At 68.5% G+C, this 222,327-nt stretch carries 214 protein-coding genes, 1 tRNA gene, 1 pseudogene and 1 riboswitch (2 of these 217 only partly in view); of the genes and pseudogenes, 103 read left to right on the forward strand and 113 right to left on the reverse strand.

From position 1 onward, the window contains the following. The 6 genes from RSP_RS04405 to RSP_RS04430 all read right to left on the reverse strand — a co-directional run. Positions 1 to 214, reverse strand: partial view of a phenylacetate--CoA ligase family protein gene (locus RSP_RS04405; protein WP_017140134.1) — the 5' end (the start) only. The gene continues 1,001 nt to the left of window position 1, outside the view; only the first 214 of its 1,215 coding nucleotides appear in the window; it begins with the start codon at positions 212 to 214; its stop codon lies beyond the left edge, outside the window. A gap of 14 nt (positions 215 to 228) precedes the next feature. Then, complete coding sequence (locus RSP_RS04410) at positions 229 to 1,059, reverse strand: ABC transporter ATP-binding protein (RefSeq protein WP_002719435.1); 831 nt, start codon at positions 1,057 to 1,059, stop codon at positions 229 to 231. 86 nt (positions 1,060 to 1,145) lie between these two features. After that, positions 1,146 to 2,435, reverse strand: a complete 1,290-nt coding sequence (locus RSP_RS04415; protein ID WP_011337371.1) for an ABC transporter substrate-binding protein — start codon at positions 2,433 to 2,435, stop codon at positions 1,146 to 1,148. Positions 2,436 to 2,495: 60 nt separating this feature from the next. After that, positions 2,496 to 3,572, reverse strand: a complete 1,077-nt coding sequence (locus RSP_RS04420; protein ID WP_002719437.1) for a branched-chain amino acid ABC transporter permease — start codon at positions 3,570 to 3,572, stop codon at positions 2,496 to 2,498. A gap of 3 nt (positions 3,573 to 3,575) precedes the next feature. Then, entirely contained in the window at positions 3,576 to 4,565 is a 990-nt protein-coding gene (locus tag RSP_RS04425) for a branched-chain amino acid ABC transporter permease (RefSeq protein ID WP_002719438.1), read from the reverse strand. A 134-nt stretch (positions 4,566 to 4,699) separates the two neighbouring features. Beyond that, positions 4,700 to 5,539, reverse strand: coding sequence for an ABC transporter ATP-binding protein (locus RSP_RS04430; protein WP_011337372.1), 840 nt, complete (start codon positions 5,537 to 5,539; stop codon positions 4,700 to 4,702). Positions 5,540 to 5,639: 100 nt separating this feature from the next. Here RSP_RS04430 and RSP_RS04435 point away from each other — a divergent pair, with 100 nt between their 5' ends. Continuing rightward, on the forward strand, positions 5,640 to 5,822 hold the full coding sequence (locus tag RSP_RS04435; RefSeq protein ID WP_017140135.1) for a hypothetical protein: 183 nt from the start codon (positions 5,640 to 5,642) through the stop codon (positions 5,820 to 5,822). Positions 5,823 to 5,827: 5 nt separating this feature from the next. Here RSP_RS04435 and RSP_RS04440 read toward each other — a convergent pair whose 3' ends face one another. Then, positions 5,828 to 7,789, reverse strand: coding sequence for a long-chain fatty acid--CoA ligase (locus RSP_RS04440; RefSeq protein ID WP_011337373.1), 1,962 nt, complete (start codon positions 7,787 to 7,789; stop codon positions 5,828 to 5,830). A gap of 560 nt (positions 7,790 to 8,349) precedes the next feature. Between RSP_RS04440 and RSP_RS04445 the strand changes: the two genes are divergently transcribed. Beyond that, entirely contained in the window at positions 8,350 to 10,272 is a 1,923-nt protein-coding gene (locus RSP_RS04445) for a PAS-domain containing protein (protein ID WP_011337374.1), read from the forward strand. Continuing rightward, positions 10,269 to 10,976, forward strand: a complete 708-nt coding sequence (locus tag RSP_RS04450; RefSeq protein ID WP_011337375.1) for a response regulator transcription factor — start codon at positions 10,269 to 10,271, stop codon at positions 10,974 to 10,976. The genes RSP_RS04445 and RSP_RS04450 overlap by 4 nt, the downstream gene beginning before the upstream one ends. 10 nt (positions 10,977 to 10,986) lie before the next feature. On the opposite strand, the gene chrA is transcribed toward RSP_RS04450, so the two are convergent. Continuing rightward, a complete protein-coding gene (gene chrA / locus RSP_RS04455) occupies positions 10,987 to 12,165 on the reverse strand; it encodes a chromate efflux transporter (protein WP_011337376.1) in 1,179 nt (392 codons plus the stop codon). Positions 12,166 to 12,192: 27 nt separating this feature from the next. Between chrA and RSP_RS04460 the strand changes: the two genes are divergently transcribed. The 5 genes from RSP_RS04460 to RSP_RS04480 all read left to right on the forward strand — a co-directional run bounded on the left by RSP_RS04460 (position 12,193) and on the right by RSP_RS04480 (position 16,337). Next, positions 12,193 to 12,444 carry a hypothetical protein gene (locus tag RSP_RS04460; RefSeq protein ID WP_043840477.1) on the forward strand — a complete coding sequence of 84 codons (252 nt, stop codon included), beginning with the start codon at positions 12,193 to 12,195 and terminating at the stop codon, positions 12,442 to 12,444. 145 nt (positions 12,445 to 12,589) lie between these two features. Beyond that, the gene (gene rpsD / locus RSP_RS04465) at positions 12,590 to 13,210 is read left to right on the forward strand and encodes a 30S ribosomal protein S4 (RefSeq protein WP_002719445.1); all 621 of its coding nucleotides are present in this window, start codon (positions 12,590 to 12,592) and stop codon (positions 13,208 to 13,210) included. A gap of 243 nt (positions 13,211 to 13,453) precedes the next feature. Beyond that, the gene (gene hisC, locus RSP_RS04470) at positions 13,454 to 14,539 is read left to right on the forward strand and encodes a histidinol-phosphate transaminase (RefSeq protein WP_011337377.1); all 1,086 of its coding nucleotides are present in this window, start codon (positions 13,454 to 13,456) and stop codon (positions 14,537 to 14,539) included. Continuing rightward, the gene (locus RSP_RS04475) at positions 14,539 to 15,474 is read left to right on the forward strand and encodes a prephenate/arogenate dehydrogenase family protein (protein WP_002719447.1); all 936 of its coding nucleotides are present in this window, start codon (positions 14,539 to 14,541) and stop codon (positions 15,472 to 15,474) included. The genes hisC and RSP_RS04475 overlap by 1 nt, the downstream gene beginning before the upstream one ends. Before the next feature lie 5 nt (positions 15,475 to 15,479). Next, on the forward strand, positions 15,480 to 16,337 hold the full coding sequence (locus tag RSP_RS04480) for an extensin-like domain-containing protein (protein WP_011337378.1): 858 nt from the start codon (positions 15,480 to 15,482) through the stop codon (positions 16,335 to 16,337). A 2-nt stretch (positions 16,338 to 16,339) separates the two neighbouring features. Here the strand turns inward: RSP_RS04480 and RSP_RS04485 are convergent, their stop codons facing one another. Beyond that, positions 16,340 to 17,335, reverse strand: a complete 996-nt coding sequence (locus tag RSP_RS04485) for a DUF2125 domain-containing protein (RefSeq protein WP_011337379.1) — start codon at positions 17,333 to 17,335, stop codon at positions 16,340 to 16,342. A gap of 60 nt (positions 17,336 to 17,395) precedes the next feature. Between RSP_RS04485 and RSP_RS04490 the strand changes: the two genes are divergently transcribed. From RSP_RS04490 to RSP_RS04505, 4 genes are all read left to right on the forward strand, one after another. Beyond that, positions 17,396 to 17,944, forward strand: coding sequence for a gamma-glutamylcyclotransferase (locus RSP_RS04490; protein ID WP_011337380.1), 549 nt, complete (start codon positions 17,396 to 17,398; stop codon positions 17,942 to 17,944). Between the two features lie 73 nt (positions 17,945 to 18,017). Then, positions 18,018 to 19,193, forward strand: a complete 1,176-nt coding sequence (locus tag RSP_RS04495) for a hypothetical protein (protein ID WP_011337381.1) — start codon at positions 18,018 to 18,020, stop codon at positions 19,191 to 19,193. A 3-nt stretch (positions 19,194 to 19,196) separates the two neighbouring features. After that, positions 19,197 to 20,774, forward strand: a complete 1,578-nt coding sequence (locus tag RSP_RS04500) for a peptidoglycan -binding protein (RefSeq protein ID WP_017140137.1) — start codon at positions 19,197 to 19,199, stop codon at positions 20,772 to 20,774. 331 nt (positions 20,775 to 21,105) lie between these two features. Continuing rightward, entirely contained in the window at positions 21,106 to 21,606 is a 501-nt protein-coding gene (locus RSP_RS04505; protein WP_011337383.1) for a transposase, read from the forward strand. A gap of 77 nt (positions 21,607 to 21,683) precedes the next feature. Here the strand turns inward: RSP_RS04505 and RSP_RS04510 are convergent, their stop codons facing one another. The 3 genes from RSP_RS04510 to gloB form a co-directional block, all read right to left on the reverse strand. Further along, positions 21,684 to 22,037: an IS110 family transposase gene (locus tag RSP_RS04510; RefSeq protein ID WP_017140138.1), complete on the reverse strand. Its 354-nt coding sequence runs from the start codon at positions 22,035 to 22,037 to the stop codon at positions 21,684 to 21,686. 481 nt (positions 22,038 to 22,518) lie between these two features. Further along, entirely contained in the window at positions 22,519 to 24,834 is a 2,316-nt protein-coding gene (gene clpA, locus RSP_RS04515) for an ATP-dependent Clp protease ATP-binding subunit ClpA (RefSeq protein ID WP_011337384.1), read from the reverse strand. A gap of 166 nt (positions 24,835 to 25,000) precedes the next feature. Further along, positions 25,001 to 25,768, reverse strand: a complete 768-nt coding sequence (gene gloB / locus RSP_RS04520; RefSeq protein WP_011337385.1) for a hydroxyacylglutathione hydrolase — start codon at positions 25,766 to 25,768, stop codon at positions 25,001 to 25,003. 61 nt (positions 25,769 to 25,829) lie between these two features. Here gloB and RSP_RS04525 point away from each other — a divergent pair, with 61 nt between their 5' ends. The 6 genes from RSP_RS04525 (at position 25,830) to RSP_RS04550 (ending at position 31,765) form a co-directional block, all read left to right on the forward strand. Continuing rightward, positions 25,830 to 26,618, forward strand: coding sequence for a class I SAM-dependent methyltransferase (locus tag RSP_RS04525; RefSeq protein WP_002719458.1), 789 nt, complete (start codon positions 25,830 to 25,832; stop codon positions 26,616 to 26,618). 302 nt (positions 26,619 to 26,920) lie between these two features. After that, a complete protein-coding gene (locus tag RSP_RS04530) occupies positions 26,921 to 27,481 on the forward strand; it encodes a F0F1 ATP synthase subunit delta (protein WP_002719459.1) in 561 nt (186 codons plus the stop codon). Beyond that, positions 27,482 to 29,020 carry a F0F1 ATP synthase subunit alpha gene (gene atpA, locus RSP_RS04535; protein WP_002719460.1) on the forward strand — a complete coding sequence of 513 codons (1,539 nt, stop codon included), beginning with the start codon at positions 27,482 to 27,484 and terminating at the stop codon, positions 29,018 to 29,020. A gap of 22 nt (positions 29,021 to 29,042) precedes the next feature. Beyond that, positions 29,043 to 29,912, forward strand: coding sequence for a F0F1 ATP synthase subunit gamma (locus RSP_RS04540; protein WP_011337386.1), 870 nt, complete (start codon positions 29,043 to 29,045; stop codon positions 29,910 to 29,912). Between the two features lie 17 nt (positions 29,913 to 29,929). Continuing rightward, positions 29,930 to 31,357: a F0F1 ATP synthase subunit beta gene (gene atpD, locus RSP_RS04545; protein WP_002719462.1), complete on the forward strand. Its 1,428-nt coding sequence runs from the start codon at positions 29,930 to 29,932 to the stop codon at positions 31,355 to 31,357. A 9-nt stretch (positions 31,358 to 31,366) separates the two neighbouring features. After that, complete coding sequence (locus RSP_RS04550; protein ID WP_011337387.1) at positions 31,367 to 31,765, forward strand: F0F1 ATP synthase subunit epsilon; 399 nt, start codon at positions 31,367 to 31,369, stop codon at positions 31,763 to 31,765. A 425-nt stretch (positions 31,766 to 32,190) separates the two neighbouring features. Here the strand turns inward: RSP_RS04550 and RSP_RS04555 are convergent, their stop codons facing one another. The 8 genes from RSP_RS04555 to RSP_RS04590 all read right to left on the reverse strand — a co-directional run bounded on the left by RSP_RS04555 (position 32,191) and on the right by RSP_RS04590 (position 39,821). Next, positions 32,191 to 33,210 carry a ribose-phosphate pyrophosphokinase gene (locus RSP_RS04555; RefSeq protein ID WP_002719464.1) on the reverse strand — a complete coding sequence of 340 codons (1,020 nt, stop codon included), beginning with the start codon at positions 33,208 to 33,210 and terminating at the stop codon, positions 32,191 to 32,193. A gap of 131 nt (positions 33,211 to 33,341) precedes the next feature. After that, on the reverse strand, positions 33,342 to 34,367 hold the full coding sequence (locus RSP_RS04560) for a threonine aldolase family protein (protein ID WP_011337388.1): 1,026 nt from the start codon (positions 34,365 to 34,367) through the stop codon (positions 33,342 to 33,344). Next, positions 34,367 to 34,828, reverse strand: a complete 462-nt coding sequence (locus RSP_RS04565) for a YcgN family cysteine cluster protein (protein WP_011337389.1) — start codon at positions 34,826 to 34,828, stop codon at positions 34,367 to 34,369. The genes RSP_RS04560 and RSP_RS04565 overlap by 1 nt, the downstream gene beginning before the upstream one ends. Positions 34,829 to 34,867: 39 nt before the next feature. Beyond that, entirely contained in the window at positions 34,868 to 35,788 is a 921-nt protein-coding gene (locus tag RSP_RS04570; protein ID WP_011337390.1) for a bifunctional riboflavin kinase/FAD synthetase, read from the reverse strand. A gap of 27 nt (positions 35,789 to 35,815) precedes the next feature. Then, positions 35,816 to 36,259: a MaoC family dehydratase gene (locus tag RSP_RS04575; RefSeq protein WP_002719468.1), complete on the reverse strand. Its 444-nt coding sequence runs from the start codon at positions 36,257 to 36,259 to the stop codon at positions 35,816 to 35,818. Positions 36,260 to 36,484: 225 nt separating this feature from the next. Next, positions 36,485 to 37,378, reverse strand: a complete 894-nt coding sequence (locus RSP_RS04580) for a TIGR01459 family HAD-type hydrolase (protein ID WP_011337391.1) — start codon at positions 37,376 to 37,378, stop codon at positions 36,485 to 36,487. A gap of 150 nt (positions 37,379 to 37,528) precedes the next feature. Beyond that, positions 37,529 to 38,446 carry a manganese-dependent inorganic pyrophosphatase gene (locus tag RSP_RS04585; RefSeq protein ID WP_009564755.1) on the reverse strand — a complete coding sequence of 306 codons (918 nt, stop codon included), beginning with the start codon at positions 38,444 to 38,446 and terminating at the stop codon, positions 37,529 to 37,531. A gap of 388 nt (positions 38,447 to 38,834) precedes the next feature. Then, entirely contained in the window at positions 38,835 to 39,821 is a 987-nt protein-coding gene (locus RSP_RS04590; RefSeq protein WP_023003568.1) for a TraB/GumN family protein, read from the reverse strand. A gap of 185 nt (positions 39,822 to 40,006) precedes the next feature. Between RSP_RS04590 and RSP_RS04595 the strand changes: the two genes are divergently transcribed. Beyond that, complete coding sequence (locus RSP_RS04595) at positions 40,007 to 40,294, forward strand: co-chaperone GroES (protein ID WP_002719473.1); 288 nt, start codon at positions 40,007 to 40,009, stop codon at positions 40,292 to 40,294. A gap of 95 nt (positions 40,295 to 40,389) precedes the next feature. After that, complete coding sequence (gene groL / locus RSP_RS04600; protein WP_002719474.1) at positions 40,390 to 42,033, forward strand: chaperonin GroEL; 1,644 nt, start codon at positions 40,390 to 40,392, stop codon at positions 42,031 to 42,033. 268 nt (positions 42,034 to 42,301) lie between these two features. Here the strand turns inward: groL and RSP_RS04605 are convergent, their stop codons facing one another. Beyond that, positions 42,302 to 42,913 carry an SH3 domain-containing protein gene (locus RSP_RS04605; protein ID WP_017140140.1) on the reverse strand — a complete coding sequence of 204 codons (612 nt, stop codon included), beginning with the start codon at positions 42,911 to 42,913 and terminating at the stop codon, positions 42,302 to 42,304. Positions 42,914 to 43,010: 97 nt separating this feature from the next. On the opposite strand from RSP_RS04605, the gene RSP_RS04610 reads away from it, so the two are divergent. From RSP_RS04610 to RSP_RS04620, 3 genes are all read left to right on the forward strand, one after another. Beyond that, positions 43,011 to 43,997, forward strand: coding sequence for a 2-hydroxyacid dehydrogenase (locus tag RSP_RS04610; protein ID WP_011337394.1), 987 nt, complete (start codon positions 43,011 to 43,013; stop codon positions 43,995 to 43,997). 327 nt (positions 43,998 to 44,324) lie between these two features. After that, the gene (locus tag RSP_RS04615) at positions 44,325 to 45,143 is read left to right on the forward strand and encodes an aldo/keto reductase (RefSeq protein ID WP_011337395.1); all 819 of its coding nucleotides are present in this window, start codon (positions 44,325 to 44,327) and stop codon (positions 45,141 to 45,143) included. A 90-nt stretch (positions 45,144 to 45,233) separates the two neighbouring features. Next, entirely contained in the window at positions 45,234 to 45,539 is a 306-nt protein-coding gene (locus RSP_RS04620) for a hypothetical protein (protein ID WP_011337396.1), read from the forward strand. 181 nt (positions 45,540 to 45,720) lie between these two features. Here the strand turns inward: RSP_RS04620 and RSP_RS04625 are convergent, their stop codons facing one another. The 8 genes from RSP_RS04625 to RSP_RS04660 form a co-directional block, all read right to left on the reverse strand. Continuing rightward, positions 45,721 to 46,962: an NAD(P)/FAD-dependent oxidoreductase gene (locus RSP_RS04625; protein ID WP_011337397.1), complete on the reverse strand. Its 1,242-nt coding sequence runs from the start codon at positions 46,960 to 46,962 to the stop codon at positions 45,721 to 45,723. 46 nt (positions 46,963 to 47,008) lie between these two features. After that, positions 47,009 to 48,154, reverse strand: a complete 1,146-nt coding sequence (locus RSP_RS04630; protein WP_011337398.1) for an iron-containing alcohol dehydrogenase — start codon at positions 48,152 to 48,154, stop codon at positions 47,009 to 47,011. After that, a complete protein-coding gene (locus tag RSP_RS04635) occupies positions 48,151 to 49,539 on the reverse strand; it encodes an aldehyde dehydrogenase family protein (RefSeq protein WP_011337399.1) in 1,389 nt (462 codons plus the stop codon). Before RSP_RS04635 ends, RSP_RS04630 begins: the two co-directional genes overlap by 4 nt. 12 nt (positions 49,540 to 49,551) lie before the next feature. Further along, positions 49,552 to 50,931, reverse strand: a complete 1,380-nt coding sequence (locus RSP_RS04640) for a glutamine synthetase family protein (protein ID WP_002719482.1) — start codon at positions 50,929 to 50,931, stop codon at positions 49,552 to 49,554. 75 nt (positions 50,932 to 51,006) lie between these two features. Beyond that, entirely contained in the window at positions 51,007 to 52,044 is a 1,038-nt protein-coding gene (locus RSP_RS04645) for a TRAP transporter substrate-binding protein (RefSeq protein WP_002719483.1), read from the reverse strand. A 56-nt stretch (positions 52,045 to 52,100) separates the two neighbouring features. Continuing rightward, entirely contained in the window at positions 52,101 to 53,426 is a 1,326-nt protein-coding gene (locus RSP_RS04650; protein ID WP_002719484.1) for a TRAP transporter large permease, read from the reverse strand. Beyond that, positions 53,426 to 53,932, reverse strand: coding sequence for a TRAP transporter small permease subunit (locus tag RSP_RS04655; protein ID WP_002719485.1), 507 nt, complete (start codon positions 53,930 to 53,932; stop codon positions 53,426 to 53,428). The genes RSP_RS04650 and RSP_RS04655 overlap by 1 nt, the downstream gene beginning before the upstream one ends. A 4-nt stretch (positions 53,933 to 53,936) precedes the next feature. Then, complete coding sequence (locus tag RSP_RS04660; protein ID WP_002719486.1) at positions 53,937 to 54,716, reverse strand: N-formylglutamate amidohydrolase; 780 nt, start codon at positions 54,714 to 54,716, stop codon at positions 53,937 to 53,939. Between the two features lie 159 nt (positions 54,717 to 54,875). On the opposite strand from RSP_RS04660, the gene RSP_RS04665 reads away from it, so the two are divergent. Beyond that, positions 54,876 to 55,742 carry a MurR/RpiR family transcriptional regulator gene (locus RSP_RS04665; RefSeq protein ID WP_002719487.1) on the forward strand — a complete coding sequence of 289 codons (867 nt, stop codon included), beginning with the start codon at positions 54,876 to 54,878 and terminating at the stop codon, positions 55,740 to 55,742. A 169-nt stretch (positions 55,743 to 55,911) separates the two neighbouring features. Here the strand turns inward: RSP_RS04665 and rodA are convergent, their stop codons facing one another. From rodA to RSP_RS04690, 5 genes are read right to left on the reverse strand one after another with little or no spacing between them, the layout of a single operon-like run. Beyond that, the gene (rodA, locus tag RSP_RS04670) at positions 55,912 to 57,051 is read right to left on the reverse strand and encodes a rod shape-determining protein RodA (RefSeq protein WP_002719488.1); all 1,140 of its coding nucleotides are present in this window, start codon (positions 57,049 to 57,051) and stop codon (positions 55,912 to 55,914) included. Positions 57,052 to 57,058: 7 nt separating this feature from the next. Then, positions 57,059 to 59,005: a penicillin-binding protein 2 gene (mrdA, locus tag RSP_RS04675; protein WP_011337401.1), complete on the reverse strand. Its 1,947-nt coding sequence runs from the start codon at positions 59,003 to 59,005 to the stop codon at positions 57,059 to 57,061. Beyond that, on the reverse strand, positions 59,002 to 59,541 hold the full coding sequence (locus RSP_RS04680) for a hypothetical protein (protein WP_002719490.1): 540 nt from the start codon (positions 59,539 to 59,541) through the stop codon (positions 59,002 to 59,004). The genes mrdA and RSP_RS04680 overlap by 4 nt, the downstream gene beginning before the upstream one ends. Then, positions 59,534 to 60,436, reverse strand: a complete 903-nt coding sequence (mreC, locus tag RSP_RS04685; RefSeq protein ID WP_002719491.1) for a rod shape-determining protein MreC — start codon at positions 60,434 to 60,436, stop codon at positions 59,534 to 59,536. Before mreC ends, RSP_RS04680 begins: the two co-directional genes overlap by 8 nt. Before the next feature lie 33 nt (positions 60,437 to 60,469). Continuing rightward, positions 60,470 to 61,507, reverse strand: a complete 1,038-nt coding sequence (locus tag RSP_RS04690) for a rod shape-determining protein (RefSeq protein ID WP_002719492.1) — start codon at positions 61,505 to 61,507, stop codon at positions 60,470 to 60,472. 348 nt (positions 61,508 to 61,855) lie between these two features. Between RSP_RS04690 and RSP_RS04695 the strand changes: the two genes are divergently transcribed. Continuing rightward, positions 61,856 to 62,812 (forward strand): acyltransferase family protein, encoded by a 957-nt coding sequence (locus tag RSP_RS04695; protein ID WP_011337402.1) that lies wholly within the window; start codon positions 61,856 to 61,858, stop codon positions 62,810 to 62,812. 186 nt (positions 62,813 to 62,998) lie between these two features. On the opposite strand, the gene RSP_RS04700 is transcribed toward RSP_RS04695, so the two are convergent. Next, a complete protein-coding gene (locus RSP_RS04700) occupies positions 62,999 to 64,588 on the reverse strand; it encodes a 2-isopropylmalate synthase (protein WP_011337403.1) in 1,590 nt (529 codons plus the stop codon). Between the two features lie 464 nt (positions 64,589 to 65,052). Here RSP_RS04700 and RSP_RS04705 point away from each other — a divergent pair, with 464 nt between their 5' ends. Continuing rightward, on the forward strand, positions 65,053 to 65,511 hold the full coding sequence (locus RSP_RS04705; RefSeq protein WP_011337404.1) for a pseudoazurin: 459 nt from the start codon (positions 65,053 to 65,055) through the stop codon (positions 65,509 to 65,511). A gap of 497 nt (positions 65,512 to 66,008) precedes the next feature. Here RSP_RS04705 and RSP_RS04710 read toward each other — a convergent pair whose 3' ends face one another. Next, a complete protein-coding gene (locus RSP_RS04710) occupies positions 66,009 to 67,514 on the reverse strand; it encodes an MORN repeat-containing protein (protein ID WP_002719496.1) in 1,506 nt (501 codons plus the stop codon). A gap of 181 nt (positions 67,515 to 67,695) precedes the next feature. Here RSP_RS04710 and RSP_RS04715 point away from each other — a divergent pair, with 181 nt between their 5' ends. Continuing rightward, complete coding sequence (locus RSP_RS04715; RefSeq protein WP_011337405.1) at positions 67,696 to 69,360, forward strand: NAD+ synthase; 1,665 nt, start codon at positions 67,696 to 67,698, stop codon at positions 69,358 to 69,360. Positions 69,361 to 69,465: 105 nt separating this feature from the next. Here the strand turns inward: RSP_RS04715 and RSP_RS04720 are convergent, their stop codons facing one another. Next, positions 69,466 to 70,410 carry a 1-phosphofructokinase family hexose kinase gene (locus RSP_RS04720; protein WP_011337406.1) on the reverse strand — a complete coding sequence of 315 codons (945 nt, stop codon included), beginning with the start codon at positions 70,408 to 70,410 and terminating at the stop codon, positions 69,466 to 69,468. Between the two features lie 146 nt (positions 70,411 to 70,556). On the opposite strand from RSP_RS04720, the gene RSP_RS04725 reads away from it, so the two are divergent. Further along, positions 70,557 to 71,150 carry an NAD(P)H-dependent oxidoreductase gene (locus tag RSP_RS04725; protein WP_011337407.1) on the forward strand — a complete coding sequence of 198 codons (594 nt, stop codon included), beginning with the start codon at positions 70,557 to 70,559 and terminating at the stop codon, positions 71,148 to 71,150. Between the two features lie 24 nt (positions 71,151 to 71,174). On the opposite strand, the gene RSP_RS04730 is transcribed toward RSP_RS04725, so the two are convergent. Further along, positions 71,175 to 71,414, reverse strand: a complete 240-nt coding sequence (locus RSP_RS04730; protein ID WP_011337408.1) for a hypothetical protein — start codon at positions 71,412 to 71,414, stop codon at positions 71,175 to 71,177. A 131-nt stretch (positions 71,415 to 71,545) separates the two neighbouring features. Here RSP_RS04730 and RSP_RS04735 point away from each other — a divergent pair, with 131 nt between their 5' ends. The 3 genes from RSP_RS04735 to RSP_RS04745 all read left to right on the forward strand — a co-directional run bounded on the left by RSP_RS04735 (position 71,546) and on the right by RSP_RS04745 (position 73,051). Continuing rightward, positions 71,546 to 72,277: a M48 family metallopeptidase gene (locus RSP_RS04735; protein ID WP_002719501.1), complete on the forward strand. Its 732-nt coding sequence runs from the start codon at positions 71,546 to 71,548 to the stop codon at positions 72,275 to 72,277. Positions 72,278 to 72,351: 74 nt separating this feature from the next. Then, positions 72,352 to 72,603 carry a DUF6455 family protein gene (locus tag RSP_RS04740; protein WP_002719502.1) on the forward strand — a complete coding sequence of 84 codons (252 nt, stop codon included), beginning with the start codon at positions 72,352 to 72,354 and terminating at the stop codon, positions 72,601 to 72,603. 85 nt (positions 72,604 to 72,688) lie between these two features. Further along, positions 72,689 to 73,051: a PRC-barrel domain-containing protein gene (locus tag RSP_RS04745; protein WP_002719503.1), complete on the forward strand. Its 363-nt coding sequence runs from the start codon at positions 72,689 to 72,691 to the stop codon at positions 73,049 to 73,051. Here the strand turns inward: RSP_RS04745 and RSP_RS04750 are convergent. The 6 genes from RSP_RS04750 to fabI form a co-directional block, all read right to left on the reverse strand. Further along, positions 73,039 to 73,554, reverse strand: a complete 516-nt coding sequence (locus tag RSP_RS04750; protein WP_227590632.1) for a hypothetical protein — start codon at positions 73,552 to 73,554, stop codon at positions 73,039 to 73,041. The two genes, RSP_RS04745 and RSP_RS04750, sit on opposite strands and share 13 nt — an antisense overlap. A 126-nt stretch (positions 73,555 to 73,680) precedes the next feature. Further along, positions 73,681 to 75,048 (reverse strand): 30S ribosomal protein S12 methylthiotransferase RimO, encoded by a 1,368-nt coding sequence (gene rimO, locus RSP_RS04755; protein ID WP_017140143.1) that lies wholly within the window; start codon positions 75,046 to 75,048, stop codon positions 73,681 to 73,683. Positions 75,049 to 75,151: 103 nt separating this feature from the next. Next, positions 75,152 to 76,330, reverse strand: a complete 1,179-nt coding sequence (locus tag RSP_RS04760) for an aminotransferase (RefSeq protein WP_011337410.1) — start codon at positions 76,328 to 76,330, stop codon at positions 75,152 to 75,154. A gap of 28 nt (positions 76,331 to 76,358) precedes the next feature. Continuing rightward, positions 76,359 to 76,862, reverse strand: a complete 504-nt coding sequence (gene gpt / locus RSP_RS04765) for a xanthine phosphoribosyltransferase (RefSeq protein ID WP_011337411.1) — start codon at positions 76,860 to 76,862, stop codon at positions 76,359 to 76,361. 9 nt (positions 76,863 to 76,871) lie between these two features. Next, on the reverse strand, positions 76,872 to 77,486 hold the full coding sequence (locus RSP_RS04770) for a LysE family translocator (RefSeq protein ID WP_002719508.1): 615 nt from the start codon (positions 77,484 to 77,486) through the stop codon (positions 76,872 to 76,874). Between the two features lies 1 nt (position 77,487). Beyond that, on the reverse strand, positions 77,488 to 78,312 hold the full coding sequence (fabI, locus tag RSP_RS04775) for an enoyl-ACP reductase FabI (protein ID WP_002719509.1): 825 nt from the start codon (positions 78,310 to 78,312) through the stop codon (positions 77,488 to 77,490). Positions 78,313 to 78,454: 142 nt separating this feature from the next. Between fabI and pdxH the strand changes: the two genes are divergently transcribed. From pdxH to RSP_RS04795, 4 genes are all read left to right on the forward strand, one after another. Beyond that, on the forward strand, positions 78,455 to 79,057 hold the full coding sequence (gene pdxH / locus RSP_RS04780; protein ID WP_011337412.1) for a pyridoxamine 5'-phosphate oxidase: 603 nt from the start codon (positions 78,455 to 78,457) through the stop codon (positions 79,055 to 79,057). A gap of 116 nt (positions 79,058 to 79,173) precedes the next feature. Continuing rightward, positions 79,174 to 79,716, forward strand: coding sequence for a cold-shock protein (locus RSP_RS04785; RefSeq protein ID WP_002719511.1), 543 nt, complete (start codon positions 79,174 to 79,176; stop codon positions 79,714 to 79,716). Continuing rightward, the gene (locus tag RSP_RS04790) at positions 79,677 to 80,192 is read left to right on the forward strand and encodes a DUF192 domain-containing protein (protein ID WP_009564802.1); all 516 of its coding nucleotides are present in this window, start codon (positions 79,677 to 79,679) and stop codon (positions 80,190 to 80,192) included. The genes RSP_RS04785 and RSP_RS04790 overlap by 40 nt, the downstream gene beginning before the upstream one ends. Positions 80,193 to 80,580: 388 nt before the next feature. Next, a tRNA-Pro gene (locus tag RSP_RS04795) sits at positions 80,581 to 80,657 on the forward strand. Positions 80,658 to 80,841: 184 nt separating this feature from the next. On the opposite strand, the gene RSP_RS04800 is transcribed toward RSP_RS04795, so the two are convergent. The 11 genes from RSP_RS04800 to RSP_RS04845 form a co-directional block, all read right to left on the reverse strand. Continuing rightward, the gene (locus tag RSP_RS04800) at positions 80,842 to 81,636 is read right to left on the reverse strand and encodes a hypothetical protein (RefSeq protein ID WP_011337414.1); all 795 of its coding nucleotides are present in this window, start codon (positions 81,634 to 81,636) and stop codon (positions 80,842 to 80,844) included. A 126-nt stretch (positions 81,637 to 81,762) separates the two neighbouring features. Further along, a complete protein-coding gene (locus RSP_RS22180) occupies positions 81,763 to 81,924 on the reverse strand; it encodes a hypothetical protein (RefSeq protein WP_011337415.1) in 162 nt (53 codons plus the stop codon). Positions 81,925 to 82,053: 129 nt separating this feature from the next. Continuing rightward, positions 82,054 to 82,632, reverse strand: coding sequence for a hypothetical protein (locus RSP_RS04805; protein WP_227590633.1), 579 nt, complete (start codon positions 82,630 to 82,632; stop codon positions 82,054 to 82,056). A gap of 128 nt (positions 82,633 to 82,760) precedes the next feature. Next, complete coding sequence (locus tag RSP_RS04810) at positions 82,761 to 83,225, reverse strand: hypothetical protein (RefSeq protein WP_011337417.1); 465 nt, start codon at positions 83,223 to 83,225, stop codon at positions 82,761 to 82,763. Positions 83,226 to 83,941: 716 nt separating this feature from the next. Continuing rightward, on the reverse strand, positions 83,942 to 85,951 hold the full coding sequence (locus RSP_RS04815) for a phage tail tape measure protein (protein WP_011337418.1): 2,010 nt from the start codon (positions 85,949 to 85,951) through the stop codon (positions 83,942 to 83,944). A 12-nt stretch (positions 85,952 to 85,963) separates the two neighbouring features. Next, positions 85,964 to 87,574: a terminase large subunit gene (locus tag RSP_RS04820; protein WP_017140144.1), complete on the reverse strand. Its 1,611-nt coding sequence runs from the start codon at positions 87,572 to 87,574 to the stop codon at positions 85,964 to 85,966. Beyond that, entirely contained in the window at positions 87,574 to 87,969 is a 396-nt protein-coding gene (locus tag RSP_RS04825; protein WP_011337420.1) for a phage terminase small subunit P27 family, read from the reverse strand. Before RSP_RS04825 ends, RSP_RS04820 begins: the two co-directional genes overlap by 1 nt. Beyond that, positions 87,966 to 88,280 (reverse strand): phage head closure protein, encoded by a 315-nt coding sequence (locus RSP_RS04830; protein ID WP_011337421.1) that lies wholly within the window; start codon positions 88,278 to 88,280, stop codon positions 87,966 to 87,968. Before RSP_RS04830 ends, RSP_RS04825 begins: the two co-directional genes overlap by 4 nt. A 2-nt stretch (positions 88,281 to 88,282) precedes the next feature. Further along, the gene (locus RSP_RS04835) at positions 88,283 to 88,699 is read right to left on the reverse strand and encodes a DUF3168 domain-containing protein (protein ID WP_011337422.1); all 417 of its coding nucleotides are present in this window, start codon (positions 88,697 to 88,699) and stop codon (positions 88,283 to 88,285) included. After that, positions 88,692 to 89,114, reverse strand: coding sequence for an HK97-gp10 family putative phage morphogenesis protein (locus RSP_RS04840; protein ID WP_011337423.1), 423 nt, complete (start codon positions 89,112 to 89,114; stop codon positions 88,692 to 88,694). Before RSP_RS04840 ends, RSP_RS04835 begins: the two co-directional genes overlap by 8 nt. After that, positions 89,098 to 89,409 carry a head-tail connector protein gene (locus RSP_RS04845; protein ID WP_023003570.1) on the reverse strand — a complete coding sequence of 104 codons (312 nt, stop codon included), beginning with the start codon at positions 89,407 to 89,409 and terminating at the stop codon, positions 89,098 to 89,100. Before RSP_RS04845 ends, RSP_RS04840 begins: the two co-directional genes overlap by 17 nt. Before the next feature lie 194 nt (positions 89,410 to 89,603). Here RSP_RS04845 and RSP_RS04850 point away from each other — a divergent pair, with 194 nt between their 5' ends. Then, positions 89,604 to 91,076 (forward strand): hypothetical protein, encoded by a 1,473-nt coding sequence (locus RSP_RS04850; protein WP_011337424.1) that lies wholly within the window; start codon positions 89,604 to 89,606, stop codon positions 91,074 to 91,076. Here the strand turns inward: RSP_RS04850 and RSP_RS04855 are convergent. From RSP_RS04855 to RSP_RS04880, 6 genes are all read right to left on the reverse strand, one after another. Beyond that, positions 91,061 to 91,411 (reverse strand): HNH endonuclease signature motif containing protein, encoded by a 351-nt coding sequence (locus RSP_RS04855; protein WP_011337425.1) that lies wholly within the window; start codon positions 91,409 to 91,411, stop codon positions 91,061 to 91,063. The genes RSP_RS04850 and RSP_RS04855 overlap by 16 nt on opposite strands. Positions 91,412 to 91,413: 2 nt before the next feature. Further along, positions 91,414 to 92,010 carry a hypothetical protein gene (locus tag RSP_RS04860; RefSeq protein ID WP_011337426.1) on the reverse strand — a complete coding sequence of 199 codons (597 nt, stop codon included), beginning with the start codon at positions 92,008 to 92,010 and terminating at the stop codon, positions 91,414 to 91,416. Further along, positions 92,010 to 93,545: a phage major capsid protein gene (locus RSP_RS04865; protein ID WP_017140147.1), complete on the reverse strand. Its 1,536-nt coding sequence runs from the start codon at positions 93,543 to 93,545 to the stop codon at positions 92,010 to 92,012. The genes RSP_RS04860 and RSP_RS04865 overlap by 1 nt, the downstream gene beginning before the upstream one ends. Further along, positions 93,542 to 93,862, reverse strand: coding sequence for a gene transfer agent family protein (locus tag RSP_RS04870; protein ID WP_011337428.1), 321 nt, complete (start codon positions 93,860 to 93,862; stop codon positions 93,542 to 93,544). Before RSP_RS04870 ends, RSP_RS04865 begins: the two co-directional genes overlap by 4 nt. Continuing rightward, positions 93,859 to 94,959: a phage portal protein gene (locus tag RSP_RS04875; protein WP_227590634.1), complete on the reverse strand. Its 1,101-nt coding sequence runs from the start codon at positions 94,957 to 94,959 to the stop codon at positions 93,859 to 93,861. The genes RSP_RS04870 and RSP_RS04875 overlap by 4 nt, the downstream gene beginning before the upstream one ends. A gap of 167 nt (positions 94,960 to 95,126) precedes the next feature. Continuing rightward, positions 95,127 to 96,944, reverse strand: coding sequence for a DUF6538 domain-containing protein (locus RSP_RS04880; RefSeq protein ID WP_011337430.1), 1,818 nt, complete (start codon positions 96,942 to 96,944; stop codon positions 95,127 to 95,129). 349 nt (positions 96,945 to 97,293) lie between these two features. On the opposite strand from RSP_RS04880, the gene RSP_RS04885 reads away from it, so the two are divergent. The 15 genes from RSP_RS04885 (at position 97,294) to tdh (ending at position 113,517) form a co-directional block, all read left to right on the forward strand. Then, complete coding sequence (locus RSP_RS04885; RefSeq protein WP_002719513.1) at positions 97,294 to 98,076, forward strand: GntR family transcriptional regulator; 783 nt, start codon at positions 97,294 to 97,296, stop codon at positions 98,074 to 98,076. A gap of 193 nt (positions 98,077 to 98,269) precedes the next feature. After that, positions 98,270 to 99,034: an SDR family NAD(P)-dependent oxidoreductase gene (locus RSP_RS04890; RefSeq protein ID WP_011337431.1), complete on the forward strand. Its 765-nt coding sequence runs from the start codon at positions 98,270 to 98,272 to the stop codon at positions 99,032 to 99,034. Between the two features lie 4 nt (positions 99,035 to 99,038). Next, the gene (locus RSP_RS04895; RefSeq protein WP_011337432.1) at positions 99,039 to 99,695 is read left to right on the forward strand and encodes a class II aldolase/adducin family protein; all 657 of its coding nucleotides are present in this window, start codon (positions 99,039 to 99,041) and stop codon (positions 99,693 to 99,695) included. A 65-nt stretch (positions 99,696 to 99,760) separates the two neighbouring features. Next, complete coding sequence (locus tag RSP_RS04900) at positions 99,761 to 100,723, forward strand: sugar ABC transporter substrate-binding protein (protein ID WP_011337433.1); 963 nt, start codon at positions 99,761 to 99,763, stop codon at positions 100,721 to 100,723. A gap of 183 nt (positions 100,724 to 100,906) precedes the next feature. After that, entirely contained in the window at positions 100,907 to 102,415 is a 1,509-nt protein-coding gene (locus tag RSP_RS04905) for a sugar ABC transporter ATP-binding protein (RefSeq protein WP_011337434.1), read from the forward strand. Then, positions 102,416 to 103,426 (forward strand): ABC transporter permease, encoded by a 1,011-nt coding sequence (locus RSP_RS04910; protein WP_011840754.1) that lies wholly within the window; start codon positions 102,416 to 102,418, stop codon positions 103,424 to 103,426. It begins immediately after the preceding gene. Positions 103,427 to 103,429: 3 nt separating this feature from the next. Next, entirely contained in the window at positions 103,430 to 104,407 is a 978-nt protein-coding gene (locus tag RSP_RS04915) for an ABC transporter permease (protein WP_011337436.1), read from the forward strand. 15 nt (positions 104,408 to 104,422) lie between these two features. Next, entirely contained in the window at positions 104,423 to 105,373 is a 951-nt protein-coding gene (locus RSP_RS04920; protein ID WP_011337437.1) for a sugar kinase, read from the forward strand. 10 nt (positions 105,374 to 105,383) lie between these two features. Further along, positions 105,384 to 106,130 (forward strand): SDR family NAD(P)-dependent oxidoreductase, encoded by a 747-nt coding sequence (locus RSP_RS04925; RefSeq protein ID WP_011337438.1) that lies wholly within the window; start codon positions 105,384 to 105,386, stop codon positions 106,128 to 106,130. 253 nt (positions 106,131 to 106,383) lie between these two features. Beyond that, positions 106,384 to 107,802, forward strand: a complete 1,419-nt coding sequence (locus RSP_RS04930; RefSeq protein ID WP_011337439.1) for an aldehyde dehydrogenase family protein — start codon at positions 106,384 to 106,386, stop codon at positions 107,800 to 107,802. Continuing rightward, the gene (locus tag RSP_RS04935; RefSeq protein WP_011337440.1) at positions 107,799 to 108,968 is read left to right on the forward strand and encodes a YbfB/YjiJ family MFS transporter; all 1,170 of its coding nucleotides are present in this window, start codon (positions 107,799 to 107,801) and stop codon (positions 108,966 to 108,968) included. The genes RSP_RS04930 and RSP_RS04935 overlap by 4 nt, the downstream gene beginning before the upstream one ends. A 232-nt stretch (positions 108,969 to 109,200) precedes the next feature. Continuing rightward, positions 109,201 to 109,725, forward strand: a complete 525-nt coding sequence (locus RSP_RS04940; protein WP_002719525.1) for a hypothetical protein — start codon at positions 109,201 to 109,203, stop codon at positions 109,723 to 109,725. 86 nt (positions 109,726 to 109,811) lie between these two features. Then, entirely contained in the window at positions 109,812 to 111,257 is a 1,446-nt protein-coding gene (locus RSP_RS04945) for a protein adenylyltransferase SelO (protein ID WP_011337441.1), read from the forward strand. A gap of 44 nt (positions 111,258 to 111,301) precedes the next feature. After that, positions 111,302 to 112,492 (forward strand): glycine C-acetyltransferase, encoded by a 1,191-nt coding sequence (locus tag RSP_RS04950; RefSeq protein ID WP_011337442.1) that lies wholly within the window; start codon positions 111,302 to 111,304, stop codon positions 112,490 to 112,492. Then, a complete protein-coding gene (gene tdh / locus RSP_RS04955; RefSeq protein WP_009564818.1) occupies positions 112,492 to 113,517 on the forward strand; it encodes an L-threonine 3-dehydrogenase in 1,026 nt (341 codons plus the stop codon). Before RSP_RS04950 ends, tdh begins: the two co-directional genes overlap by 1 nt. 80 nt (positions 113,518 to 113,597) lie before the next feature. On the opposite strand, the gene RSP_RS22805 is transcribed toward tdh, so the two are convergent. From RSP_RS22805 to RSP_RS04975, 5 genes are all read right to left on the reverse strand, one after another. Then, positions 113,598 to 113,684: a small membrane protein YohP gene (locus RSP_RS22805; protein WP_023003574.1), complete on the reverse strand. Its 87-nt coding sequence runs from the start codon at positions 113,682 to 113,684 to the stop codon at positions 113,598 to 113,600. A 24-nt stretch (positions 113,685 to 113,708) separates the two neighbouring features. Next, the gene (locus RSP_RS04960) at positions 113,709 to 115,031 is read right to left on the reverse strand and encodes a cytochrome P450 (RefSeq protein ID WP_011337443.1); all 1,323 of its coding nucleotides are present in this window, start codon (positions 115,029 to 115,031) and stop codon (positions 113,709 to 113,711) included. A 110-nt stretch (positions 115,032 to 115,141) separates the two neighbouring features. After that, positions 115,142 to 115,396: a hypothetical protein gene (locus RSP_RS04965; RefSeq protein WP_002719530.1), complete on the reverse strand. Its 255-nt coding sequence runs from the start codon at positions 115,394 to 115,396 to the stop codon at positions 115,142 to 115,144. 35 nt (positions 115,397 to 115,431) lie between these two features. Beyond that, positions 115,432 to 117,564 carry a catalase gene (locus tag RSP_RS04970; protein ID WP_011337444.1) on the reverse strand — a complete coding sequence of 711 codons (2,133 nt, stop codon included), beginning with the start codon at positions 117,562 to 117,564 and terminating at the stop codon, positions 115,432 to 115,434. A 121-nt stretch (positions 117,565 to 117,685) separates the two neighbouring features. Next, the gene (locus tag RSP_RS04975) at positions 117,686 to 118,198 is read right to left on the reverse strand and encodes a hypothetical protein (protein WP_023003576.1); all 513 of its coding nucleotides are present in this window, start codon (positions 118,196 to 118,198) and stop codon (positions 117,686 to 117,688) included. Positions 118,199 to 118,331: 133 nt separating this feature from the next. Between RSP_RS04975 and RSP_RS04980 the strand changes: the two genes are divergently transcribed. Next, a complete protein-coding gene (locus RSP_RS04980; protein WP_011337446.1) occupies positions 118,332 to 118,886 on the forward strand; it encodes a DNA-3-methyladenine glycosylase in 555 nt (184 codons plus the stop codon). A 72-nt stretch (positions 118,887 to 118,958) separates the two neighbouring features. Then, the gene (locus RSP_RS22185) at positions 118,959 to 119,120 is read left to right on the forward strand and encodes a hypothetical protein (protein WP_002719534.1); all 162 of its coding nucleotides are present in this window, start codon (positions 118,959 to 118,961) and stop codon (positions 119,118 to 119,120) included. Between the two features lie 72 nt (positions 119,121 to 119,192). Here RSP_RS22185 and RSP_RS04985 read toward each other — a convergent pair whose 3' ends face one another. From RSP_RS04985 to RSP_RS04995, 3 genes are read right to left on the reverse strand one after another with little or no spacing between them, the layout of a single operon-like run. Next, the gene (locus RSP_RS04985) at positions 119,193 to 120,302 is read right to left on the reverse strand and encodes a DUF3618 domain-containing protein (RefSeq protein ID WP_011337447.1); all 1,110 of its coding nucleotides are present in this window, start codon (positions 120,300 to 120,302) and stop codon (positions 119,193 to 119,195) included. Further along, positions 120,302 to 120,703: a phage holin family protein gene (locus tag RSP_RS04990; protein WP_011337448.1), complete on the reverse strand. Its 402-nt coding sequence runs from the start codon at positions 120,701 to 120,703 to the stop codon at positions 120,302 to 120,304. The genes RSP_RS04985 and RSP_RS04990 overlap by 1 nt, the downstream gene beginning before the upstream one ends. After that, positions 120,690 to 121,514: a hypothetical protein gene (locus RSP_RS04995; protein ID WP_011337449.1), complete on the reverse strand. Its 825-nt coding sequence runs from the start codon at positions 121,512 to 121,514 to the stop codon at positions 120,690 to 120,692. Before RSP_RS04995 ends, RSP_RS04990 begins: the two co-directional genes overlap by 14 nt. A 202-nt stretch (positions 121,515 to 121,716) precedes the next feature. Between RSP_RS04995 and RSP_RS05000 the strand changes: the two genes are divergently transcribed. The 3 genes from RSP_RS05000 (at position 121,717) to RSP_RS05010 (ending at position 123,439) form a co-directional block, all read left to right on the forward strand. Then, positions 121,717 to 122,214 (forward strand): pyridoxamine 5'-phosphate oxidase family protein, encoded by a 498-nt coding sequence (locus RSP_RS05000; protein WP_002719538.1) that lies wholly within the window; start codon positions 121,717 to 121,719, stop codon positions 122,212 to 122,214. Positions 122,215 to 122,317: 103 nt separating this feature from the next. Next, positions 122,318 to 122,626 (forward strand): hypothetical protein, encoded by a 309-nt coding sequence (locus tag RSP_RS05005; RefSeq protein ID WP_017140149.1) that lies wholly within the window; start codon positions 122,318 to 122,320, stop codon positions 122,624 to 122,626. A 399-nt stretch (positions 122,627 to 123,025) separates the two neighbouring features. After that, positions 123,026 to 123,439, forward strand: a complete 414-nt coding sequence (locus tag RSP_RS05010; protein ID WP_009564830.1) for a phosphate-starvation-inducible protein PsiE — start codon at positions 123,026 to 123,028, stop codon at positions 123,437 to 123,439. Positions 123,440 to 123,441: 2 nt separating this feature from the next. Here the strand turns inward: RSP_RS05010 and mtnA are convergent, their stop codons facing one another. The 3 genes from mtnA to RSP_RS05025 form a co-directional block, all read right to left on the reverse strand. Then, positions 123,442 to 124,536, reverse strand: a complete 1,095-nt coding sequence (gene mtnA, locus RSP_RS05015; protein ID WP_011337453.1) for an S-methyl-5-thioribose-1-phosphate isomerase — start codon at positions 124,534 to 124,536, stop codon at positions 123,442 to 123,444. A gap of 111 nt (positions 124,537 to 124,647) precedes the next feature. After that, positions 124,648 to 125,082, reverse strand: coding sequence for a DUF1178 family protein (locus RSP_RS05020; protein WP_011337454.1), 435 nt, complete (start codon positions 125,080 to 125,082; stop codon positions 124,648 to 124,650). Positions 125,083 to 125,153: 71 nt separating this feature from the next. Next, on the reverse strand, positions 125,154 to 125,654 hold the full coding sequence (locus RSP_RS05025) for an NUDIX hydrolase (RefSeq protein ID WP_002719543.1): 501 nt from the start codon (positions 125,652 to 125,654) through the stop codon (positions 125,154 to 125,156). Positions 125,655 to 125,938: 284 nt separating this feature from the next. On the opposite strand from RSP_RS05025, the gene RSP_RS05030 reads away from it, so the two are divergent. The 3 genes from RSP_RS05030 to thpR are packed head-to-tail and all read left to right on the forward strand — an operon-like array spanning position 125,939 to position 128,158. Further along, on the forward strand, positions 125,939 to 126,469 hold the full coding sequence (locus RSP_RS05030; RefSeq protein ID WP_002719544.1) for a glutathione peroxidase: 531 nt from the start codon (positions 125,939 to 125,941) through the stop codon (positions 126,467 to 126,469). A gap of 10 nt (positions 126,470 to 126,479) precedes the next feature. Next, positions 126,480 to 127,607 carry an acetoin utilization protein AcuC gene (locus RSP_RS05035; protein WP_017140150.1) on the forward strand — a complete coding sequence of 376 codons (1,128 nt, stop codon included), beginning with the start codon at positions 126,480 to 126,482 and terminating at the stop codon, positions 127,605 to 127,607. Beyond that, on the forward strand, positions 127,604 to 128,158 hold the full coding sequence (thpR, locus tag RSP_RS05040) for an RNA 2',3'-cyclic phosphodiesterase (protein WP_011337456.1): 555 nt from the start codon (positions 127,604 to 127,606) through the stop codon (positions 128,156 to 128,158). The genes RSP_RS05035 and thpR overlap by 4 nt, the downstream gene beginning before the upstream one ends. A 10-nt stretch (positions 128,159 to 128,168) precedes the next feature. Here the strand turns inward: thpR and RSP_RS05045 are convergent, their stop codons facing one another. Next, a complete protein-coding gene (locus RSP_RS05045; RefSeq protein WP_009564839.1) occupies positions 128,169 to 128,726 on the reverse strand; it encodes an NnrU family protein in 558 nt (185 codons plus the stop codon). Between the two features lie 297 nt (positions 128,727 to 129,023). After that, complete coding sequence (locus RSP_RS05050; protein ID WP_011337457.1) at positions 129,024 to 130,247, reverse strand: 3-deoxy-D-manno-octulosonic acid transferase; 1,224 nt, start codon at positions 130,245 to 130,247, stop codon at positions 129,024 to 129,026. A gap of 164 nt (positions 130,248 to 130,411) precedes the next feature. Between RSP_RS05050 and RSP_RS05055 the strand changes: the two genes are divergently transcribed. Then, positions 130,412 to 131,455, forward strand: a complete 1,044-nt coding sequence (locus tag RSP_RS05055) for a cytochrome-c peroxidase (protein ID WP_002719549.1) — start codon at positions 130,412 to 130,414, stop codon at positions 131,453 to 131,455. A gap of 74 nt (positions 131,456 to 131,529) precedes the next feature. Here RSP_RS05055 and RSP_RS05060 read toward each other — a convergent pair whose 3' ends face one another. The 6 genes from RSP_RS05060 to RSP_RS05085 form a co-directional block, all read right to left on the reverse strand. Next, positions 131,530 to 132,531 (reverse strand): GNAT family N-acetyltransferase, encoded by a 1,002-nt coding sequence (locus RSP_RS05060; RefSeq protein WP_011337458.1) that lies wholly within the window; start codon positions 132,529 to 132,531, stop codon positions 131,530 to 131,532. A gap of 291 nt (positions 132,532 to 132,822) precedes the next feature. Beyond that, entirely contained in the window at positions 132,823 to 133,842 is a 1,020-nt protein-coding gene (locus RSP_RS05065; protein ID WP_011337459.1) for an extracellular solute-binding protein, read from the reverse strand. Between the two features lie 27 nt (positions 133,843 to 133,869). Then, positions 133,870 to 134,670, reverse strand: a complete 801-nt coding sequence (locus RSP_RS05070; protein ID WP_011337460.1) for an ABC transporter permease — start codon at positions 134,668 to 134,670, stop codon at positions 133,870 to 133,872. Beyond that, a complete protein-coding gene (locus tag RSP_RS05075; RefSeq protein ID WP_011337461.1) occupies positions 134,663 to 135,556 on the reverse strand; it encodes an ABC transporter permease in 894 nt (297 codons plus the stop codon). Before RSP_RS05075 ends, RSP_RS05070 begins: the two co-directional genes overlap by 8 nt. A gap of 1 nt (position 135,557) precedes the next feature. After that, on the reverse strand, positions 135,558 to 136,622 hold the full coding sequence (locus RSP_RS05080) for an ABC transporter ATP-binding protein (RefSeq protein ID WP_017140151.1): 1,065 nt from the start codon (positions 136,620 to 136,622) through the stop codon (positions 135,558 to 135,560). Positions 136,623 to 136,652: 30 nt separating this feature from the next. After that, positions 136,653 to 138,110 (reverse strand): amidase, encoded by a 1,458-nt coding sequence (locus tag RSP_RS05085; RefSeq protein WP_011337463.1) that lies wholly within the window; start codon positions 138,108 to 138,110, stop codon positions 136,653 to 136,655. A 132-nt stretch (positions 138,111 to 138,242) separates the two neighbouring features. Further along, a riboswitch (cobalamin riboswitch) is annotated at positions 138,243 to 138,442 on the forward strand. Between the two features lie 127 nt (positions 138,443 to 138,569). Between RSP_RS05085 and RSP_RS05090 the strand changes: the two genes are divergently transcribed. Genes RSP_RS05090 through cbiZ form a run of 5 tightly spaced genes read left to right on the forward strand, consistent with a single transcriptional unit; the run spans position 138,570 to position 143,643 of the window. Further along, positions 138,570 to 140,405, forward strand: a complete 1,836-nt coding sequence (locus RSP_RS05090) for a TonB-dependent receptor plug domain-containing protein (RefSeq protein WP_011337464.1) — start codon at positions 138,570 to 138,572, stop codon at positions 140,403 to 140,405. Beyond that, on the forward strand, positions 140,392 to 141,252 hold the full coding sequence (locus RSP_RS05095) for an ABC transporter substrate-binding protein (protein ID WP_011337465.1): 861 nt from the start codon (positions 140,392 to 140,394) through the stop codon (positions 141,250 to 141,252). The genes RSP_RS05090 and RSP_RS05095 overlap by 14 nt, the downstream gene beginning before the upstream one ends. Beyond that, a complete protein-coding gene (locus RSP_RS05100; protein ID WP_002719558.1) occupies positions 141,249 to 142,238 on the forward strand; it encodes a FecCD family ABC transporter permease in 990 nt (329 codons plus the stop codon). The genes RSP_RS05095 and RSP_RS05100 overlap by 4 nt, the downstream gene beginning before the upstream one ends. After that, on the forward strand, positions 142,235 to 142,987 hold the full coding sequence (locus RSP_RS05105) for an ABC transporter ATP-binding protein (protein WP_002719559.1): 753 nt from the start codon (positions 142,235 to 142,237) through the stop codon (positions 142,985 to 142,987). Before RSP_RS05100 ends, RSP_RS05105 begins: the two co-directional genes overlap by 4 nt. After that, positions 142,984 to 143,643 (forward strand): adenosylcobinamide amidohydrolase CbiZ, encoded by a 660-nt coding sequence (cbiZ, locus tag RSP_RS05110; protein WP_011337466.1) that lies wholly within the window; start codon positions 142,984 to 142,986, stop codon positions 143,641 to 143,643. Before RSP_RS05105 ends, cbiZ begins: the two co-directional genes overlap by 4 nt. 144 nt (positions 143,644 to 143,787) lie before the next feature. Here cbiZ and RSP_RS05115 read toward each other — a convergent pair whose 3' ends face one another. Both RSP_RS05115 and RSP_RS05120 read right to left on the reverse strand, forming a co-directional pair. Further along, entirely contained in the window at positions 143,788 to 145,515 is a 1,728-nt protein-coding gene (locus tag RSP_RS05115; protein WP_011840784.1) for a response regulator, read from the reverse strand. 49 nt (positions 145,516 to 145,564) lie between these two features. Continuing rightward, the gene (locus RSP_RS05120) at positions 145,565 to 145,885 is read right to left on the reverse strand and encodes a DUF6476 family protein (protein ID WP_002719562.1); all 321 of its coding nucleotides are present in this window, start codon (positions 145,883 to 145,885) and stop codon (positions 145,565 to 145,567) included. Between RSP_RS05120 and RSP_RS05125 the strand changes: the two genes are divergently transcribed. Together RSP_RS05125 and rpoH are read left to right on the forward strand one after the other, a co-directional pair. Then, entirely contained in the window at positions 145,884 to 146,933 is a 1,050-nt protein-coding gene (locus RSP_RS05125; protein ID WP_011337469.1) for an RluA family pseudouridine synthase, read from the forward strand. The two genes, RSP_RS05120 and RSP_RS05125, sit on opposite strands and share 2 nt — an antisense overlap. A gap of 160 nt (positions 146,934 to 147,093) precedes the next feature. Next, the gene (gene rpoH, locus RSP_RS05130) at positions 147,094 to 147,990 is read left to right on the forward strand and encodes an RNA polymerase sigma factor RpoH (RefSeq protein WP_002719564.1); all 897 of its coding nucleotides are present in this window, start codon (positions 147,094 to 147,096) and stop codon (positions 147,988 to 147,990) included. 557 nt (positions 147,991 to 148,547) lie between these two features. Here the strand turns inward: rpoH and RSP_RS05135 are convergent. The 4 genes from RSP_RS05135 to RSP_RS05150 all read right to left on the reverse strand — a co-directional run bounded on the left by RSP_RS05135 (position 148,548) and on the right by RSP_RS05150 (position 154,174). Continuing rightward, on the reverse strand, positions 148,548 to 149,363 hold the full coding sequence (locus RSP_RS05135; protein WP_002719565.1) for a class I SAM-dependent methyltransferase: 816 nt from the start codon (positions 149,361 to 149,363) through the stop codon (positions 148,548 to 148,550). Between the two features lie 69 nt (positions 149,364 to 149,432). Beyond that, positions 149,433 to 151,253 carry a M3 family oligoendopeptidase gene (locus RSP_RS05140; protein WP_011337471.1) on the reverse strand — a complete coding sequence of 607 codons (1,821 nt, stop codon included), beginning with the start codon at positions 151,251 to 151,253 and terminating at the stop codon, positions 149,433 to 149,435. A 171-nt stretch (positions 151,254 to 151,424) separates the two neighbouring features. After that, positions 151,425 to 153,026 (reverse strand): ATP-dependent DNA ligase, encoded by a 1,602-nt coding sequence (locus RSP_RS05145; protein WP_011337472.1) that lies wholly within the window; start codon positions 153,024 to 153,026, stop codon positions 151,425 to 151,427. After that, positions 153,023 to 154,174, reverse strand: coding sequence for a ligase-associated DNA damage response exonuclease (locus tag RSP_RS05150; protein ID WP_011337473.1), 1,152 nt, complete (start codon positions 154,172 to 154,174; stop codon positions 153,023 to 153,025). The genes RSP_RS05145 and RSP_RS05150 overlap by 4 nt, the downstream gene beginning before the upstream one ends. A gap of 196 nt (positions 154,175 to 154,370) precedes the next feature. Between RSP_RS05150 and RSP_RS05155 the strand changes: the two genes are divergently transcribed. The 4 genes from RSP_RS05155 to RSP_RS05170 are packed head-to-tail and all read left to right on the forward strand — an operon-like array spanning position 154,371 to position 158,283. Then, entirely contained in the window at positions 154,371 to 155,762 is a 1,392-nt protein-coding gene (locus RSP_RS05155; protein WP_011337474.1) for a circularly permuted type 2 ATP-grasp protein, read from the forward strand. A 7-nt stretch (positions 155,763 to 155,769) separates the two neighbouring features. Next, the gene (locus tag RSP_RS05160; protein WP_002719571.1) at positions 155,770 to 156,720 is read left to right on the forward strand and encodes an alpha-E domain-containing protein; all 951 of its coding nucleotides are present in this window, start codon (positions 155,770 to 155,772) and stop codon (positions 156,718 to 156,720) included. Then, on the forward strand, positions 156,717 to 157,526 hold the full coding sequence (locus tag RSP_RS05165; RefSeq protein ID WP_011337475.1) for a transglutaminase family protein: 810 nt from the start codon (positions 156,717 to 156,719) through the stop codon (positions 157,524 to 157,526). The genes RSP_RS05160 and RSP_RS05165 overlap by 4 nt, the downstream gene beginning before the upstream one ends. Before the next feature lie 31 nt (positions 157,527 to 157,557). Then, positions 157,558 to 158,283 (forward strand): proteasome-type protease, encoded by a 726-nt coding sequence (locus RSP_RS05170; RefSeq protein ID WP_002719573.1) that lies wholly within the window; start codon positions 157,558 to 157,560, stop codon positions 158,281 to 158,283. On the opposite strand, the gene RSP_RS05175 is transcribed toward RSP_RS05170, so the two are convergent. After that, positions 158,273 to 159,226, reverse strand: a complete 954-nt coding sequence (locus RSP_RS05175) for an alpha/beta fold hydrolase (RefSeq protein ID WP_011337476.1) — start codon at positions 159,224 to 159,226, stop codon at positions 158,273 to 158,275. The two genes, RSP_RS05170 and RSP_RS05175, sit on opposite strands and share 11 nt — an antisense overlap. Continuing rightward, positions 159,223 to 159,507, reverse strand: a complete 285-nt coding sequence (locus RSP_RS05180) for an SCP2 sterol-binding domain-containing protein (RefSeq protein WP_002719575.1) — start codon at positions 159,505 to 159,507, stop codon at positions 159,223 to 159,225. The genes RSP_RS05175 and RSP_RS05180 overlap by 4 nt, the downstream gene beginning before the upstream one ends. A gap of 75 nt (positions 159,508 to 159,582) precedes the next feature. Here RSP_RS05180 and RSP_RS05185 point away from each other — a divergent pair, with 75 nt between their 5' ends. From RSP_RS05185 to RSP_RS05205, 5 genes are all read left to right on the forward strand, one after another. Beyond that, entirely contained in the window at positions 159,583 to 160,155 is a 573-nt protein-coding gene (locus tag RSP_RS05185; protein ID WP_011337477.1) for a tetratricopeptide repeat protein, read from the forward strand. A 9-nt stretch (positions 160,156 to 160,164) separates the two neighbouring features. Further along, positions 160,165 to 163,032: a helicase-related protein gene (locus tag RSP_RS05190; protein WP_023003581.1), complete on the forward strand. Its 2,868-nt coding sequence runs from the start codon at positions 160,165 to 160,167 to the stop codon at positions 163,030 to 163,032. Positions 163,033 to 163,037: 5 nt separating this feature from the next. Next, positions 163,038 to 163,334, forward strand: a complete 297-nt coding sequence (locus RSP_RS05195; RefSeq protein ID WP_011337479.1) for an RNA-binding S4 domain-containing protein — start codon at positions 163,038 to 163,040, stop codon at positions 163,332 to 163,334. Between the two features lie 54 nt (positions 163,335 to 163,388). Beyond that, complete coding sequence (fdxA, locus tag RSP_RS05200) at positions 163,389 to 163,727, forward strand: ferredoxin FdxA (protein ID WP_002719579.1); 339 nt, start codon at positions 163,389 to 163,391, stop codon at positions 163,725 to 163,727. Between the two features lie 279 nt (positions 163,728 to 164,006). Then, the gene (locus RSP_RS05205; protein WP_002719580.1) at positions 164,007 to 164,516 is read left to right on the forward strand and encodes a CarD family transcriptional regulator; all 510 of its coding nucleotides are present in this window, start codon (positions 164,007 to 164,009) and stop codon (positions 164,514 to 164,516) included. 187 nt (positions 164,517 to 164,703) lie between these two features. Here the strand turns inward: RSP_RS05205 and cobS are convergent, their stop codons facing one another. After that, entirely contained in the window at positions 164,704 to 165,453 is a 750-nt protein-coding gene (gene cobS, locus RSP_RS05210) for an adenosylcobinamide-GDP ribazoletransferase (RefSeq protein WP_017140155.1), read from the reverse strand. An 81-nt stretch (positions 165,454 to 165,534) separates the two neighbouring features. On the opposite strand from cobS, the gene cobT reads away from it, so the two are divergent. Continuing rightward, complete coding sequence (gene cobT / locus RSP_RS05215; RefSeq protein ID WP_011337481.1) at positions 165,535 to 166,551, forward strand: nicotinate-nucleotide--dimethylbenzimidazole phosphoribosyltransferase; 1,017 nt, start codon at positions 165,535 to 165,537, stop codon at positions 166,549 to 166,551. 55 nt (positions 166,552 to 166,606) lie between these two features. Here the strand turns inward: cobT and RSP_RS05220 are convergent, their stop codons facing one another. Both RSP_RS05220 and RSP_RS05225 read right to left on the reverse strand, forming a co-directional pair. Then, complete coding sequence (locus RSP_RS05220; protein WP_002719583.1) at positions 166,607 to 168,475, reverse strand: cation:proton antiporter domain-containing protein; 1,869 nt, start codon at positions 168,473 to 168,475, stop codon at positions 166,607 to 166,609. Between the two features lie 174 nt (positions 168,476 to 168,649). Continuing rightward, positions 168,650 to 171,526, reverse strand: a complete 2,877-nt coding sequence (locus tag RSP_RS05225; protein WP_011337483.1) for a hypothetical protein — start codon at positions 171,524 to 171,526, stop codon at positions 168,650 to 168,652. A gap of 163 nt (positions 171,527 to 171,689) precedes the next feature. Here RSP_RS05225 and RSP_RS05230 point away from each other — a divergent pair, with 163 nt between their 5' ends. Next, positions 171,690 to 172,382, forward strand: coding sequence for an SIMPL domain-containing protein (locus RSP_RS05230; protein ID WP_002719585.1), 693 nt, complete (start codon positions 171,690 to 171,692; stop codon positions 172,380 to 172,382). A gap of 45 nt (positions 172,383 to 172,427) precedes the next feature. Here RSP_RS05230 and RSP_RS05235 read toward each other — a convergent pair whose 3' ends face one another. The 14 genes from RSP_RS05235 to RSP_RS05300 form a co-directional block, all read right to left on the reverse strand. Next, positions 172,428 to 173,720: an O-acetylhomoserine aminocarboxypropyltransferase/cysteine synthase family protein gene (locus tag RSP_RS05235; RefSeq protein ID WP_002719586.1), complete on the reverse strand. Its 1,293-nt coding sequence runs from the start codon at positions 173,718 to 173,720 to the stop codon at positions 172,428 to 172,430. A 242-nt stretch (positions 173,721 to 173,962) separates the two neighbouring features. After that, positions 173,963 to 174,310, reverse strand: a complete 348-nt coding sequence (locus tag RSP_RS05240) for a hypothetical protein (RefSeq protein ID WP_011337485.1) — start codon at positions 174,308 to 174,310, stop codon at positions 173,963 to 173,965. Beyond that, complete coding sequence (locus tag RSP_RS05245) at positions 174,307 to 174,693, reverse strand: response regulator (protein ID WP_002719588.1); 387 nt, start codon at positions 174,691 to 174,693, stop codon at positions 174,307 to 174,309. Before RSP_RS05245 ends, RSP_RS05240 begins: the two co-directional genes overlap by 4 nt. Then, positions 174,671 to 175,588, reverse strand: coding sequence for a protein-glutamate O-methyltransferase (locus RSP_RS05250; protein WP_011337486.1), 918 nt, complete (start codon positions 175,586 to 175,588; stop codon positions 174,671 to 174,673). The genes RSP_RS05245 and RSP_RS05250 overlap by 23 nt, the downstream gene beginning before the upstream one ends. Next, positions 175,585 to 176,043: a chemotaxis protein CheW gene (locus RSP_RS05255; protein ID WP_011337487.1), complete on the reverse strand. Its 459-nt coding sequence runs from the start codon at positions 176,041 to 176,043 to the stop codon at positions 175,585 to 175,587. Before RSP_RS05255 ends, RSP_RS05250 begins: the two co-directional genes overlap by 4 nt. Position 176,044: 1 nt before the next feature. Next, positions 176,045 to 178,105 carry a chemotaxis protein CheA gene (locus RSP_RS05260; protein WP_011337488.1) on the reverse strand — a complete coding sequence of 687 codons (2,061 nt, stop codon included), beginning with the start codon at positions 178,103 to 178,105 and terminating at the stop codon, positions 176,045 to 176,047. 7 nt (positions 178,106 to 178,112) lie between these two features. Next, positions 178,113 to 178,481, reverse strand: a complete 369-nt coding sequence (locus RSP_RS05265) for a response regulator (protein ID WP_011337489.1) — start codon at positions 178,479 to 178,481, stop codon at positions 178,113 to 178,115. After that, positions 178,472 to 178,756 carry an STAS domain-containing protein gene (locus RSP_RS05270; RefSeq protein ID WP_011337490.1) on the reverse strand — a complete coding sequence of 95 codons (285 nt, stop codon included), beginning with the start codon at positions 178,754 to 178,756 and terminating at the stop codon, positions 178,472 to 178,474. The genes RSP_RS05265 and RSP_RS05270 overlap by 10 nt, the downstream gene beginning before the upstream one ends. Continuing rightward, on the reverse strand, positions 178,753 to 179,352 hold the full coding sequence (locus RSP_RS05275) for a chemoreceptor glutamine deamidase CheD (protein ID WP_011337491.1): 600 nt from the start codon (positions 179,350 to 179,352) through the stop codon (positions 178,753 to 178,755). The genes RSP_RS05270 and RSP_RS05275 overlap by 4 nt, the downstream gene beginning before the upstream one ends. 122 nt (positions 179,353 to 179,474) lie before the next feature. Further along, positions 179,475 to 181,787, reverse strand: a complete 2,313-nt coding sequence (locus tag RSP_RS05280; RefSeq protein ID WP_011337492.1) for a methyl-accepting chemotaxis protein — start codon at positions 181,785 to 181,787, stop codon at positions 179,475 to 179,477. Positions 181,788 to 181,893: 106 nt separating this feature from the next. Further along, a complete protein-coding gene (locus tag RSP_RS05285; protein WP_023003583.1) occupies positions 181,894 to 183,555 on the reverse strand; it encodes a methyl-accepting chemotaxis sensory transducer in 1,662 nt (553 codons plus the stop codon). Between the two features lie 229 nt (positions 183,556 to 183,784). Then, positions 183,785 to 185,467, reverse strand: coding sequence for a methyl-accepting chemotaxis protein (locus RSP_RS05290; RefSeq protein WP_011337494.1), 1,683 nt, complete (start codon positions 185,465 to 185,467; stop codon positions 183,785 to 183,787). Positions 185,468 to 185,555: 88 nt separating this feature from the next. Then, positions 185,556 to 185,924: a response regulator gene (locus tag RSP_RS05295; protein ID WP_002719598.1), complete on the reverse strand. Its 369-nt coding sequence runs from the start codon at positions 185,922 to 185,924 to the stop codon at positions 185,556 to 185,558. Further along, positions 185,921 to 186,250, reverse strand: a complete 330-nt coding sequence (locus tag RSP_RS05300) for an STAS domain-containing protein (protein WP_011337495.1) — start codon at positions 186,248 to 186,250, stop codon at positions 185,921 to 185,923. The genes RSP_RS05295 and RSP_RS05300 overlap by 4 nt, the downstream gene beginning before the upstream one ends. Before the next feature lie 332 nt (positions 186,251 to 186,582). Here RSP_RS05300 and RSP_RS05305 point away from each other — a divergent pair, with 332 nt between their 5' ends. From RSP_RS05305 to RSP_RS05335, 7 genes are read left to right on the forward strand one after another with little or no spacing between them, the layout of a single operon-like run. After that, entirely contained in the window at positions 186,583 to 188,535 is a 1,953-nt protein-coding gene (locus RSP_RS05305) for an alpha-1,4-glucan--maltose-1-phosphate maltosyltransferase (RefSeq protein WP_050988678.1), read from the forward strand. Next, complete coding sequence (treS, locus tag RSP_RS05310) at positions 188,532 to 191,840, forward strand: maltose alpha-D-glucosyltransferase (protein WP_011337497.1); 3,309 nt, start codon at positions 188,532 to 188,534, stop codon at positions 191,838 to 191,840. The genes RSP_RS05305 and treS overlap by 4 nt, the downstream gene beginning before the upstream one ends. Then, a complete protein-coding gene (gene glgB / locus RSP_RS05315) occupies positions 191,837 to 194,023 on the forward strand; it encodes a 1,4-alpha-glucan branching protein GlgB (RefSeq protein WP_011337498.1) in 2,187 nt (728 codons plus the stop codon). The genes treS and glgB overlap by 4 nt, the downstream gene beginning before the upstream one ends. Next, positions 194,020 to 196,086, forward strand: coding sequence for a glycogen debranching protein GlgX (glgX, locus tag RSP_RS05320; RefSeq protein WP_011337499.1), 2,067 nt, complete (start codon positions 194,020 to 194,022; stop codon positions 196,084 to 196,086). The genes glgB and glgX overlap by 4 nt, the downstream gene beginning before the upstream one ends. Next, entirely contained in the window at positions 196,083 to 197,861 is a 1,779-nt protein-coding gene (gene treZ / locus RSP_RS05325) for a malto-oligosyltrehalose trehalohydrolase (protein WP_011337500.1), read from the forward strand. The genes glgX and treZ overlap by 4 nt, the downstream gene beginning before the upstream one ends. After that, positions 197,858 to 199,675 (forward strand): 4-alpha-glucanotransferase, encoded by a 1,818-nt coding sequence (gene malQ / locus RSP_RS05330; protein ID WP_011337501.1) that lies wholly within the window; start codon positions 197,858 to 197,860, stop codon positions 199,673 to 199,675. The genes treZ and malQ overlap by 4 nt, the downstream gene beginning before the upstream one ends. Continuing rightward, positions 199,672 to 202,287, forward strand: coding sequence for a malto-oligosyltrehalose synthase (locus tag RSP_RS05335; RefSeq protein ID WP_011337502.1), 2,616 nt, complete (start codon positions 199,672 to 199,674; stop codon positions 202,285 to 202,287). Before malQ ends, RSP_RS05335 begins: the two co-directional genes overlap by 4 nt. 58 nt (positions 202,288 to 202,345) lie before the next feature. On the opposite strand, the gene RSP_RS05340 is transcribed toward RSP_RS05335, so the two are convergent. The 8 genes from RSP_RS05340 to alr form a co-directional block, all read right to left on the reverse strand. After that, positions 202,346 to 203,011, reverse strand: coding sequence for an SDR family NAD(P)-dependent oxidoreductase (locus RSP_RS05340; RefSeq protein ID WP_011337503.1), 666 nt, complete (start codon positions 203,009 to 203,011; stop codon positions 202,346 to 202,348). Between the two features lie 119 nt (positions 203,012 to 203,130). Further along, on the reverse strand, positions 203,131 to 204,594 hold the full coding sequence (purF, locus tag RSP_RS05345; RefSeq protein WP_002719608.1) for an amidophosphoribosyltransferase: 1,464 nt from the start codon (positions 204,592 to 204,594) through the stop codon (positions 203,131 to 203,133). Between the two features lie 84 nt (positions 204,595 to 204,678). Beyond that, entirely contained in the window at positions 204,679 to 205,293 is a 615-nt protein-coding gene (locus RSP_RS05350) for a CvpA family protein (RefSeq protein ID WP_002719609.1), read from the reverse strand. 18 nt (positions 205,294 to 205,311) lie between these two features. Beyond that, positions 205,312 to 206,670 carry a DNA repair protein RadA gene (radA, locus tag RSP_RS05355; RefSeq protein ID WP_002719610.1) on the reverse strand — a complete coding sequence of 453 codons (1,359 nt, stop codon included), beginning with the start codon at positions 206,668 to 206,670 and terminating at the stop codon, positions 205,312 to 205,314. 132 nt (positions 206,671 to 206,802) lie between these two features. Next, a complete protein-coding gene (locus RSP_RS05360) occupies positions 206,803 to 207,228 on the reverse strand; it encodes a paraquat-inducible protein A (RefSeq protein ID WP_002719611.1) in 426 nt (141 codons plus the stop codon). Continuing rightward, positions 207,229 to 207,975, reverse strand: a complete 747-nt coding sequence (locus RSP_RS05365) for an ABC transporter ATP-binding protein (RefSeq protein WP_002719612.1) — start codon at positions 207,973 to 207,975, stop codon at positions 207,229 to 207,231. Further along, on the reverse strand, positions 207,972 to 208,754 hold the full coding sequence (locus tag RSP_RS05370; RefSeq protein WP_002719613.1) for an MlaE family ABC transporter permease: 783 nt from the start codon (positions 208,752 to 208,754) through the stop codon (positions 207,972 to 207,974). The genes RSP_RS05365 and RSP_RS05370 overlap by 4 nt, the downstream gene beginning before the upstream one ends. Then, positions 208,751 to 209,800, reverse strand: a complete 1,050-nt coding sequence (alr, locus tag RSP_RS05375; protein ID WP_011337504.1) for an alanine racemase — start codon at positions 209,798 to 209,800, stop codon at positions 208,751 to 208,753. The genes RSP_RS05370 and alr overlap by 4 nt, the downstream gene beginning before the upstream one ends. 228 nt (positions 209,801 to 210,028) lie before the next feature. On the opposite strand from alr, the gene fabG reads away from it, so the two are divergent. The 18 genes and pseudogenes from fabG to RSP_RS05465 form a co-directional block, all read left to right on the forward strand. Continuing rightward, positions 210,029 to 210,766 (forward strand): 3-oxoacyl-ACP reductase FabG, encoded by a 738-nt coding sequence (fabG, locus tag RSP_RS05380; RefSeq protein ID WP_002719615.1) that lies wholly within the window; start codon positions 210,029 to 210,031, stop codon positions 210,764 to 210,766. A 178-nt stretch (positions 210,767 to 210,944) separates the two neighbouring features. After that, positions 210,945 to 211,178, forward strand: coding sequence for an acyl carrier protein (locus tag RSP_RS05385; RefSeq protein WP_002719616.1), 234 nt, complete (start codon positions 210,945 to 210,947; stop codon positions 211,176 to 211,178). A gap of 496 nt (positions 211,179 to 211,674) precedes the next feature. Continuing rightward, positions 211,675 to 212,937: a beta-ketoacyl-ACP synthase II gene (fabF, locus tag RSP_RS05390; protein ID WP_011337505.1), complete on the forward strand. Its 1,263-nt coding sequence runs from the start codon at positions 211,675 to 211,677 to the stop codon at positions 212,935 to 212,937. Then, the gene (gene mltG, locus RSP_RS05395) at positions 212,937 to 214,115 is read left to right on the forward strand and encodes an endolytic transglycosylase MltG (RefSeq protein WP_017140158.1); all 1,179 of its coding nucleotides are present in this window, start codon (positions 212,937 to 212,939) and stop codon (positions 214,113 to 214,115) included. Before fabF ends, mltG begins: the two co-directional genes overlap by 1 nt. 196 nt (positions 214,116 to 214,311) lie before the next feature. Continuing rightward, a complete protein-coding gene (locus tag RSP_RS05400) occupies positions 214,312 to 214,629 on the forward strand; it encodes a hypothetical protein (RefSeq protein ID WP_002719619.1) in 318 nt (105 codons plus the stop codon). Then, on the forward strand, positions 214,622 to 215,920 hold the full coding sequence (locus RSP_RS05405; RefSeq protein WP_023003587.1) for a DNA-packaging protein: 1,299 nt from the start codon (positions 214,622 to 214,624) through the stop codon (positions 215,918 to 215,920). The genes RSP_RS05400 and RSP_RS05405 overlap by 8 nt, the downstream gene beginning before the upstream one ends. 72 nt (positions 215,921 to 215,992) lie before the next feature. Then, positions 215,993 to 217,168, forward strand: coding sequence for a phage portal protein (locus tag RSP_RS05410; RefSeq protein WP_011337509.1), 1,176 nt, complete (start codon positions 215,993 to 215,995; stop codon positions 217,166 to 217,168). Position 217,169: 1 nt separating this feature from the next. Beyond that, the gene (locus tag RSP_RS05415; protein WP_002719622.1) at positions 217,170 to 217,403 is read left to right on the forward strand and encodes a GTA head formation protein, RCAP_rcc01685 family; all 234 of its coding nucleotides are present in this window, start codon (positions 217,170 to 217,172) and stop codon (positions 217,401 to 217,403) included. A 4-nt stretch (positions 217,404 to 217,407) separates the two neighbouring features. Further along, positions 217,408 to 217,971 carry an HK97 family phage prohead protease gene (locus RSP_RS05420; RefSeq protein WP_011337510.1) on the forward strand — a complete coding sequence of 188 codons (564 nt, stop codon included), beginning with the start codon at positions 217,408 to 217,410 and terminating at the stop codon, positions 217,969 to 217,971. A gap of 65 nt (positions 217,972 to 218,036) precedes the next feature. Next, positions 218,037 to 219,233 (forward strand): phage major capsid protein, encoded by a 1,197-nt coding sequence (locus RSP_RS05425; protein ID WP_011337511.1) that lies wholly within the window; start codon positions 218,037 to 218,039, stop codon positions 219,231 to 219,233. A gap of 94 nt (positions 219,234 to 219,327) precedes the next feature. Beyond that, positions 219,328 to 219,927: a head-tail connector protein gene (locus tag RSP_RS05430; protein WP_011337512.1), complete on the forward strand. Its 600-nt coding sequence runs from the start codon at positions 219,328 to 219,330 to the stop codon at positions 219,925 to 219,927. Continuing rightward, positions 219,927 to 220,262, forward strand: coding sequence for a head-tail adaptor protein (locus tag RSP_RS05435; RefSeq protein ID WP_011337513.1), 336 nt, complete (start codon positions 219,927 to 219,929; stop codon positions 220,260 to 220,262). The genes RSP_RS05430 and RSP_RS05435 overlap by 1 nt, the downstream gene beginning before the upstream one ends. Next, complete coding sequence (locus RSP_RS05440; RefSeq protein ID WP_011337514.1) at positions 220,259 to 220,657, forward strand: DUF3168 domain-containing protein; 399 nt, start codon at positions 220,259 to 220,261, stop codon at positions 220,655 to 220,657. The genes RSP_RS05435 and RSP_RS05440 overlap by 4 nt, the downstream gene beginning before the upstream one ends. Positions 220,658 to 220,694: 37 nt before the next feature. Further along, complete coding sequence (locus RSP_RS05445) at positions 220,695 to 221,108, forward strand: phage major tail protein, TP901-1 family (RefSeq protein WP_002719628.1); 414 nt, start codon at positions 220,695 to 220,697, stop codon at positions 221,106 to 221,108. After that, positions 221,108 to 221,424: pseudogene (locus RSP_RS05450) on the forward strand (gene transfer agent family protein). Before RSP_RS05445 ends, RSP_RS05450 begins: the two are co-directional and overlap by 1 nt. 1 nt (position 221,425) lies before the next feature. Then, positions 221,426 to 221,626, forward strand: coding sequence for a rcc01693 family protein (locus RSP_RS05455; protein WP_017140161.1), 201 nt, complete (start codon positions 221,426 to 221,428; stop codon positions 221,624 to 221,626). Next, a complete protein-coding gene (locus RSP_RS05460; protein WP_017140162.1) occupies positions 221,619 to 222,269 on the forward strand; it encodes a phage tail tape measure protein in 651 nt (216 codons plus the stop codon). The genes RSP_RS05455 and RSP_RS05460 overlap by 8 nt, the downstream gene beginning before the upstream one ends. 9 nt (positions 222,270 to 222,278) lie before the next feature. After that, a protein-coding gene (locus RSP_RS05465; RefSeq protein WP_011337517.1) for a DUF2460 domain-containing protein crosses the window boundary here: on the forward strand, positions 222,279 to 222,327 show its start. It continues 584 nt past the right edge of the window; only the first 49 of its 633 coding nucleotides appear in the window; the start codon lies at positions 222,279 to 222,281; its stop codon lies off the right edge, out of view.

Below are 222,327 nucleotides of genomic sequence, written 5' to 3' on the forward strand. Positions count from 1 at the left end.
GCGTCTTCTGCGCGGCGACGAGGTCGGCCTTGCGGATCACCGGCAGAGAGGCCAGCGCCTCGATCGTGGTGATGGACGCGGGATCCACGCCTGCGAGGCTCCGGCCCAGTGCGGGCGTCGTCTTCGCATGGGCGATGAGCCGCGGCAGGCTCCGGGCAAGGTCCGCCGCGCGCGCGTCGGCGGAGCGGGTCTCGAGATCGTCGTAATGGGTCATCCGTCTCTCTCCCCTCATGCCAGCCACCGCTTGCGCCGCCGGTAGGAGCGGACGTCGCGGAACGACTTGCGGCCCTTGTCGGACATGCCGAGGTAGAATTCCTTGACGTCGGGGTTCTCGCGCAGCTCCTGCGCCGTGCCCTCCATCACCACCCGGCCGCTCTCGAGGATATAGCCGGTGTGGGCGTAGCGCAGCGCCACGTTGGTGTTCTGCTCGGCCAGCAGGAAGGTCACGCCCTCGCCCTCGTTCACCGCGCGCACGATTTCGAATATCTGTTCGACAAGCTGCGGCGCGAGGCCCATCGAGGGTTCGTCGAGCAGGATCATCTCGGGCCGGCTCATCAAGGCGCGGCCCATGGCGACCATCTGCTGCTCGCCGCCCGAGGTGTAGCCCGCCTGACTTTTCCGCCGTTCGCGCAGGCGCGGGAAGTAGGTATAGACCATCTCGAGATCCTCCATCACCGCCGCGCGCCCGTCCTTGCGGGTATAGGCGCCGGTGAGAAGATTCTCCTCCACGGTCAGATGCTCGAAACAGTGCCGGCCCTCCATCACCTGGATCACGCCGCGGCGGACGAGCGTCGCGGGGTCGAGATCCTGCACCCGCTCGCCGCGGTAAAGGATCGCGCCCTTCGTGACCTCGCCCCGCTCGGAGCGGAGCAGGTTGGAAATCGCTTTCAGCGTGGTGGTCTTGCCCGCGCCGTTGCCGCCGAGGAGGGCTGTGACGCCGCCCTTCGGGACCTGCAGGCTCACCCCCTTCAGGACGAGGATGACATGGTTGTAGATCACCTCGATGTTGTTGACCTCGAGCAGGGTATCGGTCCGGGGGGAGGGGCGGTCGTCGAACATGGGCATGGCCTCGGCAGGGGAGGGAGGGCCCGCAGCGGGCCCGCCGGGAGCGGATGCGGCCGGCCCCGGAGGGCCGGCGCGCCGGATCAGTTGCAGCGCTCGGAGAGGCCGGCTTCCTTGGCGTAAGCCGCGGAATCCTCGGCCACGAGCGGGTCGAGCACCGCATCGTCGGGGGCGATCCAGTCGGTGACGAGCGTCCAGCGCTTGGCGCTCGCATCCCATTGCTGGATGCGCGCCATGCCCGGGCCGCCATGGTCGGCGCAGGTGGCCTTGAAGGGCTGGCCGAAGTCGGGCAGGCCCAGCTCCTTCATGCGCGCCTCGGTGATCTCGAGCGCCTCGAAGCCGTCACGCACCTGGGCCGCGTTCACGGCCGGGGTGCCGGCCAGCTCCTGTGCCTTGCGGATCGCCTCGGCGATGACCATGGCCGCATACATGCCGCGGGAGTAGATCACGGTGCCCACGTTCGAGCCGTCGCCCGCCGCCTTGCCCGCGTCGACGACATACTGCTTCAGGTCGGCATAGACCGGATAGTCGGACCCCACACCGTGCATGGTCAGCGACTTGTAGCCGTTCGCGCCGGCGCCCGCGGGGGCCACGTCATTCTCGGAGCCCGACCACCAGATGCCGATGAAATTCTCCATCGGGAAGCGGATGTTCGCGGCCTCCTGGATCGCGACCGAGTTCATCACGCCCCAGCCCCAGAACAGGACGTAATCCGGCTTCTCGCGCCGGACCTGGAGCCACTGGCTCTTCTGCTCCTGGCCGGGGCTGTCGATGGGGAGGGTCGAGAGGGTGAAGCCGTGTTTCTTCGACAGTTCCTCGAGCGTGCGGATCGGCTCCTTGCCGTAGGCGGAGTTGTGATAGAGCAGCGCGATCTTCTTGCCCTCGAGACTGCCGCCGTTCTGGTCGAGCAGATACTTGACCGCGACGGAAGCGCCGTCCCAGTAGTTGGCCGGGTAGTTGAACACCCATTCGAAAACGCGGCCGTTGGCGGCCGAGGTCCGCCCGTAGCCCGGCGTGTAGAGGGTGATCCCGTCCGCCTGCATCTTCGGGATGAGCTGGTAGGTGATGCCGGTCGAGAGCGGGTTGTAGACGAGCGCCCCCTGGCCCTTGGTGGCCTCGTAGCACTCGACGCCCTTCTCGGTGTTGTAGGCCGTTTCGCATTCCGGGGTCTTGACGATCTCGCCGCCGATGCCGCCGTCACGCTCGTTCAGCAGCGTGAAGTAATCCTGAAAGCCGTCGGCATAGGGGATGCCGCCCGCGGCGAAGGGGCCGGTGCGGTAGCTGAGGTTCGGCACGACGAGATCCGCCTGCGCCGCGCCCGCCGTCGCGGCGGCGAGCGCCGTCGCGGCGAGCAGGGTGAAACTCTTTCTCATGGACACTCCTCCCGTTGGTCCTTTGCCGGTTGTCCCGGCCTTCGTCCGGCCGCCCCCGCGTCAGTGCGGGAAGGGCCACAGCCGCAGCTTCTCCTTGAGCACGCGCCAGAGCTGGGCCAGCCCGTGCGGCTCGAGGATGAGAAATCCGATGATGAGCGCGCCCACGATCATGAGCTCGATGTGGGCCGCGAGATCCGAGGGCCAGCCGAGCCCGCCCACCAGCACGTTCTTGAGAAAGACCGGCAGGAGCACGAGGAAGGCGGCGCCCGCGAAGCTGCCGAAGATGCTGCCGAGGCCCCCGATGATGATCATGAAGAGAATGAGGAAGGACTTCTGGATCCCGAAGGCCTCGCCCACCTCGGCCGCGCCGAGATAGACCGCGAAGAACAGCGCCCCCGCGATGCCGATGAAGAAGGACGAGACCGCAAAGGCCGATAGCTTGGTCGTGAGCGGGTTCACCCCGATGATCTCGGCCGCGATGTCCATGTCGCGGATGGCCATCCACTTCCGGCCGATGGTGCCGCGCGTGAGGTTCCGCGCGATCCAGGCCAGCGCGAAGAGGAAGGCCGCGCAGAAGAGATACTTGGCCCAAGCGGGTGTGTTGGCCCCCGTCACCGCGATGCCGAACATGGTCCGCTCGGGCGCGGTGATCTGGCCCGAGGCCGAGTAGTTGTAGAACCACGGCACCTTGTTGAAGAGCCAGACGAGAAAGAACTGCGCGGCGAGCGTGGCGACGGCCAGATAGAAGCCCTTGATCCGGAGCGAGGGCAGGCCGAAGAGCACGCCCACGCCCGCGGTGATCGCGCCTGCGAGGATCACATGGATCAGGATCGGCACGTCGGGAAAGGCGGTCATCAGCTTGTAGACCGCATAGGCCCCCACCGCCATGAAGCCGCCCGTCCCGAGGCTCACCTGCCCGCAGTAGCCGGTCAGGATGTTGAGCCCGATGGCCGCGATGGCATAGATCAGGAAGGGCACGACCACGGCATTGGCCCAGTAGTCGTTGATGACGAAGGGCAGGATGGCGAAGCCCACGACCAGCGCCACCTGATACCAGAGCCGGTCCCACCAGATCGGGAAGGTCTGGCTGTCCTGCGCGTAGCTCGTCTTGAACTCGCCCGCTTCACGGTAAAGCATGGATCAGACCCTCTCGATGATGCGTTCGCCGAACAGGCCCTGCGGCCGGAAGACGAGGAACAGGAGTGCGAGCACATAGGCGAACCAGTTCTCGGTCGCGCCGCCGATCAGGGGGCCCGCAAAGAACTCGAACAGCTTCTCGCCCATGCCGATGATGAGCCCGCCCACGATGGCGCCGGGGATCGAGGTGAAGCCGCCGAGCATGAGGACGGGCAGCGCCTTCAGCGCGATGAGCGAGAGCGAGAACTGCACACCCGACTTCGCCCCCCACATGATGCCCGCGATGAGGGCCACGAAGCCCGCGATCGACCAGACCAGCACCCAGACGAAGCGGAGCGAGATGCCGACCGACAGCGCCGCCTGATGGTCGTCGGCCACGGCGCGCAGCGCGCGGCCGTATTTGGTATATTGCGAGAAGAGCGTGAGCGCCGCGACCAGCGCCGCCGCGACCAGCGTCGCCACGATGTCGAGCCTGTCGATGAAGAAGCCGTAGCCGAACCATTCGGCCGTGACCGCCTCGATCCCCTCCGAGATGCCCTGCGGCAGGCCCACGTCGAGCATCTTGATGTCTGCGCCCCACATGACGTCGCCCAGCCCCTCGAGGAAATAGGCAAGCCCGATGGTCGCCATGAAGAGGATGATCGGCTCCTGGTTCACCAGATGCTTCAGGATCAGCCGCTCGATGGCCCAGGCGAGGCCCACCATCACGAGGGCGGTGAGGGCGATGGCCAGAGCCGCGGGCAGCGTCCAGCCGAAGCTGTGCAGGTTGGTGCCGAGGGCCGCGTTGATGAGATGGGCGAAGGGGATCTGACCGTTCTGCAGCCCCACCAGCGTCAGCGCGGCAAAGAGCGCGAGCACCCCCTGCGCGTAGTTGAAGATGCCCGAGGCCTTGAAGATCAGCACGAAGCCGAGCGCCACGAGCGCATACATCACCCCGGCCATCAGGCCGTTCAGGGTGACTTCCATGGCGTAGACAAGCTGGTCAGGCAGCATCGGGCGCCTCCTCGGCAGCGGGCGGGAACGGGGCGGACGGGGCGCGGGCATGCGGGGCTTCCGCCCGCAGGGAAGCGTCGCCCAGGAGCCGCGGGTGCGGCACCTCCGGCAGGCGCGCGCCGGGGATCGGGGCCTCAGTCATGCTGCACCCCCAGATAGGCGTCGATCACGGCCTTGTTGCTGCGGATCTCGTCGGGGGTGCCGTCGCCGATCTTCTTGCCGTAGTCCATCACCACGACGCGGTCCGAGAGGTCCATGACCACCCCCATGTCATGCTCGATCAGCGCGATGGTCGTGCCGAACTCGTCGTTCGTGTCGAGGATGAAGCGGCACATGTCCTCCTTCTCCTCGACGTTCATGCCCGCCATCGGCTCGTCGAGGAGCAGGAGCTTCGGCTCGGTGGCCAGCGCGCGGGCAAGCTCCACCCGCTTCTTGAGCCCATAGGGCAGGCGGCCGACCGGCGTCTTGCGGATATGCTGGATCTCGAGGAAGTCGATGATCCTCTCGACCTTCGCGCGGTGCTCGACCTCCTCGGCCTGCGCGCGGCCCCACCAGAGCGCCTGGCTCCAGAGACCGGTCTTCATCAGCGTGAGGCGCCCCGTCATGATGTTGTCGAGCACGCTCATCCCCTCGAAGAGGGCGATGTTCTGGAAGGTGCGGGCGATGCCCTGCTGGGCCACCTCATAGGGCTTCATCTGCGGCCGCCGCTTTCCGCGGAACCAGACCTCGCCCTCCTGCGGCACATAGAAGCCCGAAATCACGTTCAGCATCGAGGATTTGCCGGCCCCGTTCGGCCCGATGATCGCGCGGATCTCGCCCTCGCGGATGTCGAAGCTGATGTCGGTGATGGCCTTCACGCCGCCGAAGCGGAGCGTGATGTTCTTCATCTCCATCAGCACCCCGCCGATGCGGCGCTCGTCGGTTGGCTCCGGACCCCTGACCATGGCTTCAGGCATATCGATGAGCGCTGTCATGCCGCGTCTTCCCTTCTATCTGTCGACGTCGAGCGTGCATCGGTGGCCCGTCACGCTTCGGAGAAGCTCCCGCCGTGTGAAGGCAAAGCGGAGCGACAGGATGGCATTCCAGATGGACTTGTTCGTCGAACGGGTGGACCTCGTTTGTGAGTTGGGTGTTCAGCGCGCCTTCGAGCGGCTGAGTATGTGTCCGTTCGCTGCGGCCGCCTGCGCCGGTGAGGTTGAGGTCGAGGTCGAGGTCGAACTTCGCATCAGGCTCTGGGCGTGGGCAGATCAACGCTGAGAGTGTCATTCGGCAGCCATCCTCTGCGCGGAGGCGCCGTGGGTGGCGGCGTCCTCGATCCTCAGCGTGGCGCGGATCGCGCCCTTGCGGCCGTCCTCGTAGGTGACCTCGGTCTCGGTGTGGATGCTGGTCCGCCCGTCGTAGAGCGCGGCGATCAGGTCGTGGTATTTCTCCTCGATGACCTTGCGGCGCACCTTGCGGGTGCGGGTCATCTCGCCGTCGTCGGCGTCCAGCTCCTTGTGCAGGATCAGGAAGCGGTGGATCTGGCAGCCCGACAGCATCGGATCCTCGGCCACGGAGCGGTTCACCTCCTCCACATGGCCCTTCATCATCTCGTAGACCTTCGGGTGGCCCGCCAGCTCCTGATAGGAGGAATAGGCGATGTTGTTGCGCTCGGCCCAGTTGCCCACGGCGGCGAGGTCGATGTTGAGGAAGGCGGTGCAGCGCTCGCGCCCGTTGCCGAAGACCACGGCCTCGAGGATCGAGGGATAGAACTTCAGCTTGTTCTCGACATATTTCGGCGCGAAGAGCCGCCCGTCGGCCATCTTGCCCACGTCCTTGGCGCGGTCGATGATCCGCAGGTGGCCGGTGGCCTCCTCGAAGAAGCCCGCGTCGCCGGTGGCGACCCAGCCCTCGGCATCCTTGGTCGAGGCGGTGCTTTCGGGGTTCTTGTAATAGGCCACGAAGGTGCCGGGCGAGCGGTAGAACACCTCGCCGGTCTCGGCGATCCGCACCTCGACGCCGGGCGAGGGCACGCCCACCGTGTCCGAGCGCACCTGTCCATCGGGCTGCTGGGTGATGAAGACCGAGGCCTCGGTCTGGCCGTAGAGCTGCTTCAGGTTGATGCCGAGCGAGCGGTAGAAGTCGAAGATCTCCGGCCCGATGGCCTCGCCCGCCGTATAGCCCACCCGCACGCGCGAGAAGCCGAGCGTGTTCTTCAGCGGCCCGTAGATCAGCTTGTCGCCGATCCAGTAGGCGATCCGGTCTGCGGTGCTCACAGGTCTGCCGTCGAGGATCGCGGGGCCCACCCGGCGGGCCACCTCCATATAGTGCCGGAAGAGCGCCTTCTTGATCCGGCCCGCATCCTCCATGCGGATCATCACATTGGTGAGCTGGCCCTCGAAGACGCGCGGCGGGGCGAAGAAATAGGTGGGCCCGATCTCCCGCAGATCGTTCATCATGGTGGTCGCGCTCTCGGGGCAGTTCACGCAGAAGCCCGTCCACATCGCCTGACCGACCGAGAAGATGAAATCGCCGACCCAGGCCATCGGCAGATAGGCCAGCACCTCGTCGCCGGGGCGCAAGCCATCGAACGCGACCGAATTCTTCGAGGTCTCGATGATGTTGCGGTTCGACAGGACCACGCCCTTGGGCTTGCCGGTCGTCCCCGAGGTATAGAGCATCACGCAGGTCGAGCCGTAGTCGAGCTCGGCGATCCGGCGGTCGAGCTCTTCGTCGAAGCGGCGATGGGCGGCCCGGCCCTCGGCCACGACATCCTCGAGCCAGTTCATGCGGGAATGGTCGTATTTCCGCATGCCCCGCTTGTCGACATAGACCACCTGCTCGATATGGTGGATCCGGTCCTGCACCTCGATGACCTTGTCGACCTGCTCCTGATCGCCGCAGATGACGAAGCGCGCGCCGCAATGGTCGAGAACATAGACCATCTCCTCGGCGACCGCGTCCTGATAGAGCGGCACGGGCACCGCGCCGCACATCTGCGCCGCCACCATCGACCAGTAGAGCGCCGGGCGATTGCGCCCCACCACCGCCACATGGTCGCCGCGCTGCATGCCGAGCGCGAGGAAGCCCAGCGCGATGGCGCGGATCTCGGACGCCGCCTCCGCCCAGCTCCAGACCTGCCAGATGCCGAATTCCTTCTCCCGATAGGCGGGCTGGCGCGGGAACGCGGTGGCGTTCCTGTGCAGCAGCGCCGGAATCGAGACGAGGTCCCCCGTTTCGGCCATTCCAATCCTCCCTGATGCGACCGGCCCCCTCCTCCGGGATCGGTCGGGCGAGGGGAGGATTCTTGGCGATCCCGCCCTTCGCCCGAGGAGCCTCGCCTGCAATGGTTGCGCGACTTTTTCGCAATCCTTGCGAATTGTAACAGGTCGAGAAGGTCGCGCCGTCCCCGCTCCCGCGGTCTTGTGGCCGCCTCCGCCCGGCGGTGCGCGCCTCCCAACGGCCGGGCAGGCACCCTCCCGGCGGTTGCGGCTCTTCCGCCATCCCCCCGGGATCATGAGCTCTCAGCCTCTCAGCCTCTCAGTCCGGCAGAGCATCTGGTTTCGCGATATCACCCGCGCACCCACGGACGGGCGCAATCGGCCGCCCGGGCCTGTCCGCGGCAGCGCCGGTTGCGGGGGTTCGATGCCCCCGCAACCGGCACCTCCCTCCAGTCCCTCCAGTCAGCCGTTCCCGGCGCGGAGCTGGCCGCGCACGCGGCGGAAGTGACGCGGCGGCCGTCCGCGCGGATGCCCCTTCCGCGGGACGGGGGGCCGGTGCTAGCCAAGAGGTGGGAGGATGCGGGATGCCGGAGAGAGACGAGCCGCTCGAGCCGCTCACGCGGGCGGGGCTGAACCTGATCCAGCAGGCGCTGTCGATCTATGACAGCGACCTCAAGCTCGCGGTCTGGAACCGCCGCTTCCGCGAGATGTTCGACCTGCCCGAGCGGCTGGCCAGCTCCGGCGCGGATTTCACCGAGACGATCCGCTATCTCGTCGAGCGCGGCGAATACGGCCCCGTCGAGGATGCCGACGAGGCGGTGCGCATCCGCGTCGCCGCCGCGCGCACCTTCCAGCCGCATTACATGGAGCGCGAGCGGCCCTCCGGGCGCTGGATCTCGGTCGAGGGCGCGCCGCTGCCGCAGGGCGGCTGGGTCACGGTCTATACCGACATCACCGAGATCAAGCTGCAGGAGAGCCTGCTGCGCGCCCGGTCCGAGGTTCTGTCGGGCGAGGTGCTGGCCCATGCCGAGCGGCTGGCGCAGGCCAACCGCGCGCTCGCCGCAACCAACGCCGCGCTGGAAGAGGCGCAGCGCGAGCTGACCGAGATGGAGGCGCGCACCCGCCTGACCACCGAGATGATGCCCGCCCACATCGCCCATGTCGGCCGCGATCTGCGCTATACCTATTCCAACCGTCGCCTGTCGCAGGTGATCCCCGGCCGGCCGTCCGACATTCTCGGCCTCACCGGGCGCGAGGCTCTGGGCGAGGGGCTCTTCGCCCGCATCCGCCCGTGCCTGCTCCGCGCGCTCGAGGGCGAGGCCTCGGTGCTCGAATTCTCCGACGAGGACAGCGGCTCGCGCATCCGCGCGGCCTTCACCCCCGACCGCACCGGCGACGGGCCGATCAATGGCGTCTATATCCTGTCGATGGATGTCACCGCCGAGACGCAGGCGCGCGAGGCGCTTATCCAGACCCGCAAGCGCGAGCTGACGGCGCAGCTCACCTCGGGGCTCGCCCATGATTTCGCCAACCTCTTGACCGTCATCCTCGGGCTGCAGGGCCGGCTCGAGCGGATGGACCTGCCCGAGGAGGGCCGCCAGTTGGTCGCGGCCACCGTGGCCGCGGCGCGGCGCGGGGGCGGGCTTCTCGACCAGATCGCCTCGATCTCGGGCAAGCGGGCGCTGAAGCCCACCGCCACGGAGCTCGCGCGGTTCCTCGCCGACCTGCGGCTCATGGCAGGCCCGACCCTGCCCGAGGGGGTGGCGCTCGAGATCGCCATGCCCGAGCCGATCCCGCCGGTGATGCTCGATGCGGGCGGGCTGCAGGATGCGGCGCTGAACCTCATCCTGAATGCGCGCGATGCGATCGGGCCCGCGGGCGGCACCATCCGCCTGACGGCGCGCCCCGTGCGCGACGCCTGGATCGAGATCCTCGTCGAGGATGACGGGCCGGGCTTCACCGAGGCGGCGCTCGAACGGGCGCTCGATCCGTTCTTCACCACCAAGGGCGGCATGGGTTCGGGGCTGGGCCTCTCGATGGTCTACGACCAGATCAAGCTTGCAGGCGGCACCGTGCGCCTCGGCAACCGCCCCGGCGGCGGGGCGGCGGTTCAGCTCCGCCTGCCGCTGCGGCGGGCCGACGAGGCCGCGCCGCCGATGCTCGTGCTCCTCGTCGAGGACGATCCCGACATCCGCGAGACCGTGCGCGGGATGCTCCGCGCCGGGGGCCATAGCGTGATCGAGGCCGCCAGTGCCGACGAGGCGCTGACGCTCCTCGACCTGCCGGGGGTGGAGCTCGTCCTGTCGGACGTGAACCTGCCGGGCCGCCTCTCGGGGATCGATCTGGCCGAGGCGCTGGCCGGGCGGGCGGGGGCCGCGCGGCTCGTGCTCATGACCTCGCTGCCCGCAGGCGACGCGCGCCGGGCGCGCGCCGAGACGCTGGCGCCGGTTCTGGCCAAGCCCTTCGATGCGGCGGATCTCGCCGCCTGCCTCGGAGCCTCCGCATGAGCCGCGCGCCCCTCGTGGCCATCCTCGACGACGAGCCCGAGATCCGCCGGATGCTGGCCCTGGCCCTCGAGGAGGCTGGCTTCCAGACCACCGCCTTCGGCCGCGCGACCGAATTCGAGGCGGCGCTGAAGCGGCGCGCGCCCGATGTCTGCCTCGTCGATCTGGGCCTGCCCGACCGCGACGGGCTGGCCGTCGTCCACCGGCTCGCCCTCGAATCGGGGGCGGCCATCATCATCGTCTCGGGCCGCGCGCAGGTGCAGGACCGGGTGACGGGCCTCGAGCTCGGCGCCGACGACTACATCATCAAGCCCTTCGATCCGGCCGAGGTGGTGGCGCGGGTGCGCGCGCGGCTGAGAAAGGGACGCGCCGAGAGCGTTCCCGCCACCCAGACCGCGCATTTCTCCGGCTGGACCGCGCATTTCGACCGCTACCTCCTCGTGGCCGGAGACGGGGCGGAAGTCGCCTTCTCCCATGCCGAGGGCGAGGTGCTGCGGCTCTTTCTCGAAAGCCCGCGGCGACTGATCTCGCGGGCGCAGATGCAGGAGAGCCTCGGCGGCGCCGCGGGCGAGAGCTTCGACCGGGCTATGGATGTGCGGATCTCGCGCCTGCGCACGAAGCTCGGCGAGGACCCGCGCAACCCCACGCTCATCAAGACGATCTATGGCGCGGGCTACATCTTCTTGGGCGAGGTCGAGTGGCGCTGAGCCGGCCGCCTCAGAAGAAGGCCGCGCCCAGCCCCGCGCCCGCCAGCACGATCCAGAGCGGCGGCGTGCGCCACTGGGTGAGCAGCACGAAGCCCGCGAGCGCCATGGCGAAGGGCAGGGGGCCCGTCACGCCCGCGGTGAAGACCGGCTCCCAGAGCGCGGCGCCGAGGAGGCCCACCACCGCGGCATTGGCGCCCCGCATCGCCCTCTGCGCGTGGGGCATCCGGCGCAGCCGGTCCCAGAAGGGCAGCGCCCCGCAGAGAAGGAGGAGGCCCGGCGCGAAGATCGCGACCAGCGCCACCGCCGCGCCGACGGGGCCCGCCGCCACCGCCCCAAGATGGGCCGCGAAGGTGAAGAGGGGCCCCGGCATCGCCTGCGCCGCCCCGTAGCCCGCGAGGAAAGCATCCGGCGTGACAAGACCCGCCCGGACCGTCTCGGCCTCGAGCAGCGGCAGAACGACATGGCCGCCGCCGAAGACCAGCGCCCCCGCCCGCGCCATGCCGTCGGCCAGCGCAAGGAGGGGCGAGAGCCCGGACAGAAGCGGCAGGATGGCAAGGAGCATCGCGCAGGCGGCAAGGCAGGCGATCCCCGCGCGTCGGGAGAGGAGTGGCGGCCCTGCTCCGCCGTCCGTCGCCGCGGGGGCCGTGTCGCGGGCGATCCAGAGGCCCGCAAGCGCCCCGAGGAGGATCGCGCCGATCTGGCCCGGGGCCTCGGGCACCAGCACGGCGAGGGCGGCCGCCGCCGCGGCAAGGCTTGCCCGCTCCCGGTCGGGACAGAGGCTCGCCGCCATCCCCCAGACGGCCTGCGCCACGATGGCCACCGCCACCACCTTCAGCCCTGCGAGCGCGCCCAGCGCTGCGGGATGGGCGATCTGGCCCGCCGCAAGCCCGAAGGCCGCCATGAGGAGGGCCGAGGGCAGGGTGAACCCCGCCCAGGCCGCCAGCGCGCCGCTAGGCCCGGCGCGGTGCAGGCCCATGGCGAAGCCCACCTGACTCGAGGCCGGCCCCGGCAGGAACTGGCAGAGGGCGACGAGATCGGCATAGGCGCGGTCGTCCATCCAGCGCCGTCGCTCCACCAGCTCGGCCCGGAAATAGCCCAGATGCGCCACCGGTCCCCCGAACGAGGTCAGCCCGAGCCTGAGAAAGGCCAGGAAGACCTCGGCCGCCCGGCCGCCTTTGTCGCTGTGCATGAGCGGCTCCGCTTGACGGCAGGGAAGGTGCGCGCATCCTGCCTCGCCCGCAAGGGCAAGGGCAAGGGCAAGGGCAAGGGCAAGGGCAAGGGCAAGGGCAAGGGCAAGGGCAAGGGCAAGGGCAAGGGCAAGGGCAAGGGCAAGGGCAAGGGCAAGGGCAAGGGCAAGGGCGGATGGAGCGTGAGACCGTGGACGATGCACGGGCGACAGGCACCCGGCGGGCAAGGGGATCGAACCGCCCGGAGATCGGTGGCGAGGGCGCGGTGCGGGGGCTGTTGACACCCGGTCCGGGGCTTGTATAAGCGCGCATCCCCGGGCAATCGGCCCGGGGTTTTCATTGGTGTTGGTGGCCCCCGCGAGGGGATGACCTGTCGCCCGGTCTCCGGGAAAGGACAACGCCCTTCACAATCGAAGGAGATCAGCGGTGACCAAGCGCACCTCTGCCAAATACAAGATCGACCGCCGTATGGGCGAGAACATCTGGGGCCGTCCGAAGTCCCCGGTGAACAAGCGCGAATACGGCCCCGGCCAGCACGGCCAGCGCCGCAAGAACAAGCTCTCGGACTTCGGCACGCAGCTGCGCGCCAAGCAGAAGCTGAAGGGCTACTACGGCGACCTGACCGAGAAGCAGTTCCGCAAGATCTTCGCGGAAGCCGAGCGCGTCAAGGGCGACACCGGCGAAATGCTCGTGGGCCTGCTCGAGCGCCGTCTCGATGCGATCGTCTACCGCGCCAAGTTCGTGCCGACCATCTTCGCCGCCCGCCAGTTCGTGAACCACGGCCACGTGACCGTGAACGGCCAGCGCGTGAACATCGGCTCCTACCGCTGCAAGGAAGGCGACGTGATCCAGGTCCGCGAGAAATCGCGCCAGCTGGCCCTCGTGCTCGAGGCCACGCAACTCGCCGAGCGTGACGTGCCGGACTACATCGAAGTCGACTATTCCAAGATGACGGCCACCTTCGTCCGCACCCCGGGTCTGGGCGACGTGCCCTATCCGGTTCAGATGGAACCGAACCTCGTGGTCGAATTCTACGCGAAGAACTGAGGCGAGGGGCGCATCGCCGCCCCGTCCCCGGGCGCGGGCGCGTCTTTCCGGACTGCGCCACCGCCCAACCTTCCGCCGCCCCGCCTTGTGGGGCGGCTTTTTTTGTCCGCCATATGCAGGGATGTCCTCCAGACCTTGTGGCCTGAGGGCAGCATTGCCTCTAGGACCGCCCGTTCCCGTTGAGTTCGCACTGGCCTCGCCGCCCCGCCGCGGATAGAACCCGCTGGCAGAGGAAGGTGACCCATGAGTGACGCCATACGCCCCCAGCCCGGGATTCTCGACATTGCCCTCTACGAGGGCGGCAAGAGCCATGTGGCGGGCATCCAGAACGCGCTGAAGCTGTCGTCGAACGAGAACCCGTTCGGCCCCTCGCCCAAGGCGAAGGAGGCATTCCTGCGCTCGGTCCATACGCTGCACCGCTATCCCTCGACCGACCATGCGGGCCTGCGCCATGCCATCGCCGAGGTGCACGGGCTCGATCCCGCCCGCGTGATCTGCGGCGTGGGCTCGGACGAGATCATCACCTTCCTGTGCCAGGCCTATGCCGGGCCGCACACGGATGTGGTCTTCACCGAGCACGGCTTCCTCATGTACCGGATCTCGGCCCTGGCGGTCGGGGCCAATCCGGTCGAGGTGCCCGAGCGCGAGCGCACGACCGACGTGGATGCGATCCTCGCCGCCTGCACGCCGCACACGCGGCTGGTGTTCCTCGCCAACCCCAACAACCCGACGGGCACCATGATCGGGCAGGCCGATCTCGCGCGGTTGGCCGCGGGGCTGCCGGCGCAGGCGATCCTCGTGCTCGACGGGGCCTATGCCGAATATGTGCCGGGCTATGACGCGGGCCTCGCCCTGATCGAGGAGCGCGGCAACGTCGTCATGACGCGGACCTTCTCGAAGATCTACGGGCTGGGCGGGCTGCGCGTGGGCTGGGGTTACGGGCCGAAAGCCATCATCGACGTGCTGAACCGGATCCGGGGGCCCTTCAACCTCTCGACCACACAGCTCGAGACCGCCGAGGCCGCGGTGCGCGATCAGGACCATGTCGCCCGCTGCCGCGCCGACAATGCGCGCTGGCGCATCTGGCTGGCCGAGGCGCTGGCGGAAATCGGCGTGCCGTCCGATACATCGATGGCGAACTTCATCCTCGCCCGTTTCTCGGATACCGAGGAGGCCGAGGCCTGCGACCTCCATCTGCAGACGCAGGGGCTGATCGTGCGCCGCGTTGCGGGCTACAAGCTGCCGCACTGCCTGCGCATCACCATCGGCGACGAGGCCTCGTGCCGCCGCGTCGCCCATGCGATCGGCCAGTTCAAGAGGATGCGCTGATGGCCCTCTACGAACGCGTTGCGCTGATCGGCCTCGGGCTCATCGCCTCGTCGATGGCCCATGCGATCCGCGCCGCGGGCCTTGCGACCGAGATCACGGGCCATGCCCGCAGCGCCGAGACGCGGGCGGCGGCGGTCGAGATCGGGCTCTGCGACCGGGTGTTCGAGACTGCGGCCGAGGCCGTGGCGGGCGCGGATCTGGTGGTCCTGGCCGTGCCGGTGGGGGCGATGGGCGCCATCGCCGCCGAGATCGCACCGCATCTGGCCCCCGGCGCGACCGTGACCGACGTGGGCTCGGTCAAGCAGGCCGTCATCACGGCGGTGGCGCCGCATGTCCCCGAAGGCGTGCATTTCGTTCCCGGCCACCCGCTTGCGGGCACCGAACATTCCGGTCCCCGCTCGGGCTTCGCCACGCTCTTCCGCAATCGCTGGTGGCTGCTCACGCCGCCCGAAGGCGCGGATCCCGAGGCCGTCGCGCGGCTCCGCGCGCTCTGCGAGGGGATGGGCGCCAATGTCGAGGAGATGGATGCCGCCCACCACGACCTCGTGCTGGCGGTGACGAGCCACACGCCGCACCTGATCGCCTACACGATGGTGGGGGTCGCCGATCATCTCCGCCGCGTCACCCAGTCGGAAATAATCCGCTACTCGGCGGCGGGTTTCCGCGACTTTACGCGCATCGCGGCCTCGGACCCCACCATGTGGAGAGATGTCTTCTTGACAAACAAGGAGGCGACGCTGGACATTCTCGGGCGTTTCACCGAAGAGCTTTTCGCGCTGCAAAGGGCCATTCGACTGGGTGATGGGGATCACCTGTTCGAATATTTCACGCGCACGCGCGCGATCCGCCGCGGGATCATCGAGGCGGGTCAGGACACGGCAGCACCGGACTTCGGCCGCGCGGCCGAGGCCGGCAAGGGCACAGAAAAGGGCTAGACACGATGCAGGCATTCGGGGCGCTGGTTCTCGTCACCGGTCTCATGGCGGGAACCGCTTTCGCGGATGCGCCCCAGACGTCGCCGCGCCCGGCGCCGCGCACCGTGGCCGTGATGGCCGATGCGCCGGACAGCGCCGCGCCTGCCGAGGCGCTGCGTCCCCGAGCCCGGCCGGCGGTGAAACTGGCCGCGGTCGCCGCGGCCGAGCCCGCCATGAGCTTCCTCGCTCCTGCGAGGCCCGAGCCTGCCCGCAAGGGCTTTCTGGGCTCGCTGTTCCGCCCGAAGGCCCGTCCGCCCGAGACCGTCGTGAAGGCCGCCGCCGTGCGCACCCTGCCGGGCAGCGCCATGGTCCAGACCCGCAGGGGGTCGGTCTGCGGCGATCCCACGATCCGCGGCGCCACGCTCGCGCCGATTGCGGGCAAGCTGCGCGGCTGCGGCATCGCCGAGCCGGTGCAGGTCACCTCCATCGACGGGGTGGCGCTCAGCATGGCCGCCACGATGGATTGCGGCACCGCCCGCGCGCTCAAGAGCTGGATCAATCGCGGCCTGCGGCCGAACGTGCCCTCCGAGGTCGTGAAGCTCCAGATTGCGGGCGCCTATACCTGCCGCAGCCGCAACAACCAGCGCGGCGCGCCGGTGAGCGAGCACGGCCGCGGCAAGGCGGTCGACGTCTCGGGCTTCACGCTGGCCAACGGCAAGTCCGTTTCCATCGCGCGGGACTATCATCGCGAGAAGATGATCCGGGCCTCGCACAAGGCCGCCTGCGGCATCTTCGGCACCACCCTCGGGCCCGGCTCGGACGGGTTCCACGAAGACCATCTGCATTTCGACACGGTGGCGCGCCGCACGCCCTACTGCCGCTGAGCTCAGCCGGCGGGGCCGAGGCGCGGGGCAGGGCCGAGGGGCAGGGGGCCGAGGCTCATCCAGCCCTTGCTGAAGTTCAGCGGCACCTGAAGCTTCTCGCCGCCCGAGCGGGCAGCGAAGATGCCGAGCCCGCGCTCCCACGCCGGCACCGACTCGGCGTCCAGATAGCCGAGCTCGGCCGCCGCGCGGATCGCCTGTCGCCAGTTGCCGAGTGCCAGATCGATGCGCCCCTCGGGCATCCCCGCGGCGTCGAAGGTGAGCTCGCCCGAGCCCGTCAGTTGCAGCGATCCCCAGTCGAGCTGGGATTCACGCAGCGTGAGTGACCGCAACTGCGGCCGCGACGTGCCCAGCTCGCGGTCGATCGGCGCGGAGAAGCCGGCCTCGGCGAGAAGGCGCAGCTGGGACAGGCGCGGCGGCAGGCCCGCGCGTTCGGCCGCCGCGGCGAAGGCGCCCTCGGGGGCCACCCCCGCCAAGTCGAGACCGATCTCGTGCCGCGTGGCATCGTCACCCATCCGGCGCGTCGCAAGCTGTGCCTCGTCGAGCCGCACGCTCCAGCCCGCGGACGAGCGCAGGACCAGCGCCTGACCGGCAGAGGCGGTGCGGTCGAGCGGCAGAGTCGCGCTCGGCGAGACGATGAGGCTCGCCCGGAGCGCCGAGGCATTCAGCGTGACGGTCTGGCCGTCGAGGTCGATCTCCTGCTCGGGCGGCAGCGCCGCGATCAGGTGCCAGGGCTTCCAGCTCATTGCGAAGAGCTGGACGAAGGGCGCGCGCCAGCCGAGGCCCGTTGCAGGATCGGCCAGCCGGAGGTTCTCGACCGTCAGGTCGAACCGGTTCGGAAAGCCGCGCACCGACAGACCCTCATGCTCGGCCAGCCGCCCCGCCGCGCGCTGCTGGGCGAAGAAGGCCTCTGCCGCCTGACGCACGAGGGCGGAGCCTGCCACCCACCATCCTGCCCAGAGAAGGGCCAGCACCAGAACCAGACCGAGCAACTTGCGCATTCCGCACCCTTTCCCATCCCCGCGCCCCGATGCTACAGGGCAGGGATCAGGAGGACCAGCATGGAGCCGCCGCTCTGGGTTTTCGGCTACGGATCGCTGATCTGGGACCCGGGGTTTCCCGTGGCCCGCAGCGTCATCGCGCGCCTTGACGGCTGGCACCGCAGCTTCTGCATGCATTCGATCCATTATCGCGGCACCGCGACCGATCCGGGCCTCGTGCTGGCGCTGGATGCAGCCCCCGGGGGGGCGTGCCTCGGTGTGGGCTTTCAGGTCACGCCCGGCGCCGAGGCCGAGACGCTCGCGGCGCTCCGCAAGCGTGAACTCATCAGCAACGCCTATCTGGAGCGCTGGCTTCCGGTGACGCTTGCCACCGGAGAGACCGTCGAGGCCGTGAGCTACGTCATCGACCCCGACCACGGCCAATATTGCGGCGGCCTCGATCTCGAGGCGCAGGCGCAGATCATTGCGCGCGCCGCGGGCGAGCGGGGGCCGAACCGCGATTATCTGCTGCACACGGTGGCCCACCTCCAGAGCCTCGGCATCAGCGACCCCGACCTGTGCTGGCTTGCAACACGGGTGCGTGCATTGGGCAACGATCCGGTTTCCTGACCTCATTCCCCGTTGGCAGCCGAAGGGCCCCGGCCTATGGTGCGCTGGCAAAAGAAAGGGGCCGAAACCCGCAATGCCGAGAACCGCCGTCGAGGCCGAGCCGCATTTCACCCAGCCGGTCCGGCAGATCGTGATGATGCTCGTCGTCGTCGCGCTGGTCGGGGGCGGCGCCATCGTGGCCTTCGCCACGCTGCAGAAGATCTACGAATCCAACCCCTACCTGAACGCGCTGATCGGCTTCGTCTTCCTGCTGGGCGTGACCACCTGCTTCCTGCAGATGGTGCAGCTCATGCAGTCGGTCAGCTGGATCGAGAATTTCGTGAAGGACCGCCCGGGCTTCGACTATGTCCTTGCCCCGCGGCTTCTGGCGCCGCTCGCTGCGCTGCTGCGTACCCGCGGCAAGCGGATGCAGATCTCCTCGACCTCCTCGCGCTCGATCCTCGATTCCGTGGGCACCCGCCTCGACGAGGCGCGCGACATCACCCATTATCTCGCGAGCCTGCTGATCTTCCTTGGGCTTCTGGGCACCTTCTACGGCCTGGCCACCACCGTGCCCGGTCTCGTCCAGACCATCCGCGCCCTCGCGCCGCAGGAGGGACAGAGCGGGCTCGAACTGTTCGGGCAGCTGATGGAAGGGTTCGAGGGCCAGCTCGGCGGCATGGGCACGGCCTTTTCCTCCTCGCTGCTGGGGCTGGCGGGCTCGCTCGTCGTGGGCCTCCTGGAGCTGTTCGCGAGCCACGGGCAGAACCGGTTCTACCGCCAGCTCGAGGAATGGCTGTCCTCCTTCACGCGCCTCACGCCCGCGGGCGCCGAGGGCGAGGGGGGCGACATCTCGCTCGTCGCAGGCGTGCTCGAGCAGATGGTGCAGCAGATGGATCGTCTGCAGGAGCTGCAGGCTCAGGCCGACCTCAGCCGCAGCATGGTCGATGCGCGGATGGCGGACCTCGCGGGCGCGGTGCAGACGCTGGCCGAGCGGATCGAGGCGCAGTCGGGCGGCAACGCCCAGCTCTTCGAGCGCGTCGCGGCGGGGCAGGAGCGGCTGGTGATGGCGCTGACCGGCGCCGAAGCCTCGGCCTTCGCCGATGCCGAGGCGCGGATGCGCCTGCGCTCGATCGACGTGCAGCTTCTGCGCATCCTCGAGGAGATCGCGGCCGGGCGGCAGGAAAGCACTTCCGACCTGCGCAGCGACCTCGCGGCCCTCACCGGAGCGGTCAGGCAGCTGTCGCGCACCGCCGCGGCGCGGAGCTAGCCCATGGGACTGGTGCGGCGCGGCGGACGGCGCGAGGTCAACATCTGGCCGGGCTTCGTCGATGCGATGACCGCGCTGCTCCTTGTCCTCATGTTCGTGCTGACGATCTTTCTCGCGATCCAGTCTCTCCTGCGCGAGACCATCACGACCCAGGACAGCGAACTCGACAGCCTCACCGGTCAGCTGGCCGATCTGGCCGATGCGCTGGGGCTCGAGCGACAGAAGAGTTCGGACCTGACCGCTGCGGTCGATGCCGCCCGCGCCGAGGGCGAGCGGCAGGCCGCGACCATCGCCACCCTGACCGCCACCCTCTCGGCCCGCGAGGGCGAGCTGGCCGCCGCGCAGGGCCGCATCGCCTCGTTCGAGGAACAGGTGGCGACCCTTCTGGCGGACCGTGACCGCGCCCGGGGCGAGACCGCCCGGCTCACCGCCTCGGTCGAGGAACTGGAAGCGGCCCGCAAGACGCTCCTCTCCGAGCAGGAGGCGGCACAACTCGCGCTGGCGAAGGCGCGCTCCGAGATCGACGCGCAGACCGAGGCCGCCCGCCTCGCCGCCGCCCGCCGCGAGGCGCTCGATGCGCTGGTGGCCGAGCTGCGCGGCAAGGTCAGCGAGACCGAGAAGAAGCTCTCGGACGAGGAGGCCGCCCGGCTGGCCGACGCAGCGGCAGCCGAGGCCCTGCGTGACCGGCTCAAGAATTCCGAGACCGAACTGACGGCCATGACGCTCGCGCTCGAGGAGCAACGACGGAAGGCCGAAGAGACCCTCACCCTGCTCGCCGCGGCCAAGACCGATGCGGCGCGGGCGGTGAGCGAGGCCGATCAGCGCGCCGCGGCGCTGGCCGCCGCACGCGAGGCACTGAATGCGCGCGAAGGCGAGGGGGCCGAGGCCGCCCGTCGCGTGGCGCTCCTGAACGAGCAGGTCGCGGCGCTGCGGGCGCAGCTCGGCTCGCTGCAGGGCCTCCTCGAGGCCGCCGAAGCGCAGGACGCGGCCAACAAGGTGCAGCTCCAGAGCCTCGGGACCCAGCTCAACTCCGCTCTGGCGCAGGTCGCCTCCGAGCAGAAGCGCCGCGCCGAACTGGAAGAGGCCGAGCGGCTGCGCCTCGAGGCCGAAAACAAGGATCTGGCGCGCTTCCGCTCCGAATTCTTCGGCCAGCTGCGCCAGGTCCTCGCGGGTCGCGAGGGCGTCCGCGTGGTGGGCGACCGTTTCGTCTTCTCCTCCGAAGTCCTGTTCGAGCCCGGCTCGGCCGAGCTCGCGCCCGAGGGCCGCGCGCAGATCTCGGGGGTGGTGCAGACGCTGAACGAGATCCGCACGCAGATCCCCGAGGGCATCGACTGGATCATCCGCGTGGACGGGCACACGGACAACGTGCCCCTGTCCGGCTTCGGCGCCTTCCGCGACAACTGGGAGCTGAGCTCCGCCCGCGCGCTCTCGGTCGTGCGGTTCATGCAGCAGAGCCTGGGCTTCCCGCCCTCCCGCCTCGCCGCCACGGGCTTCGGCGAATACCGCCCCGTCACGCCGGGCGACAGTCCCGATGCGCGGGCGCAGAACCGCCGGATCGAACTGAAGCTGACCGAGCGCTAGATCCCCCATGCGACGACGCGTGGCCACGCGCTGCGCCGAGCGACAGGGTCAGTTGCCGGGCGGGGACAATCCAATTCACCCGGCGAGGGCGAACAGGGCGAAACCTCCGGGCGAGGACAAGAGGCGCCTCGGCCCGAAGCGGCGCGCCGCGAGTCTCGTCCCCGGCCTGCCACGACAGCGGACAGGCGGGGTGTCGACCTCCTGACCTCCTGACGTCCTGCGAACGGATCGGCTCGAACTCGCGCGTCGTAAGCGCCCCGCGGATCGCCTCCTGCCCGCGTACTCCCGAACCTGCGAATGATCCGGTGGTTCGACGGGAGCGGGCGTCGAAATGGACGGCTATACGGACGTCCCGCCGGATGGGTTCGCGGGGCGGCTCGAGGTTCGAGGGTCCGTCGGGTCGGCGGCGCTGGAGAAGGCCCGGATCGCCTCCGAACGTTACCGCCCCCGCGTTCATGTCGCCGATGTTGCGCGGCGATGCGGGACGACGTGGCGGCAGATCCAAGAGTGGCGCCGACACCTGACCACGGACCTGCTGGGGCTTCCGGCGGAGGTGCGGGCGCACCCTGTCCTTGCGGCGGTCGTGGTCGAGCCGGAAATCGCGCGCTCGGCCCCGGCAGCCAATTCGGAGGGGGCCGTTGTTGAACTCGTCATGGAGGGCATGACGATCCGGGCGGGCCAGGACGTTGACCACGGTCCGGATGATCCGGGCGGCCCGCATGGCGGCGCGATGATCGCGCCGAACGGACAACCACGGGTGTTCGTGGCGACGCGGCCGATCGATTTCCGCGGGGCACGGACGGGCTGGCGCTCGCGGTGCAGAAGATCCTGAGGCTCGACCCGTTCTGCGGGGCGGCTTGCGAGTGCGACCGCCTTTTTCATCGATGTCCGCTTCGCGATCCTCAAACCTCAGGACGTCAAGGGCGACATGACCCGGGCCCGGCCGAGAAGGCTCGCAGCGGCCTCGAAGGGCATGACGCGCCCCGGCGGATCACCGGCCTTCGTAATCCGTCCGGAGATATCGGTCTTGCCCGATTGCCACCTTCGCGGAATCAGTCCCGTCCCGGCGCCGAGATCCCTGCTGAGTGGGAAGCGGTCCGGGTCGTTGACGGCCCTTCGGAAGGTCGGCGCCACGATCACCCTCACCCCCACGCCCGGGGTCGCCATCGGTAGCCGTGTCACGGGGTTGGACTTCGCGAGTGCCACCAACTGGCTGTCGAGGCAGGCAAGGTCGCCGAAGAGCAGGCATCGCGCCCGCAACATGGCGTCCACGATGCCCTCGAGGACCGCGCTTCCGTCGGCAAGTTTGCGCGCCCGGGTCTCCCGCGTCTTCGCGTCACCGATCCCATCTTCAGCCCGAAGGTCCTCGGCGCGGTGCGCGTTCTCGGTAGCTCACAGGGGTCGCGTCGCTCGTCGCCGAAACCCTGCGCGCGATCCTCAATGGTCACCCGGCAGGCCGGATCGAAGACCTGATGCCGTCGCAATGCCGGCAGACGTCAAGCCGGGCCGCATGGGGAAAGACGATACGATTACCACGTGTCGGTCATGACGCATGAAGGAGGCGGCTGATGTCGGGGGGGGGCGCCTGGGTTCGAACGGGAGCGATGCCGGCTGGTTCGCCGGTGGGTATGAACCCTAGGGCGCGGCAGTCGCGTCTTGACCTCGGCGACCTCTGATATGTGAAAGGAAAAAAGGCGAGGTTTCCCCCGCCCTTGTCCCCTATCTTCGACTTGGAGAGCCCGTCTCAGTCGGCCGTCAGAAGCGGCGGCTTGGACCCGGTGAGGCGCGGCTTCGGTTCCTCGATCTGCAGGTCGATCGTATCGTCCTTCACGCCGACCTTCACGACGCCGCCCTTCACCAGCCGGCCGAACAGGAGTTCCTCGGCCAGCGGCTTCTTGATGTTCTCCTGGATCACGCGGCCCAGCGGGCGCGCTCCCATCTTGTCGTCGTAGCCCTTGTCGCCGAGCCAGGCCGCCGCTTCCGGCGAGAGCTCGATATGCACGCCACGGTCCATGAGCTGGGCCTCGAGCTGGAGGACGAACTTCTCGACCACCTGCAGGATGATCTCCTTGCCGAGGGGCGCGAAGGAGATGACTGCATCGAGACGGTTGCGGAACTCGGGCGTGAAGGTCCGCTCGATGGCGGCCGTATCCTCGCCCTCGCGCCGGTCGCGTCCGAAGCCGATCGCGGACTTGGCCAGCTCGGCCGCGCCTGCGTTCGAGGTCATGATCAGGATCACGTTGCGGAAATCGACCGACCGGCCGTTGTGGTCGGTGAGTTTCCCGTGGTCCATCACCTGCAGCAGGATGTTGTAGACATCCGGGTGGGCCTTCTCGATCTCGTCGAGCAGCAGCACGCAATGCGGATGCTGGTCCACGCCATCGGTCAGCATCCCACCCTGATCGAAGCCGACGTAACCCGGAGGCGCGCCGATCAGTCGGGAGACGGCGTGCTTCTCCATATATTCCGACATGTCGAAGCGCAGCAGTTCCACGCCGAGGATGCTTGCCAGCTGCTTCGCCACCTCGGTCTTGCCGACGCCGGTCGGGCCCGCGAAGAGATAGTTGCCGATCGGCTTCTCGGGCTCGCGCAGGCCGGCGCGCGCCAGCTTGATGGCCGAGGACAGGGCCTCGATGGCCCGGTCCTGACCGAACACCACCCGCTTGAGGGTCTTCTCGAGGTCGCGCAGCACTTCGGCATCGTCCTTCGAGACGCTCTTCGGGGGGATGCGGGCGATCTTGGCCACCACCGCCTCGATCTCACGCGGACCGATAGTCTTGCGCCGCTTGCTGTCGGCCAGCAGGTGCTGGGCCGCGCCGGCCTCGTCGATCACGTCGATCGCCTTGTCCGGCAGCTTGCGGTCATGGATGTAGCGCGCGGACAGTTCCACCGCGGTCCGGATCGCGTCCTGCGTGTAGCGCAGGTCGTGATGCTCCTCGAAATAGGGCTTGAGGCCCATCAGGATCTTGACCGTATCCTCGACCGAGGGCTCGTTCACGTCGATCTTCTGGAACCGGCGGCTGAGCGCGCGGTCCTTCTCGAAATGCTGACGATATTCCTTGTAGGTGGTCGAGCCCATGCAGCGCAGCTTGCCGCCCTGCAGCGCGGGCTTGAGCAGGTTCGAGGCATCCATCGCGCCGCCCGAGGTGGCGCCGGCGCCGATCACGGTGTGGATCTCGTCGATGAAGAGGATCGCGTCGGGGTGATCCTCCATCTCCTTGACCACGGCCTTCAGCCGCTCCTCGAAATCGCCGCGGTAGCGGGTGCCGGCGAGCAGCGCGCCCATGTCGAGCGAGAAGATCGTGGCGCGGGCGAGGATGTCGGGCGTCTCGCCGTTGACGATCTTGCGCGCGAGCCCTTCGGCGATGGCCGTCTTGCCCACGCCCGGGTCGCCCACCAGGAGCGGGTTGTTCTTCCGCCGGCGGCAGAGAACCTGAATGCAGCGTTCGACCTCGTGCTCGCGGCCGATGAGCGGGTCGACGTCGCCCTTGCGGGCCTTGACGTTCAGGTCAACGCAATATTTCGACAACGCAGACTCCTTCGCCTCACCAGCTTCAGCCTTCGGGGTCTCATGATGCTCTTCCGCGCCGGTGACCGGGCGCGGCTCGCCATAGGACGGGTCCTTCGCCACGCCATGCGCGATGAAGTTGACCGCGTCGTAGCGGGTCATGTCCTGCTCCTGCAGGAAATAGGCGGCATTCGACTCCCGTTCGGCGAAGATGGCGACGAGCACGTTGGCGCCCGTGACCTCGGTCCGGCCGGAGGATTGCACATGGATGGCGGCGCGCTGGATCACGCGCTGGAAGGCGGCCGTCGGCACGGCCTCGGAGCCCTCGACAGAGGTCACGAGGGTGGACAGATCATCGTCGATGAAGTCGACGAGCGTCTTGCGCAACTCGTCGAGGTCGACCGAGCAGGCCTTCATGACGCGCGAGGCGTCGGGCTCGTCGATCAGCGCAAGCAACAGGTGCTCGAGCGTGGCGAGTTCATGACGGCGGGCATTCGCAAGCGCCAGAGCGCCGTGGATGGCTTGCTCGAGAGTGGTCGAAAAAGATGGCACGATCGGGTGCTCCTGTCCTGCGGGCCGGAGGGGCGGAGGTCCCTCCAACCTTGGCCTCGTAAGATTTAAAGTTCGGTTTTCTTCGCCGCCCTTCAAGTGTTATTTCGGATAACTTCCGCTTTCCGACAGGCTCCTTGCAAAAAGTGATCGACGGTTCGCGCAGCTATCAGAATTTGTCCTTCCGCCTTCGGATCTCGGCGAAAACCTCGGCATCCTCTGCATCGACCATGCCAACGGCGGCCTTCAGGCTGGCCTCCCCGGCCCGGAGGAAGGGATTTGTCGCGATTTCGTCGGAAAGATGTGAAGGGACTGTGGGACGGCCCTCTTTTCGGGCCGCGGCAATGGATCCGACGCGGAAGATAAGCATCGGACTGTCGGGTTCAAGAGTGGCCGCGAACCGCGCATTCGACGCGGCATATTCGTGGCCCGAACAGATCATCGTCTCGGGCGGCAGCGCGGAAAGTTTGCGCAGGCTCTGCCACATCGCCTCTGCCGTGCCCTCGAAGAGGCGCCCGCAGCCCATGGCCATCAGGCTGTCGCCGGTGAAGGCCAGGGACGAGTCTGGGAAATGGAAGGCGATATGACCCACCGTATGCCCCGGCACCTCGATCACCCGGCCCTCGGAGGCGCCCACCCGCACGAGGTCGCCCTCCGCCAGTTCGAGGTCGAGCGGGGGCAGGCGATGGGCGTCGGCGGCGGCGCCCGCCACGCGTGCCCCGGTGGCCGCCCGCAGCTCCTCCACGCCCGCCACATGATCGGAATGGTGGTGGGTGAGGAGGATCTGCGAGAGGTGCCAGCCGCGCTCCTCGAGCGCCTTGAGGATCGGCCCTGCCTCGGGCACGTCGACCACCGACGTCTCGCCCGTCCCCGCATCATGGACGAGGAAGGCGTAATTGTCGCTGAGACAGGGCACCGTGACCAGTTCGAGCGGCATGGTTTCTTCTCCCTTTCCTTTGTAGTGTGGCCCGGAACTCTGCCCGGACAAGGCCAATTCAATGCATCTCGACGTGCTCGACCTGCACAATTTCTATTACAGGACGCCGCTCGGGCGGGTCGCGCAGCGCGCCGTGCGCGATCAGGTGCAGAAACTCTGGCCCGACGCGCAGGGGCAGACGGTCGCGGGCTTCGGCTTTTCGGTGCCTCTGCTGCGACCCTATCTCGAGCAGGCCCGCCGTCTGATCGCGCTGATGCCCGGGCCGCAGGGAGTGATGCCCTGGCCCGTCGGCATGGGCAATGTCTCGGTCCTGTGCGAAGAGGGCGCCTGGCCGCTGTCCACCGGGATGGTCGACAAGCTGGTGATGCTGCACGGTCTGGAAACGTCCGAGCACCCGTCCGAGGTCCTGTCCGAGGCCTGGCGCGTGCTGGGTCCGGGCGGAAGGGCGCTCTTCATCGTGCCGTCGCGCTCGGGGCTCTGGGCGCGCCGCGACGGCACGCCCTTCGGCTTCGGCCGGCCCTATTCGCTCAACCAGCTCGAGGCGCAGCTCAAGCGGCATGACTTCACGCCCGAGCGTGCGCTCGCGGCCCTGTTCGCGCCGCCGCTCCACCAGCGGTTCTGGCTCAAGACGGCCGACTTCTGGGAGACGGGAGGCCGCCGCTTCGCCCCGTGGCTGGTCGGGGGCGTGCTGATCGTCGAGGCCTCGAAACAGGTCTATGCGCCGACCCGCACCGGCCTCAAGGCGGCGGTGTCGAAGCCGCTCCGCGTGCTCGAGGGCATCCCCCAGCCGCTGCCTGCGCCCGCAGGTCGCACATCGGACGGTTCCTGCGGCTGTCCGGGCGGATGTTAGCGTCACCACGATTCCGATGTTAGCGGCACCATCGCCGGTCATGTCGTCGCATGACACGAAGCGGCCTTGAAAGCCCTTTTCGCAGGCATCCTGCGAAAGGCTGAGGATGGCGCGGAGGACCAAGGAAACAATGGGTTCGCCCATGCGCCGAAGGCCGTGCTTCATGGTTGCGAGGCTGCAAGTCCTCTGCTACACCCGCCGCGAAACTTGAGACGCGCGGGTAGGTTCCCTCGCGCCATACAATGCCTCTGGCCTGCGGGACCGCCTTCCGCGCCGGAGGCCATGATATCGAAAGGGTTGACGTGTCCGAACCGGCTTCGATTTCCTCTGGCATTGCCGCGCGCTACGCCGCCGCTGTCTTCGAACTGGCGAAGGACGAAGGTGCCCTTCCCGCCCTCGAGAAGGACATGGATGCGCTCGGCGCAGCCTGGTCCGAGAGCGCCGATCTGCGCGATCTCGCGACCTCGCCGGTCTATGCGCGCGAGGAGCAGCAGAAGGCCATCGCCGCGGTCGCCGCGAAGATGGGCCTCTCGACGGTGACCGCGAACACGCTGGCCCTCATGGGCTCGAAGCGCCGTCTCTTCGTGCTGCCGCAGATGGTGGCCGACGTCCAGAACCGCATCGCGACCGAGAAGGGCGAGATCACCGCCGAGGTGACCGCCGCCGCGCCGCTGAGCCCCGAGCAGGCCGCGCGGCTCGCCGCCACGCTCAAGGCGCGCGCGGGCAAGGATGTCAAACTGAAAACCACCGTCGATGAAAGCCTCATCGGCGGTCTCGTCGTCAAGCTGGGCTCCTCCATGATCGACACCTCGGTCAAGGCACGGCTCGCAGCACTCCAGAATGCAATGAAAGAGGTCGGATAAATGGGTATCCAAGCTGCTGAGATCTCTGCGATCCTCAAGGAGCAGATCAAGAACTTCGGCCAGCAGGCTGAAGTCGCCGAAGTGGGGCGCGTTCTCTCGGTGGGCGACGGGATTGCCCGCGTTCATGGTCTCGACAATGTCCAGGCCGGCGAGATGGTCGAGTTCCCCGGCGGCATCCGCGGCATGGCGCTCAACCTCGAGGTCGACAACGTCGGCGTCGTGATCTTCGGCGACGACCGTTCGATCAAGGAAGGCGACACCGTCAAGCGCACCAAGTCCATCGTGGACGTGCCGGCCGGTGACGCGCTCCTCGGCCGCGTGGTCGACGGCCTCGGCAACCCGATCGACGGCAAGGGTCCGATCGCGGCGACCGAGCGTCGCGTGGCCGACGTGAAGGCCCCGGGCATCATCCCGCGCAAGGGCGTGCACGAGCCGATGGCCACCGGCCTCAAGTCGGTCGACGCCATGATCCCGATCGGCCGCGGCCAGCGCGAGCTCATCATCGGCGACCGTCAGACCGGCAAGACCGCCATCGCGCTCGACACGATCCTGAACCAGAAGAGCTACAACGAAGCCGCCGGCGACGACGAGAGCAAGAAGCTCTACTGCATCTATGTCGCCATCGGCCAGAAGCGCTCGACCGTGGCGCAGCTGGTGAAGAAGCTCGAGGAAACCGGCGCCATCGACTACACGCTCGTCGTGGCCGCCACCGCCTCGGACCCGGCGCCGATGCAGTTCCTCGCCCCTTATGCCGCGACCGCGATGGCGGAATATTTCCGCGACAACGGCCGCCACGCCCTCATCATCTACGACGACCTCTCCAAGCAGGCCGTGGCCTACCGCCAGATGTCGCTGCTGCTCCGCCGTCCGCCGGGGCGTGAAGCCTACCCGGGCGACGTGTTCTACCTCCACTCGCGCCTGCTCGAGCGGTCGGCGAAGCTGAACAAGGACCACGGCGCGGGCTCGCTGACGGCTCTGCCGATCATCGAGACGCAGGGCGGCGACGTGTCGGCCTTCATCCCGACCAACGTGATCTCGATCACCGACGGCCAGATCTTCCTCGAGACCGAACTGTTCTACCAGGGCATCCGCCCGGCCGTGAACACCGGCCTCTCGGTGTCGCGCGTGGGCTCCTCGGCCCAGACCGACGCGATGAAGTCGGTCGCAGGCCCGGTGAAGCTGGAACTGGCGCAGTATCGCGAGATGGCGGCCTTCGCCCAGTTCGGCTCCGACCTCGACGCCGCCACCCAGCAGCTGCTGAACCGGGGCGCCCGTCTGACCGAGCTGATGAAACAGCCGCAATATGCGCCCCTGACCAACGCCGAGATCGTCTGCGTGATCTTCGCCGGCACCAAGGGCTACCTCGACAAGGTTCCGGTGAAGGACGTCGGCCGCTGGGAGCAGGGCCTGCTCAAGCATCTGCGCACCAATGCCAAGGACCTGCTGGCGGACATCACCAACAACGACCGCAAGGTCAAGGGTGAGCTGGAAGACAAGATCCGCGCCGCGCTCGACACCTACGCCAAAGACTTCGCCTGAGGGCGGGGCAGGGAGATAACGGATGCCCAGCCTCAAGGACCTGAAGAACAGGATCGGAAGCGTCAAGAACACGCGGAAGATCACCAAGGCCATGCAGATGGTCGCGGCGGCCAAGCTCCGCCGCGCCCAGGAGGCTGCCGAGGCCGCCCGTCCCTTTGCCGAGCGGATGACCGCCGTCATGACGGGCCTCGCGGGCTCCGTCGGCTCTTCCGAAAGCGCGCCGCGTCTCCTTGCGGGGACCGGCAGCGACAAGGTGCATCTCCTCGTGGTGATGACCGCCGAGCGCGGCCTCTGCGGCGGCTTCAACTCGTCCATCGTCCGGCTGGCCCGGGCGCATGCGGCGAAGCTGCTGACGCAGGGCAAGACGGTGAAGATCCTCACCGTCGGCAAGAAGGGGCGCGAGCAGCTGCGTCGTGACCTCGGCCAGCATTTCATCGGCCATGTGGACCTCTCCGAGGTCAAGCGCATGGGCTATCCGGTGGCGCAAGGCATCGCGCGCGACCTGCTCGACCGCTTCGACAAGGGCGAGTTCGACGTGGCGACGATCTTCTTCGCCCGCTTCCAGTCGGTCATCAACCAGGTGCCGACCGCGCAGCAGGTGATCCCCGCCGTGTTCGAGGGCGAGGGCGAGGTCAGCTCGCTCTACGACTACGAACCGTCCGAGGAAGGCGTTCTCGCCGACCTCCTGCCGCGGGGCGTGGCCACGCAGATCTTCACCGCTCTGCTCGAGAACGGCGCCTCCGAACAGGGTGCCCGGATGAGCGCCATGGACAATGCCACCCGCAACGCGGGCGACATGATCAACCGGCTCACCATCGAGTATAACCGGTCGCGCCAGGCCGCCATCACCAAAGAGCTCATTGAAATCATCTCGGGCGCCGAGGCGCTCTGATCCGACGGAGAAACGACATGGCAACAGCATCCCAAGGCAAGGTGACGCAGGTCATCGGCGCCGTGGTGGACGTGCAGTTCGACGGTGGCCTGCCGCCCATCCTGAACGCGCTCGAAACCGAGAACAACGGCAAGCGTCTGGTCCTCGAAGTGGCCCAGCACCTCGGCGAGAGCACCGTCCGCACGATCGCCATGGACGCGACGGAAGGTCTGGTGCGCGGCGCCCGGGTGACGGACACCGGCAGCCCGATCTCGGTGCCGGTGGGTGACGCCACCCTCGGCCGCATCCTGAACGTGATCGGCGAGCCGATCGACGAGAAGGGCGACCTCGGCGAGGCCTCGACCCGCGCGATCCACCAGCCGGCCCCGACCTTCGCCGAGCAGTCGACCACCTCGGAGATCCTCGTCACCGGCATCAAGGTGATCGACCTTCTCGCGCCCTACTCGAAGGGCGGCAAGATCGGCCTCTTCGGCGGCGCCGGCGTGGGCAAGACCGTTCTCATCATGGAGCTCATCAACAACATCGCCAAGGTGCACTCGGGCTACTCCGTGTTCGCCGGCGTGGGTGAGCGGACCCGTGAAGGGAACGACCTCTACCACGAGATGATCGAATCCGGGGTTATCAAGATCGACAACCTCTCGGAGTCGAAAGTGGCGCTGGTCTACGGCCAGATGAACGAGCCTCCGGGGGCGCGTGCCCGCGTGGCGCTGACCGGCCTCACGCTCGCCGAGCAGTTCCGCGACCAGTCGGGGACGGACGTGCTGTTCTTCGTGGACAACATCTTCCGCTTCACCCAAGCGGGTTCGGAAGTGTCGGCGCTTCTCGGCCGTATTCCTTCGGCCGTGGGCTACCAGCCGACGCTCGCCACCGACATGGGCGCCCTGCAGGAGCGCATCACCTCGACGAAAGCCGGCTCGATCACCTCGGTGCAGGCGATCTACGTTCCGGCCGACGACCTTACCGACCCGGCGCCGGCCACCTCCTTCGCCCACCTCGACGCCACGACCGTGCTCTCGCGCGCGATCTCGGAACTCGGGATCTACCCGGCCGTGGACCCGCTCGACTCCACCTCGCGGATCCTCGATCCGCAGATCGTCGGCGAAGAGCACTACAACGTGGCCCGTGCGGTGCAGGGGATCCTTCAGCGCTACAAGTCGCTGCAGGACATCATCGCCATCCTCGGCATGGACGAACTGTCGGAAGAGGACAAGCTGTCCGTGGCCCGCGCCCGGAAGATCCAGCGCTTCCTGAGCCAGCCGTTCGACGTGGCGAAGGTCTTCACCGGGTCGGACGGGGTGCAGGTCCCGCTCGAGAAAACCATTGCCTCCTTCAAGGCGGTGGTGAACGGCGAGTATGACCACCTGCCGGAAGCCGCCTTCTACATGGTCGGCGACATCGAGGATGTGATCGCCAAGGCCCAGCGTCTCGCGGCGCAGGCGGCGTAAGGGGGAACCATGGCGGGAACGCTGCAATTCGACATCGTGTCGCCCGAACGGAGGCTCGCCTCCTTCGCCGCGACCGAGGTGCAGGTCCCGGGGACCGACGGCGACATGACGGCGATGGAGGGGCATGCCCCCACCATCACCACCCTGCGCCCCGGCATCCTGCGGGCCCACGGCCCTTCGGGCGTGCAGGCCTATGCCGTGACCGGCGGCTTTGCCGAGATCAACGCGACCTCGATCTCGGTGCTGGCCGAGAAGGCCGTCGCGGTCGAGGAGCTGACCGGCACCGTGCTCGACGAGTTCATCGCGGAAGCGCGCGAGCTGGCCTCGGTCGCGCTGCCCGAGGATCGCGACATGGCCGAGCGCACGCTGAACGACATGCTGGCGCTCAAGGCTTCGTCCGGGCACTGACCGGCCTCAGGACAAGGAACGAAGGGCCCCGGATTTCCGGGGCCCTTTTGCTTTGGAGAGACCCGCCCGTTCTTTCCCGAGTGAGAGCTGCCGGGCGCCCATGGCGCCTCGAAAGCCCGGTGCGGGTGGGCCTGCAGAGAGGAGGCGCCGTCAGATCTCGGCCCATCACGGGGAAGGGGCAGTCCTGAGCCACGGCGGCAGGTGAGACCTGACCTCGAATGTGTTGCAGAAGCTGGGGGAACAGGGCGCAGCGACGGCGCAGGCCCGAGGGTGCCCGGGACGCGCGAGCGCTCGGGCCGCGGCGGAAGGCAGACGCGGTGTGGCCGGCCGGGCATTCCGCCGGCCACACCGCGGGAGAGTGGCGCCGGGGCGGGGGTGAAGGAGAACAGCAGCAATGGGGCGGCCTTTCGGCCGCCCGGGCAGGGTCAGCCGCGCTGATACATGCCCTCGTAGATCGGCACCAAGGTGTCGGTCTCGAACAGCGACGAGACGGAGGTGCCGCTCCAGATGTTGAGGATCGCCTGGGCGAACATCGGTGCGGTGGGCACGATGCGGATGTTCGGCGCGCCGCGCACAGCCGCCGAGGGCTCGATCGAGTCGGTGATGACAAGGCTCTTCATGACCGACTTGGTCACGCGCTCCACCGCCGGACCCGACAGGACGCCGTGGGTGATGTAGGAATGGACCTCGACCGCGCCATTCTCGATCAGTACTTCGGCCGCCTTGCAGAGCGTGCCGGCCGTGTCGCAGATGTCGTCGACGATGATGCATTTCTTGCCGGCCACGTTGCCGATCACCGTCATCTCGGCGATTTCGCCCGGCTTCTCGCGGCGCTTGTCGACGATGGCGAGCGGAGCATTGATCCGCTTGGCGATCTCGCGGGCGCGGGCCACGCCGCCCACGTCGGGCGAGACCACCATCAGATCCTGCAACTGGCCCTTGAAATGATGCTCGATGTCGAGCGCGAAGACCGGGGCGGAATAGAGGTTGTCCACCGGAATGTCGAAGAAGCCCTGGATCTGGGCCGCGTGCAGATCGAGGGTCAGCACCCGGTCGATGCCTGCCTCGACGATCAGGTTCGCCACCAGCTTGGCCGAGATCGGCGTGCGGGCCTTGGCGCGGCGGTCCTGACGGGCATAGCCGAAATAGGGGATCACGGCCGTGATCCGGTCCGCCGACGACCGGCGCAGCGCATCGGCGATGATGAGCAGCTCCATCAGATTGTCGTTGGCCGGGTTCGAGGTGGGCTGGATCACATACATGTCCTCGCCGCGGACATTCTCGTAGACCTCGACGAAGATCTCCTGATCGTTGAACCGCTCGACGCGCGCATCCACCAGCGAGACCGCCATGCCGCGATGAACCGACATGCGCCGCGCGATGGATTTCGCAAGCGTGAGGTTCGCATTGCCGGAGATCAGCTTCGGCTCGTTCATGGCTGGCATCGGATGTTCCTCGAGGGTCCCGCGGGAGGGGCGGATTCGTGATTGCGCCTTCCCTCTAGCACCGGTCCGCCCCCTTGGAAACCGCACCGAGAGCGCGGCTCCGCCGTGGCGGGCAGACTTGGCCGCATGCCTCAGCCGAAAGTAGCGAGGAATGCGTCGACCTCCGTCTCCGTCGTGCTCCAGGAGGCGACGAGGCGCACCGTCACCCGGTCGCCGGTGCGGCCCATCTCGTAGAAGACGGCCCCCGCCTCGCGGGCGCGCCGCACGAGCGGCTCGGGCAGCTCGGCAAACAGGAGGTTGGCCTCGACGGGCCCGAGAAGCCGCGCCTCGGGCAGGGCGGCCACGCCCTCGGCCAGCCGCTTGCCCGCGGCATTGGCCTGCGCCGCGAGCCGCAGCCACAGCCCGTCCCTCAGGTAGGTCCGCATCTGCAGCGCGAGATAGCGGTGCTTCGACAGAAGATGCCCCGCGCGCTTGCGGCGGATGCGCAGCTCCTCGGCGCGGGCCGGATCGAAGATGACCACTGCCTCGACGCCCATCAGCCCGTTCTTGGTGCCGCCGAGGGACAGGATGTCGATGCCCGCCTGCCAGCTCATCTCGGCCGGGGCTGCGCCCGCCGCCGCCAGTGCATTGGCGAAGCGCGCGCCGTCGAGGTGGCAGCCGAGGCCCCGGCCGCGGGCCACCTCCGTCAGCGCCGCGATCTCGGCCGGCCGGTAGAGGCTCCCCATCTCGGTCAGGTTCGTGAGGCTGAGCGCCGCCGGCCGCGCCATGTGCAGATCGCCCGGCGCATAGCGGGAAAGGGCCGCAGCCAGCGTCTCGGGGCGGAGCTTGCCGTCGCTGCCCGGAAGCGTCTCGAGCTTGGCCCCGCCCGAGAAGAACTCGGCCGCGTTGCATTCGTCGGCCGCGACATGGGCCTCCTCGCGGCAGAAGACGACGCCCCAGGGCGGGCAGAGGGTGGAAAGCGCCAGCGCATTGGCCGCCGTGCCGCTGGCCACCAGCACCACCTCGGCCTCGGGCGCGTCGAACTCCGTGCGCACGAGGGCCGTCACCTCTTCCGTCGCCTCGTCCGCGCCGTAGGCCCGGGCATAGCCGCGGTCGGCGGCAAGCGCGGCCATGACCTCGGGCGCCACGCCCGAGCCATTGTCCGAGGCGAAGAACATCAGGGAGTTTCCTCGATGATGTGGTCTTCCCAGTCTTCCTCGGCCACCTCGAACTCGGGCACCGTCCAGCCCTGCACCGAGGCGCCGGCGTCATGCACCGAATTGCGGTCGCCGGTCAGGAGGTAATGCCAGCCGGGCAGGGACTTGCCCTCGTGGAGCAGCCGATAGGCGCAGGTGCGCGGCATCCAGTAGACGATCTTCGGCAGTGTCGCGGGCGAGAGCTGCACGCAATCGGGCACGAACTGGCGGCGGATCTCGTAGTTCGAGCAGCGGCAGCTGTCGCCGTCGAGCAGCCGGCAGGCGATGCGGGTGAAGGCCACCTCGCCCGTATCCTCGAACTCGATCTTGTTCAGGCAGCACTTGCCGCAGCCATCGCAGAGCGCCTCCCATTCAGAAGGCGTCATCCGGTCCAGAGGAACGGTCTCCCAGAATCGCGGGCGGAGGGTGGGGGGCTTGGTCATCGGCGCTAGATGCGCTCTCGTGGTCCGAAAGGGAAGGGGTCAGCTGCCGAGGATCTCGCGGGCGCGGGCGCAGTCCCGGTCCATCTGGGCGATGAGCGCGGGCAGGCCGTCGAACACCAGCTCGGGGCGCAGATAGTCCACGAAGGCGACGGACAGATGCTGGCCGTAGAGGTCGCCCGAGAAGTCGAAGAGGAAGCTCTCGAGATTGGGGCGGTTCTCGCCGAACATCGGCCGCACGCCGAGGCTGGCCGCGCCCGAATAGCTGCCCGCGAGCGGCCCGGTCAGCACGTCGACCTTGACCGCATAGACGCCGAGGCGCGGCAGGTGGAGCCCGCTCACCGACATGTTGGCGGTGGGATAACCCAGATCCCGGCCGCGCTTGTCGCCGTGCAGCACCTCGCCCTCGATCCGGTGCCAGTGGCCGAGCATGGCCGCCGCATCGCGCGGCCGTCCCTCGGTCAGCGCCGCGCGGATCGCGGTCGAGGAGATGCCGGTGCCCTCCACCGTCAGGATGTCGGCGACGGTGACCTCGAACCCGTGGGTGCGGCCTAGCCGCGCCAGATCCTCGGCCGTTCCCGCGCGGCCGCGGCCGAAGCAGAAATCGGTGCCCACGACCACATGCGTGACGCCCAGGCCCTCGGCCAGCACCTCACGGGCAAAGTCCTCGGGGGTGAGGGCCGCGAGGTCGCGGGTGAAGGGCAGCTCATAGAGGCGCTCGACCCCGAGCTTGGCCAGCCGGTTCCCCCGCGCCTCGGCATTCATCAGCCGGAAGGGCTCGCCGTTGGGGGCGAAGACCTCGCGCGGATGGGGCTCGAAGGTGACGACGCCCAAGGGGCCGCGCCCGCGGGCCAGATCGATCACATGCTGGTGGCCCAGATGCACGCCATCGAAATTGCCCATGGCGATCGAGGCGCCACGGTCCGAAGCCTCGAGCCCTTGCCAGTGGTTGTAGATGCGCATCGGTCCCCGCGGGCGGGGACCCCGCCGTCAGTCGAATTTCCGGCTCGGCGCCAGCACCAGCGCCTCGCCCTTCAGGACGGTGGTATTGCCCACCAGACAGCGGGTTTCAAGCGTAACCCGGCGCTTGGCGTGATCGATGGCGGTGACCGTCACCTCGGCCAGCACCGTGTCGCCCGGCCGCACCGGCGCCAGGAACTTCAGCGACTGCCCGAGATAGACGGTGCCGTGCCCCGGCAGCTGCTCGCCGATCACGGCCGAGATCAGGCCCGCGGTCAGCATCCCGTGGGCGATGCGCCCCTCGAAGATCGTGTCGCGGGCGTAGTCCTCATCAAGATGCACGGGATTCCGGTCGGTCGAGACTTCGGCGAACAGCTCGATGTCGCGATCCGTCACTTCCTTGCGGAGATGCCGGCTCATGCCGATCTCGAGGTCTTCGATGCAGATCGTCCCGCGGGGCATGTTGTCGAGCATCCGGCGAATCCCTCTTCCTTTGCTGCGAGCCTAAAGCGTGCCGCGATGCAGCACAAGACTTCGCGGCAAGATAAGTTCCCAACACCGACTAAAGCCGCAATAAAATTTCCCTGAGGTTAAGGCGGGGCGCGCGATGTCCCATGGCTCGGAGCGGCGAACCTCTCTGCCATGAGAAAACCCGCAGCCAGGGGCTGCGGGGCGGGAAAGGACGCGCGAGAGCGGCCGTCAGCGCAGGCGCGCGATGGTGAGGGTGGGCGAAAGCTCTGCCTCGGCCAGCCAGTGCTCGAGACGGTCCTGATCGAGCGACTCGCCATTCTCGCCGAAGACGGATGCGGCGAGGCCGCCGGTGATGAAGAGCGAGTCGAGCCCCTCGGCCACCGCGCCGCGGATGTCGGTCGCGATCCCGTCGCCCACGCAGAGGATCTCGTCGGCGGGCACGCCCGGCCGCAGCGCCTCGAGCCTGCGGCGCGCGAGATCGTAGATCGGCGGATGGGGCTTGCCGAAATAGAGGCTCTGGCCGCCCATCGCATCGTAGGCTTCGGCGATGGCTCCGGCGCAGTAGATGCGCTTGTCGCCGAAATCCACCACGATGTCGGGGTTGGCACAAAGGAGCTTCAGCCCCTGCGTCTTGGCATAGAGCAGCGTCGCGCGGTAATCCTCAGGCGTCTCGGTGAGATCGTCGAAGAGGCCGGTGCAGACGATGCCTTCGGCTTCTTCCAGCGGCACGCGGACGATGGGCGCCTCGGTCGCGGCCACCTTCTGCAGGTCGGGCGAGAGTTCGGTGAAGAAGGTCTCGTCTTTCTGCGGCCCGAGATGGTAGACCCGACGGCCCACCGCGCCGGTGACGAGCGCATATTGCGCGGCGTCTCCCGAGGAGGTCACTTCGTCATAGCAGTCCGGCGGCACGCCGATGCTTTCCAACTGGCGGACGACCGAGGGCTTCGGCCGCGGCGCGTTCGTCATGAGCAGCACCGTGCCGCCCCGGGCGCGGAAGGCGCGCAGGGCTTCGACCGCCTCGGCGAAGGGGCGCTTGCCGTCATGCAGGCAGCCCCAGAGGTCGCAGAAGAGGGCGCTGTAGCCGGCGGAAACCTCCGAGAGCGAGGCGATGATGCGGGTCATCCGATGGGCCTTTCCTGGATCGACCCCTCGGGGCCGGAAGCGGACAGATCCCGCGCCTGGCGCCCGGATCTGGAAAAAGGAGAGCCCGCGGTGACGCGGGCTGCGGGCGCCGCCCCCCTCCGGCAGGACGGGAGCGGCGGCCGGTCAGGGTCAGAGCTTGAGGACCGGAATGATCTGCTTCTTCCGGCTCATGACGCCCGGCAGCACGACGGTATCGCCGGTGACGGTCGCGCCGAAGCTCTTTTCCGCCAGCGTCTTCACGAGGTCGTTCGGCACGAGCAGCGTCGCTTCCTCGCGCAGGATGTCGACGATGAAGAGCACCACCTGATCCGCGCCATCCTCCTGCGCCACGCCGGGCATCGAGGCCATCAGGCTCGCCTTGCGGTCGAGCAGCACCTGCGGCGCGGTGGTCTCGAGCACCGAGATGCGGAACTGCTTGCCCTCGATCTCGTATTCCTTCGAATCCATGCGCAGAAGCTCGGCATCGGAGAAGGCGGAGACATCCGACTTCGCGGCGAAAAGCTCGGCCGCAAAGGCCGGGATGTCGACGCCCAGATCGGCCGCCAGCTTCTCGGCCACTGCCCGGTCATGCGCCGTCGTGGTGGGCGAGCGGAACTCCAGCGTGTCGGAGAGGATGCAGGAGAGCATGGCGCCCTTGATGCCGCGCGGCGCGCGGGCGAGGTCTTCTCCCATCAGGTCGTGCATGATCGTGGCGGTGCAGGCCAGCGGACGCACGGTGATCTCGATGGGGGACTTGGTCTTGATCCCGCCCACGAGCAGGTGGTGGTCGATGATGCCCACCACCTTCGCCTCGTTGATCGAGGGCGGCAGCTCGGCCGGGTTGTTGGTGTCGACGATCACGCAGCTGTCGTCGGCCGTCACGTCCGAGATGATCTCGGGCTTCTCGAGATCCCAGTGCTTCAGCACGAAGGCCGCTTCGGTGTTCGGCTCGCCGAGGAGGACCGCCTTGGCGGGGGTGCCCTTCACCTCGGTCAGATACCAGGCCCAGATGATGGGCGAGCCGGTCGAGTCGGTGTCGGGGGACTTGTGGCCGAATACCTTGATCATGATGTTTCCCGATGCGGATGAGTTTGCCCGCCTTATAGAAGCCGCGAGGCCCCTTGTCACGCCCGGCTCCCGCGGTTTTGCTGCGATGCAGCATGTGCTTGGCTCGGCCCCACAGCTTCCATGAGCCTCCCGCCGGGCGAACCTTTGCGCCAAAGTCATGGCGGGTGTGCCGAACGGGAATTTGTGCGGCTGCCGATGGACGGGCAGGCTGCGCGTCAGCCTGCGGCCCCGGCCGCGCCCATCCGCGAGGAGGATCCGATGCGCGACCCGCGTGCCCGCGTGCCCTACGAACTCGTTCTGGCCGAACTCAGCCGCTCGCTGAAGCCCGCCTCCGTTGTGGCGGGTCTTCTCGGAGCGCCCGAGCGCGGCTGACGGCGGCAGCGGGCGGTCAGTCGAGCGGCGTCACCGCGTATCCTGCGTCGCGCAGAAGGGCCAGAACGCCCTCCCGCCCCGGCAGATGCAGGGCGCCCACCGCAACCACCACCGGCCCCTCGGCCGCGGCCGCCTCGATCACCGGCAGCCAGTCGCGGTTGCGGCGGCTGATGAGCGTCTCTTCCATCTTCGCGAATTCGGCATCGGCCTTCTCGGGCGTGTAGCCCGGCATCCCGTGCGCCTGCAGCCGCATATATTCCCACACGGTGCGCGACTGGCCCGCGAAGTAGCGGTCGGCCAGCGTCACGGCCAGATCCTCCACCCGGTCCTCGAGCGGCAGCGCTGTGCGGACCATGGCGAGCTGCTCTTCGGGGGTGAGCTCGGCGAAGAGCTGGAACACCGTGTTCCAGGGCTCGAGCGAGCGCACGGGCACCCCGGCCGTCTCGGCCGCCCGCATGGCGAGCTTGTCGAGCCCGTTCGGGTTCTGCGTCGCCTCCACGGCGCAGGGGGGCAGGGCGAGGGTCATCGACACGTACCAGGGCTCGAACTTCGAGGCGAGGACAGGCGGAATGCCCCGCGCGCGCAGCGCATCCGACAGGGTGTGCCATTCCTCCTCGCTCAGCACCTCAGGCAGGGTCGGCCCGTCCGAGAGCAGCATCGAGGGATCCTTCGCCATCGCCTCCTTGAGCCGCGCCTCCTCCTCGGGGCCTGCTTCCACGAGCAGCGCGGTGGCCTGCTCGATCCGCGGCCGGAGCCGGTCGAGCAGGGCCGCCTGTCGCGGGTCTCCCAGATGATAGGTTCCGGCCACCGTCACCTCGCGTCCCTCGCGCGTTGCCTGCCAGAAGTTGCCTTCGGAGAAGGGCTGTCCTGCGGCCACGGCCTCCAGTTCCGCTCGGTCGGGCTGGGGAAGGGCCGCGATGAGGTCCGTGCCGGTGCAGGCGGCGTGGGCCAGCGGCGCGGAGGCGAGGAAGAAGGCACAGATGATCGAGGTGAGGCGGGTCATGCTCAGGTCCTTGCGACGGCAGGCAGAAGGTGGCACGCCACGCCTCCCGCGCCAAGGCGGAGCGTGCATTTTGATGCATCCCCCCGTTGACAGGTGCCGGACGCTCTCATATCTCTCGCGTCGTTGGCACTCGCCTCGGGTGAGTGCTAATCACATTCAACCTGGAACCTAGGGAGTGTTCTCAGATGGCTTTCAAACCGCTGCATGACCGTGTGCTGGTCCGCCGCGTCCAGAGCGACGAAAAGACCAAGGGCGGTCTGATCATCCCCGATACCGCCAAGGAAAAACCGGCTGAAGGCGAAGTCGTGTCCTGCGGCGAAGGCGCCCGCAAGGATTCGGGCGAGCTCATCGCCATGTCGGTGAAGGCGGGCGACCGCGTGCTGTTCGGCAAATGGTCGGGCACCGAAGTCACCATCGACGGTGCCGAGCTGCTCATCATGAAGGAAAGCGACATCCTGGGGATCCTCAGCTGATCCCGAGCTGACCGCGGCTTGGTCCCGGCCATGCGCCAGGGGCTTCGAGCCGTCCCCGAGACGATCGCATCAACCAGACAAACAGGAGCAACAACATGGCTGCCAAGGACGTCAAGTTCGACACCGATGCCCGCGACCGCATGCTGCGTGGCGTGAACATCCTCGCCGATGCGGTGAAGGTCACGCTGGGCCCGAAAGGCCGCAACGTCGTGATCGACAAGTCGTTCGGCGCGCCGCGCATCACCAAGGACGGTGTGTCGGTCGCCAAGGAGATCGAACTCTCCGACAAGTTCGAGAACATGGGCGCCCAGATGGTGAAGGAAGTCGCTTCCCGCACCAACGACGAGGCGGGTGACGGCACCACCACCGCCACCGTGCTCGCCCAGGCGATCATCAAGGAAGGCCTCAAGGCCGTCGCCGCCGGCATGAACCCGATGGACCTCAAGCGCGGCATCGACCTCGCGACCTCGAAAGTCGTCGAGGCGATCAAGGCCGCCGCCCGTCCGGTGAACGACTCGCACGAAGTCGCTCAGGTCGGCACGATCTCGGCCAACGGCGAAGCGCAGATCGGCCGCTTCATCGCTGACGCGATGCAGAAGGTCGGCAACGAGGGTGTCATCACCGTCGAAGAGAACAAGGGCCTCGAGACCGAAGTCGAAGTCGTCGAAGGCATGCAGTTCGACCGCGGCTACCTCTCGCCCTACTTCGTCACCAACGCCGACAAGATGACGGCCGAGCTCGACGACGTCTACATCCTGCTCCACGAGAAAAAACTCTCGTCGCTGCAGCCGATGGTCCCGCTGCTCGAGGCCGTGATCCAGTCGCAGAAGCCGCTGCTGATCATCGCCGAGGACGTGGAAGGCGAAGCCCTCGCCACGCTCGTGGTCAACAAGCTGCGCGGTGGCCTGAAGATCGCTGCCGTCAAGGCTCCGGGCTTCGGTGACCGTCGCAAGGCCATGCTGCAGGACATCGCGATCCTGACCGGCGGCCAGGTGATCTCGGAAGACCTCGGCATGAAGCTCGAGAATGTCACCATCGACATGCTCGGCCGCGCCAAGAAGATCTCGATCAACAAGGACAACACCACGATCGTGGACGGCAACGGCGACAAGGCCGAGATCGACGCGCGCGTGGCCCAGATCCGCAACCAGATCGAGGAAACCTCGTCCGACTACGACCGCGAGAAGCTGCAGGAGCGGGTCGCGAAACTGGCGGGCGGCGTGGCCGTCATCCGCGTCGGCGGCATGACCGAAGTCGAAGTGAAAGAGCGCAAGGACCGCGTCGATGACGCCCTGAACGCGACCCGTGCGGCCGTGCAGGAAGGCATCGTCGTCGGCGGCGGCGTGGCCCTGATCCAGGGCGGCAAGGCGCTCGACGGCCTGACCGGCGAGAACCCCGACCAGAACGCGGGCATCACCATCGTGCGTCGCGCGCTGGAAGCTCCGCTGCGCCAGATCGCCCAGAACGCGGGCGTGGACGGTTCGGTCGTGGCCGGCAAGGTGCGCGAGTCGAACGAGAAGTCCTTCGGCTTCAACGCCCAGACCGAAGAATATGGCGACATGTTCAAGTTCGGCGTGATCGACCCGGCCAAGGTGGTTCGCACCGCTCTGGAAGACGCGGCCTCGGTCGCTTCGCTGCTCATCACCACCGAAGCCATGATCGCCGACAAGCCGGAGCCGAAATCTCCGGCCGGCGGCCCGGGCATGGGCGGCATGGGCGGCATGGACGGCATGATGTAATCCATCCACCGCATGTCGGTCGGATCGAAAGGGGGCCTCCGGGCCCCCTTTCTCATGCGCATCCGCCGGTCAGACCGAGGGACGCCTGCACAGGAACGGGGCGCGGATCAGGCCGAGGGACGCATCCGCCGGAACGGGTCGAGGATCACGCCGAGCTCGGTCATGCGTTGCCCTTCCGGTCAGGGGGCGGGGTGACGCTCCTCCGTGCCATTCGCGCTTCGCGAATGGCGGGCCGCCGGGCGTCAGGCTGCAATGGGCAGGGAAGGGGCTATTGCAGGATCTCGTCGGGATCCACGCCCCAGAGGGCGGTCTTGATGACCCAGCCGCGGTTGCCGTCGGCACTCACCCGGCACCAGTCGCGCATGCACTCGAGAAGCCGCACCACGACCCCCCGCTGGGCATGGACGGTGACGGTCGAGCCGCTGGCCGGGTCCTCGTGCAGGTCCGCCATCTCGGCCACCACCATTGCGGTCCGCGCCCCCGACAGCAGCGCATAATGCACCCAGCCGCCGGCGCCCTCGAAATCCTCCACCCGCCGCCAGTGCTCGTATTCCGCCGTCACGCGGAGCGGCATGCCCGCTCGGGTGAACACCCAGTCGATCCGGTGCGTGAGGCCGGGGCCGCGGCGGGCGTTGCCCTCGGAGGTCTTGAGCGAGACATAGCGCGGCAGCGGCAGGTTCGTGACCTGCCCCACGCCCGGATCGGGGGCCGGCGCCGCCTCGGCGGCGATCGCGGCGAGGTCGTCGGCCGGCTCCTCGGCGTCCTGCGCCCGGGCCTGTCCCGCTGCCCCCACCGAAACTGCCAGCGCCAGCGCCGCCGCGAGCGTCGTGATCCTGCGTCCCATCGCTCTTTTCCGCCTTTCGCGCGCACATGCCTTCATGCCGCGCCGTCCTGCCTCTGCCGGGGCTTGTGCCGCGCCCCGCTTGGCGGCACCTTGCCACCACATGTCCGGATTTGGAAGTGCAGGGAGAGAGAGAATGCCCGGGGAACGCCTCACTGTTGTCGTCACGCGACGCCTGCCGGACGTGGTCGAGGCCCGCATGAAGGAGCTGTTCCGGGTCGAGCTCCGCGACCCCGATACCCAGATGTCGCGCGAGGATCTGATCGAGGCGATGGGGCGTGCGGACGTGCTGGTGCCGTGCCTGACCGACGACATCGACGCCAACATGCTGGCACAGGCCGGGCCCAGGCTGAAGCTGATCGCGAACTACGGCGCGGGCGTGGATCACATCGACGTGGCCTCGGCGCGCCAGCGCGGCATCCTCGTGTCGAACACCCCCGATGTCGTGACCGAGGACACGGCGGACATGGCCCTCGCCCTGATCCTTGCGGTCACCCGCCGCATTCCGGAGGGCTTGACCGAGATGCAATCGGGCGACTGGCCCGGCTGGTCGCCGATGGCGCATCTGGGCGGGCGGCTCCGCGGCCGGCGGCTCGGCATTCTCGGAATGGGCCGGATCGGGCAGGCGGTCGCGCGGCGCGCCCACGCCTTCGGGATGCAGATCCACTACCACAACCGCAAGCGCCTGCGCCCCGAGATCGAGGCCGAGGTCGGCGCGACCTTCTGGGAGAGCCTCGATCAGATGGTGACGCGCATGGACATCATCTCGGTCAATTGCCCGCACACGCCCTCGACCTTCCACCTGCTGAACGCGCGGCGGCTGAAGCTGCTGAAGCCCACGGCGGTGATCGTGAACACCTCGCGCGGCGAGGTGATCGACGAGAATGCCCTGACGCGCGGGCTGCGCGCGGGCGAGATCGCGGGCGCGGGTCTCGACGTGTTCGAGCACGGCCACGAGATCAATCCCCGCCTGCGCGAGCTGCCGAACGTCGTCCTCCTGCCGCACATGGGCTCGGCCACGCTCGAGGGCCGCATCGAGATGGGCGAGAAGGTCATCCTGAACATCAAGACCTTCGCCGACGGCCACCGCCCGCCGGATCAGGTGCTGCCCTCGATGCTCTGACAGGCGCTCGCCGGGGAACGGCAGGGCTCGCCTGCGGGGATGAGGTGCGGGCCTCGGGGCGCTGACGGCATCGCCGGCCGGGCCCCTGCGACCCTGCCCGGACTGTGGCCGGCATGAGGGTCGCCTTCTCTCCCGGAGCAGTTGTCCGACGGATCGGCGAGAGGGCCGTCCTTCCGCGGGTGCGCCGCCGCGGTCCGATCTCGTCCGCTGTGCTCGGGCCGCACCTGTCTCACCGTGGCGCATGCGGGCCGACCTCCGCACCGCTCGCCCTTGACGTGCGGCGCGCCCGGCCCATCCTCCTTCCACCGACAGACCAAGGAGACTGCCATGACCGCCACGCTCGAGTTCCATGACGGGAGCCGGATCCCGCAACTCGGCTTCGGCCTCTGGCAGGTGCCGGAGGATCGGACGGCCGAGGTGGTGCGCGAGGCGCTGGAGCTGGGCTACCGGCTGGCCGACGGCGCCGCGATCTACGGCAACGAGGAGGGTCTGGGCCACGGCCTCAGGACCTCGGGCCTGCCCCGCGACAAGGTCTTCGTCACCACGAAGGTCTGGAACGATGCGCAGGGCTTCGAGTCCGCCCTGCGGGCGGTGGAGGAGAGCCTCAAGCGGCTTGGGCTCGACCGGCTCGACCTCTGCCTGATCCACTGGCCCGCGCCGAAGCGGAACCTCTATGTCGAGACATGGCGCGCGCTCATCCGGCTGCGCGACGAGGGACGGATCACCTCGATCGGTGTCTCGAACTTCGATCTGGACCAGATCGACCGGCTGACCGCCGAGACCGGCGTGACGCCGGTGCTGAACCAGATCGAGCTGCATCCGATGCTGCAGCAGGCCGAGCTGCGCGCGGGCCATGCCGAGCGCGGCATCGTCACCCAGAGCTGGAGCCCGCTCGGCCGCGGCATGGCCTTCGAGACGCCGGCCATCCGCGAGATCGCCGAGCGGACGGGCCGCAGCCCGGCGCAGGTGGTATTGCGCTGGCACATCGAGCTCGGCTGCGCGGTGATCCCGCGCTCGACCCGGCGCGCGGGGCTGGCCGAGAACCTCGCCCTCTTCGATTTCGAACTGACCGAGGCCGATCACGCGGCGATCTCCGCCCTCGATGCGGGCACGCGCACCGGTCCCGATCCGCAGAGCTTCGGCTGATCGCCCGGCAGAGGAGCTGGAAGGATCCGCCGAAGTTGGCTGGCTGACGGCCGGACCCCGGCCGCCGGCGTCCGTTCCGGAGGACCCTCCATGCCGCATCCGCTCCGATCCGCCGCCTTCCTGACCTGCCTCGTCCTGCCCGAGGGCGCGTTCGCCCACAACTGGTATCCCTTCACCTGCTGCTCGGACCGCGACTGCCACCCGATCGCCGAGACCGAAGTAACGGCGGGGCCGAAAGGCTGGGTGATCCGGCGCACCGGCGAGATCATCGGCTATGACGACGAGCGGCTGCGGCAGACGCCGAAACAGGCGGGCAACAGCTTCCATCTCTGCACGACCGACGGAAAGCCGGACGGCAAGACGATCTGCCTCTTCGTGCCGCAGTTCGGGAGCTGAGACCAAGGGGGCGGCGCGCGCCCGTCCCTGGCCGCAAGCGCCATCGGCCGCTTTGCCCGCTTCGCGACCCTCAGGGGCCGCGCCTTCCCGCTGCCGAACAGGGCCTGTCCCTCGCCGCGAGCACCGCTGGACCGTTCGCCGCGAAGGAGGAAGGCCCCGCTCCGCGCCCGTCGCCGCGGCTTCAGAACCGCGTCGGCAGATAGGGCGCGATGTCGAGCTCCGGTGTCTTCGCATCGAGCAGGTCGGCCACGATCCGTGCCGTGATCGGGGCGAGGGTGAGGCCGATATGGCCGTGCCCGTAGGCATGCAGGATCTCGGGGCCGGCCGCCGAGGGGCCGATCACCGGCAGGCTGTCGGGCATCGAGGGCCGGAAACCCATCCAGCTGCGCGTGGGCTCGGGCAGGTGGGGGAAGATCGCGCGGGCGCCGGCCACCAGCCGCGCGATCCGGTGCGGCGAGGGCCGGGCGGTAAGGCCACCCAGCTCGACCGTGCCCGCGACGCGCAGCCGCCCGGCCATCGGGCAGAGATAGAAGCCGCGCGCGGTGGGGCAGGTGGGCCGCGTGAGCGGCGGTTGCGCCATGTCCCACTCGACATGGTAGCCGCGTTCGGTGTCGAGCGGGACCCGGTCTCCGGCGCACAGCGCGAGCGCCCGGGAATGCGCGCCCGCCGCGATCACTGCGCGCCGTCCATGGATCTGGAGGGCGCGGCCCGAAACGATCACCCCGTCGACCCGGCGCTCGAGACCGGTGGCGCGCGCCTTCACGATCTGCACCCCCGCCTTGCGCGCCGCCTCGGCGATCAGCGCCACCATCCGGCCCGGATCCGACAGGAAGATGGCTTTCGGGAAATAGGCCGCGCCCGCCATCGGCGGCAGCGAGGGCTCCATCGCGGCGAACTCGGCCGCGGAGAGCAGCTCGACTGTCACGCCCAGCGTGCGGCGGAACGTCATGTCGGTCTCGGCGGCGCGGGCGGCCTGCGGGGTCTCGTAGGCATAGAGGCAGCCGCGCCGGTTCAGAAGCGCCGTGCCCTCCACCTCGACCGCCAGATCTTCCCAGCTTCGCGTGGCCGAGCCCAGAAGCGCCGCGATGGCCTGCGCATTGCGGCGCGCCGGTGCGGGCAGCGACTGGCGCAGGAAGCGCGCGAGCCACGGCGCGAGCGACGGCAGCGCCATGTGCCGGATCGCCAGCGGTGAGTTCCGGTCGAACATCAGCGAGGGCAGTTGCCGCAGCACGTCGGGCGTGCCCACGGGCAGCACCGCATAATCGGCGATGGTGCCCGCATTGCCGTAGGAGGCGCCCGACCCCGGCTCTTCGGGGTCGAGCAGGATGACCGAGCGGTGACGTCGCGCGACAGTCAGCGCGATGGTCAGACCCACCACGCCTCCGCCGATGACAACCGTGTCCGAGGAAAGATGCTGGATCATCGCTTTGGTCCGCGGGAAGCCCGAAGATCGGGCCGCCCGCCGCGTCTCAGAGGCAGGCCTCGAAGAGCGCGCGGGTGTTCTCGCGCGTCATCTCGACCGGGTTGCCGCCGCAGGACGGATCTTCCAGCGCCATCTCGGTCAGCTCGTCGAGCCGCGAGGCCTCGACGCCCATGGCCGAGAGGGTCTCGGGGATCGCAAGCTCGGCCCGGAGCGCCATGATCTTCGCCCGGAAGCCGTCGAAGCCGCCCTCGATTCCAAGATAGGCTGCCGCCCGTTCGATCTTCTCCTCGATGGCGGGCCGGTTGAAGTCGAGCACCATGGGCATGACCACGGCGTTCGTCGTGCCGTGGTGGGTGTTGTAGACCGCGCCCACCGGATGGCTCAGCGAATGGATGGCGCCGAGGCCCTTCTGGAAGGCCACCGCCCCCATCGCGGCCGCGCTCATCATGTGGGCGCGCGCTTCGAGGTCGCCCGGCGTGGCATAGACCTTCGGCAGGTTCTCGAACACAAGCCGCATCCCTTCCAGCGCGATGCCCTGGCTCATCGGATGGTAGAAGGGCGAGCAATAGGCCTCGAGACAGTGGGCCAGCGCATCCATGCCGGTGCCCGCGGTGATGAATTTCGGCATCCCCACCGTCAGCTCGGGGTCGCAGATCGTGACCGCGGGCAGAAGTTTCGGATGGAAGATGATCTTCTTCTTGTGCGTCTCGGAGTTGGTCAGCACACCCGCTCGGCCCACTTCCGAGCCGGTGCCGGCCGTGGTCGGCACCGCGAGGATCGGCGCGATCTTCGCGGCGTCGGCCCGGGTCCACCAGTCGCCGATATCCTCGAGATCCCAGACCGAGACGGTCTGATCGTGCATCAGCGCGATCATCTTGCCGAGGTCCAGCGCCGAGCCGCCGCCGAAGCAGATCACCCCGTCATGGCCGCCCGCCTTGTAGACCGCGATGCCCGCTTCCATGTTCTTCTCGTTCGGGTTCGGATCGACGTCGGAGAAGCAGGCGCGCCCGAGACCCGCCGCCTCCAGCTGGTCGAGCGCCGCCGCCGTGATCGGCAGCGCGGCCAGAGCCTTGTCCGTCACGAGGAGCGGCTTCTTCAGCCCGACAGCCTTGCACTGCTCGGCCAGTTCCGCGATGCGGCCCGCGCCGAACTTCACGGCAGTCGGATAGGACCAGTTCGCCCGGAGGGTCATTTCGTCACCTTCTTGAGATGGTAGGATTTCGGCCGCGTGACCGACATGTAGCCCAGAGCGGAGAGCGCGGCGCCCCGTCCGGTGTCCTTGCAGCCCGTCCAGCAGAGGGCGGGATCGAGATAGTCGCAGCGGTTCATGTAGACGGTGCCGGTCTCGAGCCGCGCGCCGATCTCGGCCGCGGCTTCGGCGTCCTCGGTCCAGAGCGAGCAGGTCAGGCCATAGGGGCTGTCGTTCATGAGGCCGATCGCCTCCTCGTCGCCCGAGACCTTCATGATGCCCACCACGGGGCCGAAGCTCTCTTCCTTCATCACCCGCATGTCGTGGGTGACGTTCACGAGGATCTGCGGCGCGAGATAGGCGCCGCCGTCATCGGCCGGGAAGAGGGCGGGGTCGATCAGCGGCTTGGCGCCGGCGGCCACCGCCTCGGCCACCTGCTCGCGCACGACGCGCGCGAAGCGGACATTCGCCATCGGCCCGAGCGTCGTCTCGGGCTCGAACGGATTGCCGAGCTTCAGCGCCTTGACCCAGGCGACCGCCTTCTCGACGAAGGCATCGTAGAGGCTCTCGTGGACATAGATCCGCTCGATCCCGCAGCAGCACTGGCCCGCGTTGAACATCGCGCCGTCCATCAGGCTGTCGACCGCCGCATCGAGATCCGCATCCGCCCGGACATACCCCGGGTCCTTGCCGCCAAGCTCGAGCCCGGTCGCGGTGAAGGTGCCCGCCGCCGCGCGCTCGATGGCATAGCCGCCCGAGACGGAGCCGGTGAAGTTCACGAAGTTGAAGGCCCGCGCGCCGATCAGCGCCTCGGTGGTGCCGTGATCCAGCACGACATTCTGGAACACATCCTCCGGCACGCCCGCCGCATGGAAGGCGTCCGCCAGCCGTTCGCCCACGAGAAGCGTCTGGCTCGCATGTTTCAGAACCACGCTGTTGCCCGCGATCAGCGCCGGCACCAGCGTGTTGATGGTGGTGAGGTAAGGGTAGTTCCAGGGCGCCACGATCAGCACCACGCCCACGGCTTCCCGCACGATGCGGCGCTCGAACCGGTCCGAGGCCTCGACCACGGTCGGCGCCAGCGTCTCGGCGGCGATCTCCGCCATGTAGGAGGTGCGGTCGTTCACGCCGCCGAACTCGCCGCCGAAGCGGGTGGGACGGCCCATCTGCCAGGCCAGTTCCTCGACCACGAGGTCCTTCATCTCGTTCAGCTTCGCCACACCGGCCTTGACCAGCGCGATGCGCTCTTCCAGAGGGCGTGCGGCCCATGCGGGCTGTGCGGCCCGCGCCCGGCGGGCCATCGCCTTGGCATCGGCCATCGAGAGCGGCATCCGCTCGGCATAGACCCGCCCGTCGACGGGCGAGATCAGCTGGATCGGTTTCGTCATGATGTTCCCCGTTCAGGCGCGCTCGAAGAGGCGGGCCAGTTCGAAATCGGTGACCACGCGGTCCTGCTCGGAGATCTCCCACTCCGCCGCATGGTGATAATGCTCGACGACCTCGTCGCCCATTGCCTCGCGCAGCATCGTCGAGCCCTTGAGCCGTTCCGCCGCCGCGCGGAGCGTCTTCGGGATCTCGCGGACGCCCGCGGTGCTGTACATGTCGCCCCGCATCTCCGCCTCGAGATCCATCTTCTTCTCGATGCCGTCAAGCCCCGCCGCAAGCAGCGCCGCGCAGGCGAGATAGGGGTTGAGATCAGCGCCCCCGATCCGGCATTCGACGCGGATGGCCTTGGTGCCCTCGCCGCAGACGCGGAAGCCCGCGGTGCGGTTGTCGCGGCTCCAGACGGCTTTCGTGGGGGCGAACATGCCGACGCAGAACCGCTTGTAGCTGTTCACATAGGGCGCGAGGAAGGCGGTGATCTCCTCGGCATGGGCCAGCTGGCCCGCGAGAAACTGGCGCATCAGCTCCGACATGCCGTGCGGGGCCTCGGGGTCGAAGAAGGCGGGCTTGCCGTCGAGGGTCCAGAGCGACTGGTGCACATGGCTCGACGAGCCCGCGCGGCGGTGGTCGTATTTCGCCATGAAGGTCACCGACTTGCCCGCGGCATGGGCGATGTCCTTGACGGCGGTCTTGGTGATCGCGTGATTGTCGGCCGTGTCGAGCGCGTCCGAATATTTGACGTTGATCTCCTCCTGCCCCGCGTCAGCCTCACCCTTGGAACATTCCACAGGGATTCCCGCGCCATAGAGGCCGTTCCTCAGGGCGCGCATCACCTCTTCCTCCTTCGAGGTCTGGAAGATGTGGTAATCCTCGTTGTAGGCCGAAATCGGCTTCAGGTCGCGGATCTGGCCCGAGGCCTGCATCGAGTTGCGCACCGCGTCGAACGAGGTCTCGAACAGGAAGAACTCGAGCTCGGTGGCCATCATGGCCTTGAAGCCCATGGCTTCGGCCCGGGCGATCTGGCGCTTGAGGATGGCGCGCGGGCTCTGGGGCACGTCGTTGTGGTGATGGTCGAGCAGGTCGCAGAGCACGAGCGCCGTGCCCGGCATCCAGGGCAGGGCGCGCAGCGTGGCCATGTCGGGCTTCATGACATAGTCGCCGTAGCCCTTTTCCCAGCCCGAATTCTTGTAGCCGGGGACGGTGGTCATCTCCATGTCGATGGCCAGGAGATAGTCGCAGCAGTGGGTCTCGTGATGCCCGCCGTCGATGAAATACTGCGCGTGGAAGCGCTTGCCCATCAGGCGGCCCTGCATGTCCACACAGGCCACGAGCACGGTATCGATCCCGCCGCTCTCCACCGCTTCCTTCAGCTCATCGAATGTCATGTTGCCGGGCATGTTCTTCCTCGTTCAGTCGCGGGCGGGCGGGCGTGCGGAGGGGCGGCCCGCATAGGGCCGCCCGGGAGCGGGGGATCAGGAGAAGCGGTAGGGCGGGCCTGCCTTCTTCATCGTCTCATTGTAGTCCTTGATGATCGAGACGACCTTGGCCTTCACCTCGGATTCCTGCGCGATCTCGTCCCAGAACTCGACGGCCGCATCCTCGACCTGCTTCCATTCCGCATCCGGGATCGTGGTCAGCTTGAGCTTGGTCTCGTTCACCCGCAGATAGGCCTCGCCGGCCCAGTACCAGTGCTGCCGGTAGTAGTGCGACTGTTCGAAACAGACGCGCAGCAGCTCCTGCAGATGCGGCGGCACCTCGTTCCAGCGGTCCATGTTGGCGAAGAAATGCCCGATCCAGGCGCCCGAGATGTTGTTGGTCAGGAAATAGTCGGTGACGTTGGCCCAGCCGACCGTATAGACCTCGGTGATGCCCGACCAGGCCAGCCCGTCGAGCTCGCCGGTCTGGAGCGCCACCTCCACATCCTCCCACGGCAGCGTCACCGGCACCACGCCGAAGCGGGTGAGGAAGCGCCCCGCGGTGGGGAAGGTGAAGATGCGCAGGCCCTGAAGGTCGCTCAGGCTGTTGATCGGCTTCTTGGTCGAGAAGTTGCACGGATCCCACGAGCCCGCCGAGATGTGCTTCACGCCCACCTTGGCATATTCCTCAGCCCAGATCGCGCCCAGCCCGTATTTGTTGAAGAGCGCGGGCACATCGAGCGAATAGCGCAGCGCCAGCGGGAAGTAGCCGCCGAACACGGTCACCTCGGTCGGCGAGGCCATCGAGTCATCGTCCGACTGGACGCAGTCGATGGTCCCGCGCTGCATCGCCTGAAAGAGCTCGGCCGTGGGCACGAGCTGGTCGGAGTAATAGAGCTCGATCTCCATCTGACCTTGGGCGATGGTGTTGAAGGCCTCCACCGCGGGCTTCACCACATGCTCGCCCAAGGCCGCGCCCGCATAGGTCTGCATCCGCCACTTGATCGGCGCCTGCGCCCGCGTCACGGCCGGCGCGGCAAGGCCCGCAGCCCCCGCGAGCGCGCCCGTGGTGATGAACTTCCGTCTGGTCGTCATGTCATACCTCCGTTGATGGGTCGGGGCGGTTCGGGCCGCCTCTCGTTGGTGAATCGTTACTTGGCGTAGAGCGTCTCCGGCAGCCAGAGCGCGATCTCGGGGAAGGCCATCACCAGCACCAGCGCCAGCACCATGACCCCCACGAACGGCACGATCGAGCGGTAGATGTCGCCGATGGTGATCTCGGGCGGCGCCATGGCGCGCATCAGGAACAGGTTGTAGCCGAAGGGCGGCGTGAGATAGGCCACCTGACAGGTGATCGTGTAGAGCACGCCGTACCAGATCAGATCGAACCCCAGCGCCCCCACCAGCGGCACATAGAGCGGCGCGACGATGACGAGCATCGCCGTGTCGTCGAGGAACATCCCCATGATGAGGTAGGAGAGCTGCATCATGATGAGGATGGTCCAGGGCGACAGCTCCAGCCGGTCGACGAAGAAGCCCTGGATCGCGCGCACGGCGCCCAGACCGTCGAAGACCGCGCCGAAGGCCAGCGCCGCGAGGATGATCCACATGAACATGCAGGAGATGGCGAGCGTCGCCCGCGTCGAGGTCTCGAACACCTCGCGGGTGAAGCGGCCCTTCACGACCGCGGCCAGCACCGTCACCAGCGCCCCGATCACCGAGCTTTCGACGAGGCTCGTCCAGCCGTTGACGAAGGGCACCATCATCGCGGCGAAGATGCCGAGCGGCAGGAGACCGGCGGCCAGCAGGCGCATCTTTTCCGACCGCGGCACCGCGGCCAGTTCCTCGGGCGGCAGCACCGGGCCGAGCGCGGGGTTCAGCCGGCAGCGGAGCCAGATGTAGGCCACGAACATGCCCGCCATCATCAGCCCCGGCACCACGCCGGCCAGCCAGAGCTGCCCCACCGGCTGGCGCGCGATCATCGCATAGAGCACGAGGACCACCGAGGGCGGGATCAGGATGCCGAGGCTCGACCCCGCCTGAATCACGCCCGTCACCATCAGCTTGTCGTAGCGCCGCCGCAGAAGCTCGGGCAGCGCGATGGTCGAGCCGATGGCCATGCCCGCGACCGAAAGGCCGTTCATGGCCGAGATCAGCACCATGAGGAGGATCGTCCCGATGGCAAGGCCGCCGGGCACGGGGCCGAACCAGACATGGAACATGCGGTAAAGATCGTCGGCGAGGCGGCTCTCGCTCATGACATAGCCCATGAAGATGAACATGGGCAGCGTCAGCAGCGGATACCATTTCATGAGCTTCATCGCGGCCGAGAAGCCCATGCTCTGCCCGCCCGTGCCCCAGAGCGCGAGCGAGGCCACCACGGCCACGAAGCCGATCACGCCGAAGACGCGCTGCCCGGTCAGCATCATGAGCAGCATGGCCGAGAACATCAGGATGGCGATCATCTCGTAGGACATCAGATCGTCTTCCCGCGCAGCGTGGCGATGTCACGGACGAGGATCGCGAGACATTGCAGGATCATCAGGACGAAGCCCACGCACATCACAATCTTGATGGGCCAGAGATAGGGGCGCCAGGCGGTCGGGCTGCGCTCGTTGTACTGCAGCGAATAGAGGGTGCTGTCGACCGCGCCCCAGAGCATGACGCCGAGATAGAGGATCACGGCGAAGATCGTGATCGCGTCCCACCAGCTCTTCTTGCGCAGAGGCCAGTCGGCATAGAGCAGGTCCATCCGCACATGGCTGCCCATCTGCAGCGAATAGGGCCCGCCGAGGATGAAATAGGCCACCATCACGAACTGGGCCATCTCGAGCGTCCAGAGCGACGGGTTGAAGAAGACCTTCGAGACCGAGGACCAGAGCAGCACGCCCATCAGCACGAACAGCAGATACATGGCGAAGCGGCCGATCCCGTAGTTCAGCCGGTCGACCAGCCGGACGAAGGCGACAAGGGCCCGCGGCATCGGCTCAGCCCGCCATGGCCGGCGCCGCGAGCGATCCGAGCGCGCGGGCGAGGATGGGGGCCAGCCGGTCCGCCATGGCCTCTTCGGCCTCCGGCGTGGCGATCAGATCGTTGCGGATCTCGAGCATCACATTCGCAAGTCCATAGGGCAGGGCCTGAAGGCGCAGCGTGTGGGTCACGTCGTCGGCGGCAGAATAGGGCTCGTTCAGTCCGCAGACGAGTCCACTGTCGCGGCTTTCCTCGAGCACGGCCAGCGCCAAGGCCGGATCGTGGTCGTGGATGATGCCGAACTCGACCGCGCGCGGCTTTCCGTGCCAGACCGGGGTGAAGGAATGGATCGTCACCAGCACCGGGGGCACGCCCTGGGCAAGGCGCCGCACGATCTCGGCCCGCAGGTCGGCGTGGAAGGGCGCGTAGATCGCCGCGGTGCGCGCGGCGCGCTCTTCGGGAGAGAGGCGGCGATTGCCGGGGATCTCGTGCATCTCGGAACGCTCCGCCATCGCGCCCGGCTGATCCGGCGCCCGATTGCAATCGTAGACGAGCCGCGACACCGGTGCGTGAACAAGGCCTGCGTCAAGCCGCCGCGCCAGCCCGCGCGACAGTCCGAGCGCACCCGGATCCCATGCGATATGGGCCTGCCGCAGCTCTTCCGGCAGCCCCAGATCGCCCCAGCGGCCCGGAATCGCATGCGAGGCATGTTCGCAGACCAAGAGGAAGCGGCTGCGCGCGGACGCATTCTCGAGGATGGCCGGATACCGATCCGGCGTCATGTCGGCGAAGGTCATTATTGTCCGATTCATTCCCTGTTGCCACAAAGGCTCCACCGGGGGGCTCCGGTCTGTCAAGAATTTTTCTTCGCGACCGAAGCTGTTAAGATGTTTACTGCGGCGGAGGCGGATTCCGCCGCGCAATGCCCGCGCAAGCGGCGGACGTGAGGAGGCGGAATGGGCCTGTCCAGCATCGAGGAACTCATGCGCTCGGCGCTGCCCGACATGACCCGGGCCGAGCGCCAGCTTGCCACGCATATCCTGCGGCAGTATCCGGTGGCGGCGCTCGGCTCGATCACGGCGCTCGCCAAGGCGGCCGACGTCTCGACGCCGACCGTGGTGCGTCTGGTGCAGAAGCTGGGGTTCAAGGGCTATCCCGACTTCCAGTCGGGCCTGCGCGGCGAGGTCGAGGCGATGCTCCTTTCGCCTCTGGCCAAGCACGACCGCTGGGCCGGCGGGGTGCCCGACACCCACATCCTCAACCGGTTCGCCGATGCGGTGGTGGCCAATCTTCAGGCGACGCTGAGCCAGATCGACCATGCCGAGTTCGATGCGGCGGCGCGCCTCCTTGCGGATCCCGAGCGGCGGATCTTCGTCCTCGGCGGCCGCATCACCCATGCGCTCGCCGATTATTTCGCCACCCTGATGAAGGTGACCCGTCCCGAGGTCACGCTCATGTCCGACATGTCGAGCACCTGGCCGCCGGCGCTCCTCGACATGGGGCGGGGCGACATCCTCCTGCTTTTCGACATCCGCCGCTACGAGAACATGGTGCTGCAGGTGGCCGAGATGGCGGTCGAGCAGGGGGTCGAGGTGGTGCTGATGACCGACCGCTGGATCTCGCCCGCGGCGGTCCATGCGCGCCACACCTTCTCCTGCCAGATCGAGGTGCCGTCAGCCTGGGACTCGACGGTCGCAATGCTGGTGCTGGTCGAGAGCCTGATCTCGGCGGTGCAGAGCCTGACCTGGGAGCAGACGGAAGAGCGGATGAAGCGGCTCGAGGATCTCTACGCCCGCAACCGCGTCTTCCGCCGCCACCGTTAGACGCCCGCCCGGCGAGGTCCCTTCCGCGGCAGGGCTGCCCGAGCCCGCGGCAGGCAAATCGGCGCCTTGGGCTGCCCTTCAAGGCCCTGCCGATGGGCAGGGACAAGTGGCGGACGCGCAGGCACCACCGCCCTGACGGGCAAAGACCTCCGCCCGACCGTCTGCGAGATCACCTCAGCCGGTGGACATGCGCGCTCTGCACGAGGCCGAAGGCCACCATCAGCACCAGCATGGCCGAACCGCCGTAGCTGACCAGCGGCAGCGGCACGCCCACGACGGGGGCCATGCCCATCACCATCGACAGGTTCACCGCGAGATAGAAGAAGAAGTTGGCCGCGATCCCGAGGATCAGCAGCGACGAGAACCGGTCGCGGTTCTGCATCGCCGAGGCCACGCAGAAGGCGATCACCAGCGCATAGAGCACCAGAAGCGAGGCCGCGCCCACGAAGCCGAATTCCTCGGCCAGAGTGTTGAAGATGAAGTCCGTGTGCTTCTCGGGCAGGAAGTTCAGCCGGCTCTGGGTGCCCTGCATGAAGCCCTTGCCCGCCCAGCCGCCCGAGCCGAGCGCGATCTTGGCCTGGATGATGTTGTAGCCCGCCCCGAGCGGGTCGGCCGTGGGGTCGAAGAACGTGTCGATCCGGCGATACTGGTAGTCATGCAGGAACTGCCACGGCGTGCCCCGCAGCGAGAAGACCGAGAAGACGGCGCCCACGCCCATCGCGGCCACCACGCCGAAATACCACAGGCTCACCCCCGCAAGGAACATGACCGCCGCCCCCACCATCAGCAGAAGGAGGGCCGTCCCGAGGTTCGGCTGGATCACGACGAGCGCCGTCGGCACGAGGATGATGAGCACCGGCAGCAGCACCCAGAGCGGGCGCGAGACCTTCTTCGGATCGAGCCAGTCGTAATAGGCCGCAAGCATCATCACCAGCGTGACCTTGGCCATTTCCGAGGGCTGCAGCACCACCGGGCCGAGCGCGATCCAGCGCTGCGCGCCCATCCCCACGGTGCCGAAGAACTCGACGACCACGAGAAGCGCCAGCGACACGATGTAGGCCAGCCCCGCCATGTTGCGCCAGAACCAGATCGGCACGAAGGCCACGCTGAACATCAGCACGAGGCCCACGGCGAAACGCTTCATCTGCGGCCCGGCCCAGGTGTCGATGTCGCCGCCCGCGACCGAGGTCAGCATGAGCCAGCCGACCGAGGCCGTGGCCGTGACCAGCAGCACCAGCGCCCAGTTGATGTGGAGCACCTTGGCAAGGCCCGTGGGGGCGGTCTTCACGCGATATTCGAGAAAGCTCATGGCAGCCTCAGGCCCGCGAGCGGGTGGTGACTTCGGGTTCGATCTTGCGCAGTGGCAGGCTGGTGAGCAGCGTCTCGATCCGGGCGCGCTGGCTCTGGGGATAGGCCGAGAGCGGGGGCAGCGGCCCGGGCGTCAGGCAGCGCAGGATCACGTCGCGCACGATCGGGCCCGCGACCGACGAGCCGCCGCCGCCATGTTCCACCACGACAGCCACCGCCACGCGCGGCGCATCGAAGGGCGCAAAGCCCACGAAGAGCGCATGGTCGCGCCGGTTCCACGGCAGCTGGTCGTTCGAGATGACCCCGCGCGCCCGTTCGGCGGCCGAGATGTTGCGCACCTGGCTCGTGCCGGACTTGCCCGCCATCACCAGCGCCGGATCGACGATCCGGTTCGTGTGGCCGGTGCCGCGCCGCTCGTTGATGACGGCATACATGCCCTGACGGACGGAGCGCAGCAGCGAGCCGTCGACGCCGAGCGGCGGCGCCTCGGGCACCGGCAGCTCGCTGTCGCCCACCGACCGCACGAGGCGCGGCTGCACCGCCCGCCCGCTCGCCACCCGTGCCGTCATCACCGCGAGCTGCAGGGGCGAGGCCAGCACATAACCCTGCCCGATCGAGGCGTTGATCGTGTCGCCGATCCGCCAGTCCTGCTCGTAGCGCTGCCGCTTCCAGGCCTTGTCCGGCATGATGCCTTCGGTGATGGCCGACATGGGCAGGTCGTGGCGCATCCCGAGCCCGAGCCTGCGGCCCATCTCGGCGATCTTGTCGATGCCGACCCGCTGGGCGATGTCGTAGTAATAGACGTCGCAGCTTTCCGACAGCGAGCGCGAGAGCGACACCATGCCGTGCCCGCCGCGCTTCCAGCAGTGGAAGCGCCGCCCGCCGGTCTCGTAGTGGCCGGGGCAATAGACCGAGGTCTCCGGCGTGATCACGCCCGCCTCGAGGGCAGCAAGCGCCGTGACCATCTTGAAGGTCGATCCCGGCGGATAGGCGCCCTGCACCGCCTTGTTGGCGAGCGGCCGGTGGTCGTTCTCGGTCAGCGCCGCGTAATCCTTGAACGAGATGCCGCGCACGAAGAGGTTCGGATCGAACGAGGGCGACGAGCAGATCGCGAGGATGTCGCCCGTGATCACGTCGATGGCCACCGCCGCCGCGCTCTCGGCGCCGAGGCGGGCCTGCACGAAATCCTGGATCTCGGCGTCGATGGTCAGCCGGATGTCGTCGCCCGCATCGCCCTCGACCCGGTCGATCTCGCGCATCATGCGGCCGTAGGCGTTCACCTCGATCCGCTTGGTGCCGGCCTTGCCGCGCAGCGTGCCCTCCATCCAGGTCTCGACACCGATCTTGCCGATCTGGAACTCGGGGATCTTCAGCAGCGGATCCGGATCCTCGATCTTGGCGAGGTCGTTCTCGCTCACCGGGCCCACATAGCCCACCACATGGGCGAAGTCGGTGTCGAGCGGATAGGCGCGGCTCAGGCCCACCTCGGGCGTGACACCGGGCAGGGACGGCGCGTTGATCGCCACCTTCGACAGATCGTCCCACGCCATCCGGTCGGCCACGATGATCGGCACGAAGGGGCTGTGACGCTTGGCCTCGGTCATGACGCGCTCGATGTCGGGCTCGGTCAGCGGGATCACGTCGGCCAGCCGGCGCAGCACGGCCTCGACGTCGCCCGCATCCTCGCGCGTGATGACGACGCGGTAATTCTGCTCGTTGCCCGCGATCAGGCGGCCGTTGCGGTCGAAGATCTGGCCGCGTGTGGGCGGGATCAGCCGGATGTTGATCCGGTTCTCCTCGGCCAGGAGCTTGAACTCGTCGGCCTGATCCACCTGAAGATAGCGCATCCGCGCGCCGAGCACGGCGAACATGGCCGTCATGGCGCCGCCCAGAAAGAGGGCGCGGCGGTTCACCTTGCGGGCGCTGTCCTCGGAATCGCGGGCGGATCGTCTCACATGCGTCTCCCGAAGGCGTCGAGTTCTCCCGTCGCGGGCTTGCGCAGGTCCAGAAGCAGCCAGCAGCAGCCGACGATCAGAGGATAGCAGAGGATGGTCATCGCGGTCTGCAACAGATGCTCGCCGAGCGCGGGCTGCGGCAGGAGCGCCAGCGCGGCGATGGTCCGCTCGGCGAAGCGCAGGGCGAGCATGACGCCCGAGACGAGCAGCCACTCGACCGGAAAGCTCAGCTCGCGCGTGAGGGCCGCGCGCGAGCGCAGGAACTCGGTGGCCACCAGCACCAGCGCGGCCCAGAGCCCCGGCGGGCGCATGAGGAGCAGATCCTCGAGCAGGAGCACCACCGCCAGAAGCGGCGCGGGCAGGTAGTCGGGCCGCCGGATCACCCAGGCGAGGATCAGGCAGAGCAGGAGGTCCGGGCCCGGCCAGGCTCCGGCGCGCAGGCCGAGCGGCAGCAGGCGCAGCACCACCAGGAAGGCCGCGATGGCCACGAAGGCCGTGGGATAAAGCCAGACGCGGCGGCGCACACCCTCAGCCATCGGCACCCTCCACCGCAGCGGGGGCGGGCGGGGCGGGGGGCTCGGCCACCAGCTTGCCCGGATCGCTGATCGGTTCGAGCTCGTGGCTGCGCAGCACGCGCAGGAACTCGAGCCGCCCGTAATCGGCCGCAAGCCGCACCCGGAGCCGGCGATCCGGCCCCTGCGCCACCTGTCCCACGAGAAGATCGGCCGGGAAGACCCCGCCGTCGCCCGAGGTCACCACCCGGTCGCCCGGCCGTACGAGGTCGGGCTTGTCGAGGAATTCGAGCGGCGGGGAGGGCGAGTTGTCACCTGTCAACAGGGCGCGCTGGCCCGAGGGCTGCACCGTCACGGGGATGCGGCTGCTCGTGTCGGTGAGCAGGATCACCCGGCTCGTGGTGCGGCCGACGCCCGAGATCCGGCCGACGAGGCCGATCCCGTCCATCGTGGCCCAACCGTCGCGGATGCCGTCGCGTGCGCCCACATTCAACAGGACCGACTGGCGGAAGGGCGAGCCCGAGTCGGCCAGCACGACGCCCGTGACATGGGTGAGCTTCGGATCGAGCCGCACCTGATTGAGGTCCAGAAGCCGCGCGTTCTTCTGCTCGAGCTGAAGCGCCGCTTCCTTCCAGGCCTTCATCTGCTGAAGCTCGCGCCGCAGCTCCTGATTCTGCTCGTAGATCCGCGTGTAGGACTGGAAGTTCTCGACCATGCCCGCGACCTTGGTCATGGGCGTCATCAGCCATTCGAACGAGGGCACCACGCGGTCGATCAGCGCCGCGCGGAACTGCTCGACGCGCGGGCTGTCGATCCGCCAGATCAGGAAGATCCCGAGCAGCAGCAGGACCAGCCCGCCGACGAGGATGCGGCGCAGCGGACGGGTGAAATCCTCCGGTCTGGTCCGGTCTCGGGCCAAGGGCGCTCCCTCTCAGAGCCGGCGGCGGGGCCGTCAGCTTTCGTAGTCGATCACATGCCGGAGCTGTTTCTCGTATTCCAGCGCCTTGCCGGTGCCGAGGGCCACACAATTCAGTGACTCGTTGGCCACCGAGATCGAGAGGCCGGTCTGCTCGCGGAGCGCAAGGTCGAGATCGCCGAGCAGCGCGCCGCCGCCCGTCAGCATCACGCCGCGGTCGACGATGTCGGCGGCGAGATCCGGGGGCGTGGCCTCCAGCGCCTGCATCACCGCGTCGCAGATCTGCTGCACGGGCTCTGCCAGCGCCTCGGCGACCTGCGCCTGATTGATCTCGGTCTCCTTCGGCACGCCGTTCAACAGGTCGCGGCCGCGGATCGTCATGGACTGGCCGCGTCCGTCGTCGGGCATTCGCGCGGTGCCGATCGAGGTCTTGATCCGCTCGGCGGTGGAGTCGCCGATCAGCAGGTTCTGGTGGCGGCGGAGATAGGCCACGATCGCCTCGTCCATCCGGTCGCCACCGACCCGCACCGAGCGGGCATAGACGATGTCGCCGAGCGAGAGCACCGCCACTTCGGTCGTGCCGCCGCCCACATCCACCACCATGTTGCCGGTGGGGTCGGTGATGGGCATGCCCGCGCCGATGGCCGCGGCGATCGGCTCGGCGATCAGGCCCGCGCGGCGGGCGCCGGCCGACAGGACCGACTGGCGGATCGCCCGTTTCTCGACCGGAGTCGCGCCGTGCGGCACGCAGACGATGATCTTCGGCTTCGAGAAGGTCGTGCGCTTGTGCACCTTGCGGATGAAGTGCTTGATCATCTCCTCGGCGGTGTCGAAGTCGGCGATCACGCCCTCGCGCATCGGGCGGATGGCCTCGATGGAGCCCGGCGTGCGGCCCAGCATCAGCTTGGCGTCCTCGCCCACGGCCAGAACCTGCTTCTTGCCGTCCTTCACATGGTAGGCCACCACCGAAGGTTCGCTGAGCACGATGCCCTTGCCGCGAACGTAGATCAGCGTGTTCGCGGTGCCGAGGTCGATGGCCATGTCCGACGAGAAGAGGCCGGTGAGAAACGACATGCTCTGCTGATCCTGTCCTGCGAAGAAGGAAATACCCGCGACTCTCGGCGAGGCAGGCGCCCTGCTTATAGGAAGGGTGCGCCGAGAGGGAAAGGCCCCTGACAGGAGGGGACGGCGTCAATCCGCGCGCCCGGCGGAATGGAGGGCTCCTCCGGGCTGCCGGTGCCGGTCGAGATGGGGGAGGGGAGGCGGGCAGGACGGGGCCTGTCCTGCGGCCGGAAGCCCGGCGGTTTCGGTCGAGACGAGCGCAGAAAAGTGAGGCGCTGCCTCGCCTGCCCGCTTTCGCCGCCTTTGCCGTGGCCGCGCGCCGCGCTAGCTTCCGCCCGTCCGACAAGATGAGGAAGCAGATTGTCCCCCTCCGCCGCTCCAAGCCCGCCGCTGCGGAACCTGTCGCTCGACGCTCTCAAGATCGTGATGGCCGTGATGGTCGTGGGGCTTCATGCGGGCTTCCTGCGCGACCTGCATCCGATGGCCTCCGACTTCTTCACCAACTGCCTGTTCCGGATCGCCGTGCCGACCTTTCTCGTCATCAACGGTTATTATCTCGAGAGGCAGCTCGACCGCGGGCTCTGGCTCTGGGCGCGGCGGGTGGCGCTGCTCTATGGGATCTGGATGGCGCTCTATGCGCCGCTCTGGCTGCCGGGGGCGCTGAAGGTGCCGGCCTTCGGGCGCGAGGTGCTGTTCTTCGGCTATTATCACCTCTGGTATCTGCTGGCGCTGCTGCTCGCGGGGCTTCTCGTGGCGGCGCTGAGGCCGTTGGGCGAGCGGGTGCTGGCGGGAACCGCGCTTCTGGCCTTCGCCTGTGGCGTGGGCATCCAGTATGCGGGCAATTTCCACCTCTTCGAGCCGCCGGTCGACGATCTGCTGAACCGGGTGCAGACCTATCGCAACTTCCTCTTCATGGGCTTTCCGTTCCTCGTGGCGGGCGTGCTCATCGCGCGGCACGAGGAGAGGCTCGCGCGCTTCGGCACCCCGGCGGTGCTGGCTGCGGCCTCGGCGCTCCTGCTGGCCGAATGGGGGGCGAACATGGTCTGGAACCGCGAGGATCCGGTGTTCGAGATCTTCGCCTCTCTGGCGCTGGTCTGCCCGGCCCTGTTCCTGACCGTGAAGGGCCGGAGGCTGATGGGCCGGAGCCGCGACTTCGGCCAGTTCGCGACGGCGCTCTATCTCGTCCATATCGCGGTGCTGCATTTCACCTACGACGTCGAGATGGGGGATACGCTGCGCACGCTGATCGGGCTCTGCCTCGCGTCGCTTCTCGCGGTGCCGGTGGTGCTTGCCGCGCGGCGGCTGCCGATCCTCTGACCCTCTCCCTATCATCGCGGGGCCTGTCGCAGAGCCTGACCGGGCAGGGTCTGTGCCGAGTCCGGGGCAGGGGGCCGATCCTGCGCAGGGCGGCAGGCCCGAACGAGACGGGCCGCCCGTGAGGCGGCCCGATCCGATGGAGCCATGGTCCAATAAGGGGGCCGCCCGTCGGGCGGCCGGCCCCGCTCAGGCGTGCGAGCTGTAATGCACGTCCTTCATGTCCGCGCCCGGCGCCGACTTCTGGCGACGGTGGATCAGGCGGTTCAGCGCGTTCACATAGGCCTTCACGCTCGCCACCACCGTGTCGGTGTCGGCGGCCTGACCCGTGGCGATCTTGCCGTCCTCCTCGAGCCGGACCGAGACCGTCGCCTGCGCGTCGGTGCCCTCGGTCACCGCATGGACCTGATAGAGATGCAGCTTGGCATGGTGCGGATAGATCATCTTCACCGCGTTGAAGGCCGCATCCACCGGCCCGTCGCCGGTCGCGTCGATGGCATGGTCCACCCCCTCGACCGAGAGCGTCATCTCGGCCTCCTGCGGGCCGTCGGTGCCGCAGACCACGCGCAGCCGCTTGAGCTGCAGCGTGTCATGTTCGGCCGAGGTCACCTGATCCTGGATCAGGGCGACGATGTCGTCGTCATAGACCTCCTTCTTGCGGTCGGCGAGCGCCTTGAACCGCACGAAGACGTCGTTCAGCTGGTTGTCGGCCAGATCGTAGCCCAGATCCTTGAGCTTGGCGCGCAGCGCCGCCCGGCCCGAATGCTTGCCCATCACCAGCGACGTGTCGGCGAGGCCCACGTCCGCGGGTCGCATGATCTCGAAGGTCTGGGCGTTCTTCAGCATCCCGTCCTGATGGATGCCGGACTCGTGGGCGAAGGCGTTCTTGCCGACGACGGCCTTGTTGAACTGCACCGGGAAGCCCGAGACGGTGGCGACCTTGCGGCTGATGTTCATGATCTTGGTCGTATCGATGCCGGTGCGGAACGGCATGATGTCGTTGCGCACCTTCAGCGCCATCACCACCTCTTCGAGGGCGGTGTTGCCCGCGCGCTCGCCGAGGCCGTTGATCGTGCATTCGATCTGCCGCGCGCCCGCCTCGACGGCCGCCAGCGCGTTCGCCGTCGCCATGCCCAGATCGTTGTGGCAGTGGGTGGCGAAGACGATCGTGTCCGCACCCGGCACGCGCTCGACGAGCATCCGGATCAGGTCGGCGCTTTCGCGCGGGGCGGTGTAGCCCACCGTGTCGGGGATGTTGATCGTGGTGGCGCCCGCCTTGATCGCGATCTCGACCACGCGGCAGAGATAATCGTGCTCGGTCCGCGTCGCATCCATCGGCGACCATTGCACATTGTCGCAGAGGTTGCGGGCGTGGCTCACCGTGTCGTGGATCCGCTCGGCCATCTGGTCCATGTCGAGGTTCGGGATCGCCCGGTGCAGCGGCGAGGTGCCGATGAAGGTGTGGATGCGGGGGGATTTCGCGTGGCGCACCGCCTCCCAGCAGCGGTCGATGTCCTTGTAGTTGGCCCGCGCGAGGCCGCAGATCGTGGCGTTCTTCGACTGCCGCGCGATGGCCGAGACGGCCTCGAAATCGCCCTCGGAGGCGATGGGGAAGCCCGCCTCTATGATGTCCACGCCCATCTCGTCGAGCAGCGCCGCGATCTCGAGCTTCTCGTCATGCGTCATGGTCGCGCCGGGCGACTGTTCGCCATCCCTGAGCGTGGTGTCGAAAATCAGGACGCGGTCCTGCTCGGAGGCGGTCTTGGTCGTGTCGGTCATGTGAATTCTCTCGTTGTGCTCAGCTTCGGTCCCGGGCGCTGGTCACCTCCGAGCGGTCGCGCCCAAGGGCACGCTCAGAGGCAGCTAAGGAGAAGAAGCGCACGGGCAGCCACAGCCCGGAGGGGCGTGGCGGAGCTGATCGCGATGGTGCGGTCCCGTGTCATGGCGCGGATATTACGGAGCAGGGCGCAAAAGGAAAGTGCGAAAGTGACGGGGCATGGCGCTTTTTCCTCCGGGCAGGGCCTCCGCTTCTGCGGGAGACCCGAGGTCCGACGGGGCGCCGAGGGCCGCACGGGGTCCCGGGGCCCGCTCGTGTCAGGGCTGCATCCGACGCAGGGATGCCACGGCGTTTCTGCCTGCGCGGGCAGGTCGCGGCTGCGGTTGACTCACCGCAACACGGCGCGGGGCGGTCGGGCGTAGACAGGTTCTGTCAGCGGAACCTCTTGCCAGAAAGGACGATGGAGATGCTTGCGAACCTTCCGATGATCGGCCTTGCCGCGGGGTTGGCCGCGGCCCTCGCGCTACCCGCCGGCGCCGCGAACTACGAGATCGCCATGGTCCATAACGGCTCGACCGGCGCCAAGGCCTTCGAGCCCGCCTTCATCCAGGCGAAGGTCGGCGATACCGTGACCTTCCTGCCCGTCGAGAAGGGCTTCAATGCGGAGATCATCCCGGGGATGCTGCCGCTCGGCGCGCGCGGCTTCCGCGGCGAGATGAACCGCCCCGTGACCATCACCCTCACGCAGGAGGGAGTCTGGGGCGTGAAGAGCATGCCCTATTACGGCATGGGCATGGTGGCGCTGATTCAGGTGGGCGCGCCCCTCAATCTCGAGGAGGCGATGTCCGTGCCGCAGCCGGCGCGGGCCGAAGCGCGGCTCGAGCCGCTCTTCGCGCAGGTGCTGCAGAATTACGAGGCGAACTGACGCCTCGGACGCCGCGGCGCTCCCTCGTCCGCGGCCGGAAGTCCCGGCCCTCCCTCGGCCGGGACTTCTACCTGCGGGTCGCGATGCGTTCGGCACCCCGCCGTGTCCCGGGATGGAGGTGGCGGCCGGGGCCCCGGCCGCCGATCCCCGGCGGCTCCTTCCTGGGGGCCGGGACGCGCTCGGCGCCCCGCCATGTCCCGGAGCCGGGGCTGTTCTGCCCGAAAGGACCTAGCGGATGGCCGGCCGTTTCTCCCTTGAGAAGCGGCAGGGGCGCGATGCGGCGCCCCGTCCGGGCCCGCGGTTCGCGGCGGTGAGGCCGTGATGCAGTCTTCTGTCCGGCCGTTGCCGGAGAGGCGGCGAAGACCGAACGCGGTCCCGCGCCCGGACCTGCCGGGCCGCGAGGGTGCGATCCCCGCGTTCGACGGCGGTTGTCGGGATCCGAGCCGTGAGGGCGCGACGGACGGGCTGTCCCGGCGGGCTTTCCGCCGGGGGCCGGTTCAGTCGGCGGTGGAGGCCTCGGCGGGGGGCGTGGCATCCTCGGCCGGGGCGGGAGCCTCCCCGGCGGGGGCCTCGGCGGCAGGCTCGGCGAGGATCCCGTCCTTCCATTCGCCCGCGCTCTCCTGACCCGTGGCATAGCGCATCACGCCCTGGCCCTGCCGCTTGCCGGCCTTGAAGGTGCCTTCGTAGACGTCGCCGTTGGCGTAGGTGGCGATGCCCTCGCCGTCGATCTCGCCCGCCTTCCAGCCGCCCTTGTAGCGGAAGCCGTCGGCCATCACGATCTCGCCCTCTCCCTCGCGCTGGCCGCGCACGAACTGGCCGGTATAGACCGTGCCGTCGGCATAGGTGGCCGTGCCCCGGCCGTGGCGCTGGCCCTCGACCCAGTCGCCCTCGTAGCGGTAGCCGTCGGGATAGGTCATGACGCCCTGCCCATGGTTCTTGGCGGCATGGAACTGGCCTTCGTAGACGAGGCCGTTGGCATAGGTGGCGGTGCCGCGCCCCTCGATCACGCCGTCCTTCCAGTCACCCTCGTAGGTCGAGCCGTCGGGATAGGTGATCTTGCCGCGCCCCTCGGGCTGGTCCTCGTGGAACCGGCCCACATAGACCGAGCCGTCGGGATAGGTGACGCGGCCCTGACCCTCGATCCGGCCCTCGACCCAGGCGCCTTCGTAGACATAGCCGTCGGTGCCGCGGAAGGTGCCCTGCCCGTGGCGCCGGTCGGCATGGAACTCGCCTTCGTAGACATCGCCGTTCTTGTGGGTGACCTTGCCGCGGCCCTCGCGCTGGCCGTCCTTGAGCGGGCCCTCGTAGATGTCGCCATTGGGCTGGGTGAGCCTGCCCGTGCCGTTGATCTGACCATTGTCCCAGGCGCCCACATAGACGAGCCCGTCGGGCATGGTGAGCGTGCCCTGGCCCTGACGCTGGCCCTTGACCAGATCGCCCTCGTAGATCGCGCCGTCGGGATAGGTGATCTTGCCCCGGCCCTCCTTGACGCCCTCGACCCAGTCGCCCTCGTAGCGGTAGCCGCCGGGGTTCTCGAGTACGCCCCTGCCGTGGTGGACGGCATTGCGGAACTGGCCGGTATAGACCGAGCCGTTGGCATAGCGCGCCACGCCCTCGCCGGTCATCTGCCCGCCGGCCCAGTCGCCCTCGTAGGTGCCGCCGTCCGAGAAGGTGATCTTGCCCCGCCCCTCGGGCTTGCCCGCGACGAAGGCGCCCTCGTAGACCGAGCCGTTGGGAAACCGGGCGCGGCCCTCTCCGCGGATCTCGCCATCGGTCCAGTCGCCGGAATATTCGTAGCCGTTGGGCAGCCGGTAGGTGCCCGTCCCGTGCTGGAGGCCGTTGCGGAACGTGCCCTCGTAGACCGAGCCGTCGTCATACTGCTTGGTCGTCACCGCGCCCGGATCCTGCGCGAGGACCGCCGGGGCCCCCAGTGCCGCTCCAAGTGCCACGGCGGCCAGACCGTGTCTTCTGGCCCGTCCGATCCGTTCCTTCGTCTTCCGCATCCGTTCCTGCCCCGTTCGCCGACTGCTCCGCCCTGCTGGCATGATGCTGGCCGGGCGGGAGCCTAGAGGCTGGCCCTCCGGCTGACAAGCGCATCGGCCGCTATCGCCTTTCCCTTGCCCGGCAGTCTGGTAGAAGACAAGCCAAACCCGCGTGAGCCGGGACCCCGACGGATCGGAGACCATGACAGAACGCTTCCGCCTGACCCTCGCGCAGCTCAATCCGACGGTGGGCGATCTTGCCGGAAATGCGGCGCTGGCCCGCCGGGCGTGGGACGAGGCGCGCGCCGCCGGGTCGGACATGCTGGCCCTGACCGAGATGTTCGTGACGGGCTATCAGACGCAGGATCTGGTGCTGCGGCGGGCCTTCGTCGAGGAGGCGATGGCCACGATCGAGCGGCTGGCCGCCGACTGCGCCGAGGGGCCGGCCATCGGCATCGGCGGGCCCTGCCTCGAGGACGGGCGGCTGATGAATGCCTACTGGGTGCTGGAGGGCGGCCGGGTCAGCGCCCGCGTGTTCAAGCACCATCTGCCCAATGCCGAAGTGTTCGACGAGAAGCGGGTCTTCTCGTCCGGCGAGGTGCACGGGCCCTGCCGGGTGGGGCCCTTGCGCATCGGCATTCCGATCTGCGAGGACAGCTGGCACCCGGATGTCTGCGAGACGCTGGCCGAGACCGGGGCCGAGATCCTTCTGGTGCCGAACGGCTCGCCCTATCACCGCGAGAAGCTGGATGTGCGGGTGAACCTGATGGTCACGCGGGTGGTCGAGACCGGGCTGCCGCTCGTCTATCTCAACATGGTGGGCGGGCAGGACGATCAGGTGTTCGACGGCGCCTCCTTCGTGCTCAATCCGCACGGGCGGCTGATGGCCCAGCTTCCGGCCTTCGAGGAGGCGCTCGTCCATGTCGATTTCGAGGCGGCGGACGAGGGCTGGCGGGCGCTGCCCGCGCCCATCGTGGCCCAGCCCGACCTCTGGGAGGCCGACTATCACGCGATGGTGCTGTCGCTGCGCGATTATCTGGGCAAGAGCGGCTTTTCGCGCGTGCTTCTGGGGCTGTCGGGCGGGATCGATTCCGCTCTGGTTGCAGCCATCGCCGCCGATGCGCTGGGCCCCGAGGCCGTGCGCTGCGTGATGCTGCCCTCGCGCTTCACCTCGCAGGCCTCGCTCGAGGATGCCGCGGCGGTGGCCCGCGCCCTCGGCTGCCGTCTGGACGAGGTGGGGATCGGGGGGCCGCAGGAGGCGGTGGGGGCGGCGCTCGGGCCGCTCTTCGAAGGCACCGAGCCCGGCATCACCGAGGAGAACATCCAGAGCCGCCTGCGGGGCCTTCTGCTCATGGCGCTGTCGAACAAGTTCGGCGAGATGCTCCTGACCACCGGCAACAAGTCCGAGGTGGCGGTGGGCTACTGCACGATCTACGGCGACATGAACGGGGGCTACAATCCGATCAAGGATCTCTACAAGACCCGGGTGTTCCAGATGTGCCGCTGGCGCAACGGCCACCACCGCCCCTGGATGAAGGGGCCCGAGGGCGAGGTGATCCCGCCGCGGGTGATCGACAAGCCGCCCTCGGCCGAGCTGCGCGAGGACCAGAAGGATGAGGACAGCCTGCCGCCCTATGCCACGCTCGACGCGATCCTCGAAGGGCTCGTGGACCGCGAGGAGGGTGTGGCCGAGCTGGTGGCGCGGGGCTTCGAGCGCGAGACGGTGGCGCGGATCGAGCGGCTGATCCTCGGCAGCGAATGGAAGCGCTTCCAGTCGGCGCCGGGGACGCGGCTCACGCGGCGGGCCTTCTGGCTCGACCGGCGCTATCCGATGGTGAACCGCTGGCGGGATGCGGGCGGCGCCTGAGACCCGCGTCGTGCGGGGGCTGCGCGCCCCCGCCGCCCGGCCGGGGGCCGGGCTCCCCCGCGGGATATTTGGACCAGACTGAAAGGGAGAGGGCGCCGCGCGGGCTCAGAGGGCCGTCGCGGCGGCGGAGGGCAGGAGGCGCGCCACATCCTCGGGATGGCAGAGTTCGGTCGCCTCGGTGAGGACGGCCGCCGCGGCGCCGGCCACGCCATGGGCCAGCGCCTCCTCCGGCGGGGCGCCCCGCGAGAGGGCGAGGACGAAGGCGCCGACGAACGTGTCGCCCGCACCCACCGCGCTCACCACCTCGACCGGTTCGGAGCGGGCGTGCCAGCGGCCGCGGGCATCGGCGAGGACCGATCCGTCGGCGCCGCGGGCGACGATCACGCACTCGGCCACGCCGCGGGCCACGAGGCTTGAGGCGAAATCGGCCGTTTCGGAGGCGCAGGCGAGGGGGCGGCCGGCAAGGCTCGCGGCCTCGCCATCGTCCATCCGCAGGATGTCGAGGTCGGGCACCCCGCCCGCCGCCAGATGGGCGAGCGGCGCGCCGGACGTGTCGACCAGAAGCCGGGCGCGCTTGCCCAGCACCCGGGAGACCATGGCCGGGAAGTCGGCCGGCACGCCGGGCGGCAGCGAGCCCGAGAGCACCACCATGCCGCCTTCGGGCACGGCGCGGTCGATCCGGGCCAGAGCGGCCTCGACGCGCTCTGCGTCCCAGGCGGCGCCCGGCAGCATGAAGCGGAACTGCCGGCCCGTGGCCGTTTCGGTGACGGTGAGGCTTTCGCGCGTCTCGCCGGGGCCCGAGAAGGCCACGATCTCGATGCCGGCCGCCGCGACCAGGGCGGCCAGCCGCCCGCCGATGTTGCCGCCGAGGGCCACGAAGGCGGTGCTCCGGCCGCCGAGGATGCGGATGGCGCGGCTGACGTTCAGCCCGCCGCCGCCCGGATCGACCCGGGGCTCGGTGCAGCGCAGCTTGATGCCCGGCAGGACCTGCGGCACGTCGGCAGCGAGGTCGATCGCCGGGTTCAGCGTCAACGTGAGAATGGGGATCATGGCTCGGTTCCCGTTTTGGGGCAGAGTGCCAGACCCGTCCGCCGGGCACAATGCCGCGATGCAGCGGCGGAAGAAGCTGCCGGGCGCCCCGAATGGGAACCGAAGGCCGCCCGCCTCCGTTCGGCCGGGGCTGCAAGGAGGATCCCATGCCCGTGAAACTCGCCATCCTGTTCTACACGACCTACGGCACCAACCACCGCATGGCCGAGATCGCCGACGAGGCCGCCCGCGCGACCGGCGCCGAGGTGCGGCTGCGCAAGATCGCCGAGACGGCGCCCGCCTCGGTCGTCAACGGGCAGGAGGCCTGGAAGGCGCAGGTGGAGCGGATGGCCGATATTGCCGAGGCCCGTCCCGAGGATCTCGACTGGGCCGATGCCTATCTCTTCTCCGCCCCCACCCGCTTCGGCGCGGGCCCGAGCCAGCTGCGCGCCTTCATCGACACGCTGGGCCCGCTCTGGTCGCAGGGCAAGCTCGCCGACAAGGCCGTGAGCGCGATGAGCTCGGCGCAGAACGTGCACGGCGGGCAGGAGGCCACGATCCTCGGCCTCTACACCACCTTCCTCCACTGGGGATCGATCATCGTGGCGCCGGGCTATACCGACCCCGTGCTCTTCAAGGCGGGCGGCAACCCCTATGGCTACAGCCACACGCAGGGCGCCGAGTTCGACGAGGCGGCCAGAGGGGCCATCGCCCATCAGGTGCGCCGGCTGGTGAAGATGGCGGAGAAGCTCACGGCTTGAGCCGCGGCGCGCGCGCCCTGCGGCTCACTCCCCGGGGCGGGCGAGGCGATAGCTGCCCTCGGGCAGGTTCAGCGCGGCGGCGAGATCACGGATCTGCGCCATGGAGAGGGTGATGCGGATCACCTCGTCCCGGCGCGGATCCACCTGCTCCAGCGTGACCACATCCTCGAAGGCCGAGATCGTGACATCCTCCTGCAGATGGGGGCCGCCCTCATCGATGAGGGTGATGACGGTCGCGTCGAAATCGTGCTCGATGGTGAACATGGGCCGATGGTAGGGCAGGGGACGGGGAAGCTCAACCCGCGCGACGGCGGGTGCCCGCACCTTCGCGTGACGGGCCCTTTCGCCCGCCTCGCGTTCTGTTAAGGTTCGCCGAAAACGAGATGGGGTGACGGATGCTGCGGTTCGGGTTTGCCGCCGTTCTACTGGTGCTGGCGGGCTGTTCCGCACCGATGGGGCCTGAGGCTCTGGGGCCGGGAAGCTATCAGGCCGCGCCCGATCCGGGGCCGTTCCTGACGCCCGCCGATGCGCAGCGGGCCTTTCCGGCCGTGGTCGCACGCGTCGAGCCGGTGGCCGAGGCCATCTGCCGCGAACGCACCCGCGGCGTGCCCTGCGATTTCCAGATCGCCGTCGATGCCCGTCCCGGGCTCGACCCGAACGCCTTCCAGACGCTCGACGATTACGGACGGCCGGTGATCGGCCTCACCCTCTCGCTCATCAGCGACGCGCGCAACGTGGACGAGCTGGCCTTCGTCGTGGGCCACGAGACGGCGCACCATATCCTCGGCCATATCCCCCGCCAGCGCGAGACGGCGCTGACCGGCGCGGTGCTGGCGGGCGTGCTGGCGCAGATGGGCGGGGCCGATGCCCAGACCATCCGCTCGGTGCAGGAGTTCGGCGCCAATGTGGGCGCGCGGAGCTATTCGAAGAATTTCGAGCTCGAGGCCGACGGGCTCGGGACCGAGATCGCGATCCGGGCCGGTTACGATCCGGTGCATGGCGCGCAGTTCTTCACCCGCCTGCCCGATCCGGGCGACACGTTCCTCGGCAGCCACCCGCCCAATGCGCAGCGCATCGCCGCGGTGCGCCGCGCGGCCGAGAGCATCGGATATGTCAGCGCCTGGTAAGGCTTGATCTGCGTCATGGAAGCGCGCGCGGCGACCGGCGAAGGTCGGCGCGCAACCGTCCTGAGGAGGATCGCATGATCGGTTATGTCGAGGCCCCGCGCGCCTGGTCGCTCACCCGGGGCATGGCGCGCGTCGCGGGCGTGAACCTCCCCGACGCCGTGCTCGAGGGCTGGCTCACCCGGGCCGAACTGGCCGAGATGGTGGATCGCTGCCAGACCTGCACCGCCTCGGACGCCTGCACGGGCTGGCTGTCGCATTCCGGCCGCTCCACCGTCCTGCCGGCCTTCTGCCGCAACAAGACCGAGATCGAGGCGCTGGCCTCCTGAGCCCCGGGGCTCGGAACATCCTCCCGTTCCGGGCCGTTTCTCCTCCGATGCCGCGCCTTCGCGCGGCTTGGAAGGAGGAGCGTCCATGACCCCGCATACCGCCACCAGCACGAGCCACATGGTCTCGAGCGCCGATGTGAACGGCACGGCCGTCTACAGCCCCAAGGGCGAGCATCTGGGCCATATCGACCATCTGATGATCGACAAGGAGTCCGGCGTGATCGCCTATGCGGTCATGGCCTTCGGCGGCTTTCTGGGCCTCGCCGAGGACCATCACCCGATCCCGTGGAAGAAGCTGAGCTACGACCAGACGCTCGGCGGCTTCGTCACCGACATCACGCGCGCGCAGCTGGAAGGCGCGCCCCCGCGCGGCGAGAACTGGCGCGAAGACCGCACCTGGGGCGCGGCCACCTACAACTACTACGGCGTCCCGCCCTACTGGATCTGATCCGGGCAAAACGGAGGGGCCTGCCACTTGACGACTGCGAGCCCCTCCGCAGCCAGAACGCCCATGACGCCCGCGATAAGCTCATCCTCGAGGGGCGAGAGGAAACTTGTTGGAGAGAAGGGGCGGAGATGCGACACGTCGAGGGAGATGCCTGCAAGGGCAAAGATGTGAAGCCCGAGCAGGTGGCGCGCCATCGCTTTGTGTCTGCGGAAGTGGACCATTCCATCCTCCTGCAGCGCGAGGTGCCGGAGCAGATCGAAGCCCGTGACATGAGCCAGGTCGGTCAGCATCTTGTAATCCCGTCCGAGATGCCGCAGGGCCTTGAGCCTCGGTGTCCTGTTCTTCTCCTGCCGCTTTTGCCGAAGCCCGCGAACGACTTCGACCGCCTCGATCTCCTGCCGGATGAGGCTGGCAGCTTGGGGATAGAGGTTTCCATTCAACGCGGCCTCGACCAAATCCAGCCCCGCGATGACCACCTCATGAACTGCGGCGCGCGTGGACATCTCGACGGCGTCTTCCGCGGCGCAGGGCGGCACCGGCCGGCTGGCCACTGACAGAAGGGCCATCTTTACACCTGCCAGAGCCGAGATGAGAGGCCGGGGAAGATCCTCATCGTCCCCCGTCATGGCTCAGACCGGACGGCCCCAGATATCGTACTCGCCGGCTTCCTCGACCTCGACCGTGAGGATATCGCCGGGAGCGAGGCCCCTGAACCCCTCATCGATGAAGAGGTTGCCGTCGATCTCCGGCGCGTCCGCCTTGGTGCGGCAGGTGGCGCCGTCTTCGTCCACCTCGTCCACGATCACCTCGATCCGCCGGCCCACCTTCGCCGCGAGCTTCACCTCGGAGATGGCCTGTGCCTTCTCCATGAACCGGTCCCAGCGCTCCTGCTTCACCTCGGGGGCCACATGGTCGGGCAGGGCGTTCGAGCGCGCGCCGGCCACATTCTCATACTGGAAACATCCCACCCGATCGAGCTGCGCCTCGTCGAGCCAGTCGAGCAGGGTCTGGAACTCCGCCTCGGTCTCGCCGGGATAGCCCACGATGAAGGTCGAGCGCAGCGCGATCTCGGGACAGTCGCGCCGCCAGGCCGCGATCTCGTCGAGCGTGCGGGCCGCCGCCGCCGGCCGCGCCATCCGCTTCAGCACCTCGGGATGGGCATGCTGGAACGGAATGTCGAGATAGGGCAGCACCAGCCCCTCGGCCATCAGCGGGATCAGCTCGCGCACATGGGGGTAGGGATAGACATAATGGAGGCGCACCCAGGCCCCGAGCCGGCCCAGCTCCCGCGCGAGCGGCAGAATCGGAAACTTCTCCGGCCCCTTCCAGTCGGTGCCATAGGCGCTGGTATCCTGGCTGATGACCAGCAGTTCGCGCACCCCGGCCTCGACCAGCTTCTCCGCCTCGCGCAGCACCGCCCGCTCGGGACGGCTCGCGAGCCTGCCGCGCATGTCGGGGATGATGCAGAAGCGGCAGGTGTGGTTGCAGCCTTCCGAGATCTTCAGATAGCTGAAATGGCGCGGCGTGAGCCGCACGCCCGTCGCGGGCAGAAGGTCCACGAACGGATCGGGCGCAGGCGGCACCGCGCCATGCACCGCATCGAGCACCTGCTCATACTGATGCGGACCGGTCACGGCCAGCACCTTCGGATGCGCCCCCGTGATATAGTCGGGCTCGGCGCCGAGACAGCCGGTGACGATCACCCGCCCGTTCTCGCGCAACGCCTCGCCGATCGCCTCGAGGCTCTCGACCTTGGCGCTGTCGAGAAAGCCGCAGGTGTTCACGATCACCGCATCCGCCCCCGCATAATCGGGCGAGATCGCATAGCCCTCGGCGCGCAGCCGCGTCAGGATCCGCTCGCTGTCCACGAGCGCCTTCGGGCAGCCGAGCGAGACCATGCCGATGGTCGGCTGCCCCTCGCGGCGGGGGCTGTCGATCACCAGGCGCGGCGCGAGGTCGGGGCGGAGGTTGGGCGGGTTCTGGGCCATCGCGCCCATATAGCGTGGGCCCTGCGCGCGCGGAAGGCCCCGCCTCCTTCATTCTGGCGCAAATATCCTCGGGGGGTGCGGGGGGCAGACAGCCCCCCGTGGCGCTGGTCTTTCAGTCCGTGACCTGCGCCAGCCGCGAGAACAGCTCGGCGATCCCGGCCTGATCCACATTGGCGAAGGCCATGCGGAACTGGCGCGCCCCTGCCTCCGACCCTTCGGGCTGGAACATGGTGCCGGGCAGCAGAAGCACGCCCGCCTCCTGCACCAGCCGCGGGGCAAGCCGGTCGGAGGGCGTGTCGAACGGATGTTCGACATAGGCGAAATAGGCGCCGCAGCCGAGAAGCGTCCAGCCGTCGAGCGCCGAGAAGCCGCCCACCATCGCCGTGCGCCGGGCGAGGATCTCGGCGCGCTCGCCCGCCACCCACTGCGCGAGGTTCCGAATCCCCCAGAGCGCGCCGATCTGGCCGAGCTGGCTCGGGCAGATCGCCACCGTGTCGAGGAACTTCTCGATCTGCGCCAGACGCGCCGCCGAGGCCACCACGGCGCCGACCCGGTGGCCGGTCAGACGGTAGGCCTTGGAGAAGGAATAGAGATGCACCAGCACCCCGTCCCAGTCCGGATCGGCAAAGAGCGCGTGCGGCGCGCCGGTCCGGCTGTCGAAGTCGCGGTAGGTCTCGTCCACGATCAGCGCAAGGCCGCGCGCGCGGGCCAGATCGCGGAAGGCCTCGAGCGTCGCCGCCGGATATTCCACCCCGCCCGGATTGTTGGGGCTCACCAGAACGATGGCGCGGGTCCGGGGGCCCACAAGCGCCGCCGCCTCCTCCGCATCGGGCAGGAGGCACGGGCCCGTGGGCAGCGGCACCGCCATCACGCCCTGCATGTCGAGCCACATCTTGTGGTTGAAATACCACGGCGTGGGCAGGATCACCTCGTCGCCCGCCCCGGCGAGGGTGGCCATGATCGCGCAGAAGGCCTGGTTGCAGCCCTGCGTGATCGCGACCTGCGCGGGCTCGATCCGCCCGCCATAGGCGGCCGACCATTGCGCCGCGATCTCGGCCCGCAGCGCGGGCAGCCCCAGCACCGGCCCGTAGAGATGGGCCTGCGGATCGTGGAGCGCGGCCTCGGCGAGGGCCGCCCTCAGCTCGGCCGGCGGCGGCTCCACCGGCGCGGCCTGGCTCAGATTGAGAAGCGGCCGGTCGGCGGGAAAGCTCAGCCCCTGGATCCAGCGCCGCGCCTCCATCACCGGGGGCGGGAAGGTCGCGGCCATCGCGGGGTTGAGCGGCAGGGTCATCGGAGGCTCCGGAGGCAGGGGCGGCGGCTCAGTCGCGGCCGCGGTAGGGCTCCACATATTGCAGGGCCATGTCCCAGGGGAAGAAGATCCAGGTGTCCTGGCTCACCTCGGTGATATAGGTATCGACCATCGGCCGGCCCGAGGGCTTGGCATAGACGGTGGCGAAATGGGCGCGCGGATAGAGGGTCCGCACCAGCTCCAGCGTCTTGCCCGAGTCGACGAGGTCGTCGACGATCAGGATGCCGTGGCCGTCGCCCATCAGTTCGGCCTGCGGGGCCTTGATGACGGTGGGCGCCTGCTGCTCCTGCCAGTTGTAACTTTTCACGCTGATCGTATCCACGGTGCGGATGTCGAGCTCGCGGCTCACGATCATGGCGGGCACGAGGCCGCCCCGGGTGATGCCCACGACGGCGCGCCACGAGCCGTTGTCCGGCCCCTGGCCGTCCAGCCGCCAGGCCAGGGCGCGGCTGTCGCGGTGGATCTGGTCCCAGCTGACGTGGAATCCCTTCTCGTGGGGAAGGCGCTCTTTCATAACGGTCTCCTAGAACGCGGCAAGCTTCACGCCGAGCAGCGCCAGCAGGCCGCCAAAGCTGCGGTCGATGACGGATTTGAGGCTGATATATCCGCTGCGCGCCCGTTCAAAGGAGAAAACGCGGGCGACGAACGTGTTCCAGAGGAACTCGTTGAGAAAGACCGCGAGAAGCAGGAGGCCCACGGCCCAGGGAGCCGCATCCTGCGGGACCGTGCCGATGAAGATGGCCGAGAAGAACACGGCCGGCTTCGGATTGGAAAGCTGGGTGAAGAGCCCGAGCCGGAAGGCCGAGGCGGCGCTCCTCGGCGGGCGTCCGGCCTGCCCGGTGTCGAACGGCCGGTCGGCCTCGCGCCACATGACAAAGGCCATGCGCATCAGATAGATGGCGCCCGCGATCTTCATGCCCCAGAGCAGCGAGGGCGCCACCTTGAACAGGAGCGCCAGCCCGAAGAGCGCGGCCGAGGCCCAGACGAGCGCCCCGGCGGCCAGCCCGAGCGCGAGAATCGCCCCGGTGCGCAGTCCCTCGCTCATGCCGGTGCGGGCCGACATGAGCACGGCCGGCCCCGGGCTGATCGCCGCCATCAGATGCAGCAGCCAGGCTGCGGCGAAGGCGGCGAGGCTCATGTCAGTGGTCCTTGCGGCCGGTCACGGCGTCGATGTCGGGCGCGTCCACGGCCTTCATGCCGACGACGTGATAGCCCGCATCCACATGCAGCACCTCGCCCGTCGTGCCCGAACCCAGATCCGACAGCAGATAGAGCGCGGCCTTGCCCACCTCTTCCTGCGTGACGTTGCGGCGCAGCGGCGAATTCAGCTCGTTCCACTTCATGATGTAGCGGAAGTCGCCGATGCCGCTGGCGGCCAGCGTCTTGATCGGGCCGGCCGAGATCGCATTCACGCGGATGCCGTCCTTGCCCAGATCCTCGGCGATATACTGCACCGAGGTCTCGAGCGCGGCCTTGGCGATTCCCATCACATTGTAGTGCGGCATCACCTTCTCGGCGCCGTAGTAGGTCAGCGTGAGAAGGCTGCCGCCCGCGGGCATCATGGCGCAGGCGCGCTGGCAGACGGCGGTGAAGGAATAGACCGAAATGTCCATCGTCATGCGGAAGTTCGCGGGCGTCGTGTCGACATAGCGGCCGCGCAGCTCGGACTTGTCCGAGAAGCCGATGGCATGGACGACGAAGTCGAGCGTGCCCCAGACCTCCTTCAGATGCGCGAAGAGCCGGTCGAGCGAGGCCTCGTCGGACACGTCGCATTCCACCATCTCGGTCGCCCCGATCGAGGCGGCCAGCGGTTCGACGCGCTTCTTCAGCGCATCGCCCTGATAGGAGAAGGCCAGCTCGGCTCCCTGGTCGGCGCAGCATTTCGCGATGCCCCAGGCGATGGACTTGTCGTTCGCCAGCCCCATGATGAGCCCACGCTTGCCAGCCAGCAGTCCGTTCGCCATCGGGTTTCCCTCGTGATGTTCTTGAGTGGTTTTCGCGAGGTGTAGGCCATCCCTCGGGTTGCATCAAGTGCGGCAGGATGCGGCGGTATTGTGGGGGGCGGCGCGTGGCTCTAGGGTCGCTCCGCGCAAGAGAGGAAGCATCATGGACAGGACGGGCATCTTCGCCGGGGACGATCCCTTCGCCATCGCCGCAGGCTGGCTGGCCGAGGCCGAGCCGCAGGAGCCGAACGATCCGAACGCCATCGCGCTCGCGACCGTCGATGCCGCGGGTCTGCCCAACGTGCGGATGGTGCTTCTCAAGGAGATCGAGGCCGAGGCTTTCGTCTTCTACACCAATTACGGTTCGCAGAAGGCGGTCGAGATCGAGACCTCGGGCAAGGCCGCCTTCGTGCTCCACTGGAAGTCGCTGCGCCGCCAGATCCGCGTCCGCGGCCTCGTCGAGCGCGAGGAGGGGGCGCAGGCCGACGCCTACTACGCCTCGCGGTCGCTCAAGAGCCGGCTCGGGGCATGGGCCTCGGAGCAGAGCCGCCCGCTCGCCTCGCGCACCAGCCTTCTGGCCGAAGTGGCCCGCGTCACGGCACGCTTCGGAACCAACCCTCCGCGCCCCGCGTTCTGGGGTGGTTTCAGGATCAGGCCGCTCGAGATCGAGTTCTGGGCGGACGGCGCCTTCCGCCTGCACGACCGTTTCCGCTGGCGCAGGAACAGTCTGTCGGACGGTTGGTCGATCGAGCGGCTGAACCCGTGATATTCGCGCTTCGCGAATGAAAAGGTTCGTATACGAGTGATGATTTGCTCTTGAATCCGCCGGAGGATTGACGGCACTAGTTTCAATCTACGGGCTCATCTGGGGACAGCTCTGGAATGGTGGAAGACGAAAAGGCCCTGCAGCTTGTGCATGGCCGCGTGAAATGGTTCGATCCGGCCAAGGGCTTCGGGTTCATTGTGACCGAGGAGAATGGGGCCGACATCCTGCTCCATGCCAATGTCCTGCGGAATTACGGCCAGAGTTCGGTGGCGGACGGCGCCGGCATCACCGTCAAGGTCCAGAGCACCCAGCGCGGCGTTCAGGCTGTCGAAGTGATCGAGATCGAGCCTCCGGAAGGAACGACCTTCCACCTCAGCGAGGACAGCGAAGCGACGACCCCCGAGGAGATCGCCGCGCGTCCGCTGGAGCCCGGCCGGGTGAAATGGTTCGACAAGGGCAAGGGCTTCGGCTTCGCCAATGTCTTCGGCCGGCCCGAGGATGTCTTCATTCATGTCGAGGTCCTGCGGATGTCCGGCTTTGCCGACCTTGCGGCAGGCGAGGCGGTGGCGCTGCGCATCATCGAGGGGCGGCGCGGGCGCATGGCGGTGCAGGTGGTCTCATGGGAAGTCGCAGCGCGTCAGCATCAGCAACCGGCCTGAGCGCTCTCGCGCTCGTGCTGGCGCTTCTGCCGGGTGCCTCCCGCGCGGACTGTCGCCCGGATGCGGTCGAGTTGCGCACCGAGGCTGGGTCCACGATGCGATTCTCGGTGGAAATCGCCGACACGCCGGCCGAGCGGTCGCGCGGGCTGATGCACCGCGAGAGCCTGCCGCGCTCGTCGGGGATGCTGTTCCTGTTCGACGCGCCGCACAGGGCGAGCTTCTGGATGCGCAACACGCTCATTCCGCTCGACATGATCTTCGCCGGGCCCGACGGCACGGTGAAGGTCGTCCATTCCAATGCGGTGCCCGAGGATCTCACGCCCATCTCGGGCGGGGAGGGGATCCAGAGCGTGCTCGAGATCAACGGCGGCCTCGCCCGTGCGCTCGGCATCGGCCCCGGCACCGTCCTGCGGCATCCGGGCCTCGACCAGTCCCTCGCCGCCTGGCCCTGCGACGAGGCGCCGGCGAAGCCCTGAGTTCCACGTCCATGGCGCCATTCCCGAGGACGCGCAGGCGGTGGCCCCGGTAGACGTATCCCCAAGGATGAGCGGTCGCGCCCTTGGCCGCTGACGGCAGAGCCTGAAGGGCTGCCCCGAGCGTCGCACCCGGCGCGGCTCGTGACCCGGATCGCATCCTGGCCACAGGGGCCGTTTCCCGGTGTCACCTTTCACGAAGCATAAGCGGTTCGCTCGGAGAGGCGGCGATGAGAGGAGGCAGATGCCAGCCCCGCCGACCGCTGGGACAGGTGGCGCGGAAGGGGCCAGGGACCGGCCTCGCCTGGGTCACTCCCCGCCCGCTTGCCGGAAGCCGCAGACAGCGAGCGCCCCTTTCCAAGCGGCCGACGAGGCTGTAGGAAGACCCCGACGGAGTGTAGCGCAGCCTGGTAGCGCGCCTGCTTTGGGAGCAGGATGTCGGGGGTTCGAATCCCTCCACTCCGACCATTACCATTAAACTGTTTATTTTTAAAGACTTACGCGGTTCGGCTCGGTCGCATGTGTTACAGTTTTGCGACTCATCCACACGGCTCAGGCCAGAGCTGGCGGCCCTTCGGAAGGCCCTCACGTCTGCACAGTCAGAAGCCCGCCGATGGCGAGTCGGCGGGCTTGCTGGTGGTGGTGCTACGGGTCAAGCCGCCAGAAGATCAGGCCGCGTCATTCGCGGCTCGTTCCGCAAGCACTCCTTCCCAATGATCGACACGCTTTCCGGCAGGGCGACGATCTCCTGTTCAACCCCATCGAAGGCCGCCAGAATATCGGCTTTCATCACCATGCCCCGAATGAGCATCGGGCGTTCCCGGCGCGCCCCGCTACGCTGTGCGAACCAGATGCCGTAGTCACGGCACAAGGTCCACGACATGCCGTGCATACCGTTCTCACACCTGATGCCACGCCAGACCTCCACGCTTTCGGGGAGCGCGGCGAAGGTCCCGCGCTCGTCTGCGCTCATGGCAAATTCGCGCTTCGGAACGTCCGCCGTCCACAGCTCGCGCCAAGCGTCGTAGTCCTGAAAGATGTTGTTTGAGTCCCGCCAGACCTCGGCCACGAGAGGCCAGTATTCTTCAGGGAACATGTCCAACCCGCCCCGCGCAGCCTCCGAGAGGGCTTCGAGCCTGTAGGGCCTTTCGTGGCCGAAGATGTAGCCGGAGAGGTCTCCCGCAGCCGCTGCCGCCTCAGCACGGTCCCGCATGAACTCAAAGTGTGCGTTGGTGAGGGCAATATACTCGCGCGTGAGGTTGCCGGGAAGGAGCGCATGAAGGTAACGGTGATTCACCATGATGCCGAGGTCACTGCGCACCACATGATCCAACAGATCTTCGTGAAGGTGCTGAAGCGCGTGATCCTCATTGTCGTTTGCGGTCTCGCTCAGGCAGGCTGTCTGTGCAGCGCGCATGAGGTCGGGCAGGGCGGGGTTATGCGCCATGTTGGTTTTCCTGTGCCGGTGTTGGGTGGTTCAATTATAGCAAGCCGGCGTCCGGCTTGCTGGCGGCAAATTGCGGTAAATTGCGACTTCTCAAAGTGATAGGCGCGCCGGGTCTAGGATCTAACCTCAGGCAGCTTCGGCCTCGTCCCGAACGCTCTCCGGCCACAGGTCGGCGACCTCGCCCAAGGTGGTGACGATGTGCGAGCGGCGATCAAGGCCGGGTGCCGGGTCGGCCATGAGGCGGGCGACGAGGGCGCGATACACGTCATCCGGCAGGTAATGCGACATTGTTGATGTTCCTTTTATGCTGCTTCGGTCCCTCGAACCTTGCAGGCGGCGAGTCCGCTTGCAAGCAGAAAATTATGGTAAGTCATTGATTTGCTTATGTAAGTCGTGACTTACCGGGCTTCGGGGTGGTCAGAACAGCGCCAGATTTGCGCGTTCGGCTGCGGCCGTTGCAGAACGCTCTCTGCCACGTCTCTTCTGTTGATGCGCCTTGTTCGCGGCGCGCTCGCGTTCCACCTGCTCGGGGCTGCGGTTCGCCTTTGACTTGGCCTTCTGCGCGCGGCGATGAGCTTTCCGTTCCTCCGGCGTCAGGTTCTTGAGGTCGCGCCGGTAAGGCCGCACCGGCTGGCCGGTCGTCTTGAGCTTGTCTTCGGCATAGAAGTTACGCCCGGACTTGCGGAACCTTTCCAGCCGTTCCGCTTGGTGCTGTTCAAGCCACGCGCCCGCAGCCGCGTTCCTAACGTCAGCGTCGGTGCCGTAGTTCTCGGCGACCTCGGCCGGGGTCATGCTCGCGATCTCGCGGTTCAATGCCTCGGCTTCGACCAGATCTTCGGGCGTGGTAGGGCCAAGCTCGGCCAGCAGGTCGGCCAGTAGGTCAGCCTCGCCCGGCGGCAGCGCGTCCAAGGTAGGCAGGCAGGCCGCGCTCGCCACAAACTCCGCATGTGTCGTTTCAACAGGCGGGGTGCCTACCAGCTCGTCAAGCTCACTCATCGCCCGCTCAAGTTTCCGGCGGTCGGCGCCAGACAGATTAAGTGCCCCTTCCATCCTCTTCTTGGTCCTGTTATGTTATCACTTGATGTTGATGCCCAGAGGGGGCCGGTGTTCGCACCGGCCCTTTCTCATGCAGCGTCGACCACGGGGGCGCTGTCCGCCGCCGTCAGCAGCAACCGAGCAAGATCGCGGGCGAGGTCGCGCGAGAAGCTGCGCGGCGAGCCGGGGAACGGCACCGTGATCTGCACCCCATTGCCCTTCCGCCCGGCCGAGAAGCGGTGATCAAGGTCAATGACGGTGGTCGCGCTGCGCTTCGTCGGGTCCGCCAGATCGCGCACCAGTTCGGCCAGCTTCCGCGCGCCGTCCAACGTGAGAAGGGCCGGGGTGTCGGGGTCCAGGGCGATGTAGACGCCATCGGGGACGCGCTTGATCGTGACGCCGGGGATGGTGTCCGGGATGGTGCCGCGCGCGATCTCGGCATTGATCAGGTGACCCAGAGTCTCGGCGATGGAGAGGCCGCCGAGGGCGGCAGCGATGGCCTTGAGCTGTTCGTGACGCTCGGCCGAGGTCAGGACGTTCCGGGGGTCGTTCATGTGATGGTTCCTCGCAAGGGGTTTGCACGTCGGGAAAAATCTAACCTTACATGATTAGACGGTCAAGCGGGATTTTCTGCAGTGTCAGGGGACAATTTCCGGGAGGTGCCGGACTGCCGAGGACACTCCGGGAGGGCCTGAACCTGTCAGGGGACAAAGCTGTCAGGGGACATTTTCCCACAAGAGAGAAGAGAGGGAAGAGAGATACAGATACTGTGGGAGATTGTCCCCTGACACGTCCCGGAACGTATGACCTTCAGAGTCCCGGAGCGTGTCAGGGGACAAGGCTGTCAGGGGACATTTTCCCACAAGAGAGAAGAGAGGGAAGAGAGATACAGATACTGTGGGAAATTGTCTCCTGACACGTCCCGGCTCACCCTCCTGCGGCTCACCACACAAGATGTTCCGAACTTCTCACGATGACACTAAAAGCCTCGTGCGTCTCCGGCGCTCTCACGGCGTTCCGTTCCGGAGCGCCTGAATGACTCGCCAGACTCCACAGGAAGCCCGCTGGTGGGCGCTGATACCCTCCGGGGTGTCGATGCGGCGGCCGGACCTTAGCGGGCCTCTACGGGCTTCCTATTGAGATTCTTCTGTCCGGTTTAAAATCCCTTGCCGGGGGTTCGCGCGTGTGAGACAAATGTGCATCCGGGGTTCACCGTCTCGGGCTAAGTCAGGAGACCCCGCGCCTCGTCTCCGGCGTGGGGTTTTCCATTTCAGCGCCTGCCCTGATTAAACATGGCGCCGGGGCGCATCTGCCGGCCGATCTCGTCGCGCACCAGCGCCCGCATGGAGCCTTCGGTTTCCCGCGCGATCTGCTTTGCAAGATCCGCATTGGCTTCCGAGGTGCCGCCCGTGGCATTCACATTGATCGTCGGGGCAATGGTGATATTCGGTGCATGAGCCGAAGTTTCTTTCGAGAGTTTCGGTGCGAGCGGGATCTTCGCGTTGTCACTGACAAGCCCGCCAGCGGCATAGCCCTTCAAATGCCGGTGCATCCGATCAAGGTTTCCGGCGCCGATTTTAGCGGTTGCTTCCTTACTAAAAACAAACTCGCCGCGATGGACAATCCCGGCCGGTTCAAATTTGCCGCCTGCGCCGGTATAGCCGCCCTCAGCGAAGCCGCCGGTCAGGAAGCTGCCGAGGGTGCCGAGGAAGGAACCGGACCCTGCACCGGCCAGCATTCCTATGAGGCGCTGTTGAAGCGCCATCTCGGCGAGCTGTAGCACGAGCTGCCCGACTGCCTCCTTCGCGCTCATGGCGCCAGACAGCACACCCGTGAAGACGCTGGTCAGAGCCTGCGCCCCGCGCTGTCCGGCTGCCTCCACGGCCCGCAGGCGCTCGGCGGCCTGCTCAGCGCTCGTGCCGGCCGTGGCATATGCTCCCGCGAGCCGGTCGATCTCAGCCGACAGGGCAGGCGTGATCTCTCGGCCCTCGCGCTGCGCGGCGACCAGAAGCTCGGCGCGCTGGCGCGCATATTCGAGCATGTCGCTATAGGTTTTGCCCGTGGTCGAGGCGCTGGCGAGCGCCTGCCCCTGCGCTTCGAGGGCGGCGGTCTCGGCGGTGATCGCCTGCACCGCGCGGCCGTAGTCGTCGGACGTGCGGGCGCCGCCTGCCGTCCGGCCGGGGCTGGTCCCGGTGCCCGTGGCGGGCGGGGTCCAGGTGTCGGCCTTCGGCCGCCACGTCTGCTCGGTGCGCCGTTCCAGCTCGGCGATGATCTGGTTTTCTTCCTCGTCCAGCTCACGCAGGCGCAGGTTGATGATCGCGCGCCCCCGCTCGCCGTTTCTCCCGGCGGGCAGGTTGTCCAGTCCGGCGGCCTGCTCGGCCTTCTCGCGCATGATCTCGGTCTGGCGGGCCTGCAAGGTGCGGTCGCGCTGGTTCTGGAACTCGCGGAAGCCGTCAATGAAGTCCGCAAGGCTCGCCGCCGCCGAGACGATGGCGGACTTCAGGGCGGTCCCGACCGTGGTCGCGATCAGGTTGAACTGCCTGTCCACCTCGGCGGCCTTGGCGATCAGTTCGTCGTCCATCACGATACCCAGCGCGTTCGCCTCGGTGATGGTGCGCCGGATGCCCGCTTCGCCCTGCGCCAGCAACTCGACAAACCGTTCGCCGCCCGCGCCGCCGAACAGCTCGTCGGCAATGCGGATCTGCGCGGCCTTGTCGAGCTGTTCGAGCCGCCCCAGGATTTCGAGCATCAGGGCCGAGGGGTCTTTCAGCTTCCGGGCCAGCTCTTCGCCCGTGTAGCCGAGACGCTGGAAGGCTTCGGCCGCGCTGCCCTTGCCGGTGACGATGAACTCGTCGGCGCGAAGCGACAGCTCCTTGAAGCCGTCCACGAGGCTGTCAACGCCGATGCGGTTCTGCTCGGCCACGAAGCGCCACTCCTGAAACGCCCGCGCCGACAGGCCCGCCCGCTTCGCCTCGTCGCCGATCTGGGCCACGCCCCGCGCGACTTCGTGCGCCCGCTCCGCGATGCCGGTCAGGCCCGCGCCTGCGATCCCGCCTACAAGGCCGCCCGCGAAGGGCAGGGCCAGCCGCTTGAATGTAGCAGCGATGCCGTCGCCCGCCTTGCCGTAGGTCGCGCTGATCTTGTCAGCGTTCGCCTTCGCCCGGCGCTCCATGTCGTTCGCGGCCTTCGCCTGCGCGGCGTTGGCGCGCTTCAGGCCCTTTTCGAGCTTATCAATTCGTGCTTCGATTTCGACAACAAGGCCGGGCAATCCGGTGTCCATGTGCAATGTCCTTCAGAAAACAAACAGGCCCTCGGCCTCGGGATCGGAGTAAGCCGACTTGCGGCTGTCGGCGGCGACGGCGCGCGAAACCGCCATCGCAGCGGCAACGGCGCCGTCAATCCGGCTGGTGCGCTGGACCTTGTGCATTCGGATCAGGCCGCTTTCGCTGCGTGAGGCGCACACGTTCTGAAGATGGTTGCGCAGGACCGGGTGCCCGTCGTGGCGGATCAGGCGACCGTTCACCACGCGCTCAAGATCGCCAGCGGCAACGCCCATAGTCAGCGGCGCCTGTCGCATCTCCACCACCGGCAGGCCCTCGTCATAGAGGCTCTGCATCATCGGCCGGGCAAGGTGCGGGTCGAAGGCGACTTCCTGCGCGTCGAAGCGGGCGCATAGCTCGCGGATCTGGTCGGCCACGGCGCTCTGGTCGATGATCGCGCCGGGCGTGGCGATCAGGTGCCCTTCATCGCGCCATCGCTCGTAAGGCACGCCGTCGCGGTCGGCGCGGACCTTGAGGTCGTCGCCGGGCACCCAGAACCACGGTTTGACACTGATCTGCCCGTCCGGGTGCTTCCACGCCGCCACCACGGCCGAGAGGTCGCCCGAGATGGACAGGTCAACGCCGATCCAGCAGGGCAGGCCCTCAAGCTCGTCCAGATCCTCGGCGAAGCGCCGGGCGTCGTAGGTGTCGAAGTCGAAGAGCGGATCGCGGCTGTTCGCCATCCACTCGTTCAAGTTGAACTGCCGGAAGGCGTAGGCATCGCTCGGGCGGCCCTCGGCTTCCTTCGCCAGCGTGCGCAGGCCCTCAAGGCTCGGGAAGCCGTGGCGCAGGCCGGGGTTGACCTTGTGCCACGTCGCTTCGTCGGTCCAGTCGTCGCCTGGCTCGGGCGCGAACAAGATCGGCAAGAAGGCCGGGTTCACGATCTCGCCCCGCGCGACGGCCAAGGCATAGGCATATTGTTCCGCCGCGACCGTGTCGGCGCCGCGCCCGGCCGTGGTGGCGATCACGGTCAGGCTGTCGGCCACCTTGGCGGTGCCGGACTTCAGGGCTTCCCAGAGGTCGCGGCCCTTCCATGCGTGCAGCTCGTCAATCAACGTGAAGGCCGGGGTCCGGCCATGCTGCGCGCCACCATCCGACGAGATCGCCGAGAGGGTCACATCCTCGGCGCGGAAGACGATCTTCTTTGCCGAGTTGTGCGCGTCATAGATCCGGGTGGCCGCCACGAGGCGCTTGTCGGCGCGGATGATGTTCGCGGCCTCGCGGAAGCCGATGCCCGCCTGCTCGCGGTCGCAGGCGGCGAAGATCACCTGCCCGGCGGGCACGCGCTCGGGGCCGAGGGTATGGAGAAGGGCCAGGGCGGCGGCGAGGCTGGTCTTCCGGTTGCCCCTCGGCACCAGCAGGAAGACCGTCTTCACGATCCGGCTGCCGTCCGGGTGCCGGGGTCCGTAGATCGCCCGGACGATGCGCTCTTGCCACGGGTAGAGCTGGAAGGCCCGGCCCGGCGCGGTGCTCGCCGGGTGCTTCAGCAGGCGCAGGAACTTCACCGCCCGCTCGCCATAGCCGAACGGGTCGGGGATCGCGCTGCCGTCATAGATCCACGCCGGATAGCTGCTCTTCGTCATCAGGTCACAGCGAGCGGGTTGTCGGCGTCGTCATCCTCGGCGGCGGTGCTGGCGATCCGCGAGCGCGACACGGGCGACAGGCCATATTCGGCCGCGAGCTGGCGGGCGGTCTGCGCAGCCCGGTTCAAGACGCCGAACATCTTTGGGTCAATGACGCCACCGGCCGCCTGCCGCTCGCGCTCGATCTGCCGGACGATGCCCCGCGCGGTGCAGAGGTCTTCGACGCCGCCGAGGTCGGCGGTCGTGACGATCCGATCTTCCACCAGCCGGGGCAGGACGCGCTTCCACTCGGCCTTGGCCTCGGGCGACAGATGGCTCGGCGCCTTCGGCACCCGCGCGAGCGGCGCCCGGTCGGCGTTCAGGGTCGGCTTCCGGCCTCGGGTCGCGGTCGTCATGCCGCCACCGCCTTCAGCTCAAGACCTCGCCGGCGGCCGATCTCGGCCACCTCGCGAATGTCGAAGGTCCGGCCGTCGCCCGTCACGATCCGGTCGCCCGTGGTGATGCCCGCCCGCCAGCGGATGCGGAACGTCACATGCGCGGCCTCGGACTCGCCGAAGCCGGTCGCGCTCTCGCGGTCGGTGCGCTGCACCAGCTCGGCGTGGGCCACGGCCACGGCACCCCAGAGGGTCACAACCTCGCCGGACGGGTCCACCAGCTCGGTCTTGCGTTGGATCTGGATCAGATGGCGCAGGGCTGCGCTGCGCATTGTCAGTCCCTCCACTGAATGACGGCTTCGAGCTGCACCACGCCATGCGTATAGGCGCGCTCGGGCTGCGGGTCGCGAAGCCAGAGGATCGAAGGGCGCTGCCACTCCACCACGAAGGCGCCGGGGATCACAGGCGCGTCGATCAGCGCGCCCATGCAGGCGGTGCCGATCTGCCGGGCGGTGCCCGCGTCTTCCAGCGCCCACACGTCCAAGGTCATGTAGATCCGCGCAACGTGCTGGTTGCCCGAAGCCCGGCCGAGATATTGCACCTGATCGGCCTTCAGGATGACGCAGGGCATCCGGTCGGGGCGCACCGGGCCGGTGCGGACGTGATCCGCAGGCACCAGCGCCAGAACTTCGGGCGTGTCCAGCAGCGCCGCGCGCACCGCCGTCTGAAGGGCCAGGGCGGGATCAAGCATGGCTGCCCGCCTTTCGGATCGCCTTGCCGATGGCGCGCGACAGGCGGCTAAGTATCCTCGGCCGGGCGATCCGCCACGCCGGACGCGTGAAGGGTTGCGCCTCCATCGTCACGGTGCCGAACTCGACAAGGTGCCCGTGGCGCATGGCGGGCGAGCCGACCGTGACCACGGCCTGATTGTCCGGGATGGTGCGCCGCCCGCCGTCGCTGGCATAGGCGGGTGTCGTCTGGCCGGGTCCGGTGACGGCGATGCTGTCGCGCAAGGCGCCCGTGTCCACCGGGGCGAGGGCGCGCATCTTCGCGGCCACATCCTCGGCGGCCTTCACCAGAGCCGGGCGCAGCTCGGCCAGCACGTCGCCGGGGATCTGGTCGAGGCGCGCGGCCAAGCGGCGCGAGCTGTCAGAGGTTGCCGACATGGCCCGTCACCTGTTCCCGGAAAGGCGCCAGAAGATCGCGAACGCCGAACGGCACGGCCTCGGCAGAGACGCCGAAAGCAACAGCCTCACGCTGTTCATAAAGATGCGCCGCCAGCATCAGCGCGGCTTCGACATGGGCAGGACATGCCGAGTTGAAAGCATCGCCGACATGCCCGGCAATCCATGCCTCGGCCACGGCCAGCTTGTGCGACATAAGATCCGCCTCGGCTATTGCCGTGTCAGGATCAAGGTTCAGTTGCGCCGTCAGCAGCGCGAGGGGAGACTGCGCAGCCACGGCGCTACCTCATACGTTATAACATAACATAGATGTAGCACACTGATTCGGCCCGGAAAAGTTATTTCGGGCCTATCTTGCGCGGACCTCCCCCCGCCGGTCCCTAGATTAGTGCGAATCTCAGGCCACCGCCCCCGCGTGGGAAACGGCTTGTAGAAGGTGAGGACATAGGGAACTGTGTCGTTTAAGGTGGGATGCTCGATGGAGAGGAGCGAATTTTGAGAGTTTCAGAATATTACAAGCTCGGGCGCAACCAAGCTACATTAAAGTTCATAGATGTTGATATTAAAAACGATGCGCGCCTATTTGTGAATGCACGTGCAATCAGATTGCTGGAGTCGGAGTGGGGGGAGCATTGCGAGTATCTCCTGTCCAATTTTTTCCAAACGATTATTGACTCAATTAGGGTCGGCGACGGGACAGCTGCGCTAACAGCCCTGCAAGCACTGCGCGAGCCAAATGAAACTCACTTGGGATTGTCTGCTGGCGAGTCTGACGGAAGAGGTCTGGGTCCCCAAAAGGCGTATCAAATCTGGAAATCATTGAAGCAAAGTAAGGCAGTGGAAACCGGCCTATTGAGTGATCTAGAGGACACGGTTCTTCTGGTGGACGGGGTTTCGGTGGATATTCTGTCGGATGTTGTTACAAACATAATCAGAGGCCCACTCATAACCTTTACTCAAGAAACGTGCGAGGAATACGGCATTCCCATGGAAAAAGGTGTGGCGTCTGGTCCGGTTTGGAACCCGGGCGCGAGATGTTGGGAAGAGGATTTTGTGAGCTTGCCTTTACCTGAAGGGGAGAAGTTAATACTGGTTCCGAAGTCAATCGTGCGGGTTGATGCGGATTATAAGGTCGGCCAGTATTATCGTCATTACGTATTGGAGTCCATGAAGATCGATGAGATCGCTCGCAATAGTGAGCTAGTGTATACGATTAAATCAGGCGCAAGAAAGGGTGAGAGGACTGTCACCAAGACCAGCTTGGAGAAAAAATACGGAAGTCAACAAAAATCTATCTCAATCGATTACACGAATAAGCGGCCAGATCTTTTGGAGAAATACAAGAGGGATCATTCGGCTCCTACGCCAGCTCTCACACATAGGCAAATCGCTGAGGCGCAAGGTTTGCAGCTTCCTGATTGGAAGGCCCTGCTTCAAGCTGTTACCAGTTTGGAGCCGGGAAGGAAGCAAGCATATCTCTACGAGGACGCCATAACGGATTTACTTTCCGCTCTTTTTCATCCGGTTCTCGTTGACCCGGAGAAGCAATCAGTTCTGCATGGTGGAATAAAAAGGGTCGATCTGCGCTTTACCAATTATGCGCGGTCTGGGTTCTTTGAGTGGCTTTCTCGGCATTATTCGTGCTCATACATATTTGTCGAGTGCAAGAACTTTGGGGAGGAGCTGGGTAATCCAGAGATTGACCAAATCGCAATGCGGTTCTCAAAGGAGAGAGGCCAGTTTGGGATTGTGGTCTGCCGGAATGTCGAGAATGCGGATCTTCTAGATCGACGGTGTAAGGCGGCGGCACAAGATGGACACGGGTTCGTTGTGGTCCTGTCAGACTCGGATCTCGGTCAATTGATTGAAGAGTCCAAGGAGGGCCTGCTTCAGACGTATGAGTTCCCAACGCTTAGAAGAAAGTTCAATCAACTAATTATGTGATTGTATCGCTCCTGCATCTGCTTCTGGCGGTCGTGGCAGGGTTTGCATAGGGCTTGCCAATTGGTGCGATCCCAGAACAGCGTCATGTCGCCCTTGTGCGGGATGACGTGATCGACCACGCCAGCGGGCGCACCGCAGAAGGCGCAGGTGGGGTGCTGGTGCAGGAATTCGGCGCGGGCCTTGCGCCACTCGTGGGTATAGCCGCGCTCGCGCGACGAGGGGCGCTTCTGGTCGAAGCGGGCCTTGCGCTCGCGGTCGCGCTGGATCTGGCAGGAACAGCGGGCGCCGTGCGGCACGAGCTGGCCGCAGGTGCAGAGGTGCGGGGGCCGGGGCATGGTCAGCCCGCCAGAGCGGCAAGGGCGCGCAGGCCCTCGCGGTCAAAGTCGGGGTCGAGACCTTCCGCTAGGTTCCTCTCGCGCCGGGCGGTGTCGCCGGGGTCGGCTTCGTCGGCGGTGCCGTGCAGCGCCTTGAGCTGGGCAATCCGACCGTCGAAGGCCAGGATAATTTCCGCCGGAGTCGCATTCAGAGTCTCGGCCGGGGTCCAGCCCAGCCAGCCGGTGCCGATCTTGTAAAGCTCGGTCAGCGCGTCGACCCACGGCAGCGGCTTCGCCTTCGGGGTGGGCTTGCTGGACTCGTCAGGCGGCAGCAGCAGCCCTTCGCAGAGGGCGGCAACGGGTGCCTGCACCGCGCGCAGAAAGGGCGCCAGTGGGACGTTCCGGGCGCTGGCAAGGAAGCTCTCGGCCCGGTGGGGATCGGTCGCGGCGGTGCGGATGATCGCGTGCAGCGTCTGGGTGTCGGCCTCGTCCAGCTTCTCGAAGAGCCGGGCAAAGCCGTCATGCAGGCGCTCAAGGATGAGCGCCGCCCGCAGAGACGGGCGCAGGCGCAGGGTGTGTTCCCTATGCGTCAGCGTGATCTCTTCGGGCGCGAGAGGCATCAGGCCGCGACCTTCAGCTTCACGAAGCGGTCGGGGTGCGTCAGGTCGGCACCCACACGCTTGCGGGCGTGGAAGCGGACCTGCCCCTTGGTCGCGAGGCTGAACGGGTCGCGCATGATCGCGAGGCCCACGCGATCCACGATGCGGTAGCCGGACAGATCGCCGAACAGGATCGGGGTGGCGCCCGCCGTCATGTTCGGCATATCCGGCGCTTCGACCACGGGGCGGCCGAGAAGCGTGGTCGGGGCCTTCTCCGAGATGCTGTCCAGGAGAAGCGGCTCGCCCATGCCGTTGAAGTAGGTGCGCAGCTTGGCCAGCGTGGTGCGGTTCATCACCCAGACAGCATTCTGTGCATAGACGGTAGGGATCGCGTGATAGGCTTCGATCAGCGATGCAACGGTGATCGTGCCCGCACCGCCGCTCAGGGTCGCGATGCCCGCCGCCGCCATGATACCCTTCGGCTTGCCCACACCGTCGCCGTTGACGAAGGCCGCGCTCTCGGCGCGCCCGAAGCTCTCGGCGAAGTCGGCCATCAGCTCGCCTTCGAGATTGTAGGCGTTGTCTTCCAGAAGTGCGTTCGAGATGTCGGTGAAGGTCGCCAGCTCGTGCGGGGTCAGCGTGACCTGATCGAAGCTCGGTTCCGATCCGGTGCGGTCGCCGACTTCCGAGACCCAGGTCGCCGAGGTGCCGGTGACGCGCTTGGGATAGGTGATCTCGGGCGCGCTGATCTGGACGACGCGGGCATACTTGCGGATCGGGCTGAACTCGATCAGGTTCTTGAACAGCTCGTCGCCGAACTCCTTCGGCGCGAGGTAGCCGCCGTTCGCGGCGGTCGAGACGGTCAGCGACTTGGTGTCAGCGGGGTCCATCCGCTCCACGCCGCGCCGGACATAGCCGCCGAAGGCCTTCGCTTCGGCGCTCGGGGCCGGGCCGGTCGTCGTGACGCCGGGGCGGTTGGCCTTTGCTTCGAGCTGGTCGAGGCGCTGCTTCAGCGCGTCGAACGCCTTGGTGTCGATCTCCGGCGCGTTGGCCGGGGTGGTCTGGTCTTCGTTCTCCACGGGGGTCTTTCCTTCGGTGCATGGTTCTGCCGTGTCATCTGCGGCCTTGATGGAATGGATCTGCGCGCCCGGATGACACGGGACGGCGACAACGGAGACTTCGAGAAGCCTCAGCTTCGAGATGGAGCGGCCACGGGCGCGGGGCTTGGCGGCCTCGGTCTCGAAGCCGATGGAGAGGCCCGAGACGGCGCCTGCGCGGATCATGGCGCGGACCTCGCGGGCGCGTTCCACGTCCTGCACGAGAAGGCGGCCCTTCACGGTCAGGCCCTCGGGCGTCTCGGCGATCTGGTCCCAGACGCCGATCACCTGCGTCTGATCATGCGCGAACAGCATCGGCAACTCGGCCGGGCCGGTGAAGGCGCCCTTCTCGATCACGTCGCCCACGCGGTCGGGGGTTCCGAAGGGCCAGGCAAGGCCGGTGATCTCGCCGGTCTCTTCGACGGTCAGCGCCGCCTTGATCTCGATACGGTCGCTCATGCCGCCGTCTCCGCGCCGTTCCAACGCGTTTCGAGAATGTCGAGGGCGAGCGGATAGACCTCGCCCATCGGGCGGTTGCGGGCGTAGGTATCGACCAGCCGGGCGGCCTCTTGCGGGGTCGCACCGCCGCCGATCAGGCCGAGGCGGATCACCTCGGGCACGTCCTGCCCCCGGAAGGCGCCCGCGACGGTGCGCAAGTAGATGGCGCCGATCCCGGTTTCGGTCAGGGCTTCCAGCTCGGCGCACATGGCGTCGGTCAGGGCGAAAGTGCGTTCGCGGTCGCCGAAGAAGGCGACGTGCTTGATGGCGTCGATCATGCGGATTCCTCGTCGGGCAAAGGCGAAACGGTTTCGCTTTTGCCGCCGGTCGTGATGTGGGGGTTTTCGAGCGTGTCGCCATCCGGGTGCGCCGGAAGGTTCAGGCCCGCGCGGACCTCGTTCGCGGTCATCGCGCTCATGGCGCGATACTGCCCATAGGCGGTTGCGCGGGCGGCGTGGCTCGTGGTCAGCAGGTCGTCGGTGACAAACTCGGCCGTCAGCTCGCGGCGCTCGTCGGGGGTCAGCAGACAGCGGGCATAGGCCCATTCCCATGCGCGCAGCCACGGGCGCAGCGTGAATTGCAGGAATTGCCGGTTCTGCTCTTCGAGGTTGCTCCACGTTCCGCGCGACAGCTCGCCTAGCATCGTGACCGGAATCCTGAATGCGCGGGCAATCTCGCGGATCTGTTCAAGCCGATTCTCGGCAAACTGGCTGTCGGCGAGGGTCGCGGACAGGGCCTGATAGTCCATGCCTTCGTCAAGGATCGCCGTGCCGCCGGAGTTGCGCCCGGAGTGCGTGGTGAACCACGAGGCCGCGAGCTTCCGCTTCGCGTCCACGTCGAGGATCTTCGGGCTTTTGATGATGCCGGACGGGCGCCCGCCGTTGCGGAAGAGGCTGCCGATATGGTCCTCGAAGGCAATGGCGAGCGCGATGGCCTCGCGGCCCAGGCTGATCGGCGAGCCGCCGAAGGCGCGGACATGCAGCACGTCCGCGAAGCCGTAGCTCGCGGGGCCAGTGTTGGTCGCGACGATGTAGAGGGGCGAGCCGTCCGGCGCGGCGTCGAGGCGCACGGCGGCCGGGTCCAGCCGGTGCAGCTCCAGCGGGCGGCCGTCGCTCGCGCGCACGACGAGGGCGAAGCCGCCATGATCGTTCAGAAGGGCGTCGGCCGTGAGCTGGGCGCGCAGCTCGGCGGCCGAGGTCCACGGGTTCGCCTCGTCATGGATCAGGCGATAGGCCGGATGATCGCGCCGCGTCAGCTTCCCGGCGTCGAAGATCTTCACCGGCAGCGCGCCGACCGTCTCGGCGATCAGGCCCACGGCGCAGGCCACGGCCGGAACGCGCAAGGCCGCGCCCGTGGTGATGAAGGCGCCGGTCACGGTCGGCCGGGCGCCGAAGATCTCGAACGCCTCGGCTGAGGTCAGCGTGACCGCCGCCTTCTGCTCGGCCTTCGGCTTCCGACTGAAAAACATGAGACGCGGTGCATTCCATCAAATTTATCTTGACAGAAGAATCTCACACCGCGAGTCGGGGATCAAGCAAATTGTTATGTTATAACATTAGCGAGGTGGTCCAAGTTCAGGCCGGGATACTGAATAGCTTCGATCAGCTTCACCCGTTGCTCAAGCATCCCCTGAGGCATGATCCCGTAGCGCCCGGTCATGCTGCCTTCGGTGTGGCCGAGGATGAAGCCGAACTCATTATCTAGGTAGCCAGCCCGGCGCAGCGCGTCGGCAGCACCGTGACGGAACGAGTAGAGGGACAATCCGCGACCTGACTTCAAACCGATGCGCGCGAGATACTTCCCGAACTCGCGGGAAAACTCGCTCATCATCTGCCCGCGCTCGTTCCTCTTGGCGCCGGGGAAAAGTCGCTTGTCGCCAGCTTCAACGCGCTGCGAATGATAAGCGAGAAAGCCCAGGCGGATCAGCTCGGAGTGAACCGGGATCACGCGCATTGATCCAGCCGTCTTGACCTGTTTTCCTTCCTCGTGTGTCTCGCCCTCGGTCGTAATGTGAAAGATCCAGCGGCCGTGTTCCTGTCGAAGGTCGCTGGTCGCAAGTTGCGCAATCTCACCGGGGCGGGCGCCGGAATAGAGCATGATCAGCGGCACCCAGTAGCGATGATCGCGGATCAGGACCGGGCCGGGCTTCGAAATGTAGCGCCATGCTGCCTCGCTTTCGCACCCTGCGAACAGAGGTGAGCGGAAGAGGGTGTTCATCTGGTCGCTTGTGAAGGGCAGGGTCTTCGAGCCGCGTTCCTTTGGCAGCGCCATGCCCGAACAGGGATTGCTCGCGATGTAGCCGTTTGCCTCGGCCCACGAGCAGAACGCCGAGAGACTGGACAGGTAGCGGTTGACGGTGCGGTCTGACAGGACCGGCCGCTTCGCCTGCTCATTCGCTTCAACAATCTGCCGGATTGTCATTCCGCGAAACTCGGCGACCTCGGTTGCGCGCAGGGGATACTTGATCAGAAGCGCCTTCCACTCGCGGACGTGCTTCTTCGTGAGCTTGGACACGGGAAACGAGGGACCGACCGTCTCCATGAAAACGCCGATGTCGCGACATGCTTCCTCGATCCTGCCCTTGGACACATTCCGGGGGTTCTCGGTTCGGAAGGCTTCGACGGCCTCGGCGATGCTCTCGCCCGGCGGCGCAACTTCCATCTCGGCGCGCTTCTCTGCGGTAGGGGGCTTCACCAGCGGGTCGCGTGGCTGGCCGGTGTAGTCGCCCCGGTCCCGCTCAAGCGTGCGTTCGAGGGCTTCGGCCTCGGCCCGCATCATGCGCCTCGCTAAGCTGATCCAGTCAGGAGTTCCACGTTCCACCAGAAGCCGGTTGCGGTTCAGGTAGTCGTCAACCTCGTGAGAGATCAATGCCGTCTCGCCCTTCACCAAATGCTCGCGCAGGTCGGCCAGCTTCGCCTTGCGAGTATCCGAGGCGAGGGCAGGGGCCTGTTGCTTCACTTGTAGCTCAAGAGTCGCGTCGAGGATCGCCAGCGGCTCGGCGCTGGTAATCTCTCCACGGTCGGCGCGCCGGATCACGTCAGCCTCGGCGGCTGCAATCTCCGCCTCGCCCGGCAGCGTTGCCCGCTCGGCCTCGTCGCGGGTGAGGGCGGCCGTGTAGTGGTCCCAGACTGCATGTTCGCGGTCAGCAGCGACAAGCGACCGTCTCGCGCGCAGGTCGTCAAACTCGCGCTGCCATGCGTCAAGCTGGGGGTAGAGGCGCCGCTTCGCCTCGGTTTCATCCTTCGTTCCGAGGGCCTTCACCAGCTCCTTCTTGCCCACGATGGCGATCAGGTCGAGGGGAACGCGGGTCCGGGCGTAGTAGGCGGCACCCCGCCGCAAAAGATGACTAAGACGTGCCATGATTGCCCCATGTGGACTAGCCGTGTGTTACAGTCATGTGTTACAGTTTTGGATCTGATAGGCAATTAAAATCAGTTACTTGGTGAATTTCATGGGGTTGGAGAAAAACCGGGTTATGTTCCCTCCACTCCGACCATCCCCGATCCTTCAGGCCGGCACTGACCCGCGCCCGGCAGAGGTTTCTCTGACACCTCCGAGGGTTGACATACTGGTCATAACCAATAATCGTGCCGGATCATCCTGATCGGCTGCGGGATGGATCCGCAGCCAGAGGCGAGGGGGCGAAATCCGGCGATTGGCTCAGGGACAGCACAGCACCGTTCAGCGCCGCGGGCGTCCGAGCTATGACATGGAGGACGGCGACAGCGCCGAGGCCTTCCGCGCCTTCGCTGCGGGCGTCGCCCTTCAGCGCGAGGATCCAAGCCCGCTCTGGGTGCAGCTGAAGAACCGGATCGAGCACGCCATCCTCGACGGAACCCTCCCCGAGAACGCGCGCCTGCCCTCCGAACAGGCCATGTGCAGCATGTTCGACCTGTCGCGCCCGGTGATCCGCAATGCGCTGCAGGCGCTCGCGGGCGAGGGGCGGGTCATCAAGCAGCCGAGAAAGGGCATGTTCGTGGCTCCGCGCGCGCCCGAGCTTGCCTTCATGACCTCGGCGCTCGGCGTCTTCGACGATCTCTCGGCCAAGGGCTACAAGGTCACGGTCAAGACCTACGAATTCGGCCTGCATCCGGCCAACGAGGACGAACGGCGCGTCTTCAAGCTGCCCGAGGGATTTCAGGTGATCCGGGCGCTGCGCGTCTATCACGCGAACGAGACGCCGCTGACCCATACGCTGATCTCGCTGCCCGCACACCGGCTGCCGGGCTTCGAGAAGCTCGATATGGAAGGGCGCTCGATCTTCGGCACGATCCGCGAGCTCTACGGGCTGACGGTCGCGCGGGCGGATCGATGGCTGAAGGGCGCCATCGTTCCGCCGGAAGTGGCGGCGCGGATGGGCGTGCCGCCCGGCGGCGCCATGATCGCCATCGAGTCGGTCGCCTACGACCACGACGGCAATGCGCTCGAATATTACCGCGCCTACTACAACAGCGAAGTCGCCCCGATCCACGTCGCAACCGACGCCCATTAAGCGCCTGTCGTCACAGCGAAAAACCTCCAGCGGCCCCGATCTTCGATTTCTGATCATTACCACATTGACAGAAGCAGATTTGCCTCCTACCTTTTTCTGGTAACGACCAGAAACCGCACGTCGGGCGCTGGGAAGGACGCGGCCGAGCCTCGGGAGGAACCTTCGGGTCCGGGCTCCGCGTCAGGGAGGAAGAATGGACTACAGGACGGTTTTTCGTCTCGATGGCGCCTGCGCGGCCGTCACCGGAGCGGGCAGCGGCATCGGCCTCGAAATCTGCCGGGCCTTCGCAGCCTCGGGCGCGCGGCTCATCCTGATCGACCGCGAGGGCGCGGCCCTCGACCGGGCAGCTGAAGAGCTCGGCGCGGCGGTGGCTTCGCGGATCGTGGCCGATGTGACGGATGCGGAGGCGATGACCGCCGCGGCCGCCGCGGCGGAAGCCGTGGCGCCGGTGTCGATCCTCGTCAATTCCGCGGGCATTGCCCGCCTCCACGATGCGCTCGAGACCGACGACGCCACCTGGCGGCAGGTGATGGCGGTCAATGTGGACGGCATGTTCTGGGCCAGCCGCGCCTTCGGGCGCGCCATGGTCGCGCGCGGGGCAGGGGCCATCGTGAACCTCGGCTCCATGTCGGGCACCATCGTCAACCGCCCGCAGTTCGCCTCGAGCTACATGGCCTCGAAGGGCGCGGTCCATCAGCTGACGCGGGCGCTCGCCGCCGAATGGGCGGGCCGGGGCGTGCGGGTGAATGCGCTGGCGCCGGGCTATGTGGCGACCGAGATGACGCTGAAGATGCGCGAGCGGCCCGAGCTCTTCGGAACATGGCTCGACATGACGCCGATGGGCCGCTGCGGCGAGCCGTCGGAGATTGCGGCGGCGGCGCTGTTCCTTGCCTCGCCGGCGGCGAGCTATGTCACGGGCGCGATCCTCGCGGTCGATGGCGGTTACACGGTCTGGTGAGGCGATGAACGAGATGAGCGATCTGTCCGACCTCGCCAAGCGCGAAGAGATCATCCGCCAGTGTCTCGAGATGAACCGCTCGGGCCTCAATCAGGGCACCTCGGGCAACATCTCTGTGCGCCATGGCGAGGGGATGCTGATCACCCCCACGTCGCTGCCCTACGACACGCTGGTGCCCGAGGACATCGTCTTCGTCTCGATGGAGGGCGAGGTGCGGGGCCGGCACAAGCCGTCGAGCGAATGGCGCTTTCACCGCGACATCCTGCGCGAGCGGGCGGACGTGAATGCGGTGGTGCATGCGCATCCGACCTACTGCACCACGCTCGCCATCATGAACCGCGAGATCCCCTCGATCCACTACATGCTGGCGGTGGTGGGCGGCCCGAACATCCGCTGCGCGCCCTACGCGATCTACGGTTCGGAGGAGCTGTCGCGGAACGCGGTCGAGGCGCTGCACGACCGCAAGGCGTGCCTTCTCGAACATCACGGCATGATCGCCGTGGGCAAGAGCCTCGCGCAGGCCATGTGGCTCGCCGTCGAGGTCGAGACGCTGGCCCGGCAGTATCACGGCTGCCTTCAGATCGGCGAGCCGCGGCTGCTGAGCGAGCGGCAGATCCAGGACGTGATCGACAAGATCGCCGGCTACGGCCACCAGGGCTGAGCGGCAGAAGGACCCCGCAAGGGACAAGGCCGGCGGAGGAGCCGGTTGCATAGGGAGGAAGAGACATGACGACCAAGACCGCGAAGGGCCTGACGATTGCGCTTCTGCTGCTCGCGACCCTGTCGCCCGCGCTGGCCGAGGAGCTGACGCTCGAAGGCAAGACGATCGGCATCACCGCGATCGGCACCGATCACGACTGGGACCTCAAGGCCTATCAGGCGCAGATCGCCGAGATCGAGCGGCTGGGCGGAACGGCCATCGCGCTCGATGCGGGCCGCAACGACCAGACCCAGGTGAGCCAGATCCAGACGCTGATCGCGCAGAAGCCCGATGCGATCATCGAGCAGCTGGGCAACCTCGACGTGCTGAACCCGTGGCTGCAGAAGATCAACGACGCGGGCATCCCGCTCTTCACCGTCGATACGGCGACCCCGCACGCGATCAACAACACCACCTCGAACAACTATTCCATCGGGGCGGAGCTGGCGCTGCAGATGGTGGCGGATCTGGGCGGCAAGGGCAATGTGCTGGTTTTCAACGGCTTCTATTCGGTGCCGGTCTGCAAGATCCGCTACGACCAGATGAAATACGTTCTCGAGGCCTTCCCGGACGTGAAGATCATCGAGCCCGAGCTGCGCGACGTGATCCCGAACACGATTCAGTCGGCCTATTCCAACGTCACCGACATGCTGACCAAATACCCCAACGAGGGCGATGTCGGCGCCATCTGGGCCTGCTGGGACGTGCCGATGATCGGCGCCACGCAGGCGCTGCAGGCGGCCGGGCGCACCGACATCCGCACCTATGGCGTGGACGGCAGCCCCGAGTTCGTCGAGATGGTGGCCGATCCCGAGAGCCCCGCGGGCGCGGTGGCGGCGCAGCAGCCCTCCGAGATCGGCAAGCTCGCGGTGCAGAACGTGGCGCGTCACCTCGCGGGGCAGGAGGTGAAGCCCTTCACCTTCGCGCCGGCGGTGCTCATCACCAAGGAGAATGCGGCCGAGACCGCCGCGGACTTCCTGCCGAAGTAAGCCGGTCGCGCGCGGGCAGAGCCCGGACCCCGAACGGGACCGGGCCTAGGCCCGCGCGCCATGGCCCGACAGGGCCGCCTCACCGGCTGCGGAGCCCCGCGAGGGGCTTCCTCGGGCGGGTGCCGTCTCTCCTCCCTTCTCCGGCCCCGCCCGTTCCTGCCATCATTCCTCGGGAGCACGTCCATGAGCGGTCTCGCCATCGACATGACCGGCATCTCCAAGGCCTTCGGGCCGGTGAAGGCGCTGGTCGACGCCGACCTCCGCGTGGCGCGCGGCACGATCCACGGGCTCGTGGGCCAGAACGGCGCCGGCAAATCGACGATCATCAAGGTGCTGGCCGGGATCCTGAAACCCGACAGCGGCCGTATCACCATCAACGGCACCCGGGTGGAGAGCCTGACGCCCGCCTCGGTCGAGCGGCTGGGCGTCCATTTCATCCATCAGGAGCGGCTTCTCGTGCCGACGGCCACCGTGGCCGAGGCGGTGTTCCTGAACTACGAGCTGCGCTTCGGCCCCTTCCTGCGCCCCGGCGCGATGAAGCGGCGCGCCGAAGAGCTGATCCGCACCCATTTCGGGCTCGAGCTGCCGGGCGACACGCTGGTGCGCGACCTGACGACCGCGCAGCAGAAGATCGTGCAGATCACCCGGGCGCTGGCGCAGGAGGCGCAGGTGCTCGTGCTGGACGAGCCGACCGCGGCGCTCGTGAAGCGCGAGGTGGACAGCCTCTTTGCGGTGCTGCGCAATCTGCGGGCGCAGGGCATCGCCGTGATCTTCATCTCGCACTACATGCAGGAGATCGAGGATCTCTGCGACGAGGTGACCGTGATGCGCAACGGCACCGACGTGGGCGTCGTGCGCCCCGGCGAGACCTCGATCGACGAGATCGTCTCGATGATGATCGCCCGCGACGTGGGCGAGATGTTCCCCTGCCGCAGCCACGCGCTCGGCGCGCCGGTGCTGCGGGTCGAGGGCCTGTCTCAGGCGGGCCATTTCCGCAACGTGAGCTTCGAGGTCCGCGCGGGCGAGGTGCTGGGCATCACGGGCCTCCTCGGCTCGGGCGTGAAGGAGCTGGTCGAGTGCCTCTTCGGCCTTGAGCAGCCCGATGCGGGCAGCGTCACCATCGACGGCGAGGTGCGCCGCTTCGCCAATCCGGGCCGGGCGGTGCAGGGCCGGGTGGCCCTCGTCCCCGAGGACCGGCGGGCGCATGGCGTGGCCACCGACATGTCGGTGCGCGACAACATCACCATCGCGAGCCTCGAGCGTTACATGACCCGCGGCTTCGTCTCCCGCGCGCGGGAGAACGAGGCGGTGGACGGCTTCATCCGCGAGCTCTCGATCAAGACGCCGCACCGCGACCAGCTGGTGCGCAACCTCTCGGGCGGCAACCAGCAGAAGGTGGCTCTCGCCAAATGGCTCTCGTGCCAGAGCCGGGTCTATGTGCTCGACGAGCCGACCGTCGCCGTCGATGTGGGCGCCAAGGTCGAGATCTACACGCTGCTCAACCGGCTGGCGGCGGAAGGGGCGGCGATCCTCTTCCTCTCCTCCGACCTGCTCGAGATCGCGGGCTTCTGCGACCGCGCCCTCGTCGTCTACCGCGGCACGCTGAACGGCGAGTTCGCGGGCGAGACGCTCGACAGCGACCTGCTCCTGGCCGCCGCCTCGGGCGCGCGGGCCCAACGAAAGGAGGCCTGAATGACCATGGCCCTGTCCCCGTCCTCCAGCGAGAGCCCCGCGGGCGCCAGCCGCGGCAAGGCGCTCGCCGCAGCCGCGATCCGGCTCGGCGCGCTCGCCACCTTCGCGGCCATCATGGCCTATTTCGCCCTGACCGCGCGCGGCTTCGCCACGCCCTTCAACATCGTCAACGTGATCGAGCAATCGGCGATCCTCGGCATTCTCGCCTTCGGCATGTCGGTCGTCATCATCGGCGGCGGCTCGGAGGTGCAGACCGGCGGCATCGACCTGTCGCTGGCCGCCAATGCGGGCCTCTGCGCCGCGGTCTTCGCCACCGCGACCAACGCCGGCATGGCCGCGCCGGTGGCGATTGCGGCCACGCTCGGCACGGGGATGCTCGTGGGCGCAGTCAACGGCTTTGCCGTGGTGGGTCTCGGCATCCTGCCGCTTCTGGCGACCCTCGCCTCGATGAACATCGTGGCCGGCATCGAACTCACGCTGACCGAGAACACGGTCCTTTCGACCAGCTCGCCGCTGCTGAGCGTCCTCGCCTCGGGCCGCTTCCTCGGGATCTCGGCGCTGGCCTGGGTGCTGATCGCGGCCTCGGTGATCGTGGGGCTCGTGATCCACCGCACGCCGGTGGGCCTCCGGCTCTATGCGGTGGGCGGCCATCCCGAGGCCGCGCGCGCGGCGGGCCTCAACGTGGGTCTCCATGTCTGGGGCACCTATGTCTTCGCGGGCCTCTGCGCGGGATTGGCGGCCATCCTCATCGTCTCGCGCCTCTCGGCCTCGACGCCGGGGACGGGCGAGCTTCTGCTCTCGATCCTCGCCGCGGCGCTTCTCGGCACGGTCTTCTCGCGCCGCTTCGTGCCGACCGTGGGCGGCACCGTCCTGTCGGTGATCTTCATCGGCTTTCTCGCCAACGGCTTCCAGCTTCTGCATCTGTCGAGCTACTGGGTCTCGGGCGTGCAGGGCGCGCTGATCCTGCTGGTCGTCGCCGTCACCTCCTATGCCCGTCCGCAGGAGCACTGAGCCATGAGCCTCTCCCTCTCCCGCCATCTGCCGAAGGACCGCGAGAGCTTCTCGACGCTGGCCGTGCTGGTGGCCTTCGTGGGCCTGTTCCTCGTCTTCGCCACGCAGGCCGATGCGTTCCTGACGCTCGGCAACCTGCGCAACGTGCTGGTGAACAACGTGGTCCTCCTCGCCATCGTGGCGCTCGGCGTGACCTTCGTCGTCTCCTCGGGCGGCATCGACCTCTCGGTGGGCGTGTCGGTGGACATGGCGAGCCTCGTCTTCGTCTCGGCGCTGGCCGCGGGCGTGGCGGCGCCGCTGGGGCTCGCCGCCGGTCTCGGCGCGGCGCTCCTCGTGGGGCTGCTGAACGCCATCCTCATCGCGCGGCTGAAGATCAGCCCCTTCCTCGCCACGCTGGGCGTGCTCTTCATCGGCCAGTCGGTCCAGCGTCTGGCCACCGGCGGCGGCCAGCCGATCTATCTCGTGACCAAGGAGTATGCCGCGATCTTCAACGCCATCTCGCGCTCGAGCCTTCTGGGCGTGCCGACGCCGGTCTGGGTGCTGATCCTGTGCGTCCTCGCAACCTGGCTTGCGCTGCACCGCATGGGCTTCGGCCGGCAGGTGCAGGCCATCGGCGCGCGCCCGGGCGTGGCCTGGTATTCCGGCATCCGCGTGCCCTCGCGGCTGACGCAGGTCTATATCCTCGCGGCCGTCCTCGCCGGGATCACAGGGATCCTGCTCTCGGCCACGGTGCGCTCCTATGTGCCGATGTCGGGCAATGCCTTCCTCCTCGATGCCATCGGCGCCACCTTCATCGGCACCACCATCAGCCGCGAGCGCCGGCCCTCGATCCTCGGCACGCTTCTGGGCGTGGCGCTCCTCGCCATGGTCAAGAACGGCCTCCTGCTCATCGGCTGGAACTTCTACTGGCAGCAGGTGGGGATCGGGGTCCTCGTCTTCGCCGTGCTCGCCCTCAGCTTCGGCCTCCAGCGCCGCCACTAACGGAAAACAGAGATCATGCCGACCTATGACGTGAGTTCCATCGGGTTCTATGTCTGCGACATCCTCGGTCGCCCCGTGACCCGCATCCCCGACGGCGGCCGCGCCGACTACATCCAGGAGATCCGGATGACGGTCGCGGGCACCGCCGGAGCCACCGCCGCCGACTGCGCCATCCTCGGCCTGAAGACCCTCGCCGTCACCACGGTGGGCGAGGACGAGATGGGCGACTTCATGGTGGCCAAGCTCACCCGCTTCGGCGTCGATTGCGCCATGGTGGCGCGCGACGGCTCGGTCCAGACGTCGGCCACCATCCTGCCGGTGCGCCCGAACGGCGAGCGGCCCGCGCTCCATGTGCCGGGCACCGCCGCCACCTTCCGCATCCCCGAGGGCCGGCTCGACGCCGCACTCGATGCGCGCATCGTCCATGTCGGTGGCACCGGCCTTCTGAAGAGCTTCGACGGCGCCCCTACGGTCGAGGCGCTGCGCCGCGCGAAGGAGCTCGGGCGCATCACCACTTTCGATCTGATCCAGGCCACGCCCGAGACCTTTGAGCTGGTCCGCCCCTGCCTGCCCTACATCGACTATTTCGTGCCTTCGATCGAGGAGGCCTCCGAGATGGCGGGCACGACCGATCCGGCCGAGGTGGCGCGCTTCTTCAAGGGCCTCGGCGTGAAGAACGCGATCCTGACCATGGGCGGGGAGGGGGTCTACGTCTCGCCCGAGGCGGGCGAGGATTTCCGCTTGCCCGCCCATGCCATCGAGGTGGTCGATACCACGGGCTGCGGCGACAGCTTCACCGCCGGCGTGATCGTGGGCCTCGCCCGCGGCTGGGACCTGCGCGACTGCTGCCGCTTCGCCTCGGCGGTGGCGGCGCGGGTCGCGATGGGGCTCGGCTCCGACGGAAAGCTCGTCTCGTTCGAGGACACGATCGAGGCCATGAACACCTTGCCCCTGCGGGCGAACTGAGGACGGACGGATGACGAAGACGGCGGTTGTGACGGGGGCGGCGCGCGGGATCGGGCGCGCGCTCGCGGTGGGGCTCGCAGAGGCGGGCTACGATGTGGCGGTGACGGATCTGGCCGCGCAGGCCGACGGGCTGGCCGAGACGCGCGCGCTGATCGAGGCCGCGGGCCGGCGCGCCTTCGTCGAGACGGTGGATGTCTCGGACCGGGCCGCGGTCGTCGCCGCGATGGCGCGGATCGAGGACGCCGCGGGCGGGATCGACGTGCTGGTGAACAATGCGGGCATCCTGAAGCCCGCGCGGCTCGAGGATCTCTCGGAGGCCGACTGGGACGCGCATATGGACGTGAACGTGAAGGGCGTCCTCTCCTGCTGTCAGGCGGTGCTGCCGGGAATGCGCGCGCGCAAGGCGGGGCGGATCGTCAACATCGCCTCCATCGCGGGCCGTCAGGGCGTGCCGACCCAAGGCCATTATGCGGCGACCAAGGCCGCCGTCATTACCCTGACGCGGGTGCTGGCGCAGGAGGCCGGCATGGACGGGATCACCGTCAATGCCATCTGCCCGGGCATCATCCTGACCGAGATGGGCAAGAACAACCTCGGCTCGGACGAGGCCATCCGCCACTGGGAAGAGGTGGCCGCGCTGAAGCGTCTCGGCGCGCCCGAAGATATCGTGGGGCCGGTCCTGTTCTTCGCGGGCGAGCAGTCGGCCTTCGTCACCGGGCAGGCGCTGAACGTCTGCGGCGGGATCTACTTCCATTAGACCGCAGAGCGGTTCCACCTTCGTCCGCGGCGCATCTCCGCCGCGGACCCCAACCCTCCTCCTCCGACGCGGGACCACGCGGTGCCCCCGATAAGCGGACGCACCGTTGGCGGGTCCGAGGATCCGCACAGGGCGCTTGCGACCTGTGGCCCGCCCGTGGCCGGCCCCCCGCACCGGACATGCTCCCCAACCATCCTCTCGCGGCATCTTACGGGCCGCGACAGCCATTCTTCGCCGCCACAGGAGGCCCCTCATGCGCAACATCGACCGTTTCTTCATTGGCGGCGCCTGGACGGCCCCCCTCGGCACCGACCGGCACCGGCTGGTGAACCCGGCGACGGAGGAGGAGATCGCCGCGATCCCGATGGCCTCGACCGAGGATGTCGACCGCGCCGTCACCGCGGCGCGCGCCGCCTTCGAGGGCTGGCAGGCCAGCTCGAAGGAGGAGCGTCTCCTCCTCCTCCGCCGTCTCCTCGATCTCTACAACGAGGCCTACGACGAGCTGGCCGAGCTCATGACCCGCGAGATGGGCACCGTCGCCCGCTTCAGTCGCGAGGCGCAGGCCTGGGTCGGGCGCGCCCATTTGGAGGCCGCCATCGAGGCTCTCGAGGCCGAGAGCTTCGAGGAGATGCGCGGCTCGACCCTGATCTCGAAGGAGCCCATCGGCGTCTGCGCCCTCATCACGCCGTGGAACTGGCCGATGAACCAGCTGGTCGTGAAGGTGGCCCCCGCCCTCGCCGCGGGCTGCACGGTGGTGGCGAAACCCTCGGAATTCTCGCCGCTCTCCTCGATCCGCTTCGCCGAACTGGTCGAGGCCGCGGGCTTTCCGCCGGGCGTCTACAACCACATCACCGGCGCAGGCCCCGTCGCGGGCGAGGCGCTGGCGCGGCACCCGGACGTGGACATGATCTCGATCACCGGCTCGACCCGCGCAGGGATCGCGGTGGCGCGCGCGGCCGCCGACACGGTCAAGCGCGTGACGCAGGAGCTCGGCGGCAAGTCGGCCAACATCATCCTGCCCGATGCGGATCTGGCCACCGCCGTCCGGCAGGGGGTGCTCGACTGTTTCGGCAATGCGGGACAGGCCTGCAAGGCGCCCGCGCGGATGCTGGTGCCGGCCGAGCGGATGGAGGAGGCCGCGGCCCTCGCAGGCGCGGCGGCCGAGGCGCTGACGGTGGGGGCGCCCGAGGGCGAGGTCGATCTCGGCCCCGTCGTGAACGAAAGCCAGTGGCGCCGCATCCAGTCGCTGATCGAGGCGGGCATCGCCGAGGGCGCGCGCCTCGTTACCGGGGGACCGGGCCGGCCCGACCATCTGCCGCGTGGCTGGTATGTGCGCCCGACCGTCTTTGCCGACGTGGCCCATGGCTCGACCATCGCCACCGAGGAGATCTTCGGCCCCGTCGTGGCCCTCATTCCCTACCGGGACGAGGAAGAGGCGGTCCGCATCGCCAATGACTCGATCTACGGGCTTGCGGGCTATATCCAGACCGGCGACCCCGAGACGGCGCGGCGCATCGCGCGGAAGCTGCGCGTGGGCATGGTCTATATCAACGGCGCGGGCTGGGACGCGCGCGCGCCCTTCGGTGGCTACAAGCAATCGGGCAACGGGCGCGAACACGGCGCCTGGGGCCTCGCCGACTACCTCGAGACGAAAGCCACGGCCGGATTGTGACCAGCGCCTACCGCAATGCCCTTCTCCTGAGCCTCGGGCCCGCCGCCGGGATCGGGCTCGGCCGCTTCGCCTATGCGCTGCTTCTGCCGGCGATGCAGGCCGACCTCGGCTGGAGCTATGCCGCGGCGGGCTGGATCAACGCGGCCAATGCCGCGGGCTATCTCGGGGGCGCCATGCTCGCGCCGGCGCTGGCGCAGCGGGTGGGCGCGGCGCGCGCCTTCGCCGCCGGGCTGGCGATGCTGCTGCCGGCGCTGGCCGCGGTGGCCCTGACGCGGGACGTGGCGGCACTGGCCGCGCTCCGCCTGCTCGCGGGCGCTTCCGGCGGGGTCGTCTTCGTCTGCGGCGGCCTCCTTGCCGTGGGCCTCAGCCTGCGGGCGGGCTCGGGCGGGCTCGTGCTCGGCACCTTCTACGCAGGCACCGGGCTCGGGATGATCCTGTCGGCGCTGGCGGTGGCGCCCCTCCTCGGGATCGCGGGCGCCACCCACTGGCCGCAGGGCTGGCTGATCCTCGCGGGCCTCTCCGCCCTCTGCGCCGCGCTGGCGCTCCTGCCGCTCAGGGACGGGCTCGGCGCCTCCGTGCGGCAGGCCGGCAGCCGCGGCCCCACGCCTCTCCGCTTCTGGAGGATCCTCGCCGGCTATCTCCTCTTCGGCCTGGGCTCCATCGGCTACATGACCTTCATCTACGGCCACCTCGCCGAGAGCGCGGGCGGCTGGCGGCAGGCGATGCTCTTCTGGTGCGCTCTGGGTCTCGCGGCGGTGGCCGCGCCCTCGATCTGGCGGCGGCTGATCGGCGGCGCGAGCCCCGAGCGCAGCTTCGCGCTCCTCGTGGCCACCAATGCGCTAGGCTCGGTGCTGCCGTTCCTGATGCCGGGCGCGCTCGGCCTCTGGCTCTCGGCCTTCCTGTTCGGCAGCACCTTCTTCAGCACGGTGGCGGCCACCAGCGCCTTCGCCAGCGCCCTGCCGCAGGCCTTCGATCGGGGCCGCGCGATCCGCGCCTTCACCATCGCCTTCGCGCTGGGGCAGTTCGGAGGCCCGGTCGTCCTCGGCTGGACGGCCGATCTCACCGGGCGTCTCGATGCGCCGCTGATGTTTGCGAGCCTCGTCGTGCTCGCAGGCGCGCTGCTGGGTGTTCTCGAGCGTCGGCCGGACGCCATCGACGGGGCATGACCCGCGCCGCCTGCACGGGTGAAGGCGCGTGACCGGGGCGGCCACCCCTGCTTGCCCTGCAGGCGAAGCGGCGCAAAATCAGGCAGCAGGCTACGGGCTGCCGCACGCAGGGCTTCTTGCCGCCGATCCGGTTGCTGCCCTGCGGCGAGATCGCGCCGGGACACACCGCCATCATTTGACTCGGGCCCTCTCCGGAGGCAGGTTCCACATTCCACCGATAGAGGGATCACGGATGACTCGGCTGCTTCATTTCGGCACGATTGCGGGGCTCGCATCGCTGTTCGGCGTGCTGGTGCCTCCGCACGCGCTGGATGAGCTCATGCTGCCACTGATCGCCGTGCTGCCCGTCGTGGCCTCGGTGCTGGTGCTGCGGGCGGGCACGCCGATGCCCAGCGCGGGATGGGAGCGGATCGACCCGGTGCGCCGTCACCGCTTCACCCGGCGGCTCGTGGAACGGACGCTCGCCTATCGCCGGGCGGTCTTCATCCTCTCGGGCAGCTTCCTCGCGCTCGCGGCCATGTTCGCCGTGGGCAAGGGCGGCGTGCTCGACGGCCTGCTGTCGCAGCGGCAGGAGCAGCTGGTCGCGGCGGTGGTGGGCGGTCTCATCGGGCTCTGCGGTAGCTGCCTGCCCGAGATCCTGCGGCGCGAATGCGCGGTGGCCGACATCCAGAAGCGGCTCCTCGACGAGCTGCCGGTCTTCCGCGCGAACCGGCCCGGCGCTCAGGTGATCCGGCTGGTGCCTCGCGCGGGCGCCTGACCCGCGGTCCTGCCTCTTTCCCGCCCCCCGCTTGTTCCGAGCGCCCCGGGGGCGCATATGTGAAAGAGACCCCGAGCAGGACCCTTATGACCTTCCGCTTCGACAACAGCTATGCCCGCGACCTCGAGGGCTTCTATGTGGACTGGCCCGCCGCGCCGGTCCCCGCGCCGCGGCTTCTGCGGCTGAACCGCCCGCTGGCCGAAGAGCTGGGGCTCGATCCCGACCTTCTCGAGCGCGAGGGGGCGGAGATCTTCTCGGGGAGGCGCCTGCCCGAGGGGGCGCACCCGCTGGCGCAGGCCTATGCGGGCCATCAGTTCGGCGGCTTCTCGCCCCAGCTCGGCGACGGGCGGGCGCTGCTCATCGGCGAAATCACCGACCGCGCGGGCCGGAGGCGCGACCTTCAGCTCAAGGGCTCGGGGCGCACGCCCTTTTCGCGCGGCGCGGACGGCAAGGCGGCCCTCGGGCCGGTGCTGCGCGAATATCTGGTGGGCGAGGCGATGCACGGGCTCGGCATCCCCACCACCCGCGCGCTGGCGGCCGTCGCCACCGGCGAGCCGCTCCTGCGGCAGGAGGGCGAGCGTCCGGGCGCGATCCTGACGCGCGTCGCGGCGAGCCACATCCGCGTGGGCACCTTCCAGTTTTTCGCCGCCCGCAGCGACATCGACCGGGTGCGACGGCTGGCCGACTACGCCATCGCGCGGCATTACCCCGAACTCGCCTCCGCGCCCGAGCCCTATCTCGCCTTCTATGAAGCGGTGGCCGAGGCGCAGGCGCAGCTCGTGGCGCGCTGGATGCTGGTGGGATTCATCCATGGCGTGATGAACACCGACAACATGACGATCTCGGGCGAGACCATCGACTACGGTCCCTGCGCCTTCATGGAGGGCTACGATCCCGGCACGGTCTTCTCCTCCATCGACCTGCAGGGGCGCTATGCCTATGGCAACCAGCCCTACATCCTCGCCTGGAACCTTGCGCGGCTGGGCGAGGCGCTTCTGCCGCTTCTCGATGGCGATCCGGTGCGGGCGGCGGACAAGGCCACTTCCGTGCTGGAAACGGTGGGCGCGCGCTATCAGGGCCACTGGCTTGCGGGCATGCGCGCCAAGCTCGGGCTGGCCGGGGCCGAAGAGGGCGATGCGCGGCTTGCCGAGGATCTGCTGGAGGCCATGCGTAGCCAGCGCGCCGACTGGACGCTGACCTTCCGCCGTCTCGCGGAGGCGGTGACCGACGAAGGCGCGCTCCGCCCCCTGTTCCGGGATCCGGCCGCGCTCGCGGGCTGGCTGCCGCGCTGGCGGGCCCGGCTGGCGCCCGACGCGGCCGAGCGGATGCGGGCGACAAACCCGATTTACATCGCGCGGAACCACCGGGTCGAGGAGGCGCTGGCCGCGGCCCATGCCGGCGATCTCGCGCCCTTCGACCGGCTGCTCGAGGCGCTGGCCGACCCCTTCACCGAACGGGCCGACCGCGAGCTGTTCGCCCTACCGGCCCCGGAGGGGTTCGACGACAGCTACCGCACCTTCTGCGGGACGTGAGCCGCCGGGTGTCGTAGGATCGGCCGACAGGAAGGGAGAGGGCGATGAGCGGACGGGACGCCTTTCTCGCGGGGATGCGCGAGCTGCTGGAGGGGATCGAGGCCGAGGGTCTCACGAAGCGCGAACGGCCCATCCTCTCGGCGCAGGGGACGCATGTGCGGGTGGGGGATCGCGACCTCCTGAACCTCTGCGCGAACAATTATCTGGGCCTTGCCAACCATCCGGCGCTGATCGAGGCCGCCCGCCGCGGGATGGACGAGCACGGCTACGGCATGGCCTCGGTGCGCTTCATCTGCGGCACGCAGGACATTCACCGTGCGCTCGAAGGCCGGATCGCCCGCTTCCTCGGGATGGAGGATGCGATCCTCTTTGCGGCCTGCTTCGATGCCAACGGCGGTCTCTTCGAGCCGCTGCTCGGCCCCGAGGATGCGGTGATCTCGGATGCGCTCAACCATGCGAGCATCATCGACGGCATCCGCCTCTGCAAGGCGCGCCGCTACCGCTACGCCAATTCCGACATGGAGGATCTGCGCCGGCAGCTGGCAGAGGCCCGGGCCGAGGGCGCGCGCCATATCCTGATCGCGACCGACGGCGTCTTCTCGATGGATGGCTATCTCGCCCGGCTGCCCGAGATCGTGGCGCTGGCCGAGGAATTCGGCGCGCTTGTCATGGTGGACGATTGCCACGCGACGGGCTTCATGGGGCCGAAGGGGCAGGGGACGCCCGCCCATCACGGCGTGACGGTGGACATTCTGACCGGCACGCTCGGCAAGGCTCTGGGCGGCGCACTCGGCGGCTATGTGGCGGGCCCGCAGCCGGTGATCGATCTCCTGCGGCAGAGGGCGCGGCCCTATCTCTTCTCGAACGCGCTGCCGCCGGCGGTGGTGGCGGCCGGTCTCGCCGCGCTCGATCTGGTCGAGGCCGCCGACGATCTGCGCGCCGCGCTCTTCGAGAACACCGCCTACTGGCGCGCGGGCCTGACCGAGGCGGGCTTCCGCCTGCTGCCCGGCGCGCATCCGATCGTGCCGGTGATGCTCGGCGAGGCGCGGCTCGCACAGGAGATGGCGGCGGCGCTCTATGACCGCGGGGTCTATGTCTCGGGCTTCTTCTTCCCGGTGGTCCCGCGCGGGCAGGCGCGCATCCGCACCCAGATGAATGCGGCTCTGACGCGGGACGATCTCGATCTGGCCCTCGCGGCGTTCCGCGAGGCAGGCAGGGCGGTGGGGGCGATCTGATGCGGGCACTGGTGAAGGCCAAGGCGGAACCGGGCCTCTGGATGGAAGAGCGGCCCGTGCCCGAGATCGGCCCCGACGAGGTGCTCATCCGGGTCCGCAAGACGGGGATCTGCGGCACCGATGTCCATATCTGGAACTGGGACGACTGGGCGGCGAAGACGGTGCCGGTGCCGCTCGTCACCGGGCACGAGTTTGCGGGCGAGATCGTCGAGGTGGGCCGCGACGTGCGCGACCTCAGCCCGGGCCAGCGCTGCTCGGGCGAGGGCCATCTGATCGGCCACCATTCGCGGCAGGTGCGGGCCGGGCGCTTCCACCTCGATCCCGAGACGCGCGGCATCGGCGTCAATGTTCCGGGCGCCTTCGCCGACTATCTGCGGCTTCCCGCCTTCAACGTGGTGCCGCTGCCCGATGCCATCGACGACGAGGTGGGGGCGATCCTCGATCCCCTGGGCAATGCCGTGCACACGGCGCTCAGCTTCGATCTGGTGGGAGAGGATGTGCTCGTGACCGGCGCAGGCCCCATCGGGATCATGGCCGCGGCTGTGGCGCGGCATGTGGGCGCGCGCCATGTCGTCATCACCGACGTCAATGCCGACCGGTTGCGGCTGTCAACCGAGGTGGCCGATGTGGTGCCGGTCAATGTGGCCACCGAGGATCTGCGCTCGGTGATGGGCCGACTGAAGATCGTGCAGGGCTTCGACGTAGGGATGGAGATGTCGGGCGCACCCGCGGGCTTCGACCAGATGGTCGAAGCGATGGTGATGGGCGGTCGCATCGCGATGCTGGGGATCCCGCCCGGCCGCAGCCCCGTGGACTGGAGCCGGATCGTCTTCAAGGCGCTGACCATCAAGGGCGTCTACGGCCGCGAGATCTTCGAGACATGGTACAAGATGATCGCGATGCTGGAGAACGGCCTCGATATCCGGCGCGTCATCACCCACCGCTTTCCTGTGGCGGATTTCGCCGAGGGTTTTGCCGCCATGCGCAGCGGCGCGTCGGGCAAGGTGGTGCTGGACTGGGGCTGATCGGAGCGGACGTCCGCCCCTGATGTCGAGCGGCGGCCCATCCGGCCGCCGCAGTCATGTGTCGGTGGTCGCCTCGTCGCTCAGAAGATCAGCGCGAGAATGCCGATGATGACGAGCAGGCCGACGAGAAAGATGATGCCGACGGTGCCGCCGATGAACTTGAGCATGGGAGTCTCCTTTCCGTTTGCGACTCAACCGTTGCGGGAAGCCTCTGTTCCCGCGCGTCGCGAGATCGCCGACAGGATCATGCCGCTGCGGGGCTGGGCCGGCATCCGGTTCAGCCGTACGCCCAGATCCTGCGCGGGAACCTCGTAGTCCATCTCGCAGCAGAGGAGGCGGATGGCCTCCTTCATCAGCTCGACGGTGATCATCTCTCCCGGGCAGCGGTGGGTGCGGGCCACGTCCCCCGCGCCCTGGGGGATGAAGGCCTCGTCCTGTCCCGTCCAGCTCAGCATTCGCTCGGCGCGGAAGCGGGTGGGCTCGGGGAAGTGCCGCGGGTCGTGCGTCGTGCCGTAGAGATCGAGCAGAAGCCATTGACCTTCCGGGAAGTCGTAGCCCTCCCAAGTGATGGGCCGGGTGGTCACGGCGGCGGTGAAGGGAAAGAAGGGTGAGGCGCGGCGGACCTCCTCGGCGAAGTCGCCCGCCAGCTCCAGATTGCCCGACCGGAAGAGCTCGCGCCATGTCGTCTCGCGATGCAGCGCCAGCGCCGCGAAGGTGATGTAGCGCCCCACGGCCACGATGGGACGGAGCAGGTTCAGAAGCTCCACCGCCGCGACGGACGGATCCAGCAGCGTGCCGTCCTCCTCGCGGTGGAAGGCAATCGCATGGAGGGCGGTCGCGGCCTCCGGAACCACTTCGCCGGCCCGAACCTCCTCCACGAGGGTGCGCAGGCGCTTCTCGGTGCCGGCGCGGCGCATCTGCGCCAGCCAGTTGCGCGGGCCGACGCTGCCCGCCTTGTCGATCATGTCGAAAATCTCGTCGGCGAGCTGCGCTTCGGGCTGGTGGGCGACCCCGGCCCAGCGGCAGCCCGCCCGGGTCAGAAGGCGCGCCGCCTCCTGCTGGAGGACGATCCTCCCCTCCGCTTCCCAGGCGGGCAGCCGTTCGCGCCATGCAAGGCGCATCTCGGACACCAGCGCCTCGACGCGGGCGGGATCCATGCAGATCGAGAGGAACAGCGCCTTCCGATGCCGATGGGCCGGACCCTCGAGCTGCTGCACCGAGCCCTTGTCCTGCAGGAGGTGCAGCACGGTCGAGGGCATCGCCCCCACGCGGGTAAGCCCCTCCGCGCCATAGAGCAGCCGCGCGGCCGCGCTGCCGCGCAGGCAGACGACCTCGCGCAGACGCAGGCGGGTCGCCACCGCGTCGCTGTCCATCCGGTCGCACAGGTTCGAGACGAAGCGGTAGCCCTCGCTCATCAAGGCCATCGAGGCATCGATCCGCGGATCCCGCGGCATCTCCCGCAGGCTGGCGGGCGTGCCGGGCTCCTCTGGCCTGCGGCCCTCATCTGTTGTCATGCGTGTATCCTCGCGTCTCCGGCGGCCCCGAGGGGCAGGGCCAGAATCTCAGAAGCTGGCCCCCGGACGGGGGCCAGCTTCCAATGCTGCGCAGGTCGTCCGGGAGCCGCTCAATAGGTCGCGGGCGGATCGCTTGCCGGGAAGGACTCGTCCAGCGTCTCGTCCAGCCGGTCCCAATCGCGGGGCGGATCGCGCATCGCGTCGCGTCCCGCCTGCCGCACCTCGGGATAGTGGGTGCTGCGGCGGCCGCTCATCAGATGGCGCACCGCGAGCGCCCCGAAGGCGCCCAGCACCACCGCCGAGGTGAGCATCAGGGCCGAGCCGCGGCCCTGCCGCTCATGGGTCCCAGTTTTCGCATAAGCCATTGTGGGTCCTCTCTCTTCATGCGCCCAAAGGGCTGTCACGGGGAAAACGTCCGGGCGAGGGGAGGGTTCCCGCCCAGCGTCGCCTCGCGCGGCCAGTGGCGCATCCCGCGGCAGGCCGCCACGAAACCGTCGATGTCGCTGCTCGAGCCGATCTCGATCCAACCCTCGTCCATCTTGGCCCCGAGCGCACAGGCCTCGATCAGCGGCCCCGCCCCATGGTGGGCGATGAACTTGCAATGCGCATGCGCATCGGTGAGGAAGTCCTGCGCCGCCGGGTTGGCGGCTAGCATCGCCGCATCCGAGCCCGGCAGCACCGCCACCGCGTCGAAGATCACCGACGGGCCGCCGCCCAGCTTCTCGTCCGCCGGATGAAGCGTGCCCGCGCTGTCGGTGACGCCGCCTACGCGCGGGGCCACGAGCTTCATCATCGCCCCCTCGGCCTGCAGGATCGAGCGCAGCTCGGTCAGCAGCTCGGCCTCGACGCCGTTGCCCGCCAGAACCCCGACGGTGCGGCCCGCAAAGTTCGGCGGCGGGTTCTTCAGCATGCTGAGCGCATCGGACGGCGGCAGGTCGGTGCGCGTCGGCCGTGCCGCGGGAGCGGGCTCGGGCATCTCGGTCAGGCCCAGCCCGTCGGCCACCGCCTGCGCCAGAGCGCCGTCGATGTTGAGGAGATGCGCGACGATCCGGGCGCGGATCTCGATCTCCTGACACTTCGACAGTTCGAAGACCAGCGCATCGCGGATGTGACCCTGCTCGACCGGGGTCTGGCTCAGGAAGAACTGCCGCGCCTGGCTGTAATGGTCGGCGAAGCTCTCGGGCCGGAGCCTCCGCTTCTCGCCCTCGTTGCGCACGGCGTAGCTGACATAGCCCTCGAGCGGATGGGCCCGCGGGCCCTTGCCCCAGCCGTTCGGCTCGTAGTTCACCCGACCCTTGCGGTTCGAGGTCTGCATGTGCCCATCCTGCTGGAAATTGTGGACGGGGCAGCCACGCGGGGCGTTGATCGGCAGCTTGGTGAAGTTGGGGCTGCCCAGACGCTTGAGCTGGGTGTCGAGGTAGGAGAAGTTCCGTCCCTGCAGCAGCGGATCGTCGGTGAAGTCGATGCCGGGCACCACGTTCTGGGTGCAGAAGGCCACCTGCTCAGTCTCGGCGAAAAAGTTATCCACGACGCGGTCCAGCGTCAGCGTGCCGACGATGGTGAGGGGTACGAGCTCTTCCGGGATGATCTTGGTGGGATCGAGCACATCGAAGTCGAAGCGGTTCGCGAACTCTTCGTCGAAGATCTGCAGGCCCAGCTCCCATTCTGGGAAATCGCCGGCGGTGATCGCTTCCCAGAGGTCGCGGCGGTGCCGGTCGGGGTCGGCGCCGTTGATCTTCAGCGCCTCGTCCCACAGCACCGACTGCATGCCGAGCTTGGGCTTCCAGTGGAACTTGACGAAGCTCGACTGGCCTTCGGCATTGATGAAGCGGAAGGTGTGGACGCCGAAGCCCTCCATGAAGCGGAAGCTGCGGGGGATGGCACGATCCGACATCTGCCACATGACCATGTGCATCGACTCGGGCGTGAGCGAGATGAAATCCCAGAAATTGTCGTGCGCCGACTGGGCCTGAGGGAAGCCGCGGTCGGGCTCGGGCTTCACGGAATGGATGAGGTCCGGGAACTTGATCGCATCCTGAATGAAGAAGACCGGGATGTTGTTGCCGACGAGGTCCCAGTTGCCTTCATCGGTATAGAATTTCACCGCGAAGCCGCGCACGTCGCGGGCAAGGTCCACCGACCCCTTGGAGCCCGCCACCGTCGAGAAGCGGACGAAGGTCTCGGTGATCTTGCCTTCCTTCTGGAAGGGGGCGGCGCGGGTGATTTCGGGAATGGCCTTGGTGCATTCGAAGAGCCCGTGCGCGCCGAAGCCGCGGGCATGGACCACGCGCTCCGGGATCCGCTCATGGTCGAAGTGGAAAATCTTTTCGCGGAGGATGAAATCCTCGAGCGCGGTCGGTCCCGGCGCGCCGCTCCTGAGCGAATTCTGGTTGTCGGCGATGGTGACGCCCTGGGCCGTCGTCAGACGCTCGTCCCCTTCGCCGGCGTGCTGGTGGAACTCGCCGCCCGCGCCGTAGTCCGACACGAGGTTTTCGAAACTGCCGGAACGGGCGGCAGGTTTGTCTTCGGCCATCTGGCTCTCCTTGACAGGGGGAACGGCTGGAGTCTGTGCGGGGCGCGTCTCATCCGGCGCGCCCCGGCAGGATTGCGGCCCGGGCGAGGATCGACCGGGCCGCGATGGGCGTCGGGCGGCGTTACTGCGGCTTGAACGAGGTCACGAACGAGCAGGCCTGCGTCCAGACCGAGGCATCGCCCGGAGAGGCGGGCGCGTCGGACGCGTTCGTCGTGTCCTCAGGAACCGGGGCCGGGGTATCCGTGCCGCCGAGATCCTCGCCGGTCGTCCCGGCCTCATCGGCATCCGGCGTCAGCGAGCCGCCGATGCCGCCGGACGAGGCGCCGCCCATGGAACCCGCGTCCATCAGATAGGCCTGACAATCGCGCACGGCGCGCTCCCTGGCCTCGGGGTCGAGCGCGGCCCACCGCTTTTCCATCTCGTCGGTCGCTCGGAGCGAAGTCATCGCCGCATCCTCGAAGAACACGTCGCGCACATCGTCGGACCAGGTCTGCTGGCTGATATCCTTGATGCTGCCCGTGCCGGTCTCGGGAGCTACCGGCCGGGTGGGATCCATCCCGTCCGCGCCGCTCTGTGCAAAGCCCGGGGCCGCGGCCAGGGCGAGGAGGCTCGCGGTGAAAGCAATCTTTCTCATCGACAGTCTCTCCATTCGTGAACATCACCGGTCCCGCAGCGTGTGCGGGGTTGCGGAAGGAACGGCAGCGGCGGACGAATGTTCCGGGAGGCGGATGTCACACCGGCGTCAGACCGCGCAGGAAGGGGGGCAGATGGAGGGGCAGGCAGCCTGTTTCGCGCGCGAGGCGCCCGCGGTGGCGGTCGATCTTCTGGGGGCGCATCTGCAGGTGCGCGGCGTGGGCGGACGGATCGTCGAGACGGAGGCCTATACGCCGGACGATCCGGCGTCGCACAGTTTCCGCGGACCCACCCCGCGCAATGCGGCGATGTTCGGGCCGCCGGGCTGCGCCTATGTCTATCTGTCCTACGGCATCCATCTCTGCCTCAACGTGGTCTGCGCGCCGGGCCATGCCGTGCTGATCCGCGCTCTGGAACCGACGGAGGGTCTGGCGCAGATGGCGGCCCGGCGCGGCACCGATGTCGCGCGGCTCCTCTGTTCCGGGCCGGGCCGGATCGGTCAGGCGCTGGGTCTGACACTGGCCGACGATGGCACCGCCTTCGGCACGCGGGGCTTTGCGGTGCGGTGGGGTGCGCCGGTGGCGGCAGGCGAGATCCTGTGCGGCCCGCGCATCGGCATCAGCCGGGCGGCGGACATGCCCTGGCGCTTCGGCCTGCGCGGCTCTCCCTGCCTCAGCCGCAGGTTCTGAGGCGGAACAATCCCGCCCGGCGGCTCTTGGAAGGAAGGGGCGCGCGCTGCGCCCGCAGGAGAGGAGGATGCGATGACGAACGACCTGCAACTCGGCCCGAACGATCCGCCGGCTCCGGACCCGATGCCCGAGCCGAATCCCTATCCCGATCCGATGCCCGACCCGGATCCTATCCCGCCCGGCGATCCGGACATGCCGAACCCGGGCGAGGAGACGCCCCCGATCTACAGCTGAGGCATGCCGGAGGGTTGCGACATGAAAAAGGCTCCGGTCTGTGACCGGAGCCTTCTGCTTTTCAGGACAGCCTCAGAAGCCCGAGCCTGCAACCTTGGGGCCGGACGTGCCGGGACTCTTGGTCGTGGAGTCGGTCGAGCCCGTCGAGCCCGCGCCAGCCGAGGACATGCCGGTCGAGGATTTGTCCGCCTCCTTGCCGTGAAGCACGGGCTCCACCTGAGCCTTCGCCTCGCTGGCCGCCGCATCGGCGACGCGTCCCACCTTCGAGGCCAGCGTCTCGCCCTTCTCGGGCACCAGACCTTCGTCGCGCGCCGCGGCGATGGTGGCGTCGTAGGTCTCGCGCGCGGCCTTCATCGCCCGCTCGCGCAGCTCCCACGACGAAGCCTTCGCCTCGTCCCAGAGCTCGTCGCTGGTGCGGCCCATCCACTCGTCCTCGGTGCGCGTCCGGGGAAGCGCGGCCCCGATCACGGCGCCGAGCGCCACGGCCGCGGCACCCACGAGCAGGGGCTGCTGCTCCATGCCGTGGCTCATGCTGTCGCGCATCTGATGCGCGCCGTGGGACGCGCGGTCGCGCAGATGCCCGGCACGGTCGCGCAGATGCGCCGATCGCTCGCCGAGATCGTCGCGCCAGTGGCCGGCACGATCATAGGCATCCTCGCGCATCCGACCGGCGCGGTCGTAGACATCGTCGCGCAGGCTGCCCGCGCGGTCACGCGCGTCGCCGAAAGTTTCGGCCACCTTGTCCGTCGCGGAATGGGCCGCGCGGCTCACGCTGTCGGCAGCGTCGCTCACCGCATGCTTGACGCGCGAGACCACGCCCTCGCCCCGGTCCGAACGATAGGAGGCGCCACCGCCGTAGGGCTCGTAGGACCGGCGGGCGGGGCCGTAGTCGCTCCGGTAATATTCTTCGCGGTCATAGGCGCTGACATGGCGCGAGCGGCTCGAGGAGCCGCCGAAGGCGAGCCACGCCAGACCCACCCCGATGAGGCCCAGAGCCACCGGATTGTCGCGCACCTGCCGGCCGGCGGAATGCATCACGCCCCGCAGATCCTCGACGCCCACGAAATTCGCGAGATCGTCGACGACCTGATTGACGGACATCCGCTCCTTCAGCGCGTCGAGAGTGCTTTCGACTCGCGCGCGGTTCTCTTCCACTTCACGTTCGATCTTGTCGGCATTCATCAGATCTGCTCCCGTGCAAGCCGCACGTCGCGGCTGGTCTGTTCGATGGTGCGCTCCGGCACCAGATTGGCGGCGCTCATGTCCTTGCGGCCTCGGGCGATCAGCAGCCCGCCGATCACGGCCAGGACGGCGCCAACGATGAGGGCGGCCCAGGCAGGACCGACCCAATGGGCGAGGAGGACGACCAGCGCCTGCACCAGCACCAGAAGCGCCACGAGGAGGAGGATCCCCCCCGCAGCGATCATCTCGGCGCCGACGGCCATGCTGCGTCCGGCCTCGGCAACCTCCGCGCGGATCAGGCGGCTCTCGCTGCGCACGAGCCCGGTGACATCCCGCACGAGGTCGGACAGAAGATCGCCCAGCGAGCGATCCTCCGGCATACCGCGCTTAGGAGCCTCCATCTTTACCTCCCGACGTCGGGCCCGAGCCAAGGGGCTTCACGCTGGCGGCGGTGGGAGCCATCCCTGTGCTGCGGGCCGTGGCCTCGTTGGCGCTCCCGGGCCGAGGCGGCTCCGTGCCCGGCATCGCAGCGCCGCCCGGGGCGCTGAAGGGTGCGGCGCCGGGCCGACCGGCCATCGCGGGGCGGTTCTGGCCGCCGACATCGTGCGGCTTCGCGCCGAGAGGCTCGTGCGACGCGCGCTCGTGGGCAGAGCTGCCCGGGGCCGCACCGCGCCAGCGGTCGGCTCGCATCGCGTCGCCCTCATCCCAGTCGCGCCCACGCGGACGGTTCGACGAGGAGACGAGGAAGCGGCCGATGGCGAGGCCCGCGAACAAGGCGCCGCCCACGAAGAGCGCCGGGTTCTCGCGGCCGAAGCGCGCGACCGACCGGGTCATGTCTTCCGCCGAGCGGTGGCGCATCCGGTCCGCCATGTCGTCGAGCGTGTGGATCGCGCGATGGATCATCTGCGGCGGGGCAGGGGCATCGTCGCGCTTTTCCGCTTCCTCGGCACCCTTGCGCATCGACTGGGCGATGCCGTGGATGCTGTCGCACAGATCCTCCTTGCGGCGGTCCATCTCATCCAGCACGAGGCGCGAGACGCTGGAGCGAGCCCGGTTTGCCTCCTCGCGGGCACGGCCCGCGGCGCCGTGAAGACGCTCGCGGGCATCGTCCATCTCGCGGCGAGCGGCCTCTCGTGCGGTGTCGGTGAAGCCCGGACGGCCTGACGGATCCGAGGCTGTCCCCGAGCCGGTCATGTTCTTGTCGGTCTGCATCCTGATCTCCTCGCATTTCTGCGGCCGGAGGCGCGCTCGGCGCCCGGTTCCGGCCTGTGTCGCCCAGAAACAGGCGCCGCCCGCCATTTGTTCCGCGCCTCCGGATGGGCTCGAAGGGCGTCGGGGACCGGCCTTCCGGATGGGAACCAACTCCCGCCGGATCCGGTTGCTTCGCCAACGCATTGCAGATCAGGAGGGCCGAATGGCCGATACGAAACTTGCTCAGACCGATCCGAAGGCCGCGCTCTGGAAGCAGCTCGGCAAACTCCGCGCCGGGATGCTCGGCGTCGAGGGTTCGGGCCAGCACATGCAGCCGATGTCGCACCATTGCGACGAGGCGGCCGCGAAGCTCTGGTTCCTGACCAAGCGCAGCACCGACCTCTTCCGCGCCATCGGCCCGTCGAGCACGGCGCATTTCTGCATCATCGCGCATGACGAGGATTTTCATGCCTGCCTCTCCGGCCATATCGCCGAAGAGACGGATCGCGCGAAGCTGGACGAGATGTGGAATCCCGTGGTCGCGGCCTGGTTCGAGGGCAAGGACGATCCCGACCTCGTGATGGTCTCGGTGAAGCTGCGCAGCGCGGCGATCTGGGCCTCGACCAGTTCGACCGCGCGCTTCGCCTACGAGATCGCCAAGGCCAATGTGACCGATAGCGATCCCGAGGTGGGCGTCCACAACGTCGTGACCTTCGCCTGATGCAGCGGCGGGCCCGCGCTGCGGAGGCTCGCCGCGAAAATTATGCCGCTCACGGGAACCGGCGCGCCAGAGCGCACGTTTAGCGGGCAAGAGGGAGGTTTAAATGGCATATATGTTCGGAATCATCGTCTTCCTGGCCATGCTGGCTGTCTGCTGGTTCGGCTTCATGGCCGCGGAGCGTCAGGCGGGCCGCCTTCACGCCGCGACCGCCCGGTCTCGCGACGCGGAGCCCGCGCACGGCGCAACGCCTTCGGCGCATCGGGATCAGTCGCCCGCCCCGGCGGCCCACCGGGATCAGGCTGCCGCCGCTCAGTCTTCCAGCGCGCAGCGGATCATGGAGGCGGACACGTCCACGAAAGCCGGTGAGTCCAAGGCCGGCTCTTCGGCCGCAGGGACGTCGAAAGAGGTCTGACGGACCCGTGCCCGGCCCACATCCGGGCACGTTTGCCCGGGCATATGCCCCATGCCCGGACAGTGCGGAGCGCAGCCTTCCCCCGGAGGCTGCGCTCCGGTCATTTTAAGACCATGAGGCGCGCGAAGGACTTGACGGAGAGCAGCCTGTCCGATGGCGGCCCCTCCGTCAAATGGCCGTGGCTCCTCCGCCGAACCTGCGCCCGCAGCCGGGATGCTGCAACGGACCGTTCCGTTACCCGAGATGAAGGGTTCTCGTGCGTCCCGAGGTGTGCGGTCCATGGACCCTCCGGGCTCGCCCGGTAAGCCCCCCACAGGCGGGCCGGGCAGGCCTCTGCTCCGCCGGTTGGCGCGCCGCTTCGGGCCTGATACTCTGCGGGCCGTGAAGAGTTCGGGGGATGTGCCGGTGACGGAAGACGAAAACGATGGTGCGGTGGATGCAGGCCGAACCGAGAAGCTGGTGATGGTGGCGGCGCTCGGGGTGATCGAGCGGGGGCTCCTGATCCTCGTGGCGCTCATGACCCTTGCGGCGACCTCGGTCGAGATCCTGTCCATCGTCGAACGCCGGAGCGTCAACCTCGGCGACATTCTGCTGATGTTCCTCTACACGGAGGTCATCGCCATGGTCGCGGTGTTCTACACCGGCAAGGGCCTGCCCTTCGTCTATCCGATCTTCATCGCGATCACGGCGCTCGCGCGGCTGATCGTGCTGCAGGGCAAGGACATGGACCCCCAGAACATTGTGCTGGAAGCCTCGGCCATCCTGCTTCTTGCCATCGCCGCCGTCGTGCTGCTGCGCTTCGCGCGGCGATAGGCTCAGGCCGCGCTGCGGGCGGCCTCCGGGAAGAGGGCCGCCATCGCGCCGGCCTCCGCCGCGCAGATCCCGCGCTCGGTGATGAGGCCCGTGACCAGCGAAGCCGGCGTCACGTCGAAGGCCGGATTGCGGGCGCTGGTGCCGTCGGGAGAGATCTGTACCGAGATCACCGACCCGTCCGGCGCCTTGCCCTGCACATGGGTCACCTCGGCGCCCGAGCGCTCCTCGATCGGGATCTCCGCCACCCCGTCCCGGACCGTCCAGTCGATGGTGGGCGAGGGCAGGGCCACATAGAAGGGCACGCCGTTTGCCTTCGCCGCCAGCGCCTTGAGATAGGTGCCGATCTTGTTGCAGACGTCGCCCTGCGCGGTGGTGCGGTCGGTGCCGACGATCACGAGATCCACCTCGCCGTGCTGCATCAGATGGCCGCCGGCATTGTCCACGATCAGATCGTGGCTCACCCCGTGCGAGTTCATCTCCCAGGCGGTCAGCAGCGCGCCCTGATTGCGGGGCCGGGTCTCGTCCACGAACACATGGACATCGATCCCCGCCTCGAGCGCATGATAGATCGGCGAGGTGGCGGTGCCCCAGTCGACGGTGGCGAGCCACCCCGCGTTGCAGTGGGTCAGGATGTTGACCCGGCCGCGCTTCCGCTCGGCGATCTCGCGGATGAGCGTCAGGCCGTGCGCGCCGATCCGGCGGTTGATCTCCACATCCTCGTCGCAGATCTCGGCCGCACGGCGCGCGGCCGCGGCTGCCCGCTCGGAGGGGGGCAGGGGCGCCAGCAGGCGGCGCATCTCGTTCAGCGCCCAGCGGAGGTTGATCGCCGTGGGCCTCGTCTCGTGCAGCACCTCCCAGGTCTCGGCGAGCGAAGCATCGGACGGATCCTCGGCCATCTGCACCGCCATCCCCCAAGCGGCGGTGGCCCCGATCAGCGGCGCGCCGCGCACCCACATGTCCCGGATCGCGGCCGCGAACTCCGCACGCGTGCGCAGCGGCACGATCCGCAGCTCGTGCGGCAGCCAGCGCTGGTCGATGATGCGGACCTCGCCCGCCTCGCACCAGATCGAGCGGAAAGGGGTGCCGTTGATCTTCACGGAATGCCTCCGGGTCAGTCGTGAGGGTGGAACGCGCCCAGAAGGCCCCGCCCATGGGCCGAGGTCAAGAGAGGCGCCGCTGCTTGCGACGATCCCGCGCGGGTCGGGGTGTCAGTTCACCTTGCGCTGCGGCAGGAAGGGCAGCGGGGCCACCGGCACGCCGTCCTCGATCAGGCGGCGCGCCTCCTCGGGCTTGGCCTCGCCATAGATCGCCCGCTCGGGCGCGTCGCCCTCGTGGATCTTCCGGGCTTCGGTGGCGAAATTCATGCCGACATATTCCGAATTCTCCTCGACCTGCCGGCGCAGGGCGCGGAAGGCCTCCTCCATCTGCGAGGCGGGGGCGGAGAGGGGCTTCGGCGGCGGCGCGGCAGCAGCCTTGCGCGCGGGGCGCACCGACGGGGCCATCAGCACCTTCTCGACCGACGAGGAGCCGCAGACGGGGCAGGCGACCCGGCCAGCGGCCAGAAGGTCGTCGAAGGCGTCCGACGACTGGAACCAGCTTTCGAAGCCGTGGTCCTCGGGACATCTGAGAGAATAGCGGATCATTCGGAGCACCGGAGCGGAGCCGCCGTCCTGCGGCTCCTCATCCTGTCAGGTAAAGGTGGATCCCGCGAGGTTCAATAGTCGCCCAGCGGCAATCCGTCGTCGCGTTCGGGGTCGGGCTCGGGGGCGGGATCGAAGCGCACGAGGATCTCGCGCAGCCCGGGTTCCGCCACCTTGCGCGCGGCCTTGTCCGGCGTGAACCACTTGCGCTTGCGCTGACCGCGCTCGGGAAAGACGTCCGACATGTCCTCGACCGCCAGCGGGAACACCACGACCTCGCAGGCGATGCTGGCGGCGTTCCTGGCGATCTTCTGGTAGGTGAAGCGGCCGAGGGGCTGCGGCGCGATCTCGCCCTGAATGCCGGCCTCTTCCCAGGCTTCCTGCGCGGCCGAGTCCGCATCGTCGAGGCCCTCGATGCGGCCGCCCTTCGGGATCACCCAGCGGCCGGTATCGCGGCTGGTGATGAGCAGCACCTGGAGCTCGCCCCCCTCGAGACGCCAGCAGATGGCGCCGCACTGCGGCCGGACCTCGCCGGATCCGTTGCTGGTCAGCCCGATATGACGGCCTTCGCCCATATGCCTCTCCCGCCGGGCCTAGGGCCCGGTCTCATCTTGGTCGGTGTCTCGCGTCGATTTCTCGTTCTGCCCAATTTAGGGGCGGCAGCCGCCTTATCAACGTTCACAGCCACCGCACGTTCGGGAACTGTCGCACGCATCGGCGCGCGGGCGCAAATCAAACGGGGCAAATCGTCGCGCATTTGACGTATTTCGTTCGCCGCCTATGCTTCAGCAGCAGGCGGAGTCCGAGGGGGCCCGCTCCGCGCGCCTCCGGCAGAGGCGCCTCGTGCCGGGACAATGCCATGACCGTCCGTCCGCACCTTGCGCTCGCCTTTGCCTGTCTCGCCGGGCCCGCCCTCGCCGCGGGGCCGCCGCCGGTCACCTTCGACTCGATCGACGGCGGGCAGATCCGCCTCGACGAGCTGCGTACGGCAGGCCCGGTGCTGGTGGTGAACACGGCCTCGCTCTGCGGCTTCACCCCGCAATACGACGATCTTCAGGCGCTCTGGGATCGCTACCGCGACGCGGGGCTGACGGTCCTCGCCGTGCCGTCGAACGATTTCAAGCAGGAGCTGGACGATGCGGGCGCGGTGCGCGACTTCTGCGCCACCAACTTCGACCTGACACTGCCCATGACCACCATCACTCCGGTGACGGGGGCCGAGGCCCATCCCTTCTACCGCTGGCTCGCAGAGGAGCATGGGGTCGAGCCGCGCTGGAACTTCCACAAGGTTCTGATCGACCGTGACGGGGATCTGGTGGCGAGCTGGTCCTCGCCGGTGCGGCCGACGGACCGCGAGATCGTGGGCCGGATCGAGGCGCTCCTGCCGTGAGGCCGGCAGAGTGACCCAGACCGCCGCCGTGGCCTTTCCGGCCGCGCCTCTCTACATCGGCTCCGAGATCTATCGCCGGTCGAGCTACGGTGGCAGGCATCCGCTGCGCGTGCCGCGGGTCTCGACCGTGACGGATCTCGGCCGCGCGCTCGGCTGGCTGCCGGCTGCCAGCTTCCGCACCGCGCCGCGGGCCAAGCCCGCCGCCCTCACCCTCTGGCACGATCCGGCCTATGTGGCGGCGTTGGCCGCGGCCGAGGCGGGGCTTGCCGCGCCCGAACTGCTGGCCGCCCACGGGCTCGGCACGCTCTCGAACCCGGTCTTTCCCGAGATGTTCCGCCGGCCCGCGACCGGCGCGGGGGGCGTCATGCTCGCGGCCGAACTGCTGCGCGGCGGCGGCGCGATCCATGTGCCGGGCGGAGGCACGCACCACGGGATGCGCGACCGGGCGAACGGCTTCTGCTATCTGAACGACCCGGTGCTGGGGATGCTGGTCCTGCGCCGGATGGGGCTCCGGCGCATCGCCTATGTCGATATCGACGCCCATCATCCCGACGGGGTGGAGGCGGCCTTCGCGGGCGATCCCGAGGTGCTCCTGATCTCGGTGCACGAGGAGGGGCGCTGGCCCTTCACCGGTGCGCTCGAGGACGAGGGCGGCGGCACCTGCTTCAACCTGCCGGTGCCGCGCGGGTTCAACGACACCGAGATGCGGGCGGTGCTCGAGGAGCTGATCCTGCCGCGGCTCGCCGCCTTCCGCCCCGAGGCTGTGGTGCTGCAATGCGGGGCCGATGCGCTGGAGGAGGATCCGCTGTCGCGGCTCTCCCTCTCGAACAACGCTCATTTCGAGGTGGTGGCGGCGCTGCGTCCGGTGGCGCCGCGCTTTCTCGTGCTGGGCGGCGGCGGCTACAACCCCTGGTCGGTCGGTCGCTGCTGGGCGGGCGTCTGGGCCACGCTGGCGGGCCACGAGATCCCCGACCGTCTGCCGGAGGCGGCGCGCGCGGTGCTGGCGGGCCTCGACTGGGGCGGGGGCGGGCGTCCTCCGCCGGCGCCCCCGCTGATCGAGACGCTGCGCGACGCGCCGCGGGAGGGGCCGGTGCGGCCGGAGATCCGGGAGAGGCTCGCCCGCCTCGCGCGGCGATGATCCGCGCCTTCGTCGCCCTCGACCTGCCCGCCGAGGTGCGCTCGGCTCTGGCCGTCCAGCAGTTCCTGCTGCCGCTGCCGCGCAAGGTCGAGCCCGAGAGCTTCCATCTGACGCTCCTCTTTCTGGGCGAGGTGCCCGAGCCGGTGCTCGAAGCGGCCCACGAGGAGTTCGAGACCATCGTCCGGCCGCCCTTCGGGCTGGAGGTGGCGGGGCTCGGCCTGTTCGGCGGCGAGCGGCCCCGCGCCGTCTGGGCGGGCCTCCGGCCCTCGGACCCGCTCGCGCGCCTTCAGTCCAGGATCGAGCGCGCGGCGCGGGTTGCGGGGATCGAGCCCGAGCGCCGGCGCTTCGTGCCCCATGTCACCCTCGGCCGCTTCGCGCCGCCGCCCCCCGAGGAGCGCTTCCGCCTCGAACGGGCGGTGGCGGAGGGTGCCTCCTTCCGCGGCGGCGGCTTCGAGGTCACGCGCTTCGTCCTCTACCGCTCGCATCTGGGGCCGAAGGGGGCGCGCTACGAGGAGCTCGCCTCCTATCCGCTGCGCGGGGGCGCTCCTTAGGACGGGGCCCTTAGTAGTAGTTGCCCATGAAGGGGTTGTGATCGAGGAAGATGTGGGTCGAGGTGATGGCGCCGTAGAGCGCGAGGCCGATGCCCACCAGCACCGCATCGCGGCGGAGCGGACCGGGCGGCGGGCGCACCCATTCCCCCTCCTGCGCATTGATGAGCAGGATCGACCCCGCCGCCCAGAGCCACATGCTGCCGAAGAGCAGGATGGCCGCCAGATCGCCGTTCACGAGGAGATGTGCCGTGGCCCAGATCATCGTGGCGAGGAACTGCGGATGCCGGATGCGCGTCCAGATCACGCCCTTCAGCACGCCTGCGCCGAGGAGCACGATCGCCACGAGCATGAGCAGGTTGTTGAGATAGCCCGTGTCGGGGAGGGGCACATAGACCGGGACGTAGTCGGCGGTCCGGTAGCCGTAGATCATCAGCACGAGGCCCGCGGTGATGATGAGGGTGACGAGGCCCTTTCCCGGATCGCCCATCCGGGCGCGGAGGTCGGGGAAGACCCGCTTGAACAGATGGCCTGCGACCCAGAGGAAGATCCCGAGCGTCAGGAGGATCATGGCACGATAACTCCGGCAGACTGACAAGATGCGGGAGGATGCATCCGGACCTGTAAAAGTTCCCTTTTCCGCCGACTGTCGTTGGGTCAACCAGGGGAAGCGCGCCCTGCGGTTGCAGGCGGCACCGGCGCGCGTCCGCCGGGCGTGTCGGCCGGGGGGCTGCCGACGGAGCGCCCGGAGAGGGGGCGGGATGGGGGAGGGGGGCGCTGGCTGCGTCCGGCGCGTGGGGGCGCTGCCCCCACACCCCCGGGATATTTGAGCCAGAATGAAAGGGAGGGGATGGGGGTGTCGCCCGGGTCAGGCGGGGCGGGTGAGCCGGTCGAGCGCTGCGAGAATGGGGGTGGGATCCGTGGCGCGCGGCTGGGCGTGGGCGGCGGCTATGAGCGCCTGTTGGCGCTCGGGCGTGAGCCGGGCCAGCGCCGCGCCCAGATCTTCGGCCGAGCTCACGGGCAGGGCGGCGCCGGCCGCGTCGAGCGCTGCGAAGACCTCGGCGAAATTGTGGATCGAGGGACCGTGGACCAGCGCCGATCCCGCCTCCATCGGCTCGAACGGCGTATGGCCGCCGCGCGGCGCGAGTGTGCCGCCGATGAAGGTCGCGCCGCAGAGCCCGTACCAGAGCCCCATCTCGCCCAGCGTGTCCGCGACATAGATCGGCGCGTCGGGCGTGTCTCCGCGCGAGCGGAGGCGGGCGTCGATCCCTTCAGTCCGGGCCAGGGCCAGAATCTCGGGGCCGCGCTGCGGATGACGGGGCGCGATCACCAGAAGGTCGAAGAGGTCGCGGGCGCTGCGGAAGGCCTGCAGCACCGCGGCCTCCTCGCCCTCGTGGGTCGAGGCCGCGAGCAGGCAGCGTGCCCGCGGCGGCGCGGGAAAGGGGGGCGTCGCGGGCAGGGCGGGGCGCACGCCCGCCTTCAGGAGGAGCCGCGGGCCGAGACGCTCCGGCGAAAGGCCCGCCGCGACGAAGCGCCGCTCGGAGGCCGCGTCCTGCGCCGAGAGCCAGCCGATCGCGCCGAGCATCTGCCGCAGGAGCCCGGGCGCAACCCTTCCCCAGCGCCGCGCCGAGCTTTCCGACAGGCGCGCGCCGATGGCGAGCACCGGGATGCCGCGGGCGGCGCATCCGGCGAGCCGCTCGGGCCAGAGCTCGTTCTCGAGGAGAAGGAGGGCCCGCGGCCGCCAGTGGGTGAGGAAGCGGTGGACAGCGCCCGGGCTGTCCCAGGGCGCGAGGCGGGCGTCGGTGCGGGGCAGGCCCCAGCTTCGGACCATCGTCCGCGCCGTGGGATTGTTGCAGGTGACGATCAGGCTTGCGGACGGATCGCGCGCCAGCAGTTCCTCGAGCAGCCAGCGCGCGGAGGTGATCTCGCCGTTGCTCGCGCCATGCAGCCAGATCGGGCGGCCTGCACCCGGATCCAGAGCCAGCCGCTCCCTCAGCTCGTGCGCGACGCCCCGGCCGCGCAGGCGGCGGAGGAGGACGCCCAGAACGAGGCCGGGCAGCAGGAGGCGGAGAAGGAGGCGGTAGAGCGTCACGCGGGTCCATCCCTTGGGTCGCGCGACTTGTCGCCGGGAACCGCGCTCCGCGCAAGCCTGGTCGCCGCCGAACTGGCAGATTAGAATTGATCTAAGTCAAAGGTATCGGGTTGGAATCGTTCTAGCCTCCGGTCAATGCGTATCGATTGCACAGGAGACCGACCATGCGCCTGACCCTCACCGTCCTGATCGCGACGACGGCCCTCGCCGGCGCGGCTCAGGCCGACGCCCTCCGGGACAAGGCTCTGGGATATTTTGCCCCGCTGCCCTCGACGGTTCCGGCCGTGAAGGACAACCGCATCACCCCGGAGAAGATCGAGCTCGGCAAGGCGCTCTTCTTCGATCCGCGTCTGTCGGCCTCGGGCGTCTTCTCCTGCTATTCCTGCCACAACCTCACCACGGGCGGCGACGACAACCTCGAGACCTCGATCGGCCACGGCTGGCAGAAGGGGCCGCGGAACGCGCCCACCGTGCTCAATGCGGTGCTGAACGAGGCGCAGTTCTGGGACGGGCGGGCCGACGACCTGAAGGCGCAGGCCAAGGGGCCGGTGCAGGCGGGCGTCGAGATGGCGAACACGCCCGGGCAGGTCGAGGTGACGCTGAAATCCCTGCCGCAATATGTCGACTGGTTCGCCGCCGCCTTCCCGGGCGAGCCGGAGCCCACCAGCTTCGACAACATGGCCAAGGCCATCGAGGCCTTCGAGGCGACGCTCATCACGCCTGCGCCCTTCGACGCCTTCCTGAACGGCGACGATGCGGCCCTGACCGAGGATCAGCGGGCGGGACTCGATCTCTTCATCGACAAGGGCTGCTCGACCTGCCACTCGGGCGTGAACGTGGGCGGGCACGGCTACTATCCGTTCGGCCTGATCGAGAAGCCCGGCGCGGACATCCTGCCCGAGGGCGACAAGGGCCGTTTCGCGGTGACGGCCACGGTGGACGACGAATATGTCTTCCGGGCGGCGCCGCTGCGCAACGTGGCGGTCACGGCGCCCTACTTCCACTCGGGCAAGGTGTGGGACCTGAAGACCGCCGTCACGATCATGGCCGAGAGCCAGCTCGGCGAGACGATGAGCGATCAGGAGGTGGGGCAGGTCGTGGCCTTCCTCGAGAGCCTCACGGGGACCATGCCGCCGGTCACGCTGCCGGTGCTGCCGGCCGAGACGGCAGGCACGCCGCGCCCCACGGCCGAGATCCGGGTCGAGTGACCGGACGTCCCGTCTGAAGGGCAAGGGCGGTCCCGCGGGGCCGCCCTTTCTCTCTACGCGGATCTGGTCTGCCGTCAGGGGCGGCGGAGCCGGCTCAGGGCCTTCGAGAGCGCCGCCGTCGCCCGGTAGGTGCGGGTGCTGCCGCAGACGACGTAGCGCGGATGGACGGTGCCGCCGAAGCCGGTGAAGAACACCCGGTTGCCGCGGGTGTAGAGGCCGTCGAAATCGAAGATCAGCCCCATCCGGTTGGCATGGCGGATCGCTTCCCAGAGGAGGAGGCTCGTCGCGCCGTGATCCTCGCCCCGCGAGCGGGTGGCGAGCAGATAGTAGCAGGAGGTCGCGTCCCAGATGGTGAAGATCGCCGCTGCAAGGCCGCCATCCGGTCCCGTGGCCGAGAGGATGCGCCCGCGGCCGCGCTCGAGCGCCGCGGTGCAGACGCGCACGATCTCGTCCGTCTCGTAGTAGCTCTCGTGGCCGGCCTCATCCACATTGCGCCGGTAGCAGGCGGCGAAGTCGCGCGGGTCGAGCGTGTCGCTCACGCAGTGCTTCTCCTGCGCGCGGCGGATGATGTTGCGGGTCTTGTCGCGCATCCCGGCCCAGATCGCCTGCTCGCAGCCGGGCGCGATCTCGAAGGTGAAGTTGACCAGCATGTGCAGCCCGGCCTCGGCATGGACCATCGTGTCGGTCACGCCCCGGTGCATCCGCATGTAGAGATTGCCGGTCGGCGGCAGCTGTTCGTGCAGCTCGCGCACGATCTGCGCCTCCTTCAGCGCGCGGTTGGCCCGGGCGCCGGGGCCCGGCGCCACCGCCGGCCCGAGGAAATGCGCGAATTTCGGCATCTCGCAGGAGGTCTGGCCGAAGGGCTTGCGCAGGATCATGTAGGGCAGCCGGCCCACGATGCGGTTGTCGGCCCGCACCAGCGTCTCCGACCAGCCGTCCGGGGCGGAGGCGTCGAGCCACCAGGCCTCGTGGAAGATGGTGGGTGCGAGCGGGTCGTGAAGGCCGCTCGCGGCGCCCGCAGGAGCGGGGCGCGGAACGGGCTTCGCCCGGGCGTTCTTGAAAATGCTCAGATCCATAAATCTCGTCCCGTTATAAAATGACGGCAATCTCTAGGGGCGATCTTACACATCTTCCGCGGGAGGCCGGACGGGAAAGCCGGTCTCCTGATCGTTATTACGTGGAATTGGGAGGGTCTGTGACGGACCGATCACGCCGCCGCTCCCCCGCCCGGAGGTGGGGTGCAGAGGGGTGCTGCGTCCTAGGGAGTAGGGCATATGGCCGCAGGGAGCAGGGCTCAGCCCTCCTGATGCGCGGGCCGGCGCCCCGGCACGAATCGATCCGGCGGGGGCAGGCCCCGCCGGTCAGGGTCACTTCTGAAGCTCGGTCCAGATCGCGGTGATATATTCCTGCGCCTTCGGGCTGCAGGCCGGCAGGAAGATGCCCTTGTCGGCGAACTCGGGCGGGATCACCACCTCGGGGGCGGTCTTCATGTCCTCGGGCAGGAAGTCCGCCGCGCCGGCGACACCCGGCGAGTAGCGCGCGAAGGCCGAGATCATGGCGGCATTCTCGGGCTCGAGGATGAAGTTCAGGAACTTGTAGGCCTCTTCCACATTCTTCGCATCCCGCAGCAGGGCCACGGAATCCATGAAGGTGATGAAGCCCTCCTTGGGGTAGCCATAGGCCACGTCCGGGTTGGCCAGCCGCGCCCGCATCGACGAGCCCGACCAGTTGACCGAGGCCGCCCAGTCGTTGTTCGACAGTTTCTCCGTCGCGCCGTAATCCATCGAGATCCAGTCGGGCTTGGCCGCGATCAGCAGGTCGCGCGCCTTCTTCAGCACCTCGAGATCCTCCGAGCAGGGCTCGCCGCCCGCATACATCGTGGCCAGCGCCACCACGTCGTTCATCTCGGGCACGACATTGACCTTGCCCTTCAGCTCGTCCGGCACCTCCAGCCAGACCGCCGAGGTGTTGATGTCGCCCTTGTAGACGGCCGTATTCACCGAGATCGCGGTCGTGCCCCACCGCCACGGCACCGAATACGCGCGGCCGGGATCCCAGGCCACGTCCGCCCATTCGGGGGCGATGTTGGCGTGGTTCGGGATCTTCGAGAGGTCGAGCTCGGTCAGAAGGCCCTTGTCGCGGAAGATGCCCACATAGTTGGCCGAGGGCACCACGAGGTCGAAGCCGTGGCCCCCCGCCTCGATCTTGGCCAGCGCCGTGTCGTTGCTGTCGTAATCGGTGACCGTGACCTTGATGCCGGTCTCCTTCTCGAACTTCGCGAGCAGCTCGGCGCTCGTGTAGTTGCCCCAGTTGTAGAGGTTCAGCTCCGCCGCCCCCGCGAGGCTGGTCGAGGCGAGCAGCAGGGCTGCGGCTGCGAGATGTCTCATCGGTCTCTCCTTGTTGGAAGCGCGGGTTCACTCCCGCTTTCGGGTCAGTAGGAAGAAGACGGTCAGCAGCGCCACGGTGAGGCCGAGGAGGGCGGTCGAGATCGCATTGACCTCGGGCGTGATCGCCCGGCGCATCTGGCCCAGCATGTAGGTGGGCAGCGTATCCTGCCCGGCGGATTTCACGAATTCGGTGATGACCACATCGTCGAGCGAGATGACGAAGGCCAGCATCGCGCCCGCCACGATGCCCGGCGCCATCAGCGGCAGGGTGACATGGCGGAAGGTCTGCCAAGGATTGGCATAGAGATCCGCCGCCGCCGTCTCGAGGCTGAGGTCCATCCCCTCGAGCCGGGCCCGGATCGGCAGATAGGCGAAGGGGATGCAGAAGGCGGAATGGGCGAGGATCAGATAGCCGAGCCCCGAATAGCCGGTGGCGACCTTGACGGTCGCGAAGACGATGAGGAGGGCCACGGCGGTCACGATCTCGGGCACCATCAGCGGCTGGTTGATCGCCACATAGATGAAGGTCTGGCCGCGGAAGGCGCCCCGCCTCGTGGTGCCGAGGGCCGCCATGGTGGCCGCCGACGTGGCGATGACCGAGGCGCTCGCGGCGATGACGAGCGAGCGCGCGGTGGCCGCCTGCACCTCCCGGTTGGCCCAGGCGGCCTCGTACCAGCGGAACGAGAAGCCGCCCCAGATCGAGATGGCATTGGCATCGTTGAAGGAATAGGCCACCAGAGTGAAGATCGGCGCGTAGAGCGCGAGGAAGGCCAAGCCCGCCACGAAGGTCACGCCGGGCAGGCTCGTCACGTCGAAGCTCTTACCCATGGCCGGTCCCCCGGCCCGCGGCGCGGACATAGACCAGAAGCGCCACCATCACGATGGCCAGAAGCAGCATCGAGAGCGCGGCGCCGAGCGGCCAGTTGCGGCCCTGTCCGAACTGCAGCTCGATGAAATTGCCGATCATCATGTTCTTGCCGCCGCCCAGCACCCGCGGCGTGACATAGGCGCCGAGCGAGGGGACGAAGACGAGGATCGAGCCCGCGACGATCCCGGGCTTCACCAGCGGCAGGATGATCCGCCGCAGCACCTGCCAGCGGCTCGCATAGAGGTCGTAAGCCGCCTCGAGCAGTCGCATGTCGAACCGGTCGATCGCGGCGAAGAGCGGCAGCACCATGAGCGGCAGGTAGACATAGGCCATCCCGATCAGCACCGCCGTGTCGGTATAGAGGATCTGGATCGGCCGCTCGATCAGGCCCGCACGGATCATCAGCGTGTTCAGGATGCCCTCGTTGCGGATCACCTCGTTGATGGCGAAGGTGCGGATCAGCAGGTTGGTCCAGAACGGGATGGTGATGAGGAAGAGCCAGAGCGCCCGCCGGTTCGGCGGCCGGGTCGCGATGAACCAGGCGGTGGGAAAGCCCACGGCGAAGGTGATGGCCGTCGTCATCAGGGACAGTTTCACCGAGCGCCAGAAGATCGCGAGGTGGGCGTCGGCGAGCGTCACTTCGTCCGAGAAGATGTCGCGGGTGAAGAGCACCTCGAACCAGGCCTCGGTCGAGAAGGTCCAGATCACGCCGCCATACTGGCCCTTCACGAGAAAGCTGTAGACCAGCACCACCAGCAGCGGCCCCGACGCGGCAAGGAGGAGGATCACGAGGGCCGGGGCCGACAGAAGCCAGCCCGTCCGCGCGCGCTTGGTCTTTGCCCCCATGTCAGTCCCCCAGCAGCTGCACGGCGCCCGGTGCAAAGCGCAGGCCCGCGGGCTGGCCGGGGGCGAGCCCCGGATCGCCCGAGGCGCTGCTCTGCAGGCGCGCCACCACCTCGGTCCCGTCGGCGAGGGCCAAGTGGCAGTGGGTGTCGGTTCCGAAATAGACCAGATCGCGGATCGTGGCGGGCAGGGCGCCCGGCTCGTCGGGGGCCACGAGGCGCACCTGCTCGGGGCGCACGGCGACCGTCACCCGCCCCTCGGGCCCGCCTTCGACCGCGAGCTCTCCGCCCGCATCGAGCGTGACCCGCCCGCCCGCATGGCGCGCCGGCAGGAAATTCGTCTCGCCGATGAAGCTCGCCACGAAGCGGTTGGCCGGGCGCGTGTAGATCTCGCGCGGCGGGCCGATCTGCAGGATCCGGCCCGCGCTCATCACCCCGATCCGGTCCGACATGGTCAGCGCCTCCTCCTGATCGTGGGTCACGAAGACGAAGGTGATGCCCGTCTCGTGCTGGAGCCGCTTCAGCTCGATCTGCATCTCCTTGCGAAGCTTCAGATCGAGCGCCGAGAGCGGCTCGTCGAGCAGGAGCACCCGCGGCTGCGGCGCGAGCGCCCGGGCCAGCGCCACCCGCTGCTGCTGCCCGCCCGACAGCTGCGCCACCTTGCGCTGCGCCAGCGCCTTGAGCCGGACGAGCGCCAGCATCCGCGCCGTCACCGTCTCGATCTCGGCGCGCGGCTTGCCCTGCATCCGGAGGCCGAAGCCCACGTTCTCGGCCACCGTCAGATGCGGAAACAGCGCGTAGCTCTGGAAGACCGTGTTGATCGGCCGGCGGTTCGGCGGCAGGGCGGTGATGTCGCGCCCGTCGAGCAGGATCGCGCCGGAGGTCGGCGCCTCGAACCCCGCGATCAGCCGCAGAAGCGTGGTCTTGCCGCAGCCCGAGGGGCCGAGCAGGGTGAAGAACTCGCTCCGCCGGATCCCCACCGAGACATCGTCCAGCGCGCGGACGGCCACCTCTCCCTGTCCGAAGGCCTTGACGACATGGCGGGCTTCGACGGCATCGGGTTCGCTCAAGGACGGCCTCCCATCGGGTGTGGCTTGAGGTTAGGCGGCGCCCGGGCGCGAAATCAACGGCGCGCGCAGCCTTTCGACCAAAGGGGCAGGCCTGCGCCCGATCCACGGCGCCGCCCGCTCGATTTCTGCGCAGAGCGCGATCAGCTCCTCATCGGCGCCGAAGCGGGCCGCGAGATGGACGCCGATCGGCAGGCCCCCGGCGCTCATGCCGAGGGGCAGCGAGGCCGCGGGCTGGCCCGAGGCGTTGAAGACGGCGGTGAAGGGGGAATAGGCGAAGACGCCCTCCGTCCCGTGCGCGAACCGGCCGACGCGCGCCGGCGGTTCGGCCAGAGTGGCCGACAGGAGGATGTCGATGCCCTCTCCCGTCTCCGGGTCGAAGACCGCGGCCATCTGGCGGCCGAAGGCATGGATCTGGCCCACCGCCTCGAGATAGCGCTCGCCCGGGATCTCGGCCGCGCGCCGCATCGCGCCGAGCGAGACCGGCTCGACCAGCCCCTCGGGCGCGCGGCCCTTCAGCGCCTTGCGGATGCCGAGCGCCGTGCCGCAGGCCACGATGTCGGTCCAGGCCTCCATCATCATCGCCACATCGGCGCGGGGCAGGCAGGGGCTGACCGTATGGCCCAGGCTCTCGAGCAGCCGTCCCGCCGCCTCGACCGCGGCCCGCACCTCCGGGTGGATGGGCGCGCCGGTGAAGGTCGTGTCGCAGATCCCCACGCGCAGCCGCCGCGGCGGGCGGCCGATCGCATCCGCATGGCCGCGCAGGAGCGGCGGCGCCCAGTAGGGCGCGCCGGGATCGGCGCCCGCGCAGGCGTCGAGCATGTGGGCCGTGTCGCGGACCGACCGGGTGAGGAATCCGTCGATGGCCATGCCCGCCCAGCCCTCGCCCGCATAGGGGCCGTCAGGCAGGCGCGCGCGGGTGGGCTTCATCCCGAAGAGCCCGCAGGAGGAGGCGGGGATGCGGACCGATCCGCCCCCGTCCGAGCCATGCGCCATGGCCACGATGCCCGCGGCCACCGCCGCGCCCGCACCGCCCGAGGAGCCGCCCGACGTATGCTCGAGGTTCCACGGGTTGCGGGTGGGCCCGCCGTAGACGGCCGATTCCGTGGCAGGCCCGATGCCGCCCTCGGGCGAGGTGGTCCGCCCGAAGGTCACGACGCCCGTGGCCCGGATCCGCTCGAAGATCGCCGAATCGCGCGGATAGCGCGTATCCGCCAGCAGCCGCGAGCCGTTGTGCGAGGGGAAGTCCACCGCCTCGCATCCGAGATCCTTGAGCAGGAAGGGCACGCCGCGGAAGGGCCCGTGCGGCAGGCCCCGAGCGATGCTCCGCCGCGCGGTCTCCTCCTGCACCAGCACGACGGCATTGAGCGCAGGGTTGACAGCCGCAACCGCGTCGAGGGCCGCATCGAGAAGCTCCTCGGGCGATGTGTCGCGGCGGGCCACGAGGGCCGCGAGCCCGGTGGCATCCTCGGCGCCGAAGCTGCGGAACATGTCTTTCCTCCTGCTTTTTTCCCCTCATGCTACGGTGGAGAGTCGCATCCGGTCCAGTCCTTTTTTCGCGGCTTTCCGCAAGGGGCGGCCAACCCGCCGCGGCACCGCCGCTTGACAGGGCCGTCACTTGTCATATTGAGGAACGGCTTCGGTTCCGGCGTGATGGCCGGATGAAAAGGGAACGCGGTGCGGGGAGATCTCCCCAACTCCGCGGCTGCCCCCGCAACTGTAGGCGGCGAGCGACGACCGACGGCGCCACTGGGATGTCCCGGGAAGGCCGGTCCGAGCTGCGACCCGCAAGTCAGGAGACCTGCCGGAGCGATCACCCTTTCCTGCGCGCGGGGCGCGTGCGGGAGGCGGACCATCCGCTTCAGGTGACGGTCACCGTCGGCGGAGGGGCATACCCTTTCCAAGGACATTGCAGGTCGGATCCGGGGGTCGCCCGGACGGAAGGGACAGATGAAGAAGACAGCCGCCTCGCTCCTCACCCTCATGGCCGCAGCCCCGCTGCAGGCTCAGGACATCGCTCTCGACGAGATCCTCGTCTCGCCGAGTCTCGTCGCCACCGAAACCAGCCGCACCGGCGCCACGGTGGATGTGGTCACCGCCGAGGACATGCAGGCCACGGGCGAGATCTCGGTGAGCGACCTGCTCGCGCGCCTGCCGGGCGTGTCCTACACGCGGAACGGCGGGCTCGGCGCCACGACGACGCTCCGGATCCGCGGGCTGGGCAGCGCCTATCAGGCGGTGCGGATCGACGGCATCGACGTGGCGGACGCGTCCGGAACCAAATCCGAGTTCGACTTCGGCTCGCTCACCGCCGGCGGCATCGACCGGATCGAGGTGCTGCGCGGGTCGCAATCCGCGATCTACGGCTCGGAAGCCGTGGCGGGCGTCATCGACATCGCCACCTACCGGCCGCGCGATCCGGGCGTCAGCGGGCAGCTGTCGCTCGAGGGCGGCAGCAACCGCACCTTCACCGGCGGCCTCTCCACAGGCCTTCTGACCGAGCGCGGCGAGCTGGCCTTCAGCGTGGCCCGCACCGTCTCGGACGGGATCTCGCAGGCCGCCTCGGGCACCGAGCGCGACGGGTTCGATACCACCTTCTACGCCCTCTCCGGTGCCTACGACCTGACCGAGGACCTGCGGATCGGGGCCGCCTTCATCGCGCGCGACTCCGATCTCGACATCGACGGCCCCGGCGCGGGCGGGATCGTCGACACGGACGACCGGGCGCTCAGCCGGCTGAGAGGCGGCAGGATCTTTGCGGATCTCACCCTCGGCCAGGTGCAGAGCGTGCTCGCCTATGCCGCTACCGACACGCGCCGGGAATATCCCGGCGGCTATATCGAAGTCTACGAGGGCGAACGGCGCGCGCTCTCCTACCTCGGGACGGTCGAGGTGGGGCTGGCGAGCCTCTCGTTCGGGGCTGAGCGCACGAAGGAGAGCTTCAGCAGCGACACGGATGAGGGCGATCTCACCACCGACTCCGTCTTCGGCGAGGCGCGCCTCGCGCTCTCGCCCGATCTCGATCTGTCGCTCGCGGCGCGTCGTGACGACCCGTCCGACTTCGACGGCAAGACCACCGGGCGCGTGGCGCTGGCCTGGCGGCTGGCCGACGACCTGATCCTGCGCGGCGTGGCCGGAACCGGCTTCCGCGCGCCGTCGCTCTACGAACGGTTCGGTCCCGAAGGATCCGACCGCCTCGGGCCGGAATCGAGCCGCAGCTACGAGCTCGGCCTCGAGAAGCGGTTCGGCAGCGGTGCGACCGTTCAGGCGACGCTCTTCAAGACCGATGTCACCGACCGCATCGTCTATCTGGACGGCGCCGACTTCTGCGCCTCGCCCTGGGGCTGCTACGATCAGCTGGACGGCGAGACGCATAGCCAGGGGATCGAGCTGTCGGCGCGCGCGCCGCTCGGGTCGGAGTGGGAGCTCTTCGGCAGCTACACCTACACCGACGCCTCCGACGAGGCGAACGGCACCGAGACCCGGGCCGTCCGCGTGCCGCGGCACGACCTCGTGCTGGGCCTCGAGGGGCAGATCGCCGACCGCACCCGCGGGATCCTCACGGTGCAGCATATCGCGGATGTGATGGATACGACCGGCTACCTGCAACCCGATGCCCCGCTCGATGACTGGACGGTGGTGAATGCGACGGTTAGCTACGATCTGAACGACCGGGCCGAGGCCTATGTCCGGGTCGAGAACCTGTTCGACGAGGAGTATCAGACGGTGCGCGGCTATGCCCAACCGGGGCGTTCGATCTTTGCGGGCCTGCGTGCGCGCTTCTAGGCGCCTCGCCCTGCTGCTGGCGGCCACGCTTGCCGCCGCCGCTCCCGCCGTGGCCGAGGCGCCGCGGCGGGTGGTGTCGATCAATCTCTGCACCGATCAGCTTGCCATGATGCTCGCGGCGCCGGGACAGCTTCTCTCGGTGTCCCATCTTGCCACCGAGCCGCAGATCTCGGCCATGGTCGAGGAGGCGCGCGCCTATCCGGCGAACCGGGGGCAGGCCGAAGAGGTGTTCCTCATGCGCCCTGATCTGGTGCTGGCAGGCACCTTCACGGCGCGGCAGACTGTCGATCTGCTGCGCAGGCTCGGGATCGAGGTGATCGAGCTGCCGCCCGCCAATGCCTTCGCCGACATTCCCGACCAGCTGCGCACGGTGGGCCGGGCGCTCGGGCGCGAGGCGCGGGCCGAAGAACTGGTGGCCGAGTTCGAGGCGGACCTCGCCCGTCTCAGGGTGGATCTGCCGCCCGTGCGGGCGGCGCTCTATTACCCGCGGGGCTATACCACGGGTTCGGGTACGCTCGCCGACGCCATCCTGCGCCATACCGGCTTTTCCAATGTCGCGGCCGAGCTCGGGCTCGACGGCGGGGGCGACCTTCCGCTCGAGCGGCTGGTGATGGCGCAGCCCCAGATGATCGTGACCTCCTCGCCCTATCCCGGCGCCTCGCGGGCCGAGGAACTTCTGGACCATCCCGCGCTGCAGGCGGTGCGCGAGGAAGCGGGCTCGGTCGAAGTGTCCGACGGCGGCTGGATCTGCGGCACGCCCGCCGTGCTGCAGGCGCTCGAGGTGATGGGCGCGGCGCGGCGGAGCCTCGCCGAAGTCCGGCTGACGGAACTGGACGGGCCGCGGTGAGATATTCCCTCCTTCTTCTGGCGCTGGCGCTTCTGGTGGCCCTGCTGTTCCTTCTGTCGCTCCTCGTGGGCCCTGCGGCACTCGGCTTAGGCGAGTCGCTCCAGGCCCTCGTCACGGGTCAGGGCGAGGCGGTCGTGCTGGTGATGCGCGAGATCCGCCTGCCGCGTGCGATCCTCGGGCTGACGGTGGGGGCGGTGCTGGGAATCTCGGGGGCGGCGATGCAGGGGTTCCTGAGAAATCCGCTTGCAGAACCGGGGCTTGTGGGCGTGTCTTCATCCGCCGCTCTGGGCGCGGTCATCGCGCTCCAGACCGGGCTCGCCGCAAGCTTCACGCTGGCGCTGCCGCTTGCGGCGCTGGCGGGCGCGGCGATCTCGGTGCTTCTGATCCTCGGCCTTGCGGGGCCGCGCGGCGGAGCGCTCGCGCTGATCCTCGCCGGGGTCGCCATCTCGGCGCTGGCCGCGGCGGGCGTGGCGCTGATCCTCAACCTCTCGCCCAATCCCTTCGCCGCGATGGAGATCGTCTTCTGGATGATGGGCTCGCTCGCCGACCGGTCGATGACCCATGTGGCGCTGGCGCTGCCCTTCATGCTGGCGGGCTCGGCGCTGCTTCTGACGCTCGGCCGCGGGCTCGATGCGCTCACGCTCGGCGAGGATGCGGCCGAGGCGCTGGGCGTGCGGCTCGGCCGGGTGCGCCTGCTGCTGATCCTCGGCACGGCGCTTTCGGTGGGGGCGGCGGTCGCGGTGGCGGGAGCGGTGGGCTTCGTGGGGCTCGTGGTGCCCCATATCCTGCGGCCGCTGGTGGGGGCGCGCCCGTCGCGGCTGCTGCCCGCCGCGGCGCTGGGGGGCGCGGCCATGCTGCTCGCGGCCGATGTCGCGGTGCGGGTCATCGCGCCCGACCGGGATCTCAAGCTCGGGGTGCTGACGGCGATCGTGGGCTCGCCCTTCTTCCTCCATCTCATCTGGCGGATGCGGAGGGTGGAGGCATGAGCCTGCTCGCGCTCGACAATCTGACCGTGCGCCGGGGCGACTGTCCGGTGGTGGATCATGTCACCTTCACGGTGGAGCCGGGCGAGGTGCTGGGCCTGATCGGGCCGAACGGGGCGGGCAAGACCTCGCTTCTGCGCGCGGCGATGGGCCTTCTGCCCTCGGCGGGCAAGAGCAGCCTCGCGGGCCTTGCGCCCCGGGCGCGGGCGCGGGCGGCGGCCTTCCTGCCGCAGGCGCGCGAGATCGCCTGGCCGGTGGATGTCGAGACGCTGGTGATGCTGGGCCGCGTTCCCCATGCCGGGCGCCGCGTCACCGCCGCCGACCGCGAGGCGGTCACGCGCGCGCTCGACCGGATGGGGCTGGCGGGCTACCGCCACCGCATCGCGACGGCCCTGTCGGGCGGCGAGCAGGCGCGGGTGCTGATCGCGCGCACGCTGGCGCAGGAGGCGCCGCTCCTTCTTGCCGACGAACCGGTGGCGGGGCTCGATCCCGAAAGCCAGATCCGCACGATGCAGGTGTTCCAGAGCCTTGCGGCGGAGGGACGCGCGGTGGTGGCCTCGATCCACGATCTGGGCCTTGCCGCGCGGCACTGCACGCGGCTTCTCCTGATCGCGCGCGGGCGACTGGTGGCGGACGGGCCGCCCGGCGTCGTGCTGACCGCGGCCAATCTGGCCGAGGTCTTCGGGGTGCGCGCCTATTACGCCGACACGCCCGACGGGCCGGTGTTCCAGCCCTTGGGCGTCACCCGGTGATCGAGGTCGCGCTGGAGCGGCCGTGGCTCGTGGCGCGCCTGCCCGGGCCGATGCGGGTGCTGAGCTGGGCGCCGCACCGTCCGGGACTGGTGATCGCGGATCGGGTCGTCTGGCGGGAGGTGCGCGATGCGGAGCTCGCGCCGGGCTTCGATGCCGAGCGCTGGCTGGCCGCCGAGATGGCGGGGCGCGATCTGGGGGCGGCGGTGGGGATGCTCACCTCGCGCACGCTCGACCGGCATCATCTGGCGGAGGCTTCGGCCGAGGGGCTTCGCGCCGCCTGTCTGGCGACCGTCGGGCTCGGCAATGCCGAGGCGGTGGGGCGGAGGCTGGTGCCTGAGCGGGCGCTCGGCACGATCAACCTCCTTGTGGCGGTCGAGGCGGAGCTGTCGGAGGCGGCGCAGCTCGAGGCCCTGTCGATTGCCGTCGAGGCGCGGACGGCTTCGGTGCTGGAGGCGGGGCTCGTCCTGCCCACGGGCCGCGCCACCGGCACCGGCACCGACTGCGTGGCGCTCGCCTGCCATCCGGGTGCGGGCCGCTACGCGGGCCTCCACACGGCGGCAGGAGAGGCGATCGGCGCTGCCGTCTGCGCAGCGGTGGGTCTGGGGAGCCGGATCTGGATGCAGGAGCGCCGCGCGCAAGCCGGCCGGGCGGGCTGAGACCTCCTGTGAGGGTCGCGGGACAATGGGTTGACATGGAACCAGTATCCCGGGACCGAGACGGCTCTCGGCTCTCGGCTCTCGGCTCTCGGCTCTCGGCTCTCGGCTCTCGGCTCTCGGCTCTCGGCTCTCGGCTCTCGGCTCTCAGCTCTCGTCGGGATGCGCGAGTCCCAGCACGCGGCTGAGTTCGGCCGACATCCGGTCGGGGGTGACGGGCTTGGCCACATAGCCGGTGAGGCCCGCGCCGAGATACATGTCGCGCTGTTCCTCGGTCGCATCGGCGGTCATGGCCACGACCGGCAGGCTCGCCGCGGGGCCGGGCATCGCCCGGATCCGCCGCAGGGTCTCGAGCCCGTCCATGCCGGGCATGTTCATGTCGAGCAGCACCAGATCCACCGGCTCGCGTTCGAGGAGGGCCAGCGCCTCGGGCCCGCTCTGGGCCTCGATCGTGCGGACGCCGAAGAGCTGGAGATAGGCGGCCGCGACCAGCCGGTTCGTGGATATGTCATCGACCACGAGGACGCGCCGTCCGCCGAGCCGGTGTTCGGCCCGCGGTGCGGCGGGCGCGGAGGCGGGCGCCTCGACGGTCTGGAGCGCGATGGTCAGCGCGAACCGCGCGCCCGGCCCCGGCTGCGCCAGAAGCCGCAGATCGCCGCCCATCTGCCGCGCGAGCGCCCGGCTGATCGAGAGGCCGAGCCCGTTGCCCGCAAGGCGCCCGTTGCCCGTGGGCATGAACGGATCGAAGATGGCTTCCGCCTCTTCCCGAAGGATCCCGTCGCCCGTGTCGCTCACCTCGATGCGGAGAAGCGGGCGCGGCCCCGCGCCCTCGATCCGGGCCTCGACCCGGATGCGGCCCTCCTGCGTGTGCTTCAGCGCGTTCGACAGGAGGTTCGACAGGCACTGGCGCAGGCGCTGCGGATCGAGCCGCGCGCGCTTCGGCAGATCGCCCAGCACGAGCTCGAGCGCCACGCCCGTCTCCTCGACCAGAGGGCGGAACAGCTCGACGCTGGCCACGATCTCCTCGCGCGGCGAGACGGTCTGCGGCCGCACCGGCATCCGGCCCTGCTGGACCGCCGACATGTCGAGGATGTCGTCGAGCATCGTCGAAAGCCCCTCGGCCGAGCGGATCAGCACGCCCAGACGGTCGCGGCTGACCGGATCGGACGCGCCCCGCAGTTCGGCATGGCCGATGCCGAGGATCGCATTGAGGGGCGTGCGCAGCTCGTGGCTCATCTGCGCGAGGAACCGGTCCTTCGTCGCATTGGCCGCGAGCGCCTCGGCCCGCCCGGCGGCCGCCTCGCGATGCAGCCGGTAGGTCATGAGGATGGCCGCCAGCGAATAGGCCAGCGCCACCAGCGCGCAGAGGGTGGTGAGCCCCAGCGCCGCAAGATCGTGCCGCGGCAGCCAGTAGAGCGTGTTCGAGGCCAGCGTGAAGAGCGCGATGGCGCTGCCGCCCGCCAGTCCCATCGGCAGGTGGATCGACCGCACCGTCGCCACATGCATCATCGAGCAGACCATGAACCCGATGGCGAAGGCCTTCACATAGGGGTTCTCGAGATGCCACATCAGCGCGGGCGGCGTCACGAAGGCGCACTGGAGCAGGAAGGCGGAGAGGATGTAGGCGGGGTGGCGCCACCTTTCGGTGATCCGCGCCGGGCAGGCGTCGAGGTGGTTCGTGACGATCTCGCCCAGGGCCGAGAGCAGGACGCAGGTCCAGACGATCCAGCCCGGCAGGAAGAGCATCGAGACGGCGAAGGCCAGCGCCATGGCGGGGAAGCGCACGAAGGCCTCGCGCCGCAGGATCGCGGCCTGACGGGCGACCTCCTGCTGGAGGGCCGCGGGCGGAAGGGGGGCGAGCCAGGGCGGGCGCATGGGCAAATCCGGCAGGGGGAGAGGCGGGGGCCGGTGGCCCCGGCCGGCATCAGGGCTGCGCGGGAGCGAGCTTCACCTCCTGGCGCAGGCGGCCGTCGCGCTCGAAGATCAGGATCCGGCCGTCCTCCGTCACCACGCCCAGCCAGTCGCGCCCCTGGGTGAAGGCCTCGGCGCGGGTGCCCTCCGGCAGCGCGAGGCTCTCGGGCAGCGCGAGGTCGGCGGTGGCGAGGCTCGTGGGCATACGGGTGACAATCACCGAAACCACCGTTATGACGCCCACGATCAGGGTCAGCATCAGCACGATGACCAGCCCCTTGAGAAACCTGAGGCTGGGCGGGAGCCGCCCTTCCGGTTGCGGAGCCTGCTGCATGGCCATCCTTCCGCCCCACGGGGGCAAACTGAGCATCACGATCGGAGAGGATCCTCCCGACCGTCTTGATAAGGCGCTCGTGCGCGAGGCGCCAGAGGAGGCCGCGCTGTCGCGCTCGCGGCTGATGAAGCTGATTGGCGAGGGCGCGGTGCGGCTCGAGGGCGCGCCCGTGACGGATCCGAAGGCGAAGGTCGCCGAGGGGCAGGTCTACGAGATCGCGCTCGATGCGCCGGCCGAGGTGGAGGCCCGCCCCGAGGCGATCCCGCTCTCGGTCGTGTGGGAGGACGAAGACCTCATCGTCATCGACAAGCCGGTGGGGATGGTGGTCCATCCCGCGCCCGGTCAGTGGACGGGGACGCTGGTCAATGCGCTTCTCCACCATTGCGGCGAGAGCCTCTCGGGCATCGGCGGGGAGAAGCGCCCCGGCATCGTCCACCGGATCGACAAGGACACGTCGGGGCTTCTCGTGGTGGCCAAGACCGACCGCGCGCATCAGGGCCTTGCGGCGCAGTTCGAGGCGCATACGGTCGAGCGGCGCTATCTCGCGCTGGTGCATGGCGTGCCCGAGGTCTCGGACCCGCGGCTGCGCGGCGTGCGCGGCACGAGCTTCGAGCCGGGCGGCGTGCTGCGGATCGCCACCGGCCTCGCCCGCCACCGCACCGACCGGCAACGGCAGGCGGTCACCTTCGAGGGCGGGCGTCATGCCGTGACCCGGGCGCGGCTGCTCGAGCGGTTCGGCATGCCGTCGGTGCTGGCGCTCGTCGAATGCCGGCTCGAGACGGGGCGCACGCACCAGATCCGGGTGCATATGGCCCATGCGGGCCACGGGCTGATCGGCGACCAGACCTATGGCGGCAGGCGCAAGCTCTCGCCGAAGGCACTGGGGGCCGAGGCCGCGGCGGCGGCGGAAGCCTTCCCCCGGCAGGCGCTCCATGCGGCGAGCCTCGGCTTCCGCCATCCGGTGAGCGGCGAGGAGCTGAGCTTCGAGAGCCCCTTGCCCGCGGATATGGCGAGCCTCCTGTCTCTCCTGCCGCGGATGCAAGGGTAACGCCGGATTACATTCGCGTGAAATTCCGCAACAAATCTGGCATCGCGACGGTTCCTTGAACATCTCTCGTTAAAACGTCCATGGTAGCGCTGACGTCGCTGCCGGACGGAACGGAACGTGCGTCGCCGGAACGCCGGCAGACGTCAGAGGGGGTCAACGAATGAGCACTTACACCAGCCTTCCCGCTCCGAGTCCCGAACAGGGCCTCAACCGCTACATGCAGGAAATCCGCAAGTTCCCCCTGCTGGAGCCCGAAGAGGAATACATGCTGGCCAAGCGCTGGGTCGACCATCAGGACAATCGGGCCGCGCACAAGCTGGTCACCTCGCACCTGCGCCTCGCGGCCAAGATCGCCATGGGCTACCGGGGCTACGGCCTGCCGCAGGCCGAGGTGATCTCCGAGGCGAACGTGGGCCTGATGCAGGCGGTGAAGCGCTTCGACCCCGAGAAGGGCTTCCGGCTGGCCACCTATGCGATGTGGTGGATCCGCGCCTCGATCCAGGAATATATCCTGCGGTCCTGGAGCCTCGTGAAGCTCGGCACCACCTCGGCGCAGAAGAAGCTGTTCTTCAACCTGCGCAAGGCCAAGGCCAAGCTCGGCGCGCTCGAGGAGGGCGACCTGCGGCCCGAGAACGTGGCCCAGATCGCCAAGGATCTCGGCGTGTCCGAGACCGAGGTCATCGACATGAACCGCCGCCTGTCGGGGTCGGACGCGTCGCTGAACGCGACCATCGGCTCGGACGGCGAGGGCTCGACCCAGTGGCAGGACTGGCTCGAGGATGAAGACAGCGACCAGGCGGCGGATTATGCCGAGCGCGACGAGCTCGAGATCCGGCGCGAGCTTCTGGCGCAGTCGATGTCGGTCCTGAACGACCGCGAGAAGGACATTCTCGTGCAGCGCCGCCTGACCGACGATCCGGTGACGCTCGAGGAGCTGTCCGAGGGCTACGGCGTCAGCCGCGAGCGGATCCGCCAGATCGAGGTCCGCGCCTTCGAGAAGCTTCAGGCCAAGATGCGCGAGCTGGCGCGGTCGAAGGGCATGACGATCCCCGCCTGACGCGGGCGATGTATCGGAGCAAAGGCCGGGCACCCGCCCGGCCTTTGCTTTGGCGCGGCTTCCGTTCGCGAACCCGGGGGAGTCGGGTACGTTTTTGCTCCTGGACCCGAGGGATTTGGGCGCACCTTCCGCGGCGGACCCGGCGACGTTGCGTCTTTCCTGCGCTCCACCTTCTGGACCAGACAGCCGGCCCCCTAGGTGTGTCACGGAGGCCGCGTCTCACAGAGGCAGGGTCTTCCGGGGACTCTTCCGTTACAAGCGGGGTCTTCCGGGGCCGTCCCCACAGGCGGCTCCTGCCGGAAGGCTGTCTTGCCCATAGGCGGGGCCCTAAGGGCTCGCGGATGACTTCTGTCTTGATATGGTGCGGCCATCCTCGGTGGGAGACCGATACGCGGTCGAGCGACACGGCTCTGTAAGGTCCGGGCCGCCGAGGAGGCAGCCCCCGGCAGGGTCGGCACGGTGTCGTTCCGGGCCGACGAGGAGGCAGTCCCCGGCAGGTGGGCGGCTTGTGTCGGTCCGGGGTGCCGGCGAGGAAGCTCCGGCAGGCGCTCCCGGTGTCAGTCCGGGGCGCCGAGAAGGAAGCTCACCTGCAGGCTCGCGTTCAGCCGGTTGAAGGCGGCGCGGTCCTTCAGATCCGCCGCGATCAGACGCTCGGAGACGCGACGGCCCAGCTCGGGATGAAGGGCGCCCAGCACCAGCGCGGCCTTGCCCAGACGGAAGGGCGCCACGCAGTTGATGAGGTAGAACCGCTCGGCGAGCTCGGCCTTCAGCTCTTCGGTCACCGGATGATCGGGCAGGCTCTCGGCCCGGAAGGGCCGGTCGATGGTCCGCACGAGCCGCGTCAGCGCGCCGCCGTCGGCCGGATCGGTGGTCACCACACGCCCCTCGATGGCAAGCTTCTTCAGGAGCCGGTCGAGAAACGGGCCGCGGTCGGCCATCCTGTGCAGCACGGAATGGAGATAGATCACGTCATAGCCCGTCTCGCGGAAGGCGCCGGACATCGGATCGGCCTCGATCAGCCGCGCCGTCCGACCCTCGCCGAGCCGGACCTTCAGCGCCTCGAGCTCTGCCGGATCGGCCGAGACCGCGTGATAGGTGCGGGCCGTGTCCGCCAGCCACGGGCTCAGCGGCGAGCCCCCGCCGATCTCCAGCACCTTCTTGCCGGACAGATCGCCGAGCCACTCCTTGTGTACCTCGTAGAGCTGCGCCTCGGCCTCGGGGCCGATGGCCGAGAGGGCCCGGGTGCGGATCCGCCGCCAGAGGTCGGAGGCGACGCCCGCCCCCCGGCCGAGCGCGGTGCCGAGGGGGCCGTCGCCCGACCCTTTCGGCTTCAGCCGGTCGCTCTGGTTCTGTGGCATGGCGGAATGACCCATAAGAAAACTCCAAACGAAAATAGTGCGGGGCCAGGCCCCGCACAGGATGCTAACAATCGGTCCCGGGCGTCAATCGTCCATGGCTTCGAGCTCGTCGATGAAGCCTGCGATCATGCTCAACCCCTTGTCCCAGAAGGTCGGGTCGCTCGCATCGAGGCCGAAGGGGGCGAGAAGCTCCTTGTGATGCTTGGAGCCGCCCGCCGAGAGCATCTCGAAATACTTGTCCTGAAAGCCCGGAGTGCCCTCGGCATAGACGGCATAGAGCGCATTCACCAGCCCGTCGCCGAAGGCATAGGCATAGACGTAGAAGGGCGAATGGACGAAATGCGGAACGTAGGACCAGAAGGTCTCGTAGCCCTCCATGAACTCGAACGCATCGCCGAGGCTTTCGGCCTGCACGCTCATCCAGAGGGCATTGATGTCCTCGGGCGTGAGCTCGCCCTGCCGGCGCGCCTCGTGCAGCTTGCACTCGAAATCGTAGAAGGCGATCTGGCGCACGACCGTGTTGATCATGTCCTCGACCTTGCCGGCGAGCAGCGTCTTGCGCTCGGCCGGGGTTCTGGCCGCATCGAGGAGCCGGCGGAAGGTCAGCATCTCGCCGAAGACGCTCGCCGTCTCGGCCAGCGTGAGCGGCGTCGAGGAGAGGAGTTCGCCCTGTCCCGCCGCCAGCACCTGATGGACGCCGTGGCCGAGCTCATGCGCGAGCGTCATCACGTCGCGCGGCTTGCCGAGATAGTTCAGCATCACATAGGGATGGACGGTCGTCACGGTCGGATGGGCGAAGGCGCCGGGCGCCTTGCCGGGCTTCACGCCCGCATCGATCCAGCCCTTTTCGAAGAAGGGTTTCGCGATCTCGGCCATCCGCGGATCGAAGGCGGAATAGGCCTCCATCACCGTCGACTGCGCCTCGTCCCAGCCCACGAGCCGCGGCGTTTCGGTGGGCAGCGGGGCGTTGCGGTCCCAGACCTGCAGTTTGTCGAGGCCCAGCCATTTGGCCTTCAGCCGGTAGTAGCGGTGCGAGAGCTTGGGATAGGCCGCGACCACCGCATTGCGCAGCGCCTCGACCACTTCGGGCTCGACATGGTTCGCGAGGTGCCGGCCGTATTGCGGCGTGGGCATCTTGCGCCACCGGTCGTGGATCTCCTTCTCCTTCGCGAGCGTGTTGTGCACCCGCGCGAAGAGCTTGATGTTGCGGCCGAAGACCTCGGCCAGAGCGCGGGCGGCGGCCTCGCGGCGCGGCCGCTCGGGGTCGGTCAGCAGGTTCAGGGTGGATTCGAGGTTCAGCTCCTCGCCCTCGAGCGTGAAGGTGAGGCCCGCCATCGTCTCGTCGAAGAGACGGTTCCAGGCGGCGGCGCCGACGGTCGATTCGTCGTGGAGGAAGCGTTCCAGCTCGTCCGAAAGCTGGTGCGGGCGCATGGCGCGCATCCGGTCGAAGACGGGCTTGTAGCGGGCGAGCGCCGCGCTCTCGGCCAGACGGGCTTCGAGATGGGCATCCTCCAGCCGGTTGAACTCGAGGCTGAAGAAGACGAGCGCGGTCGTGTAGTCGGTCACCTTGTCCTGCGCGTCGGCCATGAACTTGGCGCGCTCGCTGTCCATCGTGTTCTGGTAATAGCGCAGGCCGGCGTAGGACATGAGCCGCCCGGCCACGATGTCGATCTTCTCGTAGGCTTCGATGCAGGCGAGGAGGCCCGCCGCATCGAGGCTCGCAAGCTTGCCCTCGTAGCTGGCGGCGAAGCCTGCACAGGCCTCCTTGAGCCAGGCCATGTCGTCGCGGAATTCCGGACCGTCCGGGGTGGGATAGAGGTCGCGCAGATCCCAGTCGGGCAGGTTCCCGAGGCCCCCGGCGCTGGCGTTGGCGTCGAAGACCGGGCGGGGCAGGGGCAGCGTCATGGGAACTCCTTACATTCTATGACTGGCAAGGTGGCGTGGCGGGCGCGGAAGTTCAAGCGGGGCGGGGATCTCCCGTCCGCCTTCGGGCGCTGCCGGCGCGCGTCCGGGCGCCCAAAGTCTGCGGGCCTGCCGTCGCGCACCAGGGCATCCGGCTCCGATCGGGCGACCCTCTCATGGGGCCGCCCCGCCCGTCGCTGCGAGCAGTTCGCGCAGGCTTTCGAGCGTGTCGATCTCGGCTGCGGGTTTGTCCTTCCGCCAGCGCACCATGCGCGGGAAGCGGAGCGCGATGCCGGACTTGTGGCGGGGGCTGGCCTGAATGCCCTCGAAGGCCAGCTCGAAGACCAGCTCGGGCGGGACGCGCCGGACGGGTCCGAACCGCTCCAGCGTGTTCTTCCGCACCCAGTCGGTGATCTGGCGGAACTCGGCATCGGTGAGGCCGGAATAGGCCTTGGTGAAGGGCACGAGATCGTCGCCGTCGCGCACGCCGAAGGTGAAGTCGGTGAAGAGGGTGGCGCGGCGGCCCGCGCCCTGCTGGGCATAGAGCATGACCGCATCGACCGTATAGGGATCGAGCTTCCATTTCCACCAGTCGCCGCGCTTGCGGCCGACGAAATAGGGCGAGGAGGCGCGCTTCAGCATCAGCCCCTCGGCGATCTTCTCGCGCGCCGTGGCGCGGATCTCGCCCAGCGTCTCCCAGTCGTCGAAGGCCACCAGCGGCGAGGGCGAGATCGGCACGCCCGGGGGCAGGGCTGACAGCACCGCCTCGAGCCGGGCGCGACGGTGCGCGAGCGGGGCCGCGCGCAGATCCTCGCCGTTTTCCTCCAGAAGATCGTAGGCCAGCAGATGCGCGGGCGCCTCGGCGAGGATCTTCTTTGGCACGGTCAGGCGGCCGATCCGCTTCTGGAGCGCGGCGAAGGGCAGGGGACCCTCGCCGCCCCAGGCCAGCACCTCGGCATCGATCACGAGACCGGGGGGCAGGAAATCCCGGAGCGGAGCGAGATCCGGGAAACGGTCCGTCACCAGTTCCTCGCCGCGCGACCAGAGTGCGAAGGCGCCCGCGCGGTTCACGAGCTGGCCGCGGATGCCATCCCATTTCCATTCCGCAAGCCAGTCGGCGGGATCTCCCAGCGCCGCCACCTCCTCGACCGGCGAGGCGAGCGCGAACGGATAGGGCTTCGAGGCATCGGCCTCGGGATCGTGTGCGCCGATCAGCGTCTCGAAGCCGATCCGGCTGGGCTTCCAGTCGCCCATCAGCCGGTGCGCCAGCACCGCCTCGTCGACACCGGTCGCCTGCGCCAGCGCGCGCGTCATCAGCCCCTGGCTCACGCCCATGCGGAAACCGCCGGTGATGAGCTTGTTGAAGAGGAACCGCTCGGGCGTGCTGAGCCTGTCCCAGGCGTCGAGGATGGCGGCCCGGCGCACCTCGGCCGGGCGGCCTGTGAGGGAAACCAGCTCGCGCATCCACCCGTCGAGCGTGCGGTCGCTGGTCTGGCTAGGCTCGGGCAGGAGGAGCGAGATCGTCTCGGCCAGATCGCCCACGATTGGATGGACCTCCTCGGCGAGCCAGACCGGCAGGCCCGATGCCTCGGCCGCCCAGCTGCGCAGTTCGGTCGTGTTCACCGCCCGCTTGGGGCGGCGGCCCGAGAGGAGGCCGATGGTCCAGACCCGGTCCTCCTCGGGCGCGGTGCGGAAATAGTCGGCGAGCGCCGCCACCTTCGCGGAGGTGCGCGTCGTGCGGTCGAGCAGGTCGAAGAGGGCCGCGAACCGCTTCATGTCGGGGCGTCCCCCGCTGCCGGGCGCCTGCGCTTGCCCTCGGCGGGCTCCGACCCGTCCGTGGCCGGATCGGCTGCCGTCCCGTCCTCCTCGGCCACGGCCGCCACGCCTGCGTCGGGTTCGATCAGCGGACCCGCCTCGGCTTCGGCGGCATCGAGGCTCTCGCCCTCATATTCCGTGGCGACGATGCCCGCTTCGAACCCCTGATCCTCGAGCCAGCGGCGGAAGATGGCGGTGTAGCCGTGGGTGACGAAGATCCGCTCGGCCCCCGTGGCGCGGATCGCGGCATTGAGCCCGTCCCAGTCGGCATGGTCGGACATGACGAAGCCCTGCGCGAGGCCGCGGCGGCGGCGGACGCCGCGCAGCGCCATCCAGCCCGAGGCGAAAGCCTCGGCCGAGGGGCCGAAGCGCGTGGCCCAGGGGGTGCCGAGTGCCGAGGGCGGCGCGATCACCAGTGCCCCCGGGTGCGACGTGCCGTCGATGCCGGGCGCCACATAGGTGGTGGGCGGCAGCGCCAGCCCCTGCTCGCGCAGGACGGCGGTGGTGGCTTCCACCGCGCCATGGGTCAGGATCGGGCCGATGGAGAGATCGGCCGAGACCAGAAGCCGCTGCGCCTTGCCGAGCGTATAGGCGCCCACGATCGACGTGCGCCCCTCGGCGGCATTCGCCGCCCACCAGCGGTTCAGCTGGGCCGCAAGCTCGGCCTGCGGCTTCCAGCGGAAGACCGGCAGGCCGAAGGTACATTCCGAGATGAAGCTGTGGCAGGCCACCGGCTCGAACGGCTCCGACAGCCCGTCCTCGGCCACCTTGTAATCGCCCGAGACCACCCAGACCTCGCCGTCCCGCTCGACACGGATCTGCGCCGAGCCCGGCACATGGCCCGCCGGATGGAACGAGACCGTGACGCCACCGATCCGCCGGGTCTCGCCGTAGCGGATCGTCTTGAGGCGGATGTCGCCCAGCCGGTAGCGGATCACCGGGGCGGAGCCCTCCGTCGCCAGATAGGCGCCGTGGCCGGATCGGGCATGGTCCGAATGGCCGTGGGTGATGAGTGCACGCTCCACCGGCCGCCACGGGTCAATGTAGAAATCGCCCGCGGGGCAGAAGATCCCGCGGTCGGTGAAGGTCAGAAGGGGGTCGCGTGCCATGGAAGGAAGGATAGCGCAGCGCGAACCGCCCGCCAGCGGGGCGCAATGCACAATCTTTAGGCGGTCGAGCGGGATGTGACGGATGTCTCGCCATCGGCTCTTCCCGGCCGCAAAGCCCGCTGATTAAACTGAAGGCACGGCGGCGCGAGAACGGTCGGGGGCGAGCAACGTGGCGGTGACCACCTATTTCAACGAAATGTATGAGAAGGGCCGGGTCCGCCCGCATTACCGCCAGCTCGAGGACTGGACAAAGGCCATGCCGGCCGAGCTGCGCGAGATGAAGCAGGCCGAGGCCGAGGCGCTGTTCCGGCGGATCGGCATCACCTTCGCCGTCTATGGCGAGGGCGGAGACCCAGACCGGCTGATCCCCTTCGACATGTTCCCCCGTGTCTTCACCGCGCGTGAATGGTCGCGGCTCGAACGCGGGATCAAGCAGCGCGCGCGGGCGCTCAACGCCTTCCTCTGCGATGTCTACGGACGGGGCGAGATCGTGCGTGCCGGCCGCATTCCGGCCCGACTGGTCTACCGCAACGCGGCCTACGAGAAATCCGTGGTGGGCTTCACCCCGCCGAAGGGGGTCTATTCCCATGTGGTCGGGATCGACCTCGTGCGGACCGGAGCGGATGAGTTCTTCGTGCTCGAGGACAATTGCCGCACGCCCTCGGGCGTCTCCTACATGCTCGAGAACCGCGAGATCATGATGCGGATGTTTCCCGAGCTCTTCCGCGAGAACCGGATCGAGCCGGTGGACAGCTATCCCGAGAAGCTGCGCCGCACGCTGGCCTCGGTCGCACCCGCGAAATGCTCGAGCGATCCGACCGTGGTGCTGCTCACGCCCGGCCATTTCAACTCGGCCTATTACGAGCACAGCTTCCTTGCCGACCTGATGGGGGTGGAGCTGGTCGAGGGCGCGGATCTCTTCGTCGAGGGCGAGTTTCTCTACATGCGCACGACCGAGGGGCCGAAGCGGGTGGATGTGCTCTATCGCCGGATCGACGATGCCTTCATCGACCCGCTCTGCTTCCGGCCGGATTCGATGCTGGGCGTGCCGGGGCTGATGGATGTCTATCGCTCGGGCGGGGTCACGATCTGCTCCGCCCCCGGCGCGGGCGTGGCCGACGACAAGGCGGTCTACACCTTCGTGCCCGAGATGGTGCGCTTCTACCTCGGCGAGGAGCCGCTCCTGAACAACGTGCCCACCTGGCAATGCGGCAAGGAGGAGGATCTGAAACATGTGCTGTCGAACCTCTCCGATCTGGTGGTGAAGGAGGTGCATGGCTCGGGCGGCTACGGGATGCTGGTCGGGCCGAAATCCTCGAAGGACCAGATCGCGGCCTTCCGCGCCCGGATCGAGGCCGATCCCGACAATTACATCGCCCAGCCCACGCTCGCGCTCTCCACCACGCCCACCTTCGTGAACGAGGGCATCGCCCCGCGCCACGTCGACCTGCGCCCCTATTGCCTCGTCGGCGAGCGCATCGAACTCGTCCCGGGAGGCCTCACCCGCGTGGCGCTCACCGAGGGCTCGCTCGTGGTGAACTCGTCGCAGGGCGGGGGCGTCAAGGACACCTGGGTTCTGGCGGAGTGATCGCGACATGCTGAGCCGGACCGCCGACAACCTCTACTGGATCGCCCGCTACATGGAACGCGCCGAGACGATGGCGCGGCTGCTGGAGGTGGGGGCGCGCATGTCGCTCCTGCCCTCGGCCCATGGCTATCGCAACGAGTGGGACAGCCTTCTGCAGGCCTCGGGCACCGCCGGGGGCTTTGCGCAGAAATACCGCCATGCCCAGCAGCGCGACATCGAGAGCTATCTCTTCTTCGATCTCGACAATCCCTCCTCGGTCGCCTCCTGCATCGGGCGGGCGCGCGAGAATGCGCGGATCGTGCGCACGGCGCTGACGGCGCAGGTGTGGGACGCGATCAACACCGCCTATCAGGAGCTGCGCGCGCTGGAAAAGACGCCGCGCGACCGGCTGGAGCTGTCGCGGCTGATCGACTGGACCATGAACAAGGCCGCCATCATCCGCGGCTCGATCGACACGACGCAGCTGCGCAACGACGGCTGGGACTTCCTGAACCTCGGCTATTACCTCGAACGGTCCGACAATACGGCCCGGCTGATGGATGTGAAGTATTACGTCCTGCTGCCGCGGGTCGAGTTCGTGGGCTCGGGGATGGACAATTACCAGTGGGCGACGCTGCTGCGCGCGACCTCGGCGCACCGGGCCTTCCACTGGGCCTATGGCGGCGAGGTGACGGCGCGCAAGATCGCCGATTTCCTGATCCTGAACCCGCAGTGCCCGCGCTCGCTCACCTCCTGCATCGACGGGATCTGCGGTCATCTGAAACGGCTCGAGAAGGCCTACGGCCGCCCCTCGCGGCCGCGCGAGGTGGCCGAGAAGCTCGCGGCCGAGCTGGAAGCGCTCAGTGTCGAGGACATCATCGAGGAGGGGCTGCACGAGTTTCTCAGCCGGTTCATCCTCGAGGCCGCGAACCTCTCCGGCGTGATCTTCGAAAGCTATCTCAGCGGAGACGTGCGATGATCCTCACCGTCGATCATGTGACCTGCTACCGCTACAACCGGCCGGCCCGCGCGCTGGTGCAGAGCCACCGGCTGACGCCCTCGACCTGCGCGGGCCAGCGCGTGCTGGAATGGGTCGTCACCGTCACCGACGGGATCGCGGGCGGATCGTTCCGCGACGGCGCGGGCGACTGGATCCAGGGCTGGACCGTGCCGGGGCCGGTGAGCGAGGTGACGGTCGCGGTCCGGGGCAGGGTCGAGACCTCGGATCAGGCAGGCGTGCTGCGCGGGCACCGCGAACTGACCGCGCCCGACTGCTACCTGCGCTCGACCGCCGTCACCAGGGCGGATCCGGCGCTGGTGGCGCTTGCGGCGAAGGCCGACGGGATCGAGCAGCCGCTCGACCGGGCGCACCGGCTGGCCGATCTCGTGGCCGAGGCCATCCTCTACGAGCCGGGTGTGACCGAAGCGCACACCACCGCGGCCGAGGCGCTGAAGCTCGGGCGCGGCGTGTGCCAGGATCATGCCCATGCGCTGATCGCGGCGGCGCGGGAGGCGGGCCTGCCCGCGCGCTACGTCTCGGGCTATCTCTTCACCGATGCAGAGACCGCGGATCAGGAAGCGGCCCATGCCTGGGCGGAAGTCTGGGTGCGGGGCCTGGGCTGGGTCGGGTTCGACCCCGCCAACCGCTGCTGCCCGGACGAGCGCTATATCCGCCTCGGCTCGGGGCTCGACGCGCAGGATGCGGCGCCGATCCGCGGCATCGCTCGGGGGCCGGGCGTCGAACGTCTGGAAGTGCAGGTTGCAGTGCAGGCGGTGCAGCAATAGGGTCCGGCGGAACCTTACGGAAGCGTGACCGATGACCTATTGCGTGGGCCTGCTGCTCAACGAGGGAATGGTGCTCCTGTCGGACACCCGCACGAACGCGGGCTTCGACAATATCGCCATCTACAAGAAGATGTTCACCTTCGAGGAGCCCGGCGAGCGCATCGTGGCGATCCTGACGGCGGGCAGCCTCTCGGTCACGCAGACCACCATCGCCCGGCTGAAGGAGGCGATCCACGATCCCGACGCGACCGAGGAAAGCTCGATCCTGAAGGCGCCCACCATGCTCATGGTGGCCGAGATCATCGGCAACATGCTGGCGCAGGTGCGGCTCGACATCGACGAGAAGCTGTCGGCGATGAAGCAGAGCGCGTCGGCCAGCATGATCGTCGCGGGCCAGCGCCGGGGCGGCGAGATGCGGATGTTCCTCATCTACCCCGAGGGCAACTTCATCGAGGCGACCGAGGACACGCCCTTCCTGCAGATCGGCGAGCACAAATACGGCAAGCCGATCCTCGACCGGGTGGTGAAGCCCGAGACCTCGCTGGCCGACGCGCAGAAGGCCGTGCTCCTGTCGATGGATTCGACCCTGCGCTCGAACCTGTCGGTGGGAATGCCGCTCGACCTTGCGGTGATCGAGCGGGACGGCTGCTGCATCGCCTCGCGCCGCCGGATCGAGGCGGGAGACGAGAATTTCCGCGCCATGTCCGAGGCCTGGTCGCGCGCGCTGCGCGAGGGTTTCTCGCAGATCAGGATCTGACGGCGTCCGGGTCCGCGCTCGCCCGGAACAGCGCCGCGGCGGCGTCGAAGAAGGCGTCGCGCACCTCGGGGCGGTCCATCATCACCTCGTGCTCGGCCCCGGGCACGATCTGCAGTTCGCCCCGGCCCCAGCCCTCCATCCGGCGCTGGATCTCCTCGAGATCGACCACCTTCTCGGCCGAGCCCACGATGCAGAGCGCGGGCAGATCCGGCGCGGGCAGCCGCTTCAGCCGCGCCGTCTCCTCGAAGGCCGCGCGCAGCCAGTCGAGGCTCGGGCCGGCAAGACCCAGTTCCGGCGCCTGCACCAGCTGCTCCTGCATCCAGGCGAACATCTCCGGGTCGCGGGTGAGGACGTTCGTGTCGAAGGCGGCGGTGGCGACATAGCTGCGCGTGCCGGTGCCGGGGACATAGCGGTGCCCGAGCCCCGTCGCGCGGGCGAGCGCCCCGAGTGCCGCCGCTACGATCCGCAGCGCGGCATGGACGCGGATGCCCCACATCGGCGCCGAGAAGCAGGCGGCGCGCACGGGCAGCCCCTCGTGCAGCGCGCGGAGCCCGATGCAGCCGCCCATGGAATGGGCCAGAAGATGGAAGGGCTCGGGCAGCCCCTGCGCGCGCAGCGCCGCGACGAAGGCCGTCACATCCTGCTGATAGGAGGCGAAATCGTCGACATGGCCCACGAGCGGATCGCGGAGCGACCGGTCCGACAGCCCCTGTCCGCGCCAGTCGAGGGTGGCTGAGGCAAAGCCGCGCCGGCGCAGCGCCTCGGCCGCGGGGCCGTATTTCTCGGCATATTCGGTGCGGCCCGAGAAGATGAGGACGGTTCCCGCCGCCCCCTCGGGCCAGACCACGGTGCGCAGCCGCACACCGTCGCCGGTGCGGATCCAGTCCGCATGCGCTCTGGCCGGTCCGCGGGCGAGGGCGGCGTGAAAAGGTGCGCCGCTCAACTCAGCGCTGCGCCCACCTTCATCGCCATCGGGATCGAGCCCTCGACGGCGAGGCGGCCGGACATGAAGGCCATCGTGGGATTGAGGTCGCCCTCGAGGATCTGCCGGAACACGTCGGCCGAGGCGGTCATCGTGACGTCGGCCTCGCCATCGCCCTCGCGCACGCCCTGTTCGTCCATCATGATCACGCCCTCGTCGGCAATGACGAACTTCGCGCTGCCATCGAAAGTCGCAACCTTCCGGCTCAGGGCCTCCACCGCGGCGTCGATCACCTTGCTCATTCCCGGCTGTCTCCAATCCCGTTTTCTTGACGTTCCGCCACTGGCGTTTGCGCCGTGGCACGTTACATTCGGACTATGAAAGCGCGGCGACCGTTTCACAACGCTATCGTGGGGGCAATCGTGCCGATTGTCCTCGGTCTCGCACCGGTGGGCGCGCAGACGGCCGGCGGCCCCGGCGGCATGGACGAGCTCTTCGCGCGCCTGAAGGAAGCCGATGCGGCCGCGGCGCGGCGGATCGAGCGGCAGATCTTCACCGAATGGTCGAAATCCGGCTCTGCCTCGGCCGATCTCCTGCTCGAGAGGGGGCGCAAGGCGCTGGCCGCGGGCGACACCCGGACGGCCATCGACCATCTGACGGCGCTCATCGATCACGCGCCCGATTTCGCCGAAGGCTGGAACGCGCGGGCCACGGCCTATTTTCAAGCGGGCATGTTCGGCCCCTCGATGGCCGACATCGCCCATGTGCTGACGCTCAACCCGCGCCATTTCGGCGCTCTCGCCGGCCTCGGCACCATGCTGGAGCAGATGGACCGGCCCAAGCCGGCACTCGAGGCCTATCGGGCCGCGCTCGCTATACATCCGCACCTCGACGGGGTAGAGCAGGCGGTGGAACGGCTGGAAGCGAAGGCTGCCGGTCAGGAACTCTAAGGCAGGCCCATGCGCGCGACCGCGAGGGTGACGGCGGTTCTCGGGCCGACCAACACCGGCAAGACCCACTATGCCATCGAACGGATGCTGGGCCATCGGACGGGCGTGATCGGCCTGCCGCTGCGGCTTCTGGCGCGCGAGGTCTACGACCGGATCGTGGCGCAGCGCGGCCCCTCGGTCGTGGCGCTCGTGACCGGCGAGGAGCGGATCGTTCCCGAGCGGACGCAATACTGGGTCTGCACCGTCGAGGCCATGCCGATGGAGATCGGCGCGGATTTCGTGGCGGTGGACGAGATCCAGCTCTGCGGCGACCCCGAGCGCGGCCATGTCTTCACCGACCGGCTGCTGCGGGCGCGGGGCCTCGTCGAGACCATGTTCCTCGGCTCGGACGTGATGCGGGGCGCCATTGCCGCGCTGGTGCCGCATGTGACCTTCCTGCGGCGCGAGCGCTTCTCGACCCTCTCCTATGCGGGATCGAAGAAGATCAGCCGGATGCCCCCGCGCAGCGCCATCGTGGGCTTCTCGGTCGATAACGTCTATGCCATCGCCGAGCTCATCCGCCGTCAGAAGGGGGGCTGCGCCGTGGTGATGGGCGCGCTCAGCCCCCGCACGCGGAACGCGCAGGTGGCCCTCTACCAGAACGGCGACGTGGATTATCTCGTCGCCACCGATGCGATCGGGATGGGGCTGAACCTCGACATCCGCCATGTGGCCTTTTCCTCGACCGTGAAATTCGACGGCCGGCGGATGCGGCCGCTGTTCCCGCACGAGCTGGGGCAGATCGCGGGTCGGGCCGGGCGCCACACCGAGGCGGGCACCTTCGGCGTCACCGGCGAGGCGAGCCCGCTCGACGAGGGCGTGGTCGATGCGATCGAGAACCACCGTTTCGCCCCGATCCAGCGGCTGCACTGGCGCAACGACCGGCTGGAGTTCGGCACGGTCGAGCGGCTGATCGCCTCGCTCGAGGAGCCCACCTCGAACGAATGGCTCTCGCGGGCGCGGGAGTCGGACGATCTCCATGCGCTGAAGGCGCTGTCCGAGGAGCCCGAGGTGCGTGCGCGCCTGCACTCGCCGCACGAGGTGCGGCTTCTCTGGGACGTCTGCCGGATTCCCGACTTCCGCAGCATCTCGACCACCGAGCATGTGACTCTCCTTGCCCGGATTTTCGGCTTCCTGTGCGAAGGAAAGGTGCCGAACGACTGGCTTGCAGGCGCCATCGCCCGGATCGACCGCCCGTCGGGAGATATCGACACGCTTTCGAAGCGGCTGGCCTATATTCGGACCTGGACCTATGTGGCGCAGAGACGCGGCTGGGTGCAGGACGAAAGTCATTGGCGGGAGGAAACGCGCGCGGTAGAAGACCGCCTGTCGGATGCGCTCCACGGCGCCCTGACTCAGAGATTTGTCGACCGGCGCACCTCTGTGCTCATGCGCCGGTTGAAACAGAAGGAGAGCCTTGTGGCTGAGGTCAATGACAAGGGTGAAGTGACGGTGGAGGGCGAATTCGTCGGCCGTCTCGAAGGGTTCCGCTTCCGGCAGGATGCGTCGAACTCGCCCGACGAGGCACGCACCCTGCGGCAGGCCGCCGTTCAGGCGCTGCGGCCCGAGTTCCACCTCAGGGCGGACCGCTTCTACAATTCGCCCGACACCGAGATGGATTTCACCGAGCAGGGCGGCCTCATGTGGGGCGAGCAGGCGGTGGGCAAGCTGATCGCCGGCCCAGAGCCGATGCGCCCGCAGGTCGAGGCCTTCGTCGACGAGGATGCCGGCCCCGAGGTCGCCGAGAAGGTGCGCCGCAGGCTCCAGCATTTCATCGACCGCAAGGTCGCCGCCCAGTTCGAGCCGCTTCTGGCCATGAGCCGCGACGAGACGCTGACGGGCCTTGCCCGCGGCTTCGCCTTCCGGCTGGTGGAAAGCCTCGGGCTGATCCCGCGCGAGCAGGTGGCCGAAGAGGTCAAGTCGCTCGATCAGGAGGCGCGCTCGGCACTGCGCAAGCATGGCGTGCGCTTCGGGCAGTTCACGATCTTCCTGCCGCTCCTGCTGAAACCCGCGCCGACGCGGCTGCGGCTCGTGCTCTGGTCGCTTGCGAACGGCCTGCAGGAGTTTCCCGAAAGCCCGCCGCCCGGCCTCGTCACGATTCCGCACATCGCCGACGTGCCGAAGATGCACTATACGCTCGCGGGCTATCATCCGGCCGGCCAGCGCGCGATCCGTATCGACATGCTCGAGCGGCTGGCCGATCTCCTGCGCGCCAAGGACAGCCGCGCGGGCTTCGAGGCCACGCCCGACATGCTCTCGATCACCGGCATGACGCTCGAACAGTTCGCGGGCCTCATGCAGGGCCTGGGTTACCGGGCCGAGCCCGGCGAGCGGCCGAAGGTGAAGGCCGCTCCGGCCGCCGCTGAGGCCGCTCCCGCCGAGGGCGAGGCGCCCGCAGAGGTGCCGGCCGAGGAGGCCCCCGCGGCCGAAGCTCCGTCCGCGGACGCCGAGGCAGCCCCGGACGCGCCGGCCGAAGAGCCGGCGGCGGTCGAGGTCGAGAGCTTCTACACCTTCACCTGGGCGCCGCGCCGTCCGGATCGCGGTCCGCGCCGGCACGACCGGGGGCAGGGCGAGGGGCGCAACCGCGGCCCGCGCGCAACCCCGGGCGACGCCCCGGCCGAAGGCGCTGCCGCCGAGGCCCGTCCGCCGCGCGGCGACCGGCCCGAGCGTCAGGGCCACGGCCATGGGGGCAAGCCCAAGGGCAAGGGCGGCAAGCCCGACCGCAAGGGCGCCGACCGCAACCAACCCAAATCCTTCGAATCGCGCCCCGCGCGGAGCGACAGGATCGACCCGGACAATCCGTTCGCCGTCCTCGCCGCGCTGCGCGACCGGAGCTGATCCGGTTGCCTGCGCCGGAGCGGATCCGGCTCGACAAATGGCTGGTGCAGGCGCGCTTCTTCAAGACGCGCGCCCTCGCCACGGCCCTCGTCGGAAGCGGCCGGATCCGGCTCAACGGCCAGCATGTCGCCAAATCGGCCCAGGCCGTGGGCGCGGGCGACACGCTGACCTTCCCGCAAGGGGGGCGCATCCGCGTGATCCGGGTTGTCGCGGTGGGCCTGCGCCGCGGTCCTGCCACCGAAGCCCGCACGCTCTATGACGATCTCGACGCACCCCCTGCGGCCGCTTCGCCGCTTGAATGATCGCCGTCGCTGCTTTAACAGACCCCGCAAAGACAGAAAGCAAGGTTTCCGTCCATGACCTATGTGGTGACCGACAACTGCATCGCCTGCAAATACACCGACTGCGTGGAAGTCTGTCCGGTGGACTGCTTCTACGAAGGCGAGAACATGCTGGTCATCCACCCGGACGAATGCATCGACTGCGGCGTCTGCGAACCGGAATGCCCGGCCGATGCGATCCGCCCCGACACCGAGCCCGACATGGAAAGCTGGGTCGAGCTGAACCGGAAATATGCCGAGGTCTGGCCGGTTATCGTGACCAAGAAGGACCCGCTGCCCGAGGCGACCGATCTCGACGGCCAGCCCGGCAAGCTCGCCACGCATTTCTCCGAAAAGCCCGGCGAGGGCGGTTGAAGCCTGCGGCGCTTCGTCCCAGTGGGGCCTGAAACCGCGGTTTTAGCGGCTTGATAACGGTTTTGTGGAAACCCGACCCCCCGCCGGAGTTGGAATCAGCCGCATTTCGTGGTATGAATGTTTCACAAACAAGCACGGAAGCCTTCACCCACCTCGCAGCTCTCAGCTTGAGGTGGATTTTCTAGCGACCATTCCACCCGCATCGCCCGGACCGGAAGTTCCGGGCGTTGGATTGTCCGTCGCCGGAAGACTGAGCTGCCGCATCGAGGAAGCGACTGGATGACCAAGACCAAGAAGCCCGAGTTTCGCCCCAATGAGTTCGTTGTCTACCCGGCGCATGGCGTCGGCCGGATCATCTCGATCGAGGAGCAGGAGATCGCCGGCATCCGCCTCGAGCTGTTCGTGATCTCGTTCGAGAAGGACAAGATGACGCTGCGCGTGCCCACTCACAAGGCCACCGAGGTGGGGATGCGCTCGCTCTCCACGCCCGATGTGGTGACCAAGGCGCTCGACACGCTCAAGGGCAAGGCGCGGGTCAAGCGCGCCATGTGGTCGCGCCGGGCGCAGGAATATGAACAGAAGATCAATTCCGGCGATCTCATGTCGATCGCCGAGGTGGTGCGCGACCTGCACCGGACCGACGACCAGCGCGAGCAGTCCTATTCCGAACGCCAGCTCTACGAGGCGGCGCTCGAACGGCTGACCCGCGAAGTGGCGGCTGTCTCGGGCGTGGACGAGGCCGGCGCGCAGAAGGCCGTCGACGCGGTCCTCGTCTCCCGCGCGGCCTGAGGCCCGCATCAGGCGCGAAAAGAACCGCGGCCCCGGCCGCGGTTTTTTCATGCCCATCCTCCGGGCTCGCGCCCCCGAAGCGCGCTTTCACTCTGCCCAAATATCCTGCGGGGGGAGGTCTCCGCCCATGGGGGCGGAGACCGGGGGGCGCACAGCCCCCCGCTGCGCCGGCCCCTTGCGCGCCCTCTCAGACCAGAGCCGCCGCCGCCACCAGCACCGCGGCCTCCGAAAGCTGCTGCGAGGCGCCGAGGATGTCGCCGGTCTGCCCGCCGATCTTCGCCCGCGCCACCAGCCCCAGCGCCAGAGCGGCCGCTCCGCCCGCCGCGGCCAGCACGAGCGCCGCCGGGCCCGCAAGGAGCAGCGCCACGCCGGCCCCCACCGCCGCCGCCAGCGCCGCCTGCCGCCCATCGGGCCGGCCGAGCGACTGGGCGAGCCCCGCGCCGCGCGCATTGGGCAGGAGCGCCATCAGCCCCACCATCGGCACCCGCGACAGCACCGCCGCCGCCACGAGAAGGGCCACACCGCCCTCGAGCGCGGCGGCCAGCGCCGACCAGCGCAGAAGACCCACCAGCACCAGCGCCGCGACTCCATAGCTGCCGGTGCGGCTGTCCTTCATGATCTCGAGCCGCCGCTCGCGGGTCCAGCCGCCCCAGAGCCCGTCCGCCGTATCGGCGAGCCCGTCCTCGTGCATGGCGCCGGTCGCCAGCGCCTGCACCGCAAGGGCCAGCGCCGCCGCCACGGTTGCAGGCAGGCCCAGAGCGAGCGCCGCCGAGGCGGTCAGTGCCGCAAGGCCGCCCACCGCCGCCCCGGCCAGCGGCCAGGCCCAGGCGGCCCCGGCGCCCCGGTCGGGCAGGGACTGCCCCGGCAGCGGCAACCGCGTGAGGAGCGCCAGCGCCAGTTGCACGTCCGCCCACCGCTGCGACAGCCTGTCTTTCATCCCGTCTCTCCCGGCCACTGGTCTCCACCGCCGCTTCCCGATACCGAAGCGGGATCAGCCTAGCAACCGGAAGGACCCACCATGAAGGCTCCGTTCACCTCCCTCGCCGGCTTCCGTGCCGTGTTCGAGACGCTCCCGCAGGTCGATGCGGAGGCGGTCGAGGCCGCCACCGCGCGGAACGAGACGCTGACGAAGCCGAAAGGGGCGCTGGGTCGCCTCGAGGAGCTCGCGATCTGGTATGCGGGCTGGATCGGCGACGGCCGGCCCGCGCTCGAGCGGCCGCAGGTCGCCATCTTCGCGGGCAATCACGGCATCGCCGCGCGGGGCGTCTCGGCCTTTCCGCCCGAGGTGACGGTTCAGATGGTCGCGAACTACCGCGCGGGCGGGGCTGCGGTGAACCAGCTCTGCCACGTCGCGGGCGCCTCGATGACCGTGACCGAGCTCGAGCTCGACCGGCCGACGCTCGATTTCACCGTCAGCCCCGCCATGACCGAGGACGAGCTGGTGGCCGCCCTCGCGGCCGGATGGGAGGCGGTGGACGACGAGAGCGACCTTCTCGTGGTGGGCGAGATGGGCATCGGCAACACGACGGCCGCGGCGGCCATTGCGGCCGCGCTTTTCGGCGGCACGGCGGCGGAATGGACGGGCCGCGGCTCCGGCGTCGCGGGCTCGGCGCTCGAGGCCAAGACGCGGGTGGTGGCGGAGGGGCTCGAGCGGCATGCGGACGCGCTTTCCGATCCGCTCGAGGTGCTGCGGTGTCTGGGTGGGCGCGAGATTGCCGCCATGGCGGGCGCCATCGCGCGCGCCCGCGTCGGCCGCACGCCCGTGATCCTCGACGGCTTCATCTGCACCTCGGCGGCGGCGGTGCTGCATGCGCTGACCCCTTCGGCCCTCGATCACGCCATCGCCGGGCATGTCAGCGCCGAGGGCGCCCATCCGGCGGCGCTGGCGCGGATCGGCAAGGAGCCGCTCCTCGATCTCGGGATGCGGCTCGGCGAGGGCACCGGCGCCATCGTCGCGATCAACATCCTGCGGAGCGCGGTGGCCTGCCTCTCCGGCATGGCGACCTTCGCCGAGGCGGGCGTGTCCGGGGGCTGAAGCCCGCGAGCCCGGTCCGATCATCCAGCGCCAGGGGAGGGCGCCCGGACGGGTCTCACTCGGCCGCTTCGGGGTCGAGGGGGATCTGTCCGGCCTCCTCCAGCATCGCCGTTTCGAGATCGTCATCGAGCTGGCGGGCGCGGGCCACATAGGCCTCGTTCAGATGGGCGGGCTGGCCCGGCACCCAGAGCTCGGCCAGATCGCGCATGGCGGCGCGGTCCACCCGGTAATAGGTGCGCGACCGCTGGGCCGCCTCATATTCGCTGAAGCCCATGTTCTCGAGCACATAGCGCCCCGCCCGGATCGAGCTGTCGAAGGTCTCGCGCACGATGTCGTCGGCGCCCGCCTGATAGAGCTCGTAGACATGCACCCGGTCGCGCGCGCGGGAGACGATATGCAGGTCGGGCCGCACCTGCCGGGCGTAGCGCACGATCTTGATCGCATTCTCGCGGTCGTCGACCGCCACGACCAGCACCGTGGCCTCGGCCAGCCCCGCCGCCTGCAGAAGCTCGGGCCGGGTCGGATCGCCGAAGAAGCCCTTCACGCCGAAGCGGCGCATGATCTGCACCGCCGCCATGTCGTGATCGAGCACGACGGTCTCGATCCCGCTCATCCGCACCAGCCGGTTCACCACCTGCCCGAAGCGGCCGATCCCCGCGATGATGACGCGCCCCTTCTCGTCGATCGCATCCGCCCCGAGGGCAGGGGCCTCCTCGCCCAGCCGCGTGAGCCAGCTGGCCACGAGGAACAGGACAGGCGTCACCAGCATCGAGAGGCTGATGACGATCAGCGCCTTCTGGGCAAGAAGCGCGGGCAGGATCGTCTCCTGCGCGGCGAAGGCCACCAGCACGAAGCCGAACTCGCCCGCCTGCGCGAGGCCGAGCGTCAGCAGCCAGCGGTCGCGCCCTGTGAGGCCGAAGGTCTGGGCGAGCGCGGCCAGCACCAGCACCTTGAGGCCCACCAGCGCCAGCGTGAAGCCCGCGAGCGTCCAGGGATCGGCCGCCAGCAGGCGGAAGTCGATCCCCATGCCCACCGCCATGAAGAAGAGGCCGAGCAGGATCCCCTTGTAGGGCCGGATGTCGGCCTCGAGCTGGTGGCGGAACTCGGAGTTGGCGAGCACGACACCCGCGAGGAAGGCGCCGAGCGCCGGCGAAAGACCCACCACCATCGTGAGGAAGGCCGTCCCCATCACGGTGAAGAGGGCGATGAAACTCCCCATTTCCGGCAGGCGCGAGGCATGGACATAGCGGAACACCGGCCGGGTCAGGAAGTGGCCGCCCAGCACGATGAAGCCCACCACGCCCAGCATCACCAGCGTGTCGGCCCAGCCCGGCAGCGATTGCAGCAGGCCGATGATCGGCATGGCGGGGCCCTCCGTCGCATCGTGCGCCGAATGCGCGCCCGCGCCCGGCCTGAGCGCGATCAGCGGCACCAGCGCCAGCATCGGCACCACCGCGATGTCCTGCGCCAGAAGCACCGCAAAGGCGCTGCGGCCTCCGGTCGTGCGCAGCATCCGCCGCTCGGTCATGGTCTGCAGCACGATGGCCGTCGAGGAGAGGGCGGCGACCATCCCGAGCACCGCCGCCTCGGGCCAGGGAAAGCCCAGCCAGAACAGACCCAGCGCCGCGGCGAGGCTCGTCAGCACGATCTGCAACCCGCCGAGCCCCACGAGCGACCGGCGCATGGCCCAGAGCGCCGCGGGCTCGAGCTCGAGGCCCACGAGAAACAGCATCAGCACCACGCCGAACTCGGCATAGTGGCGCAGATCCTCTGTCTCGGCCCCCGCCAGTCCCAGCACGGGGCCCATGACGATGCCGGCGGCGAGATAGCCAAGGACCGACCCCAGCCCCGCGCGCACGGCGAGCGGCACGATGAGCAGCGCCGCGCCGAGATAGATGCTTGCCTGCAGAAGAAGGCTTTCCATGCCGCGCTGCCCGTGCTGCCCCAGTGTCAAGCTATCGCTTGCGCTGCGGGACCTGTCCATCCTCCAGCGCAGGCCATGCTGTCGCGCAGGGCCGGACGGCGGCTCACCGCCGCGCGGTCACGCTCTGGGGCGGCCTCGCGCAGCAGAGCTGCGGCCGGGGTCTTTGCGCGTGGCTCAGCCCTTCGGCATGGACAGGGCGAAGATCCGGCTGCCCTTCTGGTAGCGCAGCTCGCTGGCGGTGATCGCCGCGACCACGCCGCCGTCGATCCGGTCTCCCACGCGCACCTTGACGTAGCGGCCGTTCGACTGGCGCACCAGCGCGTAGCGGTTCGAGGAGGAGCCGTAGACGCCGATCAGGTTGGTCTTCGACAGGTTGATGGCATTCGCGAAGGTCGCATTCTGCGCCACGTTGGCCCGCGTCGGGATGCGCGGCGCGACCGAGACCTCGGGCTCGTCCTCCTCCTCGGGCGAGGGGGCGCGGACGGCGGGAGCGACCTGCTTCGGCGGCGCAACGGCGGCCACCACGACCGGCGTCCGCGGCTCCTGCACGGCCGCGGCGACCGCGGCCTCGATGGCGTTCGAGAAGTCGCTCGGACGGGCTTCGGGCTTGCGCGAGACGGCGATGGCGAGCGGGCTGATCGCTCCGTTCGAGGTGGCGATGGCCTCGGGGGCGCCGTCCGGCCGCGGCGCGGGGCTGGTGGCCATGGCGATGGTGGCGGCCTGCGCAGGAGGCTCCTCGGGCGAGGCGTCGCTCGGCCGGGCACGGGGCCGCAGGCCGCTCATGCGCGTGTCGGCTTCCGGCTCGGGCGCGGCCTCGGGGGTCGCGGCGGCGCTGTCTTCGGGACGGTCCGGCCGCACCTTGGGCCGGTGGCCCTGCAGGGCGGGTTCCGCGGCGGGCGCCTCGGCGCTGGCCGATCCGGGGAAGATCGACCCGGGCGCGGCCGGCGCAGGGTCGGCCGCGGCCTCTTCCGGTTCCTCGGCAGCCGGCCTGCGCGGCGGCAGGATCGGCGGCTTGCCCGCAATGAGAAGGAATTCGCCCGGCGCCAGCACGCCTTCGGCGCTCGGCCGGATCAGCCCGTTCTCGTCGAGCTCGTAGCTCGCGCCGAAGGGGGGCGGGGGCAGCGGCAGGCCGGGCGCCGCATCGAGCGCAATCTCGGGCGGCGGCGCCGCGACCGCATCGAGCGACGGAGGCGGCGTGTCCATCGTGGTGAGAAAGATCTCGTCCTGCGGCGTGTCCGCGGGCAGCGCCGGATCGGTCGCGCCCGAGGCCACCTGCGGCGCCTCGGACGCCGGTGCGGTGGCGCTCGATGCCGCTTCCGGTACGTCCGGCGCCGGTGCGGCAGCGGTGCGGGCGGGCTCGTCGGGCGTCTCTGCCTCCACCTCGGCAGGCGCCTCTGCGGCCGCCTCCGGCTCGACGGCGGCCGTTTCCTCCTCGTCCGCCGGTGCGGCATCCGGCAGCCTCTCGGCCACGGCCAGAGCGGTTTCGGCCTGAGAGTCGCCCGAGGCCACGAAGTAGGACGAGACCGCCGCCACGGCCGCGAGGACGAGAAGCAGCACGAGGGTCAGGATCAGTCCGAGAAAGCGCGGCTTGCCCCGCGAGGGCGTGGGCCGTCCGCCGAGCCCGCTGAAGGGCACGTCCTTGCGGGCGGGCGCTTCAAGCTTCGGGGACCGGGCAGCAGCCTTCGGCGGTGCGCCCGGAAGGGCGGATCCGTTCGGCAAAGGCTGCGCCTTGAGGCGCCCGTTCGGCTGGGCGGGCCCCTGCGGCGGCATCGCCGAGCGGGCCACGCGCACGCGCACCCCCTGTTCGGCCACCTGCGCCGGAGGACGGACAGGCTTTTCCTCGGCGGCGAGGCGCGCCTTCGCCTCGACCCGGCGGCTCGCGAAGGCGCCGGGCGGCATGTCCGGCACATCGTCGTCGGCGAGCTCCACATAGGGCGCTTCGGGAATATCGGCGCGGGCCGCCGGCGCAGGCTCAGGTTCGGGCTCCGGCGCAAAGGGCGGCAGCTCGCGCGCATGGGGGATCGGGCGCTCGACGGCCCGAACCAGCGGCGGCGGCACGAGAAATTCCTCGCGCGGCTCCTCCGGCTCCTCGGTCTCCTCCTCCGGTCCGGGCAGGGGGAGGGCCGCCTCGTCGGGCGTCAGCGAGGCCAGCACGGCGGGATCGGGAGCGGGCTGCCACGCCTCTTCCTCTTCGGACCCGGCCTCTTCCCCGACCGGCTCGGTCAGGGTCTGCACGGGTTCGGGCTCCGTGACCGGCGAAGGCTCCGGCTCGACCGGATCCGCGCGCTCCGGTGCGAAGCGGGGCTCCTCGTCGGGCTCCGGCTCGGTCGGGAGCGCCTCCGCCGGTTCCGGCTCGGCCAGCATCGGCTCCGCTTCGGCCTCTGCAAGCGCTTCACGCGCCGCATCTTCCTGCGAGACCTCGTCGGACAAAGCCGCCTCCAGCGGCGGCTCCTCGGCGAGCGGTGCCTCGACTTCATCGGGCAGGTCCGCCACCGCAACCGGGGCTGCGAGGATCCGAATCGGCTCCAGATCGCGCTCGACCTTCACGCCTTTCGGCAGTCGCCGCTGCGCCGCCGAGATGATCCCGAAGGCGGGCTCGCGCGGGAAGTCGCCCGCCTCGGGCAGCGCCACGAAGGCCACCGGGTTGAACCCATGCTGTTCGGCGAAATTCTCGGCCTCGTCGAGCGTCTCGCGCGCCACGACCGCGAGCCGCACATCCGCGCCCTCCGGCTCGAAATCGTACACCAGATCCTTGACCTCGTAGGGCGTCAGCCCCTCGAGCCCTTCGCGGATCTGCGCCCTGCGGCTGGTCTTGTCCGGCCCCGGCGCCGCGAGGGTCATGTAGAGGATCTGCGACCGCGGGATCACGACCTTGGTGGTGACACCCTCGTCCCCCGCCAGAGCTTCGGCCCCGGCGCGCAGCGCGGCCAGCGCCGCCTCGGTGTCATCGGCATCGAACGGCACCGACCCCAGTTCGTCCCATCCGTCCGGCATCCGCCGAAGCAGACTCGCGGCCTCAGGAGTCAGGTTGAGGGCAAATCTCGGTTTCATTTCGCGGGTCTAGCACATCTGGCGGCACACCGGGGAGTCCGGGTCTCGGCGTCCCCGGTGTTACAGCAGCTTTTCGCCGAATGAAAGAAAAAGACCCAAGGATCGGCTTGCTGGCTGCGTCATGAGAGGCGAACGCTATTCACTCCAAGGAGGAACTTCACAGATGAATATTGCCAAGGTCCTGATGCTCTGCACCGCTCTCGTCCTGCCGGGACATGTCCTCGCGGACACGCCGCGCCTGACCGTGACGGGGGAAGGCGCGGTGGCCGGTCGTCCCGACATGGCCACGATCACGCTCGGTGTGACGACCGAGGCCGCCACCGCGGCGGAGGCGATGGCCGGCAACAGCGAGAAGCTGGGGCGGGTGCTGCAGCGGCTGAAGGAGGCCGGGCTCGAGGACCGCGACCTGCAGACCTCGGGCCTGTCCCTGAACCCGAACTGGACCCAGAGCCCGGAGGGCGAGGCGCCGCGTATCGCGGGCTATGTCGCCTCGAACATGCTGACGGTGCGGGTGCGGGCGCTGGATCGGCTCGGGGCGGTGCTCGATCAGGCGGTGCAGGATGGCGCCAACACGCTTCAGGGCGTGAGCTTCGGGCTCGTGGATCCCCAACCGGCCATGGACGAGGCCCGGCGCAAGGCAGTGGCCAGGGCCCAGGCGCGGGCGCAGCTTCTGACCGAAGCGGCGGGCGTGCAGCTTGGCCCGATCCTCGAGATCCGCGAGGGCGGCGACGGCTATCGGCCGCCGATGCCGATGTATCGCGAGGCGGCCATGGACGCGCCGGTGCCGATGGCCGAGGGCGAGATCGAGACGACCGCGCAGGTGACGCTGGTCTACGAGCTGAAACAACAGCAGTGACAAAGTCTTCGGAGGCGATCTTCGGATCGCCTCCGAAGGTGGCCGTCAGGCCGTCGCCTTGGCGAGGGCCTGATCCAGGTCCGCGATCAGATCGTCGGCATCCTCGATTCCGATCGAGATGCGCACGACATTCGGCGCTGCGCCGGCCGCCACCTGCTGCTCGGGCGTGAGCTGGCGATGGGTGGTGGAGGCCGAGTGGATCACAAGCGACCGTGTATCGCCGAGGTTGGCGACATGGCTGAACAGCTGCAGCGCATCGACGAGCGCCACGCACGCGTCGTAGCCGCCCTTGACCGCGAAGGTAAAGAGCGCTCCGGCCCCCTTCGGGCAGATCCGCGCGACGCGGCCGTGCCAGGGCGAGGAGGGCAATCCTGCGTAGCTCACGAATTCCACCCGCGGGTCCTGCTCCAGCCAGGCGGCCACCTTCTGCGCGTTCTCGACATGCCGGGCCATGCGCAGGCTGAGGGTCTCGATCCCCATCAGCGTGTAATGCGCCCCCTGCGGGTTCATGGTCATGCCGAGATCGCGCAGGCCCACAGCGATGGAGTGGAACGTGTAGGCCATTGGCCCCAGCGCCTTGTGGAAGACGAGGCCATGGTAGGCCGGCTCGGGCTGCGACAGGCTCGGGAACTTGTCCGACGCCGACCAGTCGAACTTGCCCGAGTCCACGATCACGCCGCCGGTCACTGTGCCATTGCCGGTCAGGTATTTCGTTGCGGAATGAACGACGAGCGTCGCGCCATGCTCGATGGGGCGGCAGAGCCAGGGCGTGGCAGTGGTGTTGTCCACGATGAGCGGCAGGCCCATCCTGTCCGCGATGGCCGAGACCGCATCGAGATCCGTGATGACGCCGCCGGGGTTGGCAATGGTCTCGCAGAAGAGGGCGCGCGTATCCGAGTCGATCGCGGCCTCGATGGCGGCGGGATCGTCGAAGTCCACGAACTTGGCCGACCAGCCGAACCGCCTGATCGTCTGCGAGAATTGTGTGATCGTGCCGCCGTAGAGACGTGTCGAGGCCACGATGTTGCGGCCGGGTGCCATCAGCGGGAAGAGCGCCATGATCTGCGCGGCATGCCCCGAGGAGCAGCAGACGGCGCCCGCGCCTCCCTCCAGCGCGGCCACCCTCTCGGCCAGAGCCATGACCGTCGGGTTGGTAAGGCGCGAGTAGATATAGCCCACCTCTTCCAGATTGAAGAGACGTGCCGCGTGCTCGGCGTCGCGGAACACATAGGCGGTCGTCTGGTAGATCGGCACCTGCCGGGCGCCCGTCGCCGGATCCGGCTTGGCCCCGGCGTGGATCTGCAGCGTGTCGAAGCCGAGTTTGCGGTCTGAGCTCATCGGTCACCCCCCGTTGAATTGCTGCGCGCGACCCTAGGGGAAAGGCCGGAGCGGCACAACGGCTGGCGAGGATCGTGAGAGCGCAGCACCTGCGCTTCTGCGTCGGGACGTTCGGAACATCGCAGCGACGGTGCAGGGTGAGCAGGTCCCCGTTGTGACTGAACGAGAAAGGGCGAGAGCCTCGATCGGGCAGGAGCGCACGGTGAGGGGACGCCCGCCGCTCCGGCATGACAGGGAACATGTCAGAAGAAGTCGGCGCTTCCACTTTCGACCCTCTCGCATTCCTGGCCGGCGAGGGCAGTGGCTAGGCTTCTCTGGCGAACTGCGGCCACCGCATCGTGAATGTTGACCATGGGCTCCATGCCCATGTCCTGTCCCAGACGGCCGACATAGGCGGTCAGTCCGGCCAGAGACTGAACCAGATCGTCGAGGCTCTGAAGGATCTCTCCGCCGCCCAGGCGCCCTCCGGCGGCCGCGATGTCGTGTCCCACGGCCTCCTCGATCTCGCCACTCATGGCGGCGAGCCTGTCGAGCTGCACCGCCAGCCGTTCGAGAACGACCCGCAGAGGCGTTGTCTGCGGACCGCTCATAGAGCGCCTACGACAGCTTGGATGGCCTTGCGCATCCCGTCGGTGGTGAAGGGCTTCTTGATGAAGTTGTTCATACCGAGAGACTGGCCCTTTTCGATGATATCACGCGTGGCGGTACCGCTGACGAGGATGAAACCCATCCGCTGCGTGGTTTTGTTCTCGCGGATCCCCTTGAGCAGGCCCAACCCGTCGAGACCAGGCATATTGTAGTCGGAAATCACCAGATGCACCGGATTGGCCGCAAGCTGCCGCAGGGCCGAGGCGCCGTCCTTGCAGAAGTCGATCTTCTTGATCCCCAATTCCTCCAATGCCTGAATGATCAGACCCCGGCTGGTCGACATGTCATCGACCACCATGATCCTAATGCTGTCCCTGAGTGCCACCAAAGATCTCCTTTCCTGGTCCGCCCGTCGGCGGGGGTGCGCGCAGGCGGAATGATGTCATGCCAACAGTTTCGAATTGGTGTCTGACCTCGTGCGAAAGCCGCTCGGAATGGCCGATGAAGAGATGGCCTCCCGGAGCGAGCGTGCTCGCGAAGCCCCGCCAGATGCGGTTCTGAGTGTCGGGGTCGAAGTAGATCGCGACGTTCCGACAGAATATCACATCGAAAGGTCTGGTCACCGGCCAGGGCTTCACCAGGTTCAGCGGCTTGAAAGTCACGAGGGCGCGCAGATCCGCCGACACCTCCCTTCGACCGTCGCGGTCGGGCGGCCCGAAGTGATGTGCCAGAATCGCATCCGGCAGAGCGGCAAGGCTCGAGGCTGCAAACCAGCCCGCTTGCGCCCTTCCCAGGATCTTGCGGTCGATATCGGTGGCAAGGATCTTGATATCATAGTGGCCGGCGTCCGGGCAGAGCTCCAGCAACGTGATCGCCATGCTGAAGGGCTCCTCTCCCGACGAACAGCCCGCGGACCAGAACCGGACCCGTGCGCCATGTCGCGCCGCGTCCAGCAGGGGCGGCAGCACGCGTTCTGAAAGGAGTTCGAAATGATGTTCTTCGCGGAAAAAGCGGGTCGTATTGGTGGTCATGCTCGAGATGAACATCGAGCGCTCGTCGCGGCCTTCAGGTCTCGAGATCAGGTCGATATAGGCCGTGAAGCTCGTCAGGGACAGTTGACGGAGCCGCTTGGCAAGCCGGGCGTAAACCAGCGGCTCCTTGGCGTCAGGCATCGTGAGCCCCGCCTCGGCATGGGCCAGTTGCGCAATTCGCTGGAAGTCTTCCTGCGAAAGCTGCGGGTCACGGACTGCAGTCGGGGGATGTCGCGGCCAGTATTTCACATCATCCGCCTGACGTTCGGCAGCACTCCGATCAGATCGAGCAGCCGCAGCATCCGCTGGTCCAACGTGATCACGCCTCGCACGAAGGACAAGGTGGTTTCGGAGGCAATCTTCGGCATTGGCTGGACGGAGGAGGGAGGCAGCGTCAAGATGTCGGAGACAGCATCGACAAGCAGTCCCACGACCTGACCCTCGACCACGGTGATGATGATGACGTGGCGGGCCTCGGGCTCGAGGGATCCGAGTCCCAGCCGTTCCGCAAGATTGATGATCGGCACCACCGAGCCTCGCAGATTGATCACTCCGATGATATAGGAGGGCGCGTGAGGCAGAATGGTCGTCGGCGTCCAGCTGCGGATCTCGCGGACGGCGCGGATGTCAATGCAGAATTCCTGGCTTCCGATTCGGAAAGCCACGACTTCTCGCAGGTCGTCGTCCAGGCTCACGGCCGCCATCTCAGAACTCCATCGAGAACGTGCCCCCGGAGGTGCCGATGTCCACGGCTTCCTCCGGAGCTATGATCAGCGCGATGCGTCCGTCGCCCAGGATGGTGGCAGCGGCCACCCCCGGAATGCGGCCGTATCCGTTCTCGAGACCTTTGATCACCACCTGACGCTGGTCATGGATGGTGTCGACGACAAGAGCGCAGAGCTTCTGGCGAGCCGTCTCCACCAGAAGTAGAACGCTCTCCTCATAGCTGCGCACGGGCGCGCGAAATCCGAAGATGGACCCGCAATCGACGATCGGAACCAGACTGCCGCGGATAGCGACCACCTGATCGCCAGATCCCAGGATATGAATGTCGGCGGGGCGCGGGCGCAATGTCTCGACGATGGCTGCGACGGGCACCACCATCGTCTGACCGCCCACATCGACCACCATTCCATCAAGCACCGCAAGCGTCAGCGGCAGGCTGATGGTAAAGGTGGTGCCCACGCCTGGGTCCGAGGCGATGGTGATGCGCCCGCCCAGCGACTCGATGGCGCTCTTGACGACGTCCATGCCCACGCCGCGGCCGGACAAGTCGGAGACGACGGAGGCGGTGGAGAAGCCCGGCATGAAGAGCAACCCGTCGATCTCCTCTTCCGTCAATTGCGCATCCGGGGCCACGAGACCCTTGCCGCGGGCGATCTCGAGCACGCGCGGCCGATTGATGCCGCCGCCGTCGTCCTTGATCTCGATGAGCACCCGGCCGGATCGATGGGCTGCGGTGAGCGTGATCAGTCCGACGGGGGGCTTGCCGAGATGGAGACGCCTGTCTGCCGGTTCGATGCCGTGATCGACCGCATTGCGGATCATGTGCGTAAGCGGGTCGGCAAGCCGCTCGATGACGGTCTTGTCCACTTCGGTGCTCTCGCCTTCGGTGACCAGCCTGATCTGCTTCTGGGCGATTTCCGAGGCCTCGCGGGCGATGCGCGACATCCGCTGGAAGAGCGGCTTGATTGCCTGCGCCCGGATGGCCATCACGCTCTCCTGGATTTCCCGCGCGAGGTTGCGGAAGTCATCGAGCCGATTGCGAACAGGGGAGCGCGGCGGCACGCCCTCGTCCTGAACGCACTGAGAAAGCATGGCCTGATTGATCACCAGCTCGCCCACAATGTTGATCAGGCGATCGACGCGATCGAGTTCCACTCTTACGGTGGCGCGCGGCGAGGAGGTCCGGTGGTCCTCCGCAGGAGACTTTTTTGCCGCTGCGGGTCCCGAAGCCGGAGGATCAGGTTCAGGATCGGGCTCGGGATCCGGGTCCGTCCTGGGCGCTTCCATGGCCATCGGGCGGATTTCGAGCCTGCAGAGATCCTCGACGAATTCGAATACTTCGTCGATCTGGTGCTCCGGTTCATCCGTTTCGAGCGTGAGATGCCAATCGAGCCAGCTCTCTTGCCAGTCGAGAGCGTCGAAATCCGGCAGACGGGACCGATCCAGCCGCACCTCCATCCGGCCGAGGTCGCTCAGGACGCGGAACAGGATGCTCGTATCGTTTCCGCAGGCATAGAGGGCGCGTGTCGGGCTGAAGTCGATCGAGTAGCAACCCGATTGCCCCTCGTCCGGAGCCGCCGCCGGCAGATCGAGATCCAGCGGCATCGGCACGAAGCCCAAATCCTCTGCATCGGCTTCCCCAGCCTCTTCCTCTCCCGCCGCTTGTGCGAGCTGCGCTACGAGATCATCGGGATCGATGGTCGCTGTCTCGGATCCTGTCCGGGCCGCCTGCAATAGATCGGACAGTCGATCCGCGGCCTTGTGCAGTAGGGCCAGAAGTGGAGGATCGGCGGAAACGCGACCGGCGCGAAGGGCGTCGAGCGTCGTCTCGAACTGGTGGGCAAACCTGACGAGCGCGTCGAGCTTGAACGCCCCGGCGCCCCCCTTGATCGAGTGGACGGCGCGGAAGACGGCGTTTACCGTTTCGTCGTCATGCCCGTCGTCCAGCATATCCTCGATACGATCGAGCCCCTCGTTGAGGGCCTCCATGAGATCCTCGCACTCGACGAAGAAGGCGCTGCGAATATCGCTTTGATCCATGATGCCCTCACGCGACCGCCACGCGCCGCAGGGCGGAAACCAGCTTCGCTTCATCGAAAGGCTTCACGATCCACGCGGTTGCACCTGCCTCGCGCGCTTTGGCCTTCAGCTCGGCCGCACTTTCGGTCGTCAGCACGATGATGGGCAAGGCCGAATGCTGCGGTTGCTCACGGACTGCTCGGATGAAGCCGAAGCCGTCCATGCGCGGCATGTTGATGTCCGTGATGACGGCATGAGGCTTGGCCGCCTCCAGCTTTTCGAGCCCGTCGAGCCCGTCGATGGCGAGATGAACCTCGAAGCCGGCCTGCATCAGAGCTTCTCGCAACAGTTCCCGGATGGTGCGGGAGTCGTCGATGGCAAGAACGGTCAGCGGCATGATCCTTGATCCTCCTGAAACTCTTTGGGGTCCACGCCAAGGCGGGTGACGTCGTCCGTGAAGGCGGGCGACATGGGCTGACATGTGAATTGGTGACCTTCCGCGCGCCACTTGGCGGCAGCGGCAAGAAGGAGCTGAAGCGCCAGGCCACCGACAAAGCTGACCTGTCCGGCCGCCAGGCATGTGTCTCCGGGCGGCATGCTGAGCAGAGCTGCATAAAGTTGTCGCGCCCCTTGGTGGTCGAGACGTGCGGGAAGGTCCAGACGGTTCTTCATCTCGGTTCCTTGATCGGATCGGGCATTTCGGCGTTGTTATGTCGGTCGAAGAAGGTGACGTCGCCGGCGCCACCCTGAAGGCGGAATTGCGGTTGTTCGTTCGGCACCACATCCTCGCTGCCCAAGAACATCTGCTGGACGCGCCCCGTCTTGGGCCAGAACCGGATGCGCCTGGCCCGATTGCCCCCCAGACTGTGAGCCGTGCAGCGGATCCCCTCATCTTTGAGATAGCGCCGGGCGAAAGCAGCATTTGCTTGACCGATCGCCCCCAGCTGCGGCGTCATCATTGCGCCGCCGAAGATCTTGGCTTCTATCCGCTGCCGGGCGGCGCCCAGCTTGAGAAGCGCATTGATCAGCAGTTCCATTGCATGGGAGCCGTAACGGAGGTGCTGGGCATCTTCGACGTCGGCTGAAGGCAACAGGAAGTGGTTCATCCCCCCCACGCCGGCCACCGGATCGCACATGCAGGTGCAGATGCAGGACCCAAGGATCGTCGCATAGACCTCGTTCGGGGATGAGGAGGCAACACAGCTTCCTTGGGTCACATGCGTGATGCTTATCTGGCTGGCTGAAGGACTGTCGTCGCAACGGGTCATGGGTGGGGCTCGCAGGTGCAGAGCAGAGGTCCGGGCGGCCTTGAGAGCATATTCATGTCAAAAGTCCTCCCATCCGGGCTCTGCCCGCGCGAGCGCCCTGGAGTTATGTGGCGTCGCCGCTGTCAGGGGGGGGTGGGGCGGTTGCGCTTGGCAGGAGCGTCCAGGTGAAACTGCTGCACCGTCTCGAAGAGCGCGTTGGCGCTCGTCGTAAGCGACTCGCTTGCGGCGGTCGCCTCCTCGAGACGCGCCGCATTCTGCTGGGTTGACTGGTCGAGGTTGTTCACCGCGCAGTTGATCTCCGCGAGAGACACAGACTGCTGCCTCGACGACACGGCGATATCGGAGACCAGAGTCGAGATTTCGGAAACCGAGGATACGATCTGCTTCAACGCGTCACCCGTCTTTCCAACCAGATCCACGCCGCGCCGCACCTGGTTGCCGCTCTTCAGGATGAGGTCCGTGATCTCTCTCGCAGCTTCGGAAGACCTTTGAGCGAGCGCCCGCACTTCGGAGGCGACGACCGCAAATCCGCGGCCGGCGTCTCCTGCCCTGGCGGCCTCTACGCCGGCATTGAGCGCCAACAGATTTGTCTGAAACGCGATGTCGTCGATCACTTTCACGATCGAGGTGATCTTGTCGGATGAGGCGGCAATCATGTCCATCGCTGCCACTGTCTCGACGACGACATGCCCGCTCTCCTCAGCGTTCGCCCGCGCGTCGGCGACCACCCGATCTGCTTCTGCGGCGCCGTCCGCAGCGGACCGGACCGAAACTGTTAGCCCGTCAAGCGCTGCCGCTGTCTCTTCCAGAGTGGCGGCGGTGCTTTCCGTTCTTTGAGCCAGAGATTGTGCAGCGGAACTGATGTCTCGGGCTTCGTTGCGGATGCTTTCAGCGGCAGAGATCACGTCTTCGACGAGAGAGGCGAGCCCTTGCAGGGCGCTGTTGAAATCCGGGCGCAGGGCTTCGAAGGGTTCGGGAAGCGGATGATCCAGACGGGATCCGAGATCACCTTGGGCAAGCTGCCGAAGCGCTGAAATCAGCCGCTCAGGTGCCGGCGGAGGCTGGTCCGCAGCGGCAGTCGTCGGTGCCTGCGCGTACTGGTGGCGGATCTCCGTCACTAGGACCAAGTTGCCGCCGCCCGGTCGTCGCAGGATCGAGATGCCGACCTGCACCTGGTCTGAACCATAGCCCTCTTGGCTCAGGAAACTGCGCCCTTCGCCGTCCCGTTCGATCGCCGCAAGGAGTTCGGCACTGTCCGGCGTTGCCTCGAGCAGGGAGCGCAGCGAGGCCCCCGAGGATCCGAAGAGCTTCGCAAAGCCGTCGCTCGCCTTTATCATCTGACCTCTGATGTCATAAGTCGCGGCGATGGCTTCGCGAATGACCCCTTGGAGGAGGAGGTCAAGTTGTGTCTCTTCGGTCCGGTCGGTGAAACTAAGGACCTCGGCACCCGTTGCGCCGACGGGAGCCCGTGTCACCTGATATTGGCGTCCCCCGATCGCCAGGGACATCGTCCTGCCTGTATGGTCCGGCCAAGCCCGTGCGAGATCATGGTGAAGACTTGCAACCGGTTGACCTTCGAGAAGTGGCTCCGGCAGGCCCGCAACCACCTGCCGCGCGGGGTGGTTCATCATGAGCACGCGACGATCGCTGGCGACGAGGATCCAGGGGGCTGGGAGGGCGTCGAGTGCCATGGCTCGGCTATGCGCGGCCTCGAACTGCTCCCGCTCGCCCTGCAGAGCGGCGGACAGGGCATCGATCTCGTCCGCAAGCGTTGGGATCGACAGCTCGATCCGCGTCATGGCGGTGGCGTCGGGTCTCTGGTTGTTCTTGATCCGCCGGGTCGTCTCGATGAGCAGCCGCTCGGTCTCTTTTCGGCGCCTCCAGAGATGCCCCGCAATCCCCATTGAGATCATCAGGCCCGCGACCAGTGCGGTTGCCGGCATCAGCAATGCGTAGGAGCCATTCAGCGCGGGCAGAGACACGGCAAAGACGCCGGCGAGAGAGTCGTCCCCCTCGCGGGTGACCGGGATGGCAATGGAGGTGCCGCCCTTGGCCTTCACGGGAGCCCCCGCGGTCATTGCGCTCAGCGCTTGGGCCTGCAGGTTCTCGGCGCCGGCCAGATCCGCCGGCATCGAGGCAATGACGCGTCCCTCCACATCCATCGCGAGAGCCGAGAAGGTTTCGCCCGGATAAGTTGCGGCGGCCGCGCCGAACAGTTGCGACAAACGATGACCATCGCGGAAGGCAAGGGCCGCGCGCCCTTCGGCCGCAATCAGCCTTGAGAAGGCCTGCGTCTGTTGTTCCGTTGCGCGTAGCGCCCCTTCGTGGTTGAGCCAGAGCGCGGTTGCGATGCCGAGCAACATGGGCAAGGGCATACCCAGAAGCACCAGAGGCTGCTTGAAGCGCCATAAGCGCGAAGGGTCGGTGCGGTTCATGCGGCTATCCCATGTATTGCCTGACGGCGAGCTCTGGCCTTGGACCTTGCCTCGGTTGTGCAATTCTTGGCGCTCACCGCTTTCCAACTCGTGAAGGCTGGTGCGATCAGAACAGAACGTCCAAGATGTCGTCCGCGGGCGGCGCGGTCGTCTCTGAGACCTCCTCTGCCGGATTCACGCCGAGATCCCGCAGCAGGAGATCATGCACCAGACGCTCTGCGGCCATCGTGTAGCCTGCGCGGATCCGTTCGAGCGCGTCTCCTGTGGCTGTGGCGTTCAGGTCCCCGTCCAGACGGTTGGCCCATCGTTCCAGAGCGGGGGCCATGGTGAGCAGGTCGGCAAATGCCGCGGAGTGGCCATCCAATGCAGCAATGCCGGTGGCCACGTCCCGCTCCGCCAGCCGGCGCTCCCGTTCGACCGTGGCACTCGTCTGGAGGATCCCGGCCTCAATCCCGGACAGCAGCGAGAAGACCCGGTCGCCGGCACCTGTGAGATCGTGCAGATCCTGCTTGAACGGCCCTTCGAGTTCGACGGCCGTAATGACGGCTTCGTCGCTCATCGCGGAGAGGCTTCGGGTGATGCTCCCCAGACGTTCGGCCGATGTGGAGGCCAGTTCCCGCAGCTGGAAGGAGATCTCGCGCAGGGCCAGCGCCTCGTCGCCGAGCTGCACGCAGGCGATGACGGCGTTCAGTCCGATCATGCTCATCCGCTCTTCGACCCCGGACATGCGCTCGAGAATAGGGAGCAACTCGGCCAGTCCGCTGGAGAGGTTGCGAGCCACCGACACGAGGCGCGTCTGCGCGGTTCGGCATTCGTCGAGGATCGCCTGAAGTTGCTGAAGATGCTGTTTGAGGTTATGGCGCGGCGATGTTCCTACACGTCCGCTGATCCTGCCGATCTCCGCGGTCGCCTGGCCTGAGTCGCGGAGGGCGGATCGGGCCGTCACGATCGCGGCCGCATGCCGTTCGTGCGCGTCGCGCAGATGGGCTGCGGCGAGCGCCAGCGTGATCCGCGCCAGCGCTCCGTCTGCCGTCTCCTGCGCTGCCGTGCCGTCCATCATGTCGGCCACATGTTCCAACCGTTGCCGCGTCGTGTCGCCGATCTGGAGCGACAGCACGGCCGTGGTGACCGCACGGCGGAACTCGTCGCCATGGGTCATGAGGATGCTTCCGTCTGCCGTGGTACGCGTCAGATCCTTCTCGAAGGCATCCATGTCGAGACGCAGGCCTGCGAGCGCAGGACCGAGCTGACGGCGCAGGAGGTGTGACAGGTTGCCGGCCTCGGCCGAGGCCAGGTGCAGTCTGCGCGCCATGTGCTCGACCGCTTCGGTGATCTGGCCGATCGTATCGCCTGCCTCCATCACCTGGGCCGTGGCCGCCGTTGTGAAGACTTCCAGACTGGAATTCTGGCCCGCGAGCGTCGCCACCGTCACACGGGCATTGAGCGCGACGATGGACATGGTACGGATGACCTGACGCATGACGCTCAGGTCCGTGCCCAGGGTTTCGGCCGCGGCGGAGAGGGTTTCGATCCTTTCGAGGAGCGGGCCGCTGTTGGCGGCGAAGAGGGCGGCCCGTTCCTCGAGACCCGCAGCGTCGGCGCTCGCTTGGGCGAACTCTCCGGCATCGGCGACCGCTGCCAGTTGCGCCAGAGGAGCGGACAATCGGTCGAAGCGGGAGATGGCCCGTTCGAGGCTGGCGCCAGCTCGAAGGAAGGCCTTCTCTGTGGCGCTGGCGAGGCCGGACACGCGGCTGGCCGCCTTGCGCATCGCTGGCGTCGAGACCCTGCGTCGGCCGTTGGCCCTGTCGAAGGTGCCCTCGCCAGGCGGGGCGACAGGGCCAGGCTGGTGGGCCGTCGCCGTAGCTTCACCTGGGAGCGGAGTAGAAAGCGCCATTCGGGAACCTGTTTGCTGGGGGCGGGACAGAAGCCGGTGCAGCCGGCGAATGCGGGGAGGGCAGGCAGCTCGGGCGTCTCGATCGTGGGATCAAGGGCGCGGGTCAGGCCGCATGGTCGGTGGCGTGGCGGCGAAAATCCGCATCAAGGTCGTCGCCATTGCCGTCCAGATCGAACTGGAAGCCGCCGGGAGACTGCGTCACCGGACGCGATTTGGCGGAACGACGGGGCAGCTCCGAGCGGTTGGGAAGCTGGGCTGTCGGGAGGCTTTCCTGCGACGGGACAACCTCGGGGCCCCTGTCGGTCGTGAAAAAGCCGATTGCTGTCCGCAGCTGTTCGGCCTGTCCGGCCAGCTGGCCGGCCGTCGCAGACAGTTGCTCGGATGCGGTGCTGTTGCTTTGGGTGACCTGATCGAGTTGCTGGATCGCCGTGTTCACCTGTGCCACGCCGGCCGCCTGCTCCTGCGCGGAGGTCGAGATCTCGAGCACGAGGCGGGCCGTCTCCTCGATGTCCGGCACGAGCTGCGAGAGACGCCCGCCGGCGGTCTGGGCCGCCTCGACCGTCGCCGCGGAGAGGACGGAAATCTCGGTTGCCGCGGCGCGGCTGCGCTCGGCAAGCTTGCGCACCTCGGCCGCCACCACGGCGAAGCCGCGGCCATGCTCCCCGGCCCGGGCGGCCTCGACGGCGGCATTGAGCGCGAGGAGATCCGTCTGGCGCGCGATCTCCTGCACGATGCCGATCTTCTGCGAGATGGTGCGCACGGCCTCCACCGCCTCGACCATCGTCGTGCCGCTCTCGTGGGCCGCGAGCGCCGACTGCCGGGCCCGGGACTCGGTATCGGCGGCATTCTGCGCCGATTGCTTGATGTTGGCGGTCATCTCTTCCATGGAGGAGGAGGCCTGCAGCGTGGCGCTGGCCTGTTCGGCGGCCCCCTGACTCAGTTTCACGGCCGTGGAGGACATCTCGTCGGCGCCTGCGGCCACGGTGCGCGTGGATCTTGCGACGTCGTTCACCACCGTGCGGAGCTTCGTCACCATGCCGTTCAACGAGGCGATCAGATCGCCGATCTCGTCTCGTTGCGACTGGGGCTCGGTCTGGGACAGATCCCCCGCGGCGACGCGCTCGGACAGGCGCAGCGCCCGTTTCAAGCCGGTGGAAAGGGTTACCACGATCCAGCTGCCGGCTGCGGCAACGAGAAGGATGTTGGCAAGGAAGGCGCCCAGAACCGTGAGGCGGCTGATCTCCTGCTGGCGCTGGGCCTCGGCCGACGCGTCGGTCAGCTGCTGCGTGTGGTGGGCCAGGAGCGCGCTCAGGCGCGTCTCCATCGCGAGCCACTGCTCGCGACCCTGCGTCACGACGATCGTGAATCCCTCGTAACCAAGCCCCATCCGCGCCATCTCGATCGCCTTTTCGTCGATCCTGGCGAGTCGCTCCTTCGCTTCCTGGACCTCGGCGAGGCGGGCGCGCGTCTCCGCATCGGCGGAGGCCTCAAGGGCGGCGAAGGCCTGCTCGCTGCCGGCAGAGGCGGTCGCCAGGCGGTCGTCGATGGCCCGGCGCTCTTCCTTGGTGCGCGACAGGAGGTAGTTGCGGATCTCGCGCTGTGTCTTCAGCCGGTTCTCGATCAGCTGGTAAGTCATCTCCACCTGCTTGACCTTGGTGTGCACGATGTCGTCGAGCGAGGCGCGGATCTGGTCGAGGTCGCGCAGGGCCACCATCTGCCCGCCTCCCGAGACGAGCAGCACGGCGAGGAACACTCCGGCGAGCTTCAGCTTGATGGACAGTCTCATCGCTACAGGGATCCTTCTTGTCGGGGGCGGGAGGTGGCCCGCGATTCGGGACGCCGGGCGCAGACGGTGCGGCCGGCGGGGCCTTGCCTCAGGCGCCGGCCACCTTCTTGACGACGGCCAGAAGCTGAGCCTGATCGAACGGCTTGATCATCCAGCCGATGGCCCCGGCCTCCTTGGCCTGCGCCTTCAACGTGTCCTGCGACTCCGTCGACAGGAAGACGATGGGCACGCCCTTGCCCTCGGGCAGGGTGCGGAACTTGCGGATGAAGCCTATCCCGTCGAGGCGCGGCATGTTCTGATCGGTCAGGATGGCATCGAAGCGCTGGGCCGTGGCCTTCTCGAGCGCATCCTGCCCGTCCACCGCCTCGACCACCGTATAGCCGGCGCCGACGAGGGTCAGTCGCACCATCTGCCGGACGGAGGGAGAATCATCCACCGCGAGGATCGTCTTGCTCATCCCTGCGCCACTCCGACAGGCAGGCCGGTCCAGAGGCCGTCAGCCCCGACCAGGCCCGCATCGGCCAGCCCGTGCACCTTCATCGCCGTCTCCATGGGCGAGCCGGCGGGGACTGCGATCTCGAACGGGACGCCGGCAGAGGCGGCCTGCCGATGCGCCGCCACGAGGAGCTGGAGCACCGCAAGGCCCACCTCCTGTGCAGGCGCCGTGTCCAGCCGGACGGGCCCCGGCCCGGCGAAAGCCCGGGCGAGATCGGCCGCGAGCGGACCGGCTTCGGGAAGGCCCGCCCGGTCCGGGAGGCTGAGAGAGACGGGGGGAGCGGACATGGCAGGGGCCTCGGCTGATTGCTTCCTCCCTGCCGTTCTGGGGCCCGAACCCATAAGGTTTCCCTAATCCTGATCGCCGAATGCCTAAAATGCGCATGGCCCTTGCCGCGCCCTCCGCCGGAAGAGGGAACCAAAGATTGTGCGACCGGTTGAGTTCGCACACTCGACCAAGATGGGGATCAGGCGTGACGGACAGGAATGGCGAGAGCGGCCGCATGCGGCCCGCCCGCGCATTGCGCGCTCCGAAAGGACCGGACTCAGAGGCCAACCGGCAGGGCGTGGCAGCAGCGACAGGAGCGCAGGACAGGCGCGACGGGGGCGAGGAGGCGCTGATGCGGCTGGCCGACGCCCGCGTCGCCATCGAGGGCGTCAATCTGGAGATCGACGGCGGGCGCTTTGCGGCGAAGGTGGTGGCCGGTTGGGAGGTGGCGGTCGAGGCCGACATCTTCTGCGACGGGCATGACAGCATCGACGCGGCCGTGCTGCACCGTCAGCGGGGCACCGATGACTGGATCGAGGTCCGCATGGAGTTCCTCGTGAACGACCGCTGGCAGGCGCACGTCACCTTCGCCGAGAACGCCTTCCACGAGCTGACCTTCCTCGCCTGGCGCGACCTCTACACCACCTGGCGCAAGGAGGTGGCGAAGAAGCTGGCCGCTGGCCAGAAGATCGATCTCGAACTCGAGGAGGGGCGCAGGCTCCTGCAATCGGTCGAGACCGCCGGAGCGGAGGATCGCGCCCTCGTCGACCGCATCCTCGGCGAGGACGGGGCGGATCAGGAGGCGGGCGCCCGCTTCGCCCGGATGAGCTCTCCCGAAGCGGTGGCGGCGATGAAACGCTGTGCGCCGCGCACCAATCTCACCTGCTACAAGATCCTGCCGATCTTCGCCGACCGCGAGGCCGCGGCCTTTTCGGCCTGGTACGAGATGATGCCGCGGTCGCAGTCGGACGATCCGGAGCGGCACGGCACCTTCGACGATGTGATCCGCAAACTGCCCTATGTGCGGGATCTGGGCTTCGATGTGCTCTATTTCACGCCGATCCACCCGATCGGGCGCGTGAACCGCAAGGGGCGCAACAACAGTCTGACGCCTGCGCCGGACGATCCGGGCTCTCCTTATGCCATCGGCAGCGAAGAGGGCGGGCACGATGCGATCCATCCCGAACTCGGCGATTTCGAGAGCTTCGGCCGGCTGGTCGAGGCCGCCCATGCCCATGGGCTCGAGATCGCGCTCGATTTCGCGATCCAGTGCGCGCCGGACCACCCCTGGATCCGCGAGCATCCGGAATGGTTCGACTGGCGGCCGGACGGCACGATCAAGTTCGCCGAGAACCCTCCGAAGAAATACGAGGACATCGTCAACGTCCATTTCTACCGCGGCGCCCTGCCGGAACTGTGGTATGCGCTCCGCGACGTGGTGCTGTTCTGGGTGGAAAAGGGCGTGAAGATCTTCCGGGTGGACAATCCCCACACGAAGCCCTTCCCGTTCTGGGAGTGGATGATCGGTGAGGTGCAGTCGCAGCATCCCGACGTGATCTTCCTCGCCGAGGCCTTCACGCGCCCCAAGGTGATGAAGCGTCTGGGCAAGGTGGGCTACGGCCAGAGCTATTCCTACTTCACCTGGCGCAATACCAAGGCCGAGCTCATCGACTATCTCACCGAGCTCACCACCGAAGAATGCCGGCACTACATGCGGCCGAACTTCTTTGCCAATACGCCCGACATCAATCCGGTCTATCTCCAGCATTCGGGGCGGGCGGGGTTCCGGGTGCGGCTCGCGCTGGCCGCGACGCTCGGGGGCAACTACGGGCTCTACAACGGCTATGAGATCTGCGAGGCGACCCCGGTGCCGGGGAAGGAGGAGTATTTCAATTCCGAGAAATACCAGCTCCGCGCCTGGGACTTCGACCAGCCGGGCCATATCCAGGATGACATCCGGCTGATGAACCACATTCGCCGCACCCATCCTGCGATGCGCGATTTCACCCGGCTGCGCTTCTACGATGCGCACAACGACTCCGTGCTGGCCTATGGCAAGAGCACCGAGGACAAGCAGGATTTCCTGCTCTTCCACGTCAACCTCGATCCGCACGCGGCCCAGACCTTCGAGTTCGAGGTCCCGCTGTGGGAGTTCGGGCTGCCCGACGATGCCTCGGTCGAGGTCGAGGATCTGCTCAACGGAAATCGCTTCACCTGGCACGGAAAGTGGCAGTGGCTTGAACTCGACCCGCAGACCCGCCCCTATGCGGTCTGGCGGCTCTACGCGCCGGGAATGCCCAGATGAATCAGAATGTCTCTCCCTCCACCGTTGCCGTCCGCCGCACGGACGGCATCGATCGCAGCCAAACCGACTGGTACAAGGACGCGATCATCTATCAGCTGCACATCAAGGCGTTTCAGGACGCCAATGGCGACGGGATCGGTGACTTCGCGGGCCTGATGCAGCGGCTGGATTATGTGCAGGCGCTGGGCGTGACCGCGATCTGGCTGCTGCCTTTCTATCCCTCGCCGCTCCGCGACGACGGCTACGACATCTCGGACTATCGCTCGATCAACCCGTCCTACGGCGCGATGCGCGACTTCAAGCTGTTCGTGCAGGAAGCGCACAAGCGCGGGCTGCGCGTCATCACCGAGCTGGTCATCAACCACACCTCCGACCAGCATCCCTGGTTCCAGCGGGCCCGGCGGGCGAAGAAGGGATCGGCCGCGCGCGACTGGTACGTCTGGAGCGATACCGACCAGAAATTCCCCGAAACGCGGATCATCTTCCTCGATACGGAAAAGTCGAACTGGACCTGGGATCCGGTGGCAGGCGCCTATTACTGGCACCGCTTCTATTCGCACCAGCCCGACCTGAACTTCGACAATCCCCGTGTGCTCGAGGAAGTGCTCAAGATCATGCGCATGTGGCTCGAGATGGGCGTCGACGGGCTCCGGCTCGACGCGATCCCCTATCTGGTCGAGCGCGAGGGCACCAACAACGAGAACCTCCCCGAGACGCACGATGTTCTCAAGAAGATCCGGGCCAACCTCGACCAGCATTTCCCCGACAGGATGCTGCTCGCCGAGGCGAACCAGTGGCCGGAGGACACGCGCCCCTATTTCGGCGAGGGCGACGAATGCCACATGGGCTTCCATTTCCCGCTGATGCCGCGGATGTACATGGCGCTGGCGCAGGCCGACCGGCATCCGATCACCGACATCATCCGCCAGACGCCCGAGATCCCGGAAGGCTGCCAATGGGGCATCTTCCTCCGGAACCACGACGAGCTGACGCTCGAGATGGTGACGGCCGAAGAGCGCGACTACATGTGGCGCTTCTACGCCGAAGATTCGCGGGCGCGGATCAATCTCGGCATCCGGCGCAGGCTGGCGCCGCTGATGAAGAACGACCGGCGCAAGATCGAGCTTCTGAACCAGATGCTGATGTCGATGCCCGGCACGCCCATCGTTTATTACGGCGACGAGATCGGCATGGGCGACAACTACTATCTCGGCGACCGGGATGGCGTGCGGACGCCCATGCAATGGTCGGCCGACCGCAACGGCGGCTTCTCGCGCTGCAATCCGCAGCAGCTCTACCTGCCGACGATCCTCGATCCGGTCTACGGCCATCAGGCGATCAACGTCGAGGCGCAGGCGGCGGACCCGTCGTCGCTCCTGAACTGGACGCGCCGCCTGATCGCGGTGCGCAAGCAGCATCCGGCCTTCGGGCGCGGCTCGATGAGCCTGCTCTATCCGCGCAACCGCAAGGTGCTGGCCTATGTCCGCAGCCACGAGGGCACGGACATCCTCTGCGTGGCGAACCTCTCGGACACGGCGCAGGCGGTCGAGCTGGATCTCGGGCGGTTCCGCGGCGCGGTGCCGGTCGAGCTCACGGGCCGGTCGGAGTTTCCGCCGGTGGGCGATCTGCCCTACATGCTGACGCTGCCGCCCTACGGCTTCTACTGGTTCATCCTCTCCGACCAGCAGGCGCTGCCGAGCTGGCACCAGCCGATGCCCGAGACGCTGCCGGATTTCATCACGCTCACGACGCGCGACGGGCGGGCCGAGACGGCGCTCACCGGGCGCGAGACGCGCCAGCTCGAGGCCGACGTGCTGCCGAACTGGCTGCCGCTGCAACGCTGGTTCGGGGCCAAGGAGGAGAAGATCAGCGCGGTGAAACTGGCCGTTCTGGGCTCGCTGTCGGCCGATCATGCCCTCGTCCGGCTCGAGGCCGATGTGGGCGGCGAGGTGCAGCAGTATTTCCTGCCCGCCTCCGCACTCTGGGGCGAGGAGCAGCTCCGGGCCGGGGCGCCCAAGCTGAGCTTCACCCTGGCCAAGGTCCGGCGCGGGCCGCAGGTGGGCGCGCTCATCGACGGGGCCTATGACGAGCAGATGGCGCAGGCGATGCTCGAGGCGCTGCGCGACGGTCGCAGACTGTCTGGTGCCGGGGGCGAGGTGGTGTTCGAGCCGGGCTCGGGACTGGCCGAGATCGCCGACCCGGGCGAGCCGCGCTATCTCGGGGCCGAGCAGTCGAACATTTCCATCGCCTTCGGCGACCGCCTGATCCTGAAGCTCTACCGACGCCTGCGGGCCGGCGAGCAGCCGGACGTCGAGGTGGCGCGCTTCCTGACGGAAGTGGCGGGCTACACCCATACGCCCCGCTATCTCGGCGTCGTGAGCCTGCGCCCGGCGGAGGGCGAGGCGACCGTCCTCGCCGCGGCCTTCGCCTTCGTGGCCAACATGGGCGACGCCTGGCGCGGCCTCTTCGACGCGCTGGTGCGGGATCTGGGCGAGTTCGGCGGCTGGAGCACGGCCGAGGCGCCGGAAGTGGAGAAGGACGGCTTCTCCTTCCCGCTCACCATTCCGGGCCTTCTCGGCCAGCGCACGGCCGAGCTGCATCAGGCTTTCGCCACCGAGACGGACGAGGCGGCCTTCCGGATGGAGCCGCTCACGGCCCAGCATCTGACCGGCTGGGCCGAGGGGGCGCGGCGCGAGGCCGAGGCCATGCTGTCGGTGCTCGAACGGCAGCGGACGCACCTGCCCGACGAGGTGCTGCCCCTGGCCGAGGCGCTGCTCGCGCGGCGCGAAGACCTGCTGGCGCGGCTCGACCGCGTTACCGGCTTCGAACCCTCGGGCGCGCTGACCCGCATCCATGGCGACTACCATCTGGGGCAGGTGCTGCTTGCGCAGGACGATGTCGCCATCATCGACTTCGAGGGCGAACCGCGCCGCACGCTTGCAGAGCGTCGCGAGAAGTCCTCGCCGCTCCGCGACGTGGCGGGGATGCTGCGTTCGTTCGACTATGCCGCCGCCGCCGCCCTCGCACGCCACGAGGAAAGCTTCGGCCCGGCGAGCGAGCGGGCGGTGGAGCGGGCCGAGGCCTGGCGGCAACAGGCGGTGGCCGATTTCCTTGCCGCCTACGAGGGCGCGTCCGCGGGCACCGCGAGCCTGCCCTCCGACCCGGCGCTGAAGGAGGCGCTGCTCGATCTCTTCCTCGTGCAGAAGGCGGTCTACGAGACCTCCTACGAACTGGGCAGCCGTCCCGCCTGGGTCGGCATCCCGCTGCGCGGGCTTTTGGAACTGCTGGACAGGAAACCTGCATGAACGTGACATCGAAGCCCGGGGAGCTCGTCCCCGAAAGCGACGTGGCCGCCATCATGCGCGGAACGCACGGAGATCCCTTCCGCGTGCTGGGCATGCACGGAGGCGGCGGCGCGCCGCTCTCCGTCCGGGTCTTCGCCCCGCAGGCCGCGGAGGTTGCGGTGCTGGGGCAGGGGGGCGAGGTGCTCGCCCCTCTCGAACGCATCGGCGCCGAGGGCTTCTTCGCGGGCACGGTGCCGGGCGAGGAGAAATTCCCCTACCGCCTCCGCTTCGTCTCGGGACCGCACGAGTGGGAGGCGGACGATCCCTACCGCTTCCCCGAGGTGCTGGGCGAGCTCGACGAATATCTTCTCGGCGAGGGGCGGCACTATCAGCTCTACACCCGGCTCGGCGCGCATCCGGCCGAGATCGAGGGCGTGCAGGGGGTGAGCTTCGCTGTCTGGGCGCCGAATGCCCGCCGCGTCTCGGTGGTGGGCGCCTTTAACGCCTGGGACGGGCGCCGCCATCCGATGCGCAAGCGCATCGGCGTGGGTGTGTGGGAGCTGTTCGTTCCCGGCCTCCATACCGGAGATCTCTACAAATACGAGCTGCTCGGGCCTTCGGGCGAGCGGTTGCCGCTCAAGTCCGATCCGCTCTCCTTCGCGCAGGAGGCGCCGCCGGCCACGGCTTCGGTGGTCCATGGGCTGCCCGAGGCCGAGTGGCACGATGCGGGCTGGATGCAGGAGCGCGAGAGCCGCCAGCGCCGCGATGCGCCGATCTCGATCTACGAGGTCCATGCGGGCTCGTGGCGGCAGGGGCTCGATTACGACGCGCTGGCCGAGGAACTGTCGGCCTATGTGCGCGAGATGGGCTTCACCCATGTGGAATTCCTGCCGATCAGCGAACATCCCTTCACCGGCTCTTGGGGCTATCAGCCCATCGGGCTCTTCGCCCCCACCGCGCGCTTCGGCCCGCCCGAGGGCTTCGCGCGGCTGGTGGACCGGCTCCACCGCGACGGGATCGGCGTCATCCTCGACTGGGTACCGGCGCACTTCCCGTCGGACGCCCATGGGCTGGCCAACTTCGACGGGACCCATCTCTATGACCATGCCGACCCGCGGCAGGGCTTCCACCGCGACTGGAACACCCAGATCTACAACTTCGGCCGACAGGAAGTGGCGAACTTCCTGCAGGCTTCGGCGCTCTTCTGGCTCGACCGCTACCATGTCGATGCGCTGCGCGTGGATGCGGTTGCCTCGATGCTCTACCTCGACTATTCGCGGAATGCCGGCGAATGGGTGCCGAACCGCCACGGCGGGCGCGAGAACCTCGAGGCGATCGATTTCCTGCGCGGCGTGAACGAGCGCGTCCGGCTCGACCATCCGGGCTGCATCACCATCGCCGAGGAATCGACGGCCTTCCCGCAGGTGAGCCGCCCGGTCGAGGACGGCGGGCTCGGCTTCGGCTTCAAGTGGAACATGGGCTGGATGCACGACACGCTGGGCTACTTCCGGCGCGACCCGATCCACCGCAAGCACCACCAGAACGACCTGACCTTCGGCATGGTCTATGCCTATTCCGAGGATTTCGTCCTGCCCCTCAGCCATGACGAGGTGGTGCACGGCAAGGGCTCGCTCATCGGGCAGATGGCGGGCGACCGCTGGCAGAAGTTCGCGAACCTTAGGGCCTATTTCGGCTTCATGTGGGCGCATCCGGGCAAGAAGCTTCTCTTCATGGGCGGCGAGTTCGCGCAGGAGCGCGAGTGGAACCACGATGCCTCTCTCGACTGGCACCTGCTCGACGATCCGTCCCACGCCGGGATGAAGCGCCTCGTGGCCGACCTGAACCGCGAATATCGCAAGCGCCCCGCGCTGCACCGGATGGATTGCGATCCCGAAGGGTTCGAGTGGATCGACGCCGGCGACAGCGAGAACAGCGTGCTGAGCTTCCTGCGCAAGGCGCCCGGCGAAAAGCCGGTGCTGGCGGTCTGCAACCTCACGCCGGTGGTGCGGTCGGATTACCGGATCGGGGTGCCCGAGGGCGGCGAGTGGCGCGAGATCCTCAACTCCGACGCCGCGATCTACGGCGGCTCGGACGTGGGCAATCCCGGCGGGCTTCAGGCCGAGGAGTTCTCCTGGCACGGACGGCCGGCCTCGCTGCGCCTGACGCTGCCGCCGCTTGCGACGATCTTCGTGACGCCTGCATGAGCTTTGCGCTGCGCGAGGGGAGGCCCTTTCCGCTCGGGGCGACCTGGGACGGGTCGGGCACCAACTTCGCCATCTTCTCGGCCCATGCGCGCAAGGTCGAGCTCTGCCTCTTCGATGCCCGCGGGCGGCGCGAGATCGCCCGCGTGGCCCTGCCGGAATATACCCACGAGGTTTGGCACGGCTATCTGCCCGAGGTGCGCCCCGGGCAGCTCTACGGCTACCGTGTCCACGGACCCTACGAGCCGCAGGCGGGGCTCCGCTTCAATCCGAACAAGCTCCTGATCGACCCCTATGCGCTGATGCTGCAGGGCGAGGTCGTCTGGCACGATGCGGTCTTCGGCTACCGGATGGGCAATGCCCGCGCCGACCTCTCGTTCGACCGCCGGGACTCGGCCTTCGTGATGCCGAAATGCGTGGTCGTCGATCCCGCGGTGACCTGGGGGCCCGACTATCCGCCGAACATCCCCTGGCCCGAGACGATCATCTACGAGGCCCATGTCAAGGGCATGACCGCCCAGAATGCCGCCATCCCCGACCGGGTGCGCGGCTCCTTCGCGGCGCTGGCCGACCCGCGGGCCATCGAGCATCTGGTGACGCTCGGCGTGACCGCCATCGAGCTCATGCCCACGCAGGCCTTCTTCGACGACCGCTACCTGATCGAGAAGGGGCTCACGAACTACTGGGGCTACAATACGATCGGCTTCTTCGCGCCGGCCACCCGCTACATCTCGCCCGGCGGCGGGGTGCATGAATTCAAGCTGATGGTGCGCCGGCTGCACGAGGCCGGGATCGAGGTCATCCTCGACGTGGTCTACAACCACACGGCGGAGGGCAACCACCTCGGTCCCACGCTCTCGTTCAAGGGGATCGACAATGCCAGCTACTACATGCTGGGCGACGATCCGCGTTACTACTACGACACGACGGGTTGCGGAAACACGGTGAACCTCGGGCACCAGCGGGTGCTGCAGATGGTCATGGACAGTTTGCGCTACTGGGTCGAGGCCTGCCATGTCGACGGCTTCCGCTTCGATCTGGCAACCTCGCTCGGGCGCGACCGGCAGGGGTTCAACGCGAATGCGGTCTTTCTCGACGCGGTGCGGCAGGATCCGGTCCTGAGCCGGGTGAAGCTGATCGCCGAGCCCTGGGACACGGGCCACGAAGGCTATCAGCTCGGCAATTTCCCTCCCGGATGGGCCGAGTGGAACGATCAGTACCGCGACACGGTGCGCTCCTACTGGAAGGGCGATGCGGGCGAGCTGCCGGGGCTCGCCTCGCAGCTTCTGGGATCGGCCGGCCACTTCGACCGCCGGGGCCGGCGTCCATGGGCCAGCGTGAATTTCATCACCGCTCACGACGGGTTCACCCTCGCCGACACCGTGTCCTACAACGACAAGCACAATGCGGCGAACGAGGAAGGAAACCGCGACGGCCATTCCGACAACCGCAGCTGGAACTGCGGCGAGGAGGGGCCCACCGAGGATGCGGAGGTGCTCGACCTCCGCGACCGGATGCGGCGGGCGATGATGGGCACGCTCCTGATCTCGCAGGGCACGCCGATGCTTCTGATGGGAGACGAGGTGGGCCGCAGTCAGGGCGGCAACAACAACGCCTACTGTCAGGACAATGCGATGAACTGGCTGAAGCTCGAGGGGCTCGAGCCGCGGGACGCGGCCTTCCTCGACTTCACCCGGCGGCTGATCGCGCTGCGCAGGTCGCGCCCGCTGCTGCGGCATCCCTCGTTCCTGCACAAGGCGGCGGTGGGAGAAGAGCCGGTCGAAGTGCGCTGGCTGCGCCCCGACGGGGAAGAGATGGAGCCCGACGACTGGCACAATCCGGCGGCGCGAACTTTGGGCCTGCTGATCCGGAACAAGCCGGCCCTGCTGGCACTTTTCAATAGCCATTTCGAGGAGGTGCCCTTCTCCCTGCCGGTGCGCGGCCGGGGATGGGGGCTGCTTCTGGACACGGCTGCGGGGCGGGTGCCGGAGCGGCCCGTGCCGCAGCGGGCGGCGGGCTTCGTTGTGCCGCCGAGGACACTTCTGGTTCTGGAGGAGACCGAATGAACGACTGGGCCTGGGGACCGCGGATCGAGGATGGCCTCGGCCGCTTCCGGCTCTGGGCGCCGTCGCAGGAGCGGCTGGTGCTGAGACTAGACGGAACGGATCACCCGATGACACGCAGCGACGACGCGTGGTTCGAGGTGCAGGTGCCCGCAGAGGCGGGCATGGACTATGGCTTCGTCCTGGAGAGCGGGCAGGTGGTGCCCGATCCGGCGGCACGGGCGCAGGCGGGCGATGTGCACGGCCTGTCGCGTCTGGTCGCGCCGTCCTTTGACTGGCGGCACGACTGGACGGGGCGGCCCTGGGCCGAGACCGTGGTGATGGAGCTGCATATCGGCACCTTCACCGAGGAAGGCACCTTCCGAGCCGCCATCGAGCATCTGCCGCATCTGGCCGAAATCGGGATCACGATGATCGAGCTGATGCCCGTGGCGCAGTTCGGCGGCAACCGCGGCTGGGGCTACGACGGGGTGCTGCTCTACGCGCCCCATCCCGCCTATGGCACGCCCGAGGATCTGAAGGCTCTGGTCGACGCGGCCCACGGCCTCGGCATGAGCGTGGTGCTCGATGTGGTCTACAACCATTTCGGACCGGACGGGAATTACCTCGGGGCCTATGCCGCGGACTTCTTCGACCCGGAACGGCACACGCCCTGGGGCAGCGCCATCGCCTATCACCTGCCGCCCGTGCGCCGCTTCTTCCTCGACAATGCGCTCTACTGGCTGACCGAGTTCCGCTTCGACGGGCTGCGCATCGACGCGGCCGACCATATCCGCGATCCGGACTCGGACCCCGAGGTGCTGGTGGATCTGGCGCGCGCCATCCGGAAGCGCATCCCCGACCGGCCGATCCATCTGACCACCGAGGACAACCGCAACATCACGCGGCTGCACGAGCGGGGACCCGAGGGCGAGGTGGTGCTGCACACGGCCGAATGGAACGACGACCTGCACAATGTGGCCCATGTTCTGCTGACCGGCGAGACCGAGGGCTATTACTGCGACTTCGTGAAGGACCACTGGCGCAAATATGCCCGCGCGCTGGCCGAGGGCTTCGTCTATCAGGGCGAGCATTCCGAGCATGAGGGCGCGCCCCGCGGCACGCCGTCGGGCCACCTGCCGCCGCTCGCCTTCGTCGATTTCCTCCAGAACCACGACCAGATCGGCAACCGCGCCTTCGGCGAGCGGCTGACGACGCTCGCGCCCGAGGCGCGGCTGCGCGCGATGATGGCGGTCCTGCTGCTGTCGCCGCATGTGCCGCTGCTCTTCATGGGCGAGGAATGGGGCGAGACGCGGCCCTTCACCTTCTTCACCGACTTTCACGGAGAGCTCGCCGATGCCGTCCGCAACGGGCGGCGCAAGGAGTTCGCGCATTTCTCCGCCTTCCAGGGGCTGGATCTCGACCGGACGGTGCCCGATCCGAATGCCGAGGGCACGTTCCTCTCCTCGAAGCTCGACTGGCTGCACCGCGAGACCGAGCGCGGCCGGTCCTGGATGGCCTTCGTCAAGGATCTGCTCGCCGCCCGTGCCCGCGAGATCGCGCCGCGGCTCGAGCGCGCACCCGGAAACGGCGGGCGCATCGTGGCGGTCTCGGACGATCTGGTGGCGGTCGACTGGCAGCTCGACGGGGCGGTCCTGCGTCTCCGCGTCAATTTCGACGACCGGCCGCAGGACTTGCCGGAGGCCGGGGGCCGTGTGATCCATGCCTCTCCCGGCACCGAGGCCGGCGGTCCGCTGCCGCCCTGTTCGGTGCTGGTCACGCTCGAGGAGACCGCATGAGCCGGACCATCGAAGACAGGGCGGCCGAGTTCGCCATCCAGCCCAGCTATCACGCGCTCGGCGGCGAATTCGTCCGCGCGCCGGTCGAGACGCTGCGCGAAATGCTCGGCGCCTTCGGCATCTCGCTGGACGGACCGCCGCCCGACCGGGCGCCGCCCGAGATGCGGGCGCCCGACGGCTACCGCTGCTTCCTGCCCGAGGGCGAGATGCGCCGCTGGGGCATCGCCGCGCAACTCTACCAGCTGAGGTCCGAGCGCAACTGGGGCATCGGCGACTTCGCCGATCTCTGCGATCTGGCGCGGATCGGAGGCGCCGCGGGGGCCGATTTCATCGGCCTCAACCCGCTCCACGCCCTGTTTCTGGCCAATCCTGCCCACACCAGCCCCTTCTCGCCCTCGAACCGGCGCTTCCTGAACCCGCTCTATATCGCGGTCGACCGCGTGCCGGGCTACAGGCCCGAGTTCGCGCCCGAAGGGCTGGGTCAGCTCCGCGCGCCGGATCTCGTCGATTATCCGGCGGTGGCCGCAGCCAAGCTCGGCGCGCTGCGCCGTCTGTGGCGCGAGGGGCCGGACGATGCGATGGGCTTCATGCGCTTCTGCGCCGAGGGCGGCGAGCTCCTGCGTCGCCACGCGCTCTTCGAGGCGATCTCGGGCCAGATGGTGGCGGACGGCTACGGCGCGGGCTGGCTCGGCTGGCCGGTGGAGTTCCACGATGCCGAGGGCCAGGCCGTCATCGACTTCGCCGACGCGCGGGGCGACGAGGTGGGCTTCCACCTCTGGCTGCAGTGGATCGCCGACCGGCAGCTCGAAGAGGCGCGCGATGCCTGCCGCGCCGCCGGGATGAAGATCGGGCTCTATCTCGACTTCGCCGTGGGCGAGGTGCCGGACGGCTCGAGCACCTGGTCGGACCCGAGCCTTGCCGTGCCGGGTCTCCGGATCGGCGCCTCGCCCGACTGGTTCAACGCGCAGGGGCAGGACTGGGGTCTGGCACCCCTCTCTCCGGTGAAGCTCGCCGATCTGCGAGCCGCGCCCTTCGGGGCGCTGATGCAGGATGCCACGCGCCGCGCCGGCGCGCTGCGGATCGACCATGCGATGGGCGTCTGGCAGCTCTTCCTCATCCCCGACGGAATGGGCGCACCGCAGGGCACCTATGTGCGCTATCCGATCGAGGACATGCTGCGCGCGCTGGCCGAAGCCTCGTGCCGCAACCGCACCATCGTGATCGGCGAAGACTTGGGCAACGTGCCCGACGGCTTCCGCGAGCTGATGGCGCGGATGAACATCCTCTCCTACCGCATCCTGCTCTTCGAGCGGCACGACCACGGCTATATCGCGCCAGAGCATTATCCGCGTGAGGCGCTCGTGTGCCTCTCCACCCACGACCTGCCCACCTTCCGCGGCTGGTGGCGGGGCGACGATGTGGCGATCCGGCGCGACTTCCGCCTGATCTCGGACGAGGCAGCCCGCCAGCAGGGCGACTTCCGCTGGACCGAGCGGCGCCAGCTGCTCGAGGATCTGGCGCGGGCGGGCCTGATGGCGTGGGACGAGATCGACCGGATCGGCCCCGACGATCCGCCCGAGGCGCTGGTCGTGGCGGTGCACCGCCATCTCGCCCGCGCGCCCTCGCGCCTCTTCGCGGTCCGGATCGAGGACATGGCGGGCGAGGTGGCCCCGGTGAACGTGCCCTCGACCGTGGACGAACATCCCAACTGGCGGCGCAGGCTCGGCGTGCCGCTGGAGGCTCTGGGCGAGACCGCACTGTTCCGCGGCATCGCCGGAGCCCTTGAAGCCGAGCGACCAAGGGAGCCCTCATGAGCGTCCGCGCCACCTACCGCATCCAGTTCACCTCCGACTTCCGGTTCTCGGATGCGGCACGGCTCGCGCCCTATTTCGCGCGGCTGGGGATCAGCCATCTCTATGCCTCGCCGATCCTCGCCGCGCGCGAGGGCTCGACCCACGGCTATGACGGGGTCCATTACAGCCTCATCAGCCCCGATCTCGGCGGCGAGGAGGAGTTCCGCGCCATGGCCGCGACCTTCCGCGAGCACGGCATGGGCGTGATCGTCGATTTCGTGCCGAACCACATGGGCGTGGGCGGCGCGGACAATGTCTTCTGGCTTTCGGTGCTGGAATGGGGGCGGCAGAGCCCCGTGGCGGACTGGTTCGACATCGACTGGGACAGCGCGACGCCGGGCCTCGCAGGGAAGGTGCTGATGCCCTTCCTCGGCGACCAGTATGGAGAGGTGCTGGCGCAAGGCGGGATGGAGCTCCGCTACGAGCCCGACCGCGGCGCCTTCGCGATCTGGGCGCATGACACGCACAAGCTGCCGATCTCTCCCCAGACCTACGCGACGATCCTGCGCGCGGCTCCGGGCTTCGAGGAGCTGGCCGCGGCCTTCGAGGCGGCGGGTGCGGCAGAGCCGTCCGATCCGGTCTGGCCCGACCTGCGGCGCCGGCTGCGCGACACCGACCCCACCCCGGCCGTCGAGGCCTTCCGCGGCACGCCCGGCGATCTCGACAGCTGGGCCGCGCTCGACCGGCTGGCCGAGGCGCAGAACTGGCGCGCGGCCAAGTTCTCGATGGACAGTGACGCGATCAACTACCGCCGCTTCTTCACCATGAGCGACCTCGCGGGCGTGCGCGTCGAGAAGGCCGAGGTCTTTGCGGGCGTGCACCGCCTGATCCTGCGGCTGATGGAGGAGGGCGTTGTCGAGGGCATCCGCATCGACCATATCGACGGGCTGGTGGATCCCAAGGGCTACTGCCTGCGCCTGCGCGACGCGCTCGACCGGCCGTTCCCGCTCTATGTCGAGAAGATCCTCGCCCCCGACGAAAGCCTGCCGGAGAGCTGGCGGGCCGACGGCACCACCGGCTACGAATTCGCGAACCTCGCCGTGGGGCTGATCCTCGATCCGGCCGCCGAGGAGGCGCTGACGCAGGTCCATGCGGACTTCACCGGCCAGACCGCCAGCCCCGAGGATCTGGTCCATCAGGCCAAGCTCGAGATCATGGCCCAGCCCATGGCCTCCGAACTCGAGAGCCTGACAGACCGGCTTCTGGCGCTGGTGGCCGAGGATCCGCGGCGGCGCGATTTCGGACGGGCGGCGGTGCGGTCGGGCCTCTCGCAGGTGATCGCGGCGCTCGACGTCTACCGCACCTATGCCGATGCCTCCGGGCTGGCCGATGCCGACCGGGCGCGGGTCGAGGCGGCGGTGGAGCGGGCCAAGGCCCGCGCGCCCGAGATCGATCCCGGCATCTACGATCTCATCGGCGCGGTCATGACGCTGGATCTGGCCGAGGAGCAGCCCGAGAAGCGCGACGAGATCCTGACCCTCGTCATGCGCCTGCAGCAGTTCACCGGGCCGGTGATGGCCAAGGGGCTCGAAGACCGGGCGCTCTACCGCTATTCCCGCCTCATCGCGCTGAACGAGGTGGGCAGCGAGCCCGGCCATTTCGGCGTGAACCTTGCGGCCTTCCATGACGCGAACCGCGATAGGGCCTCGCGCGAGCCGGGCGCCATGCTCACCACCTCCACCCACGATACGAAGCGCGGCGAGGATGCGCGGATGCGGATCGCGGCCATCGGAAGCCATGTCGAGGAGTGGGCGGCGAAGGTCGAGGAATGGCACGGGATGCTCGCCTCGGACGAGGAGCCCGTGGATCTCAGCGAGGAATATTTCTTCTACCAGCTTCTGCTGGGCGTCTGGCCGATGGATTGGGCCGAGGCGCCGGAGGCCCAGGATCTGGCGGCCCTGCGCGAGCGGGTCGAGGCGGCCATGCTGAAGTCGATCCGCGAGGCCGCGGTCAACAGCCGCTGGGTCTTCGGCAACGAGACCTATGAGGCGGCCTTCTGCGCCTTTATCGGGCGCGCCTTGGGCGCGCCCGACAGCGACTTCCTGCGCTCCTTCCTGGCCTTCCATGGCCGCATCGCTCCGCAGGCGCTGGGGAACATCCTCGTCCAGACCGTGCTGAAGCTGACGGTGCCCGGCATGCCCGACACCTATCAGGGCGCGGAGCTCTGGGAGCAGAGCCTCGTCGATCCCGACAACCGCCGCCCGGTGGATTTCGCGCTTCGCGAACGGATGCTGCTGGAGATGCAGGAGAAAGCGCCGGCAGATGTGCCGTCGGAGGAGGGCGCTGTGAAGCTCGCGCTCACCGCGCGGCTGCTGGGGCTGCGGTCCGAGCTGCCGGATCTCTTCGCGCGCGGCAGCTACGAGCCCGTGGAGGCGGGCGAGGGGATCTGCGCCTTCCTGCGCGCGGGCGATGGCGCGCGGATGCTCGTGGCCTGCCGTCTGAACCGGGCCGCTCACCCCGCCGAGGGGATGAGCCTCCCGGAAGGCCGGTGGCAGGATCTGGTGACGGGCACCGAGGCCAGCGGCAGGCTCACTTTCGGCAAGCTGCCGGTGGCGGTGCTGATAGACCGATAACAGTCGGCAGGAGCGCCGCCCTCAGGCGGGCGGCGCTCTTAAAGGACCTGCTGCCCCGTCAGAGCCCCGCGAGGATCCGCTTCGCCTCGGTATGGATGTCGGTGAGCTGGTCGCGATCCTCGCCCGGGAAGAAGCGCCCGCGGGTGGCGGTCGGCAGCGGCACGGGCGTCTCGATCAGCACGCGCGGGCCGATCTTCTGCGTCTCGGCCTGCCAGCTGCGCACAAGCGCGATCTGCGCGGCCTTGGTCGCGCCATAGGCGCCGAAGAAGGGCTCGCCGGCATGGCGGTCGTCGAAGAACAGCGCCGTGCCCTGACCCGCGCGCAAGAGCGGCTCGACCATCGGGATCAGGATACCGGTCGCGCGCACGTTCGTCGCGATCGACTTCTCCCAGTCCTTCGGATCGAGATGGCCTGTCGGGCAGAGCGGCGCGGCATGGACCGCCGCATGAACCCAGAGATGCACGGCGCCCCAGCGGTCGAAGATCGAGCGGCAGAGATGGCGCATCGCATCGTCGTTCGTCACATCCATCGGCGCGAGCGTCGCGGGCTCGGCCCCGGGGCGGCGCCCCCGCATGCGGTCGTCCATGTCCTCGAGCCCGCCCGTCGTGCGCGCCACCGCGATGACGTGCCAGCCCGCTACGCCCAGCTCCTCGGCGATCGCGGTGCCGAGCCCGCGCGAGGCTCCGGTGACAAGGGCAATGCGGGGCGAGGGCAGGGTGCTCATGGATCGCGGCCTTCTGACTGAAAAGCGCCGCGGCTCGGGGCCGGCGGCGCTTCAGCCTATGGCGGGAAATGCCGGGGCGCGCAACCCATGGGACATGCGCCCGCCGGTCGCGCGGGCGGCTACTCGGCCGCCTTCATCTCGAATCCCTGCTCGATCTTGTCGGAGGGCGCGACCGGATAGTCGCCCGAGAAGCAGGCGTCGCAGTAGCGCGGCGCGTTCGGATCGCGGCCGCCGGCCTCGCCCACGGCGCGATAGAGCCCGTCGAGCGAGATGAAGCGCAGCGAATCCACCCCGATCCAGTCGCGCATCTCGTCTTCGGACATGTTCGCGGCGAGAAGCTTGCCCCGCTCGGGCGTGTCCACGCCGTAGAAGCAGGGCCAGGCCGTCGGCGGCGAGGCGATGCGGAAATGGACCTCGGCCGCGCCCGCATCGAGGATCATGTCCTTGATCTTGCGCGACGTGGTGCCGCGGACCACCGAATCGTCCACGAGGATCACCCGCTTGCCCTTGATGAGCGCACGGTTGACGTTCAGCTTCAGCCGCACGCCCATGTTGCGGATCTGCTCGGTCGGCTCGATGAAGGTCCGCCCCATGTACTGGTTGCGGATGATGCCCATCGCATAGGGAATGCCCGACTGCTGGCTGAAGCCGATGGCGGCCGGGGTGCCCGAGTCGGGCACCGGACAGACCAGATCGGCATCGACGGGCGCTTCCTTGGCCAGTTCCACCCCGATCTGGCGCCGGGTCTCGTAGACCGAGCGGCCGCCGAGGATCGAATCCGGCCGCGAGAAATACACATGTTCGAAGATGCAGAACCGGGCGGCGCGGCGCTCGAACGGATGGAAGCTCTCGATGCCGCGGGTCTCGTCGATCACCACCATCTCGCCCGGCTCGACCTCGCGGATGAACTCGGCGCCGATGATGTCGAGGCCGCAGGTCTCCGACGACAGCGCCCAGCCCTCGCCGATCCGGCCGATCACCAGCGGGCGCACGCCCAGTGGGTCACGGACGCCGATCAGCTTGGTGCGGGTCATGGCGACGACCGAGAAGGCGCCCTCGACGCGGCGCAGCGCGTCCTTCATCCGCTCGGGGATGTTCTTCTGGATCGAGCGCGCCATCAGGTGGATGATGCACTCGCTGTCCGATGAGGACTGGAAGATCGAGCCCCGCTCGATCAGCTCGCGCCGCAGCGCGGCCGCGTTGGTGAGGTTGCCGTTGTGCGCGACCGCTGCCCCGCCCATGGCGAACTCGCCGAAGAAGGGCTGCACGTCGCGGATGGCGGTGGATCCCTTCGAGCCGGCGGTCGAATAGCGCACATGGCCGATGGCCAGCGCGCCGGGCAGGGTGGCCATCGTGTCGGGATCGGTGAAGTTGTCGCGCACATAGCCGAAGCGGCGGGCGGAATTGAAGCCCTGCTCGGGATCGTGGGAGACGATGCCGCCCGCCTCCTGCCCGCGGTGCTGCAGCGCGTGCATGCCGAGGGCTACGAAGTTGGCTGCGTCAGACACACCGATGACACCGAAAACGCCGCACTCTTCCTTCAACTTGTCATCGTCGAAGGGGTGGCTCAGGAAGGGGCGCATGGGAGGGCTCCGAATCCGAGGGGAGATTGGCCCCTCATGTAGTGGCTTGTCACGCCGCTGTCACCCTCACAAAGCCGTGCTCCGTCAGTTGGCGGGTGCGGGGGCCGGTGTCGCGGGCGTGGTGGGCGCCGGTGCCTGCGTGGCGGGCAGGGCGCAGCTGCTCACCAGCTGCTCGTAGCGCGCCACGATCCAGCCGGGCGCGTCCGAGGGGATCGACTGGTCGATGTTCTCCTGGAACGAGGCGAAGACACGGGCCGAGCGGGAATTGTCCACCATCGGGATGGTCTCGGAGGCCACGGCCCGGTCGTAGACGATCAGCGCCACCGCCACGAGCACCACACCGCGCAGCACGCCGAAGAGGAAGCCGAGGCTCTGGTCGAGGCCGCCCAGCGCGGAATTGCGGATGGCCGAGGAAAAGAGCGGCGTGAAGAGCGAGAGCAGCACGAGGCCGAGGGCAAAGACGGCCGCGAAGGCCGCGATGATCGAAAGCTCGCAGCTGTCGCCGAGGAAGTCGCCGACGACCGGCACCTCCTTGATGAGCGGCTGCGCCTGCGCCGCGAAGACGAAGGCCAGCACGGCCGCCGCGATCCAGCCCGCGATGGCCATGACCTCGCGCACGAGGCCGCGCGAGTAGGCGAGGATCGCCGACAGCACGATGACGGCCGCAACCACGGCGTCGATGATGGTAAAGCCTTCCATGTGCCTGCTCCTTCGGCGTTACCCGGCCCCGAACATCTCACCCACGAATGCCGCGAGGTCGGGCATCTGACGCACCCGCATTCCCTCGTCCTGACCCACTTTCGAGCGGGTCGGCGCGATTGCCTGCGAGAAACCAAGTTTCGAGGCCTCTTTCAAGCGGCTTTCGGTCTGGGCCACCGGGCGGAGGGCACCCGAGAGGGAGATCTCGCCGAAAAGCACCATGTCGGGCGGAATTGCCACATCTTCGCGGGCCGAGACGAGGGCCGCGGCCACGGCGAGGTCGGCCGCAGGCTCGGAGACGCGCATCCCGCCCGCCACGTTGAGGAAAACATCGAGGCCCGCGAAGGGGATACCGCAGCGCGCCTCGAGGACGGCGAGGATGGTCGAGAGCCGGCCGCTGTCGAGGCCCACCACCGTCCGGCGCGGGGTGCCGAGCGGCGAGGGCGAGACGAGGGCCTGGATCTCGGTGAGGACGGGGCGGGTGCCCTCGATGCCCGCGAAGACGGCCGAGCCCGGCGCGGGCTGGTCGCGGTCGGACAGAAAGAGGGCGGAGGGGTTCGCGACCTGCGCGAGCCCGCCGCCCGTCATCTCGAAGACGCCGATCTCGTCGGCCGGGCCGAAGCGGTTCTTGACCGCGCGCAGGATGCGGAACTGGTGGCCGCGCTCGCCCTCGAAATAGAGCACCGTATCGACCATATGCTCGACGACGCGCGGGCCCGCGATCTGGCCCTCCTTCGTCACATGGCCCACGATGACGATGGCCACGCCGCGCCGCTTGGCGAAGGTCACGAGTTCGTGGGCCGAGGCGCGGACCTGCGCCACCGAGCCGGGGGCGGATTCCACATTGTCGAGCCACATGGTCTGGATCGAGTCGATGATGGCCAGCGCCGGGCGCTCGGCGTCGAGCGTGGTCAGGATGTCGCGCAGGTTGGTCTCGGCGCCGAGAGCCACCGGCGCCTGTCCGAGGCCGAGCCGTTGGGCGCGCATCCGCACCTGCGCCGCCGCCTCCTCGCCCGAGATATAGAGGCACTTCACCCCGCCATTGGCGAAGCTCGCCGCGGCCTGCAAAAGGAGGGTCGACTTGCCGATGCCGGGATCGCCGCCCACGAGGATCGCCGAGGCGGGCACGAGGCCGCCGCCCAGCACGCGGTCGAGCTCGTCGATGCCCGAGGAGGTGCGCGGCGGCGCCGCCTCTTCGGTCGCGAGGTCGCTCAGCGCGATGGTGCGGCCCTTGGAGCCCAGTGCCTTCGGCCCGCTCGACAAAGGCGTTTCCTCGACGATCGAGTTCCAGGCGCCGCAGGCGTCGCAGCGCCCGGCCCACTTGCGGTGGACGGCGCCGCAGGTCTGGCAGGTGAAGACGGGGGAGGATTTGGCCATGGCGCCTTTTGCCCCCTCGCGCGGAGCGGCGCAAGCCGCGCCTGACGCAGGCCAGGTCCGCAATCGGCGGTGCGCGCGTCGCCTCCGCCGGGCGCTCCGGCGCGAACCCGGCTCATGTTCCGGCAGCGCCGGTCAGCGCGCGGGCGTGAGGAAGGAGAGGGCGAGCGAGGCGAGGATGCAGCCGGTGAAGAGCCAGAGGCCCCAGGCGGTCTCGACCGTGGCGAGGCCCACCCCCTTGATGAGCACGATATAGAGCGCGATCAGGAAGATGTCGGCCATGGCGAGCCGGCCCAGCAGATGCAGCGCGGGCAGGACGCGGGGCGACAGAAGCCCCGCATGGAGAAGCGCCAGACCGATGGTCTTCAGGTAGGGCGCGAAGATCGCGAAGAAGGTCACGAGCAGCGCGAGGCCCACGTCGGTGCTCCAGAGCGACTGGAGGCCCGAGACCACCGAGATCTCGGACAGGCCGAAGAGCGGCAGCATCCCCGCCCGCATCAGGGGCGCGAACCAGGCGACCGGGAAGAGGAGGAGAAGCGCGAGGTTGGCCGCGCGCAGCATCTAGCGCAGCGCCTCGATCGGACCCTCGGCGCGACCGTGGATGAACTGCTGGACGTAGGGGTCGGGCGTGGTGTCGAGCTCCGAGACGGGGCCCGTCCAGCGGATCTTGCCGCGGTGGAGCATCGCCACATTGTCCGCGATGGCGCGCACAGAGGTCATGTCATGGGTGATGGTCATGGCGGTCGCGCCCATCTCGGTCACGATCTCGCGGATGAGGTCGTTGATGACGCCTGCCATGATCGGATCGAGCCCGGTTGTGGGCTCGTCGAAGAAGATGATCTCGGGATCGGCGGCGATGGCGCGGGCGAGACCCACGCGCTTCTGCATGCCCCCGGAGAGTTCCGCCGGATAGAGGTCGGCCACCTGCGGGCCGAGGCCCACCCGGCGCAGCTTCTCGATGGCGATCTCGCGCGCCTCGGCCTTGGGCCGCTTCTGCGCGCCGCGGAGCAGCCGGAAGGCCACGTTCTCCCAGACATGGAGCGAATCGAAGAGCGCCGCGCCCTGAAACAGCATCCCGAAGCGGGCGAGGAAGGCATCGCGCTCGGCGCGCGTCACATCCTCGTCGTTCAGAAGGATCTGGCCCCTGTCGGGATGGACGAGGCCCAGAATGCACTTGAGCAGCACCGACTTGCCCGTGCCCGAGCCGCCGATGATGACCATCGAGCTGTTGCTCTCGACCCGCAGGTCGATGCCGCGCAGGACCTGGTTCGCGCCGAAGCTCTTGGTGACGCCGGAAAGCTCGATCATGAGGTGAAGAACACCTCCGTCAGCAGGTAGTTCGCGGCGAGGATCAGCACCGAGGCCGCCACGACGGCGGATTTGGTGGCCCGGCCCACGCCCTGCGCGCCGCGGCCCGAGTTCATGCCGTGATAGCAGCCCATCAGCGCCACGATGAAGCCGAAGGCCGCGCCCTTCACGAGGCCCGAGCCCACGTCCCAGACCTCGAGGAAGTCGGTCGTGTTCTTGATGTAGGTGGCCGAGTTGAAGTCGAGCCGGTTCACCCCCACGAGCCAGCCGCCCGCGATGCCGATGGAATCGCCCACCGCCACGAGGATCGGCACGGCGAGGGTGGCTGCCAGCACGCGGGGCACGGCCAGATATTTCAGCGGGTTCGTCGACAGGGTCACGAGCGCGTCGATCTGCTCGGTCACCTTCATCGTGCCGATCTCGGCCGCGATGGAGGAGGCCACGCGGGCCGCCACCATGAGCCCGCCCAGAACCGGGCCCAGCTCGCGCGTCATGCCGATGGCCACGATGGAGGGCACCACCGCCTCGGCCGAGAAGCGCGCGCCGCCGGCATAGATCTGGAGCGCGAGCGCCCCGCCGGTGAAGATCGCGGTCAGCCCCACCACCGGCAGCGACAGCCAGCCGATCTGGATCAGCGCGGTCAGAAGCTCGCGCGGGTAGAAGGGGGGGCGGAAGATATGGCTCACCACCGCGCCCGCAAAGAGCGCGATGCGGCCCACGGCCGCCAGCATCCCGAGGGTGGCGCGTCCGAGGGCGGCGATGGGGGCTGCGGCGCTCACGCCGCGAGGGCCCCGTAGCGGCGCTGGTAGCGGCGGCCGAGGCTCGTCAGGATCTCGTAGCCGATGGTTCCCGCCGTGTCGGCCAGATCGTCCGGCGTCTGGTGCGGCCCGAGGATGTCGAGCGTCTCGGGCACTTCGGGCAGGTGGCTCACATCCACCGTGATGAGATCCATCGACACCCGGCCCACCAGCGGGCAGGGCACCCGGCCCGCATAAAGCGTGGCGCGCGAGGACAGCGTGCGCGGCAGCCCGTCGGCATAGCCCGCGGCGACCGTGGCGATGGTCGAGGTATGTTCGGCCGTCCAGGTGTTGGAATAGCCCACGGGCTCGCCGATCTCGACCTCGCGCACCTGGATCACCGGCAGCGAGAGCCGCACCACCGGGCGCGCATTCTCGAACGGGCGGCCGCCGTAGAGGCCGATGCCGGGGCGGGTCAGCTCGAAATGCCAGGCGGGGCCCAGCAGGATGCCGCCCGTGGCCGAGAGCGAGCGCGGCACGCCGGTGCCGTCGGTCATGGCCCGGAAGGCGCCGAGCTGCTCGGCATTCATCGGATGGTCGGGATCGTCCGAACAGGCGAGGTGACTCATCAGCAGTTCCGGTCCCGCCTCGAGCGCGAAGCCGGCCACGGCCTCCCATTCGCCGGGCTCGAGCCCGAGCCGGTTCATCCCGCTGTCGAGCTGCAGGCCGAAGGGCTGGCCGCCCAGCGCCTCGAAATGCCGGGTGAGCTGGTCGATCGAGTTCAGCATCGGCGTCAGGTCGAAATCGCGGATGAGGGCGGTGTCGCCCTCCATATGCCCCGAGAAGACGCAGATCTGCGGCCCGGAGCCGAGCGCGCGGCGCACGTCGGCCCCTTCCTCGCAGGTGGCGACGAAGAAGCGGCGGGCACCGGCCCGCGCGAGGGCATGGGCGACCTTGGCCGCGCCGAGCCCGTAGCTGTCAGCCTTCACGACGGCGCCGGTCTGGCAGTCGGAGGCGGTCATCTGGTCGAGCGCGCGCCAGTTGGCGGCGATGGCGTCCAGGTCGATGGTGAGGGTCGCGGTGGCCATGGCGGTGTTTTCACCGGAGTGCGCGCGAGGTCAAGGGGAGAAAGGCCGCGGCCGGCGCTCTGCCGCCCCGCGCGCGGTCACGAAAACCGGAAGAGGCTGCGGGGGCTTCGGCGCGCCGCCTTGCGCGGCCCGCGTCGATCCTGTCGCGGCCGCGCGGGGGCCAAGCCGGGTGGCGCGGCGGGGCCGCCGCTGGTAAAGGGCGGCAAAGCCATTGCGAGGAGACGGACCATGTTCGATCTGACGGGAAAATCGGCGCTCATCACCGGCGCTTCGGGCGGCATCGGCGGCGGCATCGCGCGCGCGCTCCATGCGGCGGGGGCGACGGTGGCGCTCTCCGGCACGCGGACGGGACCGCTCGAAGAGCTGGCGGCCGAGCTGGGGGATCGCGCCCATGTGCTCGCCTGCAACCTCTCGGATGCGGCGGCCGTCGAGGCGCTGCCGAAGCAGGCGGCCGAGGCGATGGGCGCGGTCGACATCCTCGTGAACAATGCGGGCATCACCCGCGATCAGCTCGCCATGCGCATGTCGGACGAGGATTGGGAGCAGGTGATCGAGGTGAACCTGACCTCGACCTTCCGGCTCTGCCGCGGCGTGCTGCGCGGCATGATGAAGGCGCGCTGGGGGCGGATCGTCAACATCACCTCCATCGTGGGCGCGACGGGCAATCCGGGGCAGGCCAATTATGCCGCCTCGAAGGCGGGCGTCGTGGCCATGTCGAAAAGCTTTGCGGCCGAGGTGGCGAGCCGCGGCATCACCGTCAATGCGGTGGCGCCGGGCTTCATCGCGACCGCGATGACCGACAAGCTGAACGACGAGCAGAAGGCGCGGATTCTGGGTCAGGTGCCGATGGGCCGGATGGGCGCCCCCGACGATATCGCGGCGGCCGTGCTCTATCTGGCCAGTCCCGCGGCGGGCTATGTGACGGGGGCCACGCTCCATGTGAACGGCGGCATGGCGATGCTGTGAAAAAGGCCGATGGACGTGCGGCACTTTCGGCGCGGGAAAGCGTTTGCCTTGACGAAAGAGCCTTGCTATAGGCCCGTCAGAGTTGCCGGGGCTGACGCCTCCGGCTGAACTGCACCAGTTGCCTGCAGGGCAAGGGACAACGAGCCGGGAACCCTCCCGCAACGAATGAGGAAGTGACATGAGCGACATCGCTGATCGCGTGAAGAAGATCGTCGTCGAGCATCTGGGCGTCGAAGAGGAGAAGGTGACCGAGAATGCCTCGTTCATCGACGACCTCGGCGCGGACAGCCTCGACACGGTCGAGCTCGTGATGGCCTTCGAGGAAGAGTTCGGCATCGAGATCCCGGACGATGCGGCCGAAACCATCCAGACCTTCGGCGATGCGGTGAAGTTCATCTCGGAAGCCGCCTGAGCTTCCGCCGGGCGATCCGCCTGGGCATTTCGGACCCCCGTCGAGCGGCGCTCGGCGGGGGTTTTTCGTTTCCGGACAAGGATGCCGGCTGTCAACTCCGCCGCCGGCGGTGGGTGGTGGTTGCTGCGCGCAGCGGCACGGACCGGCCTGAGATGCTGTCTGGCGTCGGCCGCACTGTCGGGTGCCCTCCGGGTGGGCCTCGCCGTGACCGGGAGGAGGAGGCGCCGTCCGATCCGGTCGCGGCATGGGAGCGCCCGGCCCGTCCTCTGCCGCGCCGGGAAGGGCGGCGGCGGAGCCTTGTCCGTGGCAACGCCGGCTGCGGGGGTTCGATGCCCCCGCGGCCGGCTCCTCCGGTACCGCAGGGTGCGGGGGGGGCGGGCCGGTCGGCCGGCGGACGGGCGCAGGGCGGTGGCTCCGCTTGTTGCGGAGGGCGGTAGGCGCGTGTAAGACCGCAACCCACATGGGCCCGACGACGGGCTGGCAGAGGAGTCATGGCATGCGTCGAGTGGTTGTCACGGGGCTGGGCATGGTCACGCCGCTGGCGTGCGGCGTCGAGGAGACCTGGAAGCGGCTGCTGGCCGGGCAGTCCGGCGCGGGTCCGATCCAGCGGTTCGACACGTCCAACGTGACCACGCAATATGCCTGCGAGATCCCGGTGGGCGACGGCAGCGACGGCACCTTCAACGCCGACGACTGGATGGAGCCCAAGGACAGGCGCAAGGTCGACGATTTCATCCTCTATGCCATGGCCGCGGCCACGCAGGCGGTGAAGGATTCCGGCTGGGAGCCGCAATCCGAGGAAGACCGCTGCCGCACGGGCGTGATGATCGGCTCGGGCATCGGCGGCCTCTCGGCCATCGCCGACACGGCCGTGCTCATCAAGGAAAAGGGGCCGAAGCGCGTCTCGCCCTTCTTCATCCCCTCGGCGCTCATCAACCTGGCCTCGGGGCAGGTCTCGATCCGCTTCGGCTACAAGGGTCCGAACCATGCCGTCGTGACCGCCTGCTCGACCGGCGCCCATGCGATCGGCGACGCGGCCCGGCTGATCCAGCTCGGCGATGCCGACGTGATGCTCGCGGGCGGCGCCGAGAGCCCGATCTCCGAGATCGGCATCGCGGGCTTCAACGCCTGCAAGGCGCTCTCGACCAAGCGGGGCAACGAGCCCGAGGCCGCCTCGCGGCCCTGGGACGCCGACCGCGACGGATTCGTGATGGGCGAGGGCGCGGGCGTCGTCGTGCTCGAGGAATATGAACATGCCAGGGCGCGCGGCGCCAAGATCTATGCCGAGGTGCTGGGCTACGGTCTTTCCGGCGATGCCTACCACATCACCGCCCCCTCGGAAGACGGGGACGGCGGCTTCCGCTCGATGACCATGGCGCTGAAGCGCGCGGGCCTCGAACCCTCGGCGGTCGACTATATCAACGCCCACGGCACCTCGACCATGGCCGACGTGATCGAACTCGGCGCGGTCGAGCGGCTTCTGGGCGAGGCGGCGGCGGCGGCCACCATGTCCTCGACCAAGTCGAGCATCGGGCACCTGCTGGGCGCTGCGGGCGCGGTCGAGGCGATCTTCTGCGTGCTGGCCATCCGCGATCAGGTGGCGCCGCCCACGCTGAACCTCGACAACCCGGCCGTGGAGGCGAGGATCGACCTCGCACCCAAGGCGGCGCGCCCGCGCAAGATCGACGTGGCGCTATCGAATTCCTTCGGCTTCGGCGGCACGAACGCGTCGCTGGTGCTGGGACGGGTCACCTCGTGATGTGGCGCTCCGTCGCCTCCAACGCGCTGACCCTCTTCATCGTGGTGCTGGTGGCGGCGGCCGGGTTGCTGGCCTGGGGACGGCAGGAATATACCGGCCCCGGCCCGCTCGCCGAGGCCGTCTGCCTGCGGGTGGAGCGGGGCGACTCGCTCTCGGTCGTGAGCCGCAGGCTCGAAGAGCAGGGCGCGGTCAGCGATGCGCGCATCTTCCGCATCGGCGCGGATTATTCCGATCAGGCCGCGGGGCTGAAGTTCGGCAGCTACCTGCTGCCGCCTCGGGCCTCGATGGGGGATATCCTCGACATCCTGACCGCGGGCGGCCAGTCGACCTGCGGGCGCGAGGTGAACTACCGGATCGGGGTGGTGGCGGCCGAGATCATCCTGCGCGAGTTCGACGCGGCCGCCGGCCGCTATGTCGAAGTGGCGAAGTTCGTGCCCGGCGAAGGCGAGGCGCCCGAGGCCTATGCGGAGGCGGCCGAGGAGGGCGACCTGCGCTGGCGCGTGACGCTTGCCGAAGGGGTGACGAGCTGGCAGGTGGTCGAGAGCCTGCGCAGGGCCGAGTTCCTTCAGGGCGAGATCAAGGAGGTTCCCCCCGAAGGATCGCTCGCCCCCGACAGCTACGAGGTGGCCCGCGGCGACGACCGGGCGGCGCTTCTGGCGCAGATGCAGGACCGTCAGGCCCGCATCATCGCCGAACTCTGGGCCGCGCGTTCGGCGGATGTGCCCTATGCCACGCCGGAAGAGGCGATGGTCATGGCGAGCATCGTCGAGAAGGAGACCGGCATCGCGAGCGAGCGGCCGCAGGTGGCGAGCGTCTTCGTCAACCGCCTGGCCCAGGGGATGCGGCTGCAGACCGACCCCACGGTGATCTACGGCCTGACCGAGGGCAAGGGCGTGCTGGGGCGCGGCCTGCGCCAGAGCGAGCTGCGCCGCCGGACCGATTACAACACCTATGTGATCGACGGGCTGCCGCCCACGCCCATCGCCAACCCGGGGCGGCTCTCGATCGAGGCGGCGCTCAACCCGGCCGAGACCGACTATCTCTATTTCGTGGCCGATGGCAGCGGCGGGCACGCCTTCGCCACCACGCTGGCCGAGCACAACCGCAACGTGGCCGCGTGGCGCAAGATCGAGGCCGAGCGCGGGATGCCTCCGCCGGTGGGCATCCAGGGCGAGTGACGGCCGGACAATCCTTACCGAAAGGTTAAGGGGTCGTCCGCCAAGCCATTGAGGACACTGGATTTTCCGCTTGACCTGGCGGGCGGTCCGATGTATCCCTTGTGACAGGATGGAAGAGGTGGGCAAGCGGCACGGGGCAACCCGGGGCCGCTTTTCCTTTGTCCGGCCGAGCCTCGGGAGGCGAAAGCAGCAGCGCATGACGATCGTCGACAAAGCCCCGCCAGTGGACCTGCTGGCGGAGACGGAGAAGCTTTACCGCGAGGCGGCCGAGGATCTGGTCCGCGCGCGACGGAAGCTGTCGGAAGGCCGTGCCGAGGAAGTCCGGGCCGCCGTGCAGGCGGTGAAGGACCTCAAGGCCGCGCTTCAACTGGTGATGGATGAAAGGGCGAGGGTTGAAAAGCTACGCAGAACCGCGGGCGGCATCGTGCATGACTACGCCCTCGACTTCGACGCGGCCCGACGTGAGATCGGGCGCCGGCTGGCTCGCCTCCGCGACGCCGGACAAGGTGGATGAGTTTCTGGGTCAACTGAGCGCGAATGCGTTGCTCGCGCTGCCCTGGATGTTCGAGTTCTGGGCGCTGCCGCACCAGCTTCCGCCCGAAGGGGTCTGGAAGAGCTGGGTGGTGATGGGCGGCCGCGGCGCGGGCAAGACCCGGGCGGGCGCGGAATGGGTGCGGGCCGAGGTCGAGGGCGCGCGTCCCGGCGATCCGGGGCGGTCGCGCCATGTGGCGCTGGTGGGCGAGACGATCGATCAGGCGCGCGAGGTGATGGTCTTCGGCGAGAGCGGGATCCTCGCCTGCTCGCCGCCCGACCGGCGGCCCGAATGGGAGGCGGGGCGCAGGCGGCTCGTCTGGCCGAACGGGGCGGTGGCGCAGATCTTCTCGGCCCACGACCCCGAGAGCCTTCGGGGGCCGCAGTTCGATGCGGCCTGGGCCGACGAACTGGCGAAGTGGGGCCGGGCCGAGGAGGCCTGGGACATGCTGCAGTTCTCGCTGCGGCTGGGCGATCAGCCGCGGCAGGTGGTGACGACGACGCCGCGCAACGTGCCGGTCTTGCGCCATATCCTCGACAATCCCTCGACGGTGATGACCCATGCGCCGACGGAGGCGAACCGGGCCTATCTCGCCCGGTCGTTTCTGGCCGAGGTCCATGCCCGCTACGACGGCACGCGGCTCGGGCGGCAGGAGCTGGAGGGGCTGCTGCTGGAGGATGTGGAGGGCGCGCTCTGGACCACGGCGCGGATCGAGGCCTCGAGGCTGGAGGAGCCGGGGCCGCTCGACCGGATCGTGGTGGCGGTGGACCCGCCGGTGACGGGGACCGAGGCGTCGGACGAATGCGGCATCCTCGTCGTGGGCGCGCGGACGGCCGGCCCGCCGCAGGACTGGCGGGCGGTGGTGCTGGAGGATGCCTCGGTGAGCGCCGCGAGCCCGGATCGCTGGGCACGGGCGGCGCTCGAGGCGCTGGCGCGTCACGGGGCCGACCGGCTGGTGGCGGAGGTCAATCAGGGCGGCGATCTGGTCGAGGCGGTGATCCGGCAGATCGACCCGCTGGTGCCGTTCCGGGCGGTGCATGCCTCGCGCGGGAAGGCCGCCCGGGCCGAGCCGGTGGCCGCGCTCTACGAGCAGGGGCGGGTGCGCCATCTGCGGGGCCTGGGCGAGCTCGAAGAGCAGATGTGCCGGATGACGCTGCGCGGCTACGAGGGCCGCGGCTCGCCCGACCGGGTCGATGCGCTGGTCTGGGCGGTGACGGAGCTGATGATCGAGCCGGCGCGCGCCTGGGTCTATCCGAGGCTGCGCCGGCTCTAGATCCGGCCCCGCAGGCGACGCGAGCCGCGCCCGGCAGGGGCGCATGTCCGCGCGACAATGGAGTTCTTGCTGATGCTGTTCGACTTCCTGAGGAAACCGGCACGCGCCCCGACGCCCGAGCGCAAGGCCTCGGCCACGGGGCCGGTGGTGGGCTGGAGCACGGGGCGCGTGGCCTGGAGCGCGCGGGACATGGTGTCGCTGACCCGGAACGGGTTTCTGGGCAATCCGATCGCCTTCCGGTCGGTCAAGCTGATCTCGGAGGCGGCGGCCGCGCTGCCTCTGGTTCTGCAGGATGCGGGGCGGCGCTACGAGAGCCACCCGATGCTGGATCTGATCGCGCGGCCGAACCCGTTGCAGGGGCGGGCCGAGCTGCTCGAGGCGCTCTATGCGCAGCTTCTGCTGACGGGGAACGCCTATCTCGAGGCGGTGGCCGGATCGGCGCGGCTGCCGGGAGAGCTGCATCTCCTGCGCTCGGACCGGATGAGCCTCGTGCCGGGGCCGGACGGGTGGCCGGTGGCCTACGATTATGCGGTGGGCGGGCGGCGCATCCGCTTCGACATGACGGCGGCGCGCCTGCCGATCTGCCATATCCGCACCTTCCATCCGCAGGACGATCATTACGGCTTCTCGCCGCTGCAGGCGGCGGCCGTGGCGCTCGACGTGCATGTGGCGGCCTCGGCCTGGTCGAAGGCCTTGCTCGACAATGCCGCCCGGCCCTCGGGGGCCATCGTCTATCGCGGCTCGGACGGGCAGGGAACCCTGTCCTCGGATCAGTATGACCGGCTGGTGGGCGAGATCGAGGCCAACCATCAGGGCGCGCGCAATGCGGGGCGGCCGATGCTGCTGGAGGGCGGGCTCGACTGGAAGCCGATGGGCTTCTCGCCCTCCGACATGGAGTTTCACACCACCAAGGAGGCCGCGGCGCGCGAGATCGCCATCGCCTTCGGCGTGCCGCCGATGCTGCTCGGCATCCCCGGCGAGGCGACCTATGCCAATTATCAGGAGGCGCACCGGGCCTTCTACCGGCTGACGGTGCTGCCGCTGGCGGCGAAGGTCACGGCCACGTTGTCGCACTGGCTCGGCAGTTTCAGCGGCGAGGCGGTGGAGCTGCGGCCCGACCTCGATCAGGTGCCGGCGCTGGCGGCGGAACGGGATCAGCAGTGGGCGCGGGTCGCCGCGGCGGATTTTCTGACGGAGGCCGAGAAGCGGACGCTCCTCGGCCTGCCGAGGATCGCGAAGGAGGAGTGAGATGGATCAGGGCGGCTCCCGGTTCCTGTTTCAGAGCTTCGACGCGGCCCATGCCCGGATCGAGGCCAACGAGCGGGTCGCGGGCGAACGCTGGACGGCGCTCGATTTCCGCCTAGGCCGGATCGAGAACGGGCTGGAGCGGGTGGAGCAACGGATGTGGCTCTGGCTCTACGGTGTCGCGGCCTTCCTGCTGATGCAGGGGGCGGAGGCCGTCGTGCGGGCCCTTTTGGAGTGAGCGGATGCGAATGAGGGACGAATTCGGTGCGCCCGAACGGAAGTTTCACCGGCCCGAGACCGGGCTCGTCTTGTCCGAGGGCTCGGTGATCGAGGGCTATGCGTCGATCTTCGGGCGGGCGGACAACGGCGGCGACGTGGTGGCGCGCGGCGCCTATGCCGCCTCGCTCGAGGCCATGCGGGCGCAGGGGCGGCGGGCGAAGATGCTCTGGCAGCACGACCCGGCCGAGGTGATCGGCGTCTGGGACGAGGTGCACGAGGACGAGACCGGCCTGTGGGTCAGAGGCCATATCCTGCCCGAGATCGGACGGGGCCGGGAAGCCGCCGCGCTGATTGCGGCGAAGGCGCTCGACGGGCTGTCGATCGGCTACCGGACGGTGCGCGCCGAGCGGGATGCCAAGGGTCGGCGGCTGCTGACCGAGATCGAGCTCTGGGAGGTCTCGCTCGTCACCTTCCCGATGCTGCCCGAGGCGCGGGTCGCCGCCAAGGGCGAGGACCGTGACGGGCTGGACTGGCAGGACATCGCCGACCTCTTCGAGGACGCCCGGCGAAGCCTCTCCGGGGGCTGAACAGGAGGCCGGACCGGGAAGCTCCGCGCCTGACCCGAACCACCGCAAGTCAGAGGAAGACGAGGATGACCGAGACCTGGGCTCGGGCCGGGACAGGCATGTCCGCAGGCCCCGATCCGGCCGTGGAGGCGAAAGCCGCAATGGCCGGTTTCCTGAAGGAGATCAATCGCTTTCAGGAGGAGGTGAAGAATGTGCTGCAACAACAGGAAGAGCGTTTGACCATGCTGGACCGCAAAACCATGATCTACGGGCGCCCGGCGCTGGCGGCCGCGGCCGACCAGGAGGCGCCGCATCGCAAGGCGTTCGGGGCCTATCTCCGCTCGGGCGACGACGACGGTCTGCGCGGCCTCGTCCTCGAGGGCAAGGCGATGACGGCGAGCGTCGCCTCGGACGGCGGCTATCTGGTCGATCCGCAGACCTCGGACGCCATCCGCTCGATGTTGCTGTCCACGGCCTCGATCCGTCAGATCGCCGGTGTGGTCCATGTGGAAGCCACGAGCTTCGACGTGCTGATCGACCGCACTGAGGTGGGGTCGGGCTGGGCCACGGAGGCCGCCACGATCAGCGAAAGCGCCTCGCCCACCATCGAGCGGATCTCGATCAAGCTGCACGAACTGTCGGCGATGCCGAAGGCGAGCCAGCGGCTTCTGGACGACTCGGCCTTCGACGTCGAGAGCTGGCTGGCGGGCAAGATCGCGACGCGCTTCATGCGGGCCGAGAGCGCGGCCTTCGTCAGCGGCGACGGGATCGACAAGCCGCGGGGCTTTCTGGCGCCGGCGAAGGTTGCGAACGCGAGCTGGAGCTGGGGCTCGATCGGCTATGTCCCCTCGGGTGCGGCGAGCGATTTCCTCGCCACGAACCCGGCCGATTGTATCATCACCCTGATCTATTCGCTCGGCGCCGATTACCGCGCGAATGCGACCTTCGTGATGAATTCGAAGACCGCGGGCGCGGTGCGGAAGATGAAGGACTCGGACGGCCGCTTCCTGTGGTCGGACGGGCTGGCGGCGGCGGAGCCTGCGCGGCTGATGGGATATCCGGTTCTGCTGTGCGAGGACATGCCGGACATTGCCGCGGGCGCCTTTGCCATCGCTTTCGGGGATTTCGCCGCCGGCTACACGATCGCCGAGCGGCCCGAGGTGCGGGTCCTGCGCGATCCGTTCTCGGCCAAGCCCCATGTCCTCTTCTATGCGACGAAGCGCGTGGGAGGCGATGTCAGCGACTATGCGGCGATCAAGCTCCTGAAGATCGCGGTGTCCTGAGGGCCCCGCGGACGGCCGCCCTCGCACGGGGCGCAGCGGGCGCGCGCCGGCTTCGTCCGGCGCGCGCATCCCTCGGGAGCTTTCGGAGGCATTCATGATGTTGATCGAGCAGACGGCCGTGCCAGACAGCGCGCTGCCGATGGCCCGGTTCAGGGAGCATCTGCGGCTCGGGTCGGGCTTTACCGAAGAGGGGCTGCAGGAGGCGCTGCTCGCGGCGTTCCTCCGGGCGGCCATCACCACCATCGAGGGCCGGACGGGCAAGGTGCTGCTGTCGCGGCGCTATCTGCTGATGCTGGAGGAATGGCGGACAGACGAGGCGCAAGCGCTGCCGATCGCGCCGGTGGGCGAGATCCTGTCGGTGACGCTCGTCGATGCGGCGGGGCGGACTTTTCCCCTTGTGCCGACGCTCTGGCGGCTGGTGCGGGATCAGCATCGCCCGAAACTGGTGCCGCGCGGGTCGGTCCTGCCGGCGGCGCCGGAGGACGGGCGGATCGAGATCCTGTTCGAGGCGGGCTTCGGAGCCGACTGGTCCGTCGTGCCGGCCGATCTGGCGCAGGCCGTGATGCTGCTGGCGGCCGACTATTACGAGAACCGCTATGAACCCGGCCTCGGGGCCGCCGGCCTGCCTCGGGCTGTCACGGGCCTTATTGAACGCTGGCGCACCGTCCGTGTGCTGGGTGGAGGGGCGGTCTGATGAGCGAGAGGCTGAACCGCCAGCTGGTCCTCGAGGCGCCCGTGGCAGGGGCGGACGGCGCCGGGGGATCGATCCTGTCCTGGACGGCGCTCGGGATCGTCTGGGGGCGGATCGAGCCCGGCGCAGGACGTGAGACGCGAGGGATCGAAATCCCTCTCGGAACGGTGCCGCTGAGGATCACGGTGCGCGCAGCCCCCGCGGGCGCTGCCGCCCGGCCGCAGCCGGGTCAGCGCTTCCGCGAGGGCGCGCGTCTCTATCCGGTGCTGGCCGTGACCGAGAAGGATGCGGACGGGCGATACCTCATGTGCTTTGCGCGCGAGGAGGTTCCGGCATGAGCTATGCGGGAGCGGTCGCGCTTCAGGCGGCCCTGTATGAGCATCTTTCGGGCCAGCCCGCGCTGGCGGGCGTGCCGATCCACGACGCGGTTCCCCGCGGCGGCGGGCGCGGAACCTGGATCCTGATCGGTCCCGAGGAGGTCCGCGATGCCTCGGACGGCAGCGGCCGCGGCGCCCGGCATGACTTTACCGTCAGCGTGATGTCCGATGCGGCAGGGTTTCTCGCAGCGAAGCGCGTGGCCCTGGCCCTGTCCGACGCGCTGGTGACCGCGCCGCCCGCGCTCGAACGGGGTCGGCTGGTGCGGCTCGATTTCCTGAAGGCGGTGGCCCGACGGCTCGGCTCGGGAGACGCGCGGCGCATCGACCTGACCTTCCGGGCCCGGATCGAGGAATGAGGCCGGCCCGAGGCCGGGATTGGCGAGGAGTGATCGCATGAGCGTGCAGAATGGCAGGGATCTTCTGGTGAAGGTGGATCTGACGGGCAGCGGCGGGTTCGAGACGATGGCGGGCCTCCGGGCCACGCGCATCGGCTTCAATGCCGAGACGGTCGATGTGACGTCGCTGGAGAGTCAGGGCGGCTGGCGCGAGCTGCTGGCGGGGGCCGGGGTGAAATCGGCTTCCATCTCGGGCTCGGGCGTGTTTCGCGACGCGGCGACGGACGAGCGGGCGCGGGCGCTCTTCTTCGCCGGAGAGGCGCCCCGCTTTCAGGTGGTGATCCCGAGTTTCGGCACGGTCGAGGGCCCCTTCGTGATCTCGGCGATCGAATATGCGGGGACCCACGATGGCGAGGCCACCTACGAAATGACGCTCGCCTCGGCGGGCAAGCTCACCTTCACGGCGCACTGATGGCCAATCCCTGGACGGGCGAAGTGGCGATCTGGCTCGACGGCCGGTGCCACACGGGCAAGCTCACGCTCGGCGCGCTGGCGGAGCTGGAGGCGGACCTCGGCGCGGACAGTCTGATCGCGCTGGTGGAGCGGTTCGAGGAGCGGCGCTTCTCGACACGCGACGTGATCGCCGTTCTCGTGGCGGGGCTCCGGGGCGGCGGCTGGCAGGGCACGGCCGAGGAGCTCGGCCGGGCGGAGGTGGGCGGGGGGCGGCGGGAGCGGCGCGCGCTGCGGCGGAACTTCTGGTGCGTGCCTTCGCACTGCCGGAGGGGTGAGATGGGCCGGCTCGACTGGCCCGCCCTCCTGCGGCTGGGGCTCGAGGGGTTGCGGCTGTCGCCAGAGGCGTTCTGGCGGCTCACGCCTGCCGAACTGAGGATCATGCTGGGCGCGTCCGCCGTGGCGCCCCTGTCGCGCGCGCGCCTCGACGAGTTGCTGCGCGCCTTTCCGGATGTCGAGAAGGAAGAGGGTCATGGCTGACATCGAGTCTCTGGAAGAGCAGGTGGCGGCGCTCGAGAGCACGCTCGGCAGTGCGGCCGGGATGACGGCGAGCTTCGAGAGCGAACTGGCGCGGATGCGGGACGCAATGGTCTTCACCAGCCGCGAGGTGGATCGTTTGTCGAGCGGCATGGGGACGGGCCTCAGGCGCGCCTTCGACGGGGTGCTGTTCGACGGCATGAAGCTCTCGGACGCGATGCAGGGTCTCGCGCAGTCGATTTCGCGCACCGTCTATTCGGTCGCGATGAAGCCGGTGCAGGATGCGGTGTCGGGCTTTCTGGCCGATGGGCTGAACTCGATCCTCGGCGGGCTGATGCCCTTCGCGAAGGGGGGCGCGTTCTCGCAGGGGAGGGTCATGCCCTTCGCGCGCGGCGGTGTGGTGGCAGGGGCGACCCCCTTTCCCATGCGCGGGGCCACCGGGCTCATGGGCGAGGCGGGCCCCGAAGCGATCCTGCCGCTCGCCCGCGGGGCAGACGGTCGGCTCGGCGTGCAGGCGGGCGGCGGCCGCGCGGTGCAGGTGGTTATGAACGTGGCCACGCCCGATGTGCAGGGCTTCGAGCGCAGCCGGGGCCAGATCGCCGCGCAGGTGAGCCGGATGCTCGCGCGCGGCCAGCGCAACGGGTAGGGGGGCGCCATGGGCTTTCACGAGGTCCGGTTTCCGACTAACCTCAGCTTCGGCTCGA

The organism is Cereibacter sphaeroides 2.4.1 (genome assembly GCF_000012905.2).
Lineage (GTDB): Bacteria > Pseudomonadota > Alphaproteobacteria > Rhodobacterales > Rhodobacteraceae > Cereibacter_A > Cereibacter_A sphaeroides.

Excerpts from the sequence above, each read along its gene's own strand:
- RSP_RS22185 (WP_002719534.1), top strand. The coding sequence starts at position 118,959 with ATGACGAACGACCTGCAACTCGGCCCGAACGATCCGCCGGCTCCGGAC.
- atpD (WP_002719462.1), top strand. The coding sequence starts at position 29,930 with ATGGCAACAGCATCCCAAGGCAAGGTGACGCAGGTCATCGGCGCCGTG.
- RSP_RS05090 (WP_011337464.1), top strand. The coding sequence starts at position 138,570 with ATGAAGAAGACAGCCGCCTCGCTCCTCACCCTCATGGCCGCAGCCCCG.
- gpt (WP_011337411.1), bottom strand. The coding sequence starts at position 76,862 with ATGAAAGAGCGCCTTCCCCACGAGAAGGGATTCCACGTCAGCTGGGAC.
- RSP_RS04415 (WP_011337371.1), bottom strand. The coding sequence starts at position 2,435 with ATGAGAAAGAGTTTCACCCTGCTCGCCGCGACGGCGCTCGCCGCCGCG.
- RSP_RS04550 (WP_011337387.1), top strand. The coding sequence starts at position 31,367 with ATGGCGGGAACGCTGCAATTCGACATCGTGTCGCCCGAACGGAGGCTC.
- RSP_RS04905 (WP_011337434.1), top strand. The coding sequence starts at position 100,907 with ATGAGCGGTCTCGCCATCGACATGACCGGCATCTCCAAGGCCTTCGGG.
- RSP_RS04730 (WP_011337408.1), bottom strand. The coding sequence starts at position 71,414 with ATGTTCACCATCGAGCACGATTTCGACGCGACCGTCATCACCCTCATC.
- RSP_RS04445 (WP_011337374.1), top strand. The coding sequence starts at position 8,350 with ATGCCGGAGAGAGACGAGCCGCTCGAGCCGCTCACGCGGGCGGGGCTG.
- RSP_RS05150 (WP_011337473.1), bottom strand. The coding sequence starts at position 154,174 with ATGGCACGCGACCCCCTTCTGACCTTCACCGACCGCGGGATCTTCTGC.
- RSP_RS05270 (WP_011337490.1), bottom strand. The coding sequence starts at position 178,756 with ATGAAGAACCGTCTGGACCTTCCCGCACGTCTCGACCACCAAGGGGCG.
- RSP_RS04725 (WP_011337407.1), top strand. The coding sequence starts at position 70,557 with ATGCCCGTGAAACTCGCCATCCTGTTCTACACGACCTACGGCACCAAC.
- RSP_RS04830 (WP_011337421.1), bottom strand. The coding sequence starts at position 88,280 with ATGCGCAGCGCAGCCCTGCGCCATCTGATCCAGATCCAACGCAAGACC.
- RSP_RS05460 (WP_017140162.1), top strand. The coding sequence starts at position 221,619 with ATGGCTGACATCGAGTCTCTGGAAGAGCAGGTGGCGGCGCTCGAGAGC.
- RSP_RS04855 (WP_011337425.1), bottom strand. The coding sequence starts at position 91,411 with ATGCCCCGGCCCCCGCACCTCTGCACCTGCGGCCAGCTCGTGCCGCAC.
- pdxH (WP_011337412.1), top strand. The coding sequence starts at position 78,455 with ATGGACAGGACGGGCATCTTCGCCGGGGACGATCCCTTCGCCATCGCC.
- RSP_RS04820 (WP_017140144.1), bottom strand. The coding sequence starts at position 87,574 with ATGACGAAGAGCAGCTATCCGGCGTGGATCTATGACGGCAGCGCGATC.
- RSP_RS04930 (WP_011337439.1), top strand. The coding sequence starts at position 106,384 with ATGCGCAACATCGACCGTTTCTTCATTGGCGGCGCCTGGACGGCCCCC.
- purF (WP_002719608.1), bottom strand. The coding sequence starts at position 204,594 with ATGCGCCCCTTCCTGAGCCACCCCTTCGACGATGACAAGTTGAAGGAA.
- RSP_RS04500 (WP_017140137.1), top strand. The coding sequence starts at position 19,197 with ATGGGACTGGTGCGGCGCGGCGGACGGCGCGAGGTCAACATCTGGCCG.
- RSP_RS04715 (WP_011337405.1), top strand. The coding sequence starts at position 67,696 with ATGACAGAACGCTTCCGCCTGACCCTCGCGCAGCTCAATCCGACGGTG.
- RSP_RS04565 (WP_011337389.1), bottom strand. The coding sequence starts at position 34,828 with ATGACCAAGCCCCCCACCCTCCGCCCGCGATTCTGGGAGACCGTTCCT.
- RSP_RS04810 (WP_011337417.1), bottom strand. The coding sequence starts at position 83,225 with ATGAACGACCCCCGGAACGTCCTGACCTCGGCCGAGCGTCACGAACAG.
- RSP_RS04560 (WP_011337388.1), bottom strand. The coding sequence starts at position 34,367 with ATGTTCTTCGCCTCGGACAATGGCTCGGGCGTGGCGCCCGAGGTCATG.
- RSP_RS04425 (WP_002719438.1), bottom strand. The coding sequence starts at position 4,565 with ATGCTGCCTGACCAGCTTGTCTACGCCATGGAAGTCACCCTGAACGGC.
- RSP_RS04655 (WP_002719485.1), bottom strand. The coding sequence starts at position 53,932 with ATGCCGCGGGCCCTTGTCGCCTTCGTCCGGCTGGTCGACCGGCTGAAC.
- RSP_RS04690 (WP_002719492.1), bottom strand. The coding sequence starts at position 61,507 with ATGTCGTTTCTCACCGGCCTCTTCTCGTCGGACATGGCCATCGACCTC.
- RSP_RS04710 (WP_002719496.1), bottom strand. The coding sequence starts at position 67,514 with ATGCGGAAGACGAAGGAACGGATCGGACGGGCCAGAAGACACGGTCTG.
- RSP_RS04430 (WP_011337372.1), bottom strand. The coding sequence starts at position 5,539 with ATGACAGCGCTCATCGATATGCCTGAAGCCATGGTCAGGGGTCCGGAG.
- malQ (WP_011337501.1), top strand. The coding sequence starts at position 197,858 with ATGAGCCGGACCATCGAAGACAGGGCGGCCGAGTTCGCCATCCAGCCC.
- RSP_RS05185 (WP_011337477.1), top strand. The coding sequence starts at position 159,583 with ATGAAAGCGCGGCGACCGTTTCACAACGCTATCGTGGGGGCAATCGTG.
- RSP_RS04640 (WP_002719482.1), bottom strand. The coding sequence starts at position 50,931 with ATGCCCGGCAACATGACATTCGATGAGCTGAAGGAAGCGGTGGAGAGC.
- RSP_RS05435 (WP_011337513.1), top strand. The coding sequence starts at position 219,927 with ATGAGCGAGAGGCTGAACCGCCAGCTGGTCCTCGAGGCGCCCGTGGCA.
- RSP_RS05070 (WP_011337460.1), bottom strand. The coding sequence starts at position 134,670 with ATGGGTAAGAGCTTCGACGTGACGAGCCTGCCCGGCGTGACCTTCGTG.
- RSP_RS05180 (WP_002719575.1), bottom strand. The coding sequence starts at position 159,507 with ATGAGCAAGGTGATCGACGCCGCGGTGGAGGCCCTGAGCCGGAAGGTT.
- RSP_RS04735 (WP_002719501.1), top strand. The coding sequence starts at position 71,546 with ATGCTGCGGTTCGGGTTTGCCGCCGTTCTACTGGTGCTGGCGGGCTGT.
- thpR (WP_011337456.1), top strand. The coding sequence starts at position 127,604 with ATGATCCGCGCCTTCGTCGCCCTCGACCTGCCCGCCGAGGTGCGCTCG.
- RSP_RS04940 (WP_002719525.1), top strand. The coding sequence starts at position 109,201 with ATGACTCGGCTGCTTCATTTCGGCACGATTGCGGGGCTCGCATCGCTG.
- RSP_RS05220 (WP_002719583.1), bottom strand. The coding sequence starts at position 168,475 with ATGGAAAGCCTTCTTCTGCAGGCAAGCATCTATCTCGGCGCGGCGCTG.
- RSP_RS04990 (WP_011337448.1), bottom strand. The coding sequence starts at position 120,703 with ATGGAGGCTCCTAAGCGCGGTATGCCGGAGGATCGCTCGCTGGGCGAT.
- RSP_RS04985 (WP_011337447.1), bottom strand. The coding sequence starts at position 120,302 with ATGAATGCCGACAAGATCGAACGTGAAGTGGAAGAGAACCGCGCGCGA.
- RSP_RS05045 (WP_009564839.1), bottom strand. The coding sequence starts at position 128,726 with ATGATCCTCCTGACGCTCGGGATCTTCCTCTGGGTCGCAGGCCATCTG.
- RSP_RS04970 (WP_011337444.1), bottom strand. The coding sequence starts at position 117,564 with ATGGCCGAAGACAAACCTGCCGCCCGTTCCGGCAGTTTCGAAAACCTC.
- RSP_RS04770 (WP_002719508.1), bottom strand. The coding sequence starts at position 77,486 with ATGAGCCTCGCCGCCTTCGCCGCAGCCTGGCTGCTGCATCTGATGGCG.
- RSP_RS05350 (WP_002719609.1), bottom strand. The coding sequence starts at position 205,293 with ATGGAAGGCTTTACCATCATCGACGCCGTGGTTGCGGCCGTCATCGTG.
- RSP_RS04575 (WP_002719468.1), bottom strand. The coding sequence starts at position 36,259 with ATGCTCGACAACATGCCCCGCGGGACGATCTGCATCGAAGACCTCGAG.
- RSP_RS05155 (WP_011337474.1), top strand. The coding sequence starts at position 154,371 with ATGTATGAGAAGGGCCGGGTCCGCCCGCATTACCGCCAGCTCGAGGAC.
- RSP_RS05455 (WP_017140161.1), top strand. The coding sequence starts at position 221,426 with ATGGGCCGGCTCGACTGGCCCGCCCTCCTGCGGCTGGGGCTCGAGGGG.
- hisC (WP_011337377.1), top strand. The coding sequence starts at position 13,454 with ATGAGTGACGCCATACGCCCCCAGCCCGGGATTCTCGACATTGCCCTC.
- fdxA (WP_002719579.1), top strand. The coding sequence starts at position 163,389 with ATGACCTATGTGGTGACCGACAACTGCATCGCCTGCAAATACACCGAC.
- RSP_RS05060 (WP_011337458.1), bottom strand. The coding sequence starts at position 132,531 with ATGGATCTGAGCATTTTCAAGAACGCCCGGGCGAAGCCCGTTCCGCGC.
- RSP_RS04660 (WP_002719486.1), bottom strand. The coding sequence starts at position 54,716 with ATGACCTTCGCCGACATGACGCCGGATCGGTATCCGGCCATCCTCGAG.
- RSP_RS05020 (WP_011337454.1), bottom strand. The coding sequence starts at position 125,082 with ATGATCCGCTATTCTCTCAGATGTCCCGAGGACCACGGCTTCGAAAGC.
- RSP_RS04720 (WP_011337406.1), bottom strand. The coding sequence starts at position 70,410 with ATGATCCCCATTCTCACGTTGACGCTGAACCCGGCGATCGACCTCGCT.
- RSP_RS05280 (WP_011337492.1), bottom strand. The coding sequence starts at position 181,787 with ATGAACCGCACCGACCCTTCGCGCTTATGGCGCTTCAAGCAGCCTCTG.
- RSP_RS04475 (WP_002719447.1), top strand. The coding sequence starts at position 14,539 with ATGGCCCTCTACGAACGCGTTGCGCTGATCGGCCTCGGGCTCATCGCC.
- RSP_RS04580 (WP_011337391.1), bottom strand. The coding sequence starts at position 37,378 with ATGACCCGCATCATCGCCTCGCTCTCGGAGGTTTCCGCCGGCTACAGC.
- radA (WP_002719610.1), bottom strand. The coding sequence starts at position 206,670 with ATGGCCAAATCCTCCCCCGTCTTCACCTGCCAGACCTGCGGCGCCGTC.
- RSP_RS05120 (WP_002719562.1), bottom strand. The coding sequence starts at position 145,885 with ATGCAGCAGGCTCCGCAACCGGAAGGGCGGCTCCCGCCCAGCCTCAGG.
- RSP_RS05295 (WP_002719598.1), bottom strand. The coding sequence starts at position 185,924 with ATGAGCAAGACGATCCTCGCGGTGGATGATTCTCCCTCCGTCCGGCAG.
- groL (WP_002719474.1), top strand. The coding sequence starts at position 40,390 with ATGGCTGCCAAGGACGTCAAGTTCGACACCGATGCCCGCGACCGCATG.
- RSP_RS05025 (WP_002719543.1), bottom strand. The coding sequence starts at position 125,654 with ATGGGCGAAGGCCGTCATATCGGGCTGACCAGCAACGGATCCGGCGAG.
- RSP_RS04825 (WP_011337420.1), bottom strand. The coding sequence starts at position 87,969 with ATGACGACCGCGACCCGAGGCCGGAAGCCGACCCTGAACGCCGACCGG.
- RSP_RS05400 (WP_002719619.1), top strand. The coding sequence starts at position 214,312 with ATGACGATCGTCGACAAAGCCCCGCCAGTGGACCTGCTGGCGGAGACG.
- RSP_RS04440 (WP_011337373.1), bottom strand. The coding sequence starts at position 7,789 with ATGGCCGAAACGGGGGACCTCGTCTCGATTCCGGCGCTGCTGCACAGG.
- RSP_RS05105 (WP_002719559.1), top strand. The coding sequence starts at position 142,235 with ATGAGCCTGCTCGCGCTCGACAATCTGACCGTGCGCCGGGGCGACTGT.
- RSP_RS05425 (WP_011337511.1), top strand. The coding sequence starts at position 218,037 with ATGACCGAGACCTGGGCTCGGGCCGGGACAGGCATGTCCGCAGGCCCC.
- RSP_RS05085 (WP_011337463.1), bottom strand. The coding sequence starts at position 138,110 with ATGTTCCGCAGCTTCGGCGCCGAGGATGCCACCGGGCTCGCGGCCCTC.
- RSP_RS05230 (WP_002719585.1), top strand. The coding sequence starts at position 171,690 with ATGAATATTGCCAAGGTCCTGATGCTCTGCACCGCTCTCGTCCTGCCG.
- RSP_RS05440 (WP_011337514.1), top strand. The coding sequence starts at position 220,259 with ATGAGCTATGCGGGAGCGGTCGCGCTTCAGGCGGCCCTGTATGAGCAT.
- fabF (WP_011337505.1), top strand. The coding sequence starts at position 211,675 with ATGCGTCGAGTGGTTGTCACGGGGCTGGGCATGGTCACGCCGCTGGCG.
- tdh (WP_009564818.1), top strand. The coding sequence starts at position 112,492 with ATGCGGGCACTGGTGAAGGCCAAGGCGGAACCGGGCCTCTGGATGGAA.
- RSP_RS04645 (WP_002719483.1), bottom strand. The coding sequence starts at position 52,044 with ATGACGACCAGACGGAAGTTCATCACCACGGGCGCGCTCGCGGGGGCT.
- RSP_RS04865 (WP_017140147.1), bottom strand. The coding sequence starts at position 93,545 with ATGAGCGACCGTATCGAGATCAAGGCGGCGCTGACCGTCGAAGAGACC.
- RSP_RS04480 (WP_011337378.1), top strand. The coding sequence starts at position 15,480 with ATGCAGGCATTCGGGGCGCTGGTTCTCGTCACCGGTCTCATGGCGGGA.
- alr (WP_011337504.1), bottom strand. The coding sequence starts at position 209,800 with ATGGCCACCGCGACCCTCACCATCGACCTGGACGCCATCGCCGCCAAC.
- RSP_RS04450 (WP_011337375.1), top strand. The coding sequence starts at position 10,269 with ATGAGCCGCGCGCCCCTCGTGGCCATCCTCGACGACGAGCCCGAGATC.
- RSP_RS04950 (WP_011337442.1), top strand. The coding sequence starts at position 111,302 with ATGAGCGGACGGGACGCCTTTCTCGCGGGGATGCGCGAGCTGCTGGAG.
- RSP_RS04890 (WP_011337431.1), top strand. The coding sequence starts at position 98,270 with ATGGACTACAGGACGGTTTTTCGTCTCGATGGCGCCTGCGCGGCCGTC.
- gloB (WP_011337385.1), bottom strand. The coding sequence starts at position 25,768 with ATGCCGCTCGAACTGGTCACGGTGCCCTGTCTCAGCGACAATTACGCC.
- atpA (WP_002719460.1), top strand. The coding sequence starts at position 27,482 with ATGGGTATCCAAGCTGCTGAGATCTCTGCGATCCTCAAGGAGCAGATC.
- RSP_RS04610 (WP_011337394.1), top strand. The coding sequence starts at position 43,011 with ATGCCCGGGGAACGCCTCACTGTTGTCGTCACGCGACGCCTGCCGGAC.
- RSP_RS04785 (WP_002719511.1), top strand. The coding sequence starts at position 79,174 with ATGGTGGAAGACGAAAAGGCCCTGCAGCTTGTGCATGGCCGCGTGAAA.
- RSP_RS05340 (WP_011337503.1), bottom strand. The coding sequence starts at position 203,011 with ATGAGCACCCTGCCCTCGCCCCGCATTGCCCTTGTCACCGGAGCCTCG.
- RSP_RS05360 (WP_002719611.1), bottom strand. The coding sequence starts at position 207,228 with ATGCTGCGCGCGGCCAACCTCGCGCTTCTCCTCCTCTTCCCGGTCGCC.
- RSP_RS05005 (WP_017140149.1), top strand. The coding sequence starts at position 122,318 with ATGGCATATATGTTCGGAATCATCGTCTTCCTGGCCATGCTGGCTGTC.
- RSP_RS04605 (WP_017140140.1), bottom strand. The coding sequence starts at position 42,913 with ATGAAGGCATGTGCGCGCGAAAGGCGGAAAAGAGCGATGGGACGCAGG.
- RSP_RS04420 (WP_002719437.1), bottom strand. The coding sequence starts at position 3,572 with ATGCTTTACCGTGAAGCGGGCGAGTTCAAGACGAGCTACGCGCAGGAC.
- RSP_RS04960 (WP_011337443.1), bottom strand. The coding sequence starts at position 115,031 with ATGACAACAGATGAGGGCCGCAGGCCAGAGGAGCCCGGCACGCCCGCC.
- RSP_RS05165 (WP_011337475.1), top strand. The coding sequence starts at position 156,717 with ATGATCCTCACCGTCGATCATGTGACCTGCTACCGCTACAACCGGCCG.
- RSP_RS04840 (WP_011337423.1), bottom strand. The coding sequence starts at position 89,114 with ATGTCGGCAACCTCTGACAGCTCGCGCCGCTTGGCCGCGCGCCTCGAC.
- mltG (WP_017140158.1), top strand. The coding sequence starts at position 212,937 with ATGTGGCGCTCCGTCGCCTCCAACGCGCTGACCCTCTTCATCGTGGTG.
- RSP_RS05235 (WP_002719586.1), bottom strand. The coding sequence starts at position 173,720 with ATGAGCTCAGACCGCAAACTCGGCTTCGACACGCTGCAGATCCACGCC.
- RSP_RS04590 (WP_023003568.1), bottom strand. The coding sequence starts at position 39,821 with ATGACCCGCCTCACCTCGATCATCTGTGCCTTCTTCCTCGCCTCCGCG.
- cobS (WP_017140155.1), bottom strand. The coding sequence starts at position 165,453 with ATGAAAGACAGGCTGTCGCAGCGGTGGGCGGACGTGCAACTGGCGCTG.
- RSP_RS04945 (WP_011337441.1), top strand. The coding sequence starts at position 109,812 with ATGACCTTCCGCTTCGACAACAGCTATGCCCGCGACCTCGAGGGCTTC.
- RSP_RS04570 (WP_011337390.1), bottom strand. The coding sequence starts at position 35,788 with ATGCGCATCTACAACCACTGGCAAGGGCTCGAGGCTTCGGACCGTGGC.
- RSP_RS05365 (WP_002719612.1), bottom strand. The coding sequence starts at position 207,975 with ATGATCGAGCTTTCCGGCGTCACCAAGAGCTTCGGCGCGAACCAGGTC.
- RSP_RS04510 (WP_017140138.1), bottom strand. The coding sequence starts at position 22,037 with ATGTTGCGGGCGCGATGCCTGCTCTTCGGCGACCTTGCCTGCCTCGAC.
- RSP_RS05285 (WP_023003583.1), bottom strand. The coding sequence starts at position 183,555 with ATGCGCAAGGCGGCCAGCCGCGTGTCCGGCCTCGCCAGCGCCACAGAG.
- RSP_RS05115 (WP_011840784.1), bottom strand. The coding sequence starts at position 145,515 with ATGCGCCCGCCCTGGCTCGCCCCCCTTCCGCCCGCGGCCCTCCAGCAG.
- RSP_RS05415 (WP_002719622.1), top strand. The coding sequence starts at position 217,170 with ATGGATCAGGGCGGCTCCCGGTTCCTGTTTCAGAGCTTCGACGCGGCC.
- RSP_RS04805 (WP_227590633.1), bottom strand. The coding sequence starts at position 82,632 with ATGAGTGAGCTTGACGAGCTGGTAGGCACCCCGCCTGTTGAAACGACA.
- RSP_RS05145 (WP_011337472.1), bottom strand. The coding sequence starts at position 153,026 with ATGAAGCGGTTCGCGGCCCTCTTCGACCTGCTCGACCGCACGACGCGC.
- RSP_RS05170 (WP_002719573.1), top strand. The coding sequence starts at position 157,558 with ATGACCTATTGCGTGGGCCTGCTGCTCAACGAGGGAATGGTGCTCCTG.
- RSP_RS05335 (WP_011337502.1), top strand. The coding sequence starts at position 199,672 with ATGAGCGTCCGCGCCACCTACCGCATCCAGTTCACCTCCGACTTCCGG.
- RSP_RS04980 (WP_011337446.1), top strand. The coding sequence starts at position 118,332 with ATGGAGGGGCAGGCAGCCTGTTTCGCGCGCGAGGCGCCCGCGGTGGCG.
- RSP_RS04895 (WP_011337432.1), top strand. The coding sequence starts at position 99,039 with ATGAACGAGATGAGCGATCTGTCCGACCTCGCCAAGCGCGAAGAGATC.
- RSP_RS04910 (WP_011840754.1), top strand. The coding sequence starts at position 102,416 with ATGACCATGGCCCTGTCCCCGTCCTCCAGCGAGAGCCCCGCGGGCGCC.
- RSP_RS04410 (WP_002719435.1), bottom strand. The coding sequence starts at position 1,059 with ATGTTCGACGACCGCCCCTCCCCCCGGACCGATACCCTGCTCGAGGTC.
- chrA (WP_011337376.1), bottom strand. The coding sequence starts at position 12,165 with ATGCACAGCGACAAAGGCGGCCGGGCGGCCGAGGTCTTCCTGGCCTTT.
- cobT (WP_011337481.1), top strand. The coding sequence starts at position 165,535 with ATGAAGGCTCCGTTCACCTCCCTCGCCGGCTTCCGTGCCGTGTTCGAG.
- RSP_RS04525 (WP_002719458.1), top strand. The coding sequence starts at position 25,830 with ATGCATCTCGACGTGCTCGACCTGCACAATTTCTATTACAGGACGCCG.
- RSP_RS04540 (WP_011337386.1), top strand. The coding sequence starts at position 29,043 with ATGCCCAGCCTCAAGGACCTGAAGAACAGGATCGGAAGCGTCAAGAAC.
- RSP_RS04900 (WP_011337433.1), top strand. The coding sequence starts at position 99,761 with ATGACGACCAAGACCGCGAAGGGCCTGACGATTGCGCTTCTGCTGCTC.
- RSP_RS04625 (WP_011337397.1), bottom strand. The coding sequence starts at position 46,962 with ATGATCCAGCATCTTTCCTCGGACACGGTTGTCATCGGCGGAGGCGTG.
- RSP_RS04615 (WP_011337395.1), top strand. The coding sequence starts at position 44,325 with ATGACCGCCACGCTCGAGTTCCATGACGGGAGCCGGATCCCGCAACTC.
- RSP_RS05190 (WP_023003581.1), top strand. The coding sequence starts at position 160,165 with ATGCGCGCGACCGCGAGGGTGACGGCGGTTCTCGGGCCGACCAACACC.
- RSP_RS04635 (WP_011337399.1), bottom strand. The coding sequence starts at position 49,539 with ATGACGAAACCGATCCAGCTGATCTCGCCCGTCGACGGGCGGGTCTAT.
- RSP_RS04750 (WP_227590632.1), bottom strand. The coding sequence starts at position 73,554 with ATGTCCACGCGCGCCGCAGTTCATGAGGTGGTCATCGCGGGGCTGGAT.
- RSP_RS05000 (WP_002719538.1), top strand. The coding sequence starts at position 121,717 with ATGGCCGATACGAAACTTGCTCAGACCGATCCGAAGGCCGCGCTCTGG.
- RSP_RS05305 (WP_050988678.1), top strand. The coding sequence starts at position 186,583 with ATGCGGCTGGCCGACGCCCGCGTCGCCATCGAGGGCGTCAATCTGGAG.
- rimO (WP_017140143.1), bottom strand. The coding sequence starts at position 75,048 with ATGGGCGCGATGGCCCAGAACCCGCCCAACCTCCGCCCCGACCTCGCG.
- RSP_RS04995 (WP_011337449.1), bottom strand. The coding sequence starts at position 121,514 with ATGCAGACCGACAAGAACATGACCGGCTCGGGGACAGCCTCGGATCCG.
- RSP_RS04925 (WP_011337438.1), top strand. The coding sequence starts at position 105,384 with ATGACGAAGACGGCGGTTGTGACGGGGGCGGCGCGCGGGATCGGGCGC.
- RSP_RS04975 (WP_023003576.1), bottom strand. The coding sequence starts at position 118,198 with ATGAGAAAGATTGCTTTCACCGCGAGCCTCCTCGCCCTGGCCGCGGCC.
- rpoH (WP_002719564.1), top strand. The coding sequence starts at position 147,094 with ATGAGCACTTACACCAGCCTTCCCGCTCCGAGTCCCGAACAGGGCCTC.
- RSP_RS04555 (WP_002719464.1), bottom strand. The coding sequence starts at position 33,210 with ATGCCAGCCATGAACGAGCCGAAGCTGATCTCCGGCAATGCGAACCTC.
- RSP_RS05140 (WP_011337471.1), bottom strand. The coding sequence starts at position 151,253 with ATGACGCTGCCCCTGCCCCGCCCGGTCTTCGACGCCAACGCCAGCGCC.
- treS (WP_011337497.1), top strand. The coding sequence starts at position 188,532 with ATGAATCAGAATGTCTCTCCCTCCACCGTTGCCGTCCGCCGCACGGAC.
- RSP_RS04835 (WP_011337422.1), bottom strand. The coding sequence starts at position 88,699 with ATGCTTGATCCCGCCCTGGCCCTTCAGACGGCGGTGCGCGCGGCGCTG.
- RSP_RS04760 (WP_011337410.1), bottom strand. The coding sequence starts at position 76,330 with ATGACCCTGCCGCTCAACCCCGCGATGGCCGCGACCTTCCCGCCCCCG.
- RSP_RS04850 (WP_011337424.1), top strand. The coding sequence starts at position 89,604 with ATGCTCGATGGAGAGGAGCGAATTTTGAGAGTTTCAGAATATTACAAG.
- RSP_RS04665 (WP_002719487.1), top strand. The coding sequence starts at position 54,876 with ATGGGCCTGTCCAGCATCGAGGAACTCATGCGCTCGGCGCTGCCCGAC.
- RSP_RS04815 (WP_011337418.1), bottom strand. The coding sequence starts at position 85,951 with ATGGACACCGGATTGCCCGGCCTTGTTGTCGAAATCGAAGCACGAATT.
- RSP_RS22805 (WP_023003574.1), bottom strand. The coding sequence starts at position 113,684 with ATGCTCAAGTTCATCGGCGGCACCGTCGGCATCATCTTTCTCGTCGGC.
- RSP_RS04860 (WP_011337426.1), bottom strand. The coding sequence starts at position 92,010 with ATGCCTCTCGCGCCCGAAGAGATCACGCTGACGCATAGGGAACACACC.
- RSP_RS05385 (WP_002719616.1), top strand. The coding sequence starts at position 210,945 with ATGAGCGACATCGCTGATCGCGTGAAGAAGATCGTCGTCGAGCATCTG.
- RSP_RS04650 (WP_002719484.1), bottom strand. The coding sequence starts at position 53,426 with ATGTCCTACGAGATGATCGCCATCCTGATGTTCTCGGCCATGCTGCTC.
- RSP_RS04965 (WP_002719530.1), bottom strand. The coding sequence starts at position 115,396 with ATGGCTTATGCGAAAACTGGGACCCATGAGCGGCAGGGCCGCGGCTCG.
- RSP_RS05160 (WP_002719571.1), top strand. The coding sequence starts at position 155,770 with ATGCTGAGCCGGACCGCCGACAACCTCTACTGGATCGCCCGCTACATG.
- RSP_RS05055 (WP_002719549.1), top strand. The coding sequence starts at position 130,412 with ATGCGCCTGACCCTCACCGTCCTGATCGCGACGACGGCCCTCGCCGGC.
- RSP_RS05275 (WP_011337491.1), bottom strand. The coding sequence starts at position 179,352 with ATGACCCGTTGCGACGACAGTCCTTCAGCCAGCCAGATAAGCATCACG.
- RSP_RS05300 (WP_011337495.1), bottom strand. The coding sequence starts at position 186,250 with ATGTCCGCTCCCCCCGTCTCTCTCAGCCTCCCGGACCGGGCGGGCCTT.
- RSP_RS04800 (WP_011337414.1), bottom strand. The coding sequence starts at position 81,636 with ATGGCGCATAACCCCGCCCTGCCCGACCTCATGCGCGCTGCACAGACA.
- RSP_RS04595 (WP_002719473.1), top strand. The coding sequence starts at position 40,007 with ATGGCTTTCAAACCGCTGCATGACCGTGTGCTGGTCCGCCGCGTCCAG.
- RSP_RS05205 (WP_002719580.1), top strand. The coding sequence starts at position 164,007 with ATGACCAAGACCAAGAAGCCCGAGTTTCGCCCCAATGAGTTCGTTGTC.
- RSP_RS04880 (WP_011337430.1), bottom strand. The coding sequence starts at position 96,944 with ATGGCACGTCTTAGTCATCTTTTGCGGCGGGGTGCCGCCTACTACGCC.
- RSP_RS05225 (WP_011337483.1), bottom strand. The coding sequence starts at position 171,526 with ATGAAACCGAGATTTGCCCTCAACCTGACTCCTGAGGCCGCGAGTCTG.
- RSP_RS22180 (WP_011337415.1), bottom strand. The coding sequence starts at position 81,924 with ATGTCGCATTACCTGCCGGATGACGTGTATCGCGCCCTCGTCGCCCGC.
- RSP_RS04920 (WP_011337437.1), top strand. The coding sequence starts at position 104,423 with ATGCCGACCTATGACGTGAGTTCCATCGGGTTCTATGTCTGCGACATC.
- RSP_RS04485 (WP_011337379.1), bottom strand. The coding sequence starts at position 17,335 with ATGCGCAAGTTGCTCGGTCTGGTTCTGGTGCTGGCCCTTCTCTGGGCA.
- RSP_RS05430 (WP_011337512.1), top strand. The coding sequence starts at position 219,328 with ATGATGTTGATCGAGCAGACGGCCGTGCCAGACAGCGCGCTGCCGATG.
- fabG (WP_002719615.1), top strand. The coding sequence starts at position 210,029 with ATGTTCGATCTGACGGGAAAATCGGCGCTCATCACCGGCGCTTCGGGC.
- RSP_RS04740 (WP_002719502.1), top strand. The coding sequence starts at position 72,352 with ATGATCGGTTATGTCGAGGCCCCGCGCGCCTGGTCGCTCACCCGGGGC.
- RSP_RS04885 (WP_002719513.1), top strand. The coding sequence starts at position 97,294 with ATGGAGGACGGCGACAGCGCCGAGGCCTTCCGCGCCTTCGCTGCGGGC.
- RSP_RS04870 (WP_011337428.1), bottom strand. The coding sequence starts at position 93,862 with ATGATCGACGCCATCAAGCACGTCGCCTTCTTCGGCGACCGCGAACGC.
- RSP_RS04680 (WP_002719490.1), bottom strand. The coding sequence starts at position 59,541 with ATGGCTGAGGGTGTGCGCCGCCGCGTCTGGCTTTATCCCACGGCCTTC.
- RSP_RS04505 (WP_011337383.1), top strand. The coding sequence starts at position 21,106 with ATGGACGGCTATACGGACGTCCCGCCGGATGGGTTCGCGGGGCGGCTC.
- RSP_RS05420 (WP_011337510.1), top strand. The coding sequence starts at position 217,408 with ATGCGAATGAGGGACGAATTCGGTGCGCCCGAACGGAAGTTTCACCGG.
- RSP_RS05255 (WP_011337487.1), bottom strand. The coding sequence starts at position 176,043 with ATGGCGGCCGTGAGCCTGGACGACGACCTGCGAGAAGTCGTGGCTTTC.
- treZ (WP_011337500.1), top strand. The coding sequence starts at position 196,083 with ATGAACGACTGGGCCTGGGGACCGCGGATCGAGGATGGCCTCGGCCGC.
- RSP_RS05125 (WP_011337469.1), top strand. The coding sequence starts at position 145,884 with ATGGCCATCCTTCCGCCCCACGGGGGCAAACTGAGCATCACGATCGGA.
- RSP_RS04435 (WP_017140135.1), top strand. The coding sequence starts at position 5,640 with ATGGCATTCCAGATGGACTTGTTCGTCGAACGGGTGGACCTCGTTTGT.
- RSP_RS04915 (WP_011337436.1), top strand. The coding sequence starts at position 103,430 with ATGAGCCTCTCCCTCTCCCGCCATCTGCCGAAGGACCGCGAGAGCTTC.
- RSP_RS05030 (WP_002719544.1), top strand. The coding sequence starts at position 125,939 with ATGACCGTCCGTCCGCACCTTGCGCTCGCCTTTGCCTGTCTCGCCGGG.
- RSP_RS04585 (WP_009564755.1), bottom strand. The coding sequence starts at position 38,446 with ATGATCAAGGTATTCGGCCACAAGTCCCCCGACACCGACTCGACCGGC.
- RSP_RS05290 (WP_011337494.1), bottom strand. The coding sequence starts at position 185,467 with ATGAGACTGTCCATCAAGCTGAAGCTCGCCGGAGTGTTCCTCGCCGTG.
- RSP_RS05410 (WP_011337509.1), top strand. The coding sequence starts at position 215,993 with ATGCTGTTCGACTTCCTGAGGAAACCGGCACGCGCCCCGACGCCCGAG.
- rodA (WP_002719488.1), bottom strand. The coding sequence starts at position 57,051 with ATGAGCTTTCTCGAATATCGCGTGAAGACCGCCCCCACGGGCCTTGCC.
- glgX (WP_011337499.1), top strand. The coding sequence starts at position 194,020 with ATGAGCTTTGCGCTGCGCGAGGGGAGGCCCTTTCCGCTCGGGGCGACC.
- RSP_RS05075 (WP_011337461.1), bottom strand. The coding sequence starts at position 135,556 with ATGGGGGCAAAGACCAAGCGCGCGCGGACGGGCTGGCTTCTGTCGGCC.
- RSP_RS04705 (WP_011337404.1), top strand. The coding sequence starts at position 65,053 with ATGCTTGCGAACCTTCCGATGATCGGCCTTGCCGCGGGGTTGGCCGCG.
- RSP_RS04620 (WP_011337396.1), top strand. The coding sequence starts at position 45,234 with ATGCCGCATCCGCTCCGATCCGCCGCCTTCCTGACCTGCCTCGTCCTG.
- RSP_RS05445 (WP_002719628.1), top strand. The coding sequence starts at position 220,695 with ATGAGCGTGCAGAATGGCAGGGATCTTCTGGTGAAGGTGGATCTGACG.
- RSP_RS05065 (WP_011337459.1), bottom strand. The coding sequence starts at position 133,842 with ATGAGACATCTCGCAGCCGCAGCCCTGCTGCTCGCCTCGACCAGCCTC.
- RSP_RS05265 (WP_011337489.1), bottom strand. The coding sequence starts at position 178,481 with ATGCCGCTGACCGTTCTTGCCATCGACGACTCCCGCACCATCCGGGAA.
- fabI (WP_002719509.1), bottom strand. The coding sequence starts at position 78,312 with ATGGCGAACGGACTGCTGGCTGGCAAGCGTGGGCTCATCATGGGGCTG.
- RSP_RS04490 (WP_011337380.1), top strand. The coding sequence starts at position 17,396 with ATGGAGCCGCCGCTCTGGGTTTTCGGCTACGGATCGCTGATCTGGGAC.
- RSP_RS05240 (WP_011337485.1), bottom strand. The coding sequence starts at position 174,310 with ATGAGCGGTCCGCAGACAACGCCTCTGCGGGTCGTTCTCGAACGGCTG.
- RSP_RS05135 (WP_002719565.1), bottom strand. The coding sequence starts at position 149,363 with ATGGGTCATTCCGCCATGCCACAGAACCAGAGCGACCGGCTGAAGCCG.
- RSP_RS04700 (WP_011337403.1), bottom strand. The coding sequence starts at position 64,588 with ATGACCGACACGACCAAGACCGCCTCCGAGCAGGACCGCGTCCTGATT.
- RSP_RS04790 (WP_009564802.1), top strand. The coding sequence starts at position 79,677 with ATGGGAAGTCGCAGCGCGTCAGCATCAGCAACCGGCCTGAGCGCTCTC.
- RSP_RS05260 (WP_011337488.1), bottom strand. The coding sequence starts at position 178,105 with ATGGATCAAAGCGATATTCGCAGCGCCTTCTTCGTCGAGTGCGAGGAT.
- RSP_RS04495 (WP_011337381.1), top strand. The coding sequence starts at position 18,018 with ATGCCGAGAACCGCCGTCGAGGCCGAGCCGCATTTCACCCAGCCGGTC.
- RSP_RS04630 (WP_011337398.1), bottom strand. The coding sequence starts at position 48,154 with ATGACCCTCCGGGCGAACTGGTCCTATCCGACTGCCGTGAAGTTCGGC.
- RSP_RS04745 (WP_002719503.1), top strand. The coding sequence starts at position 72,689 with ATGACCCCGCATACCGCCACCAGCACGAGCCACATGGTCTCGAGCGCC.
- glgB (WP_011337498.1), top strand. The coding sequence starts at position 191,837 with ATGAACGTGACATCGAAGCCCGGGGAGCTCGTCCCCGAAAGCGACGTG.